This window comes from Novosphingobium sp. SG919 (assembly GCF_012932495.1).
Classification (GTDB): Bacteria; Pseudomonadota; Alphaproteobacteria; order Sphingomonadales; family Sphingomonadaceae; genus Novosphingobium; species Novosphingobium rhizosphaerae.
On the sequence record NZ_JABCNG010000001.1, the window covers coordinates 1,376,927 to 1,603,500 of the forward strand.

The following is a 226,574-nucleotide window of genomic DNA, read 5'->3' on the forward strand; positions in this document are numbered from 1 at the left end:
CATTATCCTTGCTCTATCCGCATGTTGCAGCCAACCTAGCCCAAGGCGGTTTCATCTGAAAGTGTCTGATGGTGTCGATGCCATTGAAATAAGGGCAGGTCTTCGCAATCACCACCGCTTCATCGGCGGCGCAGCAGCACTTCCACGCTCTGTTCCACGCTGGCCTGCTTGGTGTCGCAGCCGCTTTCCTGTTCCAGCGCGGTGCGGATATCGGAAATCTTGCTGTCGGACAGGTGCTCGATCCCGATGAAATCGCCGCGTGCGCCGTCCAGCGCGCGGATCAGTTCGTCCAGCTTGGCCTGCATCGCCGCCGCATCGCGGTTCTGGGCGTTCTGGATCACGAAGACCATCAGGAACGTAACGATGGTGGTGCCGGTGTTGATCACCAGCTGCCAGGTGTCGGACCAGGCGAAGATCGGTCCCGATATGGCCCAGACGAGAATGATCAGGGTGGCCAGGGCAAAACTCGCCGGTTGGCCGGCCAGCGCAGAGATGCGGTTGGCAAATGCGGTAAAGAGCCGGTCCATGGCGCAGGTTCTTTCTGAAAGGATTGCTGTTTTGTGTCTGAACCGCCGGGCAAAGGCGGTGGTTCCCGAAAGGGCAGGGAACCGGTTCCAGCAACCAGGCTTTTGGTGCGCCCAAGAATTGCTTTGCCACGCGAACCTATCACGGTTGCTTGACGGTCAAAACTCTATCAAATAAATAGAGATCAAGACGCAGCGGGCTGGCCCCACGCTGTGCCGGCCCGCGAGGGCCGCGTCGTGGGCCCGCGGCTTTTGATCGGGAAGCAGCTTGCTCCGCGTTACCAACGGCTAAAGCGCGCGAACGCTGGGGCGACATCGCCAGGCTTCGTGTTCCCCGCTGTTTCAGGGGTTATACGATGCAATGCCAATCATAAGATCATAACAAGCGCCGCACGCCCCGCACCCTGCCAGGGAAGGGCCCGCGCGCAAACCCACATCCAGATTTTCCAATGGCTGCGCGGCGTTGCCGTGCGCGGCACGCTTGCTTGCGCGGCCTGTCCATGAGGGACCTGTTTCATGTCGATTTCGTTTGCCACCCGCCCGGCCACGGGCCTGGGCGCGCTGCTGCTTGCCTCTACCGCGCTCGCGCTGCCCGGCCTTGCCCACGCGGCTGATAGCGCCGCGTCCGCCGCAGCCGAACAGGCGCCCGCGCCCACGGCTGACCCTGCCAGCCCCGATGTGACCGACGCCAGCGCCATCACCGTCACGGCGCGTCACCGCGAGGAAAAGCTGCAGAACGTGCCGCTGGCCATTTCCGCGATTTCGGGCGCGGAACTGACCACCAAGCGGATCGAGCGGGTCAGCGAGTTCGCCCTGCGCGTGCCCAATTTCAGCGCCCTGCAGCAGAACACCCGCGTCTCGGGCCTCTACATCCGTGGCCTGGGCGGCAATGCCAGCAACGATGGCGCCGAAGGCGGCGTGGGCCTGATCGTCGACAACGTGTTCTTCACCCACGTGGGCTTTTCCTGGCTCGATTTCGTCGATCTGGAAAACATCCAGGTGGTGCGCGGGCCGCAGGGCACGCTGCTGGGCAAGAACACCACGATCGGCGCGGTGATCGTCCAGACCGCCAAGCCCAAGTTCGAACCGTCCTATACCCTCCAGGCCACCTACGGGAATTACGATGCGGTGCAGGTGCGCGCCAACGCCACCGGGCCGATCATCGCCGACAAGCTGGCCTATCGCCTGACCTTTGCCGAAAGCAAGGGCGGCGGTTGGAACACCAACGCCTACAATGGCGCCAAGCTGCTCGACAACAACCGTTGGTCGGTGCGCGGGCAACTGCTGTTCACGCCCACGTCCAACTTCTCCTCGCGCCTGATTGCCGAGCATTACGAGACGAACGAATACAACAACTTCTATCCGCCAGTGGCAGACGTTACGCAGAACCTGAACCTGAACGGCACGGTCAATTCGGCGCGCACCGGCAGCTGGACGGCCAAGCTGGCGCGGTTTGGCTACACCCCCAATCTCAATGGCCCCTACAACGCCAATCTCAACAACCAGGACCGCCTGGTGGCCAACACCGATGGCGTTTCGAACGAGATCAACTGGGATCTGGGTGGCGTCAACCTGACCGGCGTGACCGCGTGGCGCCGGCTCTATTTCCGCCCCTACAATGACAGCGACTATAGCCCGCTGAACATCTATCGTGCCGGCTATGACGTTGACGTCAATCAGTATTCGCAGGAACTTCGGCTGGCTTCGGACAAGGGCAGCACGATCGACTGGCAGGTTGGCGCCTATTACCTGCACGAAAAGCTCCGCAGCAACCTGCGCACGATCTTCGGGTCCGATGCTTCCACGTTCTTCCTCGCCTCGGGCGTGCCGTCCTCCTACCTCAACGGGCTGGAATACGATCGCGACGGGCACCTGACGATCGACAGCATCGCCGGGTTCGGCCAGGTGACCGCGCACGTGACTTCCACGTTCTCGATCACCGGCGGCGTGCGCTATACCTGGGAAAAGAAGCAGGTGAACGTTGCCGGCTATGCCCTCAACGTCAGCAGCCTCAATCCCGCAGGCGCCACCTTGCGCACGGCCTTGCTCAACAATCTGGGCGGCACCACGGGCGCAGCGGCAGGCGCCTATACGCTCGACAACGAAGTCAGCCGTGGCTCGGTCGCCTGGTTGATCAACCCGGCCTGGCAGGTCACGCCGGGCGTGCTGCTCTACGCTTCGGCCAGCCATGGCGAAAAGTCGGGCGCGGCCAACACGTCAGCCACGGCGGCCCAGGCGGCGCTGGTGATCACCCGCCCGGAAAAGTCCACCGATTTCGAGGCCGGCATCAAGACCAGCCTGGCCGGCGGCAAGGCGACGATCAACCTCAACTTCTACAACAACACCATCACCGATTATCAGGGCACCCGCGTCGACCAGACCAACGCCTCGTTCGGGACCTACCTTGCCAACGTGGGCAAGGTGCGCCTGCGCGGTTTCGAGCTGGAAACCACCTATCGCCCGGTGCCGGCCTTGGGCCTGAATGCCAACGTCGCCTATAACGACGCGAAATACCTCGATTATGCCGATGCCCCGGCACCGCTGGAATTCCAGGTGGCCAATGGCGGCGCGGCCGTGCCGCTTTCGCTCACAGGCTACCAGGTGGCCGGCGCAGCCAAGTGGACGGTGCAGGGCGGGATCGATCTCGACCAGCCGATCGGGGGCGAGTGGAACCTCACCGGCTATGCCAACACCAGCTGGAAAAGCCGGATCGCCTATATCAATCCGCGCTCGATCTATGGCTGGCAGGCCCCCGTCGCGATCACCAACGTCGGGCTGGGCCTGCGCACGCAGGACAACCGCTGGCAGCTTCAGGCCTGGGCCAAGAACGTGACCAACGAACGCTATGCGGTGTCCTATGGCGCGGCCAGCGCCTCGGCCCCGGTGATCGAGGTCTATGGCAACCCCCGCACGTTCGGCGGCACGATCACGCGGACGTTCTGACCATGAGCCAGGAAACCGTGGCGGAACAGCCGGCGGGGCGCCGCATGAAACTGGGCGCGTTCCTGTTCGGCGTGGGGCACCATGCCGCCGCCTGGCGGCATCCCGATGTCGATCCGCGCGCGCCGTTCCGTTTCGAATATTGGCGCGATCTGGCCCAGAAGGCCGAACGCGCCAAGTTCGACGCGGTGTTCCTGGCCGACAACGTGGCGCTGTTCGGCACCACGCCCGAGGCGATCAGCTATACTCCGCCGGTCTATACCGGCGAGCCGCTGACCCTGCTTTCGGCGCTGGCCACGCACACCAGCCACATCGGCCTGATCGCCACGGTTTCCACCACCTATATGCCGCCCTACCATGTGGCGCGCAAATTCGCCGCGCTCGACCAGCTTTCGGGCGGTCGGGCGGGGTGGAACCTCGTCACGTCGGGCAGCGATGCCGAAGCGGCCAATTTCGGGCTGGACCACCAGCTGGCCCATGACGCCCGCTATGCGATCGCGGCCGAGCACGTAGAGGTCGTCAAGCAGCTGTGGGACAGCTTTGCCGACGATGCGATCCTGGCGGACAAGGCCAGCGGGCGGTTCTACGATCCCGCGCGGCTGCGCCGGGTGGACCACGTGGGCGATCAATTCCGCGTGGCGGGGCCGCTGCAAACCGGGCGCCCGCCGCAGGGCCATCCTGTCATCGTGCAGGCCGGATCGTCCGAAGATGGCCAGGCCTTGGCCGCCGCGACGGCCGAAGTGGTCTTCACCGCGCAACAGAGCCGGGCCGCGGCGCGCGCCTTTGCCCAGGGGCTGAAAGACAAGGCGCAGGCGCTGGGCAGGCCACGCGACAGCCTGGTGGTGATGCCGGGCGTGACCATCTACGTTGCCCCCACGCGCGAGGAAGCCGAAGCCAAGTTGGCCCGGCTGCACGCTTTCGTCGATGTGGCCGGCGCGCTCGCCTCGATCCGCACCTTCCTCGATTGGGACCTGACGACGGTCGATCTCGACGCGCCGCCGCCACCGCCGCCTTTCACCCAAGGATGGCAGAGCCGGCAGAAACTGTTTTACGACCTCGCGGTGGAGCAGGGCCTTTCGGTTCGCCAGCTCGTCTCGCGCATGTCGGCCGCGCGCGGGCACCTGGTCCTGGTGGGCACGCCGGCAGAGATCGTCGACGAATTGCAGGCCTGGTTCGAGGACGGCGCCGCCGACGGGTTCAACATCCTGGCGCCGATCTTCCCGCAAGGCCTGGATGACGTGATCGAGCTGGTTCTCCCCGAACTGCGCCGGCGCGGCCTGTTTCGCACCGAATATGAAGGCTCGACCTTGCGCGCAAACCTGGGCCTGGCCCGGCCCGATGCCGGGTTTGCTGCGCCGCTTTCCCCCGAAACAAAGGAACTTGTGGCATGAGCACGCTTGCCCTCGATGCCGCCGGCCGCGCTCCGGCTGCCGCTGCGTCAGCCAGGCTCGGTCCGGCGCGGCTGATCGCCTTTTCAAGCCTGGGCATGCCGCTCGCGGCCGTGGAAGTGCCGCTCAGCACGTATGTCCCGCCGCTCTATGCCAGCGCGTTCGGCTTTTCGCTGGGCACGGTGGGCGTGATTTTCCTGCTTGCGCGGCTGTGGGACGCGGTGATCGATCCGGCCATCGGGCTGCTGTCCGATCGCACGCGCAGCCGCTGGGGGCGTCGCCGCCCATGGATCGCGGGCGGCGCGGCGATCTTTGCGCTTGGCGCGGTGCCGGTGTTCCTGCCGCCGGCCTGGTTTGGGCCTTTGGCGCTCTCGGCCGCGCTGTTCGTGCTCTATCTCGGTTATTCGATGATGGCCACGCCACTGGCCGCCTGGATGGGGGAGCTTTCGGGCGCCTATCACGAGCGCACCCGCATCACCACTTATGGCCAGGCGCTGACTTGCGTGGCGCTCTTGCTGGCCCTGGTCCTGCCCAGCCTGCTGGTCACCCGGCTGGCCGGGCAGCCGCGGCTGGAACTGGCGGCGATGGGCGCGATGGTCTTTGCTCTGCTGCTGTTCACGCTGCCGCTCGGCATTCGCGCCTTGCCTGAACCGCCGCCGCCGGCCGGCGTGCAAGAGCCGGTGCGGGTGTGGCACACGCTGCGCCTGGTGTTTGGCGAAGGCATGCTGCTGCGCGTGCTGGCGTCGAACTTTTCGGTACGCCTGGCGCAAGGGGTGCGCACCGCGCTCTTCGTGTTCTTCATCAGCTTTTACATCGGCAAGCCGGCCTGGGCGCCGGGCCTGTTTCTGCTGCAATACGTGTTCGGCATCTTTGCCTGCCCGCTGTGGCTGGCGATCGGCCGCCGCGTGGGCAAGGAGCGCGCCGCGGTTGCCGGCGAACTGACGCAAGTGGCGATCAACCTGGCCTTGCTGGCGCTCGCCCCCGGATCGGTCGCGCTGCTCCTCGTGCTCACCATCGCCCAGGGCCTGGCGCAGGGATCGGGCAATCTCATGCTGCGTTCGATCGTGGCGGACGTGGCCGATTACCATCGCCTGCGCACCGGGGACGATCGCATCGGCCTGTTCTTTTCGGTCTTCTCGCTATCCGACAAGGCCGGCGTGGCGCTTGCCATCGGGGTGGCGCTGCCGCTTGCCGCCTGGATCGGCTTCGATCCGCGCGGCACCAATCCGCCCGCCGTGCTCGAGCATCTCAAGTGGCTGTTCGCGCTGGGTCCGGCCCTGGGGCACATCCTGTCGGCCGCGGTGATCAACGGCTTTCCGCTCGATGAGCGCCGCCATGGCGATGTTCGCCGCCAACTGGCCGCGCGCGATGCCGCCGGCCTGGTTTCCGATGCCAGCCGCGATCGCTGGCTGGCGCAAGCTGATCGCGCTGCGGATTGATAATTCCGCTTGGGGGCGGCCACGCAAATCTTGTTCTCGCTCGCCTTGCATGGAAAATGTCAATTGATAGAGTAGAGATAGTTCGCAAACGCCTTTTCCCCGGCCAGGAAAAGGGGGCCTCACCGCCCGAACCGGCTCGCGGCATTTGATGGGAAGCAGCTTGCTCCGCGTGACCAACCGCTAAAGCGCGCGAATGCTGGGGCGACATCGCCAGGCTTCGTGATCCCTCCACCAAGTCGAGGTGATACGATGCGCAAGACCAATCGAATGTGTTGATCCGCATGCGCTTTTTGCAGCGCTGCCGAATCTGCCCGATCTCTGTTTCCCGATCGTTGTCCCATGTTTGTGCGCACCGGCTCGACGCCGGCTGACGGCGCCCGCTTCACAAGGAACCTGTCCATGGCCACCATCGTTGCCAGCTATCCCAATGCCAAGGATCCGTCCTCGCCGCTCGATATTCGCCCCGTGGGTGGCCGCATCGGCGCCGAAATCCACGGGCTGGCGCTGTCGGGCGATCTCGACGCCGGCACCGTCCAGGCCATCGAGGCCGCACTCGTGCGGCACAAGGTCTTGTTCTTCCGCGGGCAGCAGCATCTCGACAATGCCGAGCACGAGGCGCTGACCGCCCTGTTCGGCGATCCGGTGGCCCATCCCACCGTGCCCGTCGCCGAAGGCTCGAAGTACCTGCTCGAACTCGACAGCAAGGAAGGCTACGCCGCTTCTTCGTGGCACACCGACGTCACGTTCCTGGCCGCCTATCCCAAGGCATCGATCCTGCGCGGCATCACCATTCCCGAGGCGGGTGGCGACACGCTGTGGGCCAATGGCGAAACCGCCTATGAAGGCCTGCCCGAGCCGTTGCGCCAGTTGGTCAACAACCTCTGGGCGGTGCACAGCAACGATTACGACTATGCCGCCACCCTCGCCGCAGCGGGGGTTTCCGAAACGGCGCAGGAAACCGCCAAGGAGCGCACGCTCTACCACAAGTCGGTCTTCGCCTCGACGGTCTACGAAACCGAACATCCGGTGGTGCGTGTCCACCCCGCCAGTGGGCAGCGCAGCCTGCTGCTGGGCCATTTCGTCAAGCGCTTCGTGGGCTTGAGTGAGGCGGATTCGGCGCGTCTGTTCAACATCCTGCAGGATCACATCACCAAGCCGGAAAACACCGTGCGCTGGCGCTGGCAGCCTGGCGACGTCGCCTTCTGGGACAACCGCAGCACGCAGCACCGCGCGATCGCCGATTTCGGCCTGCAGCGCCGGACCTTGCGCCGTGCCACGGTTGCTGGCGACGTGCCGGTGGGCATCGACGGGCGCCAGAGCCGCACCACGCGCCAGGAACGTGCCGCCAGCGGCCAGCCGGCCTAAGGCGCGCCAGCGTTTGATCGATCGGCGGGGAGGGGGCTTGGCGGCCCGCTCCCCGCTCGTGCATTTTCAGGGATACCCGTTTCGATGCAATTGCTTGCCTCGCCCGGCGCAACCAGCCTGCCGGCCAATGTGATCATCCGCGAACTCGATCTGCCGGTGGCGGTCCAACTGTTGCGGCTGGGGCCGGGGGGTGATGACCTTGCCGCGCGCACGCCTTACGGCCGCATTCCCGCCCTGGTGCTCGACGATGGCACGGTGATTGGCGAAAATTCGGCGATCCTGCCGTTCCTGGCTGATCAGCGGCCCGGCACCAGCCTGTTCGCGCCCGCCGGCAGTGTGGAGCGCGCGCTGATCCAGTCGTGGATCGGCTATATCAACAGCGAGATCCACGGCGCCACGCAGCGCGTGGGCAATCGCCCGCATCTCTATTCCGACGATCCGGCCGCACATGAGGGTATCCGCCTGGCTGCGCGGCGCCGCCTGCGCGAGGCATACCAGCCGATCGAGGATCATCTCGCCCAGGCCGACTGGCTGGTGGGCGGCCGGTTCACCATTGCCGATGCCTATCTGGGCGTCTTTGCCAGCTATGTCCCGCATTTTGGCCCGGCGCTGGCCGATCTTCCCGCCCTGTCGGCTTTTTCCGCCCGGTTCGAGGCGCTGCCTGCCGTTCAGGCAGCGCGCGCAGTCGAAGGCCCCCTGCCGTTCCGTCCCGGCGCCGCCGCGCCGCAACCTACCGTTTCCAACGAGGTGACCGCATGACACTCGAAATTCGCAAGCATGGGCGCGTCGGCGCCGAAATCCTGGGCGTCGATCTCGCCAGGCCGCTGCCAGAGACCGATCTGGCCGCCATCCGCGCCGCCTTTGCCGATCATGGCGTGATCTTCTTCCGCGATCAGCAGATCACCGAGGAGCAGCACATCGCCTTTGCGCAGAGTTGGGGTCCGATCAACATCAACCGCTTTTTTGCCGCCCATCCGCGCTATCCCGAAATCGCGCTGGTGGTGAAAGAGCCCGATCAGCAACACAATATCGGCGGCGGCTGGCACACCGACCATTCCTATGACTTTGCCCCGGCGCTCGGTTCGATCCTGGTGGCACGCGAATTGCCGCCGCAGGGCGGGGCGACCGCGTTTGCCTCGATGACCGCGGCCTATGATGGCTTGCCGCCGGCGCTCAAGGCGCAAGTCGATGAACTCCGGGCGGTCCATTCCGCCCGCCACGTGTTCGGCAGCAAGGCGGCAGCCTATGAATCATTGCAGGACACGCGCAGCGATGGCCGCATCGGCAATGCCTCTGCGGCCGACGTGCTGGATGATCCGGTGCACCCGGTGGTGATCACCCATCCGCTCAGCGGCAAGCGCGCGCTCTATGTAAACCCCAGTTTCACGGTGCGGGTGCTGGGCCTCTCGGACGAAGCCTCCGCCGATCTGCTGGCCACGCTCTATGAGCATGCCAAGCGGCCTGAATTCCAGGAAGACTTCCACTGGCGCCCCGGCTCGATCGCGTTCTGGGACAACCGGTCCACCTGGCACTATGCCTATAACGACTACCACGGCCACCGCCGCGAAATGCATCGCATCACCATTGAAGGCGTATCTTTGTCTTGACGGGAACGGTCTAAGATGTTGATTTCAAAACAATTCACTCAAACTGTTGATAAGTTTTTGAATGAAGGCTTGCGCACCCGAAATCGCCCGCATATAGGGCGGCCCTGCCCAGCGGGGACGGCCTAGCCCGAACCGCTCCGGTCGGGGAGTAGCTCAGCCTGGTAGAGCACTGTCTTCGGGAGGCAGGGGCCGGAGGTTCGAATCCTCTCTCCCCGACCACTTATTCTTCCTGTTATGCAGGACGATGAAAAAGCCGGCGCCACGCCGGCTTTTTTCGTTTCCAGCATCGTATCGCGCCCCGATTTGACCTTTGCGCTGGCGCACCTAAGGCTGAGGCTATGACCAGCCTGACCGAATCCCGCACCGACCACTTTGAATGGCAATACCTTGACCTGATGCGCCAGATCTGGACGCAGGGGGACGAGCGCATGGATCGCACCGGCGTTGGCACCCGCGCGGTGTTCGGTGCGCAGCTGCGGTTCGATCTGTCGGACGGGCGGGTGCCGCTGCTGTCGACCAAGCGGGTGTTCTGGAAAACCGCCACGCGCGAATTCCTGTGGTTCCTGACCGGCGACACCAATATTCGCGCGTTGTGCGCGCAAGGGGTGGAAATCTGGACCGACTGGCCGCTCGATCGCTATCGCCGTGAAACGGGCGAGGCGATCAGCAGGGCCGATTTTTCGGCACGGATCGTGGCCGATGCCGCTTTTGCCGCGCAATGGGGCGATCTTGGCCCCGTCTATGGCAAGCAATGGGTCGATTGGCCGGTCTATGAGCCGGTGGGGCAGAACGGGGACGGGGGCGTGCTCTATCGCCGCCGCGACCAGGGCGTGAACCAGGTGGCGGACGTGGTCGATAGCCTGCGCCGCAATCCGGGCAGCCGGCGCCACATCGTGGAAGGGTGGAACGTGGCCGAGCTGGACGCGATGGCGCTGCCGCCGTGTCACAAGACCTATCAGTTCCATGTATCGGGCAATCGCCTGTCTTGCGTGCTCTATCAGCGCAGCTGCGACGTGGTGCTGGGCCTGCCGTTCAACCTGTGGGGCGCGGCGCTGTTCGTGCACATGCTGGCCCAGCAGTGCGATCTGGAGGCGGGCGAGCTCGTGTGGATGGGCGGAGATACCCACCTCTATCTCAACCATGCCGACCTGATCGCGGCGCAGTTGCAGCGCGTGCCCAGTGGTGAAGCGCCGCGGTTGGTGATCGGACGCCGGCCCGAATCGATCTTTGCCTATGCGATCGAGGATTTCGCCGTGGAAGGCTATCATCCCCAGGGGCACCTAGCCGCGCCAGTGGCGGTTTGATCGCCCGATGTTTGTTGGCGCAGGCGTAAATTTCCACAGCTTGCTGCGAAAATTCTGCATGACCCTTTGTTGACACCCGCCGCCGCCCGGCATAGAGGCGCCTCACCCCAAGGGAACTGCGGGTGTAGCTCAGTTGGTTAGAGTGCCGGCCTGTCACGCCGGAGGTCGCGGGTTCGAGCCCCGTCACTCGCGCCATTCCCTTGGGTAAGGTATTGTTGGTCAATGAAAACCTTGCTCGAACAAGGTTTTATCGCCAGGGCCGGAAGCGGCAGTTTGGCAGTTGACAGGCAAGACCGGGCGCCTTAGAGGCGCAAACCCCAAGGGTACGCGGGTGTAGCTCAGTTGGTTAGAGTGCCGGCCTGTCACGCCGGAGGTCGCGGGTTCGAGCCCCGTCACTCGCGCCACTTGGTGGTTTTCAAAAAGGCTTCCTGCGGGAAGCCTTTTTTGTTTGCGGTGTCCGTATTTGCGCTGCGTTAGGCGGTGTGCCTGGGGCTCAGCCCCAGCGGCCGGTTTCCATCCAAATCAGAAAGCGGCGCAGCGGCAGCAGCCATGCCGTGCCCAGCACCAGATAGAGCGGAACTTGCGCCAGCACGGGCAAGCCGCCGATGCGATCGCCCAGGCTCATCACAATGGCGCCATAGATCGCCAGCGCCGCCAGCAGGGCCAGGATACCCACTGGCTTGCGCCAGGTGGGCGGGGGTGGCGGGTTGAAGTGCGGGCGCTGCGGGTCCATCAAAACGGCCCGTAGAGCCGGGTGGGCGTAACCACGGCGCGCAAGGGAATGTCGTGCGCTTCTGCGGGTAGGCTTTCCACGCACTGCGCGTCCCAGGCCATGCCGATCGGCACTGCCTGGGGGGTCGCTTCCAGCCAGCGGTCATAATGCCCGCCGCCCTGGCCCAGCCGCTGTCCTTGTGCGGTGAAGCCCACCAGCGGCACGAACAGCACATCGGGCTTGATTTCCGGTGCATCGGCGGCCGGTTGTCGCACGCCCCACGGATCGGGTTCCAGCACTTCATCGAGCGGGGGCACCAGCCACTGGCGAAACTGCATCGGTGCATCCCGCCCGGCAAACCAGGGCAGGGCCACGGCATGGCCTGCTTCGTGAAAGAACGTGGCATAGCTGGCAGCGGGCGCTTCCCACCGGCCGGCATTGTAAAGCGCGATCGTGGCGCCGGCCGGAACCAGTGCCATCAGCGGCGCGGGTGGGCGGCGGAACACTAGGGCGCGCGTACGCGGATCGAGCGCTTCCACATGGGCGCGGCGGCGCGCGCGCAGATCCTGGCGCAGCGCCTGCTTGGCGGCAATGGCTGCGCCGTCTTGGTCCGGGTATGGAGGGGGTGACGGGCCCACCATGGGTCGTTCTCCGGGAAAATCCTCTGACGCCTCAACGTCAGGTGGGGACCATGTGCCTGTGCCAGGGCCCAGGTAGGGACAGCCCCCTTGGATTTGCTTATAGCCTCAGGGATGTTTCATGCGGCGCGTGCCGGGCAGAACCCGTCACTGCGCAATCTAGGCATTCGTGGCGTCGGGCTCAAGGGGTGGCGCCAGTTTATGCGCCAGGTTTTCCACCCGCTCTGCCAACCGCGCCACGCGGGCGACCAGTTCGGGCGAGGGCGCTGCGGGCGGTGCCGGTTGTGGCGCCGGTGCTGGGCGGCTGTGCGCCTCGTGCAGTTCGTCGGCCAGCATGAGCGAGGCGAACAGCAGCATGCGCGCTTCGCCCTGGGTGGCGACGTTGCCCATGCGCCGCACGCGATCGTCGATCATGCGGCCAAGCATCTCCACGTGGGCCTCCTCGCCCGCAGCCACGGAAATGGTGAGCGACCGGCCACCAATCGTCAGAGTCACATTGGTCATCTGCATGGTCGTCGTCGTTCCCCCTGGCCTCTGGCCTTGGTGCTGCTGCCGCGCGTACCGGTTATTGCGGCAGGCTGGACAGCAACAGGTCCAGCTGCTGCAATTCCTCGGTCACGCGTTCGCGCAGCTTGCGGTGGCGCGATTTGAGCTCGGTAAGTTCGGCCTGGGCGGCCCATTCTTCCTGCGCAGTGGCGGTGCCCAGTGCATCGGCCTGCTGACGCGCCACGACCTCTTCCAGCCGCGTCAGCGCCAGTTCCACCCGTTCGATCGCTGAAAAGAGATCGCCGTTTTCAACTGGCGCAGTGCCGTCTGCCGAATTGCCGTCCAAGATTGCCATGATTCTTGCGGTATCACACTGGCCGTTGGCTGCAAGTTCCCCTGTGTATAGATCAGGGTGCATAGATCGGGCCTACATGCGGTCTTGGCCGCAGATTGCGCTGTCAAACTCGGCTACCTGGCGTACCGGGCGATTTGTTCGGTCCCTTGTGCTTGACGCTGGCAAGCCGGGGAACCAAAGAGGCCGCGATTTCCCCGAATCAGACGCGCCCGTGCGCCGGGCGTGTGAGTAAGGACACCAACCCGAATATGACAAGCGATCCGACCGCGCTGGCACCCATGGCCAACGCGATCCGTGCGCTGGCGATGGACGCGGTCCAGGCAGCGGAATCCGGCCATCCTGGCATGCCGATGGGCATGGCAGACGTTGCCACGGTGTTGTGGTCGCGCTTTTTGAAGTTCGATCCCACCGCGCCCAAGTGGGCCGATCGCGATCGCTTCGTGCTGTCGGCGGGCCATGGCTCGATGCTGCTTTATGCGCTGCTCCACCTGTCGGGCTATCAACAGCCGACGATGGATGACATCCGCAATTTCCGCCAGCTCAACAGCCCCTGCGCCGGCCACCCGGAAAACTTCCTGCTGCCCGGCGTGGAATGCACCACCGGCCCGCTGGGCCAGGGCTTTGCCATGGCCGTGGGCATGGCGATGGCCGAACGCCACCTCAACGCCCAGTTCGGCGACGACCTGGTCGATCACCGCACCTGGGTGGTGGCCGGCGATGGCTGCCTGATGGAAGGCATCAACCACGAAGCGGTGGGCTTGGCCGGCACGCTGGGCCTTGGGCGCCTGGTCGTGTTGTGGGACAACAACAAGATCACCATCGACGGGGATACTTCGCTCTCGACCAGCGAAGATATCCTCGCCCGCTACCGCGCCAGCGGCTGGCACACCGAAGATTGCGACGGACACGATTTCGCCGATATCGAGCGCGCGATTGCCGCCGCGATGGCCGATGATCGCCCCTCGCTCATCTCGTGCCGCACGGTGATCGGCAAGGGCGCGCCCAACAAGCAGGGCGGCCACAACGTCCACGGCGCGCCGCTGGGCAAGGACGAGATTGCCGCCGCGCGCGAATATCTCGGCTGGACGGCCGCGCCGTTCGAAATCCCCGCAGACATCCTCAGTCATTGGCGCGCCACGGGTGACGCTGGCCGCGATCTGCGCACCGAATGGGAAGGGCGCCTGGCTGCCAACCCGCAAGGCACCGAACTGATGCGCCGCATGGCGGGCGAACTGCCCTCGGGCGAGGAAGCCGGCCTGGCCTTCGGCGAATGGCTGGGCAAGACCCAGAACATCGCCTCGCGCAAGGCTTCGGAACTCGCGCTTGAAGTGCTCACCCCGCTGGTGCCCGAAATGGTCGGCGGCTCGGCCGACCTGACCGGGTCCAACAATACCAAGACCAAGGCGACCACGCCGTTCGGCCCGGCCGACTATGCCGGCCGCTATGTCTATTACGGCATTCGCGAATTCGGCATGTCGGCCGCGATGAACGGCATGGCCTTGCATGGCGGGATTATCCCGTACGGCGGCACGTTCCTGGTCTTTGCCGACTATTGCCGCAACGCGATCCGCATGTCTGCGCTCCAGCACGCGCGGGTGATCTATGTGCTCACGCACGATTCCATCGGCCTGGGCGAGGATGGCCCCACGCACCAGCCGATCGAAACGGTGATGAGCCTGCGCATGATCCCCAATCTCCAGGTGTTCCGCCCGGCCGATGCGGTGGAAACCGCCGAATGCTGGAACCTGGCGCTGGCTTCGCCCACGACGCCGTCCGTCCTGGCGCTCACCCGCCAGAACCTGCCGCAGCTGCGCCACGATGGTGCGATGCTCAGCGCACAGGGCGCCTATCGCCTGGTTGCCGCCAGTGCCGCGCGCAAGGTCGTGTTGCTGGCCACCGGTTCGGAAGTGTCCATTGCGGTTGACGTGGCCAGGGCGCTGGAAGACAAGGGCATCGGCGCCGACGTCGTGTCGATGCCAAGCTGGGAACTGTTCGAAGCTCAGGACGAAGCCTACAAGGCAGACCTGATCCCGGCCGACGTGCTCAAGGTCTCGATCGAGGCGGGCACCACGTTCGGCTGGCAGAAGTATGTCGGCGATGGCCTGGCCATCGGCATCGACAGCTTCGGCGCTTCGGCCCCGGCCCCGGTGCTTTACGATCACTTCGGCCTGACCGCGGCCAAGATCGTGCCGCAAGTTCTCGAACGGCTCGGGTAATCGCCCGGGCCGCTCGGCCTCTCATCATGCCAATCCATTCGGTGTCTTCAATTCGAAGGAGTAAGACCATGGCGACCAAGGTTGCAATCAACGGTTTCGGGCGTATCGGCCGCAATGTGGCGCGTGCCATTCTCGAACGGCCCGACTGTGGCCTGGAACTGGTCGCCATCAACGACCTGGCCAGCGCCAAGGCCAATGCCCTGCTGTTCAAGCGTGACAGCGTGCATGGCGCCTATCCGGGCACTGTCGAAGTGGACGGCAACGACCTGGTGATCGACGGCAAGCGGATCAAGGTGACGGCCGAGCGCGACCCGGCCAAGCTGCCGCACGCCGAACTCGGCATCGACATCGCGCTCGAATGCACCGGCTTCTTCACCGATCGTGAAGGCGGCCTCAAGCACATCGAAGCTGGCGCCAAGCGCGTGCTGATCTCGGCCCCGGCCAAGAACGTCGATCTCACCGTCGTGTTCGGCGTGAACCACGACAAGCTGACCGCCGATCACCTGATCGTGTCGAATGCTTCGTGCACCACCAACTGCCTGGCGCCGTTTGCCAAGGTGCTCAACGATGCCATCGGCATCGAACGTGGCCTGATGACCACGGTGCACAGCTACACCAACGACCAGAAGATCCTCGACCAGATCCACTCCGACCCGCGCCGTTCGCGCGCCGCGGCGATGAGCATGATCCCCACCACCACCGGTGCCGCGCGCGCCGTGGGCGAAGTGCTGCCCGAACTCAAGGGCAAGCTCGACGGTTCGGCCATCCGCGTGCCGACCCCCAACGTCTCGGTGGTGGACCTCACGTTCCAGCCCAAGCGCGACACGACCAAGGAAGAAGTCAACGCGCTGCTCAAGGCTGCGGCCGAAGGCCCGCTCAAGGGCGTACTGGCCTATAGCGAAGAACCGCTGGTCTCGATCGACTACAACCACGATGCCCATTCCTCGACCGTCGACAGCCTGGAAACGGCCGTGATTGATGGCAAGCTGGTGCGCGTGCTGTCGTGGTACGACAACGAATGGGGCTTCTCCAACCGCATGGTCGATACGGCCGGCGCGATGGGCAAGCTGATCTAATCGCCTGAAATGCGAAGGCCCGGCCCCGCGCGTCTGCTTTGAGAGCAGCGGCGGGTGCCGGGCCTTTTCCTTGTGGAACAGGGGTATAGCGCCATGACTTTCAAGACTCTCGATGATCTGGGCGATGTCGCCGGCAAGGCCGTGCTGGTGCGCGAGGATCTCAACGTGCCGATGGCCGACGGCCAGGTGACCGACGATACCCGCCTGCGCGCGGCTGTGCCGACGCTGACCGAACTGGCCGACAAGGGCGCCAAGGTGCTGATCCTGGCCCACTTCGGCCGCCCCAAGGGTGAACGCAGCGAAGCCAACTCGCTCCGCCAGGTCGTGCCCGCGCTGAGCCACGTGCTGGGCCGCCCGGTCGCTTTTATCGACGATTGCGCCGGCGAAGCGGCGGCTGCTGCGGTGGCTGCGCTCGACAACGGCACCATCGCCGTCCTGGAAAACACCCGCTTCCACAAGGGCGAGGAAAAGAACGACCCCGATCTGGTCGCGGCGATCGCCGCGCTGGGCCAGGTCTATGTCAACGATGCCTTCTCGGCCGCACACCGCGCCCATGCTTCTACCGAAGGCCTGGCCAAGGCCCTGCCGGCCTATGCCGGGCGCGCCATGCAGGCCGAACTCGAAGCGCTGGAAAAGGCGCTGGGCAAGCCGGTGAAGCCGGTCGCCGCCGTGGTTGGCGGGGCGAAGGTTTCGACCAAGCTCGACGTGCTCAAGCACCTGGTGTCCAAGGTCGATCACCTGATCATCGGTGGCGGCATGGCCAACACGTTCCTGGCCGCGCGCGGCGTGGACGTGGGCAAGTCGCTGTGCGAGCACGACCTGACCGGAACTGCCGAGGAAATCCTCGACAATGCCGACAAGGCCGGCTGCACCGTGCACCTGCCCTATGATGTCGTGCTGTCCAAGGAATTCGCGGCCAATCCGCCCAGCCTGCGCACCGCCAACGTGCACGAGGTGGGCGCCGACGAAATGATCCTCGACGTCGGCCCGGCAGCGGTCGAAGCGCTGGGCGACGTGCTCAAGACCTGCCGCACGCTGGTGTGGAACGGGCCGCTCGGCGCGTTCGAGATTGCTCCGTTCGATGCCGCCACGGTGGCCCTGGCCAAGACCGCAGCCGCCCTCACCAAGGAAGGTTCGCTGGTGTCGGTGGCCGGTGGCGGGGATACCGTCGCGGCGCTCAACCACGCTGGCGTGGCAGCAGATTTCTCTTATATCTCAACTGCTGGCGGCGCTTTCCTCGAATGGATGGAAGGCAAGGAACTGCCCGGCGTGGCCGCCCTGGAAGCCTGATCGCAACTTTTTTGCAGGCGCGTGTTGCAGTGCAGCGCGCGCCTGTTTATTGCGTGGATGTGCATAGGTATGCGCGGCCAGATTCGCCACCTGCCAGATAGCCCTTTCCACGGCGGCGCCTTGGCGTTGCTCACCCAGATCCACAGGACCGATCATGAACCACGCTGAAATGACCGAAAAGATGGCTGCCGGACATGGCTTTATCGCCGCGCTGGACCAGAGCGGCGGTTCGACGCCCAAGGCGCTCAAGGGCTATGGCGTGGAAGAAAGCGCCTATTCCAACGACGAGGAAATGTTCGGCCTGATCCACGAGATGCGCAGCCGCATCATTCGTTCGGCCGTGTTCAATGGCGACAAGGTGATCGGCGCGATCCTGTTCGAACGCACGATGGATGGCACGGTCGATGGCAAGCCCGTTCCCACCGCGCTGATCGAAAAGGGCGTGGTGCCGTTCATCAAGGTGGACAAGGGCCTGGAAGACGAAGCCAACGGCGTCCAGCTGATGAAGCCGATGCCCGAGCTTGACGCGCTGGTGGCGCGGTCAAAGGCGCTGGGCGTGTTCGGCACCAAGGAACGCTCGGTGATCCACTCGGCCAATGCCGAGGGCATTGCCGCCGTGGTCAAGCAGCAGTTCGAAGTGGGCCTGCAGATCCTGGCCGGCGGCCTGATGCCGATCATCGAGCCTGAAGTGAACATCAAGAGCGAAACGCGCGAAGCCTGCGACACCATCCTGCGCGACGAGATCCTCAAGGCGCTCGATGCCCTGCCGGAAGGCACCCGCGTGATGCTCAAGCTGTCGCTGCCCAAGGTTCCGGGCACGTTCGATGCGCTGGTCGATCATCCCGCGGTCCTGCGCGTGGTCGCACTGTCGGGTGGCTATGCGCGTCCGGAAGCCTGCGTCGAACTGTCCAAGAACCGCGGTATCATCGCCAGCTTCAGCCGCGCGCTGCTCGAAGACCTGCGTTATCAGATGAGCGAAGCGGAATTCGATGCGGCGCTCGGTGGCGCGATCGACGAAATCTTTGCCGGCTCGACCCAGAAACTGGTTACGGCCTGACCGCACTGAAATGAAACCGCCATGCGCCCGGCAGGATCCGCCTGTCGGTGCGCTTGGCGGGATCGGCGCTGTCGAGCACCACGCCCGCAGCGTCGGGCTTGCCCAGTTCCAGATTGCGCATGTCGCGTCCCACGCGCGCTTGCACGATCAGCCGGCCAGCCACGATGCAGCGGGCGTTTTCCGGGCAGCGACTGTCTTCCACCACGGCCAGCGGGCGCACGGTCAGCGCACCGACGCGCGTGGTTTCGCCCAGCCGCGCCATGCCATCGCTGCGCGGCTCCTGCGGCAGCGTGGCACAAGCGCCAATCGCGATCAGCGATAGCAGCGGCAAAAGCGGGGGCAGGGTCCTCATGGACCATGCAATGCGCTGCAACAGACGCGGTTCCCGGCGGTTTTGGCGCAAAAAGTGGACGCGCGAGGGCGAAACGGTTAGGGGCAGCGCCATGACCGACCTTGCCAGCCAGCTTTACCTGATTTCGCCGCTCGACGTGGGCGGCACTTTTGCCGATCGCCTGGCCCGTGCGCTCGACGGCGGGCCGGTGGCGGCATTCCAGTTCCGCGTCAAGGATGTGGACGAGCACACGGCCGCCAAGCTTGCCGATCCGCTCCAGCGCATTTGCGCGGATCGCGACGTGGCGTTCATCGTCAACGATTCGATCAGCCTGGCCAAGCGTCTTGGCGCCGATGGCGTTCACCTGGGGCAGGACGATGGCAGCGCGGCCGACGCGCGCCAACGCCTGGGGCGCGACGTGCAGATCGGCGTGACGTGCAACAACAGCCGCCACCTGGCGATGGAAGCGGGCGAGGCGGGCGCCGATTACGTGGCGTTCGGCGCGTTTTATCCCAGCGGCACCAAGGAAACCAAGCACCGCGCCGCGCCCGAACTGCTCGCCTGGTGGTCGGCCGTGTTCGAATTGCCCTGTGTTGCCATCGGCGGGATCACCCAGGAAAATTGCGCCCCGCTGGTAACCGCCGGCGCCGATTTCTTGGCCGTGAGCGGGGCAGTTTGGGCCAATGCCCAGGGGCTTGACGAAGCCGCCGCGGTGGCGGCTTTCGCACGCGCGATCGGCGATGCGCCGCCGCGCAGCACCGAAGGCCTGGGCGACATTCGCCCGGACGACGCCGACGTCGAGGCGGACTGACCTGCGCGACCGCGTTTGCGCGGGAACCTGGGAACCATCGCGGAACGTGTTGATTGTGGCGTGGCAATGCCGCGCCACGCCTGCCGTCCTGCGGCCTGACTGACCCCTTGCACGGAGACCCGATGACACGCGAACGCCGGCTTGCCGCTTCCGCCTTGATTTCCCTCGCTGCCCTGGCCCTTGCCACTTCTGCCTGCAACCGTTCCGCGCCCGATACCGCGTCCAGCGACGCAGCGAGCGCCACAGCCGCGCTGCCCGGCGCCGACAGCATGGCGTCGGACGATGCCGGCCCCGGCGAGGCGGCGGGCATGCACGACGATCGGCCTCGTCCCGAAATGCAGGCCCAGGTCCTGCTCGAACGGGCCGGCTTTGCACCCAGCGTGATCGACGGCACGATCAACCCATCCACGCGCAACGCCCTGCGCGCGTTCCAGCAGGCCAATGACCTGCCCCAGACCGGGTTGCTCGACGATGCCACGCGCGCGATCCTGTCGCGCCAAAGCAATGTCCCCGCCACGCGCATGGTGACCATTCCGGCCAGCTTTGCCGCGGGCCCCTTTGCCCCGTTGCCGCACGATCCCGCCGCCCAGGCCAAGCTGCCCGCGCTTGGCTATGCCAGCCTCGATGAAAAGCTCGCGGAGCGCTTCCACACCACGCCCGAAGTGCTCCATGCGCTCAACCCCGGCGCGCCGCCGTTTGCCGCCGGGGCCAAGCTGCGCGTGCCCAATGTCGGGGGCGACGCGATCGATCCTGCACAAGTGGCCGATCCTGCCTGGCGCCAGACCCTGGCCGATCTTGGCGTGGGCACCGATGAACCGCATGCCGCCCGTATCGTGGTGAGCCGCAAGGCCGGCACGCTTTCGGCCTATGATGGGCAGGGCGCGCTGGTCGCGCTGTTCACCGTCACCACCGGATCGGCGCACGATCCGCTGCCGCTGGGCAACTGGAAGATCTACGGTGTCGATCACAATCCCAAGTATCATTTCAATCCCGACTTGTTCTGGGACGTTTCCGATAAAAAGCCCGATGCCCTGTTGCCGCCTGGCCCCAACAGCCCGGTGGGCGTGGTGTGGATCGATCTGTCCAAGCCGCACTATGGCATCCACGGCACGCCCGAGCCGGCGATGATCGGCCACACCGAAAGCCATGGCTGCGTGCGCCTGACCAATTGGAACGCCGCGCGCCTGGCGCAGATGGTGAGCCAGGAAACCAAGGTGGAATTCGTTGCCTGAGCCTTGGGCCTGATCTTCCTTTTGCCGCCGCGCCGTGCCAAACCGCGCCGTGGAGCCAGGTTGGCGGCAAGAAGGATGCAATGGTGGCAAGCGGTATCAATCCCAGCGAATTGACGGCGCGCGAACTAACCTGGCGCGGTGTGGCGCTGGGCGCGGCGCTGACGGTGATCTTCACCGCGGCCAATGTCTATCTGGGCCTGCGTATTGGCCTCACGTTTGCCACCTCGATCCCCGCGGCGGTGATTTCCATGGCGATCCTGCGCCTCTTGCCGGGATCGACCATCCAGGAAAACAACATCGTCCAGACCATCGCCAGCTCGGCCGGCACGCTTTCGGCGATCGTCTTCGTGCTGCCGGGCCTGGTCATGGTGGGCTGGTGGACCGGGTTTCCCTATTGGCAATCGGTGGCGGTCATCGCCATCGGCGGCATCCTGGGGGTGATGTATTCGGTCCCGCTGCGCCGCGCGCTGGTGACCGGGTCAGACCTGCCCTATCCCGAAGGCGTCGCGGCGGCCGAAGTGCTCAAGGTGGGTGCGGGCGAGGGCGGCACCGAGGAAAACCGGCGCGGGCTGGCCGCCGTTGCCACCGGCACCGGGCTGTCCGTCGCTTATCCGCTGCTCGCCAAGCTGGGCCTGGTGGCCGAGGAAGCGAGCGGCGTGTTTCGCTTTGCCGGCGGCGCAACCACCGCGGGCGGCGGCCTTTCGCTGGCGCTGATCGGCGTGGGACACCTGGTGGGCCTGGCTGTAGGCCTGGCAATCTTGACCGGCGTGATCATCGGCTTTGGCGTGCTGCTGCCGATCTACACTGCCGGCGGTCCGCCTGCAGGCACCGAACTGGCCGATTTCGTTTCGACCGTGTTTCGTGCCAAGATACGCTTCATCGGCGCCGGCACGATCGGCGTCGCCGCGATCTGGACCTTGCTGCGCGTGATCGGGCCGATCGTGCGGGGCATCGCCGGGGCGCTGGCCGCCAGCCGTGCCCGCGCGGCCGATGGCTATGCCGGCTTGGCCCTGACCGAGCGCGACCTGCCGATCGGGCTGGTTGGCGGCACCATCCTCGTACTGATGGCGCCGATCGCCCTGCTGCTCGCCAATTTCGCCAGCAGCGGCCCCGTGGCCGAGCATCTGGGTACCACGCTGCTGGCGGCGGTAGCCTATGTCCTGGTGGCAGGTGTCGTGATCGCTTCGGTCTGCGGCTATATGGCCGGCCTGATCGGCGCTTCGAACAGCCCGATCTCGGGCGTGGGCATCCTTGCCGCGCTGGGCATTGCGCTCGTCCTGCTCGCGCTGTTCGGGCACCTGGCCGATCCCGCCGCAGGCAAGGCGCTGGTCGCGTTCGCACTGTTCGTCACCGCGCTGGTGTTTGGCGTGGCAACCATTTCCAACGACAACTTGCAAGACCTCAAGACCGGCGAACTCGTCGGCGCTACGCCCTGGCGGCAGCAGGTGGCGCTGGTGCTGGGCGTGGTGTTCGGCGCGGTGGTGATCCCGCCGATCCTGACGCTGCTCAACGGTACGTTCGGCTTTGTCGGCGCGCCCGGTGCCGGCCCCAATGCGCTGGCCGCGCCCCAGGCCGCGCTGATTTCCGCGATTATCCAGGGCGTCCTGGGCCAGGGGCTCGATTGGAACCTCATCGCGCTCGGTGCGGCGATCGGCGCAGGCGCCATTGCCATCGACGAGGGGTTGCGCGCCACCGGCCGGGGCTCGTTGCCGCCGCTCGCCGTTGGCATGGGCATGTACCTGCCGATGCCCACCACCCTGCCGGTGGTGCTGGGGGCCGTGCTGGGCCATCTCTACAACCGCTGGGCCATGCGGCAGGCCGATCCTGCGCTGGCCGAGCGCATGGGCGTGCTGACTGCAACGGGCCTGATCGTGGGCGACGGGCTGTTCAACATTGCCTTTGCCGCCATCGTTGCCGGCAGCGGCAAGGCCGATGTGATGACCGTGCTAGCCAGCAATCCCTGGGCCATGCCGCTCGGGCTTGTCCTGTTCGGCGCTATCGTGGCCTTTGCCTATGCCCGCATGGCGCGGGGCGGGCGGGCCTGAACGCTCAATTGGCGCCGTTCACCGTGGCTTCGGGCGCGTCGGCAAAGCCGCCACTGGCCGCGCCCTTGCGGGAACAGCGCACGCCGGTGCGCTTGCCATGGGCATCGAGCTGCAGGACCGTGTTGGGCCCTTGCGCTTCATAGCTGTGCCCGTTGAGCGGGCCGGAAGTGAACACCATGGCCTTGCCCAGCAGCAGATAGGTGCCGCCGCCCTTGCCATCGGGCGTGCGATAGCTGGAATCGGGCGTGATGCGAAAGCCTTCGCCCGGCACCTGGCGCGGCTGGGCCGCGGCGTCACCGGGGTATTCGCAGGTCCAGTGGCCATTGTGCAAGGTGGCAAGGTCGCCGCCGGGAGCTGCGCTGGCCGGGGTGGGGGTCAGCGATGCGGCCAGCATCAGGGCCATGGCCATGAGGGGGGCCGCCGGGGAAGCATTGCAAGCGCGCAGGGTCATGGCCGCAGGGGTTAGCATGCAACAGCGGCTTGAAGCAATCGGCCACCTCGGCTAAGGCGCGGCCTTTCCTACTTTGGTCAGGGCTCTTTCCATCATGAAGATCAGCGGCGTGGACATCCGTCCGGGCAACATCCTGGAATACGAAAAAGGCATCTGGAAAGTTGCCAAGACCCAGCACACCCAGCCCGGCAAGGGCGGCGCGTTCATGCAGGTCGAAATGAAGAACCTGATCGATGGCCGCAAGACCAACGTGCGCTTCCGCAGCGCCGACACGGTCGAGCGCGTGCGCCTCGATACCAAGGACTTCCAGTTCCTTTATGCCGAAGGCGAAGACTTGGTGTTCATGGACGTGGAAACCTACGACCAGATCACGCTGCCGAGCGATCTTCTGGGTGACGCCGCCGCGTTCCTCCAGGACGGCATGACCGTCCTGCTCGAAATGTACGACGAGCGCCCGATCTCGGTCGAACTGCCCGAAACCGTGGAAGCCACCATCGTCGAAGCCGACGCCGTGGTGAAGGGCCAGACCGCCTCTTCGTCCTACAAGCCGGCCGTGCTCGACAACGGCGTGCGCATCCTGGTGCCGCCGCACATCGAAAGCGGCACGCGCATCGTGGTGGACGTCTACGAGCGTTCCTACGTCGGCAAGGCGGGCTGATCCCATGGCGATTTCCGGTCTAGTCCGGGTGATGGAGCGTGCCGCGCGCAAGGCCGGCACGCGTCTGCGCCGCGATTTCGGCGAAGTCGAACACCTTCAGGTCAGCCGCAAGGGCCCGGCCGACTTCGTTTCGAAGGCGGACCAGGCTTCGGAACGCACGATCTACGAAGAACTGCGCGCCGCGCGCCCCGACTGGGGCTTCGTGATGGAAGAAGAAGGCGTGGTGGAAGGTGATCCCACCAAGCCGCGCTGGATCATCGATCCGCTCGATGGCACCACCAACTTCCTCCACGGCATCCCGCATTTCGCCATTTCGATCGCGGTGCAGGAAGCCGCCGCCGATGGTTCGGGTTGGGGCGACGTGATCGCCGGAATCGTCTACCAGCCGATGACCGATGAAAGCTTCTGGGCCGAAAAGTCCCGCGGCGCCTGGCTGCAGGATCGCCGCCTGCGCGTTTCCGCGCGCCGCAATCTCGATGATTCGGTCATTGCCACCGGCATTCCGTTCCTCGGCTATGGCGACATGGGCGAATGGACGCGGGTCTATCACGAAATCGGCATGCGCGTGGCCGGCATCCGCCGCTTCGGCGCCGCTTCGCTCGATCTCGCCTGGGTGGCGGCGGGCCGTTACGACGGGTTCTGGGAAAGCAATCTCAAGCCCTGGGACACGGCGGCCGGGTGCCTGCTCGTGCGCGAGGCGGGCGGCTTCGTTTCGGACTATCGCGGCCGTTCGCAGCCGATCTGCGATGAAACCGTGCTGGCCGCCAACGATGCGCTGCATTCGCGCCTGCACAAGCTGGTCGCCACCGCGCTCAAGAACTGAGGGCGGGTGGCCACGCCGGCAAGGTGTGGATTTCCAACCGATCCGGTGTGTGCCGGGTTGAACCTTTTTGCCGGGGCCGCTAAAGCGCCCCGGCAAGCTGCAGTGCCCCTGTGGTGGAATGGTAGACGCGACCGACTCAAAATCGGTTGTCGAAAGACGTGCCCGTTCGAGTCGGGCCAGGGGCACCATTCCTTCCGGCCGAGTCCGACGATTGCGGGTTGACCGATGCCCCACTCCGGCCCTTTTTCGCCTCGACGCGGCTTTTCCCACGCTTTCACCACGCTGCTGATCAAACTCGTCGTGCGCCTGCGCCGCCTGCTGCGCGAGCGCGAGGCAGCCTTTATCGTGCTTGCCGCCCTAGCCGGCGCACTCGCCGGACTTTCCACCAATGCCTTGGCTTTCATCGCCCATGCGATGCAGCAAGTGTTCTATGGCCTGGAAGGCAACCGCCTGAGCGCGCTGGCGGAAATTCGGCATCCGTGGCGCCTTGTCGCCCTGCCCCTGGGTGGTGTGGCGCTGGCGCTTTGGGGGCGTTGGCTGCGCCGACGCAACAGGCCGTTGATCGACGTGGTTGAGGCCAATGCCTTGCACGGCGGACGTATTCCCCCTGCCGATAACCTCATCATCGCCGGGCAGACGGTGATTTCCAACGGCGTGGGCGCATCGGTCGGGCTGGAAGCGGCCTACGCCCAGATGGGCGGCGGCATGGCCAGCGTGCTGGGCCAGGCGATGAAGTTGCGCCGCAACGACTTGCGCACGCTGGTGGGCGCCGGGGCGGGTGCCGCCGTGGGCGCGGCGTTCAACGCCCCGCTGGCAGGGGCATTCTATGCGTTTGAAATCGTCATCGGCTCGTTCGTGCCGGGGGCCGTGGCGCCGGTGATGGCCGCGGCCCTGGCGGCGGCGGGCATGTCGCGCCTGATGGGCAGCGAACCTTGGCTCATCGCCACCACCGCGGTGGGGCGCAGCCTCACGATCGAACATTACCTGGCCTATGGGGTGCTCGGCGTGGTCGCGGCCATGGTCGGCATCATGGTCATGCGCCTGGTTACGGCGGCGGAACTGGCGCTGGGCCGCTTCAAGTGGCTGGCGCGCTGGCGCCCGATCCTGGGCGGATTGCTGCTCATCCCCCTGGCCTTGGTCACGCCGCAGTCGCTTTCGGCCGGGCACGGCGCCTTGCATCTCAATCTTGCGCTGCGGCCAGGTCTGGATTTCCTCGCCGTGGTGCTGCTTGCCAAAGTCGCCGCCTGCGTCGTCGCGCTGTCGAGCGGCTTTCGCGGCGGGTTGTTCTTCGCCTCGCTGTTCCTTGGTTCGGTGGTGGGGCAGGCCTTTTCGATCATCGCCGGGCAGCTTTTCCCCGGCCTGGCGCTCGATCCCACCGACGCGGCTCTGGTCGGCATGGCCGCGCTCAGCGTCTCGATCGTCGGCGGGCCGATGACGCTGGCCATGCTCATGCTCGAAATCACGCACGATTTCGCGCTGATGGGCGTGGTGCTGACCGCCGCGCTGGTTTCGGGCACGCTCACCCGCGAAGTGTTCGGCTATTCCTTCTCCACCTGGCGCCTCCACGTGCGCGGCAGCAACATTCGCGGGCCGCGCGACATCGGCTGGATGCTCAATCTTTCGGCCGGGCGGATCATGCGGCGCGATTGGGTTTCGATGCCCGAAGACCTGACCGTGGCCGAGTTCCGCACCCGCATGCCGCTCGGCTCGGCCAGCAAGGCGGTGCTCGTGGACGAGGCTGGCCATTATCGCGGGATCATGGCCACCGCTTCGGCCTACCGCCCTGATCTGACGCCCGAAACCCGGCTTCATGCGCTGGCAACGCTCACCGGCCTGACCCTTTCGCCAGCGGCCGATATCAAGGCCGTGCTCGCCCTGTTCGATGAACACGCCGCCGATGAAATCGCCGTGGTCGATGGCGTGGGCGTGGTGCAGGGCGTGATCACCGAGCGCCACGCCCGCCGCCGCTATCTTGAGGAAATCGAAGCGGCCCAGCGCTCGACGTTCAGCGAATGATGCCATATCGGCGTTACAGGCTGCTTGCGTTCCCGCTCTGTTCGCGTTAGCGGGGGGCATGGCCAAGCCCAAACGTCGTTATGTCTGCCAGGCCTGTGGCAGCGTCTCTCCGCGCTGGCAGGGGCAATGCCCCGATTGCGCCGAATGGAACACCCTGGCCGAAGAAGCGCCGCAGACGGTGTTTTCGGCCAAGCACGACCTGTCGAGTGGCGGGCGCGCGGTGCAGTTCGTTTCGCTCGATAGCCCCGTGGCCCTGCCGCAGCGGCGCAAGACCGGCCTTGCCGAATTCGATCGCGCGCTGGGCGGTGGGCTGGTGCCCGGCTCGGCCATCCTGATGGGCGGTGATCCCGGCATCGGCAAATCGACGCTGCTGTTGCAGACGGCTGCCTGCATCGCCAACGCGGGTGGTCTCGTGGTCTATATCAGCGGCGAAGAAGCGTCGGACCAGATCCGCCTGCGCGCCGATCGCCTGGGGCTGGGCAAGGCGCCGATCCGCCTCGCGTCCACCACGTCGGTGCGCGATATTCTCACCACGCTGGGCAGCATGGAGCCGCCCGCGCTGCTGGTGATCGATTCGATCCAGACGATGCATTCCGACCAGATCGAGGGCGCGCCCGGCACGGTGAGCCAGGTGCGCGGCTGCGCGTTCGAACTCATCCGCTATGCCAAGGAAAACGGCGTCGCGCTGGTCCTGGTCGGGCATGTCACCAAGGATGGCTCGATCGCCGGGCCGCGCGTGCTCGAACACATGGTCGATGTGGTGATGAGCTTCGAGGGCGAGCGCAGCCACCAGTACCGCATCCTGCGCGCGATCAAGAACCGCTTTGGCGCGGTGGACGAAATCGGCGTGTTCGCCATGGCTGGCGCCGGGCTGGAGGAAGTGGGCAATCCTTCGCTCTTGTTCCTCTCGGGCCGCGAAGAGCCGGTGCCGGGCAGCGCGGTGTTTCCCGCACTGGAGGGCACGCGGCCGGTGCTGGTGGAAATCCAGGCGCTCACCGTGCGCCTGGCCAGCGGGGCCACGCCGCGCCGCGCGGTGGTCGGATGGGATTCCGGGCGCCTGGCCATGTTGCTCGCCGTGCTCGAATCGCGTTGCGGCCTCAGCTTTTCCTCGGCCGAAGTCTATTTGAACGTGGCCGGCGGCTATCGCCTGACCGATCCCGCCGCCGATCTCGCCGTGGCCGCCGCGCTGGTTTCGGCACTGGCCGATCGCCCGCTGGCGGCGGGCTCCGCCTGGTTCGGCGAAGTGTCGCTGGCCGGTGAGGTGCGCCCTGTCGCCCATGCCGGCGTGCGCCTGCGCGAAGCGGCCAAGCTGGGCTTCAAGCAGTTGCACGGGCCCGACGGCGCGGGGGAAAAGGTGGAAGGCTTGCGCTATTCGCCGATCCGACTGCTGCCAAATCTCGTTGACCGGGTGATGAGCGGCGCCTAATCGGCAGGGAATGACCGGCTTCGATTATGTTGTCTTTCTGGTCGTCGCGGTCGGCGCGATCGGCGGTTTCTTTCGCGGCTTCGTGGAGGAAGTGCTCTCGCTTGCGGCGTGGTGCATCGTGCTGGTTGCCGTGCACTATGGCCTGGAGCCCTTGACGGCTGCGCTCAAGCCGCATCTCAAGACCGATACCGGCGCTGGCGTTCTTGCCTATGCCCTGCTGATGATCGTGCCCTGGGGCCTCATGCGCCTCATCGCGCGCAGGATGGGTGCGGCCAGCCGCGATTCGATGCTTGGGCCGATCGACCGGTTGCTCGGCTTCGGCTTCGGCGCGGTGAAGGGCGCCATTCTCATGGTCCTGGGCTTTGCCTTGGTGGTCTTTGCCTATGACGTGGTCTGGGGCGTAAAGGGCCGGCCGGAATGGATCACGGAGGCGCGCACGTATCCCTTCCTCAACGCGGCGAGCGAGGAACTCGTTTCGGTGATTGCCGAGCGGCGCGCCGCAGCGGCCGAGGCAGCCGACGACGATGCCGCCAATGCCGATGGGGATGCCCCGGCGCCCAAGCCCACCGCCGCGCACAAAAAGGCACACCACCGCAAGCATCCCGCCACCAGCACGGCGGATTGATCGATGTCGGCCGCCGTTCTCTATACGCCCGAAGTGCTGGCCGCTGCCATGGGGCTGGCTCAATGGCCCTGGGACGAGAGCTTGCCCCTGGTGGGAGAGGCGCGCTCGCGCGCATGCGGCAGCACGCTCAGCCTCGGCCTGGCGCTGGATGGGGAAGGGCGCATCGTCCGGCTCGGCCTGCGCCCGCATGCCTGCGCGGTGGGCCAGGCAGCAGCCCACATCTTCGCCACGGCCGCGCAAGGCCGGACCCAGGCCGACGTGGCGGCCGCCCGCGCGGCCTTGTCGGCCTGGCTGGCGGGCGAGGGGGACGAGCCCGATTGGCCGGGCCTGGCGTTGCTGCGCAAGGCAAAGGACTATCCCGCCCGCCATGGCGCCATTCTCCTGGCATGGGATGCCGCACTGGCAGCGCTGGCGGAGCCGGCCAAGGCAGGCTAAGGCTGTCCCCGATAACGAACGCCGGGGGAATTTCACGTCATGAACACCACGCACGCGGAACCGACCGCGGCCGATATCCGGCTGGTCATCGCCGCCAGTAGCGCCGGCACCGTGTTCGAATGGTATGACTTCTTCATCTACGGCACGTTGGGCACGATCCTGTCCAAGGCCTTCTTTCCCACGGGCAATGCCACGCTGGAATTGCTGCTGTTCTGGCTGGTGTTTGCCGTCGGCTTCGGTTTCCGACCGCTGGGCGCGGTGCTGTTCGGCTTCCTGGGCGATCGGCTGGGGCGCAAGTACACGTTCCTTGCCACGGTGGCGTTGATGGGCGTGGCCACGGCCGGCGTGGGCCTGGTGCCCTCGGCGGCCAGTATCGGTTATGCCGCCCCCGCGCTCGTCATCGTGCTGCGCGTGGCGCAGGGGTTGGCGCTGGGCGGCGAATATGGCGGCGCGGCGGTCTATGTGGCCGAACACTGCGCGCCCGCGCGGCGCGGGTTTTTCACCAGCTTCATCCAGGCCGGCGTGGTCGGGGGCTTCATCCTCAGCCTGGTGGTGGTGCTCACCTGCAAGGCCGCCTTTGGGCCGGAACTGTGGGCGGCCTGGGCCTGGCGCGTGCCTTTCGTGCTCAGCCTGGTGCTGCTGGCGATTTCGCTGTGGATGCGCCTCAAGCTGTCGGAAAGCCCGGTGTTCCAGGCGATGAAGGCCGAAAACGAGCTGGCCGGCAATCCCTTCGTGGAAAGCCTGACCGCGCCGGGCAACAAGAAGCGGCTGTTCGTCGCGCTGTTCGGCATCGCCGCCGGGCTGACCGTGATCTGGTACACCGCCATGTTCAGCAGCCTCACGTTCCTGAAAACGGCGATGCGCATGAACGACACCGCGGCCGAGATCATCGTCGGGATCGCGGCGCTGTTCGGCGTCGCCACGTTCCTGCTCTTCGGCCACCTGTCCGACAAGGTGGGCCGTAAGGTCCCGATCGTGTGGGGCTATGTCGCCACGCTGGTGCTGCTGTTCCCGCTCTATTGGGGCATCGGCGCGCTGGCCAATCCGCATCTCGCTCGCCAGGCGCGCGAATTGCCGGTCGTCGTTTCCGGGCCCGATTGCCATTTCGATGCCTTTGCCACCGACCAGGCCAACCCGTGCGCCAAGCTGCTGTCTGACCTGACCGCTACCGGCGTGCCCTATCGCCTCGAACGTGCGCCCACGCTTACGCTTCATGCCGGGGCGGCGCGCCTGCCGCTCGAAGCCTATCCCTGGGCAGACAAGAAGGCGCGGGGCAAGGCGCTGGAAGCGCTCCTGGCCAAGGCCGGCTATGATCTGGCGCGGATCACGCCAACGCCCGGCAGGGCGGCGCTCGTGGTGCTGGTGCTGGTCGGGCTCATGGCGCTGTCCGGTGCCACGTATGGCCCGGTGGCGGCCGTGTTGTGCGAGATGTTCCCCCCGCGCATCCGCTATTCCTCGCTGTCCATTCCCTATCACATCGGCACCGGCTATTTCGGGGGCTTCCTGCCGTTTCTTTCCACACTGATCATCGCCAAGACGGGCGATCCCTATGCCGGCTTGTGGTACACCTGGGTTGTCGTGCTGGTGGCGCTCGTGGTTTCTGCCTGGGGCCTCAAAAGTGGGCTGCCGCAAGACGAAGTGGGCTGACCGGCCGCCTTTGCCATCTACGGAATCGATTTCGCCTTGTCCTTGCCTGACCCCCCCTTTGCTCGTCCCGTTGCCGCTTTCGCACCCTTGCCGCCAGCCGCGCTGCGGCTTGCTCTCGATGCCACGGCCCTGGCGGCCAACTGGCGCGCGCTCGATCGCATGAGCGGCGCGGCCAGCGCGGGCGCGGCGGTCAAGGCCGATGCCTATGGCCTGGGGGCCGCGCGCGTCGTTCCCGTGCTTGCGCAGGCGGGCTGCCGCGATTGGTTCGTGGCGCATTGGGGCGAAGTTCCCGACGTGCTGGCCCACGTGCCGCCCGCGTCGATCCATGTGCTGCACGGCCCGATGAACGCGGCTGACGTCGCCTATGCGCAGGCAACCGGGGTGACCCCGGTGCTCAATTCGCTGGCCCAGGTGCGCCGCTGGCGCGAGGCGGGGGGCGGGCGGTGCGACCTGATGGTCGATACCGGCATCAACCGGCTGGGCCTGCCGCTGGCCGATCTGGGCGATCCCGCGCTTGCCGGTCTCGATATCGACTGCTGCATGTCGCATCTTGCCAGTGCGGACGAGGACGTTGCGCAAAATGCGCAGCAACTGGCGCGGTTCCAGGCGGTGTGCGCCCAGATTCCGGCCCAGCGTTACAGCCTGGCCAACAGCGCCGGCATCGCGCTGGGCGCGCGCTGGCACGCCGATGTCACGCGGCCGGGCATTGCGCTTTACGGCGGCATTGTGCGCAGCGAACTGGCCGGCGTGATCGCGCAGGTTGCCCACCCGCAGGCCGCCGTGATTCAGCGACGCCAACTCCAGCCCGGCGATCTGGTGGGCTACAATGCCACGTTTACCGCCGACCGGCCGATTTGCGCCGCCGTGGTGGCGCTCGGCTATGCCGACGGGTACTTGCGCACCTGGTCGGGCAAGGGTGAATTTCGCTGGCGGGGCAGCACCTTGCCGGTGATTGGCCGGGTCTCGATGGATATGACCATTGTGGACGCAACAAGTGCACCCGATCTGGCCGAGGGCGATTGGCTGGACGTTGCCTATGATCTGCCAGAGGCTGCGAAAATCAGTGGCTTGTCCCAATATGAGCTGCTCACCCTGCTCGGACGGCGATTTTTGCGCGATTGAGGCATGCTTGCGTCTTGATTAACTCATATTGCGCCGCACATACTGCATCTGCTAATCGTATGTGACATTCCCAGCGGGGGTCCGATAAAAATGGCAAATCAGGCTAAGGACGGCGATACCGTCATCATCAAGAAATACGCCAACCGCCGTCTCTACAACACGCGGACATCCAGCTACATCACGCTCGACCACCTCGCGCAGATGGTGAAGGAAAACGTCGAGTTCAAAGTGATCGACGCCAAGAGCGGCGCGGATCTGACCCATTCGATCCTCACCCAGATCATCATGGAAGAGGAAGCGACGGGCGAGCAGATGCTGCCCACCAACTTCCTGCGCCAGCTCATCGCCATGTACGGCAATTCGATGCAGGCACTGCTGCCCGGCTATCTGGAAGCCTCGATGGAGCATTTCCGCGAGAACCAGAACAAGCTGCGCAAGGCGATCGAGGATTCGATCGGCTCCAATCCGCTGGCGCAGATCGCCCAGCGCAACATGGAAATGTTCAAGGCTGCCGCCGCCGCCTTTGTGCCCGGTGCCACGGTGTCCGGCTCCACGGGGCGCGAAGACGACAAGCCGGCGAGCAGCAGCCCCGCCGGCAGCGACAGCGAGCTTTCGGAACTGCGCAAGCAGATGGCCGAGATGCAGAAGAAGCTGGAGCAACTGGGCAAGTAATCCGCTTTTTGCCGGTGCGGGTGCATTGGGGCGTTGCCCCGATCCGCCGCACCGGCTAACCGGCAGGGCATGAACCAGCCCAAGATCAAGCACGCGCTGCCGATCACGCGCGACGAAGACTTTGCCCAGTGGTATCAGGCGGTGATCGCCGAGGCCGAGCTTGCCGAGGAATCCGGCGTGCGCGGCTGCATGGTGATCAAGCCTTGGGGCTATGGCATCTGGGAACGCATCCAGAAGCTGATGGACGCGCGCATCAAGGAAGCGGGCGTCGACAACTGCTATTTCCCGCTGTTCATCCCGCTGTCGTACTTCGCCAAGGAAGCCGACCACGTGGAAGGCTTTGCCAAGGAAATGGCCGTGGTCACGCACCATCGCTTGGTGGCCGATCCCAAGGGCGGGCTGATGCCCGATCCCGAAGCCAAGCTGGAAGAGCCGCTGGTGGTGCGGCCCACGTCGGAAACGGTGATCGGCGCGGCCATGGCGCGGTGGATCCAGTCGTGGCGCGATCTGCCGCTCTTGACCAACCAATGGGCCAATGTCGTGCGCTGGGAAATGCGCACCCGCATGTTCCTGCGCACCAGCGAATTCCTTTGGCAGGAAGGCCACACCGCCCATGCGGACGAGGCCGACGCCATGACCGAAACCCTGCGCGCGCTGGAAATGTACCGCAGCTTTGCGCAGGACGTGCTGGCCATGCCGGTGATCGCCGGGCCCAAGCCCGAAAACGAACGCTTCCCCGGCGCGGTCGAAACCTTTTCGATCGAAGCGATGATGCAGGATGGCAAGGCGCTCCAGGCGGGCACTTCGCATTATCTTGGCACCACATTCTCGCAGGCCGCCGGCATCCGCTATCAGGACAAGGAAGGCCAGCAGGCGCTGTGCCACACCACCTCGTGGGGCGTGTCCACCCGCCTGATCGGCGGCGTGATCATGACGCACGGCGATGACGATGGCCTGCGCACTCCGCCGCAAGTGGCGCCGCACCAGATCGTGATCCTGCCCATGCTGCGCGACAACGATGGCGACGAAGCGCTGCTCGCCTATTGCGAAGACTTGCGCAAGGCGCTGGCCAGCCAGAGTGCGTTCGACGAAAAGGTCCGCGTGCTGCTCGACAAGCGGCCCGGCAAGGCCACGGCCAAGCGCTGGGCCTGGGTCAAGAAGGGCGTACCGCTGATCCTGGAAATCGGCGGGCGCGATGCGGAAAACGGCCAGGTTTCGGCCGTGCGCCGCGACCGCCTGTGGCGCGAGGATGGCAAGGTCAATTTCGTCGGCCAAGCCAAGGAAGATTTCGTCGCCTCGGCCGTGGCTGAACTGGAATCGATCCAGGCCGCGCTGTTTGCGCAAGCGGCAGCCCGCCGCGACGCGCAGATCGAACGCGGCGTGACCGATCTGGATGGCTTGGCGGCCTATTTCGCCGAAGACCGCAAGTTCCCCGGCTGGGTGGAACTGGGCTGGTCGCGCCCCACGGGCGAGGCGCTGGACAAGGTGGTGGAGCAGTTGAAGGCGCTCAAGCTCACCATCCGCAACACCCCGCTCGATGCCCCGGCGCCCACCGGTATCTGCCCGTTCACGGGCGAACCGGCGGTTGAAACGATCTATATCGCTCGGGCTTATTGATCGGGTTATAAAATTCCCTCCCCCAGCCCCTCCCGCTTGCGGGAGGGGAGCCAGGGAAGAAAGCCCCCTCCCGCAAGCGGGAGGGGGTTTGGGGGAGGGCATGTTCCCCCTTACCTCGCGCAAAATATCGTTTACCCTGCGCGACATGACCCGCGCTCTTCTTGCCCTCCCGCTCTTGGCCCTGGCCCTGCCGCTCCACGCCCAGGAAGTCTCCCCACAGCGCCTCAAGGCAGACGTGGAAACCCTGGTGAGCTTCGGCACGCGGCACACCATGTCTTCGCCCACCGATCCCAAGCGCGGCATCGGCGCGGCGCGCGCCTGGGCCAAGGCGCAGTTCGAGGCGAGTAGCGCGGCCTGCGGCCAGTGCCTCGCCATCGCCACGCCTGAAACCACCGTGACCGGCGAACGCCTGCCCACACCCACCAAGATCGTCGATGTCGTCGCGATCCAGCGCGGCAGCGAGCGCCCCAACGAAGTGGTGATCGTGGCCGGCCATATCGACAGCCGCGTCAGCGACGTGATGAACGCCACGGCCGATGCCCCCGGCGCCAACGACGATGGCTCGGGCACGGCGCTGGTGCTCGAAGCCGCGCGCGTGCTGTCAAAGCGCAAGTTTCCCACCACCATCGTCTATGCCGTGCTCAGCGGGGAAGAGCAGGGCCTTTATGGCGGCAAGTTGCTGGCCGAATATGCCAAGGCGCAAGGCTGGACAGTAAAAGCCATGTTCAACAACGACATCGTCGGCAATTCGCGCGGGTCTGACGGTCTGGTGGATGATAGCCACGTGCGGGTGTTTTCCGAAGGGCCACGCGGCGATGGCGATGCCGCGCTCGCCCGCGCGCAACGCGCGATCGGCGGGGAGAACGACAGCCCCTCGCGCAATCTGTCGCGCTGGCTGGCGGGCCTGGCCGATCCGGCCAGGACGGGCCTCGCCGTCCGCCAGGTCTGGCGCGCCGATCGCATGGGCCGCGGCGGGGACCACCTGCCGTTCGAGGCCCTGGGCTATCCTGCCGTGCGCTTTTCCGTGGCGGTGGAGAATTACGACCGCCAGCACCAGGATCTGCGCACCGAACAGGGCCGCGCCTATGGCGATACGATCGATGCCATGGACTTTGCCTATCTCGCCAAAGTGACGCGGCTCAACGTCGCCGGCCTGGCCGCGCTCGCCCGCGCGCCGCTGCCGCCAGTCGCCACGGTTAAAGCGGCGGTGCAGACCTTTACCGAGGTATCGTGGAAGCCGGTGCCGGGCGCGGTGCGTTATGCGCTGTGGCAACGACGCACCGATGCACCGGGCTGGCCGGCCAAGCCCGTGCTGCAAACCGCGCAAACCCAGGTAACTCTGCCGGGCGTGCGCGGCGATGACTGGTTCTTCGGCGTCAGCGCGATTGCCGCCGATGGCAGCGCAAGCCCGGTGGCCTCGGCCGTGCCGGGCGGCGCTTTCGGCCCGACTGGGGATCGTTGAACGCCGCATCGCAGTATGGGAGACTGAAATGATTCAAGCTGCGAAGTATGGGTTGCGCAATCTATTCAACCTGTCAGGGCGTGACAATCGGCAGCAATTCTGGCTGTTTGTCATCTTTCTTCTGATCATGCGATGGGTTCTGGCCACGGTCGTGACTGCGCCCCTCATGGCCAGTACGGTGGGGACGGCGATGCACAATGTGGGTGTCAACGCCGATTCTGATACGGCCGCTACTGCCGTACAGGCCAACATCACCTCCGCTTTGCCTCAACTCATGATCATCGGGTTCGCTATTAGCCTCATCACCGTTGCCATGCTGTTCGCGGCTTTGGTGCGCCGCCTGCACGATAGCAACCTGTCCGGCTGGTTCGTGCTGCTGCCCGGCGTGCCCTACCTGCTGAATCTCGTCGCCACCCCAAGCCAAGTGGCCCACACGATGGCGATAATGCAACGTGGGCCAAACGCGAAGATGATCCTGCATGAAACCAACTGGTGGGTGGCGGCACTCGCCTGGCTTGCCTTGGTGCTGCTGGTAGGACTCACCCTGCGGCAATCGACCCGCGGCGCAAATCGCTATGGTCCCCAGCCAAAGGATAGCCGCGGCTAAGCCGCCTCTGCCTCGATCAGCAAGGTGTCGATGGTAAAGCTGCCATCGGCCTCGATCGCGAAGTGGTCCTGCACTTCGCGCGGAGCCTGGCTCTGAAGCTGGCGAATCGCGGTGGCCAGATCGGGCGGGGTGCCCATCCGCGCCGTCCATTGCGCAAAGTCCATGCGCAGGCGCCCCGGCATGATCGCGGAAATCGCAAAGCCGGCCTGGCCCAGCGCGACGGTCCATTCGGCCAGGCTGTAATCGCGAACGTGGCTCGCATCGCGCAGCAATTCCACCGCTTGCAGATGCGTGTCGCACAGCGCGCTGGCCGGCGCCACCACATCGGCAAACAGGGCCAGGCCGCGCGGTTGACACACCCGCCGCGCCTGGGCCAGCCCGCGCGCCAGGCTGTTCCAGTGATGCGCGGAAAAGCGGCTGGCCACGGCATCGGCATGGCCATCGGCAAAGGGCAGCGTCTCGGCCGCACTCACGCAAGTAACCACGTTGGCCAAGGCGCGCCGCGCGCTTTCCGCCTCCACCGCCGCCAGCATGCGGGGCGAAAGATCGGTGGCGATCACTTCGCCACAGTGGGGCGCGGCGACATAGGCCACATGGCCCCCGCCGGTGCCGATGTCGATCAGGCGCGCCGGGCGCCGCACGGCCAGTGCTTCGGCCATGCGGGCCAGATCGGCGCCCTGGGCGTGAACGGCACTGGAAACATAGGCGGCGGCGCGGCTGCCGAACTGGGCATCGGCGTGATCATCGTGGCTGGGTCGGGTCATGGTCGTTCCTTTCGCGTCTCCGTGTGAACCGCGATTTACCCTGTTACAAGATTGGCATTTATCCTGTTATAAGTGCTGCCATGACCGACACGAGACAGGAATTGGGCCGCTTCCTGCGCGCCTCGCGCGAACGCTGCCCGGCCGAAGGCAGCGGCCGGCGCCGCACCCCCGGCTTGCGACGCGAGGAACTGGCCATTCGCGCCGGCATCAGCACCACCTGGCTCGCCTGGCTGGAGCAGGGCCGCGAGGCCAACCCTTCACCGCACGCGCTCGCGCGCCTCGCTCGCGCGCTGGCGCTGTCGGTGGCAGAACGTGCCTATCTGTTCGAGCTGGCGGGCCGGCTCGATCCCGAAGCGCCCATGGCGACAGCGCTGGAAGAAGCACCGGATTCGGTGCGCGTCCTGGTGGAATTCGCGCCGGGTCCAGCTTACGGCCTCGATCGCACCTGGCGCGCCACCTGCTGGAATGCCGGGGCAGAGCGATTGTTTCCCGGCTGGCTTGACGACATGGGGGAGCGCAACCTCTTGCGCTATATGTTCCTGCGGGCCGAAGCGCGGGCCATGTTGCCCGATTGGCACGAACGCGCGCGGCGGCTGATCGCCGAATTCCGCGCCGATCATGCCGGCCGCCACGCCGACCCGGTGAGCGAGCGGATCGTGGCCGACTTGCGCGTGGAAAGCCCCGATTTCGCCAGCCTGTGGGACGAGCAGGTGGTGCAGGGCCGGGAAGGGGGCCTGCGCCGCTTCGACCACCCGTGGGATGGGCACCTGGCCTTCCGCCAATTCACCTGGATTCCCGCCGATCGGCCCGATTGCAAGGTCGTCGTCCTGCATCCCGCCTAGAGCATTTTCAAGGCAGGTGGAATCACCTGCCTTGAAAATGCGGCAAATCAGAAGGCTGGAGCGCCGGCTTTGACGCAGTCAAAGCCGGCGCTCCAAGGGCGCTGTGCAAGGTTGCGCTTTTTCGCCCAAGCGCCCACATGCGAGAAGATGGTCAAGACCAAATTTCCCCAGGGACTCCCTTCGCGCCAGCAGGTGCTCGATTTCATCGCCCAGAGCACGGAAGCGGCCGGCAAGCGCGAGATTGCCAAGGCTTTCGGCCTCAAGGGCACCGAGAAGATCGCGCTCAAGGCGCTTTTGAAAGACATGGCCGAAGAAGGCCTGATCGACGGCAACCGCACCGCGTTTCATGCCATGGGCGGCGTGCCCAAGGTGACCGTGCTGCGCGTGGTGGAAATCGACGAGGGCCATGTCCTGGCCATCCCCGATTCCTGGCAGCCCGATGACGCGAGCCCGCCGCCGCGCCTGCGCGTGATCGAGCCTAAGGGCAAAGCGCGCGATCGCCAGGCCGCGCTAAGGCCTGGGGACCGCGTGCTGGCGCGGACCGAGGAAGTGGGCGGCCCTGGTTCGGGCAAATGGCTGGCCCACCCGATGAAGAAACTGCCGCAGCAAAGCGAGCAGGTCATGGGCGTGGTCGAGCTCGATGGCGTGGGCAAGGGCTGGCTCGCCCCCATCGACAAGCGCGAGCGCCATGCCGCGCCGATTTCCGATCTCGGCGGGGCAGAGGCGGGCCAACTCGTGCTGGCTGAACCGGCAGGCCGCTCGCCCCGTTCGGGCATGCGCGTCACCGCCGTACTGGGCGATCCGCTGGCGCCGCGCGCGTTCAGTCTGATCGCGATCCACAAGCACGGCATTCCCATGGCCTTCGCGCCTGAAGCGCTGGACGAGGCGCAAGTCTCGGCCAAGCTGCCGCTCAGCCAGGATCGCCGCGAAGACTTGCGCGCCCTGCCGATCGTGGCGATCGACCCCAGCGACGCGCGCGACCACGACGATGCGATCTGGGCCGAGCCCGATGGCGAGGGCGGTTTCCGTGCGCTGGTCGCCATCGCCGACGTCAGCTTCTACGTGCGTCCCGGCGGGCAATTGGACCGCGATGCGCGCAAGCGCGGCAATTCGGTCTATTTCCCCGATCGCGTCGTGCCGATGCTGCCCGAAGTCTTGAGCGCCGATGTCTGCTCGCTCAAATCCGGCGCGGATCGTGCGGCCATGGCCTGCCACCTGCACATTGCCGCCGATGGCCGGATCACCGATTTCCGCTTCACCCGCGCGCTGGTGCGCATCCACGAAGTGATCGCCTATGAAGAGGCGCAGGCCCGCATCGACGAGGATCGGGCCGAGCCGCACCTGCAAAACCTGTGGGCCGCGTGGCGCCTGTTGGAAAAGGCGCGCTCGGATCGCAATCCGCTCGAACTCGAACTGCCCGAACGCCGCGTGATGCTCGACGAGGCAGGCCGCATCGCCCAGATCGCGCTGCGCGAGCGGCTCGACGCGCATCGTGTGGTCGAAGACTTCATGATCGCCGCCAACGTGGCGGCGGCCAAGGCGCTGGAAGCCAAGACCGCCCCGGTGGTCTATCGCATCCACGAGCCGCCGAGCCGCGAGAAACTGCTGGCGCTGAAAGACTATCTCGCCACGTTCGACCGCAAGCTGTCGCTCGGCCAGGTGATCACGCCCGGCCTGTTCAACCGCATGCTCAAGGACGTGACCGACGAGGCGGAAAAGGCGCTGGTGATGGAAGCCGTGCTGCGCAGCCAGACCCAGGCCTATTACGGCCCGCGCAACGCCGGCCACTTTGGCCTGGCGCTCGGCTCCTACGCGCACTTCACCTCGCCGATCCGCCGCTATGCCGACTTGCTCGTGCACCGCGCGCTGGTCGATGCCTATGGCCTGGAGCAGCCGCGCCCGGAAAACCACGCCATTCCCGCCACATCCGGCCTGTCTGACCGTGATCGCGGCGATCTGGCCCGCGTGTCGGACGCGATCAGCGCCGCCGAACGCCGCGCGATGGAAGCCGAGCGCGAGACGATCGACCGCTATGTGGCGGCGTGGCTCTCCACCCGCGTGGGCGAAGTGTTCGACACGCGCATCACCGGGGTGCAGAAATTCGGCCTCTTCGCCACGATCCTGGGGCTGGGCGGCGATGGCCTGGTGCCGGTGTCCACCCTGGGCGCCGAACGCTTCAACTATGATGAAAAGGCCCAGCGCCTGGTCGGCGAGCTGAGCGGCGAGGAATTCGCCATGGGCATGATCATCAAGCTGCGCCTGGCCGAAGCCAACCCGCTGACCGGCGCGCTCAAGTTCGAGCCGGTGGACGTGGCCGAAGGCATCCAGCGGATCGAACGGCGCGGCAGCAAGCTGGACGTTAAGCCCAAGTTCCGCGGCAAGCACATGGTCGGCCAGCGCGGCCGCCCCGGCAACATCCGCCACCAGGGCAAGCGGCGCTAACCCCCTCCGACGGCCTGCGGCCGCCATCTCCACCGGTGGGGAGGATCGGTAACCCAAGGATCCTCCCCCACCGGGGGAGGTGGCAGGCCGAAGGCCTGACGGAGGGGGCAGCCCCCCTCAACTCACCGCGTCGATCGCCTCGTCATCCACCCCACCGGGCACGATCATCAGCACGCAGGGCAGGGTGCCCGCCTCGGCAGCGAAATGGGTGACCAGCGGGCCGGAGCCATCTTCCGCCGCGCCCAGCACCAGCGCCGAAACCTCGGGATGTTCCTTGAGGTATTCGCGAACCACTTGCGGTCCGTTCCCCTGGCGCACGCTGATCAGCGGCGCCAGGCCGGATTCGCTGGCAAGACTGCCCGCAGCGGCCGTGGCCAGCACTTCGGCGCGGTCATGCGCTTCCTGCTCGATCGTGGCCTGGACCCCAGCAAAGGCGACGAATTCCTGGCGCGGCACCAGCGCCAGGATATGCACCCCGCCGCCCGTGCGCACCGCGCGCCTTGCGGCAAAGCGCAGCGCGCGGGCCGCTTCCTCGGTCTCGTCCATGATCACCAGATAGATGCGCTGCTGGTCTGGCATGTCGCTGGTCCGCCCCCCGTTTCGTGGCAAGTGGTACCGCGAATGCGCGGTTCTGGCAAATAGGCGAGGTGCACACCCATGGCAGTATACGTAAACTGCCTGCTTAAAAATCATGCCCCGTGCATGTCGCTTGAGGCTTGACCGAAGGTGCAAGGCTGGTGAAATGAGGTGGTGAAACGAAAATTCGATTTAACCCGAATTTTTGCCAAAAAACCAGTTTTGCAAACCGAATTGACACTTTTGTCAGCAAGGACACGGAAAACAGCCCATGCCCATCGCGATCAAGATGCCCGCCCTGTCCCCGACGATGGAAGAGGGCACGCTGGCCCGCTGGCTCGTCAAGGTTGGTGACAAGGTTGCCTCTGGTGACATCATGGCCGAAATCGAAACCGACAAGGCCACCATGGAATTCGAAGCCGTCGATGAAGGCACGATCGTGTCGATCGACGTGGCCGAAGGCAGCGAAGGCGTGAAAGTCGGCACCGTGATCGCCACGATCGCCGGTGAAGACGAAGATGCCAGCGCCCCGGCGCCCGCTGCTGCTGCGCCCGCGCCGGCCAAGGCTGCCGAAGCGGCACCGGCCCCCGCGGCCAGCGCGCCTGCTCCGGCTCCCGTTGCGGCCGCCGCTGCGCCGGCCGCCAAGGGTGATCGCGTGATCGCCACCCCGCTGGCCAAGCGCATCGCCGCCGAAAAGGGCATCGACCTCGCCAGCGTGAAGGGCAGCGGCCCCAACGGCCGCGTGACCAAGGCCGATGTGCTCGGCGCCAAGCCCGGTGCTGCAGCCCCGGCGCCTGCCGCCGCTGCACCGGCTGCCGCGCCTGCTGCCGCCCCGGCGCCGACGGCTGCACCCACCCCGGCTGCGGTGCCCGATTTCGGCATTCCTTACGAAGCGCAAAAGCTCAACAACGTGCGCAAGACCATCGCGCGCCGCCTCACCGAAGCCAAGCAGACCATCCCGCACATCTACCTTACCGTCGACGTGCGCCTCGATGCCCTGCTCAAGCTGCGCAGCCAGTTGAACGCCGCGCTCGAAGCGCAGGGCGTCAAGCTCTCGGTCAACGACCTCTTGATCAAGGCGCTGGCCAAGGCCCTGGTGCAGGTGCCCAAGTGCAACGTCAGCTTTGCCGGCGATGAACTGCGCAGCTTCACCCGCGTCGATGTGTCGGTGGCCGTGGCCGCGCCTTCGGGCCTGATCACGCCGATCATCAAGGATGCCGGGGCCAAGTCGATCTCGGCCATCGCCACCGAAATGAAGGCGCTGGCCGGCAAGGCCCGCGAAGGCAAGCTGCAGCCGCACGAATTCCAGGGCGGCACCGCTTCGCTGTCCAACCTCGGCATGTTCGGCATCAAGCAGTTCGAAGCCGTGATCAACCCGCCGCAGGGCATGATCCTGGCCGTGGGCGCGGGCGAACAGCGCCCCTACATCGTCGATGGCGCGCTGGGCGTGGCCACGGTGATGAGCGCCACGGGCAGCTTTGACCACCGTGCGATCGACGGGGCTGACGGCGCCGAACTGATGCAGGCCTTCAAGCAGATCGTGGAAAACCCGCTGGCGCTGGTGGCATGAGCGTCCAAAGCCGCGAACCGGCCATCCGCGTCACGGCCATGCCCGCCGATTGCAACGCCTATGGCGATATCTTCGGCGGCTGGTTGATGTCGTTGATGGACAATGCCGCCGGCCTGATCGCCGCCCGCCGCTGTCGCGGCCGGGCGGTGACCATCGCGCTCGATGGCATGCAGTTCGTCCAGCCGGTCAAGGTGGGGGACGAGGTTTCGGTCTATGGCGAGATCGAGAAGACCGGGCGCACCTCGATGACCATCGCCATCGAGGCATGGCGGCGCGAGCGGCACCGCGAGCAAGCCTCGATGGTCACCCAGGCCAAGTTCACGTTTGTTGCCGTTGACGGCACCGGCCGGCCCCGCCCGGTTGACGAATAAGGAGAATTCCAAGTGGCTGATCAATATGACGTGATCGTCCTCGGTTCGGGCCCCGGCGGCTATGTGGCGGCGATCCGCGCCGCGCAGCTGGGCCTCAAGACCGCGATTGTAGAGCGCGAGCTGCTCGGTGGCATCTGCCTCAACTGGGGCTGCATTCCCACCAAGGCGCTGCTGCGCTCGGCCGAAGTCTTCAACAACATGAAGCACGCGGCCAGCTATGGCCTGGCGGCGGACAATATCCGCGCCGACCTGGAAGCGGTGGTCAAGCGTTCGCGCGGCGTGGCCAAGCAACTCAACCAGGGCGTGACGCACCTGATGAAGAAGAACAAGATCACCGTGCACATGGGCACGGGCGTCTTGAAAAGCGCCACCAGCGTGGAAGTGACCGGCGAGAAGGGCACTGAAACGATTTCGGCCAAGCACGTCATCGTCGCCACCGGCGCGCGCGCGCGTGAGCTGCCCTTCGCCAAGGCCGATGGCAACCGCGTGTGGACCTATCGCCACGCGATGACGCCCAAGGAACTGCCAGCTAAGCTGCTGGTCATCGGCTCGGGCGCGATCGGCATCGAATTTGCCAGCTTCTACAATGATATGGGCGCCGAAGTCACCGTCGTTGAGATGATGGATCGCGTCGTGCCGGTGGAAGATGCCGATGTTTCGGCCTTCCTCGAAAAGGCGCTGACCAAGCAGGGCCTCAAGATCCTGACCGGCGCGGGCGTGGAAAGCCTGGCGGTGGGCGCCAATGGCGTGAAGGCCAAGATCAAGGCCAAGGACGGCAAGGTGGTGGAAGGCGATTACAGCCACGTGATCGTGGCCGTCGGCATCGTTCCCAACACCGAGAACATCGGCCTGGAAGCGTTGGGCGTGAAGGCAGAGCGCGGCATCATTGCCATCGACGGCTATGGCCGCACCAATGTGAAGGGCCTGTGGGCCATCGGCGACGTGACGCCCGGCCCCTGGCTGGCGCACAAGGCCAGCCACGAAGGCGTGATCGCCGCCGAAGCGATTGCCGCCGAACTGGGCAACAAGGACGTGCATCCGCACCCGATGGACCGCGCCAACATCCCGGGTTGCACATATTGCCACCCGCAGATCGCCAGCGTGGGCCTGACCGAGGCCAAGGCCAAGGAAGCCGGCTACACCGTGAAGGCGGGCACGTTCCCGTTCATCGGCAATGGCAAGGCCATCGCGCTGGGTGAGCCCGAAGGCTTCATCAAGACGGTGTTCGATGCCAAGACCGGCGAACTGCTGGGCGCACACATGATCGGTGCCGAAGTCACGGAAATGATCCAGGGCTTCGTCGTGGGCAAGACGCTGGAAACCACCGAGGCCGAACTGATGCACACGGTCTTCGCGCACCCGACGATGAGCGAAGCCATGCACGAATCCGTCCTCGCCGCCTACGGCCGCGCGCTGCACATCTAAGCGCCAACCAAAGCCCCCTCCCGCTTGCGGGAGGGGTTGGGGGAGGGCCTGTTCCCAACAGAACGCCGCCCACCCCACCCCTTGCCAAACCCTGGCCAATCCCCCACGGCCCCAGCCATGACGCACGACGTGATCATCCTGGGTGCCGGGGCTGCCGGCCTGTTCTGCGCGGCCACCGCGGCCGCGCGCGGGCGCCGTGTCCTGGTGCTCGATCACGCCGAAAAGCCGGGCAAGAAGATCCTGATTTCCGGCGGCGGGCGCTGCAATTTCACCAACCTGCACACCGCGCCCGACCGCTATCTTTCCGAAAACCCCCATTTCGCCCGCTCGGCGCTCAGCCGCTATACCCCGGCCGATTTCATCGCCCTGGTCGATGCCCATGGCATTGCCTGGCATGAAAAGACCCTGGGCCAGTTGTTCTGCGATGGCTCTGCGCGCCAGATCGTGGACATGCTGCTGGATGAATGCGCCAAGGGCGGGGCGCAGGTGCGCTGCAACAGCCCGATCCGCGCAGTGCGCCACGCCGATGGCCTGTTCCAGGTAGAGGCCGGGGAGGGCACCTTCGCTGCCCCCTCGCTGGTCATCGCCACGGGCGGCCCGGCCATTCCCAAGATCGGTGCCACCGGCTTTGCCTATGACCTGGCGCGGCAATTCGGCCTCAAGGTGGTGCAGCCGCGCCCGGCGCTGGTGCCGCTCACCCTGCCTGGCGAAGCGGCGCTGTTCCGCGAACTGTCGGGCATTGCCGCCCCGGTCGAGGCGGCCTGCGGAAAGGCCCGCTTTGCCGAAGCCGCGCTGTTCACCCATCGCGGCCTGTCCGGCCCGGCGATCCTCCAGGTTTCGTCCTATTGGCAGCGCGGCGAGGCGGTGCGCATCGATTTCCTGCCCGGCCGCACGGGCGATTGGCTGCTCGATGCCAAGCGCCAGCGCCCCCGCGCTGCCCTGCGCAGCGTGCTGGCAGAAGCGCTGCCCGAACGCCTGGCCACGGCCCTGGCCGAACAGATCGGCCTTTCCGCCGAAATGGGCAACTTGCCCGACAAGGCCCTGCGCGCCGCACAGGCACGGCTGCGCGCGTGGGAATTCATGCCCAATGGCAGCGAGGGCTTCGCCAAGGCCGAAGTGACCGCCGGCGGCATCAGCACGGCCGAACTTTCCCAGGCCACGATGGAAGCGCGCAAGGTGCCGGGCCTCTTTGCCATCGGCGAGGCGGTGGATGTCACCGGATGGCTGGGCGGCTATAACTTCCAGTGGGCGTGGGCCAGTGGCCACGCCGCCGGAATGGCCGCCTGATAGGCATAAGCCCGTATATCCCGGCCCCGTATCCGGCAAGATATTGCCGGATAACGGCGGGATAACGCCGGCTGGGTGCAAGTACCTGCCCTTAAAAATACCCGGTATTGAGGGTCTATATGGCCTGTTTGCCTTGGAAAGCCCGAAAGCGGGCGTTGCACGATCAAGGACAACACGCCCATGCCCAGCTATACCGACGCTTCGGTCGTTTCGACCTACAGTCTCACCGGCAGCAAGTATTTTGACTCGTTGCTTTATTCCAAGCCGGGCTTTCGGTCCAAGTGGTCTACCGTGGTCGATGGCAAGACCGCCATTACCTACAGCTTCCCCTGGCTGGACGGTGTGTCCAGCAAGTTTGCCGGCAGCTATGGCACCGAACCGACCGCTGCCACGCATGGGGCGATGCCCAGCGGGCAGATCGCCAATATCCAGGCCGCGTTCCAGGCCTGGGCCAATGTTGCCAACATCACCTTCACCCAGGTGAGTGAAACCGACGCGGGCACCGTGGGCGATATCCGTATTGCGCAATCGTCCAGCGTCACGGGGCAATACTGGGGCTATTGCAAGATCGTGTCCAACGGCGCAGCCAACGCCCACGGCGATATCTGGATTTCGCCCACGTATGGCAGCGGCTCGTTTGCCGTGGGCACCTACAACTACATGGCGATGATGCACGAGATCGGCCACGCGCTGGGCCTGGATCACCCGTTCGAAGGCAACAAGATCCCTTCGGGTTTTGACGTGCGCAGCTACACGATCATGTCTTACACCGATCCCAAGAATGTGTGGTGGTACAACAGCAGTTCGGGGCAGACCGAATACCTGATCAAGTCACCGATGGTCTATGATATCGCCGCGATCCAATCGATCTATGGCGCCAACACCGGATATAATGCTGGTGACACCACGTATACCTATTCGGCAATGGCCCCATTCTTTGCCGCGATCTGGGATGGCGCCGGCAACGACACGATCGATATCAGCGGTTTTTCCAAGGGCTGCCGTATCGATCTGCACGCCGGCACTTATTCCACCCTGGTGTTCGACAATCTGCAAACGCTGACCAACAACCTGGGCATCGCGTTCAATTGCACGATCGAAAACGCCACCGGCGGCAGCGGGGCAGACAAGCTGGTCGGCAACGACATTGCCAATGTGCTCAACGGGCGCGAGGGCGACGATACGCTGACCGGCAATGGCGGCAACGACACGCTCAATGGCGGCGCGGGCAAAGACGCGCTGCAGGGCGGCAACGACAATGACACGCTGATCGGTGCGGCCGGGCAAGATACCTTGACCGGCGGCGCGGGGGCCGATGCCTTCGTTTTTACCGCCATTTCCGACTTTGCCGGGCTGACCATCACGACCTGCGATGCAATCACCGATTTCAGCAAGACGCAGAAGGACGTGATCAAGCTCAACCAGATCGATGCAATCAGCAGCACCGACAGCGTGGACGATCCGTTCACCTTCATCGGCACCGCCGCTTTCCACCGGGTTGCGGGCGAATTGCGCTATTCCACCGCTGGCAACATCACCACCATCCAGGGCGATGTGAACGGCGATGGCGTGGCCGATTTCTGGCTCAAGGTGGCTGGCAAGGTTGCCTTCGCCGCCACCGATTTCGTTCTCTGACAGGCTTTGCGCCGGGGTGGAGGCGCCCTCACGCCTCCACTTTGAACCTGTCGCTCGTCCCGTAACGCTGGCCGTCCGCCTAACAAGGCGGGCCATAGCTTATCGGGAACGCGCGCGTGGCAACCTATACCCAGGCATCGGCGGTCAAGACCTACAAACTCACTTCGGATTCGCGTTTCAACGCCTTGCTCCAGGCAGATCCGGTCTATCGCATGGCCTGGTCCACCGTGTCGGGCGGCAAGACGGTGGTATCGTACAGCTTCATCTGGGGCGGGGGCGTGGCGTCACAATTCGCCACCGGTTATGGCACGGAAATGACCGCGGCCACGGTCGGCGCGCTGCCATCTGGCGAATACGCCAACGTGGCGCTGGCGTTTCAGCAGTGGGCCAACGTCGCCAATCTCACGTTCAAGCAGGTGACGGAAACTGCGGCAGGCGCCGTGGGCGATATTCGCCTGGGCCTCTCCTCCCGCGTCGGGGATTCCTGGGGCTATACCAAGGTCAACGCCAATGGCACTGCCAACAGCCATGGCGATATCTGGATCAACCCACTCTACGGCAAGGATTCCTACGCCGTAAACACCTATAACTTCACCGCCCTGATGCACGAGATCGGCCATGCCCTGGGCCTGGCGCATCCTTCGGAAGGGAACATCATCCCGGCCGGCTACGATTATCGCAACTACACCATCATGTCCTACAACGATCCCTATGGCGTCTATGCCTACAATGCCGCCAAAGAGGATTTCGACTACATCATCCAGACGCCGATGGTCTATGATATCGCCGCGATCCAGGCGATCTACGGCGCCAACATGAGCTATCATGCCGGCGACAACAAATACGTCTATTCCCCTGACAGCCCGTTCTACGCCGCGATCTGGGACGCGGGCGGCAACGACCTGATCGACTTGCGCAAGTTCAAGCTCGATTGCTGGGTCGATCTTCACCCCGGCGCCTATTCCACCCTGGGTTTCACCAATGTCAGCGTGTCCAACAACCTGGGCATCGCCTACAACGTGACGATCGAGGATTGCTATGGCGGCGCGGGCAACGACACGCTGGTGGGGAACGAGGCGAACAACCGCCTCTATGGCTATGCCGGCAACGATCGCATCTATGGCTATGGAGGCAACGACAAATTGTCGGGCGGCAAGGGGGACGATATCCTCTCGGGCGGCGATGGCAACGACACGTTCCTGGCCGGCGACGATTTCGGCAACGATCGCTATGTCGGCGGGCCGGGGCTCGATCTGGTCACCTATGCCGGGGCCACGGCCGGGATCAGCGTCAATCTTGCCACCGGGATCGGGGATGGTACGGCCGCCGGGCTGGGCAAGGACACCATATCGGGCGTGGAACGCGTCACCGGATCAGCGCACGACGATACGCTTGCCGGTGACGCCAACGACAACATCCTGTCCGGCAATGGCGGCAACGATACCATCAGCGGCATGGGCGGCGCCGATACCTTGCGTGGCGGATCGGGGCAGGACGTGCTGACCGGCGGCGCCGGCGCCGATCGCTTCGTGTTCGAACGCGTGCTGGAATTTGCCGGCACCACCGCCGGCGCGTGCGACGTGATCACCGATTTCAAGCATGCCGAGGGTGACACGATCATCCTCTCGCCGATCGACGCCAACACGCTGACCAGCGCCGACGATGCCTTTGCCTTCATCGGCACGGCCGCGTTCCACCACGTTGCGGGCGAACTGCGCTATGCCATCACCGGCGGCAACACCTTGCTGACCGGTGACGTGAACGGCGATGGCGTCGCCGATTTCGCGCTTCTGCTGCAAGGCAGTGTCACGCTGGCAAAGGGCGATTTCGTGCTCTAGGCGGCGTGGACAAATTCCGCAACGCCACGGTTGTCCTTTAAAAGGCCCTGGGGAGGCGCGAGGACGAAGCAAGAGTGGGCCTCTTGTAAGGCCGAGCAACGCTGCCAGGGCCTTTTAAAGGACAACCCCTGCGGGGCTGGACCAAAAACCGCCATTTCTGCGTCGGCTCGTCGCACAATATTCCTGATATTGCGCTTCCTCGCCTCCTTGAACTGGCGGTTTTTGCCTCCAGCCGTGGCGTTGCGGAATTTGTCCACGCCGCCTAGGCCGCGCCGGGCCCATCAGATGCGCCGCATCACCGCGCTTGCCACCACATGCGCTTCGTGCCGGCTGGCGCGCAGCAGTGGGTGCGGATCCATCCGGGCATAGAGGCCACCGGGCGGTGCCGATTGGGCGCTCTTGCCGTCCCACTGCGCCGCCACCGCGCGCAGTTCGGGCACGATCACGACTTTGACCACGGCCAGCGTGGCCAGCCACAGCGGTATCGAGAGCAAGGTTGACCAAGCAAGGCACACAGCGGCCCTGCGAGGGCGGGGGATGTTGACGTTCCAGACCATGACCAATCCCGATGTTCAGCACTGGTCCCCGCGCAGACGGCTAATCCCGCGCGCCTGACAGCGGGATGAATGTCCAAATTTTCATGTAGCACGGCGCTGTTTTGTCTGACCAATCGAACCGATTGCATCCGCCGATGCATCCATGGCTTGGCGTGCTGAGCAGTTGACGCCAAACATTACTCCGACAATAAAGCACGCGTACAACGGGGAGATCGCCATGAATACCGCCTGCGCCTGCCACCATCCGCATGGAATGGCGCTGACTCGGCGTGAACTGGCGCCCCTGGGGCTGGCCGGCATGGCACTGGCCGGCGTTCCCGTATCATTGCGCGCAGCATCGCCCGGGCCCGCCCCGGCAGCGGGCGCTGGCCTGTCTGCCTTCGCGCTCGATCGCGTGCGCTTGCTCGATGGGCCATGGCGCGATGCGCAGCAGCGGACCCTCGCTTACCTGCTTTCGCTCGATCCCGATCGCCTGCTGCACGGCTTTCGCGTCAACGCGGGCCTGCCGCCGCGCGGGGCGGTCTATGGCGGCTGGGAATCGCGCCCGGATTGGGCCGATATCCATTGCCAGGGGCACACGCTGGGACACTACCTGTCGGGCTGCGCGTTGATGTTCGCGGCCACCGGCGATCCCCGCCTGCGGCAAAGGCTCGATCACATCGTCGCCGAACTCGCCGCCTGCCAGAAAGCGGCAGGCAGCGGGCTGGTCTGCGCCTTTCCCGAAGGGCCCCGGCTGATGGCCGCCATGCTTGCCGGCCAGCCGGTCACCGGCGTGCCGTGGTACACGCTGCACAAGGTCTTCGCCGGCTTGCGCGATGCCGATCTGGTGGCCGGTGTGACCGCGGCGCGGCCGGTGCTGCTTGCGCTGGCAGACTGGACCGTGGTGGCCACGCGCCCGCTTGATGATGCCGCGTTCGAAGCGATGCTGGCGATCGAGCATGGCGGCATGAACGAAGTCTTCGCCGATCTCCACGCGCTCACCGGGCGGGAAGACTATGCCCGGCTCGCCCGCCGCTTTTCGCACAAGGCCTTGCTGACGCCGCTGGCCCAGGGGCAAGACCATCTCGACGGCCTGCACGCCAACACCCAGGTACCCAAGGTCGTCGGCTTTCAGCGCGTGGCCGAAACCCAGGGCGATGCGGACTATGCCCGCGCCGCGGCCTTTTTCTGGCAGACCGTGGTTTCCACGCGCAGCTATGCCGGCGGCGGCCATGGCGATGGCGAGTTCTTCTTTCCCGTGGCCGATTTCGCGGCCCACGTCTTTTCGGCCAAGGGTTCGGAAACCTGCGGCATCCACAACATGCTCAAGCTGACACAGATGCTCCTGCTACGCGATCCGCAAGCGCCGCTGACCGATTTCGCCGAACGCGCGCTGATCAACGGCATCCTCGGTTCGCAAGACCCGGAAAGCGGCATGGTCACCTATTTCCAGGGCGCGCGGCCGGGCTACGTCAAGCTGTTCTGCACGCCCGAGGATTCCTTCTGGTGCTGCACCGGCACGGGCATGGAAAACCACGCCAAGTATGGCAGCTTCATCTTTGCCCACGATGATCGCGGCCTGTGGCTCAACCAATTCATCGCCTCGCGCCTGGCCTGGCCCGAACGCGGCGCGGTGTTGACCCAGCACACCCGTTTTCCCGAAGCGCCAACCACCACGCTGGCCTGGCAATTGCAGCAGCCGCAGATGCTGGCGTTGCATCTGCGCCATCCGGGATGGAGCCCCTGGCTCGAAGTGCGCGTCAACGGCGCCGTGGTGGCGCGTTCCGATCGTCCCTCCAGCTATGTCACGGTGGAGCAGACCTGGCGCGATGGCGACACGGTGGAACTGGCCATGGCCATGGCGGTGGAGGCAGTGCCTTTGCCCGGCCATGCAGACATTGCTGCCTTCCGCTATGGCCCGGTGGTGCTTGCCGGCCTGCTCGATGGGCCAGCCATTGCGCCGGGGGCAGACCTGGTGGTCAACGAGCGGCGCTATGGCGAATATTGCGATGCGCCGGTGCCCGTGCCGCAACTCGCGGGCCGGGCGGCAGAGGTGGCGGCGCGGATCAAGCCGGCAGGGCCACCGCTGGAATTCACCACCGCGGCGGCCGATGGCGCCACGCTGCGCTTCGCGCCTTATCATCGCGTCGCGCACCGGCACTTTGCCACGTATTGGAAACTCGCGCCGCCCGCATGAACGGGCGGCGTGCGCATGCGGTCAGGCGGTCACGTAATGGGCCGTGGTCTTGGCCGCCACGTCCTCGGCGGTCACGCCCGGCGCCAGTTCCACCAGGTGGAACGGGCTGTCGTGGTCGGGCCGCTGGAACACGGCAAGGTCGGTGATCACCATGTCAACCACGTTCTTGCCGGTCAGCGGCAGGGTGCATTCGGGAATGAACTTGGAACTGCCGTCCTTGGCGCAATGCTCCATCACCACGATGATGCGCTTCACGCCGGCGACCAGGTCCATGGCGCCACCCATGCCCTTGATCATCTTGCCTGGCACCATCCAGTTGGCAATGTCGCCGCCTTGCGAGACTTCCATCGCGCCCAGCACGGTGAGGTCGATGTGCCCGCCGCGGATCATGGCAAAGCTTTGCGCGCTGTCGAAATAGGCGGTCTGCGGCAATTGGCTGATCGTCTGCTTGCCGGCGTTGATCAGGTCGGCATCCACTTCGTCGTCAAAGGGGAAGGGGCCGATGCCCAGCATCCCGTTTTCCGATTGCAGCGTCACTTCCATACCGGCGGGGATGTGGTTGGCCACCAGCGTGGGAATGCCGATGCCCAGGTTCACATAGAAACCGTCTTGCAGTTCGCGCGCCGCGCGGGCGGCCATTTCATCACGAGTCCAGGGCATCAGGCGTTCTCCCGCGCACGGGTGGTGCGGAATTCGATCTTCTTGTCATAAGGCGCGCCCAGCACCAGCCGCTGGACATAGACGCCGGGCAGGTGGATGCCATCGGGATCGAGGCTGCCGGTCGGCACGATCTCTTCCACTTCCACCACGCAGACTTTGCCGCAGGTGGCGGCCGGCACGTTGAAATTGCGCGCGGTCTTGCGGAACACCACGTTGCCGCTCTCGTCGGCCTTCCACGCCTTCACCAGCGCCAGGTCGGCAAAGATCCCGCGTTCCAGGATATAGTCCTGCCCGTCGAAGGTCTTCACTTCCTTGCCTTCCGCCACCAGCGTGCCCACGCCCGTCTTGGTGTAGAAGCCGGGAATGCCAGCACCCCCGGCGCGCATGCGCTCGGCCAGCGTGCCCTGGGGGCAGAATTCCACCTCCAGCTCGCCCGAAAGGTACTGGCGCTCGAATTCCTTGTTCTCGCCCACATAGGACGAGATCATCTTCTTCACCTGGCGCGTGCGCAGCAGCTTGCCGATGCCCTCGTTGTCGATCCCCGCGTTGTTGCTGGCAAAGGTCAGCCCCGTCACGCCGGATTCGCGCACCGCATCGATCAGCCGCTCAGGAATGCCGCAAAGGCCAAAGCCCCCGCAGGCGATCAGCAGGTCATCGCGCAGCAGCCCGTCCAGCGCGGCTGTGGCAGAGGGATAGATCTTGTTGGCCATCGGCACCTCTCCATTGATCGGAAGGGAATAGCCAAAACGATCCATCGAAACCAGCGATACGTTCTTATCTTTTATGATAAGAGGCGGATATGTTACATTGGCGCCCATGAAGCGCCTGGCCATCTATCATCTCGAAACCCTGCTGTGGATTGCCCGCCTGGGCACGTTCCGCGCCGCGGCCGAGCGGCTCAACACCACGCAGCCCGCCATTTCCGCCCGCGTGAAAGAGATCGAGGAGCAACTGGGCGTCGACCTGTTCCGCCGCGAAGGGCGCAACATGGTGCTCACCGCGCGGGGGCGGGCCTTGGTCGCCGATTTCGAGCCGCTCTGGGCCGGCTTCGAACGCGCGCTGTTCAAGGCGAGCGATTTTGCCGGCGCCACCGGCATCGTGCGCCTGGGCACCGGAGAAATCGCCGCCGCCTCTTGCCTTGCCGCCTTCGTCGCGGGCGTGGAGCGGGACTTGCCCGGCGTCACCCTGGAAATCGAGGTGGACCTTACCGCCCGCATGCTCCAGCAATTGCTCGCCGGCACCAGCGACATGGTGTTCCTCGCCGGCCCGGTGGCAAGCCCCGGTGTGCGCACCACCAGCCTGGGCAGCGTCGGCCTCGTCTGGGCCGCCAGCCAGGCCACTGCGCAGGCAGGCGGCTTCAAGCAACCGCTGCCCGTCTGGTCGATCCCTGAACACTCCCCCATCCACGGGATCATGCGCGAGTCCCTGGCCCAACACGGCATCACGCCCCCGGTCATCCGCACCTGCAACAACGTGCGCGCCCTGGTCGAAATCATCCGCGAAGGCACCGGCGCCGCCCTGCTCCCCGAAACCATGATCCGCAGCGAACTGGCGAGCGGCGCGCTGGTCTCGGTCCTGTCGGCGCCCAAACGCCAATTGCGCTTCGAGGCGGCGATAAGGAGTGCGGAGCGCGATCCACTGATCCTGGAACTGTTCCGCCGGGTCGGCGGCTTGCGGATCGATTAGGCAGTGGGATGCTCCAAACAATCCCTCCCCCAGCCCCTCCCTCAAGCGGGAGGGGAGCCAAAAAGAACAACCCAAAATCCCCCTCCCGCCTGCGGGAGGGGTTAGGGGAGGGCATGTGCGCAACGCGCGAGGGAAGGTCCGGCAACGGCACAAAAAAATGGCCGACCTCCCACCTACGGGGCATGGTAATTAAGTATGCTGTCCCCGGAATTCGGGTTGGGTTGAGACCGGGAGCATTACTTCGCGGCTTTAGAACCCCAGATTCCACCGAGACGCTTTGGAAGAAAGAATTTCGGGACAAAATACCACCATATTGTCCCTAACATGCAATCAATAATAGAAGGAGAGTGGAAAATATTCGCCAATATGGGATTGTCTGCGAATCGCAGGTAATCACCAATAATTTCTACTGGAATGCTGTAAAATAAAATGATCGGAAAATCGCCGATCAAGAATGGCATGTAGAAAAGTTGTACTTTAGCTTCCTGAGTAACACCGTCATTTAACAAGAGTATTGAAAATAAAATGGCATGAACAACAGCAAATATCATGCCGATCTTGCGATATCTATATGAATGGCCCGTGCTCGTCATTCGCCACCGTATACCTATTTATGCCTGCCCTTAGCTCATCGGCTATTGCGTCGCCCATTCGCCATGGACATTAGAGAACGTAATGTCGCACTGTTTGCAGGTATCCCCTTCCCAGGTGCGAAAAATCCCGCATTTGGCGAGCCGCAATGCGCTCTCGATCATGCTCGCGACTCGGTATTGGCCGATAGCCGCTCCCGAAACCAATCCGCCAATTCCGCTTCATCCAGAGTCCTCGCCGCCAACGCCAGCATGGCACGGATAGCGTCTTCCGGCGCAAACACGATCCGCACATCATTCAGCGCGAGAAACAGGCGCGCCAGCACCCAAGCCGTGCGTTTGTTGCCATCGGTAAACGGGTGGTTGCGCGCCAGACCATAAGCATAGGCGGCTGCCAACTGGCAAAGGTCGGTTTCGCCATAGCTCCACTGGTTGCGCGCGCGGGCGAGGGCGGACTCCAAACCTGCTGCATCGCGCAGTCCCATGGGGCCACCATGTTCGGCCAGTTGGCGGTCATGGATCGCCAGGGCCAGTTCGGTTTCGATCCACACCGGCTCGGCGCTTTGGGCCATGTTATTTCGCCAGCACGCGCAGGATGTCCCTGTCCTCGCGCATGATCTGTTCGGCCAGCGCCATCTTGGCCTCGAACGAGGGATCGGTGGCGGTGATGCGGATACCGTCCGGCGTTTCGGACACGTAGAGCGTGTCGCCCACCCCGGCGCGCAGCTTGGCCAGCAGTTCCTTGGGCAGGACGACACCGGCGGAATTGCCGATCTTGGTGATTTTCAGACTGGCGTTCATACGGACGTTATAACGCATGGTGGCGGCCCGTTCAAGTGGCCAGCGTCACCGCTCCCTGATCGCCCCCTTCAACCCCAGATGCGCCGCGAGCGCCTTCAAATCCCGGCCCACGCTGTCGTTGATCAGCACGGCGTGGCGGTCTTCCACTTCCATCACCAGGGCGTCGCCTTCGCGGCGCAGGGTGCTGCCGTTGAGGGCGGAGGCGGCGCCGACGGTGAAGCGGCGGCACAGGCGGGTGGCAAGGCCCCAGGCCTGGGCCTGGCGCAGGGCAGCGGGGGAGGCGAGGAGGGGCAGGTCGGGTGGCAGGGTCAGCTTGCCGGTGTTGGCGATCATCGCGGCGGCGAGCATCGCGCGGTCGCGCGCGGTGGCGCCGATCCAGCGTTTGCGCAGGCCCCATTCGTGCGCCAGGTCGCCGCGCAAGTTGGGCTCCACCGTGGCCGAGGCCATGCACAGCATCGTGGCGGCCAGGCGCAGGCGCTCGCGCCGGTCCGGCCCGTCGGTGGGGGCAATGCCGGCGGTCCAGCCGGCCACCATGCTGGCGGAATTGGCGGCAATGCCGTGTTCCTGCGCAAAGGCAGAGGCGCCGGCCACCAGCGGGTCTTGCCCGCGCACCGACTGCGGCATGGCTTCCCACAGCACGCCTTCGCGCAGGCCCCAGGCGGAAAACACCAGCCGTTCGGGCTGAAGCCGGGTGATCAGCACGGCAAGCAGCGCGGCGGTATCGGGCAGGCTGGCCAGGCGCCCGCCGGAAACCCCGGCGATCGGCGCCACGGCGTCACCCTTGCGCCGTGCCATGGCCTTGGCCAACTTGAGCGCCACCGCCGGATCGGCGACATAGCCGTGCGGATCGTCGATCGGGAACCGGGTTTCCACCATCACATGGCGGGCAAAGGCGCGCAGCGAGCCGCCCACCAGATAGAGTGTCTGCCCTGGCGTGGCTTTCCATTCCGCCTTGGCCAGCGCCTTGCGGATCTTCTGCCCGAACGCGCGCTGTCCTTCGGCGCGCAGGCCCGGCAGGCGCAGCGTGCCCAGCGGCAGGCTCACCCCATGGGTGCAGCGCTCGCCGTCCACGTCCACCAGTTCCAGGCTGCCGCCGCCCAGATCGCCCACCACGCCCTTGGCGCCGGGAAACGCGCCCATCACGCCATGCGCGCTGGTGATCGCTTCTTCCTCGCCGGTCAGCAGGCGCGGGGTCAGCCCCAGCTTGGCAATGGCATCGAGAAACGCCGCGCCATTGCCCGCGTCGCGGCTGGCGGCGGTGGCCACCACGTCAACCTGCGTCACGCCCTGCAGCGCCAGGATCGCCTTGAACCGGGCGAGCGAGGCGAGGGCGAGGGCCATGGCCTTGGGCGAAAGATTGCCGCTGTCGGCCACGCCCTTGCCCAGGCGCGCGGTCACTTTCTCGTTGTGCAGCACTTTGGGCGCGCGCAGCGGCTGGCCATAGATGACCAGGCGCACGGTGTTGGAGCCAATATCGATAATCGCGCGGGCTTGCGCGTCCTTGCCCCGGGACAGTCCGAATGCCATCGAACGTGTCAATCCACCGTCGCGCCGCCGCGCCGCAGCGCCAGCTTGGGCACGCGGCGCCCCTTGGTCAGGGCCGCGCCACGGCCCGAAAGCGAAGGGTTCGTCATGAAATAGCGGTGCACATTGAACGGTTTCTCGCCAGCGTCTGATCGGCACGAAACCCGCTGATAGTCGCCATCGGCGCTCAAAGTCCAGCTTTGCTCGGTATCGATCAGGTTGGCCAGCATCACCTGGTCCAGGATCTGGTCGTGCACGGTCTTGTTGCGGATCGGCACCAGCACTTCCACGCGCCGGTCCAGGTTGCGGCTCATCCCGTCGGCGGAGGAGATGAACACCCGCGCCCGCCGGTTGGGCAGGGCCGCGCCATTGCCGAAGGCCCAGATGCGGCTGTGTTCCAGGAACCGGCCGATGATCGATTTCACCGTGATCCGGTCAGACAGTCCCGGCACGCCCGGCCGCAGGCAGCAGATGCCGCGCACCACGAGGGCAATGTCCACGCCTTCCTGCGCGGCGGCATAGAGCCGGTCGATCAGGCGGCTATCGGTCAGCGAATTGAGCTTGGCCCAGATGGCTGCCGGCCTGCCTGCGCGGGCAAAGCCGATCTCGCGCTCGATGCACTCGTACAGCGTGCGGCGCAGCCCGATCGGCGAAATGGAAAGGAACTCGGTGTTCTTGGGCTCCACATAGCCGGTGATGAAATTGAACAACTGCCCGGCATCGCGCCCCGCCTTGGGATCGGCGGTAAAGAACGACAGGTCGGTATAGATGCGCGCCGTCACCGGGTGGTAATTGCCGGTGCCAAAGTGGCAATAGGTGCGATAGCCATCGCCCTCGCGCCGCACCACCATGGAAACCTTGGCGTGGGTTTTCCAATCGACGAAGCCATAGATCACCTGGACGCCGGCGCGTTCCAGCTGGCTGGCCCAGTGCAGGTTCTGCTCTTCGTCGAACCGCGCTTTCAGTTCCACCACGGCGGTGACGGACTTGCCCTCTTCGGCCGCGGCGATCAGCGCGGCGATCACTGCCGATTGCTTGCCGGCGCGATAGAGCGTCTGCTTGATCGCCACCACGTCTGGGTCGCTCGCCGCCTGGCGCAGGAAATCGACCACCACGTCGAAGCTTTCGAACGGGTGGTGGATCACCAGGTCCTTTTCGCGGATCGCGGCAAAGCAATCGCCATCGTGTTCCAGCACGCGTTCGGGATAGCGCGGGTTATAGGGCTCGAACTTCAGTTCGGGGCGCGGCATGTCGACGATCTGCGAAAGGCCGTTCATCGCCAGCAGGCCCGGCGATTTGACCACCAGGGCATAGTCGAGCCGCAGCTTGTCGCGCAGCAATTGCTCGGCCGCAGGATCGAAATCCTCCTGCAGTTGCAGCATGATCACTTTGCCGCGCCGGCGCCGCTGGATGGCGGTGCGGAAATAGCGGACCAGGTCTTCGGCGTCTTCCTCGATTTCCATGTCGCTGTCGCGCAGCACGCGGAACGTGCCCGAACCCTGGATGCGGAAACCGGGAAACACCGTGGCGGCGTTGCGGCGCACCAGTTCCTCGATGCTGATCCAGCCGCCGTCATCGGGCAGCCGCACGAAGCGCGGCAGGGCCGGCGGGATCAGGATCATCTCGGTCACGGGGTCGTTGTCGGCCACCCGCACCATCGAGAACAGGATGCCCGTGCCCTGGTTGGCAATGAACGGGAAGGGGTGCGCCGGGTCGATCGCCTGGGGGGTGAGCACCGGCATCACATGTTCGCGGAAATAGCGTGCCAGCCATTCCGCCTCGCCGCGCGGCAGGGGCTTGTCGCCCACCAGGTGGATGCCGTTTTCGGCGAGCAGGCTCGACAACTCGCCGAGCACCACGTGCTGCGCGCTCACCAGGTCTTCCACGGCGCCGTGGATGTTCTGCAACTGCTGCGCGGGGGTGAAGCCGTCAATCGAAACCTCGTCGATGCCGCGCCGCACCTGGCCGGCCAGGCCCGCCACGCGCACCATCATGAACTCGTCCAGGTTGCTGCCCGAAATCGACAGGAACCGCATCCGCTCCAACAGCGGATAGTTGGTGTTCTGCGCTTCGGCCAGGACCCGGCGGTTGAACATCAGCCAACTGAGTTCGCGGTTGAAATAGCGCATGGGCGGGGGGCCTTCGGCCAGTGGCGAGAGCGCCTGCATCGGCAGTGCGCCGATCGGCACTGCGCTTGATTCTGCCACGATTGCTGTCCTGCTTGCTGGTGTTGCGGTGCCGCGCGCCATCGTTCCGCTTTGCTACTCTTGTATGACTATCCGCACCCTAGCACCGGGCGGGGGCGCCATGGCAAGCCCAAAGCGCCGCTGTCAGGAAAGGTTCGCGGCCGGCTGAATGCCCCGTGTTAATCTCTACTCGTTTTGTCGAGAATCGCGCGCGTTTCAGCGCCTGGGTTCTCGCCAGCGGGCACAGTGACGCTAGATTGCAGCCTGGCCCTGGTGAGTCGTGTTCCACGTCGCGCATTCCCGGCCGATCCGCAGCGGGCTGGCCGCGCATGCCCAAGCCCGCTGCGGACTCTTTCCAATATCGTTTTTCGGCAATGGCTTGGCCACCAGGGTGGGATTCCGGCGGGCGCGCGCGGCGCCGTTCATCGCAGGGAAAGTTTCGCTTTCTGGCCCGCAACAACTCGTTTAATGTCTATCTGAAAAGTTGAGTATAAGAAGGGCTCGTCCGAGATACAGACGCCCGGTCATCCACGAGTTTTGAAGAGAGAGCCGATGTCCACCACGCCCGCCCACGATCCGGCCAGCCACGATCCGGAAAGCGCGCGCCTGATCGAGCAGTCGCTCGACAGCGTGCGCGAGGCGCTGGCCGGGCTGCGCTATGGCCATGTCGGCCTCACCGTTCACGAAGGCCGCGTCGTGCAGATCGACGTGACCGAAAAGCGTCGCTTCAAGAACAACTGACCATACCGCTTCACGCCTGATCCATGGCGGCACCACGGCTCTGGGGAGGGCCGCCGGCCATGGCAATACCACAAAAAACCATGCCGGCCGCCGCCACGGAACCCCTCCGCGCGCGTGGCAAGGCATGTCGAAAGGGACTGACCATGCTTGTTCGCGCCAATCTCGCCGCGTCGGTGGCCTCTGCCGGCCTCGCGCTCGCCCTGGCCGCTCCGGCCCACGCCGCTGCCGATGCACCGGCTGCCGAAGCCGCTTCCACCGCCACCGCCGCTGACGCAGCGACGCAGCCGGTCGATGACAGCATCGTCGTCACCGCCCGCCGTCGCGCCGAAACGGTGCAGACCGTGCCGCTGGCCGTCACCGTGGTGGGCGGCGCGCATATCGAGAACACCGGCGCGTTCAACGTGGGCCGTCTCACGCAACTCACGCCCACGCTGCAGTTCTATTCGTCCAACCCGCGCAACACCTCGGTCAACATCCGTGGCCTGGGCGCGCCGCTCGGCCTCACCAATGACGGTATCGAGCAGGGCGTGGGCATCTACATCGACGACGTGTTCTATGCCCGCGCGGCATCATCCACGTTCGACTTCCTTGATGTCAGCCGCATCGAAGTGCTGCGCGGGCCGCAGGGCACTCTGTTCGGCAAGAACACCACCGCCGGCGCGCTCAACATCACCACCCGCGCGCCCACGTTCGATCCCGAAGCCCGGCTTGAAGCATCGGCCGGCAACCTCGGTTTCGTGCAGTTGAAGGGCGCGGTCTCGGGCCCGCTTTCCGATACCCTGGCCGTGCGCCTGGCCGGTTCGTTCACCCAGCGCGACGGCACGGTCTACAACGTCGCCCAGCGCCAGTGGATCAATTCGCAAGACAACAAGGGCGCGCGCCTGCAATTCCTGTGGCGTCCCACCGGCGGCGTGGAAGTCACGCTGTCGGGTGACTACAACAAGCAGAACCCCAATTGCTGCGCCTTGATCTATGTGCGCACCGGCGCGACGCAGCGTCCGCTGACCCGGCAATACGCGGCCCTGGCCGCCGCGCAGAACTATGCCGTGCCCAGCACCAACCCGTTCGACCGGGTGACCGACGAAGACGTGCTGCTGCGCGCCAAGAACGAAGTTGGCGGCGTGTCGCTGCGCGCCAAGATCGATACCGGCATTGGCACGGTCACTTCGATCACCGCGTGGCGCTATTGGGATTGGGACCCGTCGAACGACCGCGACTATCTCGGCCTGCCGATCACCACCAAGTCCAACAACCCCTCGCACCAGGACCAGTACACCCAGGAACTGCGCCTGACCGGCGAAACCGGCCGCTTCAACTACACGGTGGGCGCGTTCGGCTTCTATCAGAAGATCCACACCAGCGGCGTGCAGCAGCAAGGTCCGGCGGCCAGCAAGTTCCTGATCAACCCCACCAGCACCGCGCTCTATAACGACCCTAGCGTGCTCAACGGCCTGACTGCCACCAACGACATCACGCTCAAGAACACCAGCGCCGCGATTTACGGCAAGTTCGGCTACAAGTTGAGCGATACGTTCTCGATCCAGCCGGGCGTGCGCCTGAACTACGACAAGAAGGATGGCGTCTATTCCTCCGTCGTCACCGACGGCAACGGCAACCTCGTAGTTTTCGAAACGAACGCCGATGGCACCAGCGCCAACAGCAGCCGCGAACGCGCGCAGCTTGCCGTGCTCGCCCCGCAGTATTTCAAGGCCAATTTCAGCAACTGGAACGTTTCGGGCGACGTCACTCTGGCCTGGGACCCGACGCGCGACGTCCACGTCTACGGCACCTATGCGCGCAGCTTCAAATCGGGCGGCATCAACCTCAACGGCGTGCCGGCCAACACCGACGGCACCCCGCTGCTGCAGTTTGCCACGATCAAGCCCGAGCGCGTCAACCACTTCGAACTGGGTGTGAAGACCCAGTTCTGGGGCCGCAAGGGCACGTTCAACGTGGCCGCCTTCCGCACCGATATCAACGACTACCAGGCCCAGGTATCGAACTATACGGTGGGCGCGCTGCGCGGCTATCTCGCCAACGCCGAAAAGGTCCGCACCCAGGGCGTCGAAGTCGATTTCGCGCTGCGTCCCAGCGAACGCTTCAGCGTCTATTCCAACGCGGCCTATACCGATGCCAAGTACGTGCGCTTCAAGAACGCGCCGTGCCCGCCCGAGCTTTCGGGTGGCACGCAGACGGTCGATGCCAACGGCAACCTGGTCGGCACGCCCGCGCCCGCCGGCACGCCCGGCATCAGCCCGCTCTCGTGCGACATTTCCGGCCAGGTCCTGCCCGGCGTTTCAAAGTGGTCGTTCTCCTACGGCGGTGAAGTCAACCTGCCGGTCCAGGCGTTCGGCGGCGAAGGCCAGGTCTACCTTGGCGTCGATGGCAACTATCGCTCGCGCTTCTCGTCCAACCCCACGCCCTCGGCCTATACCTGGGTCGAAGGGTACGCGCTCACCAATTTCCGCCTCGGCGTGCGCCGCGATGCGCGCTTCGATATCTATGGCTGGGTGCGCAACGCGTTCGACACGCACTATTTCGACCAGTTGGCGGTTGCCTCGGGCAACACCGGCCTGATCGTGGGCCAGGTGGGCGATCCGCGCACTTATGGCCTGACGGTGCGGACGCAGTTCTGAAACTGCGCTGGGTCCCGGGCTTCGACAAGCTCAGCCCGAACGGATGTTTTCTGGAATTTCCCAGCCAACGTCCGTTCGATCTGAGCCTGTCGAAGGGCCAGTCCTGAGCGTGTCGAAGGGGCCGCAAGCGCAACGCTGCGATCAGCGATTGCCGTCGATGAAGTCGCCCAGCGGTCCCAGGATCGAACCTTCGCCCCGGTTGTTGCCGCCGCCCGGAATGGCTGCGGCCACCACCCGGCCGGCCAGGCGGGCAAAGGGCAGCGACTGGATCCAGACTTTGCCAGGGCCGGTCAGCCGCGCAAAGAACAGCCCTTCGCCGCCGAACAGCACGCTGCGCACGCCGCCCGCGCTCACCAGGTCGAATTCCACCGAAGGGGTATAGGCGGCCAGGCACCCGGTATCGACATGCAGTTGTTCGCCCGGTGCCAGTTCGCGTTCCACCAGCGTGCCACCCATCTGGACGAAAACCCAGCCATCGCCGTCCAGCCGCTGCATCACGAAGCCTTCGCCGCCAAACAGCCCGGTCATGATCCGCCGCTGAAACGCGATGCCGATCGAAACCCCGCGCGCCGCGGCCAGGAAGCTGTCCTTCTGGCAGATCAGCGTGCCGCCCAGTTCCGACAGCTTGAGCGGCAGGATCGTGCCCGGCACCGGCGCGGCAAAGGCCACCCGCGCCTTGCCCGCGCCGCGGTGGGTGAACACGGTGGTAAACAGGCTGGCGCCGGTCACCAGGCGCTTGCCCGCACCCAGCAGCTTGCCCATGAAGCCGCCGCCGTCGTTTTCGCTGCCATCACCGAACACGGTGGTCATCTCGATCGAGGCATCCTTCCAGACAAAGGCGCCGGCTTCCGCCACGGCGCTTTCGCCCGGATCGAGTTCGATCTCTACAAACTGCAAATCATTGCCGCGAATGGCAAAGTCCACGTCGTCGGCGATGCCGGCGCGGCGGCTGTGGCTCCAGGGGTTGCTGCTCATGAAAAATGCACTCTCCTTTTCGCGCCGGCAATCTGCCACGCCGCACGGGACGCGACCAGCCGGGTTCGGCGCAGCGACGATGGCCATCGATCGATGACATGCGATCGTCGCCGTGCTGCCGACGGCCCGTGCCGCGGCCCGCATCGGCACAGTAGGAAAAGCCCACCGTGCCTGATAAGAACCACGCTGGGTCACCCAAGGACGCAGGAGAATTCGGCCGCATGAACCAGACCTTTGCCACAGGCCTTTCGCCACGGCGCTATGCGCTCAGTGCGATCGTGCTTCATTGGACCATCGCGGCGCTGCTCCTGTTCCAGGTCTCGCTCGGCTGGCGGCTGGAAGACCTGCCCAAGGGCACCGCGCAATTCGCCGGTTATCAGTTCCACAAGTCGGTCGGCTTCCTGATCCTGGCGCTCAGCCTGGCCCGCCTTGGCGTGCGCCTGTTCGCGCGGCGGCCGGCCCCGGCCGAAGGCACCCCCGCGGTCAAGCTGCTGGTCAAGGTGGTGCACGTGCTGCTCTACGCGATCATGATCGTCGGGCCGCTGTCGGGCTGGATCATGGTGTCCACGTCCAAGATCCGCATGCAGACCATGGTGTTCGGCACGCTGCCGGTGCCCAACCTGCCGGTGGGGCAGGGCTGGCACGAAGGGGCGGAAACGATCCATGGTGCGCTTGGGCTGGTCACGATCACGCTGTTCCTGCTGCACGTGGCCGGCGCGCTGCGCCATCATTTCATGGGCGATGACCTGCTGGCGCGGATGATCCCGGCGGCCACGCGGCGGGGCTTGACCATCGGCGCCGTGGTCGCGCTGGTGGGGTCGGTCGGGGCCATGGCCCTGGCCAAGGTCTGGCCATTCGGCGCAAGCGCGCCGGCGCCAGCCGCGCCGGCTTCGGCCGAGCCGAGCGATGATCCTTCCGCCGACGCGGTCGATCTGGCCAGTGCCGCCCCGCAAGAAGCCGCCAGCGCGGCCCCGGCTGCCGATGCCTCCGGTGCTGCCGCGGCGGCGCAGGGGGCCGTCGCCTGGCAACTGGCACCAGGCGGGCGGCTGGGTTTCCACGCGACGTATTCGGGTGACGCCATCAACGGCAGCTTTGGCCGCTGGGACGCGCGCATCCGCTTTTCGCCCGATGACCTTGCGCATTCCAGCCTGCGCGCCACGATCGACCTTGCCTCGGTCGCTTCGGGCGATGCCCAGCGCGACGATATGCTCAAGGGCGACAACTTCTTTGGTGCCGCCGCCCATCCGCAGGCGATCTACACCGCCTCGCGCTTCCGCGCACAATCGCCAGGGCACTATGTGGCCGAAGGCACGCTGTCGCTGGGTGGCAAGATCCGTCCCGTGCCGCTTGCCTTCGTGCTCACCATCGATGGCGATCGTGCCAATGCGCGCGGCACGGCCACGCTGTCGCGCACGGCGTTTGGCGTGGGGACCGGTGAATGGGGCAGCACTGATACGCTGCTCGACAACGTGACGGTCGATTTCGCGCTCAAGGCCACGCGCCAGCCTTGAAATGCAGAACGGCACGCCCGGCGGGCGTGCCGTCAGCGAACCCGGCAATAGCGGGGCGCACTCAGCCCAGCGGGCCGCCCGGCGAACCCTGCTGGCGCACCCCGGCAAAGAAATACCCGACATAGCGATCGGCCCAGCGCATGTGCTGGGCGCGGTCCTGCCCATTTTCCGAACTGGCCATCTTGAAGTGGCCCAGGATGCCTTCCAGCCAGAACCGGGCGGCGCTTTCGCAATCGCCGATCACGATGTCGCCGCGCTGCTGGGCTGCTTCAAAGTTGCTGCGGATGGTGTCCACCGCCGTGCGATAGACCATGGCGCGATAGCCGCCCTGGGGGCTGCCGGCATCGGTATCGAGCCAGTCGATCAGCCGTTCCATCAGCTTGCCATCGGGCGAATGGAGCAATTCGAGCGTTTCCACCGCCCGCAGGCGAAAGGCATCGGCCAGGGGGGCATTGCTGCCCATCGCGCTGATCGCCGCGCGCCGCTTGGCCATGCCATGGTGCACCAGCGCTTCCATCAGTTCACGCTTGCCGGCAAAGCGGGCATAGATCGTGGCCTTGCCGATGTGCGCCCGGCGCGCCACGCGATCGAACGTGAACGTGTCCAGCCCGGTGTCGAGCAGCACTTGCCAGCTGGCTTCCAGGATCTTGCCGTAAAGCTGCTCGGCTTCGGCCACCGAGGGCCGGCCGCGTCGCACCGCCTGGTTGGCCGTGGTCCCGTTGCCGCCGCGCGTATCGGTGGCGGGCGCTTCAGTGCCGGGCGCTGGATCCGTCGTGGAACGTGATGCCGTCATCGTTCGGCCCCCCGTTCCCCGGCCCCATCGGCGTTTCGATCCGCGCACCGAATGTGAAGGATGCGCTGAATTCCGTTGGGCGCTGCTGCGGCAGGGCGGAAGCGCTGTCGCGCGCCGCGATCTGGCCAAACCGCGTGCCACATTCGCGATGGGCCGGACACGTCATCTCCAGCCCTTCCTGATAGGCCAGCCAGACGCGGCGGCCGATGCCCGAAAACCAATCCATCCTTCCCGACCCTCGATCCGAGTGGTTCGCGCCTTTGCGGCGCCTTGTCGAGAAAGACTGACATAAATTCGATTCGCCGCAAAGCGCTATAAACGGAACGCGAACGGTTCATTTCAGTGGTCCTGCGCGGGAGCCTGCCAGCCAAGGCCGAGAGCCTTTTCCACCGCGATGAAATCGGTGGTCAATTCTGCGGCAGCGGCGGCGGCGGCCTGCTGCGCCTGAAGCTGCTGGCGTCGCGCGGTCAGCGCATCCGATTGGCCGACGGTGCCGGCATCGGCCCGCTGCTGTTGCAGGGCCTGCGCGCGCGTGGTCTGCACCTGCGTGTCCAGCGCCTTGCCATAGACCTGGCGCTGGCTGCCAAAGCGTGTCAGCGCGCCTTCGGCATCCTGCAACGCGGTCAAGACCGTGTTGCGATACTTGGCTTCCGCTTCGGCATAGGCTTCGCGCTTGTTGGTCACCTGGGCCTTGTTGCGGCCGCCATCGAACAGGTTCCAGCGGATCTGCGGCAAGGCTAGGCCGATGATCTTGCCCGGATCAACCACGTCGCCGATGCTCGTGCCACCCAGGCCCAACAGGCCCATGAAGCTGATCTTGGGCAGGCCAGCGGCAATCTGCGCGCCGATATCGGCATTGGCGGCGGCCAGTTGGCGTTCGGCCATGCGGATGTCGGGCCGGTTGCGCAGCAGGCTGGCAGGATCGCCCACGGCAACGCTCGCCGGGGGCAGGGGCAGGGGGGCGGGCGAGGCCAGCGTGGCGTCGAGCGCGCCGGGTTCCTGGCCCGTCAACACCGCCAGCTGGTCGATCAGCACAGTGATGTCGGCGCGCGTCTTGGCGCGGTCGCCTTCGGTCTGGGCGGCCTGGCCGCGTGCCTGGGCCAGCGGCTGTTCGGGCGCGGTGCCGCGTTGCAGGCGCTGCTGTGCCAGATCGACCAGCTGGGCGTCGACGGCCGCCTGCTGGTCTTGCAGGGCAAGCACGGCCTGGCGGGCGCGCAGCGAGACATAGGCACGCGCGATTTCCGCCGAAAGCGTGACGCGGGCATCGTCGGCGCTGGCCTGGGCGGCTTCGGCGCGGGCGCCGGCCGCAGTGATCTTGCTGCGGGTCCCGCCGAACAAGTCCAGTTCCCAGCTCGAATCGAAGCCCACGTTGTAGATCGTGGTGTCGGTCCGCCCGGCGTTGTCGCCGCCCAGGATATCGGCCGGCACATTGATATAGGGCACGGCGCCCGACACGTTGAGCGTGGGGACCAGCGCGGTCTTGTTGGCGGCAAGGCCGGCGCGCGCCTGGGCGATGCGGGCATTGGCCGCGGCGATGTTGGGCGAGCGGGCCAGGCCCTGCTCGATCAGGCCGCTCAGCACCGGATCATTGAGCGCATCCCACCAGCGCGCGGCCGGCGCGGCCGGCGTTGCGCTGGCATCACCGCGCAGAAACGCCGATCGTGCGGCAGCGCCCGGCGCTGCATCGGGAGCGCCCGTGTACTTGGGGCCAACCGTGGTGCAGCCGGCCAGGGCCAGCGAGGCCAGCAGCGTGGTGGCGACCACAGTTGTGGCGGGCGGGCGGTGGGCCAATCGGCGGAAGGAAGTGTGCATCAGTGCATCGCCATCTTGTGATGGCCCTTGGGCAGGGGCCGGAGAAGGAAAACGAGCGGGAGGACGACGGCAATGCCGACCATCAGCGCGATGAATTCATCGGTATAGGCCATGACCATGGCCTGCTTGACCACGGTGCCGTCGATCGCGCGCAATGCGGCGCCCAGGCCTTCGGGCCCGCCACCGAACTGCGCGGCCTGGCTGGAAACCCAGTCCTGCACCGTCGGGCTGTTGGCCGGCAGCGCCTCGTGGATCGTCCAGCGGTGGTATTCCTCGCGCCGCTCCTGCAGCGTGGCGAGCAGTGCCAGGGCGATCGAACCGCCCAGGTTGCGTGCCGCGTTGAACAGGCCCGACGCGTCACCCGCTTCATCGGGCTTCACGCTGGCGATCGCCGCCTGGTTGAGGAACAGCATCGACAGCGCCTGGCCCAGGCCGCGCATCAGCTGCGAGATCACGAAGTCCGAACCATCCGAATTGATCGTCAGCGTGGTATCGAGCCAGCACGAACCGGCCATGATCAGCATGCCCGTAAGCACGACGTAGCGCAGGTCGAACCGCGCGACCAGGATCGGGAACAGCGGCATCATCATGGCCGCGGGTATCCCCGAAAGGAACACGATCTGGCCCGATTGATAGGCATTGTAGCCGGCAATCGCGGCCAGGAACTGCGGGATTACATAAGCCGTGCCATAGAGCACCGAACCGATCAGCAGGCCCAGCACGAACACCGCGGCAAACGCGCGGTTGCGCAGCAGCGCCAGCTTGATCACCGGTCGTTTGGCATAGAGCTGCCCTATCCCGATCAGGACGAAGCCGACCACCGTCACCCCGGTCAGCTTCCAGATCAGGTCAGACTGGAACCATTGCTCGCGGTTGCCTTCTTCCAGCACCACGGTCAGCCCGCCCAGGCCCATGGCCATGCCGACGATGCCCAGCCAATCGGCGCTGAACAGTTCGTCCAGCCGCATCTTGGCGTTGGTCAGGCCGATGACCAGGAACACCATCAGCAGGATGCAGATCGGGATGTTGATGAAGAAGGCATAGTGCCACGAGAAATTCTCGGTCAGCCAGCCACCCGCCAGCGGGCCGAGCACCGGCCCCAGGATCAGGGTGGAGCCGAACAGCGCCGTGCCCACCGGTTGCTGGTGGCGCGGCAGGCGCGTGGCGATGATCGTCATGCCGGTGGGGATCATCGCCCCGCCGGTAAAGCCCTGGCCCACGCGGCCGATGATCATCATCGTCAGCGTGGTGGAAAGGCCGCAGACGATCGAGAACCCGGTGAACAGCACCGAGGCGATCAGCAGGAAGCGCTTGAGCCCGAACACGCGTTCGAGCCAGGCGGTCAAGGGAATGATCACGATTTCGGCCACCAGATAGCTGGTGGCGATCCACGTGCCTTCGGTGGAAGACGCGCCGATTTCGCCCTGGATCGTGGGAAGGGCGGAATTGACGATCGAAATGTCGAGCGTGGCCATCAGCGCGCCGATGGCCCCGGCCACCACCGCCAGCCAGGCGGTGATGTCGGCATTGCCATTGGCCTGTCGGCCGGGCGTCTTGCCCGACGCGCTGCCGGCCCCGCCGCCGGCATCGGCGGGAAGGGTTGCGGCGGCCATTACTTGGCTCCCTGATCCTGCTCGGCGCGGATCGCCTTGATCGCGCCCTTGGCAGCCTTGGTATCGACCTTGACCGTCAGCGACAGGCCGGGGACCAGCACCTTGCGCGATTCCTCACCGGCATTGATGCGGATGCGCACGGGCACGCGCTGGACGATCTTGGTGAAGTTGCCAGTCGCGTTCTGCGGCGGGATCAACGAGAAGTTGGCGCCAGTACCCGGCGTGATCGATTCCACCACGCCATGGAAATCCACGTCGGGCAGGGCGTCGACATGCATCGTCACCGGCTGGCCCGGGCGCATCAGGCCGATCTGGGTTTCCTTGAAATTGGCTTCCACATAGATCGCCTGGGTCGGCACGATCGTGAGCAGGCGCTGGCCGGGCTGCACATATTGCCCCAGGCGCACCGCCGAAGAGCCGACCTTGCCGGCAATCGGGGCGACGATGCGGGTGGTGCCCACGTCATTGCGTGCGGCCGCTTGCGTCGCCTGGGCCGAGGTGATCTGCGCATCGGCCTGCTGCACCTGCGCCTTGATCGTGGCGATCTTGGCGGTGGCCGCCTCGACCATGGCCTGCTTGGCCCGCACGTCGGCAGCGGCCTTGTCGCGGGCGCTGGTCAGCTGGTCCAGCTGGGTGCGCGGTTCGGCGCCACTCGCGGCCAGCGGGGCATAGCGTGCCGCTTCGCCGCTGTAATAGGCCAGGTCGCGCTGCGAGGCGGCGAGGGCGGCGCGGGCCTGGTTCAGGCTGGCCTGCGCTTCGGCAATGCCGGCGGCCGTTGCCTGCTGCGCTGCACGCGCCACATCCACCTGGGCCTGCGCTTGGTTCAGCTTGGTGCTGTAATCGGTGGGATCGATCTGCACCAGGAACGCGCCGGCATTGACCTGCTGGTTATCGGCCACACCGATCTGCCGGACATAGCCGGCCAGCTTGGAACTGACGGTCACGCCATCGGCCTTGACATAGGCATCGTCGGTCGACTGTACGTACTGGCCGTTGTTGCGGTAATCGATGAAGGCATAGATGCCGTAGACCAGGCCAACGGCCGCCACCCCAATGGCAATGCGGCCGATCAACTTCTTGCGTCCGCTGGGTGCCGGGGTCTCTTCGGCGGCAGGCTGGGCGGCGGACGTTTCGGCGGGGGTGTCGGAGGCGGGCATCGGGGGGGCTTCCTGTCAGACGGCAAAAAATGGAACGAGACAGTTCAGTTCTATATCGGCGCAATTGGCGGGCGGCCAGTGGCGTTTCAAGTGCAAGTTTGGAAAATGCCTTTGCAGAAAACGCAATCAAGGTGGCGCCACGCCGGTGGGCGGGCTGGGCAGGCGACGCGGGCTGCCCGGGCGAACCGTGGCAAAACGCGAGGATTTGCGGGGGATCGCGCCGATGCGACCAGGCCGCGCCATGCCCGATCCGGGCTTGCGCCCCTGCAATTCGCAACCCCGCGATTGGTTCCCGCCGGTGAAGAGGGCAAATCCGGCGCTTTCGGGCAATCCGGCGATGGGGCTTGGCGCAGCGGGTCTTATCGAAAGGATCAATCAATCTAGGCAGAATTGATCATTGGTAATCCCGGCCTCCGGCGCCTAATTGCTGCCTTGCAACCGGGCCGTGGCGCCTTTGCCGCGCTGCGCCCGGGTTGCCTGACCGCTTTTCACGACCAACCATAAGGAAGTCGAACTCATGTCGATCGTCGGAACCAAGCTCAAGCCGTTCCAGGCCACTGCCTATGTCCAGGGCAAGTTTGTCGATGTCAGCGATGCTGACGTCCTGGGCAAGTGGGGCGTGTTCTTCTTCTACCCGGCCGACTTCACCTTCGTGTGCCCGACCGAGCTGGAAGACCTTGCCGACAGCTATGAAGAGCTCAAGGGCCTGGGCGTGGAAGTCTATTCGGTGTCGACCGACACCCACTTCAGCCACAAGGCCTGGCACGACAGCTCGCCGGCCATCGGCAAGATCAACTACTACATGCTGGGTGACCAGAACCACACCATCTCCAACAACTTCGGCATCCTGCGCGAAGGCGTTGGCCTGGCCGACCGCGGCACCTTCGTGGTCGATCCGGACGGCACCATCCAGCTGGTGGAAATCACCCCCGAGGGCGTGGGCCGCAACGCTGCCGAACTCGTGCGCAAGATCAAGGCTGCCAAGTACTGGCGCGAAAACCCCGGCCAGGTCTGCCCGGCCAAGTGGGAAGAAGGCGCCGAAACGCTGGCTCCCTCGATCGACCTCGTCGGCAAGATCTAAGCGTCTTCGTACAAGTTTTCCGGGGCGGCGCTGGCCGTCGCCCCGGCACTCTGGCGGCGGCGCCCCGGCATACAGCCTTTGAGCCATGCCCTTTTTACCCGCGCAAGCCGCTCCGATATTCTGTTAAATTCCGCCCCATCCCAGGCGTGAGGCCGTCCATGGCCCCACGCGGCACGCACCCTCCTGCCTGAGAGAGACAGACCATGCCCATTCTTGACGCCCCCACCACCGCCCAATTGAAGGGCCTGCTTGGCAACCTGCGCCGCCCGATCGAACTGGTCGCGAGCCTGGACGAAGGCGCCAAGTCTGCCGATACCCGCAGCCTGGTCGAGGAAATCGCCGCGCTGAGCGACAAGGTTTCGGTGCGCCTGGATGGGCAGGACGAACGCCGCCCCAGCTTTGCCATCCGCGCCGATGAGGGACGCGCCCAGGCCGTGTTCGCCGGGCTGCCGCTGGGCCATGAATTCACCTCGCTGATCCTGGCACTGCTGCACGTGGGCGGCCATCCGCCCAAGGAAGAGGCCGAACTGCTCGATGCGGTGCGTGGCCTGGAAGGCCCGCTGCATTTCGAGACGTTCTTCTCGCTCTCGTGCCAGAACTGCCCGGATGTGGTGCAGGCGCTCAACATCATGGCCGCGCTCAACCCCGCGATCACCCACGTGGCGATCGATGGCGCGCTGTTCCAGGATGAAGTGGAGCGGCGCAAGGTCATGGCCGTGCCGACCGTCTACCTGAATGGCGAACAGTTCGGCCAGGGCCGCATGGATCTGGCGCAGATCGTGGCCAAGCTCGACACCGGATCGGTGGCGCGCGCGGCGGAAAAGATCGCTGCCAAGGACCCGTTCGACGTGCTGGTGGTGGGCGGTGGCCCGGCCGGCGCGGCGGCCGCGATCTATGCCGCGCGCAAGGGCATCCGCACCGGCGTGGTGGCCGAGCGTTTCGGCGGCCAGGTGCTCGACACCATGGGCATCGAGAACTTCATTTCCGTGCCGCACACCGAAGGGCCCAAGCTGGTTGCCCAGCTGGAGCAGCACGTGAAGGACTATGACGTCGATGTCATGAACGTGCAGCAGGCGGTGAAGCTCAAGCCGGCCAATGGCGACGGGCTGCACCACATCGAACTGGCCAGCGGCGCGAGCGTCAAAGCCAAGACGGTGATCCTGTCCACCGGCGCGCGCTGGCGCCAGATGGGCGTGCCCGGCGAAGACGAATATCGCAACAAGGGCGTGGCTTATTGCCCGCACTGCGATGGCCCGCTGTTCAAGGGCAAGCGCACGGCGGTGATCGGTGGCGGCAATTCCGGCGTGGAAGCGGCGATCGACCTGGCCGGCCTGGTGGCGCACGTGACGCTGATCGAATTCGACAGCCAGTTGCGCGCCGACGCCGTGCTGCAGACCAAGCTGCGCAGCCTGCCCAATGTGACGGTGATCACCTCTGCCATGACCACGCAGGTGCTGGGTGATGGCGGCAAGGTGACTGGCCTTGTCTACAAGAACCGCGAAACCGGCGAAGAGCACACCGTGGAGCTGGAAGGCATCTTCGTGCAGATCGGCCTGGTGCCCAACACCGAATGGCTCAATGGCAGCATTGCCCTGACCAACCGTGGTGAGATCGAAGTGGATTCGCACAATGCCACCAGCCTGGACGGCGTGTTCGCCGCCGGGGATTGCACCACGGTGCCGTTCAAGCAGATCGTGATTGCCATGGGCGAAGGGTCCAAGGCTTCGCTTTCGGCGTTCGATTACCTGATCCGGCATTGATGATCGCTGGCGTCTAACATTCCCTCCCGCGTAACATTCCCTCCCCCCGACCCCCTCCCGCATGCGGGAGGGGGAGAGCAAGAAGCCCCTGCCGCATGCGGGAGGGGTTGGGGGAGGGCATGTTCCCCATCATACCCCCGCTTTCGACAATCTTTTGCCCCGATCCCCTTGCCGCCGCGCCCCTGCGCGCTAAGAGCGAAGCGTGAGCGCAACCATCGTCATTGGCGCCGACGACAGGTCGGGCGCCGCCGTCCGTATCGATGTGGAAGAACTGCTGGCCACGCGCCTTCTGGTGCAGGGCAACAGCGGCTCGGGCAAGTCGCACCTGCTGCGGCGCATCCTGGAACAGAGCGCCAGCGTGGTGCAGCAGGTGGTGATCGACCCTGAGGGCGATTTCGTCAGCCTGGCTGAACCGTTTGGCCATGTGGTGGTTGATGGATCGGCCTATGACGGCACGGAAATCGTCAAGCTCGCCGCGCGCATCCGCCAGCATCGTGCCTCGGTCATCCTCGCGCTCGACGGGCTGGAACTGGAAGCGCAAATGCGCTGCGCCGCCGTGTTCATGAACACCCTGTTCGATGCCCCGCGCGACCAGTGGTATCCCGCGCTGGTGGTGGTGGACGAAGCGCAGATGTTTGCGCCCGCTGCCGCCGGCGACGTGGCCGACGATGTGCGCCGGCTGTCCCTGGCGGCGATGACCAACCTGATGTGCCGCGGGCGCAAGCGCGGCCTGGCCGGCATCATCGCCACGCAGCGCCTGGCCAAGCTGGCCAAGAACGTGGCGGCCGAAGCCTCGAACTTCCTGATGGGGCGCACGTTCCTGGATATCGACATGGCCCGCGCCGCCGATCTTTTGGGCATGGAGCGGCGCCAGGCCGAAACCATCCGCGATCTGGAGCGCGGCCATTTCCTGGCGCTGGGGCCGGCGATCTGCCGCCGCCCGGTGGGCGTGAAGATTGCCGACGTGGAAACACGTGCGCGCAACGTGGTGCACGGCCTGATGCCGATGCCCAACGCCGCGGGCGAGGAAATGGAAGCCCTGCTGATGTCAGAGCCGCTGATGTTCGATCCGCTGCCCACGCCGCCCGAGCCGGAAGAAGCCGCGCCCGACAGTGGCGAACTGATCGAGCAGATCGCCAGCAGCGTGCCTGCCGCCGAGAAAGTGGAGCCGCCGGCCGAGCCCAGCCTCTTCGCCGCCGAGGAAACCGCATCCGACATCGCCGCGATCCTGGCCGAGATGGCGGCCGAGCCCGATTGCACGTTCCAGGCCGCATCGCAGCTCTACCAGGATTTCACCGTGCGTTGCCGGATGCAGCGACTGGGCCAGGTGGGCATCGACCTGGCGCAGTTCCGCCGCCGCTTTGCCATGGCCGTGGCTGGCATTCCCGACGACCGCGAACCCAAGTGGCAGCCGGCGCTGAAACTGGCCGAGGGCGTGGCCGACGATGTGCTGGCGCCGTTCCTGGTGCTGGCCGTGGCGGCGGTGGAGGGGCTGCCTTGCCCCGACGATGAACGCATGGCCGAAATCTATGGCACGCGCAGCCCCGGGCGCATCCGCCGCCTGCTCGACCATCTGGAAAAGAGCGGGCTGATCGTGGTGCGCACCGATTACGGTGGCCGCCGCTCCATCGGGATTCCCGGGCTCGGCATGACGACTGCGCCCGTGGAAGCGTGAGTTTTGCTGAAGTTCGGACCTGCTGCGCCGCAAAACATTTGCGCAAAATCGGTTCGTATGCCTAATGGACTTCAAGCGGTAACACTGGGTTGTCGCTGATGTTGCGAAAGGCCTGGCTTTGACTTCCGAAGTCCTTACTCGTCAATCGGTTACGCCCGAACTGGCGCTTGACGGGCTGGATTCGGTCCTGGGCCTGCACATCGGCACCACCAACACGCTGTTCGTCTCGCGGCTGGAACGGCAGCTTGAACCCTTGAACGCCACGCCCAAGCAGGTGGCGATTCTGTGGCTGGTCAACGCCAACCCTGGCGTGAAGCAGACCGACCTTTCGCGCTTCTTCAAGATCGAGCGGCCGACCGTGCACCAGTTCGTGCGCCAGTTGATGCGCAACGGCTATCTGGTCAACGAACCTTCGAAGCTCGATCGCCGCGCGGGCGGACTGTGGATCACCGAAAGCGGGCAGATCACGCTTGCCGAAGCGCGCCGGGTGATCGTGGCGCACGAGGACGAACTGACCGCCTGCCTGACAGTGCGCGAGCGTTCGGAACTGTTCCGCATCCTCATGAAGGTTTACCTGTCGGCGCCGTCGAAAGACGTCTGACCGGTTTCCTGCCTGAACGCACGCCCGCTGCGCCGTTCAGCGCTGTGTCAGCCGCCTTTTGCCATGATGTGCAACATGGGGCGCCAGATCGGCGGCCCGCTTGGGAGACCGTCATGACCCTAGTTCGTTTCCATCTTGCCGCGTTGGGTGCGCTGGGCCTGGGCCTGGCGGGAATGGCCGTGCCGGCCGCAGCGGCCGATGGCGATCCGGTGCATGGCCGCACCGTGGCGGCGCGTTGCCTGGCCTGCCACGATCTCAACACCGGTGCCACGCGCCTAGGGCCCTCGCTCAAGGGCGTGATGGGGCGCAAGGCGGGCTCGCTGCCGGGCTATGCCTATTCCGACGCGATGAAGACGCGCGGCGTGACCTGGACGCCCGATACGCTTGATGCCTATCTGAAAAGCCCGACGACCTATGTGAAGGGCACCAAGATGGCCTTTGCCGGCCTGCCCGATGCTAAGGATCGCGCCGACGTGATCGCCTATCTGCAACAGGCGACCAAGTAAGTTCCTATTCGGCGATCAACAGGTTGACGCCGGCCGCGCGGATGGCGGCGGCGGCGCTTTCGGTGATGCCGGCATCGGTGATCAGCGTGTCGACTTCATCCAGGCCGCACACGATCGTGCCCGACCGGGTGGTGAACTTGCTGCTATCGACCAGCAGGATCACCTGTTCGGCGCGGTCGATCAGGCGGCGTTCGGCGGCCACCAGCACGACATCGGCCTGCATCACCCCGGCCGGGCCGACCGAGGCCGCGCCCATGAACAGCTTGGGCGCGTGGAAGCGTGGCATCGATTCCTCACCAGCGGCTGCCAGGATGATGTTCTGTTCGCGAAACACTGCGCCCGAAGGCACCAGGATGCGCGTGCCGGCCTGTGGCAGCAACGCGTTGACGATGTGCAGCGAATTGGTGAGCACTTGAAGATCGAGCCCGGCCAGGTGCGGGCACATCTGCAAGGTGGTGGTTCCCCCATCGACCATGATGCCTTCGCCCGGCTGGCACAGCGCGGCGGCGGCGCGGCCGATGGCCTGCTTGGCGCCCAGGTTTTCGGTGATGGCCTGTTCAAACGGCGTGCCCGAGAGGTGGAAACCGGCCGGCCGTGCAGCGCTCTCGGCGCTATCGGCCAGCCGCGCGCCGCCGTGCACGCGCACGATCCGCCCTTCGCTTTCCAGCCGCGACAGATCACGCCTGATCGTGGCTGGGGACGCATCGAGCAGGGCTTCCAGATCGCGATAGCTGACGAAACCCGTGGGGCCGATCGCTTCGACGATCAACCGTTCGCGTTCCGCTGCATGCATGGCCCTGTTGCGTCCTGTTTCGTGGCGTGAAGCGATGACTTATGCCGCGTGTTGCGCTCAAAAGCCATCATCTTCGCGCAGATCTCCTGGTTTTCGGTGCCGCTTCAGGCCGAGGCCTGAAGCATGTTGCCAGCGCCGATCACCACCGTTGCACCCACCAGCAGGCCGATGCCCGACCACACGATGGCGCGCGTGCGGGGCGAGGTGCCTTTCCATTCCTTGAGCGCAAAGCCCCACAGCGTGGAAAACAGGATGATCGAGGCCATGTGCAGCGTCCACGAGGAAAAGCCGTACTTGCCCATCTGGCTTTCGCCCATGGTGTAGAAGAAGAACTGGCCATACCATAGCGTGCCGCCCAGCGCCGCCAGGGCATAGTTGCGCAGCAGCGGCGCGCGCGGGCCGCCATCGCTGGCCGCGCCCAGGAACTGGCCGGCGCTGCGGTTGCGCGCGATCAGGATCAGGCACCAGACGAGATTGGTGGTGAGCCCCCCGGCAAGCACCACGCAGAGCACGGGCAGGCCCTGGCTGAGCGGATCGGTGCCGGCGGCCAGCGTCAGATCGCGGATCGGCTGCCCGGCATCGAGGCCCCAGGCAAAGCAGCCCGACATGACGCCGGAAAAGATCGCGATGAGAATGCCCTTCTTCAGGTCGAATTCTGCCACGCCCTCGCTGGCGGTGCCGCCCAGGTCGCGCTGCTTGGCACTGCCGGCGCGCGCGACGACGACGATGCCGACCAGGGTGATGGCAATGCCGAGCAGGGTCAGCTGGCCGCTGGTGGTGGCGGCGATGGCCCCGATCGTGCCATGGAAGATGGGCGGCCCCATCGTGCCGATCACGGTGGTGAGGCCGAGCGCCACGGCCATGCCGAGCGACAGGCCGAGATAGCGCATGGTCAGGCCGAAGGTCAGGCCGCCAAAGCCCCACATCGCCCCCCAGAACCAGCACCACAGCAGCGTGGCGCGCGGCGCAGCGGCGAGCACGCCGAGCAGATCGTGCGTGCGCAGCGAGGCAAAGGCCCAAGGCGCGATGGCCCAGGAAAACAGCCCGCCGGCCAGCCAGAACACTTCCCAAGACCAGCGGCTGATGCGCTTGTAGGGCACATAGAAGCTGGCCGAGGAGAACCCGCCCAGCCAGTGGAACAGCACGCCCAGTGCCGGATTTCCGCCCATCTTCGTTGCTTCCTCTCGTTTATATTGTCTTGTCAGGCCGGCACGGTGATCGCCGCGTGCCAGGCCGCGCGGTAGGCGGCGATATCGCCCTCCAGCGGGGCCACGGGCAAGAGTTCGCCCTGCGGCTTGAGCGCCGGGTCGATCAGCCGCAGCGCGCCGAACGAGACGTCGTTGTGGGCATTGGCGGTGTAGACCGCCACATCGGGTCGCAAGGCAGCGAGGGCGCGGACGAACACCTCTGCTTCGGCAAAGCGGCCTTCGACCAGCAGCCGCCCCCTGGCGCCGATCAGGCCGAGCGAGACATCGGCGACGAGCGCGGCATAGAGGCAAGCGGCGGCGCGGCGTTCGTACCAGTCGTCGGGCCGCTCGATCCAGGCGAAGCGACCGTGGGGCAGGGGGCCAAAGCCCTGGCACAGCGTGGGCAGGATCATCGTGCCGCGCGCCAGAACGGCGGGCACGGCGGCGAGCAGCGCGGGTTGATCGGGCTTGATGTCCACGCGGCGGGTGTCGATCTCGATCAGGCTTTCGATCTCGCGCCCGCCCATGAACCGCGCGGAGGGCACGGGCTGGCCGAACACGTCGACATTGACCAGGCAATCGCGCGCCTCGGGCAGCATGGCCAGGTCCACCGGTTCGGCCGGCAGGCGCATGGCGATGAACCAGGTGCCGGTGGACAGGATCGTGGCATCCTGCCCGGCGAGTTGGTCGAACCCGCGCGCGGCCATCAAGGCGGCGTTGGAATCGTGCAGGCCGGCGCGCACTTGGACCGTGGCGGGCAGGCCGGTGGCGCGGGCGATGCGCGGGGACAGCCGGCCGACCACCGCGCCGGCCGGCACGACCGGGGCGAACTGGTCGGCCCAGCCGCGCCGCACGGCCAGCGGCGAGAACGTGCCTTGTGCCGGGCTCCACACATCGGAATGGCAGCCCAGGCTGGTCACTTCGCTACTGGCAATGCCGGTGAGGAACCAGGCCCAGTATTGCGCCCAGGGCATCAGCGTGGCGCGGGCGGGGCCGGCGGCAAAGGCCGCGGGATAAAGCTGTTCGAGCCAGAACAACTGGCTGCCGAAGTTGAGCCCGTCGGGCAGGGCAGGCGATCCGGTGAGGGCAAAGGCATCGCGCTGGGCACGATAGGCGTTCATGACATCGGCGGGGATCGCCTGTTCATAATCGAGTGGCGGAAAGGCCAGGGCACCCTGCGCCACGCCGACCACGCCAGCGCCGTGGCCCACCGGCACGATCGTGTCGATCGCGGCATCGAGTGGAAGGGCAGCAAATTCGCGCAACGTGGCGAGCAGCCAATCGCCAATACCCTTGGCATCGAGCCGGCGCAGGTCGTCAATCTCCACCGGTGCATTGGGGCGCACCTTGCGATCGAGCAGGGTGCCATCGGGGCGCCACAGGCTGACCTTGCTGAGCGTCTTGCCCAGATCGATGACGATGATGCTGCCCCGTGCCAAGCTGTTCGCTCTCCATAAATCATGGCGCTTGCCCGCGAATCTCGCGGCCTCGCCCTGTGTGGAAATGATCATTATCAATCAATGTTGATCATTTCCACCAAAAATGTTAGCAGCCTCGTGACGCGATGCAATCACCGGGCGATCCTCCGGCGTGCATCGCCCCATGTTCACCGGCCAATCGGGCAGCGACTCGATGGCCCAATCCACGCAGGATGCCATGACCGTCGAAACGCTTGCAGTTGCGGATGCCGCCATTCCGTTTGCCGTGCCGGCCAGCCGCTGGGACGATGCCCATGCCGCCACGCTCTCGCCCGCAGAGCTTCTGCTCTATCGGTCGAACCTGCTGGGTTCCGACCTGACGGTGACCAACTTTGGCGGGGGCAACACCTCGGCCAAGCTGGAGGAAGTCGATCCGCTGACGGGCGAGAAGGTGGAAGTGCTGTGGGTCAAGGGTTCGGGCGGTGACATCGGCTCGATGAAGCTGGATGGCTTTGCCACGCTGTACCAGGACAAGCTGCTGGGTCTGGAAGCGCACTATGCCGGGCCGGAAGACGACGACAAGATGGTCGGCTACCTGCCGCACTGCACGTTCAACCTGAACGGTCGCGCCGCCAGCATCGACACGCCGCTGCATTCGCTGCTGCCCTTTGCCCATGTCGATCACGTTCACCCCGATGCGATCATTGCCCTGGCGGCCTCATCGGGTGGCGAAGCGGCGACGCAGGAAATCTGGGGCGGCAAGATCGGCTGGCTGCCGTGGAAGCGCCCTGGCTACACCCTGGGGGTAATGCTGCGCGACTATGTGCAGGCCAACCCGCATGTCGAAGGCGTGATGCTAGCCGGTCACGGCATCATCTGCTGGGCCGACAGCGCCAAGGCGTGCTATGAACACACGGTGCAGCTGATTGCCGATGCGGCGGAATATCTGAACGCCAAGCTGGCCGACAAGCCGGCGTTCGGCGGCCGCAAGGTCGCGCCCAACCCGGATCGCGCAGCCATCGCGGCCGACCTCATGCCCCGCCTGCGCGGCTTCATGACGGGGGCGCGTCGCAAGCTGGGCCACTGGTCCGACGATGCCGAGGCGCTGGAATTTGCCGGGTCTGCCGAGTTCGAGCGCCTTGCCGCGCTGGGCACCTCGTGCCCCGATCACTTCCTGCGCACCAAGATCGCGCCGCTCACGCTCGATCCCGCGCGCCTGCAGGACGATGCCTATCTTGCCGAAAAGATCGCCGATTACCGCGCGATGTATGCAGCCTATTACGAGCGCTGCAAGCGCGCCAACAGCCCGGCGATGCGCGATGCCAACCCGGTCGTCGTGCTGGTGCCGGGCGTGGGCCGGATCACCTTTGCCACCGACAAGACCACGGCGCGCCTGGCCGGTGAATTCTATGGTAATGCCATCAACGTGATGCGCGGCGCCGAAGCGATTGGCGAATACATCGCGCTCGACGAGCAGGAAGCCTTCGACATCGAGTACTGGCTGCTCGAGGAAGCCAAGCTACAGCGCATGCCCGCGCCCAAGCCGATGGTGGGCAAGATCGCGCTGGTCACTGGCGGCGCTGGCGGGATCGGCGCGGCCACGGCCGCCCGTTTCCTGCGTGAAGGCGCCTGTGTGGTTCTGGCCGACCGTGATGCCGCCGCCGCCGAAGACGTGCGCGCCGGTTTTGCCAAGCAGTTCGGCAAGGACGTGGTGCGCGCCGTGGCCTGCGACGTGACCGACGAAGCCCAGGTGCAGGCTGCCTTTGCCTATGCCGCGCGGGAATTCGGCGGGCTCGATGTGCTGGTGGCCAATGCCGGCATCGCCTCGTCCGCGCCGATCGAGCAGACCACCGTGGAATTGTGGGACAGGAACTTCGACGTTCTGGCCCAGGGTTATTTCCTCACTGCTAAGCATGCCTGGGGCCTGCTCAAGCGGATGAAGGCGCAGGGCGGCACCTCGGTGGTGTTCATCGGTTCCAAGAATGCGGTTGCCGCCGCGGCCGGGGCTTCGGCCTATGCCAGCGCCAAGGCTGCGGCCAACCATCTGGCCCGCTGCCTCGCGCTGGAAGGCGCGCCCGAGGGGATCCGCGTCAACGTTGTGAACCCCGATGCCGTGATCAAGGGCAGCAAGATCTGGGACGGCGATTGGCGCAAGGAACGCGCGGCGTCGAACAAGATCGATGCCGGCGAGGAACTGGAAGCGCACTACCGCAACCGCTCGATGCTCAAGCGCGACGTGCTGCCCGAAGACATTGCCGAAGCCGCCTATTGGCTGGGTTCGGAAGCGTCGGCCAAATCGACCGGCAACATGATCAATGTGGACGCCGGCAACGTTCAGGCCTTCACGCGCTGAACGACCGGGAGAGGACAAGACCATGACACAATTGCCCCTTTCGGCCGACCTGATCGCCGAAACCAACGCCCGCCATGCCGAGGCGCTGGAAGAAGACTATGGCGCGCTGGGCCGCAAGCTGGCCCGCAGCGGGATCGATATCGATGCCGTGAAAGACCGCGTTGCCGCATTTTCGGTGGCCGTGCCCAGCTGGGGCGCGGGCCGGGGCGGCACGCGCTTTGCCAAGTTCCCGATTGCTGGGGAGCCGACCAACATCCATGAAAAGCTGGAGGATTGCGCCGTCATCAACCAGCTGAGCCGGGTGACGCCGCGCGTCTCGCCGCATTTCCCCTGGGACAAGGTCAGCGATTTCAAGGCGCTGCGCGAGGAAGCCGCTGCCCTCGGGCTGGGCTGGGACGCGGTCAATTCCAACACCTTCCAGGACCAGGTGGGCCAGGTGCATACTTATGCCAACGGCTCGCTGGCCGCGCAGGACGCCTCCACGCGCCAACAGGCGGTGGACCACAACATCGAATGCATCGAGATCGGCCGGCAGCTCGGCTCCACCGACCTGACGGTGTGGGTGGGCGACGGCACCAATTTCCCTGGCCAGCAGGACCTGGGCCGCAGCCTGGACCGCTATCTGGAAGCGGCGGCCAAGGTCTATGCCGCGCTGCCCGACGATTGGCGCATGCTGCTGGAACACAAGATGTTCGAGCCGGCGTTCTATTCCACGGTCATTTCCGACTGGGGTAGCTCGATCCTGGCGGCGCAGGAACTCGGCCCCAAGGCCAAGTGCCTGGTCGACCTGGGCCATCACGCGCCCAATGTGAATATCGAGCAGATCGTGGCGCGCCTGCACCGCTTCGGCAAGCTGGGCGGGTTCCACTTCAACGACAGCAAGTATGGCGACGACGATCTCGATTCCGGATCGATCAATCCGCACCAGTTGTTCCTGGTGTTCAACGAGCTGATCGAGGCGGAATTGAACCCGCGTGACGGCTTCAACCCCAGCTACATGATCGACCAGTCGCACAACGTGACCGATCCGATCGAATCCATGCTGTCTTCGGCCGAGGCGATCACCAGCTGCTATGCCAAGGCGGTGCTGGTGGATCGCGCGGCGCTGCATGGCGCGCAGGAAAGCAACGACACGATGATGGCGTTTCAGGCGCTGCGCCGTGCCTACAACGTCGATGTCTCGCCGATCCTGGCCAAGGCGCGCGCCGAAGCCGGCGGTGCGATCGACGTGCTGGAGGCCTATCGCCTGAGCCAGTACCGCGCGCGCAAGGCGCAAGAGCGCAAGCCCGTGGGGCTGGGCGCCGGGATCGTCTGATCAAATGCCGGGGCGGGGCGGAAGGCCTTGCCCCGGCAGGCCAAATCGCCAAAACGACAATTTGTGTTCCCAGGAGAGACTGCATGATCGAGCCGGCGTTCTGCCGCATTCGCACCGCCCTGCTGCTGGCCAGCGCGCTTGCTGGAATGAGCACGCTGCCGGCCCGGGCCGCGCCCGAGCCAGCGCCAGAACCGGGGGCCGCTGCGGCCGCCAGTCCGGTGCCGGGCGCCGGGGGTGTCCACGCTGGCACGGCCGTGCCGCTCGATCTGCAATTCCGCGATCCGCCGGCTTCGGCCCGGCCGCGCGTGTGGTGGCACTGGATGAATGGCAATGTCACCAAGGACGGCATTGCCAAGGACATCGACTGGATGAGCCGCATGGGGATCGGCGGGCTCCAGGCGTTCGACGCCGGGTTGATGACCCCGCAGGTGGTGGATCACCGCCTGGTGTTCATGACGCCGGAATGGAAGGACGCTTTCCGCTTTGCCGCGCAGAGCGCCGATGCGCGCGGGCTGGAACTGGCGATTGCGGCTTCGCCCGGCTGGTCGGAAACCGGCGGTCCCTGGGTACAGCCGGCCGACGCGCTGAAAAAGGTGGTGTGGAGCGAGACACTGGTGCCCGGCGGCAAGAAGCTGGCCGGCCCGTTGCCCGCGCCGCCCCGCAACACGGGCACGTTCCAGGACATGGAACTCAACGATCCGCTGGCCGCGCTGACCAAGGAAGGGCCGGAGCAGGCCCATGAATACTACGCGGACGTGGCCGTGCTGGCCGTGCCGGTGGCGGGCGACCAGGCCGACCTGCCGCTACCCGCGATCACCGGTCCCGATGGCAAGCCGCTTGACGCCGCCTTGTTGACCGGGGCGAGCTTTGCCAAGGGCCAGATGGTGCCCCATGGCACGCCGGAGCAGCCTTCGATCGTGCTGGCACGTTTCGATCGGCCGCAGACGGTGCGCGGGGTTACCCTGTTCCTGGCCGGCGCCAAGGGCATGTTCTCGGGCGCCGTGGTCGCGCCCCGGCTGGAAGCGAGCAGCGATGGCGCAACCTGGACCAAGGTGGCCGACGTGCCCATTTCGGCTGCGCCCACTACCTTGAGCTTTGCCCCGGTTACCGCGAGCCAGTTCCGCGTGGTGCTGGCGCCGCTGCCGTTCCAGGGATCGAACCTGGGCGATCCGGCGCCCGGCGCGGCCACCGACGTGGGCTTCATGAAAATGATGTCCGCCGGCGCCACCGCCCCGTTCGACCTGCGCCATTTCCAGCTGCATGGCGATCCGCGCGTCGATCGGTTCGAGGCCAAGGCCGGTTTCGCCATCGAGCAGGATTATTACGCGCTGGGCACGCCCGATGCCGGGGCCGCCGGGCCCGATGCGGCCAAGGTGGTGAACCTTACGGCCAAGCTGCGCCCCGATGGCACGCTGGACTGGACGCCGCCGGCAGGGTCTGCCTGGCGCATCCTGCGCTTTGGCACCACGTTGCTGGGCACCACCAACCATCCCGCCGCGCCCGAGGCGACCGGCCTGGAAGTGGACAAGTTCGATGGCGCGGCGGTGCGGCGCTATCTGACGCATTACCTGGGGATGTATCGCGATGCCACCGGGCCGGACCTGATCGGCCGGCGCGGGGTGACCGCGCTGCTCACCGATTCGATCGAAGTGGGCGCGGCCAACTGGACGCCCAAGCTGATTGACCAGTTCAAGCGCCTGCGCGGCTATGACCCCACGCCCTGGCTGCCCACGCTGGCCGGCGTGCTGATCGGCAGCCGGGCCGATGCCGATCGCTTCCTCTACGATTGGCGCCGCACCCTGGCCGACCTGCTGTCTTCGGAACACTATGGCATGGTGGCCCAGGTGGCGCATGAGAACGGCCTCAAGGTCTATGGCGAGGCGCTGGAAGACAACCGCCCGATGCTGGGCGATGACATGGCCATGCGCGCGCGAACCGACGTGCCGATGGCGGCGCTGTGGACCTTTGGCCGCGCCACCGGGCCCAACCCCAGCTACCTGGCCGACATGAAGGGCGCTGCTTCAGTGGCGCACGTCTATGGCCAGAACCTGGTTGCGGCCGAATCCATGACCTCGGCGCTGGCGCCCTGGGCCTATACGCCCAAGGACCTGCGCCGGATCATCGACCTGGAATTCGTGAGCGGGATCAACCGCCCGGTGGTGCACACCTCGGTCCACCAGCCGACCGACGACAAGGTGCCGGGCCTGTCGCTGATGATCTTTGGCCAGTTCTTCAACCGGCATGAAAGCTGGGCCGAGATGGCGCGGCCCTGGGTGGATTACATGGCGCGCAATTCGCTGCTGCTGCAGCAAGGGCGCAACGTGGCCGATGTCGCCTATTTCTATGGCGAGGAAGCGCCGCTGACCGGGCTTTACGGCAAGGCGCCGGTGGCCGACGCGCCCAAGGCCAATGCCTATGACTTCGTCAACGCCGATGTGCTGGGCGGCGTGCTGCTCAACCAGGGCAACGAACTCGTCAGTCAGGGCGGGGCGCGTTACCGCGCCATCTACCTGGGCGGATCATCGCGGATGATGACTTTGAAAACGCTGCGCCGCCTGGCCGAACTGGTCGATGGCGGGGCGAGCGTGATCGGCCTGGCGCCGCAAGGTTCGCCCGCGCTCGACGATGCGCAGCCCGCCAAGGCGGCGCAATGGCAGCAACTGGTAACGCGCCTGTGGCCCGGCAGCGGCGATGCCATGGTGGGCAAGGGGCGGGTGATCGCCCTGGCCGACGTGGACGCAGGACTTGCCCGGTTGGGCGTGGCCCCCGATTTCCGCGTGGTGGGTGCCAGCGACGCGCAAGTGCCGTTCCTGCACCGCCAGTTGGCCGATGGCGACGCGTGGTTCCTGGTCAACCGCCTGAACCGGGAAGAGACGTTCGAAGCGCATTTTCGCGTGGCGGGCAAGCAGCCCGAACTGTGGCATGCCGATAGCGGCAAGGTGGAGCCGGTCAGCTATCGCATCGAAAACGGCGAGACGATCGTGCCGCTCAGCCTGGCGGCGGAAAGCTCGGTCTTCGTGGTGTTCCGCAAGCCGGCAACGGCCAGCCAGGTGCAGCTCAAGCCGGTGCGCGATGTGCCGCTGGGCGAACTCGCCGGGGCGCCGCGCACCGGGTGGAGCGTGGCGTTCCAGCCGGGCCGAGGTGCGCCTGCCAGCATCGCCTTGCCCACGCTGGCGCGGCTGGACCAGAATGCCGATGCCGGCGTGCGCTATTTTTCGGGCATTGCCACGTATACGCGCAGCTTCCGCCTGCCCAAGGGGTGGAAGAAGAGCCAGCCGCTGTGGCTGGACCTGGGCGAAGTGCACGATATCGCCCAGGTCATCGTCAACGGCCATGACCTGGGTACGCAGTGGCACGCGCCCTATCGCTTCGACGTGGCAGGCGCGGTGCGCAGCGGCGCGAATACCGTGCAGGTCCGCGTGGCCAACAGCTGGGTCAACCGCCTGATCGGCGATGCGCAGCCGGGCGTCACCACCAAGGTGACGTGGACGACCATCCCGACCTACAACGCCGATGCGCCGCTGCGCGCCTCCGGCCTGGTCGGCCCGGTCGTTTTGGGCACGACGCGCTAAATCTCGTGTGGGGGCGGGGCGATCGAGTCCCGCTCCACCAGGCGATAGGGCATCTGGCGCAGCGGCGGGGCGTCGCTGCCGTCGCGGTCCATCAGCAGGGTGGCGGCGGCATAGCCCATCTCTTCGATCGGCTGGTACACCGTGGTGAGATAGGGCCAGACCGAGCGCGCCACCCAGCTATCGTCGAAGCCGCAGAGCGAAATGTCTTGCGGCACCGTCAGCCCGGCTTGCGCGCAGGCGACCAGTGCCCCGGCGGCGGAATCGTCGTTGGTGGCAAAGATCGCGGTGGGGCGTGGCTGGCTGGCCAGCAATTGCGCCCCGGCGCGAATGCCGCCTTCGAATGCAAAGCCGCCATTGGCCTCGGCCACGTGGCCGCGGTGGCCAAGTTCGGCAAGCGCGGCGAGGAAGCCGAGGCGGCGGCGCGCGGCCGCGCCATGGTTGGCCGGGCCGGTGATCACGCCGAAGCGCCGATGCCCTGCCCGCCATAGCAGGCGCGCCACCGCGGCACCCGCGCCGGTATCGTCCATCCCCACGCCAGGGGCTTGTGCGCTGGGGTTTTCCGGGGCGACGCGCACATGGCGCACGCCCTGCGCCTGCAGGAAATCGAGCACGACCGGTATGTCGGCCAGCGGCGGGGTCAGCACGAAGCCATCGCAGCGGCCATTGCGCAGCAGCGCGGCCAGTTCGGCCACGATCTCGGCATCGGGACGCGCGGAATCGATGCGGTCGATCCGCAGGTGATACTGGTGATCGACACAGGCGCGATAGGCGCCGGCCTGCAGCTTCATCGTGTAGTTCGGGCTGGGGTTGTCGAACAGCACGCTGATGATGAATGAACGCGCCCCGGCCAGCGAGCGGGCAGCGGTATCGGGCACATAGTCCAGCTCGGCGATGGCCTGTTCCACTTTGGTGCGCAGCTTGTCCGACACGTGCGGCTCGCGATTGATCACGCGTGACACGCTCTTGAGAGAAACGCCGGCGCGGCGCGCAACATCGTGCATCGTGATGCTGCCAGCGGCACGCGCGGGTGCGGGCTTGGCGGGGGCAGGCGGGGTGGCGGCGTCTTGCACGGGATCTGGCATGGCGTCCGATATGAACCGGATTGGCGGGCAAGCCAACGGTCGCGACAATTGACAACGCTGACAAGTGCAGGCACGATGGCCGCACAAGCGTTTGGTGGCAGGGCCGCCGTGGGAAGGATGCGACAATGGGCATGAGATTTTTGTCGGTGATGGCATTGGCCGTCGCCGGGGCGGGCATGGCGCACGCGCAGGCCGCGGGCAACGCGGCGGCCAACCCGGCGCCCGGTGGCGCGCCGGTTGACCTTGCAGCGGCAGATGCGCGTGCCGCCCAGACCGTGAAGGCCCTGCAGGCGGACGAGCGCACGACGCTGACCCACGGCATCATGGCGATCCAGCTGTTTCCCAATTCGCCGCCGATTCCGGCCGATGCCGTGCCGGGTGCCGGCTATATCGCCGGGTTGCCGCGCCTGGGCATTCCCGCGCTCAAGGAAACCGACGCGAGCCTGGGCGTTGCCTGGGTTTCGGGCGCCCGCAAGCGGGGCGCCACGGCCCTGCCATCGGGCATTGCCCAGGCTGCCAGCTGGGACCCGGCGGTGCTGCATGACGGCGGCGCGATGATCGGGGCAGAGGCGCGCGCCAGCGGCTTCAACGTGCTGCTGGCCGGTGGCGTCAACCTGACGCGTGATCCGCGCAATGGCCGCACGTTCGAATACCTGTCGGAAGACCCGCTGCTGTCGGGCGTGCTGGTCGGCGCCGCGATCCGGGGCATCCAATCGAACCACATCATTTCCACGATCAAGCATTTCGCGCTCAATGGCCAGGAAACCGGCCGCCAGTTCGTGGATATCCAGATCGACAACGCCGCCGCGCGCGAAAGCGACCTGCTGGCGTTCCAGATCGGTATCGAGCAGGGCCAGCCCGGCTCGATCATGTGCGCCTATAACCGCGTCAACGGCCCGCGCGCCTGCGCCAGCGACTGGTTGCTCAATTCCGTGCTCAAGCGCGATTGGCGCTACAAGGGTTTCGTGATGTCGGACTGGGGCGCGGTGCCGGGGATCGAGGCCGCGACGGCGGGCCTTGACCAGCAATCGGGCGAACAGCTGGACAAGGCGGTCTATTTCGGCAGCAAGCTGGCGGAAAAGGCCGCGGGCAACAAGGCCTGGGCCGCGCGCCTGGAAGACATGAACCGCCGTGTGCTGACCGCGATATATGCCACCGGTGTGGACCAGCACCCGGTGACGGCGGGCGGAACGTGGGACGAGGCTGCCCACGCCGCCGTGGCCGAACGGGCGGCGATCGCCGGCATCGTTTTGCTGCGCAACCAGAACAATGCGCTGCCTTTGCTGCGCGATGCCAGGAACGTGGCGGTGATCGGCGGCTATGCCGATGGCGGTGTGGTTTCGGGCGGCGGGTCGAGCCAGGTGCAGGGCGATGGTGGCCCGGTGGTGGCGCGGCCGGTGCTCGCTTCCGGTCCGTTTGCGGGGATCATGCAGCAGCAGTTCCACCGCTCCAGCCCGCTCGATGCGATCAAGGCGCGCGTGCCGCAAGCCGCGGTGCATTTCCGCGACGGGCGCTATATCGCCGATGCGGTGGAAGCGGCGCGGCGGGCAGACGTGGCGATCGTGTTTGCCACCGAATGGCGCACCGAAGGGCTGGACCAGCCCGACCTGTCGCTGCCCGATGGCCAGGACGCGTTGATCGCGGCGGTGGCGGCGGCCAATCCGCGCACGATCGTGGTACTGGAAACCGGTGGGCCGGTGGCCATGCCCTGGCTGGACAAGACCGCCGCGGTGGTGGAAGCGTGGTATCCCGGCGCGCGCGGTGGCGAAGCGATCGCCAAGGTGCTGTTTGGCGAGGCCAATCCGGGCGGGCGCCTGCCGGTGACGTTCCCCGCCAGCGTGGACCAGTTGCCCCGGCCCAAGGTGGATGGCAGCGATACGCTCGATCCCGATTTCATGGGCACGCCGCCCACGCCCGATGCCACGCTCAAGGCCGATTACAACATCGAAGGGTCTGACGTGGGCTATCGCTGGTTTGCCCGCAAGGGTGCCAAGCCGCTGTTTCCGTTCGGCTATGGCTTGAGCTACACCACCTTTGCCAGCGAGGGGTTGAGCGTGGACGGCAAGACCGCGCGCTTTACGCTGCGCAACACCGGCAAGGTGGCGGGCGACGATGTGGGCCAGGTCTATCTGGTGGATCGCGCCGGCAGCCCCAAGCGCCGCCTGGTGGGCTTTGCCCGCGTGCATCTTGAGCCGGGCGAGGCCAAGACGGTGAGCGTGCCGATCGATCCGCGCCTGCTGGCCGATTGGCGCGATGACACGAAGGGCGGGCCCAAGAGCAGCGGCGGCTGGACGATGCCGGCGGGCAGCTATGGCTTTGCCCTGGGCAGCGATGCCCAGACGCTGGGACAAGTGGTGACGGTGCGCCTGCCGGCGCGCAATTGGAAGGATTGAGGGCGATGAACATGCACAAGATCTTGCTGATGGCCGGCGCCCTGGCGCTGCCGCTTTCCGCGCTGGCCAAGCCGGCGCCCACGCCAGCCGCCGCGCCCACCGTCACGGTGGCGCAGGGCGCGCTGGTGGGCGCGGTGGAGGGTACCGTGGCGAGCTTCAAGGGCATTCCCTATGCCGCGCCGCCGGTGGGCGACTTGCGCTGGCGCGCGCCGCAACCGGCGCCGGCGTGGAGCACCCCGCGCGATGCCACGCAATATGGCCATGATTGCGCCCAGGCGCCGTTCCCGCCCGATGCTGCGCCGATCCGGACGCAGCCGGCCGAAGATTGTCTCTATCTCAACGTGTGGAAGCCTGCGGGCGCCGCGGCAAACGCCCGCCTGCCGGTGATGGTGTGGGTGCACGGTGGCGGCTTCGTCAACGGCGGCACCTCGCCGGCGGTCTATTCCGGCGCGGCCTTTGCCCGCGACGGGGTGGTGCTGGTCAGCCTCAACTATCGGCTGGGCCGGTTCGGGTTCTTTGCCCATCCTGCGCTCAAGGCCGAAGGGCTGGGCGGCAACTTCGGCTTTCTGGACCAGATCGCCGCGCTCAAGTGGGTGCAGGCCAATGTTGCGGCCTTTGGCGGCGATCCGGCCAACGTAACCGTGTTTGGCGAAAGCGCCGGTGGCATGAGCATGCACATGCTGCTACAATCGCCGCTGGCGCGCGGCCTGTTTGCCCGTGCCATCATCGAATCGGGCGGCGGGCGTGATGGCACGCTGCCGATGCCGACCATCGCGCGCGCAGCAAAGATCGGCGCCGACTTTGCCCCCGGCCTTGATGCGGCGGCCCTGCGCGCCTTGCCCGAAGCGAAGGTGACCGGAAACCTGAGCATGATGACCATGGCGCAGACCGGTTATTCCGGGCCGATGGTGGATGGGCAGACGATCGTCGGCGCGTCCAACGATGCGGCCGCCGCGGGGCTCGATGCGCCGGTGCCGGTGTTGATCGGGTCCAATTCGGCTGATGGTTTCCCGAGGACGACCGACAAGGCGGCGATCTTTGCCAGCTATGGTGCCGATGCGGACAAGGCGCGCGCGCTTTATGATCCGCAAGGCACCGCTACCGGCCTGGTGGTGGGGACGATGACCAGTGCCGACAGCATGTTCATCGAGCCCGCGCGCGCCGTGGCGCGGCTGCTGGCGCCGCGCCAACCGGTGTGGCTCTATCGCTTTGCCTATGCGCATCCGGCGCCGCTGGCGGCGATGGGCGGTGCGCCGCATGCCTCGGAACTGCCTTATGTGTTCGACAGCCTGGCCGGGCGCAAGGAGCCCACTGCCATTCCTGCCGAACAGCCGGTGGCGACGCTCACGCACAAGCTGTGGGTGGCCTTTGCCAAGACCGGGCGCCCCGATGGGCTGCCCGGCCTTTCGCCCTGGCCGCAAGTGACGCCCACCGACACCACGGTGCACGTGATCGATGCATCGGGCGCGGCGCAAGTGGAAGACCCCTATCGCGCGCGTCTCGATTTCGTGGAGCAGCGCATCAAGCCGTAAATGGCGTTTTCCCGGTGCAGCATGGCTGCAAAAGCGATGCTGCACCGGGATATTCAAGTTGTGGCGTTGACATTCGCGGCCAACCGTCTTTTTGTATTTCACATGCTCTCGCAAAAAACGCGTTATACGATCCGTGCTCTGCAACATCTGTCCGACACGTTTGGACAAGGGCCGGTGCGGCTTGACGCGATTGCCGAGGCGCAGAACATCCCGCGCAAGTTCCTTACGGTGATCCTTTCGGAAATGGCCCGCGAAGGCGTGGTGATTTCCCAGCGCGGGCGCGACGGCGGCTATGAGTTGGCGCTGCCCCCGGTGGATATCCGCTATGGCGATATCATCCGCCTGACCCGTGGCAGCCTGGCCCTGGTGCCCTGTGCCAGCCGCAACGCGCACGAACACTGCGCCAATTGCCTGCCCGAGGCGGAATGCCGCCTGCGCGGGCTGATGATCCGGCTGCGTGACGAAATGGCCGACATGCTCGACAAGGTGACGCTGGCCGATGGGATCACGCTGGTGCCCCCGTTCGACGAGGCGGCAGAGGCGTGAATCCGCGTCAGCGGATCGCATCTTAGGCCCGGGATGCACCCAAAAACGCAATCAACCGCAACTTTTGCGTGTGGCTTCAACCTTCGCTTGGCGTGGGCCAAGCCGCTGGCTATAGGACGGCCCATGACCCTTCTTGCTTCTGGCCGCAGCCCGCTGCGCATCGCCGTTCTTGCCGCCGCAACCGTTGCCATTGGCCTGACCGCAGGCTGCGCGGGCGGCAACAAGGCCAAGAAGGACGTGGCTTATGTCGCGCGCGACGTGGACACGCTGTACATGACCGCCAAGGACCGCCTGGACCGTGGCGATGCCAAGCAGGCGGCCGCGCTGTTCGACGAAGTGGAGCGCCAGCATCCCTATTCGCCCTGGGCCCGCCGGGCGCAGTTGATGGGCGCCTTCAGCTATTACGTGGCGCGCGACTATGCCAAGTCGGTGCAGACCGCGCAGCGCTTCCTGTCGATCCACCCCGGCAACAAGGACGCGCCCTATGCCTATTACCTGGTGGCGCTGTGCTATTACGAGCAGATCAGCGACGTCACGCGCGACCAGAAGATCACCCAGCAGGCGCTGACCGCGCTGACCGAAGTGATCCGCCGCTATCCCAATACCCAATATGCGACCGACGCTCGCCTCAAGCTCGACCTGGTGAACGACCACCTGGCCGGCAAGGAAATGGAAGTGGGCCGCTTCTATGAAAAGAGCGGCAAGTGGCTGGCCGGCACGCTGCGCTTCCGCGTGGTGATCGACAAGTACCAGACCACCAGCCACACGCCCGAGGCGCTGTTCCGCCTGGTCGAATGCTACCTGGCGCTGGGCGTGCGCGACGAAGCGCAAAAGGCCGCCGCCGTGCTGGGCACCAACTACCCGGGCAGCGAATGGTACAAGCGCGCGTTCAAGCTGATGAACGCCAAGGGTGACGATATCACCGCGGCGTGATTTTTCGGACGCAGAGACGACATGCAAAAGGGCGCCTTGATCGGGCGCCCTTTTTCGTGACGGCGCGCGCCGTTGCACCGGCAATTCACGCCGTTTGGAAAAGACAGAAGGCAATTTTGGTCGGGAGTTGCCTTTGTAACCTCCAACTCCATCATTTCCGCGAAGGCAGGAATCCAAAGGCTACTGCGGGAAGGGGCGCCGCTTCAGTGTTGACGGCACCCCAGAACTGGATTCCCGCCTGCGCGGAATGACGAAGGAATGGACTGGAATTGTGGGAAGCGGTCATTCGTTCGCTAAGCGAAAGCGCTCAGGATTCCCGAAAAACAGGCGAGACCGGCAACGAGGTGGGCAGCCGCCGCAACACCAACGGCGCGGTAATTTTTTGTGGCTATGGCGCTGCCAATCAGTGTGCCGTACAGCGGAAACTGAGCAAGACCCACGCCGATCCCAATTGGCCCAATGCTCCGTTCGCGCAACGTCAGAAGCATAGAGAACGGGAAAAGTGCGCGAGCAGCGACATAAGAGCCGTGACCTGCTCCCCCTAACCAAACCGCAGCCACGATCGCAGCAAGCGCTACCAGAGTGCCGATTGCCGCTCCGCGCCATCCCTGCCGGTGTATCAAGGGGGAACGATCCATCGGGACTATTTTCATCGATATTGCGATGGTCCGCAAGTGGGTGAAACCAGCCGTTCGAATGTGTCTCTCCGCCTGTGCTGTGCAGCACTTGCGTTCGCGTAAGGATAAGCTGGGCTGAGAAGCTCTTTTTGCTCGGACGAGGCCAGCCTTCAGCCTGGATCGACGACCATCGCGAAAAGCCGGTCCAGGTTGAGCTGGATGTCCTGCACGGAAGGATTGTCGGCATACTTGGCCATGCCCAGCGGCAGGCTCATGCTCTCGTAGAGTGCCGAGGCTTCGGCGTCGCTCAGGATGTTGCGGCCGCGCAGGATATTGGCGAGGCTGACGATGCCGTTGATCGCGGAAATGTCGGAGGCTTCGTGTGCCTCGAGCAATTGCTGATCGGTCAGGTTGGGAAGCGCGTTCATCAATGGCGTGTCCTCCACGTGATCGCGAGCCTGGCGCATCGTGCCATTGCCCGGAAATGGGGAATTGCCAGCAACAAGCTTGCGATAGAAAATGCCTGCATGGCACGTGCCCGTCGCGGGCGAATGCAGGCATTCGCCGGCGTGCGGCCGGGCCGGTGCGGGCTGCTGTCAGGTCTTGATCGTGACGATCCCGACCGGCGCAGGCTTGGTGGCATGGTTGGAAGCGTTCAGCTTAGGCGGCTTGGCGGCCTTGGGCTTGCGGATTTCCTTGTTCGATTTCTTCTGGCTCTTGGCCATGGTCTTCCTTTCGGCGGCTGGGGGTTGCGGGCACATCACGCCTGGCAATCGAAACGATCGGGTTTGCCAAGCGGTTCGTCACACGTTGGCCGTGGATGTGCGCAACCGCGTTCGCGCGAATGCGGTAACGGCTATTTCGACGCGTATTCGCCCGGCTGCGCGTTGAAGTTTTCCCGCGCAAACAGGCGAGCCTTCGCCATGGTCTGGAACACTTCGTCCTGAAGCGACGCGGTGACCACGGGGTAGCCCTGCGAATTGTAGCGCGTGGTGCGCACGGTCAGCCGGAAATGGCCCTCGTCATCCTTGTTGATCAGGAACGGGCGATTTTTCGGATCAGTCATGTCTAGGCTCCAGCTTGTTCAACGCGAGGGTGGGGCGATGCGACCGGTTGGCCGCACCGCCTCGCATCCATCACGCCGGCTGAAGGTTCACGGCCGAGGTCTTGCCGCGCTGGTCGGTTTCCAGGTCATAGGAAACGGCCTGGTCCTTTTCGAGGGTCTGCATTCCGGCGCGTTCGACGGCCGAGATGTGCACGAACGCATCGTTACCGCCGCCATTGGGCGCGATGAAGCCGTAACCCTTGTCGACGTTGAAGAATTTCACGGTTCCGGTGGTCATATGGATAGTCCTTTATCCCAAGTATGACGGGCATGCGCCAAAAGCAGCGCATCCCGGCTTCGATAGTGCTAGAAAAGGATAAAGGGGTGGGCATAAAGCTGCCGATTATCCGTCGCATGCGACGTAAGCAGAACTCTAATAACACGTTGTGGAAAAATTGAAAGACAATTCTGGTTCCGGCCCATGGAGTCCAGATTTTTCGGGTCAATTTATCGATTTTCTGCATAACGATTTTGCCGGGATTGCCGGGGAATTTCGGGCCTGGGCCAAAAATATTTCCAACTACAAATCGCCGATGACGGCTGGGCCCAAGCCGATCGCGCTATGGCGCGTCAGAGAGGATGCCCATCGTCCATTCCTGGTCGTAATCCACTTCGCCTGCCACCGCGCGGCCCGATGCGTCGCGCGCCGGGCGGAAGCGGAAGCGCTTCATCGCCAGCTCGCATGTGGTGGCGTCCAGCGCCGGGTTGCGGCTGGATTGGGTGACGCGGCAAGCGCTGGGGCGGCCTTGTGCCGTCACGGAAATGGTAACCGAGGTGGTGCCCTGGGCCTGGGCGGCGCGCGCGGCCGGCGGGTAATCGGACGATTTGATCTTGCCGCCGGTCCATTCGGGATCGCTACCGCCGTCGCCATCACCGGTGCCGCTGGTGCCCGAACCCGTGCCATTGCCCTGGCCGCCCGCCCCATTGCCCGGTCCGGGTACGAGCGCGGCGCCACTATGGGGCGCGAGTCCCAGGGCAACTTGCGGCGCGACGGGAATGGGCGGAGGCTTGGCCCAAGGCGTGACAGCGGCAAAAACCGGAGCGGCCTGGGCGCGCAGGGCGGCGGGCGCGGCCTTGCTCGCGGCGTGCGAATGGTGCGGCTGCGATGGCGGCGGTTTGCTGGCGATGGGCGCTGGCGGGTGCGACAGTGTTATCGCGGTAATTCCGTTGCGCATGGCCTCGCCCGCGCCGTGGGGCGAGGCGAGGCCAAACAGCAAGAGCAAGGCCAGGAGGATCTCCAGGCCTGCGGCAACGCTGGCAGCCGCAATGCGATTGCCGCGCGCCTTTGCAGACAGGCCTGTCATCGGCAATGTCGCAAAGACGACGGCAGCCGGGCTTAGCGGCAGCGCTTCTTGGCGGTCATCGTGCGATCGATGGCCCGGCCACCCAACGCGCCGCCCACGGCACCGGCCGCGATGCCCACGGGGCCGCCGATCAAGGCATGGCCGAGCAGCGCGCCGCCTGCACCGCCGGCAATCAGGCCGGTCGTGCCGCTGGAATGGCGGCACCAGCGGTAGTGCGCGCGCGAATGATAATGATGGCGCGCAAAAGCCGGTGCAGCATCGAGCGCGCTGAGGCTGAGCGCGGCGACGAGCGCGGGCGCAAAGGCAATCTTGGTGGAAAATCGGCGCATGATGGTGTCCTTCCGGTGGTTACAATCCAGCAACAATGCCTGCGCAACGACCGAACCGCCGGTTGGTTCACGCGCGCAACGACGAAATATTCCGAGCGTAAGCCAAGGCGAAGGAACATATTGGTTTAAAGACAGAAAATGCAAAGCGGGGTGGCCGCGTTGCCGCGCCACCCCGCAGATCGTGCCGCGTTGGCTGCGCTTACTTGAAGCGCACACCCACGCCAGCCATCACGCGCTGGCGCGACGAATGGCCATGATAGTTGGAATAGACGTACTGCACGTTCATGTAGAGCGGGCTGTGCGTGGGCGAAAATTCCATGCCGCCACCCACTTGGTAGCCATCGGCGCGATAGTGATCGTAGACCAGCTGCGTGCCCGAAGGATCGTCGATCCGCTTGCGCTGTTCGCCGTTCACATAGCCGGCCTTGCCGAAGAACAGCACGCCCGACGAAGTGATATAGCCGGCGCGCACGGCGGCGCCCCATTCCTCGAACGACTTGTGGCAGATGCTGTTGCCATCGGCGAGGCCGGTGCAGTTTTCGTTCCAGTTGTTGGCGCGCCAGTAGCTGCCCTCGGCGCCGACCAGGATGTGCTGGCCATAGGTGCCGTCGAAACCGACCGTGGCGCCATAGCCGAACTTGTCGTTATGGTTACCTTCCGACTGGAAACGGTCCCCACCCGCGTTTCCTTCGACACGAATGCCACGGAATGTCGTCCCGTTGGAAGGCGCTGCGGTATCGTCCTGGGCGAAAGCGGGCTGAGCCAGCAGACCGGCTGCGGCGATAGCGATTGCGGTAAGTGATTTGATAGTCATGATATTCCCCATGATGCTGTCCCACCTGCTGAACATCGCTGGGAAAATGAGGTTCCAAATCGTGCCGCTGCCAGAAACTTCCGCCGCCAGCGTGTTGCAGATTGGCAACAAGTGGCGGCGGGCAGTCCCTTGCCAATTGTGATTAGCCGATTTGGAACATTCGGTAACAATTCCGCGTCACAGTGCGGCCTTGTCGACCCACACGCTGACGCTGCCACCCTCGCAACGCACCTCGAGCCGCCCGGCCTCGTCTGCCACGCATTCGCCATCACAGTGGCCGAGCCAATCGACGAAGGTGGCGCCGGCGTGGTCGGGGCCGAGTTCGGCCGAGAGCGAGGCCGGCTCGCCGTTGCTCAGGATCGTCACGCAGCCCGGTGCCTCGGCCGTGCCATGCCGGATGAAGCCGATGCAGGTGGCGCTGGCGAACAAGTCGGTCTGCGGCCCGTGGGCAAACCGCTGGCGCGCCTGCGTCAGCTTGGCAAGGCACGCCACCGGGGCCAGCGTGATGTCGTGCGTCTGCCCGTCACTGCCCGTATCGGCATAGCTCGCGCCGTAGAGATCGGGGTGGAACAGGCAGGGCACGCCGCCCTCGCGCAGCAGGATCAGCGCATAGGCGAGCGGCTTGAACCAGTCTTCCACCGGCGCTTCGAGCGCCTGGAGCGGCTGGGTATCGTGGTTGGCCACCATAGTGACAGCGTGGTCGGGCTGGCTTTGCACCAGCGTGCCATCAAAGATCGTGCGCAAGTCGTAATCGGCGCCTGCGCGCGCGGCATCGTGGAAACGGTGGACGAGCGCGGCGTCGAACAGCGAAAGCTGGTGATCGGTGCGTTCCAGATAGGTGGCCAGCGCTTCGCGATCCGGGTGCCAGTATTCGGCCACCACGAACAGATCGGGGCTGATACTGTCACGGCAATGGCCCACCCAATCGCGGAAGAACCAGGCGGGAATGTGCTTGGCCGCATCCAGGCGAAAGCCGTCCACCGGCACCTGCTCGGCCAGCCAGCGGCCCCAGAACTTCAATTCCTCGTAGACCGCGCGGTTGCGGAACTCCACGTCGGCGCCCATCAGGAAATCGAAGTTGCCGAGTTCGTCGTCCACCTCTTCGTTCCATTCGCCGTCGCCATACTGGTTGACGAGGCGGAACACGCCGTCTTCTTCCGGGTCTTCGATGCGATCCACGCCCGAAAAGCACTTGTGGTCCCACACAAAGCGCGAATGCGCGCCGGCGCGGCCGGGGAAGGTGAAGCGGGTGTGGGTGGTGGCGTCGAAGGCTTCGTCCTCGATCTCGGTGCGGTTCTCCGGATTGGCGCGGCGCACCTGCACCCGCTCGGTCTCGTCCGCGCCCATCTTGTGATCGAACACCACATCGTGGATCACGCGCAGGCCATGGTCGCGCAGCGCGGCGCAGGCCGTCTCCAGCGCGGCGCGCGTGCCATACTTGGTGGGGACGGTGCCTTTCTGGTCGAACTCGCCCAGGTCGAACAAGTCGTAGGTGTCATAGCCGACCGACATCGCGCCGCTGGCGCCTTTGGTGGCGGGCGGCAGCCACACGTCGGTCACGCCCATTTCCGCCAGGCCTGGTGCGGCGGCGGCGGTATCGTCCCACAAGCGGCCCTCGGGCAGGTACCAATGGAAGAACTGGATCAGAGTGCGCTGCGACATGGAAGGCTCCGTGCGGTGGGGGCGTTCCGGGCAAATGCGTCAGGCCGCAATTGGTTGCAGTGCACCATGGGGCGGGACGGCCCCTTCGTCGGGCCTGCCGCCCACCGCCTCCCCATCGCTTTGCGACAGGGAGGATCTTGCGCCGTCAGGCGGCCTGGGCGATCTGTTCCACGGCCGTGGCGAGCGCCGCTTCGAACTGGTCGGTGGCCGCTTCCCAGGAATAGCTGGCGCCATAGGCGGCGGCATCTTCGCGGCGGCAGGCGAGCGCCGTGGCAATCGCTTGCCCCAGGTCTTCATCGCAGGCGCCGATCGGGCGGAGCAGGTTGCCTTGCGCACCAAGGCCCGCCGCGCCCACCACGTCGAGCGGGCCGGCGACGGGAAAGGCCGCGACGGGGACGCCGCAGGCCATCGCTTCGATCATCACCAGGCCAAAGGTATCGGTGCGGCTGGGGAACACGAAGCAATCGGCGGCGCGATAGGCCTGCGCCAGCGCCGTGCCAGACAGTGCGCCGGTGAAATGCGCGTGGGGATAGCGGGCCTTGAGCATGGCCAGGTCTGGCCCATCGCCCACCACGACCTTGCTGCCGGGAACCGCACAATCGAGAAAGGCGCCCAGGTTCTTTTCCACCGCCACCCGGCCGACATAGAGCAGGATCGGGCCGGGAAGCGCCGCGATCTCGGGCAGCGGGCCGTGACCGGGATTGAACAGATCGGCGTCGATCCCGCGCGACCATAGCCGGGTCTGGTGAATGCCGTGCCCGGCCAGTTCCCGTGCCAGGCTGGGAGTGGAAACCAGCACGGCGGCGCTTTGCGCGTGAAAGCGGCGCATCACCGGCCAGAACACATCGGGGCTCAGGCCCGTGCGCATGGCGGCATAATCGGGAAAGCGGGTGTGGAACGCGCTGGTGAACGGCACGCCAGAGGCCTTGCACCAGCTGCGTGCGGCCCAGCCGATCGGGCCTTCGGTGGCGATATGGACGATATCGGGGGCAAAATCGCGCAGGGTGCGCCGCGTGCCGAACCGCGGCGCCATGGCCAGGCGAATTTCACCATAACCGGGCAGGGCGCATGTGCGGAACTGCTGGGGTGTGAGCAATTCCACCACATGCCCCCGCGCGCGCAGATGGCCGACCGTGGTGGTGAGCGTGCGCACCACGCCGTTGACCTGCGGGGTCCAGGCGTCCGTCGCCAGGGCAATGCGCATCAGACGGTTTCCGTTTCGGCCGGGCTGGGCAGTTCGAGCGTGGTTGCCGGGGTGAACGGCGCCTGCTTGCGCAGTTCCTCGGCCCAGTCGACGATGCTCATGGCGCCGGTGAAATCTTCCACCAGCGCGGTGCAGCTTTCCACCCAGTCACCATCGTTGTAATAGGTGACATCGCCGATCTGGCGGATTTCGGCGCAGTGGATGTGGCCGCACACCACCCCGTCCACGCCCATGTCGCGCGCGGCGTGGGCCACGGCTTCTTCAAAGTCGCAAATGAATTGCACGGCGTTCTTCACGCGCTTTTTCATGTAGGCCGAGAGCGACCAGTAGGGCAGCTTGAACTGCCGGCGCACCAGGTTGACCCAGCGGTTGGCGCGCAGCAGCACGGCATAGGCCGCATCGCCCAGGAACGCGAGCCAGCGGGCATAGAGCACCACGCCATCGAACCCGTCGCCATGCGTGACCAGCAGGCGGCGCCCATCGGCCGTGCGATGGATGGTATCGAGCGCAAGTTCCACGCCGCCGAAGGTCATGCCGGCATAGGGGCGCAGCATCTCGTCATGGTTGCCGGCGATGAGTACCACGCGCGTGCCGCGGTGGGCCATCTTGAGCACGCGGCGCACCACTTCGTTGTGGGCATCGGGCCAGTACCACCCGCGCGACAGGCGCCAGCCATCGACGATATCGCCCACAAGATAGAGCGTTTCGCATTCGATCGCCGAGAGGAAATCGAGCAGCATGTCGGCGTTGCAACCGCGCGTGCCGAGGTGGAGATCGGAAATCCACACGGTGCGCACGCGCCGCTTGGGCCGGAAGCCCCGCGGTTCGGGCTTGTCGAGCCAATCGGGGGCGCCCTTGATCCATTCGCCAAGAGGGGCAAAGCTACGGTCGGTTGGGCGATCCATGACCCATTCCCTTCATATGCTGCCGTTGTCTTGCGAATCCCATACGGCCGTCACATTGCGGCGAGGCGACACCGTGTCACCGATGTGAAACAAGACGGGAACGCAAGGGCGTGACGAGGGCGTTGCAACACGCTAGGAACAACGGATGCTGACCGGGCTTTCCATCCGCAATGTCGTCCTGATCGAGGCACTGGACCTCGCGTTTCCGGGCGGTTTGGGCGTTTTGACCGGGGAAACCGGCGCCGGTAAATCGATCCTGCTGGATTCGCTGGGCCTGGTTCTGGGTGATCGCGCCGATAGTGGGCTGGTCCGCGCCGGAGAAGACGTGGCGAGCGTGACGGCCACGTTCGAATTTGCCCAACGCCCGGGTGTGGTGGAAGCCGTGCTGGCCGAGGCCGCGATCGATTGGGAGCCGGGCGAGCCGCTGCTGCTGCGCCGCCGCCTGCGCGCCGATGGCGGCAGCCGTGCCTATGTCAACGATCAACCCGTGGGCGTGGCGCTGCTGCGCGAACTGGCGCGGTTCCTGGTGGAACTGCACGGGCAGCATGACGATCGCGGCCTGGTCAATGCGCGCGGCCATCGCATGCTGCTCGATCGCTATGCCCGGGCCGACAACGCGGCGGTGGCGCGGGCGTGGGAAACCTGGCGCGCGGCCGAGCAGGCCTTGGCGCAGGCGCGCGCGCAACTCGCCAGCGCGGCGGCCGAGCAGGACCTGATCGAGGCGCATCTGGCCGAGCTCGATGCCTTGAAGCCGGTGGCGGGCGAAGAGGAGGAACTCGCCCTGCAACGCGCCACGATGCAGAAGGGCGAGAAGCTTTCGGGCGATCTCAACGAATTGCAGCACTTGTGGCAGGGCTCTGATGCGCCGCTGGTGCAACTGCGCAGCGCAGCGCGGCGGTTGGACCGCATCGCCGGCGAGCATCCCCTGCTGGCCGAAGCGCTCGAAGCGCTGGACCGCGCGGTGATCGAGGCGGGGGAGGCGGAAGACAAGCTTGCGGCCGCCGCCGAAGCGCTGGCACACGATCCTGGCCTGCTCGACCGCATCGAGACGCGGCTGTTCGATCTTCGCGCCGCCGCGCGCAAGCACGGCTGCACGGTAGACGATCTGCCGACGCGGCGGGAGGCCTTGCAGGCCGCGCTGCAATCGATCGAAGGCGGCGAAGCGCAGATTGCCGGCCTGGCGCGCGCGGCGATGGATGCCGGCCTCGATTATCGCGCCAAGGCAGAGGCGCTTTCGGTGCAGCGGGCCGAAGCGGCGCGCAAGCTGGACAAGGCGGTGGCCGCCGAACTGGCGCCGCTACGCCTCGACGCGGCGCGGTTCCACACCGCCGTGGTGCGCCTGCCCGAAGACCGCTGGAGCGCGCAAGGCATGGACGGGGTGGAATTCCTCATTTCCACCAACCCCGGCAGCGATTTTGCCCCGCTGGGCAAGATCGCCTCCGGCGGGGAGCTTTCGCGCTTTATCCTGGCGCTGAAAGTGGCGCTGGCCGAAGAAGGCGGGGCGGCGACCGTGATCTTTGATGAAATCGACCGGGGCGTGGGCGGCGCGGTGGCCAGCGCCATCGGCGAGCGGCTGGCCCGGCTGGCGCGCGGCGGGCAATTGCTGGCCGTAACGCACAGTCCGCAAGTGGCTGCACGCGGCAATGCGCATTACCTGATCGCCAAGACCAGCGAAGGCACCGTTACCCGCACTTCGGTGAGCAAGCTGGACGCGGCGGGCCGCAAGGAAGAAATCGCGCGGATGCTGTCGGGCGCGGAAGTGACCAAGGAAGCGCGCGCCCAGGCAAGGCGGCTGCTGGAACAGGCATGAGCGCCGGGTTCGTGCCGCTCGATCGGCCAGTGTGGCATGCCCTGAACGGCCCGCAGCGGGCACTGTCCCGCTGGACGGGCGCGGAGGCGGCGTGTCGGATCGATCCGGGCTATGGCCCGTTTGCCGCTGCTGCGCCGGGAGCGGAGGAGCATCTGGCCAAGTTGTTGGCAGCGCCCGACGATGAACTCTGGACGGTGGAGCCGCAGGCCGTGGTGGCGCCATCCGGCCTTGCCGTGCGCCGCGTGGCGCCGCTGGTGCAGATGGTGGCCGATGCCCGCCTTGCCGTGCCCGAACGGATCGACGCGCCGGACATTGTGCCGCTGGGGGAGGCGGACGTGCCGGCCATGACCGCGCTCGCCCTTGCAACCAAGCCCGGGCCGTGGGGCCCTGACACTTGGCGCTATGGCCAGTTCTACGGCATTTTCCTGGATGGGCGCCTGGCGGCGATGGCCGGCGAGCGGATGCGCCCGGCGCCCGGTTTTGCCGAAGTGAGCGGTGTTGCCACCTGGCCCGAGTTTCGCGGCCGGGGCCTCGCCGCGCGGCTGATCGGCCACGTGCGCGATCGCCTGTTGGAACGGGGGGACAAGCCGTTCCTCCACAGCTATGCCGAGAATGCAGCGGCGATCCGGCTTTACGAAAGGCTGGGATTTCGTATCCGCCGCCCCCTGTGTGCAACGGTCTTGGCGAGAGTGTGCGAGTGATGAGCGATCCGGCAGCGATGAACGAGGCGGAAGCCGCCAACGAGCTGATGCGGCTGGCGCGGCAGATTGCCTATCACAACCGGCGCTATCACGCGGAAGATGCGCCGGAAATTTCCGACGCGGAATACGATGCCCTGGTGCGGCGCAACGCCGAACTGGAAGCGGCATTTCCCCATCTGGTGCGCGCGGACAGCCCCTCGCGCGCGGTGGGGCACGAGGTTTCGTCCTCGCCCTTGCGCAAGGTAACGCATGAGGTTCGGATGATGAGCCTCGACAACGCGTTCTCCGATGAGGAGGTGGAGGAATTCGTCGCGCGGGTGCGCCGCTTCCTCGCCCTGCCAAGCGACGCGCCAGTGACGATGACGGCCGAAGACAAGATCGACGGGCTGTCCTGCTCGCTGCGCTATGAACATGGCAAGCTGGTGCGTGCTGCTACCCGTGGCGATGGCCAGGTGGGCGAGGACGTGACGGCCAACGTGGCCCATATCAGCGACATCCCGCAGGAACTTGCCACGGATTCGGGCGTGGCGCCGCCTGCCGCGTTCGAGATCCGCGGCGAAGTGTTCATGGCCAAGGCCGATTTCCTGGCGCTCAATGCGGCGCAAGAGGAAAAGGGCGACAAGGTCTTTGCCAATCCGCGCAATGCTGCTGCTGGATCGCTGCGGCAGAAGGACGCGAGCGTGACGGCCAGCCGGCCCTTGCGCTTCTGGGCGCACGGCTGGGGCGCGGCGAGCGAAGTGCCCGCCGCGACGCAGTGGGACATGATGCAGCAGATCGCCGCCTGGGGCGTGCCGGTTTCGCCCTTGCTGACGCGGTGCGAGGATGTGGCGCAAATGGTGGCGCATTATCGCAGCATCCAGGCGCAACGCGCTGATTTGCCGTATGATATCGACGGCGTAGTCTACAAGGTCGATAGCCTGGAATGGCAGCGCCGGCTGGGTTTCGTGGCCAAGGCGCCGCGCTGGGGCATGGCGCACAAGTTCCCTGCCGAGCGCGCCGAGACCACCGTGGAGGCGATCGACATCCAGGTGGGCCGCACCGGCAAGCTGACGCCGGTGGGTCGCTTGCGCCCGGTTCTGGTAGGCGGCGTGACCGTTACCAACGTCACGCTTCACAACCGTGATGAGATCGGCCGGCTGGGTGTGCGCGTGGGTGACCGCGTGGTCTTGCAACGCGCCGGCGATGTCATCCCGCAAGTGGTTGAAAACCTGACGCGCGACGACGAGCGCCCGGCCTATGTGTTTCCCGATCACTGCCCGGAATGCGGCAGCGAGGCGGTGGCCGAGGAAGGCGAAGTGGACGTGCGCTGCACCGGCGGGCTGGTCTGCCCGGCGCAACGGACCGAGCGCCTCAGGCACTTCGTCAGCCGCGCTGCGCTCGATATCGAAGGCCTGGGTGAAAAGACCATTGCCGAATTCTTTGCGCTGGGCTGGCTGGAAAGCCCGGCCGACATCTTCCGCCTGCGCAAGCGGCGCGACGATATCGTGGGGCGCGAGGGTTGGAAGGACAAGTCGGTCGACAACCTGATCGCCGCGATCGAGGCCAAGCGGCAGCCCGATGCCGCGCGCCTGCTGTTCGGCCTGGGCATCCGCCACGTGGGCGCGGTGACCGCACGCGACCTGATGAAGCGCTTCGTTACGCTGCCCGCCTTGCGCGCCGTGGCGGAAAAAGCCCATGGCGGCGATGAAGACGCCAAGGCCGATCTGCTCGGCATCGATGGCGTTGGCCCGGTGGTGGTCGAAGCGCTGGGCGACTTTTTCCATGAACCGCACAACATCGCGGTGTGGGATGATCTGTTGGGCGAAGTCAGCCCGCCCGATTTCATCGTGGAAACCCGCGCCAGTGCTGTCGCCGGCAAGACCGTGGTGTTCACCGGCAAGCTCGAAACCATGAGCCGCGACGAGGCCAAGGCCCAGGCCGAGGCGCTGGGCGCGCGCGCGGCGGGCAGTGTCTCGCCCAAGACCGACCTGGTCGTGGCCGGGCCGGGCGCGGGCAGCAAGTTGAAAAAGGCTGCCGAATTGGGCATTGAGGTAATCGACGAGGCCGCCTGGGCCGAAATCTTCAAGGCAGCGGGATAAACGGCATGGCATTGCATACCTGGTGGCTGTTCGTGGTCACCGTGTTCTTCATCTCGGTTTCGCCCGGCCCCAACATGCTCCACGTGATGACGCGCAGCGTCACGCTCGGCTTTGGCCATGCGATGTTTGCCATGTGCGGCTGCTTCCTGGCGGTGCTGTGCCTGCTCAGCCTTTCGGCGGCGGGCCTTTCGGCGGTGCTGGTGGCGATGCCGCAGCTGTTCACCGCGCTCAAGATCGTGGGTGCGGCCTATCTGCTTTACCTGGGATACAAGGCCTGGACCGCGCAGGAAGCGGCGATCGATGTGGGTGCCGGTGATCCCGTGGTAGCGCCAAGGCCGCTGGCGCTGTTCCGCACCGGCTTCCTGATCGGCATCAGCAACCCCAAGGCGCTGTTGTTCGCCGGGGCGTTCCTGCCGCAGTTTATCGATCCGGCGCGGCCCAAGCCGCTGCAATTTGCCGTCATGGTCGCCACTTTCGGGGTGATCGAGATCACGTCCTACATGTTCTATGCGCTGGGTGGCCGCTCGGTGGCGCGCTGGCTGGAAAAGCCTTCGCCGCGCAAGCTGTTCAACCGCGTGACCGGCGCGATCTTCGTGGCGTTCGGGCTGGCGATGGTGGGAAGCCGGGCTTGAGAGGTTGTGCTTGGGTTCCACCACCCCCCGACCCCCTCCTCTGAAGAGGAGGGGGAGTTAAAGGACTGATTTTAAAGCCCCCTCTTATTTAGAGGAGGGGGTTGGAGGTGGTGGACGCCTTCACCGAACCTACCACTTCTGCGACCATGCCGGCAGCGTGCCGGGCTTGCTGGCGCGGATGCGGGTGGTGGGGCGGCGGCGCAGCCACAGGATCGACCAGTCGCCGCGCACCTGGCGCGCGGCCAGGCGCAGGCCGGCGCGGGCATAGGCGGCGCGCACCGCGCGTTCCTGCGTGGCGAGCAGGCCGGCGAGCAGGACATGGCCGCCCGGCTTGACCGCCGCGGCGAATTCGGGGGCGAGTTCGATCAGCGGCCCGGCCAGGATATTGGCGATCAGCAGGTCATAAGGGGCGGAAAGGCGCAGCAGCGGGTGGTCCATGCCCGGCGCGATGACCATGGCCAGCTTGCCCGGCCCATCGCCCAGCGGCACGCCATTGGCATCGGCATTGGTGGCCACGACCGGGCCGCAGACCGCATCGATATCGCTGGCGATGGCGCGTGCGCCGGGCCACAGGTGCAAGCCGGCAAAGGCGAGCAAGCCGGTGCCGGTGCCGATGTCGGCCAGGCTGCGCACCGCCGCGCCGTGGGCCTTCATGTGGGCCAGCATGGCCAGGCAACCGGCCGTGGTGGCGTGCTGCCCCGTGCCAAAGGCCTGGCTGGTGGGGATCAGGAAATTGCGGATGCCGGGCTGGTCCACCGCCGGATATTCGGGCGTGTGAACGTGGAACGGCCCTTCGTGGATCGGCTCCACGCCATGCTGGCTGAGCGTGACCCAGTCTTCTTCAGGCAGTTCCTCGATCTGCATCGGCGGCGCGCCATCGGCGAACAGCGCGGCGATTGCGGCGCGTTCCGTTTCGCCCGGCTCATCGGCCAGCCAGGCTTCCAGTTGCCAGTCCTCGGGTTTGTCCTCGGCAATCTCGCTGCCGGCAATAACGATCTCCGGATCCCAGTCGAACACGTCTTCATGGGCGATCAGCGCGGCCTGAACCACGGCGCGCGGGGCAAGGATAGTGATTTTCCAGCTCATGGCGTGGGTCTTTGTGGGCTGGCGGCTTCCTTGGCAAGGGTCTCGTCCAGCTTTGCCCGGCCACGCGCGGCATAGGCGCGGCAGGCACCGGGCGCTGGCCGCGGCGCGCCGGCGGCAAGGCGGTCGAACAGGTCGCTGGCGCCAGGGTGAGGGGTGATCAGCAAAGTGCAGGGCAGGCGCGCGATCCGGGCGAGCGAGGCGCGAAACGCCGCGACATGAGCGGGATGATCGGCAAAGCGCCAGCCCGGCGCGGCAAGGGCCGTCACGCTGTCGACATAGGCGATCGCGCGGCAATCGCGGCCGGCGCAACTGGTCCAGGTCCAACTGGTCGAGCCGGGCGCGTGGCCGGGCGTGGCATGGGCTACCAGCCGCAGCGCGCCCGTTGCCAGCACGTCCCCATCGCGCAGCACCCGGTCGACATGAACGCCGGGAAAGGGTTTGAGCCAGGCGGCCTGCGGGTCTTCGGTAGGAACCTTGCCGGTTTCCAGCACGCGGGCGGCTGCCGGCAGGGCGGCAAGGCGTGCGCCCGTCATGCGCTTGAGCGCGGCAAGGCCACCCGCATGATCGGAATGTTCGTGGCTGAGCACGATCCAGCGCACGTCCGCCAGGCGAAACCCGGCAGCCTCGATATTGTGGGCCACGCTTTGCGCAGCATCGGCCACGCCGGCATCGACGAGCACGTGTCCCTGCGGCGAGGTGATCAGCACGGCGCTTATCCCGCACGTGCCGACATACCAGGTGTTGGCGAAAATCCGTTGCGGCGGAGCGGGATCGGCCCAGCCATCGCGACCGGCACAAGCACTGGCCAGGACCGCGCCCGGCGCCTTGGCCGGGGCTGGCTGGCCAAGGGCGGGCTGGCCAAGAGCAGGTTTGGCGGGGGAGGGCAAAGGCGACAGCACAAGGCCGGCCAGTGCGGCTGCGAAAGGAAGTTTGGCGCGCATGGCCTGTGGTTTGCGCGCGATCCTGCCGCATGACAACATACGAATTCGGCTTCACCCTTTCGCCGGCTTGCACCCCGGGGCTTTTCGACTAATAGCGACTCGTCCTGACCGGAAACCTCATCCCGGTCGCCTTTGCGATAAGAAGGGGAAGTTCCATGGCGCTGGCGCGCAGCAACCGGCCACTTTCGCCGCACCTCCAGATCTGGCGCTGGGGTCCGGCCATGCTGGTCTCCATCCTCCACCGCGTTACCGGCAACGGCCTGGCCTTCGTGGGCCTTACGCTGCTGCTGTGGTGGCTGGGTTCGATTGCCAGCGGCCCGGAAGCCTATGAAACATTCATCACCTACGTGTGGACCGGCGCCAGCGGCGGCCTTTCCGCCGTGACCGCGATCCTGGGCAAGATCGTGCTGGTGGGCCTGTCCTGGGCGTTCTTCCAGCATGCTGCCACCGGCATCCGCCACCTCGTGCTCGACATCGGCGTTGGCTACGAACTTTCGGTCAATGCCCGTTGGTCGGTCTTCACGTTGATCGCGTCTGTCGGTCTTACGGCTCTGTTCTGGGGCTTCGTGCTGCTGCGCTGAGCGCCGGCACGCCCTTACCTGATTTTCGGAGGTACCATGGGTAACGGAACTTCGATCGGACGCGTGCGGGGGCTGGGTTCCAGCCACGCCGGCACGCATCACTGGCTGGCCCAGCGGCTGACGGCCGTGGGCAACCTGATCCTCATCCCCTTCCTGGGCGTGAGCCTGGCACTGCTTCCCGCGCACGATTTCGTCACGCTGCATGGCTGGGCGGCCAAGCCGCTCAGCGCCACGATGCTGGTGCTGCTGGTGGTCAACACGCTGTACCACGCGCGCCTGGGCGTGCAGGTCATGCTGGAAGACTATATCCACGAAGAAGGCGGCAAGGTGGCTTCCTGGCTGCTGATCAACTTCGTGCCTGCCGCCGCTGCCGTGTTCGGCATCGTCTCGATCATCCGCATTGCATTGGGGGCCGCGTAAGCCATGTCTGCTGCCTACAAGATCATCGATCATACCTATGACACCGTCGTTGTCGGCGCGGGCGGTTCGGGCCTGCGCGCCACGATGGGCTCGGCCCAGGCCGGCCTGCGCACCGCCTGCATCACCAAGGTGTTCCCCACGCGCTCGCACACCGTTGCGGCGCAGGGCGGGATTGCCGCTTCGTTGCAGAACAACACGCCCGATCACTGGACCTGGCACATGTATGACACCGTCAAGGGGTCTGACTGGCTGGGCGACCAGGACGCCATCGAATACATGGTGCGCGAAGCCCCGGCGGCGGTCTATGAACTCGAGCACGCCGGCGTGCCGTTCAGCCGCAACGCCGATGGCACGATCTATCAGCGTCCGTTCGGCGGCCACATGCAGAACATGGGCGAAGGCCCGCCGGTGCAGCGCACTTGCGCCGCGGCCGACCGCACCGGCCACGCCATGCTTCACGCGCTCTATCAGCAGAGCCTGAAGTATGATGCCGACTTCTTCATCGAATACTTCGCCATCGACCTGATCATGGAAAACGGCGAATGCCGTGGCGTGATCGCGCTGTGCATGGACGACGGTTCGATCCACCGCTTCCGTGGCCATGCCGTGGTGCTGGCGACCGGCGGCTATGGCCGTTGCTATTTCACCGCCACGTCGGCCCATACCTGCACCGGCGACGGTGGCGGCATGGTGCTGCGCGCCGGCCTGCCGCTGCAGGACATGGAATTCGTGCAGTTCCACCCCACCGGCATCTATGGCGCGGGCGTGCTGATCACCGAAGGCGCGCGCGGGGAAGGTGGCTATCTCACCAACTCCGAAGGCGAGCGTTTCATGGAACGCTATGCTCCGTCGGCCAAGGACCTGGCCAGCCGCGACGTGGTGTCGCGCTCGATGGCGCTGGAAATCCGCGAAGGGCGCGGTGTGGGTCCGCACAAGGACCACATCTACCTGCACCTCGATCACATCGATGCCAAGGTGCTGGCCGAGCGTCTGCCTGGGATCACCGAAAGCGGCAAGATCTTTGCCGGCGTGGACCTGACGCGCCAGCCGCTTCCAGTGGTGCCGACCGTGCACTACAACATGGGCGGCATCCCGACGAACTATCACGGCGAAGTGATGACCATCGGCGCCGATGGCAATCCCGAAACCGTGGTGCCGGGCTTGTTCGCCGTGGGCGAAGCGGCCTGCGTTTCGGTGCACGGTGCCAACCGCCTGGGCTCCAACTCGCTGATCGACCTTGTCGTGTTTGGCCGCGCCACGGGCCTGCGCCTCAAGGAACTGATCAAGCCGGGCACGGCGCACCAGTCGCTGCCCAAGGACAGCGCCGACCTGGCACTGTCCCGCCTGGACCACTTCCGCAACGCCAAGGGCGGTTCGCCCACGGCCAAGATCCGCACCGAGATGCAGCGCGCGATGAGCCAGCACGCGGCGGTGTTCCGCACCGACGAGTTGATGGCCGAAGGCAAGCAGAAGCTGGGCGAGATCTATGCCTCGATGCAGGACATCGGCGTTTCGGACCGCTCGCTGATCTGGAATTCGGACCTGGTGGAAACGCTGGAACTCGACAACCTGATCAGCCAGGCTTCGGTCACGATGCATTCGGCATACAACCGCAAGGAGAGCCGCGGCGCCCATGCGCACGAAGACTTCCCCAACCGCGACGACGCCAACTGGATGAAGCACACCGTGGGCTGGTTTGAAGGCTGGGGCGGCAAGAGCGGCGACATCAAGCTCGATTACCGCCCGGTGCACGAATACACGCTGACCGACGACGTTTCGTACATCAAGCCGAAGGCGCGCGTGTACTGATCCGTTCGCTCAGCGTTATTTACGGAAAAGCCGGGGTGGCGACACCCCGGCTTTTTTGTCGTCCATTTTGGTGCAGGCCACTCGACTGTAACATAGCGATACAATATCAACCCTTCGTCGGCGCGAGCCAGGACGAACGGGGATTTCAATGACGTTTTATCGCAATGGCTCGGAAGTGACGCTTCAGCTGTCAGCGCAGCAGCAATACCATGCCTTTGGCAGCTTGCTTGCCGATGGCGACGTGCTGGTTCAGAGCGAAGATCGCACCAACCCCAATTCCGGCAATTATACCTATACGATCTTTGATGGCTGCGGGGCTGCAGAGGGCACCGCGATCACGTTGCATGCCTCCAAAGTCTTTGGCCTCGCCGACGGCAATCTCATTACGGTTGCGGAGCCATCGAGCAATGGCGACAGCATTGTTCTCAATATCGCTGACACCAACGCATCGAATGGCGTGAGCACGGGGACTTATACAATTTCGCCTCGGTTCAGCTCTATCAGCCTTTCGGAAGTATCAGTCGTATCGCTGACTGGCGCGAATGCCGGCAAGATCGCTGTCGTCGACAACGTCGTTTTCAGTTCAGGAGATACGAGGGCCACGTTCCACATCATTGATTTAGCCACTGGCAGCGTCGGCGCAGAGGTATTCGCGTCCTATTCCGGTCGCGACATGCCACCTACTCTGACGGAGTTGGCTGACGGCTCATTACTGACAACCGCTTGGGACAACGGCGTGCGGTCTGGCCAGCATGGCTTCACGATTTCCATTCGGGGTCTGGACGGCGTTGCAGTAGTGACACCCACAATTCTGCCGCTTGATTACTCGCTAAACCCCTCGGAATTGCAGGTGGCGGCGCTGGCCGATGGCGGCTTTGTGGTCACCTGGTCGGAGAACAAATCGAGCAACGGTTATGCGGGTTTGGGAACGCTTCACGCGCAAGTGTTCGATGCCAAGGGCCTGGCCGCAACTCAGGACATTATCATTAGTCAGGATGGTCCGCGCTTTGTTGGGTCGACAGACGTGGCCGGACTGGCTGATGGCGGGTTCGCCATTGTCTGGGCAAGCAAGAATGCCAGCGTTGGTACCGACGGTTATAGCGAGATTTCAGTTCGCGCGTTCGATGCAAGTGGGGCTGACACCAGCGCCGAGCAAATCGTCAACACCACGACCGCCGGCGACCAGATGAACGCCCAGGTGATCGGTACACCTGATGGTGGCTTCAAGGTGTTGTGGCAGGACGCGAATTCCAAGCTGCATAGCCAAGAGTTTTATGCCAATGCAGGCCAGACATTCGAAGGCACCAGTGGTGCCGACAAGTTGACCGGAACCGACAAGGACGACTTGTTCCTGGGCCACGGCGGCAACGACACGATCGTCGGCGGCGACGGGATCGATACGGTGAGTTTTGCCGATGCGGTAGGCGGCGTCTATGTCACGGTGGCAACGACGAAGCCGATCGATACGATTTCCGCTGGCACAGTGGTGCTCAAGGAAATCGAAAACGCGATCGGATCCGATTTCAACGACACGATCTATGGCAGCAAGGCGGACAACCGCCTTGAAGGCGCGGGGGGCGACGACACTATCAAGGGCGCGGAAGGTAACGACACCTTGCTGGGTGGCGGCGGCCACGACGTGCTCGATGGTGGCGCCGGCGCGGATCGCCTGGAAGGCGGCGCGGGCAACGACAAGCTCTATGGTGGCGCCGGCAAGGACGTGTTGCTGGGCGGCGATGGCGATGATCTGCTCGATGGCGGGGCCGCTGGGGATACCATGACCGGGGGCACTGGTAGCGATACGTATTACGTCGATAGCCCGAATGATCGGGTTCTTGAGAATACCGGCGATGCCGGCATCGACAAGGTCTATGCCCGGGTCAGCTACGCGCTGACCGATGGGGTGGAGCGGCTGACGCTGGTGGAAGGCGCGGGCAACCTGAAGGGCACAGGCAACTCGGCCAACAATGTGATCGTCGGCAACAGCGGCAACAACGTGCTGAGCGGTGGCGGCGGGGTGGACGTCGTCACCGGCGGGGCGGGCAGCGACACGTTTCTGTTCGATCTGCGGCCCGAAGCGGCGAGTCGCATGGCGATCACCGATTTCACCACGGGCGTGGACAAGATCGCTCTTGTCCTGGGCGCGTTCGACGACGGATTTCCCGGCGCCCATGCCGGCGCTGTGCCGGCGGTGGAATTCGGCTATGGCACGCGGGCGGCCAACCCGGTGCAGAGCCTGGTCTATGACCAGGCGACTGGCAACCTATGGTACGACGCCGATGGCAGCGGCAGTGGCAAGGCGATCCGTATCGCCACGCTCAATCACGCGCCCGACTTGCATCTTTCCGACATCATCTTCGTCTGAGCAAAACCCCCGGCGCTGCCAGCGGCAGAGCCGGGGGAACAGGCATCAGCGGTTGCGCTTGTCCTGCTTTTCCTTTTGCTTGGCAGCCTCGGCGGCGGCCGCTTCGCGCGCACGGGTGGCGGCGATGGCCTTGGCGTCCTTGGCGGTGGCAGCACGCGCCGGATAGGGGCAGCCGCGCGACTGGCCCACGCCCTTGAGGAACGAGCGACGCGCGGTGCCGGCGAACAGCGCCACCTGCCACTGCCGCTGCGCTTCGTTGGCGCCGGAGATTTCGCGGATGATGCCGCCGAACGGGATCAGTGAGCCGACGATCGACTTGGCGGTGTTGCCCACCATCATGCCGCCCTTGGTATAGTCGGCGATGTCGATATCGTCGCCCAGCACGGCATCAAGCCGGCGGATTTCGCCCGAGATCGCAGAGCAGCCCTTGAGGCCGACCAGCGTATAGGGCGATTGCCGCGCCTTGAGCAGGATCGGCGGGATGTCTTCCTTCTTGAGATTGACGGTTTCGAGCGGCGTGGCGACGACATCGCCGACCTTGGCATCCTTGGGGGCGACAGCGGTCTGGGCCTGGGCGTTGAGCCCGGCGAGGGCGAGCGGGGCCAGCGCGCCGAACAGGGCGGCGCGGGTGGCAAGGCGGTGTGCGAACATGATTGGTAAAACTCCCCGGTTTCCCCGCATTACGCGGCAAGCCGGGCAAGGTTCCTGACAAGGCGTTGCGACCGCCTTACACCGCGCCATCGGTGAAGGTGTTGCACGCCGCCGGGTTGCCGCTGTCCAGGCCCTTGCGCAGCCAGGTCATGCGCTGCGCGGCGGTGCCGTGGGTGAACGCTGCTTCCACCGGCGTGCGGCCGGCGGCCTTCATCAATGTGTCGTCGCCGATCTGGTGCGCGGCACGCAGGCCTTCCTCCACGTCGCCCGGTTCGATCCGCGCGCGATTCTGCGCGGCCCAGACCCCGGCATAGCAATCGGCCTGAAGCTCAAGCCGCACCGACAGGGGATTGGCGGCGTCGGGATTGGCCCGCTGCGCGCGCGTGACCTTGGCAGAAGTGCCGACCAGGTTCTGGATGTGGTGGCCATATTCGTGCGCCATGACATAGACGCGGGCGAAATCGCCGCCCGCGCCCAGTTTCTTGTCCAGCTCGGTATAGAAATCGGTGTCGATGTAGATGCCTTGGTCGCTGGGGCAATAGAACGGGCCCATCGCGCTTTGCGCCGCGCCGCAGCCCGACGAGCCCTGGCTGGAATAGAACACCAGCTTGGGTGCGCGGAACGCGACGTTTTCGGTTGCCAGCAGTGGCTTCCATGTCTTGTTGAGCGAGGACAGGGCGTTGCAGCTTTCATGGCTGAACGCGTTGACATCGCAGGCCTGGGCCAGCGTTTCGCCGCCGGGCCGGCCAACCTGTTGCGATGGGGTTTCGCCCACTGGACCTGCCAACTGGCGCGGCAGGCCGCCGAACAGGAACGAGGCACCGACGACCAGCAGGATACCCAGGATGCCGAAACGCGAGCCGATCAGGCTGAAGATCAGGCCGAGCGGGAAACCGCCACCGCCGCCGCCGCCCAGGGAAAAGCCGCCGCCCTGGCCGCGCTGGTCTTCCACATCGATATTGTTGTCGTAATCGTCGAGCCGCATGGCGTGCCTGTTTCCGTTGCTGTGCTTGCGTGAGCGTATAGCCGAAATGGCAAGCGCTGGCGTGGCACAATGTTCCGTATGGCGATGCACGAAAAACCGCGCCACATCGGTTCACCGTGCTTTACAGTTTCGGAACTTGCGCGCGTTGGTGGGTTTTGTCAGCAAGAGGACTGCGCTCAAGCGTTTGAGGTTGTCGATGAGTCGTGGCGCATGGGTGTTGCGGGCACTGGCCCTGGTCTTGCTGGCAGCACCGCTGCTGGCAGTGCCCTTGTGCCTGTCTGCTGCCCCGGCGGCCGTGGCCCCCTCGTTGGAACAGCGCCTGCGCGGCCATGTCGAAACATTGGCCAGCCCGGCGTTCGGCGGGCGCCGGCCCGGTACCGACGGGGAGACGCAGACGCTGCGCTACCTGGCGCGGCAATGGTTCGAGATGGGCCTGGAATCAGGCACCAATCTGCCGGGTAATCCGTGGTTTGCCCCGGTGGAACTGGTGGCGCGCGAGCCGGTGCTGTCGCGCGCCACGTTCACGCGCGGGCGGCGGCACTTGCTCGCCGACGAGCGCGACGTCTTCGTGGTGACGTCGGGGGTGCGCAACCTGGTGGAAAGCGCGCCGGTGCTGTTCGTGGGACATGGCACGGTGCCCTCGCGCACCGAGCTGGCCGGCCGGGTTGCCCTGCTGCTCGACAGCAAGAGCCGGCCGACGCGCGCCTTGCGTGGCAGGGACGGCGGCGATGGCGCCGCCGATGGCCATGAAGCGGTTGGCCGGTTGCTCGATGGTGGCGCGATGGCCGTGATCACGGTGCTGGATGGCGCGCGCAGCCTGGATGACGTGGCGATGCGCCGCCGCAAGGCGGGGACGGCGCTGGCGGGCGAGCGGCTGGACAACGAGATCGAGGCGTTCGTCACGCCCGACATGGCCGATCGCCTGCTCGGCGGCACGCCCGCTGCGGCGGGCCAGGCCCTGGCCGCCGCACAGGCAGAGGCCGACCAGCCCGATTTTACCCCGCGCCTGATCGGTGCCACGGCCACGCTGGAGGCGACGAGCAAGGAAACGCGGGTGCGGACCCACAACCTGGTGGGGCGCATTCCGGGTCGTGATCCCGAGGCGGGCGCGGTGCTGCTGGTGGCGCACTGGGACCATTTCGGGGTTTGTGCCGACAATGGCGCGATCTGCCCCGGCGCGGTGGATAATGCCAGCGGCGTTGCCGTGATCACCGAAGTGGCGCGCCAGGTGATGGCTGGCGGCCCGCTGCGCCCCCAAGGTCGTGATATGCCCGAGCGCGACATCTATGTCCTGGCCACCACGGGCGAGGAAATGGGATTGCTGGGCGCGCTCGCCTTTGCCGAAAATCCGCCCTTGCCGCTGGGCCGCATCGTGGCGGCGTTCAACGTGGACAGCACTGGCCTGGTGCCGCCGGGTGGACCGGTGGCGATCGTCGGGCGGGGGATGACGCCGCTGGACGAGGAAGTGGGCCGCGTTCTGGCGCGGATGAAGCGCAAGCTGGTCGATGGCCAGGCGGCCAATGCCTATGTGCGGCGGCAGGACAGCTGGGTGCTGATGCAGCATGACGTGCCGGCGATCATGGTCAGCACCAGCTATGCCGACGAGGCGCGGCTGGGGCGGTTCATGGCCGGCGCCTATCACACCCCGGCCGACACGCCCGACCAGGTAAATTATGCCGGCATGGCCGACGATGTGCTGATCACCACCGAACTGGTGCGCGATTTTGCCGACCCGCGACGCTATGCGGGAGCCGGTTTGCCATTGCCCGCCAGCCCCCCGACAAATAGCCGGCGAACCCCCTAGCCAATTGTTCCCGGCTTGATTACATGGGCCGCCACGATTCTACCCGGACAGGAAGTGGCAGCTAACATGGATATCCCTCTCGGCCTTACCTTTGACGACGTTCTGCTGCGTCCGGCCGAGTCAGACATCCTGCCCTCGCAAGCCGATACCCGCACCCGCCTGACCAAGGCGATCGCGCTGAACATTCCCGTACTCTCGTCGGCGATGGACACCGTGACCGAGGCCGACATGGCCATCGTCATGGCCCAGCTTGGCGGCATCGGCGTGCTGCACCGCAACCTGTCGGTCGAGGAGCAGGCCGCCGCGGTGCGCGCGGTCAAGCGCTATGAAAGCGGCATGGTCGTCAACCCGATCACCATCGGGCCCGACGCCACGCTGGGCGATGCCCAGGCGCTGATGAGCATGCACCGCATCAGCGGCATTCCCGTGGTGGAAGCCGGTGGCAAGCTGGTGGGCATCCTGACCAACCGCGACGTGCGCTTTGCCGCTAACCTGGCCCAGCCGGTGCGCGAGTTGATGACGCACGAAAACCTCGCCACGGTAAAGCTGGGCACGAGCGGGGACGAAGCGCGCCGCCTGCTGCACCAGCGCCGCATCGAAAAGCTGCTGGTCGTGGACGATGCCTATCACTGCATCGGGCTGATCACGGTGAAGGATATCGAGAAGTCCGTCACCTATCCCAACGCCACCAAGGATGCCGCCGGGCGCCTGCGCGTGGCGGCGGCCACCACCGTGGGGGAAAAGGGCTTGGCCCGCACCCATGCCCTGGTCGATGCGGAATGCGATGTGATCATCATCGACACCGCCCATGGCCACAACCGCGACGTGGCGCGCGCCGTGGAAGCGGTGAAGAAGCTGTCCAACGACGTGCAGGTGATTGCCGGCAACGTGGCCACCGCCGAAGCGACCCGCGCGCTGATCGATGCCGGGGCTGACGGCATCAAGGTGGGCATCGGGCCCGGCTCGATCTGCACCACCCGCATCGTGGCGGGCGTGGGCGTGCCGCAGTTGACCGCCATCATGGAATGCGCGGCTGAAGCGGAAAAGTCCGGCGTGCCGGTTATCGGCGATGGCGGCTTGCGCACGTCGGGCGATGCGGCCAAGGCGCTTGCCGCCGGGGCAAGCTCGATCATGATCGGTTCGATGCTGGCCGGCACCGAGGAAGCGCCGGGCGAAACCTTCATTTACCAGGGCCGCGCCTACAAGGCCTATCGTGGCATGGGTTCGGTGGGTGCCATGGCGCGCGGTTCGGCCGATCGCTATTTCCAGCAGGACATCAAGGATTCGATGAAGCTGGTGCCCGAAGGGATCGAAGGCCAGGTGCCCTACAAGGGGCCGGCCAAGGATGTGGTGCACCAACTGGTGGGCGGCATCAAGGCGGCCATGGGCTATACCGGCAGCGGCACGATCGAGCATCTGCGCAAGAATGCCAAGTTCGTGCGCATCACCAACGCGGGCCTCAAGGAAAGCCACGTCCACGACGTGACGATCACGCGTGAGGCGCCGAACTACCCCACCCGGTGACGCCGGCCGCGCGGGTTCAGGCCGCGATCGACATTCTTGACGAAGTGATCGCGGCCGCGCGCGGGCAGGGGGCTTCGGCCGACCGGCTGGCGGCCGAATGGTTTCGCCAGCGCCGCTTCGTGGGATCGAAAGACCGCCGCGCCATTCGCGAACTGGTCTGGGCGGCAATCCGTGCTTGTGGCGATGTGCCCGTATCGGGGCGCGCTGCGGTGCTGGCGCTGGCGCAGGGCGATGCCGCCCTGGCCGCGCTGTTTGACGGTTCGACTTACGGCCCCGCGCCGATCCGCGCCGGAGAGCCGGTGGCAACGGGCGGAGCCATGCCGGGCTGGCTGGCGGCAGAAATGGCCGCGTCGGGCCTTGATGCGGCGGAACAGGGCGCGCTGCTGGGTCGTGCGCCGCTGGACCTGCGCGCCAATACCTTGAAGATCGACCGCGAAAGCCTGGCCGCGCGCCTGCCGGTGGCGGCCGATGCGACGGCGGCGCCACACGGGCTGCGCCTGCCCGTGGGGACGCAGGCGGAAACCTGGCCGGAATTTGCCCAGGGCCTGTTCGAAGTGCAGGACACCGGCAGCCAGATCGCGTGCCAGGCGCTGGACGCGCAGCCGGGTGAGAGCGTTGTGGACTTGTGCGCCGGGGCCGGCGGCAAGACCCTGGCACTGGCCGCGGCGATGCAGAACACCGGCCGCCTGCTGGCCTGCGACATCGACCGGGCGCGCCTGCAGCGCCTCGCCCCGCGTGCCGAGCGGGCCGGGGCCCTGGTCGAAACGCGGCTGCTCAATCCGGGGCAGGAAAATGCGATCCTGGCTGATTGGCAAGGACAGGCCGACGCCGTGCTGGTGGATGCGCCCTGTTCGGGCACGGGTACCTGGCGGCGCAATCCCGAGGCGCGCTGGCGCCTGACGCCGGCGGCGATCGCACGCTATGGGCAAATGCAGGCCCATGTCCTGGCCGTGGCGGCAGGGCTCGTGCGGCCTGGGGGGCGGCTGGTCTTCATCACCTGCTCACTGATCGATACCGAGGGCGCCGATGGGCTGGCCGCGTTCCTGGCGGCTCATCCCGGGTTCAGGTGCGAACCGCTGGATATGGCGGTGGGCCGTTCGCATCGTGGCGGTTGGCGTTTGTCTCCGTATCATGACGGTACGGACGGGTTTTTCTTCGCGCGGCTGGTGCGTCTGTGATAGACCCATCGGCCATGAGGGTGGTCTATCGCCGTGGTGAGCAGTCCCGGCTGAAGGAGTTCTTGATGCGCTATACGCCCGCGGCCCTTGCGCTGTCCCTGCTTGTGGCCGTGACCGGCAGCATGGGTTCGGCCCGCACCAGCGATCCGCTCGATCCGCGTGCACAGGCGCTGTTGCAGGATGGGCGTGCGTCTTTGGCCAAGGGCGAAGTTGACGCGGCGACCGACAGCCTGGAAGCGGCCCTGGCGATCGACCCGGCCAACCCCGGCATCCTGGTTGCGCTGGGCGATGCTTCGCGCCAGGCCGGCCTGCAGGGCAAGGCGATCCACTATTATCGCAACGTGCTGGAGCGCGAGCCCAACAATCTTTCCGCCATTGCCGGCGAAGGCGCCGCGCTGGCCGAAAAGGGCGCGGTGGACAAGGCCAAGGCCAGCCTTGCCAGGCTGGAGGGCCTGTGCGGCAAGGCTTGCCCGGAAACGGCCGTGGTCAGCAAGGCGCTGGCCGCCGGGCCCAAGCCACAGGTTGTGGCAGCCGAGACGGTGACGCCCAAGCCGGAAGTGCAGGCGAACTGAGGTTTTTGGGGTGGAGTTGGGTCTTTGGCGTCGGTCCAAGGCTTCCACCACCCCCAACCCCCTCCTCTGAAGAGAAGGGGGAGTGGAAGGGTTAAGCCCCATCCTCTTTAGAGGAGGGGGCTGTGGGTGGCGCGAAGCCTTGCACAACCCCGCCGATCAAATCAGTGCGCGGAATTCGTCGACGACCTGGCGGTAGACGCGGCGTTTGAACGGCACGATCAGATCGGGCAACTGTTCGGGATCCACCCATTTCCATTCGCAGAATTCGGCCGGGTCGTGGGCATCGAGCACCACGTCGCTGTCCTGCCCGTTGAAGCGCAGCAGCAGCCAGGACTGGCGCTGGCCGCGATAGCGGCCATGCCACAACTTGCCCACCAGTTCGGGCGGCAGGTCGTAGAAATGTTCCTCGCGACTTTGCGCCAGCACGGTGACGTGATCGGCGGTCAGGCCGGTTTCCTCATGCAGTTCGCGCATCGCGGCAGGCACGAGTTCCTCGCCCTCGTCGATGCCACCCTGCGGCATTTGCCAGGCATCGCCTTCCTTGTTGTCGATGCGCTTGCCGACGAACACGCGGCCTTGGGGATTGACGATCATCAGCCCCACGCAAGGGCGATAGGGAAGAGCGGCAAAGGGGTCCGCACTCATCGATAGGTGGTCCTTGTTCAAGCAGTCGGGCGCAGGGCGTCGAGTACACCGCGCAAGCCCGACAGGATCGCGTCCAGATCGGTTTGCGCGCTGGGGATCGCCTTGCGCACCTGGATAAAGCCGTGGATCGTTCCCGTGCGTTCCATGAACACCAGGGGCGATCCGGCGCGTGCCAGGGCCGCGCCGTAGACCCGTCCGCTATCGCGAATCGGATCAAGGCCTGCGGTCACTAGCACTGTGGGGGGCATCTGGTCATGCCCGCTGTTGAGCGGAAAGGCGCGCGGGGCACCATCGGGCGCGGCATAGGCTTCGCCAAACCATTGCATAACCTTGGCATCCAGCAGGAAGCCTTCGGCAAACTGGTGGAACGAGGCATGGCCTGCCACGGCATCGGTCAGCGGATAGATCGGCACTTGCGCGATCACCGGGGCCGCCGCCGGCTGCGCAACGAGCGCCTGGGTCACGACGATCGCCAAGTTGCCGCCGGCCGAATCGCCGATCGGGACAAGGCCGGTCACCGTGCGGCCCAGCGCATCGGGGCTGCCGGCAATCCAGCGGGCGGCCGCTTCGGCATCGTCGGGCGCGGCGGGAAAGGGATGCTCGGGCGCAAGGCGATAATCGACCGCGATCACCGGAAGATCCACTTGTGCGGCAATGTCGGTGCACACGTGGTGATGGCTGTCCAACCCGCCCAGAACGAACCCGCCGCCATGATAGAACACCAGCACCGGGCCAGGTTCGCGGCTTTCGCGGCTGTCATACAGGCGCAGCGGAATGTCGCCCGCCGGGCCGGGGCACGCCAGGTCCCGGATCACGGCGAGGGGCCGTGGCGGCAGGTCGGCCAACTGCTGCATGGCGACATAGGTGGCGCGGGCCTGGTCCAGCGGCATCTCGTGCATGGCCGGCACCCCGCTGGCAGCGGCCTGGCGCAGATAGTCGAGGAAGGCCTGAACATCCGGGCGGACGACCACATCGGGGTGAACGGGAGGCAGATCGGCCAAGGCGGGTTTCTCCGGTTGCGGCGCACGGCGTGCGGCGCGGGGGACGCTGTACAGCACACCCTGCACCAAGGGGCAGGGTGCTGGCCATGGCCAAGTGCGTCAATAGCCGCCACATAGCAGGGCATGACGAGCCCAACAATTGTCTGGCTGCGCCGCGATTTGCGCCTGCACGACCAGGCGGCCTTCGTGGCCGCGGCGGCAGCCGGCGGCCCCGTGATCCCCGTTTACGTGCTGGATGACGATAGCCCCAAGCATCGCCGCATGGGCGCGGCATCGCGCTGGTGGCTGCACCACAGCCTGCATGCGCTGGACCAGCAACTGCGCGCGATCGGGTCACGCCTGATCCTGCGGCGCGGGAAATGCGATGCGGCGCTCGCCGCGATCCGCCGGGAAACCGGTGCGCGCGTGGTGCATGCCCTGCATCATTACGAACCGTGGTGGCGCATGGCCGAGCGTGCGGTGGGCAAGGCGTTCGACTTGCGGCTGCACCATGGCAATTTCCTGCTGCCGCCCGGCACCGTGCAGAACGGCAGCGGCCAGCCTTACAAGATTTATACGCCGTTCTGGCGTGCCAGCCTGCAGCAACTGCCGCCACCACCGCCGCAGCCCGCCCCGCGCCAGCTACCCGCCCCGGCATTCTGGCCAGCGAGCGACAATCTGGCCGATTGGCAGCTCTTGCCCACGAAGCCGGACTGGGCCGGTGGCATGCGCGAAACCTGGACGCCGGGCGAAGCTGGCGCGCAAGAGCGGCTCGACACCTTCGTTGGCCGTGCCGCGCGCTATGACCAACAGCGCAACCTGCCGTCATGTCCCGGCACGTCGATGCTTTCGCCGCACCTTCATTTCGGGGAGATTTCGCCGGCCACGGCCTGGCACGCGGTGGCCGATGCGGGCGGCAGCGTCGACGTGTTCCTGAGCGAACTGGGCTGGCGCGACTATGCCCAGAATCTGATCCTGCAATGCCCGGACTATGGCATGCGCAACGGCCGCGAAGCGTTCGATGCCCTGCCATGGCGCCACGCGCCCAAGGATCTGGCCGCCTGGCAACAGGGGCGAACCGGCTATCCCATTGTCGATGCGGGCATGCGGCAGTTGTGGCATACCGGGTGGATGCACAACCGCGTGCGCATGATCGCGGCCAGTTTCCTGATCAAGCACCTACTGATCGACTGGCGCGTGGGCGAGCAGTGGTTCTGGGATACCCTGGTCGATGCCGATTACGGCGCCAATGCCACCAACTGGCAATGGGTGGCGGGCAGCGGGCTGGATGCCAACATGTTCGTGCGGATCATGGCGCCGCTGACGCAATCGGCCAAGTTCGATGCGGCGGCCTATATTCGCCAATGGGTGCCCGAACTGGCCGAACTGGATGATGCCGAGATTCATGATCCACAGCGCCGCCCTGGCGGATATCCGGGCAAGATCATCGATCACGCCCAGGCCCGTGCCCGCGCGCTGGCAGCCCATGGCAAGATGAAGGAACACGGCTGACGCAGCGGCTGGGCTGCTGCGTCAGCCGTGGTCGGGTCAGCGTTCCGGCACGCCTTCGTCGCCGCTGTAGCGTAGCAACAGGGCATCATGTTCACGCTGCGACAAGAGGTTGGCAAACGCGCAACCCACCAGCCCGGCGTGCCACCATACCACGTCAGCCTCGCGCGATTCGAGGCCGGGGAGGGTGAGATAGACCTTGCTGCCTTGCGCGATGCGGGCCGGCGCGAGCGCGGAGAAGCCGGCAAGCGAAAGATCGAGCACCAGCGTCTGGACCGCCCGTGCGCCATGGCGGCGCAGCTTGGACGGAATGACGAGGCGTGAACGAGGAGCGCAGCGATCGTCGCTGGCGGCTGCTTCGTAGTTTTCCTGCCATTTGATAGTTGGCATCGGCCGTGACCCGCTGATCGATTCGACACGGCAACGGATCGCTGCCGTTGGCGAAGCATGAGCAAATTGGCTTACCAGCAGGTTAACGCCAGCGCGCCGATCCTAAGATTTCCTACGATGGCAATCTTTTACAAAACGCCGCATTGCACAATGCGAGTTTGGCATCGTTCAGGCCGGGGCGTCCACGCGCTCGCGATGCGGGCTGGCGAAATCCTCTGCCGCCAGCGCAGCGATGCGCGCGGCAACCGTTTCGGGCGGCTTGACGCTGGATGGATTTTCGCCGGGATAGGCCTTGGCCCGCATCTTGGTGCGCGTGGCACCGGGATCGACGATGGCCACGCGAATGCCGGAAATTGCCGCCACTTCCTGGGCATAGCTGGCCAGGAGATTGTCGAACGCGGCCTTGGTGGCGCCATAGGCCCCCCAATAGGCGCGCGGCTGCGCGCCGACGCTGCTGGTCAGCCCGATCACGCGGGCATCCTGGCTGCCCTTGAGCAGGGGATGGAATGCGCTGATCAGCGAATGCGTGGCCAGCACGTTGAGCGTGATGGCACGGCTGAAATCGCGCGGCTCGATCTGCCACACCGGGGTGAGGGCGGGCAGCACGGCGGCGTTGATCACCAGGATATCGAGCGCGACCCAGCGTTCCGAAATTGCGGAAGCGAGGCGGGCCACGCCATCGGGTTCGGCCAGGTCCACCGGGGCGATGGTGGCATGGCCACCAGCCTGGAAGATTTCGTCTTCCACCTTTTCCAGCTCGGCCGCGTCACGCGCCACGAGCACGACATGCGCGCCCGCAGCGGCCAGGGCCCGGGCCGTGGCCGCGCCGATCCCGCGACTGGCGCCAGTGACCAGCGCCACGCGCCCGGCGAGCGGGGCATTTGCATCGGTGGCGGCCACGGTCAGGCGACCTTGGCCGGCTTGGCCTTGAGCTTGACCGGCGAACAGCCCGGATCGCGCTCGCCCAGGTCGGTCAGACGCGTGGGATAGTCACCGGTGAAGCAGGCATCGCAATATTGCGGGCAGGCGCTGCTGCGCTGCGCTTCGCCAACGGCGCGATAGAGCCCGTCGATCGACACGAACGCGAGGCTGTCGGCCTGGATGAATTCGGCCATGGCGGCAATGTCCATCCGCGCGGCCAGCAGCTTCGACCGCTCGGGCGTGTCGACCCCATAGAAGCACGAATGCTCGGTCGGCGGGCTAGCGACGCGGAAGTGCACTTCGCGGGCACCGGCCTCGCGCATCATCTGCACGATCTTGAGGCTGGTGGTGCCGCGCACGATCGAATCGTCGATCAGCACGATGCGCTTGCCGGCCACCAGGGCGCGGTTGGCATTGTGCTTGCGCTTCACATCGGCGTGGCGCGCGCCGTCAGACGGCTGGATGAAGGTGCGGCCGACATAGTGCGAGCGGATGATGCCCAATTCGAACGGAATGCCCGATTGCTGGGCATAGCCGAGCGCGGCAGGCACGCCGCTGTCGGGCACGGGAATGACCAGATCGGCATCGGCCGGGTTTTCCAGCGCCAGTTGCATGCCGATGGCCTTGCGCACTTCATAGACCGAGCGGCCACCCAGGATGGAATCCGGGCGGCTGAAATAGACATGCTCGAAAATGCACGGGCGTTGCGGCGTATCACCGAACGGGCGGTGCGTCTGGATCGAACCGTCGAGCGCCACCTGGACGAGTTCGCCCGGCTCAACTTCGCGGACCATGTCGGCGCCAACCACGTCGAGCGCGACGCTTTCACTGGCAAAGATCACCGCATCGCCCAGCTTGCCCATGACCAGCGGACGGATGCCGAGCGGATCGCGGCATGCGATCATGCCTTCGGGCGTCATGCAGATCAGCGAATACGCGCCTTCGACCAGGCGCAGCGCATCGACGAAGCGATCGAGCAGCGTGGGATAGCGGCTGGTGGCCACAAGGTGGATGATCACTTCGGTATCGGAAGTGGACTGGAAGATCGCCCCCTTCTGCACCAGATCATGCTTGAGGAACATGGCGTTCGAGATGTTGCCGTTGTGCGCGATGGCAAAGCCGCCGGCCGCCAGATCGGCAAACAGCGGCTGCACGTTGCGCAGGCCCGAACCGCCCGTGGTGGAATAGCGCACGTGGCCTGCGGCCATCATGCCCGGCAGTTCGGCGATCGCCTGGCCGCTGGAAAAGTTCTGCGCGACATGGCCAATGCCACGGCGGGAATAGAATTCCTGCCCGTCGAAGCTGGTGATGCCCACCGCTTCCTGGCCGCGATGCTGCAGGGCATGGAGCCCCAGCGCCGTTATCGCCGCCGCGTCGCGCGCGCCCAGCACGCCGAAAATGCCGCATTCCTCGCGCAGCTTGTCGCCGTCGCGGTCCTCGAAGGGGTTGGTGGTGATCATCTGTCTCGCAAGCGCTCGCGCCAAAGACTCGCACCGGTGCGAAGTGCCCCGGCCGAGCAATGCGGCCCATGTGGCGACGTTTGCCGGTAAAGGCAAGGGCGCGCGCGGCAGGCTGCATGGGATGGCCGCCATTGAGCAAAAATTATCTCCTGCTGTCATATGCTTGGCATCACGCGGCGCTTACGGTGCAAGTGGTTTGAAAAATTTTACCATCAAAACGGCCGTAAGGGGCGGCTCTTAGCCCTGAATTAACCATTTGCTGGCCAATATATGCGCCATGCAAACGACGGTTCCCCCCCGGCCACGCATGGCCATAACCCCGGCAGCTTCGCTGCGCGCCGCCATCGTGACGGGACTTGCCTTTTTCATCAGCGCCTTCGTTGCCGTGCACTACAGCCGGCTGAGCGGCGGTGTGGCCATGGTGTGGCTGGCCAATGCGATTCTCGCGGCGCGGCTTCATGCCCTGCCGGTGCGGTGTTGGCCCGCCACGATCCTGGCATGCGCGGTGGCCGGGCTCATGTTGACCAGCCTGTTCGGGCTGGGCTGGCGGGCTGCGCCGTTCCTGACCGCGGCGAACCTGTTCGAAGGCGTGGCAGCGGCCGCAATCCTGCGCCGCATCACCCGGTCGCATTGGCCCGACGATACCGCCGAATGGATGGCCGGCTATAGCCTGGGCATTGGCCTGGCGGTGCCTCTGCTGGGCGCGGCGGTTTCGGCCATCACGCTCTCGCTGGTGGCGGGCTTGCCGCTGCGGGTCAATTTCGTCGATTGGCTGATCGGCCATTCGCTGGGCCTGCTGATTTTCCTGCCCTGCGGCAGCCTGGTGTGCATGGCGTGGCAAACGCGCGAGCCATTGCTGCCCCAGGGCGCCGCCACGCGGGCCATGCTGCTGGCCGGGACCATGGCCGTGCTGACGCTGGCGGTGTTCATGCAGACCGCGCGCCCGCTTCTCTTGTTTCCCTTGCTGCTGGTGGTGTTCGGCGGGATCTGGGCCAACGCTTTCGTTGCCCTGATGCTGCCGATGATCCTAGCGACCTTGGGCGGGCTGCTCACGCTTTACGGCCACGGCCCGATTGCCGACATGCAACCATCGCCCACCGATCTCAACGTGCTGGCCGGCCGCTTGCAGTTCTTCCAGGTCTATCTTGGCGTCACCGTGCTGTGCGTGCTGCCGATCGTGGCCGAGCAGGAGCGCCGCCGCCGCCGGATGCGCGATCTGGCGCATAGTGAGGCCCGCTATCGCCTGCTTTCCGACCATGTCAGCGACGTGATCATCCACATGGCCCGCAGCGGCACGATCCGCTACGCCTCGCCGGCGATCACCCAATTGACCGGCCATGCGCCCGAACAGCTTTCCGGCGTGGATTTCCGCCAGATCGTGGTGGAAGAACATCGCGCCGCTGTTGCTGCAGCATGGAACGCGGGCGTGGCCAGCCCCGGTGAACCGGTGGCGGTGGAATATCTCAGTCTGCCGCTGGGCGGACCGAGCCGTTGGTTCGAAACCCACTTCCGCGCGGTGACCAACGAAACCGGCGATGTCGATGGCCTGGTTTGCGTCACGCGCGACATCGCCCAGCGCAAGCGCATCGAGGAAGACCTTTCGCGCGCCGCGCTGACCGATCCCCTAACGGGCATTCCCAACCGCCGTGCCTTTTTCGAAACGGCAGAGCGGGTGGGCGCCAGCGGCGTGCCATCGGCCCTGGCGGTGATCGACATCGACTATTTCAAGCTGGTCAACGATCGCCATGGCCATGCGGTGGGTGACCGGGTGCTGCGCGCCTTTGCCGAAACAGCCGTGGCGGCGGTGCGCTCCACCGATTTCGTGGCGCGCATCGGCGGCGAGGAATTCGCCGTCCTGCTGCCCGATACCGAACTGGTCCATGCCGAAAAAGTGTGCCAGCGCCTGGCCAAGGCGGTCAACGCCCTGGCGGTGGACACGCCGCAGGGCCAGGTGAAAATCACCATAAGCGCCGGCATCGCGGCGCTGGGCGCCCATCCCGATGCCGCCCTGGCAGCGGCCGACAGCGCGCTGTATCGCGCCAAGGCCGAGGGCCGCGCCCGCCTGCGCGTGGCGGCCTGACGGGCTTGCGACAACCCGCGATCGGGCGGGAACCGAACCGGCCGCGCGCGATTGGGCAGGGGCGTCTTGCCCTGCCGCGCCCGCCGTCCTAAAGCGTCGCGCGACAAATCGTTCGCCATTGCCCGTCCCGTTCCAGCGCGAAAGTGTGCCGCCTTTGATCCTCTCGCCATTCGAATGGACCATCGCCAAGCGTTACATGCTGCCGGGACGCGGGGAAGCGTTCATTGCCATGGTCGCCGGGATCAGCCTGGTCGCCGTGATGCTAGGCGTGGCTGCGCTGGTCATTGTCATGAGCGTAATGAACGGCTTTCGCGCCGAACTGCTCGACAAGATCGTGGGCCTCAACGGCCATGCCGTGGTGCAGGCCTATGGCGGCCGGCTGGATGACTGGCAGGAAATCCTGGCCAAGCTGGAAAAGACCCCTGGCGTCACCCGCGCATCGCCGCTGATCGAGCAGCCGCTGCTGGCCAGCTTCAACGGCCGGGTGGAAGCGATCCTGGTGCGCGGCAACACGCCCAAGGACATCAATCGCCTGGGCGACAAGCTCAAGGCTGGCAGGCTGGCGGCCTTGCAGCCGGGCAGCAACAACGTGGCGATCGGTTCGCGGCTGGCAGAAAGCCTGGGCGCGCAACTGGGCGATACGATCACGATCATCAACCCGGCCGGGCGCTCCACCCCGTTCGGCACCGTGCCGCGCCAGGTGGGCTATCGCGTGGCCGCGATCTTCGAGATCGGCGTCTATGACTATGACAACGCCTTCGTCGTCATGCCCATTCCCGACGCGCAGACGCTTTTGCTCACCGGCGATTCGATCGGCATGATCGAAATCACCACGACCAATCCCGATACGGTGATGACCACGCTGGGCCCGCTGAAAAAGCAGCTGGAGGGCCGCGCGCAGATCACCGACTGGAAGACGCTCAACGCCAGCCTGTTCGAAGCCCTGGCGGTGGAACGCGTGGCGATGTTCGTGGTGCTGTCGATCATCGTGCTGGTGGCGGTGTTCAATATCCTTTCGTCGCTGATCATGCTGGTGCGCGCCAAGACGCGCGACATCGCGATCCTGCGCACGATGGGGGCCTCGCGCCGCAGCCTGCTGAAAATCTTCATGGCCATCGGCTTTGTCATCGGCGCGCTGGGCACGGCGGTGGGATTGCTGCTGGGCTTCGTGTTCCTCTATTTCCGCCAGCCTATTGTGCATCTGGTGGAAATCGTTACCGGGCAGAACCTGTGGGACCCTTCGATCCGCTTCCTCACCGAACTGCCCAGCCGCAGCGATCCGGTGGAAATCATCGTGATCGCGCTGATGGCCCTGGTGCTCAGCTTCCTGGCCACGCTCTATCCCGCGCTCAAGGCGGCAAGCACCGATCCTGTGCAGGTCTTGCGCTATGAGTGATCCTGTCGTCCGTTTGCGCAACTTGCGCCGCAGTTTTGAGCAGGGTGGCGTGCGCATCGACGTGCTGCGCGGCGTCAACCTCGATATCCGGCCTGGCGAGATCGTGGCCCTGCTCGGGCCGTCCGGCTCGGGCAAGTCCACCATGCTCCAGGCCGTGGGCCTGCTCGAAGGCGGGTTCGAAGGCATGATCGAGATTGCCGGCACCGATGCCGCCGCGCTCAATGGCGACGCGCGCACCGTGCTGCGGCGCGATCACCTGGGCTTCGTCTATCAGTTCCACCACCTGCTGCCCGATTTCAACGCCACCGAAAACGTGATCCTGCCGCAGCTGGTCTCGGGCAAGGGCGAGCGCGCCGCGCGCGAGCGGGCAACCGAACTGCTCACTGCGCTGGGGCTGGGCCATCGCCTGGATCACCGGCCCAGCCAGCTTTCGGGCGGAGAGCAGCAGCGGGTGGCCGTGGCGCGCGCGCTGGCCAATCGCCCCGCGCTGGTTCTCGCCGACGAGCCGACCGGCAACCTGGATGAAGCCACGGCCGATCGCGTGCTGGACGAGTTCCTCAAGCTGGTGCGCGGCGAAGGCAGCGCCGCGCTGGTGGCCACGCACAATGAACGCCTCGCCTTTCGCATGGACCGGGTGATGCGGTTGCACGAAGGTGTGCTGGAATAAGCTCCGGTTCAGATGCGTCTTGCTTTCCTGCGGAAACCGACAAGGGCCATATGCGTTTGTCGGGGACCCAAGGAGGGTTTTATCAGATGAATACCACGATCCGTGCCGAATCCCGCGATGGCGCACACGACTTCTGGAACGATCATGCCACGATCGTCACCCGTGAAGCCGCCGGCAGCGTCCTGCATGCGTTTGGCGTGCTGCATTCGGGAACCTTTGCCGAAATGGTCCGCCTGATGGGCCGCATGCCCGAAGCGGACCGCGCCGAACTGATCATCGAAAAGTCCGGCGATCGCCATTATGGCCCGGCCGAAGCGCTGCAATTGTTCAAGCGGGCTGATTTCCCGCTCTGACGGCAGCAGCCTGCTAGCATTGATTTCGGGTGCCATTACGTGACAATACGGATGGCCGTGGACCGGCCCGGAGCAATGCCATGACAGCGACGGATACAAGCCCGCAGACAATTGCCGATTTCGATGTGCGTCTGCCCAATGGCGAGCGTATCAGTTTGGCCGACCGGTTGGGCAAAGTCGTGCTGGTGGTGAACACCGCGTCCAAATGCGGTTTCACCCCGCAGTACGAAGGGCTGGAAGCGCTTTGGCGCAAGCACCGCGATGCCGGTTTGGAAATTCTTGCCTTTCCCTGCAACCAGTTCGGCGCGCAGGAGCCGGGCAGCGCGGAAGAAATCGAAAGCTTCTGCAAGGTCAACTTCGGCCTGAGTTTCCCCCTGATGGCCAAGGTGGACGTGAACGGCGACCATGCCGAACCCCTTTTCGACTGGCTCAAGGCCGAGGCACCCGGCGTTCTGGGCACCAAGGCGATCAAGTGGAACTTCACCAAGTTCCTGATCGACCGCCAGGGCCATGTCGTGCGGCGCTATGCCCCATCGGACCGGCCGGAATCGCTTGAGGCGGATATCGTCGCGCTGCTTTAGGTTCTGTTGGTTTCGGTTGTAAGTAACTGGACTTTTTGCCAAAACCCCCGGCAAGCAAAGATCAGGGGGCAATCATGACCAAGCCATTCCACGCCATGCTGGCCGCAACCGTTGTGGTTCTCTGTCTTCCAGCGGCGCCGGCCATGGCCAAAGCGGCGTCGGCGGCGGCACCCGCTGACGCAGCGGTGCAAGACACGCGGCTGGCAGCCTTCCTCGACAAGGAGTTTGACGCAGAACTGGCATTGCGCCCCCAGCTTGCTACGCGCCTGGGCCGCAAGGAAGGCATGGACCGGCTGGACGACAACAGCGACGCCGGCATCTTGCGCCGCCTGGAATGGCGCCGGGGCAGCGTGGCGCGGATGAAAGCCGCGTTCGTGCGCGATCGGCTGTCGGCCGAAGGGCGTATCAACTACGATATCTGGGCGCTGGAACTGGAGCGGGCGGAACTGCAATACCGCTTTCGCCGCTATCAGCCGCCGTTCTATTCGTTTCTTTATTCGGCCCATGCCGAAGTGCCGAACTTCCTGATCAACACCCACCTGGTGCAGGATGCGGCCGACATGGCCGCCTATATCGCGCGGGTAAAAGCCACGCCCGCGATGCTGGACACCGCCATTGCCCAAAGCACGCAATCGGCCGCGATCGGCGTGCTGCCGCCGCGTTTTCAGCTGGAGCGGGTGATTTCGGGTAGCCAGGGGCTGATCACCGGGGCGCCGTTCGATGATGGCGCGCCGTCGCCGCTCTGGGCCGATGCCCAGGCCAAGATTGCCAAGCTGGTAACGGCCAAGGCGATTTCGGCCGACCAGGCCACCGCGCTCACCGCGCAGGCGCGTGAGGCGATCCTGGCGCTCAAGCCCGCCTATCAGCGCGTGATTGCCTGGGCGCAGGCCAGCTTGCCGAACGCCAAATCCGGCGTGGTGGGCGCCGGCACGCTGCCGGGCGGGGCGGATTGGTACGCCGCCGCGCTACGCCTCAACACCACGACCGCGCTGACGCCCGAGCAGATCCACCAGACCGGCCTTGCCGAAGTGACCCGCATCAACGCGGCCGAAGATGCCCTGGCCCGCAAGGCCGGCTTTGCCGATGCGGCCGCGCTCCGGGCCGATCTCGTGGCGAAGGACCCGCCGCGCCCGTGGACCGACGAATTGCGCGCCGCGCGCCTGGCCAAGTCCAACGCCATCGTCAATGCCAACCGTGCGCTGCTGCCCAAGGTGTTCACCGCGCTGCCCGCCTATGGCACCGAAGTGGTGCGTGAGCCCGCGTTCAGCGAAGTGGCCGGCGGCGCGGCCCATGCCGCCTATGCCAGCGCCGATGGCAAGCGACCGGGCCGGGTGTGGCTGCACATGCTGGGTGAGAAAGACCCCGACGCCACGCTGTACACGCTGATGTGCCACGAAGGCATTCCCGGCCACCTGATGCAGGGCGATATCCAGGTGCGCCAGACCGGCACGCCGCAGTTCCGCAAGGCCTATACCTATGTCGCTTTCAACGAAGGCTGGGCGCTGTATGCCGAGCGGCTGTGCAGCGAAATGGGCGCGTTTCCCGATGCCGCGGCCGATCTGGAGCGGCTGGACGCCGAACTGTTCCGCGCCGCGCGCCTGGTGGTGGATACCGGCATCCACGCCAAGGGCTGGTCGGAAGACCAGGCGGTGCAATACCTGATTGATACCGCGCACTTGCCGGCGCAGCAGGCACGATCGGAAGTGCGGCGCTATATCACGCTGCCCGGCCAGGCGACGGGCTACAAGGTGGGCATGCTGGAGATCGTGGCCCTGCGCGAAAAGGCGCAAGGCGCGCTCGGCGCCAGGTTCGACTTGCGCCGGTTCAACGACCTGGTGGTGAGCGCCGGCTCGGTGCCGCTGTCGGTGTTGGGCGAACGGGTCGACGCGTGGGTGGCGGCGCAAGGCGCGTAATCTGTTGATGAGGGCGCGCCCCCTCTCAAAAAGGTGCAAAGGGCGTGCTATCTTCCAGTCATGGCCTTTGCACCCTTTGTCCCGCTGCGCGTCTTTTCGTCGTACACCATGCTGGATGGGGCGATCGACCCCAAGGCTATTGCCAAGACGGCGGAAAAACGCGGCTTTCCGGCCATTGCCATTACCGACCGCAACGGCCTTTACGGCAGCGCCGCCTTTGCCAAGGCGTGCAAGGACGGCGGGGTGCAGCCGGTCATCGGCACGATGCTGGCCGTTGCCCGGCCCGAGCGCGGCGGCGCTTCGGCGCCCGGCTTTGGCCCGCAGGCGCCCACCATCGATTGGCTGGCGCTCTATGCCCAGGACGCGCAAGGCTATGACAACTTGTGCCACCTCGTCAGCCGGGCGCACCTCGATCGTCCGCTGGAACATGCGCCGCATGTGCTGCTGTCTGATCTGGAAGGCCATACCGACAGCCTGATCTGCCTGACGGCGGCGGGGGAAGGCGCGCTGGTACGGCTTCTGGCAGGCGGACAGCAAACTGCGGCGGACAGCTATCTCGAAAAGCTCAAGACGCTCTTCCCGGGCTCGCTCTATCTTGAAGTGGTGCGGCGCAACGAGGCGGCGGAGGAAGCGGCCGAAGAGGCGCTGATCGCGATGGCCTATGCCCACGATCTGCCGCTCGTGGCCACGAATCCGGCGTGCTTTGCCGACGCCGGTTTCTATGACGCGCATGATGCCATGCTGTGCATCGCCAGTTCCACCCATGTGGACAGCCCCGATCGGCCGCGATCATCCAAGCACTGGTGGATCAAGCCGGTCGAGGCGATGCAGGAGCTGTTCGCCGACCTGCCCGAGGCGCTGGCCAACACCCTGGTGGTGGCGCAGCGCACCGCGTGCATTCCGCCCAAGCGCAAGCCGATCCTGCCCAGCCTGGCCGGTGACCAGAAGGGCGAGGCGCTGGCCTGCGCGCGCGACAGCCGCCTGGGCCTGGTCGCACGGATGCGGCCCTATTACCCCGAAAGCTGTCACGGCGAACTGGCGCAAGTCTTGTGTCTTGAGCCGGAGGAAACGCCGCAGGCCGCCGACCATCCCGAACTGGTGGCGGCGGGCGCCTGGGACGAAGTGCTGGAATATCGCCAGCGCCTGGAATTCGAGATCGCGATCATCAACCGCATGGGCTTTGGCGGTTACTTCCTGATCGTGGCCGACTTCATCAAGTGGGCCAAGGATCACGACATTCCGGTGGGGCCGGGGCGTGGTTCGGGCGCCGGCTCGCTGGTCGCCTGGGCGCTGACCATTACCGACCTCGATCCGATCAAGCTGGGCCTGCTGTTCGAACGCTTCCTCAACCCGGAACGCGTTTCGATGCCAGACTTCGACATCGACTTTTGCGAAACGCGGCGCGGCGAAGTGATCCGCTATGTCCAGGCCAAATATGGTGCCGATCACGTGGCGCAGATCATCACCTTCGGTAAGCTGAAAGCCCGCGCCGTGCTGCGCGACACCGGGCGCATCCTGCAGATGAGCTATGGCCAGACCGACCGGCTGTGCAAGATGGTGCCCAACCATCCGACCGATCCATGGACGCTGGAACGCGCGCTCAACGGCGTGGCGGAATTGAAGCGCGAGTATGACCGCGATCCCGAGGTCAAGCGCCTGATCGACCTGGCGCGCCAGCTCGAAGGCCTGCCGCGCAACAGTTCCACCCATGCCGCCGGCGTGGTCATCGGCGACCGGCCGCTCGCCCAACTCGTGCCGCTCTATCGCGATCCCCGGTCCGATATGCCGGTGACGCAGTTCGACATGAAGCATGTCGAGGATGCCGGCCTCGTCAAGTTCGACTTCCTTGGCCTCAAGACCCTGTCGGTGCTGCGCAAGGCGGTGGACCTGCTCGCCAAGCGGCAGATATCCATCGATCTTTCGCTGCTGCCGCTCGACGACAAGGATGTCTATCGGCTGCTCCAGGTGGGGGACACGGTCGGCGTGTTCCAGCTGGAATCCGAAGGCATGCGGCGCACCCTGGCGGCGGTGAAGCCCACCAACTTTGGCGACATCATCGCGCTCGTTTCGCTCTATCGCCCCGGCCCGATGGACAACATCCCCTTGTTCGGGCGTCGCAAGAACGGGTTGGAAGCCATCGAATACCCCCATGAAAAGCTCTCGGGCATCTTGGCCGAGACCTATGGGATCTTCGTCTACCAGGAACAGGTGATGCAGGCGGCGCAGATCCTGGCGGGTTACTCGCTGGGCGACGCAGACTTGTTGCGCCGCGCCATGGGCAAGAAGATCCAGGCGGAAATGGACCAGCAGCGCACCCGCTTCGTGGCGGGTTGCAAGGAAGTGTCGCAGATCGAGGCGGGCAAGGCCAACGAACTGTTCGACTTGATCGACAAGTTCGCCGGCTATGGCTTCAACAAGAGCCACGCGGCCGCCTATGCCCTGCTGGCCTATCACACCGCCTGGTTCAAGGCGCACTATCCGCATGAATTCTACGCCGCTTCGATGTGCTTCGACATGCACCAATCGGAAAAGCTCAACATCTTCGTGGATGACATGCGGCGCAACGGAGTGGCCCTGGCCGGGCCGGACATCAACCATTCCGAAGCCGAATTCACCGTTGAGCGCACCGCCGATGGCCATGCCGTGCGCTATGCCCTGGCGGGCCTGCGCAACGTGGGTGAAAAGGCGATGGACGCCATCGTGGCCGAGCGGGAGGCCAATGGGCCGTTTGCCACGCTGGACGATCTGTTCAAGCGCATTCCTGCCGGGTCGATGAACCGGCGCCAGTTGGAAGCCCTGGCCGCGGCCGGCGCGCTCGACGGGCTGGAGCCGAACCGCGCGCGCATCATCGCAAACGCCGAATTGCTGATGGCCGTGGCCGACGAGGCCGTGCGCAGCCGCACCTCGGGCCAGGGCGGCCTGTTCGGCGGCGAGGGGCACGACCAGCCCGCCACGCGCCTTGCCGAAACCAAGCCGTGGAGCCGTGCCGACCAGATGGCGGCGGAGCGCGAGAACTTCGGCTTCTATTTCGCCGCCCATCCGGTGGAGGAATATCGCGCCGTGGCCAGCGCCAATGGCGCGCGCACGTATGGCAGCCTGATGGCGGGATCGGGCGATGGTGCCAATGGTGGGAGTGGCGGGGCTGCGCGATCGGCCGCAGTGATGGCGGCGCTGGTGGAAAACGTCCAGAAGCGCAAGACCAAGCGCGGCAAGGACTTTGTCATGGCCGACTTTTCCGACAGCAGCGGGTTGTTCACCGCCTCGTGCTTTGAAGAAACCCTGGTCGATGATTTCGTCACCTGGGCGCGCGAGGGCACCTGCGTGCTGCTCAATGTCGAACTCGACCGGCCCAACCCGGATGAACCGCCGCGCGTGACCGTGCGCGGGGCAAGGCCCCTGGCGAGCGTGACCAGCGCAGCGCGCATGCACCTGACGCTCGACGTGCTGCGCGAGGATGCCATGCGCGAACTGGCGCTGCTGCTGCCGCGCGAACCCGATGCCAAGGGCGAAGTGATCGCCCGCCTGCGCACCGCCACCGGCGCCCAGCCGCGCGTGCGCCTGGGCCGCAATTTCAAGCTCGACAGCGACCTGATCGAGCGGCTGATGCCGATCGAGGGGCTGGCCAACCTGGCGCTGACCGCCAAGGCCGACCTGCGGCTGGTGTCATAAGCATAAGGCCGGGCGCCACGACCCGGCGGAAAGGACGGCAAGAGGATGCTGGGCGGAATGCAGGACTGGCCGCTGCGCGTGGGCCGGCTGATCGACCATGCCGCGCGCGAGCATGGCCATCGCGCGATCGTCAGCCGCTGGGCCGATGGCCGCGAGACGGAAACGACCTGGGCCGGCGTGCGCCACGATGCCGCGCGGCTGGCCGCCACCTTGCACCGCGTGGGAATCACGCCGGGCGACCGCGTGGCGACACTGGCGATGAACCATGCGCATCACCTGGCTGCCTGGTATGGCATTCCCGGCGCCGGGGCGATCCTGCACACCGTGAACCCGCGCCTGTTCGAAGACCAGCTGGATTTCATCGTCAACCACGCCGAAGACCGTGTGTTGTTGTTCGATGCGGTGTTCGCCCCGCTGGTGGCGCGAATGAAGCCGCGCTGGCCCACGGTCGAACACTATGTCTGCTTTGACAGCAGTGGCCCCGCGCCGGCATTTACCGATTGGATCGGCAGCGACACCACCGACTGGACGGAAGGGGACGAGCGCGAAGCCTGTATGCTGAGCTATACCAGCGGCACCACGGGCAATCCCAAGGGCGTGCTCTATTCGCACCGCTCCACCGTGCTGCACGCGCTGGGCGTGTTGCAGCCCGAAGTGTTTGGGATGGAGAGCCGCAGCGTGGCCCTGCCGGTGGTGCCGATGTTCCACGCCGCCTGCTGGGGCTTGCCCTGGGCTTCGGCCAGCGTGGGCGCCAAGCTGGTCTTGTCGGCCGTGGCCGAGCCGGCCGTGTTGTGCGACCTGATGGCGCGCCATGAGGTGACGGCGATGGCCGGTGTGCCGACGGTGTGGCTGGGCCTGGCGCAGCATGCCGATGCCACGGCGGGCGGCGCGTTTCCCGCGGCGCTGAAAGACGTGCTGTGCGGCGGATCGGCCCTGCCGCGCGCGCTGATCGAACGGTTCATGGCCGCGGGCCTGCGCGTCAGCCATGCCTGGGGGATGACCGAAACCTCGCCCATCGGCACGGCGGGTGGCGAGCCGTGGAACTGGGACGGCATGGACTTTGCCGCACAGGTTTCGCTCAAGGCCAAGCAAGGCCGCCCGCCGTTCGGCGTGGAGATGCGCTGCGTGGATCTGGGTGACGCCGCGCACGTGCTGCCGCGCGATGGGCAGACGGCCGGCGCCCTGCAGGTGCGCGGGCCATGGGTGATCCAGCGCTATTTCAAGGCGGAGGCCGATGCAGTGGACGCGGATGGCTGGTTCGACACTGGCGACGTTGCGATCCTGCATCCCGATGGCACCTTGCAGATCACCGACCGCACCAAGGACGTGATCAAGTCGGGCGGCGAATGGATCAGTTCGGTGGAGCTGGAAAACGCCGCCGTGGGCCACCCCGCCGTGGCCGAAGCCGCCGCCATCGGCATTGCCCATCCCAAGTGGGACGAGCGGCCGCTGCTGGTGGTGGTGCTGCGTCCGGGCATGGCCACAAGCACGCAGGAACTGTGCGACTATTTGGCCACCCGCGTGGCGCGGTGGTGGTTGCCCGATGCCGTGGTGTTCGTCGAAAGCCTGCCGCATACCGGCACGGGCAAGATATCCAAGAAGGATCTGCGCGCACAATTCCATGGCTTTTCGTGGGATCAGGCGTAATTTGCAGGCGATAAGAACGCTGGGAGAGTGCCATGATCGTGACGACCACCGAAAACATCGCCGGCCATGATGTGGTGGAAAGCCTGGGCCAGGTTTTCGGCGTGGTGGTGCGCAGCCGCGGGCTTGCCGGCAATATCGTGGCGGGCTTGCGCACGATCATCGGCGGGGAAATCAAGGAATATTCGGCGCTGGTGGAAGACACCCGCCGCCACGCGATCGATCGCCTGGTGATGAACGCCCGGCTGATGGGGGCAGACGCGGTGGTGATGATGCGCTTCGATTCCGGCTCCATCGGCCAGACCATGAACGAAGTGGTGGCCTATGGCACTGCCGTGAAGCTCGCACGCCCTGGGCCTTCGGTGGCATGACGGGCGGGGCGCGCGTTGCCGCGCTGATCACCGCTGGCCTGGTCGGTGCCGCCGGCCTGGCGTTGCATCTGGCAACGGGTAACGGCTGGGGCCTGATCGGCCTGGGCGCCGTGATCGCGCTCGCGACTCTGTTCGAAGCCCGCTACCGCGCGCGCCAGCCCGAAGGCGCCGTGCAGTGGCAGCGCACCGGCGAATGCGAAGTGGACGTGGAGACCGGCGCGGTGGTGGAAGTGTGGTACGACCCCGTGACCGGCGCGCGCAAGTATGAGCCGGTGATCGACTGACTGCGGCGGGCGGGGGAGATTGGACAAGCTCAGCCCGAACGGATTTCGACGGTTTAAATAACGACTTCCGCTCGCCCTGAGCTCGTCGAAGAGCATGTCCTGAGCCTGTCGAAGGGCGCGGGTACAAGGCTCAGAACAAATCCATCTGCCCATCGCGCGAAGGCGGGCGGAACTGCGTGCAATCGAGATCCAGCCGTTCCTGCACGATCCCGGCCCTGCGCAGGGCGAGGCGGAAGCGGGTGCGGATGAGATCGGCCCAGACACCCTTGGGTTTCATGCGGGTGTGGAAGCTGGCGTCATAATCCTTGCCGCCGCGCATCGATTGCACCGTGTGCATCACCTTGGCGGCGCGATCAGGGAAATGCACGTCCAGCCATTGCCGGAACAGCGGCGCCACTTCGTGGGGCAGGCGCAGCATGATCCAGCTGGCCGAGCGGACGCCCAGAGCCCCAGCCTCCATCAGGATCTGTTCCAGGAACTGGTCGGTGATCGCGGGGATCACGGGAGAGACACCGACGTGAGCAGGGATGCCCGCCTCCACCAGCGTGCCCAGCGCCGCCATCCGCTTGGCTGGGCTGGAGGCGCGCGGCTCCAACAGGCCCGACAGGCGCGGATCGAGGCTGGTGATCGAAAGGCCCACCGCCACCAAGCGCCGCGCCGCGAGCTGGCGCAGCAGGTCGAGATCGTCGAGCACGCGGGCCGACTTGGTCGTGATCGTCACCGGATGGCCCACCTCCAGGCACAGTTCCAGCACCTGGCGCGTGATGCGATACTCGCGCTCGATCGGCTGGTAGGGATCGGTGTTGGTGCCCATCGCCAGTGGGCGGGGGCTGTATCCGCGCTTGGCGAAGGCTTTGCGCAACAGTTCGGCCGCCTGCGGCTTGGCAAACAGTTTCGTCTCGAAATCGAGGCCGGGCGAGAGATCGTGATAGGCGTGCGTTGGCCGGGCATAGCAATAGATGCAGCCGTGCTCGCACCCGCGATAGGCATTCACCGAACGGTCGAAGGGAATATCGGGCGAAGCGTTGAAAGTGAGGACGCTTTTGGGGAATTCCTGCGTGACCGTGGTGCGCAGGCGCGGAGCCTCGCCATCGATGGCTTGCGCCATGTCGCGCCAGTCGCCGTCGGCCTCCCGCTCGGCCAGGCCAAAGCGCGTGGGCACCGCGCCAGACTGCGCACCCCTGCCTTTGATGGGTTGCATGGGTAGAACATAGCAGGAACATGGCGGCACGAAAAGGTGTATCCTCCCGTGCCGGGGAGGAGCGCGCTACTTCTCCAGCAGCCTGGGCATCAGTTCCACGAAATTGCAGGGACGGTTGCGGCTGTCGAGCTGTTCGGCGAGGATGCCGTCCCAGCCGTCCTTCACTGCGCCGTTCGAGCCGGGCAGGGCGAAGATGTACGTGCCGCGCGCCACCACCGCGCAGGCGCGGGATTGGATCGTGCTGGTGCCGATCGTTTTGTAGCTGAGCCAGCGGAACAGTTCGCCAAAGCCGGGAATATCGCGCGTTTTCACGCGATCTAGCGCTTCGGGGGTAACGTCGCGCCCGGTCAGCCCGGTGCCGCCGGTGATCACCACGGCGTCTACCGCAGGATCGTCGATCCAGTTGTTCAGCCGCGTGGCGATGCGGTCGGCATCGTCCTTTTCCAGCGCCCGCGCGGCGAGGCTGTGCCCGGCGTCGCGGATGCGCTGCGCGAGAATGTCGCCCGAGGTGTCTTCATCCGGCCCGCGCGTGTCCGAAACGGTGAGCAGGGCAATCTGGATCGGCTTGAACGTGCGCGTGGTGTCAATTGCCATTGAGCGCAACCCGCACGTTGTCGGCACCCGAAAGGCCGGGGAACTTGGGCCACAGGCCCTGGACAAGGCCGATGCGGCTTTCCGAGGGGCCGCCGGCCTGGCGTTCATACATCCAGTAGTTGCGCATCACTGCCGATACATAGCCGCGGGTTTCCCAATAGGGGATCGATTCCATCCACAACAGCGGATCGCCCTGGTCCTTTACCTGGCTGTTCCAGCGCGCCACCGGCATCGGGCCGGCGTTGTAGGCGGCGATCACCTTGGGCAGCAGGCCGCCGGTGGCGCCATTGTCGCGCAGGCGGGTGAGATAGGTCTGGCCGAACGCGAGGTTCACGTCGGGCAGGTCGAGCTGGCTGTCGCGGCCCTGCATGGCCGGATCGGCGCGGGCCATGTCGCGCGCGGTGCCGGGCAAGACCTGCATCAGCCCCTTGGCGCCGGCCGGGCTGGTCACGGCGGTGCGGAAGTTCGATTCCTGCAGCGAATGGGCAAAGAGCAGCGCGGGATCGACTTTCCAGCCATTGGCCGGAACCCACTTGGGCGCCGGAAAGCGGGCGGCTTCGTCTGCGCGCGCGCCGGGCGGGGCATTGTAGGCCATCCACAACTGGGTGGAAGGGAGGCCCAGGTCACGCGCAAGGCGCGAAAGCGGGGCATACTGGCTGGGGGCGCCGATCCGCGCCTGGTAGCGCAGCACGTCGTCGGCCAGGCCATCGGCGCCGATTTCCGCCAGTTGCACGGCCAGGCGCACGTTGTTGACATCGCGCAGCGATTGCCAATCGGCGGTGGAGAAGTCGGGCGCGGCGGCGGGCGTGGCATTGCGCAGGCCCAGCGCCTCTGCCGCCATCATGCCATAAAGCGTATCGGCATTGCGCGCGGCGGCGCGCAGCATGTTGGCCACCTTTTCGGGCTGGCGGCAGCGCACCAGTGCGCGGCTCGACCAATAATAGCCGGCGGCGACGAGTTCGGGATTGCTGCCCTGCGTGGCGGCCTGCTGGAACGCATCGGCCGCGGCCATGCAATCGTCCATCCGCCAGGCGGCAAGGCCCGCGGTCCACAGCGCCTCGGCCACCCACGGGCCAGAGCCGCCCTGCGTGGCGGACAGCGCGACGAGCCGGGCATTGGCATCGTCGTTCTCGATATAAAAGCTCCAGCCCACCTTCTGCCGCCATTCGGCGCGGGCTTCGGGCGAAAGGCCGGCGTCGATCCCGTCGAGCAGCACGCGCGCGCTCATCGGGTCATCCGCCTTGATACGGTCCTGGATCGCCTGGGCCACGGTATCGGGCATCGTGCCATCGGCGGTGCTGCGCGGGCGGGTGCGGCGCGGCGTGGTGGGCAGCGCGGCAAAGGCCTGCGCGCTGGGAGTGATCGGCAGCGCGGTGGCGCCGCGCTTCATCGCCAGGCGGCCAAGCTGATCGGCCCAGGGCAGATCGGGCGCACGGCCGATCAGGTCGGTCAGCGAGGCGAGATCGGCCTTGGGCGATGTGGCGGCGAGGTAATACTGCGCGCGGGCGACCGCGTGCAGCGGTCCGTCGCTGCGCTGCGCGAGCATGGTCTGGACATTGGTCCAGTCCTGGCGCTCGATCGCGGCGAAAAGCTGGGTGTAATAGGTGCGGTCTTCCTGGCTGAGCAGGGTGGGCACGGCCGTGCGGTCTGCCCGGCTGCGGAAATATTCCGCCGCCGCGCTGTTGGCGTGTGCAGGCGCAGCCAGGCCGGCGGCGCAGGCAAGAGCCAGGGCCGGCAGGCATGCGCGGTGAAAGCGCCGGATCATCACGTCAGATCTGTTCCCGTCCAGTCGAGCAAGCGGTTCCACAAAGCCGCCTTGTGCGCCGGGCGAGCCACGAGCGCCGCAAGATCGTATGCGAAAACCGCCGGTACGCATCCCCTGTCATGGTTAAACTCTCGTAAAGCGGCAGCATTATTCGGCAAGTCGTGGCCAAGAAGCGTTGAAATGCCGCTGCGGCCCAGGATCAGCACCCGTTTGGGCGCGGCCAGGGCGACGTGGTGGGCCAGCAATGCGCCCAATCCCTGCTCGCGCAATTGCGCCCAATCGGGCATCGGGACGTGGGTGGGCAGCGCCGCCGCGCAATAGACCGCCTCGCGCGCGAGGCCGAGCGCGGCGAGCATGCCGTCGACCAGCTTGCCGCCACGCCCGCTGAGCAGCGCGTCGGCATCGTCTGCCTCGGGCATGGGCAGCAGGATCATCAGCGGCGCGTCGGCCGGGCCGGCAGGGGGCAGGCGCCGCGCGGACGGGAAGGGCAGGCTGGGCGTTTCCAGCCACCAGCGGTGGAATTCTTCCAGCGTTTGCGGCCAATCGCCAGGCCGGCCGCCCATGGCCGGCGGCGGTGGCGGCGGCGCAAAGGCTGGGGCGGCAGCGGCCGCCTTGGCCGCCACCTTGCGTTCGCTGGCCAGCCAGGATTGCGGCGTGTCGGCCAGGGCGCCGTCCACCCCGGCATCGCCCCACCAATCCAGCGCGGCTTCGACCAGCGCGGCAAGATCGTGGCGGGGCTGTGGCCGCTCTGGCTGGCTCATGTGCCAGCCTGCGGCATCATGCCTTTTTGTGTCATGGGATGGATGGTCATGCGCACCCTATTGACCTTGGGCGCCCCAGCTTTCAAGGCTGCGCGGCATAATCGCGTGATTAACAGCCCGGATGCGAGCGGGCACCAAGCAGGCCCGGTATGCAGGAATGGGCGATGGAGCGGGGACGATGAGCGAACGGGAATCGATGCCTTATGACGTGGTGATCGTCGGTGGCGGGCCGGCAGGCCTGGCCGCGTCGATCCGGGTGAAGCAACTCAACCCCGACCTGACGGTGTGCATCCTGGAAAAGGGTTCGGAAATCGGCGCCCACATCCTGTCGGGCGCGGTGGTCGATCCCAAGGCGCTGGACGAGCTGCTGCCCGAATGGCGCACGATGGATTGCCCGATGGCGCAAGTGCCGGTGACCGACAACTGGCACTGGGTGCTGAGCAAGAAGAAGAAATACGCGCTGCCGCACTGGCCGATGCCGCCGTTCATGTCGAACGATGGGAACTACACCGGCAGCTTGGGCAACCTGTGCCGCTGGCTGGCCGAGCAAGCCACTGAACTGGGCGTGGAAATCTTCCCCGGCTTCCCGGCGGCCGAAGTGCTGTTCAACGAAAGCGGCGCGGTGATCGGCGTGGCCACGGGCGACATGGGCGTGGCCAAGGATGGCAGCCACAAGGGCGATTACCAGCCCGGCATGGCACTGCACGCCAAGTATACCCTGTTTGCCGAAGGCGCGCGCGGGCACCTGACCAAGCGGCTCAAGCAGCATTTCGATCTGGAGCGCGATTGCCAGCCGCAGGTCTATGGCCTGGGCATCAAGGAATTGTGGGATATCGACCCGGCCAAGCACGTGCCGGGCCGGGTGATCCACACCCAGGGCTGGCCGCTTTCGGAAAGCAATTCGTGGGGCGGCGGGTTCCTCTATCACCAGGCCAACAACCAGGTGGCCTTGGGCTTTGTCACCGCGCTCGATTACGCCAACCCCTATGTCTATCCGTTCGAGGAATTCCAGCGCTGGAAGCAGCACCCGGATATCCGCGCGATCCTGGAAGGCGGGCGCCGCGTGGCCTATGGCGCACGCGCGATCAACGAAGGCGGCTGGCAATCGGTGCCGCGCCTGTCGTTCCCGGGCGGGGCGCTGATCGGCTGCTCAGCCGGGTTCGTCAACGTGCCGCGCATCAAGGGCAGCCACACCGCGATGAAAAGCGGGATGCTGGCGGCCGAGGCCATCGTGGCGGCGGCAGCGGCGGGCCGCGAGCACGACGACATGGTGGAATACGATGCCGCCGTGCGCGACAGCTGGATCGCCACCGAACTCAAGCTGGTGCAGAACGCCCAGCCTCTGGTGGCAAAGTTCGGCGGTTCGTGGGGTACGATCCTGGCGGGGGCCGACATGTGGGGCCGCGTGCTCAAGATCAATCCGATCAAGGGTCTCAAGCACCATACCGATGCCGAAGCGACGCAGCGCGCGGACCTTTACAAGCCGATCGCCTATCCCAAGCCCGACGGCGTGATCACGTTCGACCGGCTGACCAGCGTCGCGTTTTCCTATACCAACCATGAGGAAGACCAGCCCTGCCACCTGGTGCTGAAAGACCCCGAAGTGCCGACGCGGGTCAACCTGCCGCTCTATGCCGGTCCCGAGGCCCGCTATTGCCCGGCCGGCGTCTATGAATTCGTGGGCGTGGAGGAAGGTACGCCGCGCCTGCAGATCAACGCCCAGAACTGCGTCCACTGCAAGACCTGCGACATCAAGGACAAGACGCAGAACATCGACTGGGTGACGCCAGAAGGCGGCGGCGGCCCCAATTATCCCAACATGTAAGGGCCGGTTTTTCACAGCATGCATGAAACGGCCTTTGCCAAGATCAACCTGGCGCTGCACGTGCGGGCGCGGCGCCAGGATGGCTATCATGACCTGGAAACCGCCTTTGCCTTTGTCGACGCGGGCGACGAACTGGCGGTGAGCCCCGCCGCGCAGGATGCCTTGCGCGTGGTGGGCGAATTCGGCGGGGAACTGGCCGATCCGTTCGGCAATATCGTGGCCAAGGCGCTGGGCACGCTGCCCCGCGCGGGCGGCTGGGCGGTGACGCTGGAAAAACGGCTGCCCGTGGCGGCCGGCCTGGGCGGCGGTTCGGCCGATGCCGGCGCGGTGTTCCGCCTGGTGGAGCAGGCCCAGGGACTGCCGGCCGATTGGCACGACAAGGCCGCAGCCTTGGGCGCCGATGTGCCGGCCTGCGTGGCCAGCCGCGCCTGCATCGGCCGGGGCACGGGAACGGAACTGGAAGCGGTGGACAACGATCTGGCCGGGTGCCCGGTCTTGCTGGTCAACCCGCGCATTCCGCTCGCCACCGGCCCCGTGTTCAAGGGTTGGGACGGGATCGATCGCGGCGCGCTGCCGCAGGGCGACTTGCGCACGATCGCGCGCGAAGGGCGCAACGACCTGGAAGCGCCAGCCTTGGCGCTGGTGCCGCAGATCGGGGATGTTCTGGCGGCGCTGCGCGCAACTGGCGCTTGGGTGGTGCGCATGTCCGGCTCGGGCGCGACGTGCTTTGCGCTTTATGACCAGGCATCCGCGCGCGATGCAGCGCAGGCGGCCATGCCGGCGGCATGGTGGACGCTGGCAGGAGCGCTGCGATGAGCCAAGAAGCCTGGGCCCTGCTGGGCACGCCCACCAAGGGCGGCGTGCTGATCGTCTCGGACCACGCCAGCGCCCATGTGCCGGGTGATATCGACCTTGGCATCGACCCGGCGCTGCTGACCCAGCATATGGCGATTGATATCGGCGTGGCAGCGATCGGTGCCATGCTCGCGCGGAGGCCTGGCATTGCCGCGTTCCAGGGCGGGGTGAGCCGCCTGGTGTGCGATTTCAACCGCGATGCCGATGCGCCTGCGGTGGTGCCGGTGGCGAGCGATGGCCACGCCATTCCCGGCAACATGCTGGACCATGCCGGGCGCGAGGCACGGCTGGCGCGCTTCTTCCATCCCTACCACGCCGCCCTGGCGCAGATCCTGGCCGCGCACGAACCGGCGCTGATCCTTTCACTCCATAGCTTTACGCCGCGTCTTTCAAGCGATCCGGCACAAGCGCGGCCCTGGCACGTGGGCGTTTTGTATAATGAGGACGATCGCGCGGCGCGGCTGGCGCTGCCGTGGATGGAGCAAGAGCCGGGCCTGTGCGTGGGCGATCAGCAGCCCTATTCCGGCCGCCTGCTCAACGCCACGATGAACCGTCACGCGGAAGTGCATGGCCGACCCTATCTGGGCCTGGAACTGCGCCAGGATCTGATCGGTGACGCCGCCGGCCAGGCCGAGTGGGCAGAGCGGCTGGCAAGACTCTTGCCCGTGGTGGTTGCAGGCCTGGCGTAAAAGTCGCAAATGTAACCTTGGACGCTGGCCCTTGCCTGGGGTAGGGGCACGTCCTTGCGCCCGCGCGGCGCGAAAGAATTGTACGTCTGGAGTCTCCGAACAATGCCCGCCTATCGCTCCCGCACTTCGACCCACGGCCGCAACATGGCGGGCGCGCGCAGCCTGTGGCGCGCCACGGGGATGAAGGATGGCGATTTCGGCAAGCCGATCGTGGCGGTGGTGAACTCGTTCACCCAGTTCGTGCCCGGCCACGTCCACTTGAAGGACCTGGGCCAGATGGTGGCGCGCGAGATCGAGGCGGCCGGCGGCGTGGCCAAGGAATTCAACACTATCGCGGTGGATGATGGCATCGCCATGGGCCACGATGGCATGCTCTATTCGTTGCCCAGCCGCGACCTGATCGCCGATAGCGTGGAATACATGGTCAACGCGCATTGCGCCGACGCCATGGTGTGCATTTCCAACTGCGACAAGATCACCCCGGGCATGCTGATGGCGGCGCTGCGCATCAACATTCCGGTGGTGTTCGTTTCGGGCGGGCCGATGGAAGCGGGCAAGGTTGTCGTGCGTGGCAAGGAACACGCGCTCGACCTGGTCGACGCGATGATCGTCGCCGCCGACGACAGCTACACCGACGAGGAAGTGGCCGATATCGAACGTTCGGCCTGTCCCACGTGCGGCTCGTGCTCGGGCATGTTCACCGCCAATTCGATGAACTGCTTGACCGAGGCGCTGGGCCTGTCCCTGCCGGGCAACGGCTCCACTCTGGCAACTCATGCCGATCGCCAGCGCCTGTTCCTGGAAGCCGGGCGCCTGGCGGTGGACTTGTGCAAGCGCTATTACGAAGAGGGTGACGAGACGGCTCTGCCGCGTGCGATTGCCAACTTCCGCGCCTTTGAAAACGCGATGAGCCTCGATATCGCCATGGGCGGTTCGACCAACACCGTGCTGCACCTGCTGGCCGCCGCACAGGAAGCCGGGGTGGATTTCACCATGGCCGATATCGACCGGCTGTCGCGCCGCGTGCCGGTGCTGTCCAAGGTCGCCCCCGCCAAGAACGACGTGCACATGGAAGACGTGCACCGCGCCGGCGGGATCATGGCGATCCTGGGCGAGCTCGATCGCGCCGGGCTGCTGCACACCGACACGCCCACCGTGCACGCCCGCACGATGGCTGACGCGCTGGCGCAGTGGGACGTGGCGCGCACCAACGCGCCGTCGGTCCAGGAATTCTATCGCGCCGCCCCCGGTGGCGTGCCCACGCAGACCGCGTTCAGCCAAAGCCGCCGCTGGGCCGAACTCGATCTGGACCGCGAAAACGGCGTGATCCGCAGCGCCACCCATGCTTTCAGCCAGGACGGCGGGCTGGCCGTGCTGGCCGGCAACATCGCCGCTGACGGCTGCATCGTGAAGACGGCCGGCGTGGATGAAAGCATCCTCAAGTTCACCGGCCCGGCCAAGGTCTATGAGAGCCAGGATGCTGCCGTGACCGCAATCCTCACCGGCCAGGTGGTGGAAGGCGACGTGGTGCTGATCCGCTATGAAGGGCCCAAGGGCGGGCCGGGCATGCAGGAAATGCTCTATCCCACCAGCTACTTGAAGTCCAAGGGCCTGGGCAAGGCCTGCGCGCTGGTGACCGATGGCCGCTTTTCGGGCGGCAGCTCGGGCCTGTCGATCGGCCACGTCTCGCCCGAAGCGGCGGAAGGCGGGGATATCGGCCTGGTCGAGAACGGGGACCTGATCGCCATCGACATTCCCGGACGCAAGATCGACGTGCTGGTTGCGGCAGACGAACTCGCCCGCCGCCGTGCCGCGATGGAAGCCAAGGGTGCCGATGCCTGGCAGCCGGCCAAGCCGCGTGCGCGCAAGGTGTCCGTGGCCCTGCAAGCCTATGCCGCGATGACGACCAGCGCCGCACGTGGCGCGGTGCGCGATCTGTCGCGGTTCAAGCGCAACTGATGCGGCGCGCGGGCGCCTTGCTGCCGGTCTTTGCCCTGGCCGCATGCGGGCAGGGGACCGGCTCGGCGCCCGAACCGCCGATGGTGACCATCGAATGCGCCACCGACGGCGCCGGTGCGTTCAAGCGGGATTGCCGCGTAGAACCCGTGGTTGAAGGCACGCGTCATCTGCTGATCGTCCATCATCCCGGCGGGGGATTTCGGCGCCTGCTCAAGGTGGACGACGGGCGCGGCGTGGTGGCTGCCGATGGCGTGGTGCCCGCGCAAGTCGCATGGCTTGCCGATGGGCGGCTGGAAGTGACCGTGGGCGGCGATCGCTATCGTTTTCCCGCAAAGGTGAAAGCCGATGGGCCCAAGACACCCTGATCTCGCCCAGGTTCTTACCGTGGCGCAGATGCGCGCGGCGGAAGAGACGCTGATCGGCGCCGGCACCGATGTTCACGCGCTGATGCAGCGTGCCGGGCGCGGGGCGGGCGAATGGGTGCGCCGGGTGGCCGCCGGGCGCCGCGTGACGGTGCTGTGCGGCCCGGGCAACAACGGCGGCGATGGTTATGTCATCGCGCAGTACCTGGCCGACGCAGGCGTGCGGGTGCAGGTCGTTGCCCCGCACCCGCCGCGAACGGAAGCGGCGCAGCGTGCGCGTGCTCTCTACGCCGGGAGCGTCAAGGAAAGCGGAGCGGGCGTCGAGAGTGGCGTGCTGGTCGATTGCCTGTTTGGCAGTGGCCTGGCGCGCCCGCTGGATGCGCCATTGCTGGCGCTGCTGACCGATCTTGCCGCGCATCACCCCTATCGCATCGCGGTTGACGTGCCGAGCGGGGTGGACAGCAACAGCGGCGCTTGCCTCAATGCAGGGCTTCCCGATTGGCACCTGACACTGGCGCTGGGCGCGTGGAAGCATGCCCACTTTGCCATGCCGGCTTGCGCCACGATGGGCGCGTTGCGCCTGGTCGATATCGGCGTCGCAGCCGTGCCCGGCGCGGCGCGGGTGCTGCAACGCCCGGTGCTGGCGGCGCCCGCCGCTGACGCGCACAAGTATCGCCGGGGCCTGCTGGGCATCGTCGCCGGCGCGATGCCGGGAGCGGCCTTGCTGGCAGCCACGGCGGCCTTGCGCGGCGGGGCCGGCTATGTGCAGGTGCTTGCGGCCGACGCCGGGCTGCCTGGCACACCGCCGGAACTGGTGGTGCGGCATGGCGCCCTGGAGACGGATCTGGCCGATGATCGCTTTGCCGCTTTGCTGGTGGGGCCAGGGTTGGGGCGCGACGATGCGGCCGAGGCCAGGCTGGAAGCGGCGCTGGCGGCGCGCAAGCCCACCGTGATCGATGCCGATGCGCTGGTCTTGCTGGCGCCAAAGATGCTTAAGGGGGACATGCTGCGTGGTGCGCCGATGGTGTTGACCCCGCATGAAGGAGAGATGCAGGTTTTGGAACGGAATTTCGGGCTTTCGGGCCATGGCGAACGACGCATCCGCGCCGTGGCATTGGCGCAGGCCGCAGGCGCAGTTGTAATGCTCAAGGGGCCGGACAGCGTGATCGCCAGCCCGGCCGGTGAAGTGACGGTGGCACCGCGCGCGTCTTCCTGGCTTTCGGTGGCGGGCACGGGCGATGTCCTGGCCGGCGCCGTGGCAAGCCGGCTGGCCGTGCGGCGCGATCCGGCGCGCGCCGCGCACGAGGCGCTCTGGCTGCATGGCGAAGCTGCACATCTGGCCGGGCCTGGATTTACCAGCGGCGATCTGGCCCATGCCATCGGTGGCGCGCTGCGACAGGCCCTGTCGTGAGCGGCGCTCCGATCGTGCGCGTTGCCGCCAAGGGCGAAGGCGCAACGGCCGATGGGCGCTATGTTGCCCTTTCTGCCCCTGGCGATGTGCTGGAAGACGATGGCACGCTCACCTGGGGGCCAAACCATGTGGAGCCGCCCTGCCGCCATTTCCCGGCGTGCGGGGGGTGCCAGTTGCAGCACTTGTCGGAAGATGCGCTGCGGGATTACGTGGGCGACCGCGTGCTCGGCGCCGCGCGAGGGCAGGGGCTTGACCCCGGCGTGGCCGAACCAACCCACCTTTCCCCGCCGCGCACGCGCCGCCGCGCCACGCTGCACGGCCAGGCGATTGGCCGCCGCGTGGTGCTGGGCTTTCGCGAGGGTGGCAGCCACAAGACCGTGGACATGCGCGAATGCCATGTGATTGCGCCGGAAATCCTTGCCCTGGTTGCGCCGCTGCGCGCGCTGCTGGAAAGCTGGCAGGATCGCAAGCTGGCGGTGGACGTGGAAATGACCCTGGCCGACCAGGGCGTGGCGCTGGGCCTGTTCGGCCTGGCGGCCGAAAACCTGACGCAGACCGAAGCCTTGCTCGATTTTGCCCGCACCCATGGCTTGGCGCGGCTGACGCTCGATACCGGCTATGGCCCGGAAACCACGTGGGAACCAGATCCGGCCACAGTGACTCTGGGTGGCACGGCGGTGAGCCTGCCGCCGGGCGCGTTTCTTCAGGCGACGGCCGATGGCGAAGCGGCGCTGGTGGAAGCGGCCAAGGGCTGGCTGGCTGGCGCCGCCACGGTGGCCGATCTCTTTGCCGGGCTTGGCACGTTCGCCTTTGCCCTGGCCGGGCCGGGCACCAAGGTTTTGGCGGTGGAAGCGGCGCGCGATGCGCATCTGGCGTGCCAAGCCGCGGCACGGATGAAGGGCAGGCCGGTCCATGCCTTGCACCGTGACTTGTTCCGCAATCCACTGCGCGCCGAAGAGCTTAACCGGTTTGCCGCGGTGCTGCTCGATCCGCCGCGCGCCGGAGCGCGTGAACAAGTGGCCCAGATCGCCGCGTCGACCGTGGGCCGGCTGGTCTATATCAGCTGCAACCCGGCGAGTTGGGCGCGTGATGCCGCCACGCTGGTGGCCGCAGGCTATCGGCTGGCGGGATTGAAAGCGGTGGGACAGTTCCGCTGGTCCACCCACGTCGAACTCGCCAGCCTGTTCGTGCGCGAAGGGTAAGCCCGGCTAATCGATGCGCAGGGCCAGCACCGCGGCGCGGATGGCCAATGCCACGAGGCAGAAGGTGGCGGCGCCGAACAGCGCCAGCCGCGCCGGGATCGTGTTGATCCGCGCCTGCCACAGCGAATGGATGACCCGCAGCAAGACATAGGCCCAGGCCACCAGGATATCGTCGCGCTGTGGGCCCAGCACTGCCAGGATCAGGCAAACCGCGTAGAACAGCGTGGGCTGCTCCATCAGGTGGGCATAGTTGTGCGATGGCCAGCAGGCACCTGGCGGCAGGCGACTCTCGAGTTCCTGGCCGCGGCTGCCGGGTGGCAGGTTGTGCAACTTGCCCGAGGTCCGGGCGAACGCCTGAATGCGCGCCACCCCAAGCCAGCCCAGCATGACCAGCGACCACAGCACGAGCACGGCCGCGGGTGCCAGCATCGGCGCCTCCATCCCAAACCCCTTTCGTGCCCACGTTATCCACAGGCGGCGCAGGCATTATCCACAGGATTGTGCGCTGCCATGCAAGCGTTGTCAAATCTGCGGCTCAGCGCGCGCGGGTCATCGTCACCAGCCGGTAATAGCCCAGCGGACCGGTATGAACGTCGCACACCAGGCCCGATTGCGCTGCGAGTGTGCGGCTCACGGTGGCCAGGTCGGTCCGTGGCGTGACGTGAAAGCGTGCCAGCCATGCCTGCAGCCCACGCCGCAGCGGCCCTGGCAGGCCGGCAGCATCATGGAAATCGACCATGTGCAGCGATCCGCCCGGGGCCAGCAGATGCGCGGCCTGGGCGATGGTGTCCTGCCACGGCGGGATCATCGAGAGCGCAAAGGAAATCACCACGCGGTCGAACAGCGGCGTGCCCAGCAAGGCTTGCGGATCGAACTGGCTCGCATCGGCCAGGGCAAGGCGGGCGTCCGCCCCCAGCCGCCGCCGCGCGGCACCGAGCATGTCTTGCGAAATGTCGATCCCATGGAGGCGCATGCCCGGCCATCGCCGCCCGATCAGCGCGAGGTTGCGGCCGGTGCCGCAGCCCAGTTCGAGTACACGCGCGCCGGGTGGCGCATCAAGGTCACGGATCAGCCGGTCGCGCCCGAACAGATAGTATTTGCGCGTGGCGTCATAGAGCCACACCTGCCGCCGATAGATGGCATCCATCAGCGCGGCATGTTCGCGCGCCGGCCCGGCCAGGGTGGTCACGCCGTCAACTCGTAAAGGTGCACCCCGCCATAGATCGACGAGCGATCGCGCGTGGTGAACCCGGCGCTGGCTTGCGCATGATAGGTCCAGCGGTCGAGCAGTTCGGGCGCCACCCGGCCTGGCAGCAACGTGGGCGCCGCCGCGGTGCGGAACAGCACGCGGGCACCGGGCCGCGCGGTTCGGGTGATTTGCTGCCAAAGGGCGTTGAGCTGTTCGTCGGTCATCCAGTCCTGCGCATCGAGCAGGACGTAGCGATCACGCGAGGCATCGGGCAGGGTGGCCAGGTGCTCAGTGAAATTGGCGTGCAGCACGGTAACGCGATCGGCGCGTTCGCGTACCGCCTGCCAGTTCGCCGCCTGGAGGTAGGGCGGCAGCGGCCCCTGGCCATTGCGGGAATAGCCGCGCGAAAAGGCCTGCCAGGCGAAATAGTTTTCCTCGACCGGGAAATCGCACGCCAGCTTTTCCAACCGGCGGCGCAGCACTTGCGCCATGGGCTCGTCCCCGGCCAGCGCGTCGAATTGCGCGGGCGGGATGCCCAGGCCGAACAGCGCCGCCGGCTGATCGACCAGCCAGCGCACGAAGCGCTTGTCGAACACCGGCGCCAGTTCGCGCTCGAACACGGCGCGCTGTGCATCCTGGGTGGGGGCGGCGAGGATCGCGGCCAGGTCGATGCGGTAGAGCCTGGCCAGAAGGTGCGCGACGCCGATGAAATTCCCCAGCAGCCCGCGCTTGTAGATGCCCTTGCCGAACCCGCCGATGCGCCGCCGGCCGATCAGGTCGCGCCCTTCCCAATAGCGGCGCGTCGGCTCGTCGAGCAGCGGCAGCAGATGCGCGCGATAGGCGGCGATGTTGGCCGCGCTGTCGGCCTGGGCGAAGAAGCGGTGGAACTGTGCATGATCGGGCAGCCCCTGCGCGGCCGCCAGTTTCAGCTTGTTGAGCGCGATGTGCGCGGTGTTGAGATCGACCGCGGTGATGCTGGCCGGATCGGCGACCAGATAGGACAGCACGTTGCACCCGCCGCTGGCGATGGCCACCACGCGGCTGTCGGGCCGAATCTGCAGGGCGTCCATGTCCACTTCGGGGTCTTCCCAGATCTGGGCATAGACCAGCCCGCGAAAGGCCTGGGCAAAGGCATGGTCCAGCAGGCGATGGGCCATCCCGGTACCCTTGCGCACGACCGAGCGGGTGATCGGGTTGGTGGCGCCGGAGTTTTCCCGGCTTTTCCGCAATTCCATGGCCTTGCCTTTCCCATTCGTATGGATGGGCGTCGCTCTACGACAGTGGCGTTGCGGGATTATGGCAGGCGCGCCGCGCCGGCCGGGTGGGGCGAAAGCGCGGGGTGCAATAGGACTTGGGTTTGTCATGTGCTTGCCCTATGTGCCCTGCCCATGATGGGCAGCCCGTGCCGGACTGCCTCCAAACCCCCTGTTTTGACGATTATGGAGTGACCATGGCTCAGGTTCTTGTGATTGGCGCCGGCGGCGTCGGCTCGGTCGCGGTCCACAAGATGGCGATGAATGCCGATATCTTCACCGGCATCGCCCTTGCCAGCCGCACCAAGAGCAAGTGCGACGCGATCGCCGCCTCGGTGAAGGAACGCACCGGCGTCGACGTGGCAACCTATCAGATCGACGCCGACGACGTGGCCGCCACCACCGCGCTGATCAACGAGGTGAAGCCCGTGCTGGTGGTCAACCTGGCGCTGCCGTACCAGGACCTGACGATCATGGACGCGTGCCTGGCCGCCGGCGTGCACTATATGGACACCGCCAACTACGAACCGCGCGAGGAAGCCAAGTTCGAATACAAGTGGCAGTGGGCCTATCAGGAACGCTTCAAGGAAAAGGGCCTGATGGCGCTGCTCGGCTCGGGCTTCGATCCGGGCGTGACTTCGGTGTTCGCCACCTGGCTCAAGAAGCACAAGCTCGACACGATTCGCACGCTCGACATTCTCGATTGCAACGGCGGCGACCATGGCCAGGCCTTTGCCACCAACTTCAACCCCGAAATCAACATCCGCGAAGTGACCGCCCCGGCGCGTCACTGGCTGAACGGCGAATGGGTGGAAACCCCGGCGCTGACCATCCGCCAGCAGTTCGATTTCGAGGCGGTTGGCCCCAAGAACATGTACCTCATGTATCATGAGGAAATCGAAAGCCTGAAGACGCACCTGCCCGAAATCGAGCGCATCCGCTTCTGGATGACGTTTGGCGACGCCTATATCACGCACCTCACCGTGCTGCAGAACGTGGGCATGACGCGGATCGATCCGGTGGTCTATGAAGGCAAGGAAATCATCCCCTTGCAGTTCCTGAAAGCCGTGCTGCCCGAGCCGGCCTCGCTGGGCGCCACCACCAAGGGCAAGACCAACATCGGTGATATTGCCACCGGCCTCAAGGACGGCGTTGAAAAGACCTTCTACATCTACAACATCTGCGACCATGAAGACGCCTTTGCCGAAACCGGCAACCAGGCGATCAGCTATACCACGGGCGTTCCGGCGATGATCGGTGCGGCGCTGGTGGTGCAGGGCCTGTGGAAGGGCGAGGGCGTGTTCAACATCGAACAGCTCGATCCCGATCCGTTCATGGACATGCTCAATCAGCATGGCCTGCCCTGGCAGGTGAAGGAACTCAGCGGCCCGCTGCAGTTCTGATTTGCAGGTGAGGGGGTGTAAGGCCCCCACCACCCTCCAACCCCTCCTCTGAAGCGGAGGGGGAGCAAGATACCGATAGCCCCCTCCTCTTCAGAGGAGGGGGTTGGGGGTGGTGGAAGCCATGCCCCAAGCCCACAGAAAGGCCCCACCCATGGAAACCAGAGCCGGCGATCCGGGCGCCTTTGCCCATTTCGACCTGTCGCGCGTCGACAGCCCCGCCTTCGTCGTCGATGTCCAGGCGCTGCGCCGCAACCTGGCTACGCTGGCCGATATCCGCGACCGCGCCGGGATCAAGGTGCTGGCCGCGCTCAAGGCCTTTTCGATGTGGCAGGTGGCCCCGGTTGTGGGCGAATACCTCGATGGCGTGTGCACTTCGGGCCTGTGGGAAGCCAAGCTGGCGGACGAGCACTACCAGGGCGAGATCGCGACCTATTGCGCGGCCTACAAGGCGGAAGACCTGCCCGAGATCTGCGCGCTTTCCGATCACGTGATCTTCAATTCGCCGTTCCAGATCGCGCGGTTCAAGCCCGTGCTGGATGCGGCGCGGACGGCCGGCCATGCGTTCGACGTGGGGCTGCGGATCAATCCGCTGCACCAGGAAGGCGAAGTCCCGCGCTATGACCCGTGCGCCCCGCATTCGCGCCTGGGCTTTCCGGTTGACCAGTTGCGCCCCGAACATCTCGAGGGTGTTTCCGGCCTGCACTTCCACACCCTGTGCGAGCAGGATTTCGAACCCCTGCGTCGCACCTGGGATTCGCTTGCCCCGCGCATCGCGCCGTTCCTGGGCCAGCTCAAGTGGCTGAACTTTGGCGGCGGGCACCACGTGACCCGCGCCGATTACCAGCGCGACGAACTGGTCGCCTTCCTGCGCGACGTGAAGGCGCAGACCGGCTGCGAGCTCTATCTGGAGCCGGGCGAGGCGGTGGCGCTCGATGCCGGGATCCTGGTGGGCACCGTACTCGATCGCCACTGGAACGGGATGGACATTGCCATCACCGACATTTCCGCCACCTGCCACATGCCCGACGTGATCGAGGCTCCCTATCGTCCGGCGATGCTCGGCGAACTGCCGATCGATGAATATGAGGACGGGGCAGGGGATGCTCCGGTGCGGCTGGGTGGGCCATCGTGCCTCGCGGGCGACGTGATCGGGGACTATCGCCTGCCTGTGGCAGCCGAGCCGGGCACGCGGTTCGCGTTCCTGGACCAGGCGCACTATTCGATGGTCAAGACCACCACCTTCAACGGCGTGCCTTTGCCATCGATCTGGCTGTGGGACAGCAACACCGATCAGCTCGATCGGATCCGCAAGTTTGCCTACGAAGATTTCCGTGACCGCCTGAGTTAATCAAATTTATCATATGCTTGCTGCCATATTGCTGCGCGCATTGTGCGCCCGCCGGGGGCGTGCGTGCGCCAGCCCGTGGCCCGGTGTGTGACAGATTTGTGAAAGGGGGATTTTTTCGCTTGAAGTTCGCCCCCTTCGGCTTATTTAGCGCTTCCTCGCTGCCCCATGGGGACTTCCAAACCGCAAGGCAGCTTTCGTTCCACGTTCCGTTTGGGGGTCCCTTGAGTTGCACATTCATCCTGATGCACGGGCTGTAGTTCGCGCCACCGCGCCTGACCAACCCGCCATTCTGAACCGCCCGCATGCAGCTGCGCGCGCCGCCCGCTTCTTTGTCGAGAAGTTTCCGGGCAAGTCGCTCTATGCTGTCAAAGCGAACCCCTCTCCAGACCTGCTGCGCATCCTCTGGGATGCCGGCGTCACGCACTATGATGTTGCCTCGATTGCCGAGGTGAAGCTGGTGCGCGCCACGCTTCCGCAAGCGACGCTGTGCTTCATGCACCCGGTCAAGGCCCCCCGCGCCATTGCGCAGGCCTATCACGAGTTCGGCGTTCGCACCTTCAGCCTCGATTCGCTCGACGAACTCGAAAAGATCCGCGAAGCCACCGATGGCGCGAGCGATCTGACGCTTTGCGTGCGCCTGCGCGTCTCGTCGGAACATTCGGAACTGAGCTTGGCCTCCAAGTTCGGCTGCGATCTGGTTGATGCGCGCGAACTGCTGCAGCAGACCCGCCAGCTGGCTGATTGCCTGGGCGTGTGCTTCCACGTGGGCAGCCAGGCGATGAGCCCGCATGCCTATGTCCTGGCCCTGGAAAAGGCCCGCGCAGCGATTGTCGATGCCGCCGTCACGGTGGACATCATCGATGTCGGCGGGGGCTTCCCCTCGGTCTATCCGGGCATGGAACCGCCCCCGCTCGAAGATTACTTCGCGCTCATCGACCGCACTTATGAATCGCTGCCGGTGTCCTACTCGGCCGAGCTGTGGTGCGAACCGGGCCGTGCGCTCTGCGCGGAATACAACTCCATCATCGTGCGCGTGGAAAAGCGTCGCGAAAACGAGCTGTTCATCAACGACGGCGCCTATGGCGCGCTGTTCGATGCGGCCCACGTCGGCTGGCGCTTCCCCGTGCGTCTGCTGCGCGAGGCGGACAACGATGCCGATAGCTCTGCCGAAGCGCAGGACTTCAGCTTCTACGGGCCGACCTGCGACGACATGGACTATATGGAAGGGCCGTTTCCGCTGCCCGGTGATGTCCGTGCCGGCGACTACATCGAGATCGGCATGCTCGGCGCCTATGGCGCGGCGATGAAGACCGCGTTCAACGGCTTCGAAGCGGTGGAAACCTACACCGTGTCGGACGAGCCGATGGCCAGCCAGTACAACGGCAGCCGCCGCGGCCAGCGCCTGAGCGACAACGTGGTGTCGCTGCGCTGAAACGATGAAACCGGCGGACCACTTGCGTCCGCCGGTTCATCTTTTCGTCATCTGACAATCGATAGAACAGTCGCACATCCCGAGTTCAATCGGGTCGCAACCCAGAGAAAAGGCCCCGCCGATCCGATCGGCGGGGCCTTTTTCTTGGCCAGCTGCCGGGGCGCGGATGGCCCCGGCAATCGTTGGAGGCGCGTGGCGGCCTGAACCGCCACGCAACACCTTGATCAGAACTTCACGCCGGCCGTGATCCGCATGTAGCGGCCCATGATGGCGTCGAAATAGCGGGTCGCGCCGCCAGTACCCAGGTAGTAGGGGAAGGGCACGCTGCGGTTGAACACGTTGTTGACGTTGAGGCGCAGGCTGAACCGATCTTGCACGTTGAAGCCGATGGCCGTGTTGAACAGCACGTAGGCGCCAATGCGGGGATACTGGTAGACCGTGTCGGGCGAGTTTACCGCAACGCGCGACGGGCCATAGTACGTGGCCTGCCACATCCAGTTGAACGTCCGCTTGGCATAGGTTGCCGAGGCGGTGAAGTTATCGGTCGGCTCGCTCACACCGCCCACCGTGTTGGTGAAGTCGCCTTCGCCGATCTGGTAGTAGTGGCGGAAGGTGTGCAAGTAGTTGAAGTCGAACATCAGCTGACCAGCCGAGGTGGGCAGGCCGAAGCGGCTAAGCGGCAGATTCCATTTGGCCGAAGTCTGCAGTGCCCGGAACACTTCCAGGCCGATGTTGTAGTTGCCTTCGGCAAAGTTGGTGACTTGGCCGTCTGCATCGCGCGTGAAGGAGTTGCAGTAAGAGCTGCTGCCCGATGCCGAGTCATAGCATGCGTTCATCAGATCGGTCAGGCTGAGCGTCGCGATCTCGTTCTTGATCTTGATGTTCACATAGTCGCTGGTGACAGTGAGGCCAGGCAGGAACGAGGGTTGCAACACACCGCCCACGGTCCAGCTGTTGGCAACTTCGTTCTGCAGCTTCGGATTGCCGCCCGAGGTACCCTGCGCGGTATAGTCAACGACGTTGGAGGTGAAGTTGGCTGGAATGCCGGCAGCGGCACAATTGGCAGCACGACGCGAAGGGTTGGGGCCCTGGTTGATGTAGCGCTTGTCGCAGGGGTCGTTGGCGGTGTCGAAAATCGACCCGACCGGTGCGAACAGTTCGGTGATCGCAGGCGCGCGGAATGAGCGGGTGTAGTTACCGCGCAAGGTCAGGTCCTTGACCGGCGCATACGTGGCGCCCCCGGTATAGGTCCAGAAACCACCGGCGATGCTGTTCTTCACGTAACGGCCGGCAGCGTTGACTTCGAGGCGATAGACTGCAGGCACGGCATTGTCGGGGGCGACGAGCGGCAGGCTGAGTTCGCCGAAGCCTTCGTTGGTGTTGTAGCTGCCCGCGACCGGGTCGATCGGAATCGAATTCCCGTATTGCGTGCGGGTGCCATCTCCGTTGTCCTGGCCGTAATAGAACGCGCCCGGATCAAAGCTGGCGCTTTCATAACGGTGTTCGTAGCCCAGCACGAACTTGGCAAAGCCGCCCGGCAGCTTGAACAGGTCGCCCTTGATGTCGGCAATGATGTCGGACTGCTTGTTGATCTGGCGCGTGGTGGCCTGCGTCGTGATGTAGTCCAGCGCAGCCTGGCTGGCGTTGCCGTTGCCGAAGATGTTGAGCGGCGCGCACGTGGCGCTGCCCGTGGCGATCGCGGCGTTGGTATAGCCAGGACGGCAAATGATGTTGCCGCTGCCGTCGGTGGTGGCATCGATCGCGTTGAAGAAATTCTGCGTTACGATCTCGCGCGACGTGGTGCGCGAAATGGTGCGGCCGTAGGTCCCGTTGATTTCCCAGGTAAACTTGCGTTCGCCAGCCTCGATGTCGCCGGTCACGCCACCCACGAAGCGCAGCAGGTCGTTGCTGGTGCGGAACGAACCGGTCGAAAGATCGGTGTTCGCCCGCGCCATGTAGAACTTGCTGGTGTCTGCGCCTGCCGCAGCAAGGTTGCTGACGATCGTGGCACGGTCGGCGGCGCTGAGATACGGGTTGGCCGTATTGATGATCAGGTTGCCGTTCGCGTCACCGGCATCGCCAAAACCGTAGTAGTTGTAAAACGGCTGGCCGACGGTGTTGGAGGCATAGTTGCGGCTGAACCAAACTTCGCCGTTGAAGCGGATGCTGTCACTGATGTCGTAATGCGCCAGGATCGTACCCTGATAGCGTTCAGACGCGACAAGGAAGTTGCTGTAATCGCCGATGGCGAACCCGTCACCGCCCGACTGGTAGATCGCGCTGCCGGTCGCTTGGCCGTTCTTGAACGGAACGAGCTGGCCGGCCTTGTTGAAGACCAGGGTGCGGCCAAGTGCATCGGTGATGCCCGCCGCAGCCTTTTTACCCAGCACGGCGTAATAGTCATCCACCATCGGCATGCCGGTGTTGGTGAAGACGTTGTAGTGACGGCCGCGCGTGTAGAGCTGGTAGGCATAGCTGGCATCGCCGGTCGACGTGCCGAAGAACGGAGCCGAACCGCCATACGTGTTGGGCCGTTGGGCGCCGGTGATGCCGTTCTGGTGGTCGTAATAGAAGTTGGCGGTAATATTGCCGCGCCCTTCGGCGAAATTCTTGCCGGCGAGCAGCGAGACGTTGTAATCCTGCCCGTCACCATACTTCGAAAGACCATAGGAGCCGGTCGCTTCGAAGCCGTCATAGTTCTTCTTGAGCAACACGTTCACGGTGCCCGCGATGGCGTCGGAACCGTAGATCGGCGCGCCGCCGACCGAGACTACTTCAATGTGATCGACCAGGCTGGGCGCGATCTGGCCGAGATCGACCGGGCTGCCCGCCACCGCGCCGAAGATCGAGGTGCTGGCCGGGCTGACGAAGCGCATGCCATTGACGAGCGTCAGCGTCCGCTGCGAACCCAGGTTGTAGAGGTTGGCAAAGGTCTGGCCGGCACCGAAGCTGCCCTGATCACCCGCCACGCTGTTGCCCGGCACGCCAAAGCCCGGCAATTGCTGCAACGCCTGGCCCACGTTGGTGAAACCGCGCTGTTCGATCAGTTCACTGCTCAGCGTGGCAACCGGCTGGTCGGTGATTGGCGCGCGGGTGATGCGCGAACCAGTTACGACGATTTCGGACTGATTGTCATCGGCCGGGGCGGTGGTGGCAGGGGCGGGGGCCGCTGCAGCAGCGCCGGATTGGGCGTCGGCAGGCTGGGCATATGCCCCGCCAGCCATCACCAATGGAAGGAACACCGACGCCGTTGCGGCCAATGCCCGCATGCGGCGCTGCGAAAAAGAAGTCGCGGCCATAAAGCCCCCGTTTGTTGCAAGTGCTACCAAGTTTGCGTGATGCGTATCGCAATGCAACCATTTTGCGCCAATTTGATCAAGGGTTTGCCAGGGTGTTGCGCCGATGTTACACCATGCCCCTTGGTGCAATGCTGCAGTAAGCATTCGCAACATACGGCACCGCTCGCGCGTTGCAACGCACCCATTCCGGCTCGGTTCCCACCGTCCGTCGCATGATCGATTCCGGCAATCTTTGTGACCGGATAAATGCGTTTCCTCTTGTTCATGATTTGCGAAACAACGCTCACTGAACACGGGATGAAGGGAGAACGCAGCGGCATTGTCATACTGACATGATCTGAAAACCTGTTGAACACGGTGCCAAGATCGCCGGGCTTGATTTGCCCGGAAGGTGCCTCTCGTCGTGCCTTTTGGAAAAGATCTAGAAACAATTCAGGCTGCAGGCTCTCGTGTCTGCGGCAACGCCTTTTCTTGTCCTAAATTGATGCAGGAGATTGTTGCAATGCGTCGCATTCATCGTCCGCTGGGCGCCTTGGCGTTCGCCATGATTGCCCCATGGTCCATATCCGCCGCGCAGGCCGAAACGGGCACCGCGCCCACCGTGGCCGCTACAGCGCCCTCGACGCCGGAAACCGCCACCACCAACAAGGATTGGTGGCCCAACCGGCTCGACCTGTCGCCCTTGCGCCAGAATGACGTGAAGTCGAATCCTTATGGTGCCGATTTCGATTATGCTGCGGCGTTCAAGGCGCTCGATCTGGCAGCCGTGAAGGCTGACATCGCCAAGGTGCTTACCACCTCGCAGCCTTGGTGGCCGGCCGATTATGGCAGCTACGGGCCGTTCTTCATCCGCATGGCCTGGCACAGTGCCGGCACTTATCGCACGGTGGATGGGCGCGGTGGTTCGGCCGGCGGCGAGCAGCGGTTCGATCCGCAGAATTCCTGGCCCGACAACGCCAATCTCGACAAGGCGCGCCGCCTGCTCTGGCCGATCAAGCAGAAGTATGGCCGCGCCATCTCGTGGGGCGATCTCATGGTGTTGACCGGCAATGTCGCGCTGGAGCAGATGGGCTTCAAGACCCTGGGCTTTGCCGGCGGCCGTGTCGACGCGTGGGAGCCGGACATGGTGTTCTGGGGCAGCGAGAAGAAGTGGCTGGATGGCGCCAAGACGCGCATCGGTGCCAATGGGCAGCTGAAAGGGCCGCTCGCCGCCGTGCAGATGGGCCTGATCTATGTGAACCCGGAAGGGCCGGGCGGCAATCCCGATCCCATCGCGGCGGCGGCCGACATTCGCCGCGCGTTCGGCCGCATGGCGATGAACGACGAGGAAACCGTGGCCTTGATCGCGGGCGGCCACACCTTCGGCAAGGCGCATGGCGCGCACAAGCCCGAGGAATGCACCGGGCCGCAGCCCGCCGGTGGCAGCATCGAGGACCAGGGCATCGGCTGGAAGAACAAGTGCGGCAAGGGCAACGCCGAAGACACCGTAACCAGCGGACTGGAAGGCGCCTGGTCGGCCAATCCCATCGCGTTCACCACGCAATACCTGGATAACCTGTTCCAGTTCGATTGGGTGCTCACCACCAGCCCGGCCGGCGCCAAGCAGTGGACGCCCAAGAACGCCAAGGACGTGCAGATCGTGCCCGATGCCCACGTGGCGGGCGTGACCCATGCGCCGATGATGTTCACCACCGATATCGCCGTGAAGGAAGATCCCGGGTTCCGCGCCATCGCTCTCAAATTCCGCAAGGATCCGCAGGCCTTTGCCGATGCCTTTGCCCGCGCCTGGTTCAAGCTGACCCATCGCGACATGGGGCCAAAGGCGCGCTACATCGGGCCCGACGTGCCGGCGCAGAGTTTCCTCTGGCAGGACCCGCTGCCCAAGGCGGACTATGCGACGATCGATGCCAGTGACGTGGCCACCCTCAAGGCACAGATCCTGGCGAGCGGCCTCACGCAGCGCGAACTGATCCGCGCCGCCTGGGCCTCTGCCAGCACGTTCCGCAGCACCGACATGCGCGGCGGCGCCAATGGCGCGCGCATCCGCCTGAACCCGGAAAAGAGCTGGGCGGTCAACGATCCGGCCGAACTCGACGCGGTGCTGGCCAAGCTGGGCGCGATCCAGGCGGGCTTCAACAAGAGCGCGCCGGGTGGCAAGAAAGTGAGCCTGGCCGATCTCATCGTGCTGGGCGGCAATGCTGCGGTGGAGCAGGCGGCCGCGAAGGGCGGCGTGAAGCTTGACCTGCCGTTCACGCCTGGCCGTGTCGATGCGACGCAGGCGCAGACCGATCCGGCCAGCTTTGCCGTGCTCGAACCCGTGGCCGATCCGTTCCGCAACTATTACGACGCGCCGGCCAATTGGCAGGGCCCGGCCGAAGCGATGGTGGACAAGGCCGACATGCTGGGCCTGAGCGTGCCGGAACTGACCGTGCTGGTGGGCGGCATGCGTGCGCTCGATGCCAATACCGGCCATTCGCCCAACGGCGTGCTGACGGCCAAGCCCGGCACCTTGAGCAACGATTTCTTCGTCAACCTGCTCGACATGGGCACGGCGTGGAAGAAGTCCGACAAGGCGCCCGGCCTCTATGAAGGCGCCGATCGCACCACCGGCAAGCCGCGCTGGACGGCCACGAGCGTCGATCTGATCTTCGGCTCGAACTCCGAACTGCGCGCCGTGGCCGAAGCCTATGCCATGGACGATGCCAAGGAACAGTTCGTGCGCGATTTCGGCGCCGCCTGGACCAAGGTGATGAACGCCGACCGGTTCTGATCGCGTGGGGTGGTGGAGCTTCCACCACCCCACGAACTCCGCCTCTGGAAAGGCGCGGCATTTCAGACAAGCAAAAGGCCCCCGGATTGCTGTCCGGGGGCCTTTTGCTTTTTGTCGGAAGGCGATCAGGCAGCCTGGCGTTCGGCCATTTCCAGGTCGAGCCGTTCCCAGATTTCCACCAGGGCGCGGGTCAGGTCCTGCATCATGGCTTCGGTATGGGCCGGGCCCGGGGTGAAGCGCAGGCGCTCCGTGCCGCGCGGCACGGTGGGGAAATTGATCGGCTGCACATAGACGCCGTATTCGGCCAGCAGGATGTCGGACACCTTCTTGGCGCGTACCGGATCGCCCACCATCAGCGGGACGATATGCGTGGTGCTGTTCATCACCGGCAGGCCGGCGTCGCGGAACAACTGCTTGAGCGTGGTTGCAGCAGCCTGCTGCGCCTCGCGCTCTTCGCTGGAAGCCTTGAGATGGCGGACCGAGGCGAGCACACCGGCCACCAGCACGGGCGAGAGCGACGTCGTGAAGATGAAGCCCGGCGCATAAGAGCGGATCACGTCGATGATCCGCGTGTCGGCCGCGATATAGCCGCCCATCACGCCGAACGCCTTGCCCAGCGTGCCTTCGATGATGTCGATGCGGTGGGCCGCCTCGTCGCGATCGGTGATGCCGCCGCCGCGCGGGCCATACATGCCCACGGCGTGCACTTCGTCGATGTAGGTGAGGGCGTTGTACTTTTCGGCCAGGTCGCAGATGGCGTGGATCGGGGCCACGTCGCCATCCATCGAATAGACGCTTTCGAAAGCGATCAGCTTGGGCAGCGCCGGGTCGGTTTCGGCCAGGAGTTGTTCGAGGTGTTCGACGTCGTTATGACGGAACACACGCTTTTCCGCGCCGGAATTGCGGATGCCGGCAATCATGCTGGCATGGTTCAGCTCGTCGGAAAAGATCACGCAGCCCGGCAGGACCTTGGCCAGCGTGGACAGCGTGGCGTCGTTCGAGACATAGCCCGAGGTGAACAGCAGCGCGCCATCCTTGCCGTGCAGGTCGGCCAGTTCGGCTTCCAGATCGACGTGATAGTGCGTGTTGCCGCCGATGTTGCGCGTGCCGCCGGAACCGGCGCCCACGTCGTGCAGCGCTTCTTCCATGGCGGCGATGACCTTGGGGTGCTGCCCCATGGCCAGGTAATCGTTGGAGCACCACACCGTGATCGGCTTGGGGCCATTGTGGCCGGCAAAGCAGCGCGCATTGGGGTAGGCCCCCTTGTTGCGCAGGATGTCGATGAAAACGCGATAACGACCTTCGGAATGCAGGCGATCGATGGCAGCATCAAAAATCTGGTCGTAGTTCACTGCTTGCTGCTCCTTCGTTCCTGCAGCTGACCGGCTGGGCCCGGATCGCTTCGGGGTGAAGCATGGCCGGGCGGCCGCGTCTTTGTCTTATCGCAACAATTGCCTCCCAGGCGTGAAGGTCCGGGTCGGCTATTGCCACATCGTTTTGCGCACGTCCGCTTGCCTCTCTCCCAACAGGCTTTTGTCGCGGATGCGGGCCGCTTCTACTCCCCGCGACAAAGCCTTGCCAAGTGACTTTTGCGCTTTGTGTGATCGAACAGATTGCACTTTGGGCCAATATGGCAAATTGACCCACCTAGGCAGCACGTGTTCATGCCTTGCCGGTGCGATCCAGGCCATGCGCGGCGAGAGTCGGCGCCAGGTCTGCCACGGCCTCGTCCAGCCGGGTGAACAGCGCCAGATCGGGCATGCTGCGCGCAAATTCCTGCCCTTGGGTGAGGAAGGCGATGCGCCGGGCGATGCCGTCCGAACCATCGATGAAGCGCACGCCCGGCCCAAAGGCGGTGGCCAGTTCTGCCTCCACCAGGGGGAAATGCGTGCAGGCCAGCACGACGGTGTCGATCGCTTCGCCGCCCGGCTGGTCGCGCAGCGCCTGGGCCGCCCGCGCAAACACGGCCGGATCGGCTGCATGGCCGCGCAGCTGCGCTTCCGCCGCAGCCACGAGTTCGGGCGCGCCATGGCGCAGCAGGCGCTTGTCGGCGGCAAATTCCGCCTCCAGGCGATCGACATAGCCCTGGCGGATCGTGGCTTGCGTACCGAGCAGGCCGATCACCCCGGTCTGCGTCATTGCGGCGGCTGGCTTGATCGCCGGCACCGTGCCCACGATCGGAACTTCGAGCACTTCGCGCACCGAGGCGAGCGCGATGGTGGAGGCGGTGTTGCAGGCAATGCAGACCAGGCGTGGGCGCAGCCGCTCGGTCAATCGGCCCAGCAGGCCCGAAACCCGCGCCGCGATCTGCGCCTCGGTCTTGGTGCCATAAGGCAAGCCGGCATTGTCGGCGACATAGATCACTGGCGCTTGCGGCAGCACGCGCCGCACCTTGGCCAGCACCGAAAGCCCGCCCACGCCGGAATCGAACAGCAGGATCGGCGCATCAGCCGGAACGGAGGGAGCATCGGGGGCAGGTGCGGTCATCGCCGGGCTTATAACGAGAGTGGTGGTAAAAAGGGAGAGCGTGCCACCTTTCGATTGTGCGCAAGCCTCGCTAAGAGCGCAGGCGTGACCCATGATCTCATCCTTCCCGCCTGCATTCTGGGCTATCTCCTCGGCTCGATCCCATTCGGCCTGATCCTCACCCGCTTGACCGGGGCGGGGGATCTGCGCGCCATCGGTTCGGGCAATATCGGCGCCACCAACGTGTTGCGCACCGGGCGCAAGGGGCTGGCAGCGGGCACGTTGCTGCTCGACCTGCTCAAGGGCAGCGTGGCGGTGTGGCTGGCCCGCGCCTTTGCGCCGGGCAGCGAAGGGCTGGTGGCGCTGGCGGCGGTGCTGGGGCACTGCTTCCCGGTGTGGCTGCGCTTCAAGGGCGGCAAGGGCGTGGCCACCACGATGGGCGTGGCGCTGGGCCTCGCCTGGCCGATCGGCCTGGCTTATGCGGTGGTTTGGCTGGGGATGCTGGCGGCGACGCGGATTTCGTCGGTTGGCGGCATGTCGGCCGCCGTGGCGGCACCACTGGCGGCGCTGGCCACGGGCCATGCCGATTATGCCGCAGTGCTGGCGGTGATCGCGGCGCTGGTCGTGTTCCTGCACCGCGCCAATATCGGCCGCCTGCTCGCTGGCACCGAACCGCGTGTTGGTGGCAAGAAGGCCGAGGGGGAGGGCGCCGCCTGATGGCCGGTGGGGGCGAAACGGCGGTGCCGTCGCTTTCGTCCGACGAGGCGCTGGCCCGGCTGCGCCTGCTGCGCTCGCCCAACGTGGGCCCGGTTTCCTATTACCAGTTGCTGCGCCGCTTTGGCACGGCGGCCGCCGCGATCGAGGCATTGCCGGGCTTGGCGGCGCGCGGCGGTGCGCCCTATCGCCCGGCAGAAGCGCCACGCATCGCGGCTGAAGCGGCCAAGGTGCGGGCGCTGGGCGGCCGCTATCTCTTTCACGATTCGCCGCAATATCCCGCACTGCTGGCGCAGACCGACACGCCGCCGCCGATCCTGACGATGCAGGGTGATGCAGCCTTGCTGGCCCGGCCCGCGGTCGCCTTGGTGGGCGCGCGCAATGCCTCGGCCGGGGCGATGCGCCTGGCGCGCGAATTCGGCGCGGCGCTGGCGGCGGCCGGCTTTGCCGTGGTTTCGGGCCTGGCGCGAGGGGTGGATGCGGCCGCGCACAAGGGCGCGCTGCTGCCGGGGGCGGCGGCGGGCGGCGGTGGCACCATCGGGGTGATCGCGGGCGGTCTCGACAGCGTTTATCCGCCCGAAAACGCCGATCTTCAGGCGCAGATCGTGGCGCAGGGCGTGCTGCTGGCGGAAATGCCGCCGGGCACCGAGCCGCAGGCGCGTCATTTTCCCCGCCGCAACCGCATCATCGCCGGGCTTTGCGCGGGCACCGTGGTGGTCGAAGCCGCGCCCAAATCCGGTTCGCTGATCACCGCGCGGCTGGCGGCAGAGGCGGGACGCGAGATCATGGCCATTCCCGGCTCGCCGCTCGATACGCGCAGCCAAGGGTGCAACCAGTTGATCCGCGAAGGCGCGATCCTGGTGCAGGGCCCGGCCGACGTGATCGAACTGGTGGAGAGCTTCACCGGTACCCCGCGCTCCACGTTCCACGAGCCGCCGGCGCCGGCGGCCTTTGATAGTGGCGCTGCGACGAACGATGACCCGGCCGATATCATTGCCCTGCTGGGCACGGCGCCGGTGCCGGTGGACGAACTGGTGCGCCTGAGCGGCGCACCGGCCGGGTCGGTGCAACTGGCGCTGATCGAACTGGAACTGGCCGGGCGCTTGGTCCGCCATGCCGGAGGGCGCGTATCGCTTGCCTGAACCCTTCCTGAAAATCGGAGGCCGGAAGATCGGGGGCTTGACGCCGCCGTCCAACCGCTCCCACCCTCGTACGCACGTATACGCGTAAGGACGTTTTGCCAGTCGCCATGCAGCTTGTCATTGTAGAATCCCCGGCCAAGGCCAAGACCATCGAGAAGTACCTTGGCCCCGGCTTCAAGGTCCTGGCCTCTTACGGCCACATCCGCGACTTGCCGGTCAAGGACGGGTCCGTGCGCCCGGACGAAGACTTTGCCATGGATTGGGAGCTCTACGGCGACAAGCAATCGCGGGTGAAGGCGATCACCGACGCCGCCAAGGAGGCCGATGGCCTGATCCTGGCAACCGACCCTGATCGTGAGGGGGAGGCGATTTCCTGGCACGTGCGCGAGCTTCTGGCCAAGCGCCGCGCGCTGCCCAAGAATGTGTCGCGCGTGACGTTCAACGCCATCACCAAGCTGGCGGTGACCACGGCGATGAAGGCCCCGCGCGAGCTGGACCAGGACCTGATCGACGCCTATCTGGCGCGCCGCGCGCTGGACTATCTGTTTGGCTTCACGCTTTCGCCCGTGCTGTGGCGCAAGCTGCCCGGCGCCAAGTCTGCCGGGCGCGTGCAATCGGTGGCGCTGCGCCTGATCGTGCAGCGCGAGCGCGAGATCGAGACGTTCAAGGCGCAGGAATACTGGTCTGTTTCCGCGCGCATGGAGCATGACGGCACGCCCTTTGTGGCGCGGTTGGTCAAGTTCGACGGCAACAAGCTCGACCGTCTGTCGCTGGGAGACGAAGGCAGCGCCATGGCTGCCAAGGCTGTGGTGGAAGCGGGCAACTTCCGCGTCGAAGAGGTGGATGTGCGGCCCACGCGGCGCAATCCCTCGCCCCCGTTCACCACCTCCACTCTGCAGCAGGAAGCCGCGCGCAAGCTGGGCTTTTCGGCCAGCCACACCATGCGCGTGGCGCAGACGCTCTATGAAGCGGGCGCCATCACTTATATGCGTACCGATGGCGTCCAGATGGACCCGAGCGCCATCGACGCCGCGCGCCGGGCGATTTCCGATCGCTACAACGGCCATTTCCTGCCCGAAAAGCCGCGCATCTATGAAACCAAGGCCAAGAACGCCCAGGAAGCGCACGAGGCCATCCGCCCGACCGATTTCACCCGCGACCACTATGGCAGCGGCGATGAGGCGCGGCTCTACGACCTGATCTGGAAGCGCGCGCTGGCCAGCCAGATGGCATCCGCTGCCATCGAGCGCACCACGGTGACCCTGCGCGAAGGCACCGGCCGCCACGAGTTGCGCGCCACCGGCCAGGTGGTGAAGTTCCCCGGCTTCCTGGCAGTCTACGAGGAAGGGCGCGACCAGAAGCCCGATGCCGAGGATGACGACAGCAATCTGCTGCCGATCATGAACAAGGGCGATTGCCCCAAGAAGCACGGCGTCGATGCCACGCAGCACTTCACCCAGCCGCCGCCGCGCTATTCCGAAGCGAGCCTGGTCAAGCGCCTGGAAGAACTCGGCATCGGCCGGCCTTCCACATATGCCGCCACGCTCCAGGTGCTGAAGGATCGCGCCTATGTGCGGATCGAGAAGAACCGCTTCTTTGCCGAGGAAAGCGGGCGCATGCTCACCGCGTTCCTCGAACGCTTCTTCGAGCGCTATGTGGCCTATGAATTCACGGCGGGCATGGAAGACGAGCTGGACGACGTTTCCGGCGGCCGCGCCGCATGGAAGCAGGTGCTGGCCGAATTCTGGCGCGATTTCAAACCCAAGTCCGACGAGGTGATGGAGAAGAAGCCCAGCGAGGTGACCGCCGAGCTGGACATTTTCCTGGAAGACTATCTCTTCCCGCCGCGTGCCGACGGGCACGATCCGCGCGAATGCCCCAAGTGCGGCAATGGCCGCCTGGCACTGCGCGGCGGCCGGTATGGCGCGTTCGTGGCGTGCTCCAACTATCCCGAGTGCAAGTTCACCCGCAAGTTCGCCCAGCCGGGTGGCGAGGGCGATGGCGGCGAGGGCGAGGATGCCGCGCTTGGCAAGGACCCCGAAACCGGGTTGGAAGTGACGCGGCGCACCGGGCGCTTCGGGCCCTATATCCAGTTGGGCGAAGGCAAGGAAGCCAAGCGCGCCTCCATCCCCAAGGACATTCCCGAACTCGACCTGGAATGGGCGCTCAAGCTGCTCAACCTGCCGCGCGAAGTGGGCGTGCACCCGGAAAGCGGCAAGCCGATCACCGCCTCGATCGGGCGCTATGGCCCCTATCTGGCGCACGATGGCAAGTATGCCCGCCTCAAGTCGACGGCAGAGGTGTTCGACACCGGCATGAACGCGGCGGTGGTGCGCCTGGCCGAGGCGGCCAGCGGCGCCGGCGCGCGGGGTTCGCGCGCGGCGGCCGAGCCGCTCAAGACCTTTGGCCCGCACCCGACTTCGGGCGGGGAAATCAAGCTGATGGCCGGGCGCTATGGCCCCTATGTCACCGATGGCACGACCAACGCCACGCTGCCGCGCGACAAGCAGCCCGAAAGCCTGACGCCCGCCGAAGCGATCGCCCTGATCGACGAGCGCGCGGCAAAGGGTCCGGCCAAGGGCAAGAAGGCGCCGGCGAAAAAGGCAGCGCCCAAGAAGGCCGCCGCCGCCAAGAAGGAACCGGCGGCCAAGAAGGCGCCTGCTGCCAAGAAGGCGCCTGCTGCCAAGAAGGCCCCGGCCAAGAAGAAGGCCGCAGCGGAATGATCATGCGGTTGGCAGGCCTGCTGGTTTCAGCCGGCCTGCCAACCGATCAGCGCGGGCGATAGAGGCCGTAGCGCTCGTTCCCCAATGTCATTTCGGCAAAGCGCACATAGTCGCGGGCCAGGGCCTGGTTCATGATCGTGCGCGTTTGCCTATTGGGCAGGTAAAGGTCTTCCTCGCTGGCTTCGGAAACCTGCACCACATCCGGGCGCGCGGCCATGATCCGCGCGACTTCGGTGGCCGGATCGGCACCAACCGCCGGAGCTTCGGTCCAGGTGTTGAGATGGTTGGGAAAGGCAAAGCGCGTGGGGATGCAGGCATCCACCCCGCGATACAGCGCCGGCGCGCCGTCGAACTGGAAATAGCAGCCGCCGTGCACATTGGCGCGCAGCAAGGCGATGGCGCGATGGTATTGGTCTGCCGTGCCATGGTTCTCCACCGCGCCCGCCATCACCACCAAGCCGCCGATCGCGCTGGCCAGCAGCAGGAACCGCCCGCTCCAGCGTGCCTGCCACGGCTTGCCGCCGCGCACCGCTGCCGCCAGCGTCGGTGCCGCCAAGACGGCCAGCGGTGCGAGCAGGGGCCCGGCATAGTGATCGTACCAGGTGCCGAACGCGAGGAAGCCGAGCACTGCTGCCCCGGCCCAGCAGCCCAGCACGCGGCGCGCGCGCGACCGGATAAGATCGCCCCGCGCCGCACGGCGCAAGGGATCGAACGCGATGGCCAGCGCAAAGGGCGATAGCCCCGCCGAAAGCTTGAGCAGCCGGCGCCAACTGGGGGCGCCATCGGGCAGGCGTTCGAGCACGGAGGTGAAATTGGCGAACACGAAGGCGTGGGCCTGCCCCTGCAGGGCATAGGCAGCGAAAGCCGCCAGCGTGGGCGCGAGCGCAAGGCCGCACCACAGCAGCGCCGCGCCGGCCAGCCGGGGCAGGGGCCAGCGTGCGTGCCAACCGCGGGCCAGCAGCAACACCCCCAGCGCCATGCCTTCGAACACCGCCGCATACTTGATCTGCAGGGCCAGGCCGATCAGCGTCATCGCCACGCCGCCCAGACGGAGCAGCGCGGCCGTGTCTTCCTGCTGCCAGCTGCGCAGCACCAGTAGGGCCGCCAGCGCCACCAGCGGGTTGTAGAACACCGGCGACTGCCCCAGGGCGCAGTTGAATGCCGGCATCGCGCAGACATAGACCATCCCGGCGAGCCAAGCCCCGCGTGGCGGTGCCAGTTCCAGCGCCAGCCGCCTGACCACCAGCGCCGCGGCCGCGGTGCTGGCAATGCCCGCCAATTGATAGGCGATCACCGGATCGCCTGGCAGCGCGTGGAACAGGCGATAGAGCGCAAACAGGCCCAGCGGCTTGCGGTCCCAGATGTCGATGAACGGCACGGCCCCATGCGCCCATCGATCGGCCACGAGGAGATAGAACTCTTCGTCAACGTGAACCAGCGGATTGCCAAGGAGAAGTAGGCGAAATATCAGCGCAATGCTGAAATACTCAAGAAAAAGTCTGAAATGATGAATATTCGTACCGACCAGCGATGGCTCTATGGCGAAAGATCTTTGCTGCGGCAGGTGGAGTTGTCTGCCTGCGAATTTGATCATTTTCATTTCCGACTTTTTCAGCGATAATTATTAGGCTAAATTGTCGGATTTGGCAGGGCAAGGGCTGTGGGCGTTATTATCGCATTATAACGTCATGCGGCGCGTTTGATGCAAATATCGCAGCCTTGTGGCAGCCGCTGCCCCGCCGGGGCGGCGCCATGGCGTATCAGCGCGCGGCGAAAAGGCCGAAAGAGCGCGTGCCGAGCTTCAGCGTGGTGACTCGGCGATAGTTGCGGGCCAGTGCATCGAGCACCACGGCGCGTGTGCGCAAGTTCGGAGCATAGGGACGGGGCGATTCGTCGATCACCACCGCGCCAGGGCGGGCCGCCATGATGCGCTGCACTTCCGTGCGCGTATCGATGCCCAGCGCGTCTTCCTCGAACCGGGTGGACAAGTGCGCGGGGAAGGCAAAGCGCGTGGGCAGGCACGATCCCGTGGCGCTATAAAGCGCGCTGTCGCCTTCGTAGACATAGAGGCAATGGCCCGCGTCGATATGCGGCCGTATGATCGATGCCGCGCGATCCAGATCGTTGGTCGTGCCAAACTTGTGCGCCTGCACCGCCGTTGCACCCAGGCCTGCACCCAGGCCCACCACGAACAGGGCCCGCCGCAAAAAGCCGGTGGGCCGGCACGTGCCGTCAAGCACCGGCGCGGCCAGGATGGCCAGCGGCAAAAGCACCGGCGCGACATAGTGATCATACCAGGTGCCCGGCGCGAGGAAGCCGGCAACGGACAGCCCCAGCCACAGGCACAGGCCTCGCCGAGCCGCGGCACTGCCCGAACATTGCGGATCGATCCGCGAGCCCAGTGCGAGGGCAAGGTAAAAGGGAATGAGTGCCATGGCCACCTTGAACAGGCGGAAGGACGCTTCGGCCCAGTCCTGGCCACGATTGAGCACCGACAGGAAATTGGCCGTAAAGAACGTCTGTCCCTGTCCGTCGGCGGCATAGGCGGCAAAGATGATCACCGTGGGCAGCAGGGCCAGGCCGATCCAGGCAAGCCCGGCTGCGGCGATGCGTGGCCAGCGCCACCCGGCCCGCCAGGCAGTCCAAAGCAGCATCAGGCCAAAGCCCATGCCCTCGATCACCACGCTGGTCTTGATCTGCAGGGCAATGCCCACCAACGCCATGGCCAGGCAGCCGCGCCGCCACAGCGCCGGATCGGCCGGAGCCTGCCCCGGTTGCGGTGCGGGCGCGCACACGCTGGCCATCGCATCGATCACCATCAGCCCCGCCAGCATCATCGGCAGGTTGTAGAACACTGGCGCCTGGCCCATGCCGCAATTGAACGCCATGAGGTAGATCAGATAGGCCATGCCCGACAGCATCGCGCCACGTGGCCCTGCCAGATGCCGCGCGCAGCGTGCGATCACCACGGCCGTGGCGGCGGCCGCTGCGATGGCCATGATCTGGTAGGCCAGCACGCCGTTGCCCGGCAGCGCCCGCGCAGCGGCATAGATCAGGAACAGGCCCAGCGGCTTGCGATCCCACAGGTCCACATAAGGCAGGACACCGTGCCACAACTGATCGCCCATCAGCAGGTAGAACTGTTCGTCGGCGTGAAACAGCGGATCGCCCAGCCATGGGGCGCGCAACACCAACGCAACCAGGAAAAACACCGCAAAGGCCCGCATGTGCAACGCTTCCGTCAGGGGAGGGCCGCTGCCACGGTATCAAGTTCCCCCTGCGGGACCACGATGGCCCCAGCGCGTGGGCGATCGAGATCGAGCACGGTGACATAGGCTGCGCAAAGCAGCACGAAAAGCGCAAGGGCGGCTGCCGCATGGCGGCGGCTGGATGCGTCCGGGCCATAGCCCAGGATGCCTGCACCGGCACAGCAATAGAGCGCCAACAGCATCAAGACTTCGGCCGGAAGACGCGCGCTGCGCTCGGCATGGCGGGCAGTGGCGATGTCCCCCAGGCTGTTCCAGGCCGAAACCAGCACCGGCCCGCGCGTGTCGGGCGGCATGGTCCGCAAGGTGCCGATCAGGTGATCGCCGAACAAGGTGCCCAGCGTTGCCGCCCGCCCCACGGCGGCTTCCCATTCGGCATCGTCGGGGACGCGCCCGGCCTCGGCGCGGGCACGCGCATATGTGCCCAGCAGCCGCGCCAGCGGGGCGCGCTGCGCCTCGTCCAGCAGGCCAAGGCGCGAGGCCATGGTGCCAAAGGCGTTGGCTTCGTCGAGCGCCAACTGGCGGCGATGTTCGTAACGGCCGATCGCCAGGCTGAAGGCAAACGCCATCAACAGCGCGAGCAGCCCGAAAACCCCTGAAAGAACAGCCCCCTGGTCGCTGCGCCGGATGCCCTGATCCGGTGCGGCGGTGCCTGGCGCGGCCGCTTCGGTGCGCTCCAGCCAGGCATGCAAACGCGCCCCGCCCAAATAGGCCAGGACCATGGCCACCAGCAGAGCCAGGCCCAAAGCGCCCAGCGGTGTCCGGTCAAACACGGTCATGGATCCCGTCAACATCCCTTCAGGCTGCGCCAGCCCAGGTGGCGGGTCAAGCGCCATTACTTCACCCAGTCGAGACCGATTTCCTCGTAGATTTCGCGGCTGTCGGCCCAGTTCTCTTCGACCTTAACGTGGAGGAAGAGATGAACCTTCGCGCCCAAAAGATCGGACAACTCTTTTCTCGCGGCTTCGCCGATGGCCTTGAGCTTGGCGCCACCCTTGCCGAGCACGATCCCGCGCTGGCTGTCGCGCGCGATGACGATCTGCTGGTGAATTTCCACCGAGCCATCGCGGCGGTGCTGATAGCTCTCAGGGCGCACCGCGCTGTCATAGGGCAGTTCGTCGTGCAACTGGCGATAGAGTTGCTCGCGCGTGATTTCGGCGGCGAGCAGGCGTTCCGAGGCGTCGGACACCTGGTCTTCGGGATAGTGCCAGGGGCCCTGCGGCATCAGGCCGGCCAGCCGCGTCTTCAGTTCGGCTACGCCATCGCCGGTCAGCGCCGATACGAAGAACACTTCGTCGAACTGTCCGGCGCCGCTCAGTTCCTCGGCCATGACCAACAGCGGTTCCTTGGGCGTGGCGTCCACCTTGTTGAGCACCAGGAACTTGCGTTCGGGCCGTCCGGCCAGCGAAGCCAGGATCGGTTCGAGGTATTCGCGCTTCTTCTTGCGCGCGTCCACCACCAGCAGGATGGCATCGGCCTCGCTTGCGCCTTCCCAGGCGGCATTGACCATCGCGCGGTCGAGCCGGCGCTTGGGCTCGAACAGGCCGGGCGTGTCGGCCAGGATGATCTGCGCCGGGCCTTCCAGGGCAATGCCCATCAGGCGGGCGCGGGTGGTCTGCGCCTTGGCCGAAACGATCGCCACCTTCTGGCCGACTAAGGCATTGACGAGCGTGGACTTGCCGGCATTGGGCGCGCCGATCACGGCCACCAGGCCGCAGGATTGTTCGGATTCGGCGGGGTTGGAAACGATATCGATCATGGAAACAGGATGAACCTCATCGCGCCCGGCCGCAATGGCCGAGCGCAGGATATGGGAATTGGGCGTGTGGCTTTGTTCAGGCGAACTGCTTGAGAAAATCGCGGGCGGCTGCCGTTTCGGCTTCCTGCTTGCTGCTGCCGCGGGCCTGTGCTTCGCCCACGCCTTTCACTTCCACGCTCACCGTGAAAATTGCGGCATGGTCGGGCCCGTCGCGGCTGACCAGGGTATAGACCGGCGGCTTGCGGCGGTTGCCCGCCGCCCATTCCTGCAAGGCGGCCTTGGGATGCTTGCGCTGCCCGGCACCGGTCCGCATCGGCTTGTCCCAGCAGCGGCGCACGAAATCGCGCGCGGCGGGAAAGCCGCGTTCCAGGAACAGCGCGCCGATCAGGGCTTCCATCACGTCGCCCAGGATATTGTCGCTGTCGGCGCCGCCATCGTCGCGCGCCTGCTTGCCCAGGCGGATATGTGTCGGCACGCCCAGCGTGCGGGCCACGTCGGCGCAGGTTTCACGGCTGACCAGGGCATTGAGGCGTTGCGACAGCTTGCCTTCGGCAGCGTCGCTCGCTTCGTGCAGCCAATCGGCGATCGCCAGGCCCAGCACCCGGTCGCCCAGGAATTCCAGGCGCTGGTAATCGCGGCTTTCGCCCAGCGAACCGTGGGTGAGCGCTTCATGCCAAAGCGCCGGCTGTTGCACCGGCGCCTGGGTCAATTCCGCCAGGAAGGCGGCGGTCTCGGGAGACAGGGGCGTGCTCAGAACAGGCCCCCGATACGGTTCCAGCGCAGCGCGGTAAACCAGGTCCAGGGCAGGAACCAGTTGGCCGACCCGTCGGTGGACCACATCACGATGGTGGCGCGGCCCACCAGGTTGTCCTGCGGGACCAGGCCGATGCCGCCGCCTTCGATGGCGGGGAAGCGGCTATCCATCGAGTTGTCGCGATTGTCGCCCATCAGGAACAGCTTTCCTGCGGGCACGACGACCGGCGGCGTATCGTCCTGCGGGCGATAGCCCAGGTCGAGCACGTTGTAGGTCTTGCCGCCGGGCAGGGTTTCCTGGAATTGCGGATAGTGGCAGGTCTGCGTGCCATCGGCCTCGGTCACCGCGAAATCGGGCGAGATGCATTCGGTGTTGGCCGAAACCCGGATCACGAAATCGGCGATCTTCACCTTGGGCACGGCCTTGCCGTTCAGGTGCAGCACCCCGCCGATCATCTGCACGGTATCGCCCGGCACGCCGATCACGCGCTTGATATAGTCCACGTCGTTGCCCGGCGGGGCCTTGAAGATGACCACGTCACCGCGATTGGGCTGGCCGGCGAAAATGCGCTTGGGCAAGAGCGGCACGCTGAACGGCAGGGAATACTTGGAAAACCCATAGGGCCATTTGGCCGCCAGAAGGTAATCGCCGTTTTCCAGCCGGGGCAGCATCGATTCCGACGGGATGTTGAAAGGCGAGAAGAAGAAGCTGCGGAAGATCGCCACGATCAGCACCAGCTTCACCAGGAACACCGGGAAGCTGTCTTCCTTCTTCTGCTTCTTCGCCGGCGCGGCCGGAATGGGCTGCGGGGCCGTGGGCTGTTCCACCGTCGGGCTGGCGGGTTCGGGCGTGTCGTTCATCGGCTGGGTCATGTGGAGGGCAAAGGCATCCGTCAAGAAGGAATGCACCTGCCATAGTCCCAGGCAAATACGTTTGCACGATCCGTTCGTCGAGCCACGCGCCCGCTTGGAAGATTGTGTGCAAGCGGGCATGAGGGGCGCGACCCCGCAACCGTTAAAGGACACCAGGACAATGGCAGCACAGGACCAGGCCACGCTGTGGCACGCGCTGGAGACGCTGGAGGTGCCCACTCTTGCCGCGCTGTTTGACGATGCCGCGCGCTTGGATCGCTATGCCACCACGCTCGATCTGCCCGGTGGCCCGATTCGCTTTGACTGGGCCAAGACCCATCTTTCCGCGCCAGTCGAAGCCATTCTGGCCGATCTGGCCCAGGCCACCGATCTTGTCGGCAAGCGGGCGGAACTGCTTTCGGGCGCCAAGATCAACAACACCGAAGGCCGCGCGGCCGAACACACCGCCCAGCGCGGCGTGGGCGCCGAAGCCAGCGTGGAAGAAGCCCAGGCCCTGCATGCCCGCATGGCGCTGCTGGTCGACGCCATCCACGAAGGCGTGCTGGGCGATGTGAAAAGCCTGATCCACATCGGCATCGGCGGTTCGGCGCTGGGCCCGGCCCTGGCGATCGATGCGCTGGCGCGCGAAGAGGCCAAGGTGGCCGTGCACGTGGTGTCCAACATCGATGGCTGCGCGCTGGAGCAGGCGATGTCGCGCTGCGATCCGGCGACCACCCTGGTTGCCGTCGCGTCCAAGACCTTCACCACCACCGAAACCATGACCAATGCCCACAGCGCGCTGGAATGGCTGCGCGAAGGCGGCGTGGCCGATCCCTATGGCCGCGTGATCGCGCTGACCGCCGCGCCGGAAAAGGCGGTGGAATGGGGCGTGGATGAAACCCGCATCCTGCCGTTTTCCGAAACCGTGGGCGGGCGCTATTCGCTGTGGTCCTCGATCGGGTTCCCGGTGGCGCTGGCGCTGGGCAACGAGGCATTTGCCCAGTTCCTGGCCGGCGCCAAGGCGATCGACGAGCATTTCCGCGACGCCCCGATCGGCGAGAACGTGGTGGTGCGCGCCGCTTTTGCCGATCTGTTCTATACCCAGGCGCGCGGTTGCCAGACCCGCGCGGTTTTCGCCTATGACGAGCGCCTGGCCCTGCTGCCCGATTATCTCCAGCAGCTCGAGATGGAATCCAACGGCAAGCGCGTGCTGGCCGATGGATCGCCGCTGACGCGGCCCAGCGCCCCGGTCACCTGGGGGGGCGTCGGCACCGATGCGCAGCACGCCGTGTTCCAGTTGCTGCACCAGGGCACCCACCTGATCCCGGTGGATTTCCTTGCCGTCAAAGTGCCGGGCCACGATCTTGATCCGGTGCACCACAAGATCCTCTTGTCCAACTGCTTTGCGCAAGGCGCCGCGCTTATGGCGGGCCAGGCGAGCGAGGATGGCGCGCGCGCCTATCCGGGCAACCGCCCTTCGGCCACGATCCTGTGCGACGAACTCAACCCCGCCACGCTCGGCGCGCTGATCGCTTTCCACGAACACCGCGTGTTCGTTTCGGCGATGCTGCTGGGCATCAACCCATTCGACCAGTTCGGCGTCGAACTGGGCAAGGCGATCGCCAAGAAGATCGATGCCGGCGGCGGCGAAGGGTTTGACGCCAGCACCGAAGCGCTGCTGGCCGAAGCCGGGATCGGCGTGGATTGAAAGTTAGCTGACCTAATCAATTAATCGCCATGCAGGGACTGGCGCCGGAGGGGCATCGTTGCCATATCCGGCGCCAGTTTTCGATTCAGCAAGACGAGGCCCTGCCATGACCGATCCCGCTTACGACTATGACCTGTTCGTGATCGGGGCCGGATCGGGCGGGGTGCGCGCCAGCCGCATCGCCGCCGGCTATGGCGCGCGCGTTGCCGTGGCCGAGGAATATCGCGTGGGCGGCACTTGCGTGATCCGCGGCTGCGTGCCCAAGAAGCTGCTGGTCTACGGCTCGCACTTTGCCGAGGAATTGCAGGACGCGGCCAATTACGGCTGGACCGTGGAGAAGATGACGTTCGATTGGCCCACGCTGCGCGATGCCGTGGCAAAGGACGTGGATCGGCTGAACGCGGCCTACACTAACACGCTCAATTCCAACAAGGTCGAGCATTTCCTGGAACGCGCCACGATCACCGGGCCCAACAGCGTCAAGCTGGCCAGTGGCCGCGAGATCACCGCGAAATACATCCTGGTGGCCGTGGGCGCCTGGCCGGTGATGCCCGAGATCGAGGGCGTGGAGCATTGCATCACCTCGAACGAGGTGTTTCATCTCGAAAGCCTGCCGCGCCGCGTGGTGATTGCCGGCGCTGGCTATATCGCGCTGGAATTTGCCGGCATCTTCAATGCCCTGGGCAGCCACGTCACGGTGGTGAACCGCAGCGAGACAATCCTGCGCGGCTACGACGCCGCGCTGCGCGATCGCCTGCTGCAGATCACCATGGCGCGCGGCATCGAATACAAGTTCAACTGCGGGTTCGAACGCGTGGAAAAGCAGGAGGATGGCAGCCTGCTGGTCTTCATGAAGGGCCAGCCCGATCCGCTTCACGCCGATGCCGTGCTGGTGGCCACCGGCCGCCGCCCCAAGACCGATGGCCTGGGGCTGGAAAACGCCGGGATCGCGCTTGGCGCGCACGGTGAGATCGTGGTGGACGAGGGCGCGCAAACGTCGTGCCCCAGCATCTTTGCGGTGGGCGACGTCACCAACCGCGTGCAACTGACGCCGATTGCCATCCGCGAAGGGCATGCCTTTGCCGATCGCGTGTTCGGCGGCAAGGACACGCGCGTATCCTATGATTGCATCCCCAGCGCCGTGTTCTCGCAGCCCCCGCTTGCCAGCGTGGGCCTTAACGAAGCGCAGGCCCGCGAAAAGCTGGGCAGCAACGTCAAGATCTTCACCTCGGATTTCCGCCCGATGAAGAACATTTTCGGCCATCGCCCCGAACGCGGGCTCTACAAGCTGGTCGTCGATGCCCAGACCGACAAGGTGCTGGGCGTGCACCTCATCGGCCCCGATGCGCCCGAAGTGCTGCAGGCGGCCGCCATCGCGGTGAAGGCCGGGCTGACCAAGGCCGATTTCGACGCCACCGTGGCGCTGCACCCATCGATGGCCGAAGAGCTTGTGCTGATGCGATAAACCGGTAACTGCCGCGTTAACCCAACTTGGCCGTTGAACTGTGGCGCAGGTGCGGTAGGCTGTGCGCGAAGATGGGTTGGGGGCAGGAACCATGGAAGATGTCGGCGGGACCGTGCTCGTCACGGGCGGGTCTGGCTACATTGCCGGATACATCATCCGCGCGCTGCTGGACGATGGCTGGACCGTCAATACCACGGTCCGCGATCTGGGCCGCGAGGCGCAGTTGCGCGCCCAGCTGGGCGGCAGCTATGCCTCGCTGCGGTTCTTCCAGGCAGACCTGATGGCCGATGCGGGCTGGCGCGCGGCACTGCACGGATGCAGCCACGTCTGCCACGTCGCGTCACCGTTGCACGTCAATGCCCCGCGCCACGAAGACGAACTGGTGGTGCCGGCGCGTGAAGGGGTGCTGCGCGCCTTGCGCTTTGCCCACGCGGCCGGGGTGAAGCGCTTTGTGCAAACCTCGTCGGTGGCGGCGATCGCCTATGGCCATGGCAAGGGTATCCGCCGCTATACCGAGGCCGACTGGACCGATCTGGATGGCCCGGGCGTCCACGCCTATGCCAAGTCCAAGACCGTGGCCGAACGCGCCGCGCGCGAATGGATCGCGCAGTATGGCCAGGGCATGGAATTCGTCTCGGTCAATCCCTCGGTCGTGCTCGGCCCGGTGTGGAGCCGCGACTATTCCGCCTCGATCGAACTGGTGCGGCAATTGCTGGCCGGCACCGTGCCGGGCTGTCCGGACCTGGGCTTTGGCGTGGTGGACGTGCGCGACGTGGCTGCCTTGCACCTGCGCGCACTGACCGAGCCCGGCATCGACGGCGAGCGCTTCATCGCCTCCGGTCCGTTCCTCAAGATGATCGACGTGGCGCGCATCCTGCGCCAGGAACTGGGCCGCGGGGCACGCCGCGTGCCGATGCACCGGGTGCCCGACTGGATGGTCCACGCCATGGGCCTGGTCAGCCCGATGATCCGCCAGGTCACCAGCGAACTGGGCAATGTGCGCGATACCGACGCCGGCCATGCCCGCACCCGCCTGGGCTGGGCCACGCGGCCGGTGGAACAGACCATCGCCGATTGCGCAAGCAGCCTGATCGAAACGCGCGTGGTGGCGGCCTGACGCTGCGTCAGATCCCCGCCCACCATTGGTAACCGGAGTGGTCTTCCCAATAGCCGCCCTTGCCGCCGTAAAGCCCGGCGAGCGTGGCGACGAGCTCCACCCGCATGACGTATTTCGCCTGCTTGTAGCCCAGTTGGCGTTCCACGCGCAGGCGCAGCGGCGCGCCGTGGCCCACTGACAGCGGCTGGCCGTTCATGGTGTGGGCCAGGATCGTCTGCGGATGCAGCGCTTCGGCCAGGTCGATCGATTCGTAATAGGGCGTGCCGGAAAAATCGTCGGCACAGTGGAACACGGCGTAGCGTGCCTGGGGCAGGGCGCCGGCGCCGTGGAGCAGCAGGCCCAGCGGCACCCCGGTCCACTGGCCGATCGCGCTCCAGCCTTCCACGCAATCGTGCCGGGTGATCTGGGTGCGCTGGGGCAAGGCCCGCAATTGCGCCATCGTCAGGTCCATGGGCCGCCCCACCAGGCCGTCAACACGCAGGCGCCAATCGGCAAAGCCACGCTCCATCTGCGCGAGATACGCCGCCGCCGTCGGGCGGGTGTTGCCGTTGACGCGGAACACCGGGGAAATGTCTGCGGCGGAAAATTCCGGGGCCAGGGCATTGCCGGCCACCAGTCGCTGCGCGCTGCGGCTGGCCTTTTCACCCAGCGAAAGCACGCTTTTTGCCGTGGGCGAGGCAACGATGCGGTCGCAGCCCGACAGCAAAAGGCCGCCCGATCCGGCCAGCAGCGCGCGGCGGGAAAAACCGCTCATGGCGTGCGCTCCGGCGGCAGGCGATACCAGCCGGTGATCATCGCGCGCAACTCGTTGATCGGCCCGGCGAGCACCACCATGATGAGGTGTACCAGGATGAACAGCGCCAGGCCGGCCGCGCACAGGAAATGCAGCGAGCGCGCCGATTGCCGCCCGCCCAGCATATCGAGCAGCCAGGGCAGCGCGGCGTTCATGGTGGGCGACATCGCCAGGCCCGTCGCCACCATCATCGGCAGCAGTACGAAAATGACGGAGAGATAGGCGATCTTCTGCAGCGGGTTGTAGCGCCGGGCCGCTTCGCCACGTGGCAGGCGGCCACGCAGATGTTCGGTCACGTCATGCCACAGCGCACGCGGGCGCCGTTCTTCGCGCGACAATCCCAGATCGCGGCGCAAGTGCCCGGAAACCAGTGCATAGACCAGGAACCCAGCCAGACTCGCCACCAACACCCACGCGCCCAGGAAATGCCACCCGCGCGCCAGCGAGAGGTTGTAATGCCCCGGCAGCGTGACGAGCGGCGGAAAGGCCAGCGCGGTACTCTGGGCATAGCCGACCAGGCCGGTGCTGGGAATCTCGTGCCCGCCCAGGGCCACGAAACCGTGCGTTCCATGATTGCCGATTTCCAACCAGGCGGGATCGAAATTCGCCCCGTCCTTGCCCCAATAGAGCCGCGGATGCGCGTTGAAGATCATCATTCCGCTCATCAGCATGATGAAAATGGTCAAGGCATTGATCCAATGCCACAGGCGCACGGGCCAGCGAATGCGCAGGATGAGAGGTGAGCGGTTCACGGACCGGGTCATGCCATGAAGCGGGCCTGGCGTCATCCCGTGTTCGACGAACGCCCAGCGAGGCGTGGGTTCAGCCCCAGGGCTTGGCCTCTGCCAGCGCGATCAGGCTTTTGCGCGTGTGCCGGCGCGCCTGGGCACCGCGGTGGCAGCTGGCGGGCACGGGGCGCAGCGCCCGCCAGCCGGCGCGGCCGATCCAGGCGAGCTTGGCCTTGGCCGAAACCACGGTGCGGCTGTGCCACGCCTTGTCCCCGCGCGCGGCCACCTTGCGGGCAATGTCGCCATAGATCCCGGCCGCCGCCAGGATCGCCCAGCGCTGGCGCGGGCGCAGCCGCCCGGCACCAACGCGCGCCGAACATTCGTGCGCCTGTGCCATGTCACACAGCCGGCGGGCCAGGCCGGCGAGCGTCTCGCGGTATTGCGGCTTCAACTGCTCGCCGGGCGGCAGGTCTGCTTCGGCCAGCCATTCGGCCGGCAGATAGCAACGCCCGGCGGCATCGTCTTCGGCCAGATCGCGGGCAATATTGGCCAGCTGGAACGCCAGCCCCAGGTCTGCCGCGCGGTCCAGCGTGTCTTCGTCATCGGGCGAAACGCCCATGACCACGGCCATCATCACCCCCACCGCGCCTGCCACGTGCCAGCAATAGCGCATGAGGTCTGCCTCGGTGCGTGGCTGCCAATCGGCTGCGTCGAGCGCGAAACCGCCGATCACCGCCTCGGCCATCGCCATGGTCAAACCCGTTTCGCGCGCCACCAGGCCCAGCGCGTCGAACGCAGGGTTACCCGTGGCTTGCCCGGCCATGGCCTGCGCGGTCAGCCGGCGCACCAGGGCAAGCCGCTCGGCCGCGCCGGATTGGTCCCCCAGCGCGCCGCCCATGTCCTGCGCATCGACAATATCGTCGCAGGCGCGGCACCAGGCATAGAGCAGCCACACCCGCTCGCGCGTGACGCGATCGAACAGGCTGGAGGCAGCCGCGAAACTCTTGGAGCCGCGCCGGATCGTGTCGCGCGCGGCGGCGACCAGCGCGGCGCGATCGGGGATGGCAGTAACCATGGGGTTTACAGGTCCGAAGCCTGCATCGCGATGATCGGGCGGTGCGGCTCGTGCGCGGTCATCCGCGCCAGCAGCAGGTCAAGATCGTGTTCGGCCACCATGATCCCGGCATGGGCCGGACGGATGAAGCCCACTTCGATCATGTGGCGGTTGAATGCGAGCAGGTGATCGTAAAAGCCAAAGGCATTGAGCACGCCCACCGGCTTGGTGTGATAGCCCAGCTGCGCCCAGCTGATCGCTTCCCAAAGCTCGTCCATCGTGCCAACGCCGCCCGGCAGCGTGAGAAACCCATCGGCCAGATCCACGAAAGCCTGCTTGCGCGCGTGCATGCCCGGTACCACGTCAAGGCGGGTCAGGCCATGGTGCGCCACTTCCGCGCCGACCAGGGCCTGCGGGATCACGCCGATCACTTCGCCGCCGGCGGCCAGGGCGCCGTCAGCCACCGCACCCATCAGGCCCAAGCGGCCACCGCCATAGACCACGCCGATGCCGCGTTCGGCCAGTTGCCGGCCGACATCTGCAGCGAGTGCCACATAGCGCGGATCGGTGGGACTGGCCGACCCGCAGTAAACCGCAATGCGTTTCATCGCAGATCCTCCAGCATCAGCTTGGCTGTGGCCTTGGCGCTGCCCACCACGCCGGGGATGCCGGCGCCGGGATGGGTGCCGGCGCCCACCAGGTAGAAATTGGCAATGTCGTCGTCGCGGTTGTGCGCACGGAACCAGGCGCTTTGCGTCAATAGCGGTTCCAGGCTGAACGCCGCGCCCTGGTAGGCCGAAAGGTCGGCCGCGAAATCGGTCGGCGCATAGTGGAACTTGGTCACGATGCGGCTGTGGATGTCGGGGATCAGGCGGCGGCCCACTTCATCGAGGATGCGCTTTTCCAAAAGCGGCCCTACTTCGGCCCAATCCACCGGCAGCTTACCCATGTTGGCCACGGGCACCAGGGCATAGAACGTGCTCATCCCCTCGGGCGCCATGCCTGGATCGGTGACGGTGGGATGGTGCAGGTAGATCGAGAAATCCTGCGGCAGTACGCCGTGCTGATAGATATCCTCGAGCAGTCCCTTATACCGCGGGCCGAACAGGATCATGTGGTGCGGGATGCCCGGCCAGGTGCCTTCGATGCCGAAGTGCACCACGAACAGGCTGGGCGAAAATTTCTTGCGCTTGAGCGCGCGGGCCCGCTTCTTGCCGGTGGCGCTATCGCCCAGCAGATCGCGATAGGTGTGCATGATATCGCCGTTGGAAGCGACGGCATCGAAATTGCCGTGCCAGCCGCTGGCGGTATGTACGCCGGTGACCCGGTTGCCCAGGGTTTCGACGCGCACCACCGGATCGCCCATGCGCACTTCGCCGCCGATCCGCTGGAATTGCGTGACCATGCCGGCGATCAGGCGGTTGGTGCCACCCTTGGCCCACCACACGCCGCCATCCTTTTCCAGCTTGTGGATCAGGGCATAGATCGCGCTGGTGCTCATCGGGTTGCCACCCACCAGCAGGGTGTGGAAGCTGAACGCTTCGCGCAGCTTTTCGCTTTCGATGAATTTCGACACCATCGAATAGACCGAGCGCCAGGCCTGGTACTTGGCCAGGGCAGGGGCGGCCTTGAGCATGCTGGCAAAGTCTAGGAACGGCACCGCGCCAAGCTTGACATAGCCTTCCTCGAACACGCCGGCGGAATAGTGCAGGAATTCCTCGTACCCGGCCACGTCACGCGGGGAAATCTTGGCGATCTCGGCGCGCAGCGAGGTTTCGTCATTGGAATAGTCGAAGTTGGTGCCGTCGGCCCAGTTGAGCCGATAGAACGGCATGACCGGCATGAGTTCGACATCGTCGGACAGCTTGTGCGCTGTCAGGCCCCACAGTTCCTGCAGGCAGGCCGGATCGGTGATCACCGTGGGCCCGGCATCGAACGTGAAGCCATCGCGCTGCCAGTGATAGGCACGGCCGCCCGGCTTGTCGCGCGCTTCGATCAGGGTGGTCTGGATGCCGCCCGCCTGCAGGCGGATGGCCAGGGCCAGGCCGCCGAAACCGGCGCCGATCACGCATGCTCGTTTCATCTACTTGCGCATCCCTGCCAGAGTAAGAGGCCGTGGGCGCGGCCCCGAACCGGTCAGCACCGCCAGGGCGCGGGAAACCGGAACCGGGGGACGGCCCAGGAAAATACGGGCACGATCCAGCACGGTGCTGCGCCCGGCATAGAACCGTTCGATCAACGCCGTGTCGAGACGATAGAAATGTTCCATCATGCGATAACGCGACAGTGGCTCTGCCGCCTGGAACAGCATGGCCGACAGCAGGCGGCCAAACCCGCTGCGTTGCCAATGGCGCCGTGACCAGGTTTCGCTGAACGCCGCGAGCGCCGCGTGGCTCAGGTCCGGCTGCTGGGCCAGGGCCAGGGCAAAGCGCACCGCTTCGGGCACGGAATAGCTGGTGACGGGATGGAACAGGCCAGCGCGGGTGCCGGCGCGGGCGATCTGCCCGCCCGATGAACGCCAGAACGCGTCCCAATCGCCTGCGGCCACCACCGGCAAGACCCCTTGCTCTTCGTGCAGCACGCTGGCGACCGTCCAGCCCTGGCTGCGGGCATAGGCGCCGATCCGTCCGGCCAGCGCGGGCTGGTCGATCGTCGGACTGTCGGAATAATAGGTGTCTTCGATGAAGATTTCGTCCGGCCCGAACGGCAGGCAATAGACGAAGCGATAGCCATCGACCTGCTCGACCGTGGCATCCATCACGATCGGTTTGGCCAGGCCATGCGGCTCTGCCAGCTTGACCCGCTGGCCCAGGAATTTCTGCCACCCGCCCGAAAGCTGGCCCTGCAGGCGGATGCCGCGCGCATCGATCACCGCGCCACATTCGATCCGCGTGCCGTCGGCAAGGGTGACCGCGCCAGTGCCCGCGGCCAGCACGCGCGCGCCGGTCAGGATGGCATCGGCCGGCAGCGCGGCGCGGATGGCCGCGTCAAAACGGGCCGACGTCATCGAATAATAGCTGGTGGCAAGATCGCGCCGATACTTGGGAAAGCGCACGCTGTAACCCGACCATGCGCCATCTACCATGGCGGCCAGCAGGTCTCGCCCGGCCTTGCCGACGTCCGATCCAAAGAACGACCACACGTGGTTGCCGCCCAGGACATGGTCCTGTTCAACCAGGACGAGTTGGCAATCGGGACGGGCCTTGCGCAGGGCAAGCGCGATCAATCCCCCGGCAAGGCCCCCACCCAGGATCGCGATGTCGGCATGGCGTATGCTCATCACCATGGCGTTAAGCCAGGCGGGCCGCCCATGCAACCGCCCCAAAGGGCCTTGCTGTGGAGCGGGCCGTTTTTCTGGCCTAAGCCGATGCATTCATGCCGGAAGCGGGCGCCGCGCGGTCTTGAACTTGCGCCCGGCGCGCGCCGATCGCTTGCGCAGCCAGATCAGCACGCCAGTGACCGACAATATCGTGGTGGCAAAGCCGATCACGGTCACCGCAATGCGCCAGGCCAGCCCGCCCACCTGCGCCATGTGCAGTGCCACGATCCAGGTGGTGAAGGTATCGGCGCCGTTGGCACCGGTGGGCAGCGATACCGCCCGCAGGGCGCCGGTTTGGCCATCGAACACGATGCGGGTGCCGCCGCCGTCGCGCGTTATGTCGGCACTCGATTTGACACCATAGACATAGAGGCCAGAGGTCGGCACGTACCACAACCAGGCGCGTCCATCGCCGGGCAGGGCCAGGCCGCGCCGGGCGGCTTCCTGCTGCGCCAGATCCGCGCCGCGCCGCGCGGCTGCCGAAAAATCCAACGCCGGGGTCCAGCGCGCGGTGGGCAACACGGCCTGTTCGACCAGCGCCTCGGCGTCTTGCGCACCCAGCAGGTCCATGACCGGGCGATAGACCTGCGGCAGGTTGAACGACACGCTCGACAGCGCAAAGACCAGCAGGATCGGCCAGAGCCACAGGCCACCCGCGCGATGCAGGTCGAACGTCAGCTTGTAGCCCGTGGTCGGGCGGCGCACTTTCCAACTGGGCCGCCAGCGCCGCCAGAACCCTGCCGCTTTCAGCGCGCCGGGCGGCAGCGTCAGGTAGAAGCCCACGAAGCAATCGACCGTCCACACCAACGCTGCCAAGCCCATCGCGAACAGGCCCCAGGGTCCCAGCGCCAGCGAATAGTGCAGGCGATAGAGAAACGGCATGAGGTTCACGAGGCCCTGTTCGATCGCGCCGTTGCGGCGATGGCCTTGTTCCTCGCCCGTCCAGGGATTGATGAACACATCGTCCCAGTCGGGGCGGTCGGCGCGTTCCAGGCCGGTCTGCGGGTCGATCCAGGTGGCATAGAGCCGGTCGGCCCGGCCCGGTTCGCGCGTGAGATAGAGGAAATCGACGCGCGCGGAAGGATGCCGGGCGAGCATGGCAGAGCGCACCACCAGCGGATCCATCGCTGCCAGGCCCGGCTGGGGCGGCGCGGCGTTTTGCATGGCAGGGGCCATCGCCGCGTCGAGTTCCGAAAACCACGGCAGCAGGGAGCCGGTCAGCCCCGCCACCGCCAGGAACAGGGCCAGTGTCAGCCCCGCCCAGCGATGGACGATGACCCAGAACGGACGGCCGGGCAGCGCCATGGCGATCAGAACGTCACGCGCACAGAGCCGGTCACATTGCGCGGCGCGGCGTAGTAGGCCTGGGTCCAATAGAGGCTGGTCAGGTACTTGTGGTTGGTCACGTTGGCCACGTTCAGATTGAACTGAACGTTCTCGTTCAATTTATACCCCGCCTGCAACTGCAGCGTGGCATAATCGCCCTGGCGCACCGTGCCCGAATAGATCGTGTCCTGCCACTTGACCGCCGCACCCAGCTGCAGCGGCTCCACCGGGTTCCAGCGCAGCGCCAGGTTGGCGGTGTTGCGCGGCACATAAGTGCGCACTTGCGTGCCCGCGCCATCGTCCATCTTGAGCGTGGTGGCACCGGCCTGGATGGTGAGGGTGGAGGTGATCTTGCCGCCCACTTCGGCTTCCACCCCGCGGCTCACCGCGCGGATGCCGTTGTAGAGCGTCTGGCCTGTGGCGGTGTCATAGCTGCCGGCGTCGGCCAGGTTGCTTTGTTCCGCGCGGAACCAGGCAACCGAGCCGAACAGGCCGCCGCCGGGCGTCTGCGCCTTGATCCCGGCTTCATAGCTCTTGCCCTTGGCCGCGCCCAAGGGCTTGCGATCCAGGTCGAGATTGGCCTGGGGGGCGAAGATGCTGGAATAGCTGGCATAGAGATTGACGCCGGGCAGGGCCTTGTAGGTCACGCCGACGAAGGGGCTCAGCGCCTTTTCATTCTTGTCGGTGCTGACGCCGAAGCTGATGCCCCGCGTCTTTTCCACCAGGTAGTTGGCACCCAGCAGCACGCTGAGTTGGCCGGTCAGCGCCACATCCGTGGCCCCGCGCAGGCGCCATTGGCGATCCTCGGTATGTTCCTGCTGCACAAGGGCACCAAAGGAGGGCAGGGCCACTTCGCTGCCGGTCCAACTGCCGGGCAGGCCGGGGATTTCGCCCCAGGACGGATCGCTGGCATCGGCCGGGCGGCCATAATATTCATAGGTGCCCACGGTGCGCTGCACGCCCAGGGTCAGCTGCTGGTCGCGGCCGAACAGGCGATAATGGCCCTGCACGGTGCCGTCATAGATCCAGCCCTTGGCAACCGGCGCATAATAGCCGGGATAGCCGTAAAGCCCGCCCCACGCACCGGTCTGGCTATCCTGCGTGGGGGTGCCATAGACATAGAACAGGCGGGAGTCTTCGGAATGGTATTTGCGCGTGACATGCGCGCGCGCGCTCCAGCCGGGCGCAAAGTCCCAGGTCAACTGACCATAGGCGGTCTGGTCGTGGGTGGTCCAATAGGTCCAGTCCATCGTCGTGGAGGCGCTGCTGTCGAATTCCAGCTGGTTGCCGTTGCTGTCTTGCAGCGGCAGGGCGCCCCACATCACGCCGGTGGACTTGCCATCCTGGCGCATGTAGCCGGCCGAAAGGTGCAGGTTGGGCGTGATTTCCCCATCGAGCACGCCCGAAATAGCGGTGCGGCGATGGTGGTAGCTGCGCAGGTAGGAATCGCCGTCCTGCGCCGCGCCGGTCACCCGCACGGCCCACTTGCCATCGGCCGTCAGCGGCAGGTCGAGATCGAATTCGGCGCGCTTCTTGTTCCACGAGCCATACGACAGTTCGGCCGACATGTGGCGCTCACCGGTGGGATGCCGGCGGTGATAGTTGATCGTGCCCGAAGGGTTGCCCGCCCCGGTCAGCAGCGCGTTGGCGCCGCGCACCACTTCCACATTGTCCCACATCACCGAATCCTGGGCGCCGATCGTCGGGCCCCAGATATTGGGCAGGCTGATGCCGTCGATCATGGCGTCGACGATGTCGAACCCGCGCGCGTTGTAATAGGTGCGTTCGGTTTCGACCTGGTCGACGTTGACGCCGGTGACATAGCGCAAAAGCTGGTTCGTTTCGTCGAGGGCGAAGTCATCGAGGAACTTGCGGTCGACGACGCTGACCGATTGCGGCGTGTCCATGATGGTAAGTGCCAGGCCCGTCGCGCCGGTGGCCACGGCCTGGCCCTTTTCCCCGTTGACCACGATAGTGCGGTCCTTGGCCGCGTCCGCTTCGGCAGCGCTTTCGGCGCCTTCTGCGCGGGCCGGGCTGGTGGCGAGCACTGCCATCGACACGCCGCAAGCAAGCGCTGCGCGCCGGAATTGCGAGGGAGCCATCATGTTTATCCTTCCTGAACGACGATCCGTGAAGGCCCGCTAATGCGAATGCTTATCATGTGTCAAGGCGAGTGATAATCATTTTCAATAAATGTCAGCGGAAACGCGCAGGTCGTCCCGGGCAGGCCGGTGGGCTTGCAGGGCGTCATGCTTGGCCCTAGAATGGCCGCACCCCGGGGAGCCAGTGGCCGGGCGGTGCGCAAGCATTGCCAGGTTGATCGATAGGCTGAGAGGGGCTGGTCACGCAGCCCGACCCGTTGAACCTGAACCCGTTAGCACGGGCGGAGGGAGGGCCGGCCGACGCGTTTTCGCCCAGTGCCACAAGCCTTTCGTTCGTCCACACGAAAGGAACCTCGTGTATGGCCGATCTCAATTCCCCCCTCGAAATTGGCGTGACCACCGGCCCGATCCGCGGCAGCCGCAAGATCCATGTGGAATCGCCGCGCTTTCCCGGCCTGACCGTGGCGATGCGCGAAATCGCGCTGGAGCCTGGCTGCGGCGAGCCACCTCTGCGTGTCTATGATACCTCAGGTCCCTACAGCGATCCGCGCATCGCGATCGACATCCGCGCCGGCTTGCCGCGCCTGCGCCACGATTGGATCGTGGGCCGGGGTGACGTGGAAACTTATGCAGCGCGCGAAGTGAAGCCAGAGGACAATGGCCTGAAAGGGCCCGACCGTTCGGGCGGCGTGCCGGCGTTCCCCAACGTGAACACGGCTCCGTTGCGCGCCAAGGCCGGCGGCAACGTGACGCAGATGCACTATGCCCGCAAAGGCATCGTCACGCCCGAGATGGAATACGTGGCGATCCGGGAGAACCTGGGCCGCAAGCAGTTGAAGGAAGCGCTGGCGCGCGACGGGCAGGATTGGGGCGCCAGCATTCCCGATTACGTCACCGCCGAATTCGTGCGCGACGAAGTAGCTCGTGGCCGTGCGATCATTCCCAGCAACATCAACCACCCGGAAAGCGAACCGATGGCGATCGGCCGCAATTTCCTGGTCAAGATCAACGCCAACATCGGCAATTCGGCGGTGGCATCCGATGTCGCGGCCGAAGTGGACAAGATGGTCTGGTCGATCCGCTGGGGCGCGGACACGGTGATGGACCTTTCCACCGGGCGCAACATCCACGACACGCGCGAATGGATCCTGCGCAACAGCCCCGTCCCGATCGGCACCGTGCCGATCTACCAGGCGCTGGAAAAGGTGGGCGGCATCGCCGAAGACCTGACCTGGGACATTTTCCGCGACACGCTGATCGAGCAGGCCGAGCAGGGGGTGGACTACTTCACCATCCACGCCGGGGTACGCCTGCCGTTCATTCCGATGACGGCCAAGCGGGTCACCGGGATCGTCAGCCGGGGCGGCTCGATCATGGCCAAGTGGTGCCTCGCGCACCACCGTGAGAGCTTCCTCTACGAGCATTTCGACGAGATTACCGAGATCATGAAGGCCTACGACATCGCCTATTCGCTGGGCGATGGCCTGCGTCCGGGCAGCGTGGCCGACGCCAACGACGAAGCGCAGTTTGCCGAGCTTTACACCCTGGGCGAACTCACCAAGCGCGCCTGGGCGCAGGACGTGCAGGTGATGATCGAGGGGCCGGGCCATGTGCCGATGCACAAGGTCAAGGAAAACATGGACAAGCAATTGGCCGCTTGCGGCGAAGCGCCGTTCTACACCCTCGGGCCGCTCGTCACGGACATTGCACCTGGCTATGACCATATCACCAGCGGCATTGGCGCAGCCATGATCGGCTGGTTCGGCACGGCCATGCTTTGCTATGTCACGCCCAAGGAGCATCTGGGCCTGCCCGATCGCGACGACGTGAAGGTTGGCGTGGTCACCTACAAGCTGGCCGCCCATGCGGCGGACCTGGCCAAGGGGCATCCGGCGGCCAAGCTGCGCGACGATGCACTGAGCCGCGCCCGCTTTGAGTTCCGCTGGCGCGACCAGTTCAATCTCAGCCTCGATCCCGAAACGGCCGAGCAGTACCACGACCAGACCCTGCCCGCCGAAGGGGCCAAGACCGCGCATTTCTGCTCGATGTGCGGGCCCAAGTTCTGCTCGATGAAGATCACGCAGGAAGTGCGCGAATTCGCCTCAAAGCAGAACCAGGCCGCCGACGCGTTCCTGGCCGCTGACGAGGCCGAAGCCGGCATGCAGGCGATGAGCGAGAAGTACCGCGAGGCGGGCAGCGAGCTCTATTTGCCGGCGGCCGAATAACCCCGGCGAATAACGAACCGCGGCAGGAACCGCTACGGTTTCCGATCATTGCCTGTCCATAAGGAAGGCGTGCTGCCTGCCCGGCGCACGCCTCATTCCTGTCAATGGAGATCAAGCCATGAAGAAGGCTTTGCTGGCAATGGCGCTTGCCGCATCGGGGCTGACTGCCGCCTGCACCGATGACTATGCCTATGGTGGCCGCCCTGGATACGATAACGGCCATCACGGTGGTCGCCATCGTGGCGGTTATGGCGGGGTTGAAGGCGGCTGGGCCTATCGCGACGACGGCTATTACCGCCAATATGGCAACTATGACTACAACCGTCCCGACCCGAGCTATGGCGGCTATTACGCCGATCGCTATTACCGCGAAGACCCGCGCTATGGCGAACACCGCGTTTCGATGGACGAACGCGTCTATCGCGGGCGTGACGGCCGCTATTACTGCCGCCGTTCCGACGGCTCGACCGGCCTGATCGTGGGCGGTGTTTCTGGCGCGCTTCTGGGCTCGGTCATTGCCGAAGGCGATTCCCGGCCGCTGGGCGCGATCATCGGTGCGATCGGTGGCGCAGCTGCTGGCGCTGCAATCGACAGCAACAACGTGCGCTGCCGCTAAGCGCGTTCGACGTTCCAAGCCGATCGAAAAAGGCCCTTTCGCGCATCCGCGAAAGGGCCTTGAAGCATGTCGGGTGCGGCAAGAGGTGCGCCTCTTGCCCGATCCGCCAATTACTTGGCGGCGTCGACGTTGATGCCGAGCTTCTTCACGTCGTTGAGCGTGAAGCTGACCGGACGATCGTTGAAGGTGCCTTCAACCGACTTCTTGCGGATGTGCAGTTCGAACGGCACCTTGCCGGCATAGGCCGTGCCACGGACGATCTTTTCTTCGCCCTTGGTTTCGGTGGTGTAGGAATAGCTCACGCCCTTGTAGGCGAAGCTGTCGGCCTGGTTTTCAGCGGCGGCGACGGCGGGAGCGGCAAGCACGAGCGAAGCAGCGGCGGTGGCAATGAAAGAACGAAGCATGGCAATTTCCCCTGATGAAAAAGGTGAGATTGCCTTCGGACACCCGTCTATTGTGTTCTTGTTGCAGCGCGTTTCGCGCATGCTGCGCTTGCGAGCAATTGCTTAGGTTGCGGGCTTGGTTGCGCGAAACGCAACTGCATTCTCGCCTTCCGGCAAAAGCCTTCGTTTTCAATCGCCCCGTGCTGCGCCGGGCTGCCAGCAAGGCCGCCCGGCGCATACGAAAGCGCCAGAAATGGCGCAATAGCTCAGGATTCGAGCGTGCGTTCGAGCGTCACTTCGCAGTTCAGCAGCTTGGAAATCGGGCAATTGGCCTTCGCCTCGTCGGCGATGCGGGCAAAGTCCGATTCGGAGATACCGGGCACTTGAGCCTTGAGTGCAAGTGCGCTGCGCGTGACCTTGAAGCCGTCGCCATCGGCGTCCAGCGTCACTTTGGCAGTGGTATCGAGCGTGCCATCGGCAAAGCCGGCTTTGGCCAGGGCAAAGCTGGTGGCCATGGTAAAGCATGCGGCGTGCGCGGCGGCGATCAGTTCTTCCGGGTTGGTGCCCGGCTGGCCTTCGAAGCGCGTGCCAAAGCCATAGGGCTGGTCCTTGAGCACGCCCGAAGCCGTGCTGATCGATCCCTTGCCGGGCTTGCCGAAGCCCTGGTAGCGGGCGGAAGCGGTGCTGGTGGGCATTGGAGGCGTCTCCTTGAAGTGGGTTCGCTCGTGCAACGCCCCGGCCAGCCGCCCGTTCCGTTCAACGCTTGCGCACGAACTCTGCGCGCAGCACCAGCCCCTTGATGCCATCGAACTTGCAGTCGATTTCCTGCGCGTCACCGGTGAGCCGGATCGACTTGATCAGCGTGCCACGCTTGAGCGTCTGGCCCGCGCCCTTGACATCGAGATCCTTGATCAGGGTGACCTGGTCACCATCGTGCAGCACGTTGCCGACCGCGTCGCGCACTTCCACGCTGTTTTCCGCAGCACGGCGGGTGGCCAGTTCTGCGGCCGTCATCCATTCGCCGCTGTCTTCATCGTAGACGTAATCGTCGTCGCTCATGTCCCGTCCTTGCCTTGGTGTTCCCGGTTGATCCCGGGGCGGCCATGACAGGTTGCGGGCAGCGACGCCAGCCCTCGCCGGGCTGGATCACCACACGGCGGGAAAGAGTTCAACCGCGCCGCCGTCACGCGGTTTCCACGGCATCTGCGCCAGCACGTCGTTGCTTTCGCGGGCACTGCGCCCTTCTGCCAGCGACCAGGTGATGTGCCAGGTGCCGCCATCGGGACGGTTGGTGCTGCCATCAAGCGCCACGACCAGCGCTTCTACCCCCGATCCATCGTCGACATGGCCCACCACGCGGGCATGGCGGATCAGGGGTGGCAAGGGTTCGCGAGGGCCAGCGCGCACGTTGCGCGTGACATGGCTGGCCACGATCTGGGCATAGCGCGGCGGAAACAGCGCCAGAAGGCGATCGCGGCACTCGGGTTCCAGTTTCCAGCCGCTGGGCATCGCGATCGTCCCGTCAGGAAGAGGGGGTGGCCTGTCCGCTCACCACGCCATTCTGGTCGGGCTGAGCACTGTTCAGGGCACCCGTGATCCAGATGGCGGACAGCGCGAGGATGGCCAGCACGAGGCTGATCAGCAAGACCCAGCGCACGACGTTGAGGCCGGTACCGCCGCGGGCTTCTTCGGTAGACAGATGCGCCGAGGGCGGTTGCCCCGGGGTATGGTCGTTCTGCATGGCGACGTCTCCTGCGTCTGATCCGGTTGGGGCGTGCGCTTGGCACGCCCCTTTGCCCGATTCTACGCGCGGAGAGGCCGCGTGTTCCGCGCCCGGTCGCGCAGCGCCGTCGAACTTGATCGCGCAGCGCTGTCAGACTTAGTCGCGCAGCAATTCGTTGATGCCGGTCTTGCTGCGGGTCTGCGCGTCCACCGTCTTGACGATCACGGCGCAATAGAGCGACGGGCCGGGGGTGCCATCGGGCAGCAGCTTGCCCGGCAGCGCGCCGGGCACGACCACGGCGTAGGGCGGCACGCGGCCGATGTGCACTTCGCCGGTGGCGCGATCGACGATCTTGGTGCTGGCGCCCAGGAACACGCCCATCGACAGCACCGCGCCTTCGCCCACGATCACGCCTTCGGCCACTTCGGAACGGGCGCCGATGAACGCGCCATCCTCGATGATCACCGGTCCGGCCTGCAGCGGTTCGAGCACGCCGCCGATGCCGGCGCCGCCCGAAATGTGCACGTTCTTGCCGATCTGTGCGCACGAACCCACGGTCGCCCAGGTATCGACCATCGTGCCTTCATCGACGAACGCGCCGATGTTGACGAAGCTGGGCATCAGCACCACGCCCTTGCCGATGTGTGCGCCACGGCGCGCCACGGCGCCGGGCACCACGCGGAACCCGGCCTTGCGAAACGCTGCATCGTCCCAGCCGGCAAACTTGCTCGGCACCTTGTCGAACGCTGGCGCGCCGCCGCTGCCGTTGTCGATCACCACGTTGTCGTTGAGTCGGAACGAGAGCAGCACGGCTTTTTTCAGCCACTGGTTCACGTGCCATGCGCCGTCCACCTTTTCGGCAACGCGAGCCTCGCCGGAATCGAGCAGCGCGAGGGCCTGTTCCACCACCACGCGCACATCATCGCTGGCCGGCGTCACGTCCGCGCGGTTTTCCCAGGCGGCTTCGATGGCGGCTGCAAGCTGTGCGGTCATGGGTAGGTCTCCAGGCAATACGGTCTCTATCGGCTGGCCGCCTAGCCGAGGTGGCCGCCCTCGGCAAGCGCATCGAGCCAGGCGGCAAGGTCGTCGATCGTCTCGTCGATCGCGGCCTCGTCCTTGGCGCGCGCACCCCAGTCGGTGCCGAAATCGAGCCACACCGTCTGCATGCCCATGGCTTTCGCCGGAGTGAGATTGCGGGCTGAATCCTCGAAGAACACCGATCGTTCCGGCGCCACGCCAAAAGCCGAGACGAAGCCGCGATAGGCCGATGGCTCTGGCTTGGGCTTGTATTCCATGGCGTGGATGTCCCACAGCCCTTCGAAGCAGTGGGTGATGCCAAGCGCATCGAGCACGCGTGTGGCATAGGCCGCGTCACCATTGGTGAACACCAGGCGGCGGCCGGGCAGCCGCATCAGCCGTTCTTCGAGGCGCGGTGCGCGTGCCAGCGGCGCCATGTCGACATCGTGGACATAGCCCAGGAATTCATAGGGATCGACGCCATGGAAGTGCATCAGGCCGGCCAGCGTGGTGCCGTGGTCGTGGAAATACATCTTCTGCACACGCCGCGCTTCGGCATGGTCGCAACCCAGCAGATCGGCGATGTAGGCGCCCATGCGCACATCGATCTGGTCGAACAGGCAGGTCTCGGCCGGGTAGAGCGTGTTGTCCAGATCGAAGATCCAGCAATCGACACGCGTCGGGTCAAAAGGCATCCGTCATCCTTGCAAGGCCATCGTGTTGCTGCGGCCTGCCTTGGCGCCTGCCCGCAAATTCAGCGCGGGGCAAGCCTCCTTAGCCGGGCGTTTTCGCCGTCTTCCAGGATCCATAGCGTACCATCGCCCGCTTCGCGAATCTCGCGAATGCGCGTGCCCAAGTCGATGCGTTCAAGTTCCTTGCCCACGGGCCGCCCGCCGGGGCCGGCTTCCAGACCCACGCGCACGATGCCGGCCGCGCCCAGCGCCGCGATGAGCGCTTGCCCGCGCCATTGCGGAAAGGCCTTGCCCGAATAGAAGATGAAATCGCCCGGCGCGATCACCGGGTTCCAACTGATCGCCGGCGCGGCGAAATCGGGCCGCGTGGCATGGCGCGGGATTGGCGTACCATCATAATTGTCGCCATCCGAAACCACGGGCCAGCCATAGTTCTTGCCCGGTTCCAGCAGGTTGAGTTCGTCGCCGCCGGCCGGGCCATGTTCCAGGTCCCAGAGCCGCCCTTGCGCATCGAATTGCAGGCCGAGCGGATTGCGATGGCCGAGCGTCCACACTTGCGCGGCAACGCCGCCCTGCGCGGCAAACGGATTGCCCGGCGCGGGCTGCCCATCGAGTGTGAGGTGCAGGATCTTGCCCAGGTTCGTGCCCATGTCCTGCGCCGGGGTGAACTTCTGCCGCTCTCCCGACGAAAGGAACAGGCTCTTGCCATCGGGCGCAAAGGCAATGCGGTGGCCGAAATGGCCGCGCCCGGGAACCTTGGGCGTCTGGCGCCAGATCACTTGCAAGCCTTCCAGGCGGGGTGCCCCGGCATCGAGCACCAGCCGGGCGCGGCCCAGCGCTGCGCCGCGCGTGTCGCCAGGGCCCGCCTCGGCCCAGGTCAGATAGACCAGCCCGCTCTGCGCAAAATCGGGAGCAGGGGCCACGTCGCCCAGCCCACCCTGGCCGCCGGCATCGACTTTGGGCGTGCCGCCCACCACCTGCGCCTTGCCGCCTTCGCGCCACAGCTTGAGCGCGCCAGTGCGCTCGGTCACCAGCACGTCAGGCCGGCCGGGCAGGAACGCCAGCGCCCAGGGATCATCGAAGCGCGCCAGGTCGGTGATGGTAAAACCGTCGCGTTGCTCGGCCCCAGAGGCAGGGCCGGGCGTGCCGTTATCGGCCTGGGCCGAAGATCCGCAGCTTGCAGCCAGGAACGCGAGAGGCGATAGAGCCAGAAGGATCGCTTTTGTCATGACCGCTACAATGCCTGAAATCGCCCGACGTGCCACCAAAATTGCTCGCGTTTCCGGGCATGTGATCGGTGTGGATGAAGCCGGGCGCGGCCCATTGGCCGGCCCCGTGGTGGCCGCCGCCGTGGTGCTGTGCCGCCGCCCGCCCGAGGGGTTGGCCGATTCCAAGAAGCTTTCGGCCAAGCGCCGCGCCGTGCTGGAAGAACAGATCAAGGCGCGCTGCCGCTGGTCCGTGGGCGTGGTGGAGCCCGAGGATATCGACCGGCTCAACATCTTTGGTGCCACCATGCTGGCGATGACGTTGGCCGTGAAAGGCCTGGTCGCCTCGCTGAGCGATGCCGTGGGTGAAGTGCGCGTGGACGGCAACCTGACGCCGCATGGCCGCCATGCCGACTGGTGCTGGCCGGCGCGCGCGATCGTGGGCGGCGACGCGATCGAACCCTGCATTTCGGCCGCCTCGATCATCGCCAAGGAGCATCGCGACCGCCTGATGCGCGCGGCAGCCGAAGAGCATCCGCATTACGGGTGGGAACGCAACGCCGGCTATGGCACGGCCGAACATCTCGCGGCGCTGCGCACCCATGGCCCCACGCCGCTGCACCGCCGCAGCTTTGCCCCGGTGGCGCAACTGGTGTTGATCTGAAGCGCGGTTTGACGCGACTCGGCGCAAGCCCGGCAAATAAATTTTCCACAGTTGCGTACACCATATCTAGAGTCAGGGGTGCCGGTGCAGACTCAAGATGTGGTTTGCGGACTCGTTCCGTTCCGCTTTCGTGGCGACGCGACTCGGCGCAAATCCGCGAGTCGCGCCTTGACCTGCGAGTCCCGATGATTCAGATTCCACGCCAACAGAGCAGTTGGAAGGAATGATCATGGTTACGGCAGTGAAAACGCGCACCCGCGCCTTGCGGGCCAAGATGCCCACCAAGGTCCAGGCGCCCGCGCTGCCCGTCAACCGCATTCTCAAGGGCGATTGCATCGAACTGATGCGGTCCTTGCCCACCGGTTCGATCGACATGATCTTTGCCGATCCCCCTTATAACCTGCAACTGGGCGGCGATCTGGCCCGCCCCGATGGCAGCCATGTCGACGCCGTGACGGACCATTGGGACAAGTTCGACAGCTTTGCCGTCTATGATCGCTTTACCCGCGAATGGCTGAACGAAGCCTATCGCCTGCTCAAGCCCAACGGCTCGATCTGGGTGATCGGCAGCTATCACAACATCTTCCGCCTCGGCACGATGTTGCAGGACATGGGCTTCTGGATCCTCAACGACATCATCTGGCGCAAGACCAACCCGATGCCCAATTTCAAGGGCACGCGGTTCACCAATGCCCACGAAACCCTGATCTGGGCGGCCAAGAGCGAAAAGGCGAAGTACACCTTCAACTATCGCGCGATGAAGACGCTCAACGACGAACTCCAGATGCGGTCCGACTGGGTCCTGCCGATCTGCTCGGGCAAGGAACGCCTCAAGCGCAACGGCACCAAGGCGCACCCCACGCAAAAGCCGGAATCGCTGCTCTATCGTGTGATCCTGGCCACCACCAACAAGGGTGACGTGGTGCTCGATCCGTTCTTCGGCACCGGCACGACCGGCGCCGTGGCCAAGCGGCTGGGCCGCAACTGGATCGGCTGCGAGCGCGAGGACGACTATATCGAAGTGGCGCAGGAGCGTATCGACCTGGCCCTGCCGCTCGACGAAAGCGCGCTCAAGACCATGCAGTCCAAACGCGCCGCGCCCAAGGTACCGTTCGGTTCGCTGGTGGAAAGCGGCTGGCTGGCACCGGGCACCGTGCTGGCCGACAAGAAGCGCCGCTGGCAGGCCGTGGTGCGCGCCGATGGCAGCGTCGCCGTGGGTGAAGACAGTGGCTCGATCCACGGCATGGGCACCAAGGTGCAGAACGCGGCCTCGTGCAACGGCTGGACGTTCTGGCACTTCATGGACAAGGGCGAGATGAAGCCGATCGACGTGCTGCGCCAGCGCTACCTGCTGGCCGTGGAAGACTGATTTCGCTAGGGGCGCGGGATGAACGAGACGGTTTACCTGCGCCCCATCGCGCTCACTGAAAGTCCGCAGGCGGATGATCCAGCCGCCGTGCGCCTGGCCGGTGGCCTGGCCTGCGCCAGCCGCTTTGCCCTGTTGGTGCGCAAGGATGGCAGGATCGTTTCGCGCCAGGTGGTTGGCGCCGAAGATGTGCCTGCAGCGATTGCGCGCCTGTCCGATGCGCTTGCCGAAGAAGCCAGCGCGCAGTGGGTGAACCTGCGCAAGAGCCACGCGCCCATCGGCTGCGGCGAGCGCGTGCTGCGCCTGGACCAGCCCCTGGTCATGGGCATTCTCAATGTCACGCCCGACAGTTTTTCCGATGGCGGCCAATTCCTCGACAAGCCGGAAACCGCCCTGGACCATGCCGCGGCGATGCTGGCGGCGGGCGCGGCCGTGATCGACGTGGGTGGGGAATCCACCCGGCCCAATGCCGCCGCCGTGTGGGAAGGGGACGAGGTCAAGCGCGTGGTGCCGGTCATTGAGCGGCTCGCCGCCACCGGCGCGGCCATTTCCATCGACAGCCGCCGGTCGAGCGTCATCGCCGCCGCGCTGGCGGCTGGCGCGCATATCGTCAACGACGTCTCCGCCCTGCGCCACGACCCGCGCAGCATGGAAATCGTCGCTGCCAGTGGCGCACCGGTCGTGCTGATGCATGCGCCGGGCGGGGCAGACGACCTGCACGCCGACGGCCATTACCAGGACGTGGTGCTCGACGTGTTCGACGACCTGCGCGCGCGCCGGGATGCCGCGTTGGCTGCGGGCATCGCCGCGGAAAAGATCCTGCTCGATCCCGGCATCGGCTTTGGCAAGACGCTGGCCGACAACCTTGCGCTGATCAACGCCTTGCCGTTGTTCCATGCACTGGGCCAGCCCATCCTGTTTGCCGCCAGCCGCAAGCGCATGATCGGCGCGCTTTCGAACGAGGCGCCCGCGCACCAGCGGCTGGGCGGTTCGATCACGCTGGCGGTCAAGGCATTCGAGGCCGGTTGCCACATGGTGCGCGTGCACGACGTGGCCGATACCGTGCAAGCCATGCGCGTGTGGCGCGGGTTGCGCGACGCGGCGCTGACCGACTTTTCGCAGTTGGCGTGAGGCTGTCGAAGGCCCTTTCCCGCGCAAGCCCTCAAGCCGCGTTGTCGATGCCCAGTTCCGACAGCTTGCGATAGAGTGTGGATCGGCCAATGCCCAGCCGCCGTGCCACTTCGGTCATGCGCCCGCGATAGTGGCCAATCGCCAGGCGGATGACGTCGGCTTCGATTTCCTCAAGCGGGCGCAAGTTGCCATCGGCGGTGAACAGCATCACCCCGGCACCATCGCTGATCGGGGCGGCGGTACGCGGCGTTTCACCCACCATCGTCGAAAGGTTGGGAAAATCCTGCGCGGTCAGGGTTTCGGCGTCGCAAAAGACCGCTGCGCGGAACAGCGTGGCCTGCAATTGCCGCACATTGCCCGGCCAATCATAGGCCTTGAGCAGCGCCAGCGCCCCGTCGGTCACGCCCAATGGTCGCAGTCCCGGCTGTTCGCCAATCCGCGCCAGGAAATAGCGGGCAAGGGCGGCAATATCGCCCGCCCGCTCGCGCAGGGCCGGCAGGTGCACGTGCACCACAGTCAGCGCATCGACCAGCGGCGCGTGATAGAGGCCGGCGTCGGCGAGATCGCGCAAGGGGGCGTTGCTGCAGGCAAACAGGCGCACGTCGATGCGGAAGGAATGGCGCGCGCCGATCGGCTGCACGTCGCCGCGCGTCAGGAACTGGGCCAGGCGTTCCTGCACATGGGTGGGCAGGCGGTCCACCTCGTCGATCACCAGGGTGCCGCCATCGGCGTGCTGCAGGGCGCCGATGTGCCGGTCGAACGCGCCGGGAAACGCGCCCTTTTCGTGGCCGAACAGCACGCTTTCGATCTGGTTGGCGGGAATGCCACCGGCGTTGACGATGCGCAGCGGCGCCTTTGCACGCGGGCTGGCGGCATGCATCGCGCGCACCAGCATTTCCTTGCCCGTGCCGCTTTCGCCTTCGATCAGCACGGTCTGCTGCGTGCGGGCGGCCTTGGCGGCAACGGCAAGCGCGGCGCGAAAGGCAGGCGCGGCGCCGATCATCGAATCGAAATCGAGCGTCGTGCCGATCTTTTCGGTGAGCGGTTGCAACTCGGCGACCGGCGCTTCGCGCAAGGTGGCGCTGCGCAGCGCCTGGAGCAGGCGATCGGGCGCCACCGGCTTGATCAGGTAATCGGTGGCCCCGGCGCGCATTGCCTCCACCGCCAGCAGAGGCGACGCGCTCGTCGTGAGCATCAGGATCGGCAGGGCTGGTCGGCGGGCCTTGAGTTCGGCAATCAGGGCGCAGGCATCGTCACCTGGAACCCATTGATCGAGAATGATCGCGCCCAGTTGCATGCCCTGGCGGGTGCCGAGCGTGGCAATCGCGGTTTCGGAATCGCGCGCCACGATGGTGCGCCAGCCCTCGCGCGCGGCGAGCGCCGTGATCAGCCGGCATTGGGCAGGCTCATCATCGATCAGCATCAGCAGGCGGTCGTCGGCGTCGGCCATGGTTTTCCCGTCATTGCAACACCCCCGGCTTAGGCTTTTCTGGTAAAAACCTGATTAAACAATCAGGCCGTTCAATCGCCCTTGAGGCACGCCGTGCTGCGGGATAAGGTGCCCGACAAGATAATGACGAGGGATGAGTGAGCATGACGTCTGCCAACGACTTGAAGGCCGCACGCGAAACCTATGAAGGCTTTCTTTCCCTGATCAAGGTGGCCGTACCGGTGATCGCGTTGATCGTCGCCTTCGTGATCCTGATCATCCAATAAGGAATGTCACATAATATAACGATCGCCGTTCTTGCCGAACGCGCGACGGGAGAGAGCCGCGTTGCCGCAACGCCCGAAACGGTGCGCAAGCTGGCGGCGTTGGGGGCAAGACTGGTGGTGGAAAGCGGCGCAGGGAAGGGCGCCGGCATTTCCGACAATGACTATGCAGCCGCCGGGGCAGAGATCGCCAGTTCCGATGCCGCCGCCGGCGCACAGATCGTGCTGGGCGTGCAAGGGCCCGATCCAGCCGCGGTGGCGTCTGCGGCGCCGGGGGCCTGGATCGTCGCTTCGCTCGATCCCTTTGGGCAGCGTGCCCGCGTGGATGCCTATGCCGCCGGTGGCCATGAAGCGCTGGCGATGGAATTCATGCCGCGCATCACCCGCGCGCAATCGATGGATATCCTTTCGTCCCAGGCAAACCTTGCCGGGTACAAGGCCGTGCTCGTGGCGGCGAACCTCTATGGCCGCGCCTTTCCGATGATGATGACGGCGGCCGGCACGGTGAGTGCGGCCAAGGCCTTCATCATGGGGGTGGGCGTGGCCGGCCTCCAGGCCATCGCCACGGCGCGGCGCATGGGCGCGCAAGTTTCGGCCACCGACGTGCGCTCTGCCACCAAGGAACAGATCCAGTCGCTCGGCGCCAAGCCGATCTTCGTGGAGAACGTGGCAGGCATCGAGGGTGAGGGCGCCGGCGGCTATGCCACCGAGATGAGCCCGGAATACCAGAAGGCCCAGGCCGAACTGGTCTCCAGCCACATCGCCAAGCAGGACATCGTGATCACCACCGCGCTGATCCCGGGCCGCGCCGCGCCCCGCCTGATTACCGATGCGCAGATTGCCACAATGCGGCCCGGCTCGGTGATCTATGACTTGGCGGTGGCGCAAGGTGGGAACGTGGAAGGCAGCGTGCCCGACCAAGTGGTGGAACGCCACGGGGTAAAGATCGTGGGCTATGCCAACACGCCCGCACTGCTTCCGGACGACGCTTCTGCGCTGTTTGCGCGCAACTTGTTCAATTTCCTGTCCGCGTTCTGGGACAAGGACCAGGGCCGCCCGGTGCTGGACGAGGAAATCGGCAATGCCATCCGCCTGACGCAAGGCGGCCAGGTGGTGCACGAAAGGCTGAAGGGGTGAGGGGCTGACGCGATCCTCCCCCTGCGGGGGAGGGGAACCACCCGCAGGGTGGTGGAGGGGGTAGAGCAATGCGCGACCATAGCGTGCAGGCACTGAAAAACGCCAGGAAGCTGCGCAAGGCGATGAGCCTGCCGGAGGTTTTGCTGTGGCAGCGCTTGCGCGGTAGCGATCACGGCGTGAAGCTCCGCCGCCAGCATCCCGTTGGCGGCTATGTTGCCGATTTCTATTGCGCTGCTACGCGTACGATCATCGAGATCGATGGCATTGCCCACGCCATGGGGGACAGGCCCAAGGCCGACCTGCGGCGCATGACCTGGATGGAAAGCACTGGCTTTCACGTCATCCGCATTCCCGCTGCCGAAGTCCTGCGTGATCCTGATACCGTTGCCCAAGCAATCGTCGCCGCGTGCCGCATAGCACCCCCTCCGTCAGCCCTGCGGGCTGCCACCTCCCCCGTGGGGGGAGGATCTGAAGGTATCTGACTTATGGACTTCATATCGATCCTGAGCATTTTCGTGCTCGCCTGCTTTGTCGGGTATTACGTGGTCTGGTCGGTCACGCCGGCGCTGCACACGCCGTTGATGGCGGTGACCAATGCGATTTCATCGGTCATCATCGTGGGGGCGCTTGTCGCTTCGGCGGCGGCGGGGTCGCCCTTGGCCAAGTTCCTGGGGCTGGGCGCGGTGGTGCTGGCTTCGGTCAATATCTTCGGTGGCTTTGCCGTCACCCAGCGCATGCTGGCGATGTATAAGAAGAAGGAGAAGAAGTGATGGAACATGTCACCTCTTCCCCCTGGGTCGGCTTCGCCTATCTGGTTGCCGGCGTGCTGTTCATCATGGCGCTGCGTGGCCTCTCGTCGCCGGGTACGAGCCGGGCGGGCAACCGCTATGGCATGATCGGCATGACCATTGCCGTGGCGACGACGCTGGTCACCCATTCCATCGCCAGCCTGCCGGAAATCGCCGTGGCCATCGCCATCGGCGGCGGCATCGGCTTCGTGATCGCCCGGCGCATCCAGATGACGGCGATGCCGCAACTGGTTGCCGCGTTCCACTCGCTGGTGGGTCTTGCCGCCGTGCTGGTGGGGCTGGCGGCCTATGCCAATCCCGAGGCATTCGGCATTCTCAACGCCGAGGGGCTGATCGAGCCGCAGAGCCGCATCGAAATGGGCCTGGGCATTGCCATCGGCGCGATCACCTTCTCCGGTTCGATCATCGCCTTCCTGAAACTGGCCGGCAAGATGAGCGGCGCGGCGATCCTGCTGCCAGGGCGGCACGTGCTCAACCTGGGCACGCTGATCGCCATCCTTGGGCTGGTGGCGTGGTTCACGCAGGATGAAAGCGCCTGGGTCATCGCCGCGATCACCGCGCTGTCGTTTGCCATCGGCTTCCTGCTGATCATCCCGATCGGCGGGGCAGACATGCCGGTGGTGGTTTCGATGCTCAACAGCTATTCCGGCTGGGCGGCAGCGGCGATGGGTTTCACGCTGCACAACACGGCGATGATCGTGACCGGCGCGCTGGTCGGCTCTTCGGGTGCGATCCTGTCCTACATCATGTGCAAGGCGATGAACCGCTCGTTCCTGTCGGTGATCGCCGGCGGCTTTGGCGCCGAGGCAGCGGCCAGCGGCGGCGCCGCCAAGGAGCAGCGCCCGTGGAAGCGCGGCTCGGCCGAAGACGCCGCCTTCCTGATGAAGGAAGCCGAAAACGTCATCATCATCCCGGGCTATGGTATGGCCGTCAGCCAGGCGCAGCACGCGCTGCGCGAGATGGGCGATGTGCTCAAAGCCAATGGCGTCAGCGTGAAATACGCGATCCACCCGGTGGCGGGGCGCATGCCGGGGCACATGAACGTGCTGCTCGCCGAAGCCAACGTGCCCTATGATGAAGTGTTCGAGCTGGAAGACATCAACAGCGAGTTCGCGCAGGCCGACGTCGCCTTCGTGATCGGCGCCAACGACGTGGTCAATCCGGCGGCCAAGACCGACAAGTCCAGCCCGATCTATGGCATGCCGGTGTTCGACGTGGACAAGGCCAAGACGATCTTCTTCGTCAAGCGCTCGATGGGCGGGGTTGGCTATTCCGGCGTCGACAACGACGTGTTCTACATGGACCAGACCATGATGCTGCTGGCCGATGCCAAGAAGATGGTCGAAGACATCGTCAAGGCACTTCAGCACTGACGTTGACAGACCCGGTGTGCCGGGGCGAGAAGGCGGGCATGAAGCCCATTGCCCTTTTCGCCCCCACGCGCCTGGTCTTGATCGCGATGGCCCTGTCGTCCTCCGCTTGCGTATCCAAGCTGGCCGAGGGCCGCGTGCGCAGCGCGCTGGTCGATGCCGGCGTTTCCCCGTCCAACGCAGCCTGCATGGCAGAGCGGATGACCGACCGGCTTTCCATCGGCCAGTTGCGCCGGCTGGAGGCCTTGCGGGCGCCCAAGCGCAGCCTGAGCGACTATGTGTGGACGGTAAAGCGGCTGGATGATCCGCAGTTGGTGGATGTGACGGTCAGTGCCGCGGCCCTGTGCGCGATGGGATTGGCCCCGGAAAAGCGGTGAACCGTGCGCGCGGGCGGGGCGGATTGCCGCCTGCGCCCGCTGGACCTGGGATCGGGCCTTGCCTAAGGCTTGGGGAACGGGAATGGCCGGAATGGGACTGGCCGGCAGGAGAGACACGTTTTGCGCAAGATCGGCCTTATCGGCGGCATGAGCTGGGTTTCGACCCGCACGTATTATGAGCATATCAACAAGCTGGTCCAGGCGCGCACGAGCACGCTGTCCAGCGCGCCCTTGATTATCGAAAGCCTTGATTTTGCAGGGCTGGCACGGCTTTCCTCGGCTGAGGAATGGAACCGCGCGGCGCAAGTGCTGGTAGAGAGCGCCAAGCGCCTGGAGCAGGCTGGGGCCACGGCGATCCTGATCGGCGCCAATTCGATGCACAAGGTCTATGACCAGATCACCGCGTCGGTGGGCGTGCCGGTGATCCACATTGCCGATGCCGTGGGCGCGCGGATGCAGGCCAATGGCGTGAAGACCGCCGCGCTGATCGGTTCGCGCAATGTCATGGTCGAAAGCTTTTACCGCAAGCGGCTGGTGGCCCATGGCGTCACGCTGCTGCCGCCGGTGATGGACAATGTCGATGAAATCGACCGCATCATCTACGAAGAACTGATGCAGGGCCGCGCCACGCGCTCGGCCGAGCGCACGTTCAAGACGCTGCTGACCACGATGGGCCAGGCCGGGGCAGAAGGCGTGGTGCTGGGCTGCACCGAACTGGACATGGTGATCGATGTCGACGCCAATGTGCTGCCGATCTATGACGGCACGCGCATCCATGCCGAGGCGGCCGTCAACTGGATCCTGGACGAAGGGTGACAGCCATGCGCGCGCCCTGGGCCTGCGATCCGGCCGCTTCGCGCGGGCGGGAATTCGCGCTGGAGCAGGGCGGTGTGCGCGGGCCACGCAGCGATTTCCAGCGCGACCGCGATCGCATCATCCATTCGATCGCGTTCCGCCGGCTGCGCCACAAGACGCAGGTGTTTATCGCCCCCGATGGTGACCACTATCGCGTGCGGCTGACGCACAGTTTGGAAGTGGCGCAGATCGGCCGGGTGATCGCCCGCGCGCTGGGGGCCGACGAAGACCTGACCGAGGCGTTGTGCCTGGCGCACGATATCGGCCACCCGCCGTTCGGCCATGCCGGCGAGGATGCATTGCAATCCGCGCTCGCCGATGCCGGCGGGTTTGATCACAACGCCAATACCTTGCGCGTGCTGATGCGGCTGGAAAGCCCCTATGTGGAGCACGATGGCCTGAACTTGAGCTGGGAAATGCTCGAAGGGCTGGCCAAGCACAATGGCCCGGTGAAGAAGCCCACCTGGGCCTTGGCCGAACTCGATGCGGCGTTCCCGCTCGATCTGGCCAGCCACGCTTCGATAGAGGCGCAGATTGCGGCGATTTCCGATGATATCGCCTATGACAACCATGACATCGACGATGGCCTGCGCGGCGGCTTCCTGACGCTGGACGACCTGCTGGAGCTGCCGTTCGTGGCCGAGCAGTGGTATGCGATCGAAGCGCGCCATCCCCGCGCCCCGCGCGAACGGCTGTTGCGCGAATTGGTGCGCGGGCAGATTGGCCGCATGGTCAACGACGTGATTGGCGAAACGCAGGCGCGCCTGGCGAGTAGTGGCGTGGACAGCGTGGCAGCCGTGCGCGCGGCTGGCCGTGCGCTCTGCGGCTTTTCGGAAGCCGTGCGGCGCGAGGAGCGCACGCTCAAGCAGTTCATGTATGCCCGGCTCTACCTGCATCCCGAACAGGTCGCCGCCGCCGACCGCGCCCGCGCGGTGATCGAAACGCTGTTTGCCGCCTATCGCGCCGATGCCGCGCTGATGCCGCCCACCTGGCATGCACGCTTGCCATTGGATGAACCGGCACGCAGCCGCGCGATTGCCGATTTCATCGCCGGCATGACCGATCGCTATGCCATCGACAACTACGTGAAGATCACTGGGCAAGTACCTGAAGGACTTAGCAATGTCTGATCCGGTCCGGGTCCTGCTGATCGGCGCGACCGGGCTGGTGGGGCAGGGCGTCCTGGCAGCGGCGGTGGATCGCCCGGCCCTGCGCCTTGTTGCCCTGGGTCGCCGCGCAGCACCCCTGCCGCCTGGCGCGCGCATGGAGCAACTGGTGATCGAGCCGGCGCAATGGCCCGATGCGATCACGGCCGCGCGTCCCGGCGTGATCGTGTTGGCGCTTGGCACGACGATTGCGGCCGTCGGGGGTGATCGCGCGGCGTTTCGGGCGGTCGACCATGACCTCGCTCTGCGCTGCGCGACGGCGGCGCGCCAGGCCGGCGTGGCCCATGCCATCCTCGTCTCCTCGGTGGGCGCCGATCCAGACGCGCGCGCCTTTTACCTTGCGACGAAGGGCGAGGTGGAACGTGACGTGGCGGCGCTGGGCTTTGCCCGGCTTGACGTGCTGCGCCCCGGGCTGCTGCTGGGCCACCGCCAAGGCCCGCCGCGCCCGGCGGAGCGGCTCGGCATGGCGTTGGCGCCGTGGCTGGATTGGGTGCTGGCGGGCAGCGTTTCGCGCTATCGCTCGATCCCGGCTGCCACTGTTGGCCGGGCGATTGCAACCCTGGCGCAAGCCCAAGAGACCGGGCATTTCGTGCACCACTTTCGCGAAATCCACAGTGCCGCGCTGGGCAGGCCTGGCGGAACCGGTTGACTTGCATGGCTGCCTTGCGCGAAAGGGCATGCCTGTCGCTGACCCGCGCGGGAGAGTTCGCTGCCGATTCGCATATGTGAAATGGTAGTGGCGCCGAAGGAGCAACCGCCCCGGAATCTCTCAGGCCAAAGGACCGCACGGGGTCTATAGCGACACTCTGGAAAGTGCTGCCACTCCCGCAGAGGAGAGGAGCCGCCGAAGGGGTAACCCCATGATGCGCCGCAGGAGGGCGTGGGGGAAAGCTCTCAGGTTTCCGTGACAGAGGGGGCACCGTTGGGTGCACCTCTGTGCGGAGTTGAAACTTGTGAGTGACACATACGATCTCGCCCGTTCTGCGGGCGAAAAGCCGCCTATCCTGGCGCTCCCCCTCGATGCCTGGCACCGTGCACGCGGCGGCCGCATGGTCGAATTCGCCTGCTATCACATGCCCGTGCAGTACGAGGGCATTCTTGCCGAACACCTGTGGACCCGCGCCCATGCCGGGCTGTTCGATGTGTCGCACATGGGCCAATTGGTCTTGCGCGGCGCCAATGCGGCGCAAGCGCTGGAAAGCCTGTTGCCCGGCGCCTTTGCCACGCTCAAGCCGGGCAAGCAGCGCTATTCGCTGCTGCTGGCCGACGATGGCGGCATCCTCGACGATCTGATCGTCACCAACCGCGGCGATCACTTCTATGTGGTGGTCAACGGCGCGACCAAGCATGCCGACATCGCGCATATCGTGGCACGCCTGCCCGAAGGCGTCACGCTGGAGCATCTTGAAAGCCACGCGCTGCTGGCCTTGCAGGGGCCGGAAGCCGCCCAGGCGCTGGCTGCACTGGGCCTGGCGGTAGATAGCCTGGTGTTCATGGAAGCCGCTTTGTTCCAGTGGAACGGCGTGGCACTGGGCGTGAGCCGGTCTGGCTACACCGGCGAGGATGGTTTCGAAATCTCGGTTCCGGCGGCGCAAGTGGAGGCGCTGGCCGATGCCCTGCTGGCGCAGCCGCAGGTCAAGCCGATTGGCCTGGGCGCGCGGGATTCGCTGCGCCTGGAAGCGGGCCTGCCGCTCTATGGCCATGATCTTTCGCCCGATATCGACCCGGTCGAGGCTGACCTCGGCTTTGCCATTCCCGCCCGACGCCGCGTGGCCGATGCCGGCTATCCCGGCGCCGCGCAGCTGGCACAGGCTTTTGCCCAGGGCCCGGCGCGCCGCCGCGTGGGCCTGCTGATCGAAGGCCGCATGGCCGCACGCGAAGGCGCCGAAGTCATGGCCGATGGCCGCACGGTGGGCACCGTCACCTCGGGCGGTTTTGCTCCCAGCCTGGAACGCCCGATCGCCATGGCTTTCGTGGAAACCGCGCTGGCCGTGCCCGGTACCGCGCTGACTCTTTCGGTGCGCGGCAAGAGCCTTGCCGCCACCGTTACCCCGCTTCCCTTCATCCCCCACCGTTACGTGCGCAAAGGAGCCGCCTGATGACCCGCTATTTCACCGCCGATCACGAATGGCTTGTGGTTGAAGGCGACATCGCCACCGTTGGCATCACCGACTATGCGCAAAGCCAGTTGGGCGACATCACGTTCGTGGAACTGCCCGCGGTGGGCGCCAGTCTGGCCAAGGGTGACAGCGCCTCGGTGGTCGACTCGGTCAAGGCCGCGTCGGACGTCTATGCCCCGGTTTCGGGCGCGGTCACCGAAGTGAACCCGGCGCTGGAAGAGGCGCCCGAACTGGTCAACTCCGCCCCCGAAGGCGAAGGCTGGCTGTGGAAGATGACGCTGTCCGACGCCGGCGAACTCGACGGGCTGATGGACGAGGCGGCCTATACCGCCCATGTCGCGGGGTTGTAAACGCATGCGCTATCTTCCCTTGAGCGACCATGATCGTGGCGAGATGCTCGCCACGATCGGGGTTCCCGACGTGGACGCGCTGTTTGCCGATGTGCCGGCCGACGCGCGCCTGACCGGGCCGATTGCCGGCTTGCCGGGCCATGCCAGCGAAATGGCGGTGGAGCGGCACATGGCGCGGCTTTCGGCCGAAAGCCTCACCGCCGGCCAGGTGCCGTTCTTCCTGGGGGCAGGGGCCTATCGCCACCACGTGCCCGCCACGGTCGATCACCTGATCCAGCGCGGCGAGTTCCTCACCGCCTACACCCCCTATCAGCCGGAAATCGCGCAGGGCACCTTGCAGGTCCTGTTCGAATTCCAGACCCAGGTGGCGCGCCTGCTGGGCACCGACGTGGCCAATGCCTCGCTCTACGATGGCTCCACCGCGTGCTGGGAAGCGATCGCCATGGCGGGCCGCATCACCCGCCGCAGCAAGGCCGTGCTTTCGGGCGGCCTCCACCCGCATTACGTGGGCACGGCGCAGACCATGGCGCGGTTCACCGGCGATAAGCTGATCACGGCCAAGCCGGAACTGACTGCCGCGCCCGACGATGATACGGTGATTGCCGCGATCGACGGCGAAACCTCGTGCGTGCTGGTGCAATACCCCGACGTGCTCGGCCGCATTCCGGATGTCGCCCGCATCGCCGCCGCTGCCCAGGCCAAGGGCGCGCTGCTGATCGCCGTGGTGACGGAACCGGTGGCGCTGGGCCTGATCGAAAGCCCCGGCACGCTGGGCGCCGATATCGTGGTGGGCGAAGGGCAATCGCTGGGCGTGGGCCTGCAATTTGGCGGGCCGTACCTGGGCCTGTTCGGCTGCCGCGAAAAGTTCGTGCGGCAGATGCCGGGCCGCCTCTGTGGCGAAACGGTGGATGCCGATGGCAAGCGCGCCTTCGTGCTGACGCTGTCGACGCGCGAGCAGCATATCCGGCGCGAGAAGGCGACGAGCAATATCTGCACCAATTCAGGGCTTTGCGCCCTGGCATTCAGCATCCACCTGAGTTTGCTGGGTGGCGAAGGGCTGGCCCGCATGGCCCGCGCCAGCCACTTGCGCGCGGTGCAGACCGCCCAAGCCCTGGCCGCCGTGCCGGGCGTGGCGCTGGTGAACGAAACCTACGTCAACGAATTCACCGTCACCCTGCCGCGCCCGGCGGCCGAAGTGGTTGATGCCCTGGCTGCGCGCCGGGTGCTGGGCGGCGTGGCGCTCTCGCGCCTTGTGCCGGGCCAGGCAGACCTAGCCAATGCGCTGATCGTGGCGACCAGCGAGTTGACGAGCGAGGAAGACATCGCGGCCCTGGCGGCCGCGCTTGCGGAGGTATTGGCATGACCGTTCTCAATCCCTCGGGCTGGCGGCCCGAAATGGGCGAGCGCGTTGCCGCCGCCCTCGATGCGCCCGAAACCGTAACCGGCAACCGCGCGCTGCACCTGGAAGAGCCGCTGCTGTTCGAAGTGGGCCGCATGGACCACTGCGGCGTCGATTTCGACCAGGTGCCCGGATCGCCGCTGGCGGCCCTTGCCCTGCGCGCCGCGCCGGTTGATCTGCCGGGCCTGAGCGAGCCGGAAGCGGTGCGGCATTACACCCGCCTGTCGCGCCAGAACTATGCGATCGACCTGGGGCTGTTCCCGCTGGGCAGTTGCACGATGAAGCACAACCCGCGCCTGGACGAGAAAGTGGCGCGCATGCCCGGCTTTGCCGACGTGCACCCGCTGCAACCGGTGCGCACGGTGCAGGGCGCGCTCAAGGTGATCGACCAACTGGCCGATTGGCTGGTCAAGCTGACCGGCATGGCCGCCGTGGCGATGACGCCCAAGGCCGGCGCCCATGGCGAGCTGTGCGGCCTGCTGGCGATCCGCGCCGCGCTGGATGCACGGGGCGACAAGCGCGACGTGATCCTGGTGCCCGAAAGCGCCCATGGCACCAATCCCGCCACCGCCGCCTTTGCCGGGTTCAAGGTGGAATCGATCCCCGCCAGCGACGATGGCCGGGTAGACACCGCCGCTTTGATCGCCAAGCTGGGCACGCATGTGGCCGGCGTGATGATCACCAACCCCAACACCTGCGGGTTGTTCGAGCGCGATCTCAAGACCATTGCCGATGCCGTGCATGGCGTGGGTGGCTATGTCTATTGCGATGGCGCGAACTTCAACGCCATCGTCGGCCGGGTGCGGCCGGGCGACCTGGGCGTGGACGCCATGCACATCAACCTGCACAAGACCTTTTCCACGCCGCATGGCGGGGGCGGGCCAGGTGCTGGGCCGGTGGTCTTGTCCGAAGCGTTGGCGCCTTTTGCGCCTTTGCCCTTCGTGGTGGCGGGCGGCGACGGCGTGCTGCGTCTGGTTGAGGAAGCCGAAGGGGCGGCCGAGGCACCTGAGGCCTTTGGCCGCATGTGCGCATTCCATGGGCAGATGGGCATGTTCAGCCGCGCTTTGGCCTATATCCTGAGCCATGGGGCCGATGGCCTGGCCCAGGCTTCGGGCGACGCCGTGCTCAATGCCAACTATGTCTTGCGCCGGTTGGAGCATGTGCTCCACGCGCCGTTCGGCGCGGCCGGCCCCTGCATGCACGAAGCGCTGTTCAGCGATGACAACTTTGCCGAAGGCTTTGCCACGCTGGATCTGGCCAAGGGGCTGATCGACGAGGGCTACCACCCGATGACGGTCTATTTCCCGCTGGTGGTGCACGGGGCGATGCTGGTGGAGCCGACCGAAACCGAAAGCAAGGCGGGGCTCGACCAGTTCATCACTGCGATGGAAAGCCTGGGCGCCCGCGCCAAGGCGGGCGATCCGGCGCTCAAGACCGCGCCGCACTTCGCCCCGCGCCGCCGCGTCGACGAAACCCGCGCCGCACGCAAGCCGCGCCTGGTGTGGAGCGCACAGGGCGCCTGAAGACCTGACGTAACGACGTGAAAAAGGCGCCGCAAGATGCTGATCTTGCGGCGCCTTTCCATTTCAGTCGAGAGCGCGATTACTTGCCGTTGATCGCGTCAGACCCGGCCTGGCCAACCGATTGCACGTCCTTGCCGGCGCCCTTGACGGTATTGCACGCTGCCGTGCCCAGCAGCAGGCCGCCCATGGCGGCGGCGATGATGATCTTGCGCATCATAAAAAGGCTCCCTTGCCTGTGGGACGAAAGGCCGATCGAGCCTTTCCGAACGCGCACAGAACGAGCCAGCCTGCATGCGGTTCCTTGCCCTTTCAGGCGATCGACGGGGCCGGGGGCACGGGCGGCGCAGGCGCCATGCTGTTGCGGGCACGATGGCGCACGTGCTCGCGCCAGGCGATGATCAGGCCCGCGGCAATCACGACCGGCGCGCCCAGCCAGGTCGTGGGCGGGGGCAGGTGATCGAACACGATCCAGCCCCACAGCGTGGCCCAGCCAAACTGCGAATAGTCCATGACAATCACGCTCGATACCCGGCCAAAGCGCAGCGCTGCCGTCATCAACAGCTGTGCCGCCAGCCCGGTGACGCCGATGCCGACGAGCATGAGCCAACCCAGCGCGTCGTGGTGCACGCCGGTGTGCAGCAGGAATGGCGCCAGCACCGGCACGCTCATCGCTGAAAAATAGAACACGATGGTCAGGGGCTCCTCGGTCCGCCCCAGGTCACGCAACTGGATCGATACCAGCGCGACCATGAACGCCGCGCCAATGCCCACGCACAGGCCGAGCACGGGCAGGTCGGCCTCGGCCGGCCCCGCAATCACCACGATGCCCAGCAGGCCGATGGCCACCGCCGTCCAGCGCCAGGGCCCGACTTTTTCCTTGAGCAGGAGCGCCGAAAGAATGACTGCAAAGACCGGTGCGGTGAAGCCCAGGACGGTGGCTTCGGCTAAGGGCAGGATCTGCACGACGCCCAGCGTAAGGAACATGCCGGCGGTACCGATCATCGCGCGGCGGAAATGCACCCAAAGCCGCGCCGTGCGCAGCCGCCGCAATTCGCCGCGCGCACCCAGCCAGCCGAGCAGCATCAGTGCCGGGAAGGCTTGGCGCCAGAACATCGTTTCGGGCAAGGGCATGCCCCGCTCGCCCGTCAGCTTGACCAGCAGCAGCATCAGCGACAGCATCGCCATGGCCGCCAGGCGGAGCCCAAGGGCCAGGAACGGTCTTTCGTGCGCGCGCATGGCTCGCGCGCCTAGGGAGCAGCGGCGCTCTATGCAAGCCCATTGCACAGGTGCGGACATCGGCCCTCTTGCGCGGGCGCCGGACGGTCGCCATGGCGCAGCCATGATGGAACGTTGGCTTGCGATCGACTGGGAAGCGCTGTGGCAGCGGCTTTGGACGGGCCCGTGGCAGGGCACGGCCACGGTGGGCGGCGCGCTGCTGGCCATTGCGTGCTGGGCGGGAATGGCGGAGCGCCGGCGCGCCAAGCGGCAGAACCTCGATCGCGTGGGCTGCATGCCCTGGACGATGATCTACGTGCTGTGCTTTTTCCTTGGCTGCGTGCTGGTGGGCGGTGCCTTGCACACCGCCCTGTCCGGCTGACGCTTAGAGGCAGGCCTCCAGGAACGCCTGGTCGAAGCCGAACTGGCGGGCCTTTTCCAGGGTATAGGGGCGCAAGCCCGAAGGGCGGAACTCGCCGATGATCTTGCCCTCTTCAGTTTCGTCCAGGTATTCGAACTTGAACAGCTCCTGGGTCACGATCACATCGCCTTCCATCCCGATCACTTCGGTGATGTTGGTGGTGCGGCGCGAACCGTCGCGCAAGCGCTTGACCTGAACGATCAGGTCGACCGACTCCGCGATCTGGCGGCTGATCGCTTCCTTGGGGATCTTGATGTCCCCCATCAGGATCATGTTTTCCATACGGCCCAGGCATTCGCGCGGAGAGTTGGCGTGGAGCGTACACATCGAGCCATCGTGGCCGGTGTTCATCGCGGCCAGCAGGTCAAAACATTCCGCGCCGCGAATTTCGCCCAGGATGATGCGGTCAGGGCGCATACGCAGGGCGTTCTTCACCAGGTCGCCGATGGTGATCGCGCCCTGGCCTTCCAGGTTCGGCGGGCGGGTTTCCAGCGGCAACCAGTGCGGCTGCTGTAGGCGCAGTTCGGCCGCGTCTTCGATGGTCAGCACGCGCTCGCCCGGATCGATCATCTTGGACAGCGCGTTGAGCATCGTGGTTTTCCCCGAGCCGGTACCGCCCGAGATGACGATGTTCATGCGGCAGGCCCCGGCGATTTTCAGCGCGGTGCACATCTTGTCGCTCATCGAACCGAAATCGCGCAACATATCGAGCGTGATCGGCTTTTCGGAGAACTTACGGATGGAAATCGCGGTGCCGCGCAACGAAAGCGGCGGCACGATCACGTTGACGCGGCTGCCGTCCTTCAGGCGGGCGTCGGCCAGCGGCGTCGTCTGGTCCACGCGGCGGCCCACCTGGTTGACGATGCGCTGCGCGATCTGGAACAGGTGGCTTTCATCGCGGAAGCGGATCGGGGCGAGTTGCAGCTTGCCCTTCTTTTCGATGTAGGTCTGCTCCGGCCCGTTGACCATGATGTCCGACACGTCGGGATCGTTGAGCAGCTCTTCCAGCGGGCCGAAGCCGAGCAGTTCGTCGATCAGCACCTTTTCCAGCGCGAACTGTTCGCGCCGGTTGAGCGTGACTTTCAGTTCCGCCAGCACTTCCATGATGATCGGGCGGAATTCCTCCGACAGTTCATCCTTGGTCAGTGTGGCGGCCGCTTCGGGATCGACACGTTCGAGCAGGCGCGGCAGCACCTGTTCCTTGATCTTGTGGACCGAGGCTTCGAAGCCTTCGGCCTGGTAGGTGTTGTCGACCACGCCGTTGATGCGTTCGGCCAGGCGGCTCATGGCGTCGGCGTGCTTGCCGCCCATGTCGTCGTTCGCACCGGGCAGCGGGCTGGGTTCGGGAATGCCCATCGGCACCGGAGCGGCCGTGTCACCGGCCTTCATCGGTCGCGCAACGCCGAACGAAGGGCGCGCGGCGGCGGTCCCACCCAAACCTGTCTTCCGGCCAAAAGCGCTCATGCGTCTTTTCCTGTCAACTCGTTCCATGGCGCCGTAGCCTGACAATGGTCAGGAACGGCTTGGTAGACGTAGTGAATACGGGGGAAACCTTCAGGATTTCCTAAAATAGCGGTGATCGGGTGACGCCGGCACGACTCCGGCGAGGCTGGGCCCGCCATTAGAACCGGCCGATCGGGCGCAGCACTGGGCCACACCAAGGCGTACGCGCCCGGCCTTCGGGCGCGTCGCTGCCGATTTCGTAAAAGTGAAAGTCGGATACGCCCAGGCCGCCGGGCACCATTCCCAGGTGGCGGATCAAGGGCTGGTGATCGGCTATCTTCATTTCCGACAGCAGATAGAAATGTCCGTTGGTGGCAACCGCTTCGCGGAGCAGCCTTGAAAAGGCGGCATCGCGCACGGGGGTTCGGTTGACCGGATTGTCCCAGCGCACCCATTGCTGCCCGCAGGGACGGCCAAGCCGTTCGAACACGATGCCGGTCTGCATGTGGATGCGCTGCCCGTTGCCGTCGGGGTGGGAGAACCACCGCACCTGGGCGAGGCCATGGCTGCGAATGAACGCCCCGGCTTCGGCAGAGCGATCGAACGGCACGGCCAGCGCGGCTGCGGCCCAGACCAGGCCGCAAGCCCCTGCCGCATAGGCCCAGGCGCGCAGGCCATAGGCGGGTGCAGGGCCGCCGCGCAGCCGCCGATGCCATAGCAGCAAGACCAGCAGCAGCACGCCAAGCATCACGTGGCGCGGCGACAAGACATAGACCATGACGCCAAAGGCCATGGTGAGCAGCATGAAGCCGGCCATGATCCAGGCGTCCTGCGGCCGGCGGCGCAGTTCCATCGTGATGATGAAAGCAAACACGCATAGCGCCAGCGCGCCCAGCACGGGCGGTGGAGGGCTGTTCCAGTGCAAGCCACCGTCACGCCATTGCAGCGGCAGCGCCAAAGTGCCGATGTTGGCCAGCCAGGTGGCAAAGCCCGTCAAGGGGCCGAGCAGGGGCGCTGCCGGCACCATGCCGGACGCGGGCCGTACGGTCCAGGCGGCCAACATGCCCGATGCCGCAAACACGATCGACCAGGGCCACGACCAGCGGCGATCCTGCCAGCGCAGCCCGACCAGAACGAGGCCAATGACGCCGAACAGGAAATCGCATTGTGGCAACAGCACGAGGAACGGCCAGGCCCACTGTCCGCGCTGCCACAGCGCCATGGCCAGCAGAGCGCATGCCACGCCCAATGTCAGGCTGCGCGACAAGGTAAAGAATTCGAACAGGAAAAACGGGCTGATTGCGAGCGCAAGGCGCAGCGTTCGAGCAAACGGGGCGCGGGCAAGGATAGCCAGTTGCGCCGGCAGGGCGAGAAGCCCCGCTGCCAGCGGCAGCACCCAGCGCGGATCGGGCAGCACCGCCGCAAGGGCACGGAGCAGCGCATACCACAGCGCGGGATGCCCTTCATAGCGCAAGGTCGCCAGCAGGTCGCTCCAATCGGCCGACTGCGCGGCGATTTGCAGGGCCTGGGCTTCATCCAGCCAGGGGCGATGGGTGGCGATCAGCACGATCTGCAGGCAGAGCACGGCGGCCACCGCCACCGCCCAGGCTGCGTCGCGCGCCAGCCAACGCCCGCCCACTTGATCGATCCGCGCCACCACTGCGCGCAACCGGCGGTCGGCAGCCAATAGGCGGGGGCCAACGCCCGGCAGATGCCTGCGCATCCAGCGGCGCAGCGCAAAGCGGCGCGACGCGTCGCAGCCCTGGCGCCTCTTGTCGCTGATGGTTGCTGCTGGCATCGTGGAATGCACTGCCCCGGCTGTTGATCGAGGCCGAGACCTAGGGCGGCTTGGTTCAAGGAATGGTTAATGCGCAGTGACCCGCGCGGGCGCAAGCAACGCATTCGGCCCGATGCGGAAGGCCCGGAAAACGGCAGGCCGCTTTCGGCCGATGGGGCGTGCTGGCTGTGCCAGCGGCCGCTGGGCCGCAAGGTGGAATGGCATCATCCCGTGCCTAAAAGCCGGGGCGGGCGCGAGGTCGTGCCCTTGCATCCGATCTGCCATCGCACGGTTCACGCCTGTTTCGACAATGCGCAACTGGCAAGGCTTGGCTGGGACCGGGCTGCATTGTCGCAGGATGCAGCCCTTTCCCGGTTTCTTGCGTGGATTGCGAACAAGCCGCCCGATTTCCACGCGCGAACCGCACCGCGGCGCTGAGGGAGGCGCCGGGTGCGAGGAGTTCAGATGCGTGCCGCGAAAAGATAGCCTTCGCCGCGCACGGTGCGGATCAAGGCGCCGCCGCCATGACGCACCAGCTTGGCACGCAGGCGCGAAACCGCCACGTCGATCGCGCGATCGAACGCTTCGGCTTCGTCGCCATGAACCAGGCGCAGCAGCGCTTCGCGGCTGACGACCTGGCCCGCGTTGGTGGCGAGGGCATGAAGCAGCTTGAATTCGCCGCTGGTCAGGTCAACGTCGCGACCGGCCGCATCGCGCACCACGTAGAACGTGGGATCGAGCACCCAACCGGCAAAGGTAAGCACCGGCGTGGCGGCCGCGCGCGCGTTGGCAGCATGGCCACGGCGCAGCACCACGCGCAGGCGGGCCAGCAACTCGCGCGGGTTGAACGGCTTGGCCAGGTAGTCATCGGCACCCAGTTCGAGGCCGACGATGCGATCGATGTCGCTTGCCACGGCAGACAGCAGCATGACCGGGGGCGTGCCGGGCTGTTCGGCCATTTCACGCAGCAGGCCGAGCGAATCTTCGCCACGTGCCATGACATCGAGGATCACCGCGTCGATCGGTTCTTGCGCCACCAGATGGCGCAGTTCGGTGCCGTTGGCGACGGAGATCACATGCATGCCCTGGCCTTCCAGGTATTCGCGCAGCATGTCGCGGGTCTGCTGGTCTTCGTCGAGCAGGGCTATGCGCGCGTCGTGCGTGCGGCGGGTTGCCGGTTCATAGCCGCTGGCCGCAGCCGAAGCGGGCATGGCCCCCTCGTTGCGGGCAAAGCGCAGGCCGGCGTGGTTGGGGTTGGGGTTTGGGCGGAATTCGGAGTGAGCAAGGGGCATTCGTCAGGGTCCATCAGTGGGAGGGAGGGATGAGGGACACCCGCTTAACGAGGGGGTCGGGAAAACCCTTCGCGGGAAATTTCTTATTCTTGCGGTTCGCGCTGCTTTCCTGCCGAAGATGTATGGCGGATGAATGCAATCGATTGTTGTAAGGCGGAGAACTCTGTGCCATGGTGCTTGCGAAGGGCCGGTGAAGCCCCTTGGGAGAGCGTCATGGAAATTGCCCACAATCCGGCCGAAACAGGGCCCAGCAGCGCCGGAGCCGGCATCGCGGGCCCGGTGCGGCCGCATCTGTCGTTGGCGCGGATTCTGGAAATGAACCTGGGTTTCCTGGGCTTGCAGTTCAGCTTTGGCCTGCAGCAAGGCAACATGGGGCCGATCTACAGCTATCTGGGCGCGAACGAGGCGCAATTGCCGTTGCTGGGCCTGGCCGGGCCGATCACCGGCCTGCTGGTGCAGCCGCTGATCGGCGCGCTGTCGGATCGCACCGCCAGCCGCTGGGGCCGGCGCACGCCCTATTTCCTGATCGGCGCGGTGCTGTGCGCGCTGGGCCTGTTCCTGATGCCCCTGTCATCATCGGTGCTGATGGCGGCGTCGCTGTTGTGGCTGCTCGACGCGGGCAACAATATCACGATGGAGCCCTATCGGGCCTATGTCTCCGACCGGCTCAATCCCAACCAGCGGCAGACCGGCTTCCTGTCGCAAAGCGCCTTTACCGGTCTTGCCCAAATGCTTGCGTTCCTGACGCCCTCGATCCTAGTGGGGCTGGGCATGAACCAGGACTGGGTCGATGCCCATGGCATTCCCTATACCGTGCGCGTGGTCTTCACGCTGGGCGCGGTGCTCTCGCTGGTCACTATCCTGTGGTCGGTGTGGCGCGTGCCGGAACTGCCCTTGACCGTGCAGGAACGCGCGCAGATCGAAGCCGCGCCCAAGGGGTTCGGCGCGGCCCTGGCCGAAATTGCCGACGCCATCGCGACCATGCCGGTAGCCATGCGCAAGCTCGGGCTGATGAGCCTGTTCCAGTGGTCGGCCATGTCGGGCTATTGGCTCTACGTCACCTATTCCATCGCGCGCACGGTCTATCACACTGCCGACGCACACAGCTCGGCGTTCCACAGCGCCGTTCTGACCAATGGCGAGATGGCTGCGTTCTATAACGGCATTTCGTTTGTCACCGCCTTTGCCATGGTGCCGCTGGTGCGCCGCATCGGGCCCGGGCCGCTGCACGCGTTGTGCCTGATGGCCGGCGGCCTTGGCATGCTGGCCCTGCCGCACGTGACCGACAAGGCGCTGCTGTTCGTGCCGGCCGTGGGTGTGGGCCTGGCCTGGGGCAGCATCATGGGCAATCCCTATGCCATCCTGACCAACTCCATCCCGCCGGCGCGCACCGGGGTTTACATGGGTATTTTCAACATGATGATCGTCATCCCCATGTTGCTGTTCGCCGTGGTGATGAGCGAGCTTGACCTGGGCTTCGTCAAGCTGGGCCTGGGCGTCTATGCCCATGTCCTGGGCAGCGATCCGGGCAATATGCTTTCGCTGTGCGGTGCCTTGCTGATCGCGGCGGCGTTTTCGGTGCTTTGGGTGCGCGAAGGGCGCCCGCAGGCGCTGCGCCTGGCAGAGGCAGCCGCGTGAGCCCGCTCTTGCTAAACCTGACCAGCGGCGCGGCGGCCATCGTGCTGGAGCCGCGCGCCGGCCGCGCACCCGCGTGGCGCCACTGGGGCGCGTTCGCCGATCCGGCCGGGCTTCCTTCGCTGGCCGACATGCGCGGGCCAGCCTCGTTCTCGCTGGATGAGGACGTTCCGCTCGATACCGCACCGCTGAATGGATTGGGCTGGTTCGGCCCTGCCGCGCTCAGGCTGCGCGATGGCGCGGGCAGGGGCATCGCCGTGGCCTGGACCGATTGCGATTGGGCGCGCACCAGCGACGGCGCGATGATCCGCCTGGAAGATGCGGCGCGCGGCGTGCGGCTGGTGCAGACGATCATGGGCGATGGCCGGGGCGGATTTCGCCTGGCCGCCACGCTGACCAACACCGGCCCCGCGCCCGTCACGCTCGATTGGTTGGCAAGCGCGGTGCTGCCGCTGCCCGCCGATGCGACGCGGCTGGTATCCTGGCGCGGGCGCCACAATGCCGAACTCGTCGAGCAGGTAGAGCCGATGCCGGCCCAGGCGTGGGTGCGTGAAGGGCGGCGCGGGATTGCCGGCCACGGCGGGCCGCCGGGCCTGTTCGTGCTGGGGGAGGGCGCCGGCCACGCCACGGGCGCGGTTCATGGCCTGCAACTGTGCTGGTCGGGCGACAGCGTGATCCGCGTGGAGCGCGACGACGAAGGCTTTTTCGTGGCCCTCGCCGGAGCAAGGCTCGCGCCGGGCGAAGTGGTGCTGCACCCTGGCGAGAGTTGGTCTGCGCCCGAGGCGCTGGCCGTCTATTCCGACGAGGGGCGCAACGGCGCCACGGCGGTGTTTCATGCCGCCGTGCGCGCCATGGTGCGCTGGCCGGGTGGCGCCATGGCGCCGCGCAAGGTGCATCTCAATTCGTGGGAAGCCTGCTATTTCGATCACGACGAGGCGCGCATCCTGGCGCTGGCGCAAGCCGCCGCGCAGATCGGGATCGAGCGTTTCGTGCTGGATGATGGCTGGTTCGTGGGGCGCGGCGACGATACCGCTGGCCTGGGCGACTGGACGCCAGACCCAGCCAAGTACCCGCAAGGCCTGGCGCCGCTCGCCAACCAGATCACCGCCATGGGCATGGAATTCGGCCTGTGGGTTGAGCCGGAAATGGTCAATCCCGACAGCGCGCTGTATCGTGCGCATCCCGATTGGGCCTTGGCGCTGCCAGAGCGCGCGCGGCCCACGGCGCGCAACCAGCTCGTGCTCGACCTGTCGCTGGGCGCGGTGCGCGATTACCTGTTCGGCTGCCTCGATCGACTGCTGCGCGAGGTGCCGATCGGCTATCTGAAATGGGACCACAACCGCGACCTGGCCCCCGCCGGTGGAGCCGCCCAGGTGCGTGGGCTCTACGACCTGCTGGCCCGGCTACGCGCCGCCCATCCCAAAGTGGAGATCGAGGCCTGTGCCGGTGGCGGCGGACGCAGCGATGCCGGCATGGCGCCGTTCGTGCATCGCTATTGGACGAGCGATAATATCGACGCGGTCAGCCGTGTCGCTATCCAGCGCGGCTTCCTGGCCTTCCTGCCACCGGAAATGATGGGCAGCCACGTCGGCGCCAGCCCGGCCCATGCCACCGGGCGGGCCCAGGCGCTGGCGTTCCGCGCGGCCGTGGCCCTGCCGGGGCACTTTGGCGTGGAAATGGATCCGCGCACGCTCGCGCCTGCCGAGCGCGATGACCTTGCCGGCTGGATCGCGTTTCACCGTGAATGGCGCGATCTACTGCATGGCGGCCAGGTCTGGTTGGGCGAGGGCAACGATGGCCTGGTCTGGCAGGCGCAGGGCGCCCCAAATCGGCAACTGCTGTTCGTGATCCGCCGTGCGCCAGCCCAAGACCGCCGGCCCCAGCCGCTGCGCCTGCCCCATCTGGCCGGGCAGGGCGTGCTGAACGTGCGGCTGCTGCGCCTGGCCGGCGGCACCGGCGGGCACGCTGCCCCCACCACGGCGCTGCACCGGGCGATGCATGATGCCCCGGTGGCGATGACCGGCAGTTGGCTGGCCCATGCCGGCCTGCCGCTGCCGCCAATGAATGCCCAGACCGTGGCGATCTTTGCCATCGAGGCCACGTGACAATGCCCCGATCCCCACGCCCCTTCTCTCCTTCCTTGCGCGCCTGACGCGCCAACCTGCACGAGGTCGCATGTCCGCCGATCCCCTTTCGTCCGTTTCCGATGCGCAATCGATTGCTCAGATCTTGCGCCGTCAGCCCAGTCGGTGGGAGCCCCATGGCTATGATCCGGTCCCGGAAATTCCGCTGGTTACGGCGGCCGATGTGGCGCCGATCATGCCGGGGCTGGACCTGTGGGACTGCTGGCCCCTGGCGCACGAGGATGGGCGCACGGCGGTGCACGCCGGGCGCACCTGGTGGTTTTTCCTCAGCGCACCCTGCTTTCCCGATCCCGTGCAGCGGCACGATGTGGCGCGCATCCGCCTGCTGTCCCATGGGGACGACGGTTGGCGCGATCACGGCAATGCCCTGCCAGATGGGCTGAACCCCGGTACGCGCGAATGGGCGGGCTGCGCCGTGCTGATGGATGACGGCGTTTCGGTGACGCTGTTCTACACCGTGGCCGGGCGCCAGGGCGGGGCATTTTCCTATGAGCAGCGGCTGTTTGCCGTGCCGGGCACGCTGGGCACCGACGGCCCCGGGACATGGCAGGCGCCGCAAGAGATCGTCGCCGCCGATGGCGTGCGCTATGTCGCCGATCGCCAGGAAATCACCAATCCTGCGCCTGGCTCGATCAAGGCCTTTCGCGATCCCGCCTGGTTCCGCGATCCCGCCACGGGCAAGGCCCACGTGGTGTTCACCGGCAGCGCCGCCTGGACCAGCAATCCGCACAACGGGCTCGTTGGCCTGGCCACGCTGACCGCCGATGGCTGGCTGCTGGAAGACCCGCTGGTCGAGGCGATCGGCACCAACAACGAGATGGAGCGGCCCTGCGTGGTGTGGCGCGACGGGCATTACTACCTGTTCTGGTCCACCCAGCGCCACACGTTCGCTCCCGGTGCGGTCGATGGGCCCAATGGTCTTTATGGGATGGTCGCCGAAAGCCTGACCGGCCCCTGGCGCCAGCTGAA

At 65.9% G+C, this 226,574-nt stretch carries 200 protein-coding genes, 4 tRNA genes and 3 riboswitches (1 of these 207 cut by a window edge); of the genes, 119 read left to right on the forward strand and 85 right to left on the reverse strand.

Annotated elements, in window-relative coordinates:
* Positions 1-119: 119 nt before the first annotated feature.
* The gene (locus tag FHT19_RS06180) at positions 120-527 is read right to left on the reverse strand and encodes a low affinity iron permease family protein (protein WP_168554724.1); all 408 of its coding nucleotides are present in this window, start codon (positions 525-527) and stop codon (positions 120-122) included.
* A 513-nt stretch (positions 528-1,040) separates the two neighbouring features.
* Here FHT19_RS06180 and FHT19_RS06185 point away from each other — a divergent pair.
* The 10 genes from FHT19_RS06185 (at position 1,041) to FHT19_RS06230 (ending at position 10,971) form a co-directional block, all read left to right on the forward strand.
* The gene (locus FHT19_RS06185) at positions 1,041-3,467 is read left to right on the forward strand and encodes a TonB-dependent receptor (protein WP_169474304.1); all 2,427 of its coding nucleotides are present in this window, start codon (positions 1,041-1,043) and stop codon (positions 3,465-3,467) included.
* 2 nt (positions 3,468-3,469) lie between these two features.
* Positions 3,470-4,855, forward strand: coding sequence for an LLM class flavin-dependent oxidoreductase (locus FHT19_RS06190; RefSeq protein ID WP_248290288.1), 1,386 nt, complete (start codon positions 3,470-3,472; stop codon positions 4,853-4,855).
* Positions 4,852-6,291, forward strand: coding sequence for an MFS transporter (locus tag FHT19_RS06195; RefSeq protein WP_169474305.1), 1,440 nt, complete (start codon positions 4,852-4,854; stop codon positions 6,289-6,291). The genes FHT19_RS06190 and FHT19_RS06195 overlap by 4 nt, the downstream gene beginning before the upstream one ends.
* Positions 6,292-6,690: 399 nt before the next feature.
* A complete protein-coding gene (locus FHT19_RS06200; protein ID WP_169474306.1) occupies positions 6,691-7,656 on the forward strand; it encodes a TauD/TfdA family dioxygenase in 966 nt (321 codons plus the stop codon).
* Positions 7,657-7,740: 84 nt separating this feature from the next.
* Positions 7,741-8,415 carry a glutathione binding-like protein gene (locus tag FHT19_RS06205; RefSeq protein WP_169474307.1) on the forward strand — a complete coding sequence of 225 codons (675 nt, stop codon included), beginning with the start codon at positions 7,741-7,743 and terminating at the stop codon, positions 8,413-8,415.
* Positions 8,412-9,263, forward strand: coding sequence for a TauD/TfdA family dioxygenase (locus tag FHT19_RS06210; protein ID WP_169474308.1), 852 nt, complete (start codon positions 8,412-8,414; stop codon positions 9,261-9,263). Before FHT19_RS06205 ends, FHT19_RS06210 begins: the two co-directional genes overlap by 4 nt.
* 142 nt (positions 9,264-9,405) lie before the next feature.
* Positions 9,406-9,482 (forward strand) — tRNA-Pro (locus FHT19_RS06215).
* A 119-nt stretch (positions 9,483-9,601) separates the two neighbouring features.
* Positions 9,602-10,567 (forward strand): thymidylate synthase, encoded by a 966-nt coding sequence (thyA, locus tag FHT19_RS06220; protein WP_169474309.1) that lies wholly within the window; start codon positions 9,602-9,604, stop codon positions 10,565-10,567.
* Between the two features lie 118 nt (positions 10,568-10,685).
* A tRNA-Asp gene (locus tag FHT19_RS06225) sits at positions 10,686-10,762 on the forward strand.
* Positions 10,763-10,894: 132 nt separating this feature from the next.
* Positions 10,895-10,971: transfer RNA gene (locus FHT19_RS06230), tRNA-Asp, on the forward strand.
* 89 nt (positions 10,972-11,060) lie between these two features.
* Here the strand turns inward: FHT19_RS06230 and FHT19_RS06235 are convergent.
* From FHT19_RS06235 to FHT19_RS06250, 4 genes are all read right to left on the reverse strand, one after another.
* A complete protein-coding gene (locus tag FHT19_RS06235) occupies positions 11,061-11,300 on the reverse strand; it encodes a DUF2842 domain-containing protein (protein WP_169474310.1) in 240 nt (79 codons plus the stop codon).
* Entirely contained in the window at positions 11,300-11,920 is a 621-nt protein-coding gene (locus FHT19_RS06240; protein ID WP_169474311.1) for a 5-formyltetrahydrofolate cyclo-ligase, read from the reverse strand. Before FHT19_RS06240 ends, FHT19_RS06235 begins: the two co-directional genes overlap by 1 nt.
* Before the next feature lie 156 nt (positions 11,921-12,076).
* Positions 12,077-12,421 (reverse strand): cell division protein ZapA, encoded by a 345-nt coding sequence (locus FHT19_RS06245; RefSeq protein ID WP_168555497.1) that lies wholly within the window; start codon positions 12,419-12,421, stop codon positions 12,077-12,079.
* Between the two features lie 61 nt (positions 12,422-12,482).
* Positions 12,483-12,758, reverse strand: a complete 276-nt coding sequence (locus FHT19_RS06250; RefSeq protein ID WP_169474312.1) for a hypothetical protein — start codon at positions 12,756-12,758, stop codon at positions 12,483-12,485.
* A gap of 248 nt (positions 12,759-13,006) precedes the next feature.
* Between FHT19_RS06250 and tkt the strand changes: the two genes are divergently transcribed.
* From tkt to FHT19_RS06270, 4 genes are all read left to right on the forward strand, one after another.
* Positions 13,007-14,974 (forward strand): transketolase, encoded by a 1,968-nt coding sequence (tkt, locus tag FHT19_RS06255; RefSeq protein WP_169474313.1) that lies wholly within the window; start codon positions 13,007-13,009, stop codon positions 14,972-14,974.
* A 68-nt stretch (positions 14,975-15,042) separates the two neighbouring features.
* On the forward strand, positions 15,043-16,050 hold the full coding sequence (gene gap / locus FHT19_RS06260) for a type I glyceraldehyde-3-phosphate dehydrogenase (RefSeq protein ID WP_169474314.1): 1,008 nt from the start codon (positions 15,043-15,045) through the stop codon (positions 16,048-16,050).
* A gap of 93 nt (positions 16,051-16,143) precedes the next feature.
* Positions 16,144-17,340 (forward strand): phosphoglycerate kinase, encoded by a 1,197-nt coding sequence (locus tag FHT19_RS06265; RefSeq protein ID WP_169474315.1) that lies wholly within the window; start codon positions 16,144-16,146, stop codon positions 17,338-17,340.
* A gap of 154 nt (positions 17,341-17,494) precedes the next feature.
* Positions 17,495-18,397 carry a fructose bisphosphate aldolase gene (locus tag FHT19_RS06270; RefSeq protein WP_169474316.1) on the forward strand — a complete coding sequence of 301 codons (903 nt, stop codon included), beginning with the start codon at positions 17,495-17,497 and terminating at the stop codon, positions 18,395-18,397.
* Here FHT19_RS06270 and FHT19_RS06275 read toward each other — a convergent pair.
* Positions 18,387-18,749, reverse strand: a complete 363-nt coding sequence (locus tag FHT19_RS06275) for a hypothetical protein (RefSeq protein WP_168554738.1) — start codon at positions 18,747-18,749, stop codon at positions 18,387-18,389. The two genes, FHT19_RS06270 and FHT19_RS06275, sit on opposite strands and share 11 nt — an antisense overlap.
* A 91-nt stretch (positions 18,750-18,840) precedes the next feature.
* Here FHT19_RS06275 and thiE point away from each other — a divergent pair, with 91 nt between their 5' ends.
* The 3 genes from thiE to FHT19_RS06290 all read left to right on the forward strand — a co-directional run bounded on the left by thiE (position 18,841) and on the right by FHT19_RS06290 (position 22,816).
* Positions 18,841-19,539, forward strand: coding sequence for a thiamine phosphate synthase (gene thiE, locus FHT19_RS06280; protein ID WP_169474317.1), 699 nt, complete (start codon positions 18,841-18,843; stop codon positions 19,537-19,539).
* 122 nt (positions 19,540-19,661) lie between these two features.
* Complete coding sequence (locus FHT19_RS06285) at positions 19,662-20,771, forward strand: L,D-transpeptidase (RefSeq protein ID WP_169474318.1); 1,110 nt, start codon at positions 19,662-19,664, stop codon at positions 20,769-20,771.
* A gap of 80 nt (positions 20,772-20,851) precedes the next feature.
* Positions 20,852-22,816: an oligopeptide transporter, OPT family gene (locus FHT19_RS06290; protein WP_169474319.1), complete on the forward strand. Its 1,965-nt coding sequence runs from the start codon at positions 20,852-20,854 to the stop codon at positions 22,814-22,816.
* A gap of 4 nt (positions 22,817-22,820) precedes the next feature.
* Here the strand turns inward: FHT19_RS06290 and FHT19_RS06295 are convergent, their stop codons facing one another.
* A complete protein-coding gene (locus FHT19_RS06295) occupies positions 22,821-23,219 on the reverse strand; it encodes a hypothetical protein (protein ID WP_211184765.1) in 399 nt (132 codons plus the stop codon).
* A 142-nt stretch (positions 23,220-23,361) separates the two neighbouring features.
* Here FHT19_RS06295 and efp point away from each other — a divergent pair, with 142 nt between their 5' ends.
* From efp to FHT19_RS06360, 13 genes are all read left to right on the forward strand, one after another.
* Positions 23,362-23,925, forward strand: a complete 564-nt coding sequence (gene efp / locus FHT19_RS06300; protein ID WP_054131025.1) for an elongation factor P — start codon at positions 23,362-23,364, stop codon at positions 23,923-23,925.
* Positions 23,926-23,929: 4 nt separating this feature from the next.
* Positions 23,930-24,748 carry an inositol monophosphatase family protein gene (locus FHT19_RS06305; RefSeq protein ID WP_168554743.1) on the forward strand — a complete coding sequence of 273 codons (819 nt, stop codon included), beginning with the start codon at positions 23,930-23,932 and terminating at the stop codon, positions 24,746-24,748.
* Between the two features lie 104 nt (positions 24,749-24,852).
* Positions 24,853-24,936, forward strand: a tRNA-Leu gene (locus FHT19_RS06310).
* 37 nt (positions 24,937-24,973) lie between these two features.
* Entirely contained in the window at positions 24,974-26,764 is a 1,791-nt protein-coding gene (locus tag FHT19_RS06315) for a chloride channel protein (RefSeq protein ID WP_169474320.1), read from the forward strand.
* Between the two features lie 58 nt (positions 26,765-26,822).
* Positions 26,823-28,190, forward strand: coding sequence for a DNA repair protein RadA (gene radA, locus FHT19_RS06320; RefSeq protein WP_168554745.1), 1,368 nt, complete (start codon positions 26,823-26,825; stop codon positions 28,188-28,190).
* 10 nt (positions 28,191-28,200) lie between these two features.
* Positions 28,201-28,815, forward strand: coding sequence for a CvpA family protein (locus tag FHT19_RS06325; protein WP_169474321.1), 615 nt, complete (start codon positions 28,201-28,203; stop codon positions 28,813-28,815).
* A 3-nt stretch (positions 28,816-28,818) separates the two neighbouring features.
* Entirely contained in the window at positions 28,819-29,250 is a 432-nt protein-coding gene (locus tag FHT19_RS06330) for an iron-sulfur cluster assembly scaffold protein (protein ID WP_169474322.1), read from the forward strand.
* Positions 29,251-29,289: 39 nt separating this feature from the next.
* The gene (locus FHT19_RS06335) at positions 29,290-30,897 is read left to right on the forward strand and encodes an MFS transporter (RefSeq protein ID WP_169474323.1); all 1,608 of its coding nucleotides are present in this window, start codon (positions 29,290-29,292) and stop codon (positions 30,895-30,897) included.
* Positions 30,898-30,939: 42 nt separating this feature from the next.
* Positions 30,940-32,019 carry an alanine racemase gene (locus FHT19_RS06340; RefSeq protein WP_248290289.1) on the forward strand — a complete coding sequence of 360 codons (1,080 nt, stop codon included), beginning with the start codon at positions 30,940-30,942 and terminating at the stop codon, positions 32,017-32,019.
* Between the two features lie 90 nt (positions 32,020-32,109).
* The gene (gene phaR, locus FHT19_RS06345; protein WP_168554749.1) at positions 32,110-32,691 is read left to right on the forward strand and encodes a polyhydroxyalkanoate synthesis repressor PhaR; all 582 of its coding nucleotides are present in this window, start codon (positions 32,110-32,112) and stop codon (positions 32,689-32,691) included.
* Between the two features lie 69 nt (positions 32,692-32,760).
* Positions 32,761-34,308, forward strand: a complete 1,548-nt coding sequence (proS, locus tag FHT19_RS06350; protein WP_169474324.1) for a proline--tRNA ligase — start codon at positions 32,761-32,763, stop codon at positions 34,306-34,308.
* Between the two features lie 145 nt (positions 34,309-34,453).
* Complete coding sequence (locus FHT19_RS06355) at positions 34,454-35,770, forward strand: M28 family peptidase (RefSeq protein WP_169474325.1); 1,317 nt, start codon at positions 34,454-34,456, stop codon at positions 35,768-35,770.
* Between the two features lie 28 nt (positions 35,771-35,798).
* Positions 35,799-36,377, forward strand: coding sequence for a DUF805 domain-containing protein (locus FHT19_RS06360; RefSeq protein WP_169474326.1), 579 nt, complete (start codon positions 35,799-35,801; stop codon positions 36,375-36,377).
* Here the strand turns inward: FHT19_RS06360 and FHT19_RS06365 are convergent.
* Positions 36,374-37,141, reverse strand: coding sequence for a class I SAM-dependent methyltransferase (locus tag FHT19_RS06365; protein WP_169474327.1), 768 nt, complete (start codon positions 37,139-37,141; stop codon positions 36,374-36,376). The two genes, FHT19_RS06360 and FHT19_RS06365, sit on opposite strands and share 4 nt — an antisense overlap.
* An 80-nt stretch (positions 37,142-37,221) precedes the next feature.
* On the opposite strand from FHT19_RS06365, the gene FHT19_RS06370 reads away from it, so the two are divergent.
* Positions 37,222-37,983 (forward strand): helix-turn-helix transcriptional regulator, encoded by a 762-nt coding sequence (locus FHT19_RS06370; protein WP_169474328.1) that lies wholly within the window; start codon positions 37,222-37,224, stop codon positions 37,981-37,983.
* Between the two features lie 147 nt (positions 37,984-38,130).
* On the forward strand, positions 38,131-40,425 hold the full coding sequence (locus tag FHT19_RS06375) for a VacB/RNase II family 3'-5' exoribonuclease (protein ID WP_169474329.1): 2,295 nt from the start codon (positions 38,131-38,133) through the stop codon (positions 40,423-40,425).
* 117 nt (positions 40,426-40,542) lie between these two features.
* Here the strand turns inward: FHT19_RS06375 and FHT19_RS06380 are convergent, their stop codons facing one another.
* Positions 40,543-41,004 (reverse strand): universal stress protein, encoded by a 462-nt coding sequence (locus tag FHT19_RS06380; RefSeq protein ID WP_169474330.1) that lies wholly within the window; start codon positions 41,002-41,004, stop codon positions 40,543-40,545.
* A gap of 268 nt (positions 41,005-41,272) precedes the next feature.
* Here FHT19_RS06380 and FHT19_RS06385 point away from each other — a divergent pair, with 268 nt between their 5' ends.
* The 6 genes from FHT19_RS06385 (at position 41,273) to FHT19_RS06410 (ending at position 49,127) form a co-directional block, all read left to right on the forward strand.
* Positions 41,273-42,571, forward strand: coding sequence for a pyruvate dehydrogenase complex dihydrolipoamide acetyltransferase (locus tag FHT19_RS06385; protein WP_169474331.1), 1,299 nt, complete (start codon positions 41,273-41,275; stop codon positions 42,569-42,571).
* Positions 42,568-42,942, forward strand: a complete 375-nt coding sequence (locus FHT19_RS06390; protein WP_168554757.1) for an acyl-CoA thioesterase — start codon at positions 42,568-42,570, stop codon at positions 42,940-42,942. The genes FHT19_RS06385 and FHT19_RS06390 overlap by 4 nt, the downstream gene beginning before the upstream one ends.
* A 12-nt stretch (positions 42,943-42,954) precedes the next feature.
* Positions 42,955-44,367: a dihydrolipoyl dehydrogenase gene (gene lpdA, locus FHT19_RS06395; protein ID WP_169474332.1), complete on the forward strand. Its 1,413-nt coding sequence runs from the start codon at positions 42,955-42,957 to the stop codon at positions 44,365-44,367.
* 117 nt (positions 44,368-44,484) lie between these two features.
* Positions 44,485-45,654 carry an NAD(P)/FAD-dependent oxidoreductase gene (locus FHT19_RS06400; RefSeq protein WP_168554759.1) on the forward strand — a complete coding sequence of 390 codons (1,170 nt, stop codon included), beginning with the start codon at positions 44,485-44,487 and terminating at the stop codon, positions 45,652-45,654.
* Positions 45,655-45,834: 180 nt separating this feature from the next.
* A complete protein-coding gene (locus tag FHT19_RS24580; RefSeq protein ID WP_169474333.1) occupies positions 45,835-47,289 on the forward strand; it encodes a M10 family metallopeptidase in 1,455 nt (484 codons plus the stop codon).
* A gap of 116 nt (positions 47,290-47,405) precedes the next feature.
* Positions 47,406-49,127 carry a M10 family metallopeptidase gene (locus FHT19_RS06410; protein ID WP_169474334.1) on the forward strand — a complete coding sequence of 574 codons (1,722 nt, stop codon included), beginning with the start codon at positions 47,406-47,408 and terminating at the stop codon, positions 49,125-49,127.
* Positions 49,128-49,408: 281 nt separating this feature from the next.
* Here FHT19_RS06410 and FHT19_RS06415 read toward each other — a convergent pair whose 3' ends face one another.
* Positions 49,409-49,621, reverse strand: a complete 213-nt coding sequence (locus tag FHT19_RS06415) for a hypothetical protein (RefSeq protein ID WP_169474335.1) — start codon at positions 49,619-49,621, stop codon at positions 49,409-49,411.
* A 316-nt stretch (positions 49,622-49,937) separates the two neighbouring features.
* Between FHT19_RS06415 and FHT19_RS06420 the strand changes: the two genes are divergently transcribed.
* A complete protein-coding gene (locus tag FHT19_RS06420) occupies positions 49,938-51,860 on the forward strand; it encodes a glycoside hydrolase family 127 protein (protein WP_169474336.1) in 1,923 nt (640 codons plus the stop codon).
* Positions 51,861-51,881: 21 nt separating this feature from the next.
* Here the strand turns inward: FHT19_RS06420 and FHT19_RS06425 are convergent, their stop codons facing one another.
* Together FHT19_RS06425 and FHT19_RS06430 are read right to left on the reverse strand one after the other, a co-directional pair.
* Positions 51,882-52,520, reverse strand: a complete 639-nt coding sequence (locus tag FHT19_RS06425) for a CoA transferase subunit B (protein WP_169474337.1) — start codon at positions 52,518-52,520, stop codon at positions 51,882-51,884.
* On the reverse strand, positions 52,520-53,230 hold the full coding sequence (locus FHT19_RS06430) for a CoA transferase subunit A (protein WP_168554766.1): 711 nt from the start codon (positions 53,228-53,230) through the stop codon (positions 52,520-52,522). Before FHT19_RS06430 ends, FHT19_RS06425 begins: the two co-directional genes overlap by 1 nt.
* Positions 53,231-53,336: 106 nt before the next feature.
* Here FHT19_RS06430 and FHT19_RS06435 point away from each other — a divergent pair, with 106 nt between their 5' ends.
* The gene (locus tag FHT19_RS06435) at positions 53,337-54,206 is read left to right on the forward strand and encodes a LysR family transcriptional regulator (protein WP_169474338.1); all 870 of its coding nucleotides are present in this window, start codon (positions 53,337-53,339) and stop codon (positions 54,204-54,206) included.
* 236 nt (positions 54,207-54,442) lie between these two features.
* Here the strand turns inward: FHT19_RS06435 and FHT19_RS06440 are convergent, their stop codons facing one another.
* The 5 genes from FHT19_RS06440 to FHT19_RS06460 form a co-directional block, all read right to left on the reverse strand.
* Entirely contained in the window at positions 54,443-54,757 is a 315-nt protein-coding gene (locus FHT19_RS06440; RefSeq protein ID WP_169474339.1) for a hypothetical protein, read from the reverse strand.
* Between the two features lie 200 nt (positions 54,758-54,957).
* Complete coding sequence (locus tag FHT19_RS06445; RefSeq protein WP_169474340.1) at positions 54,958-55,368, reverse strand: type II toxin-antitoxin system death-on-curing family toxin; 411 nt, start codon at positions 55,366-55,368, stop codon at positions 54,958-54,960.
* 1 nt (position 55,369) lies between these two features.
* Positions 55,370-55,597: an AbrB/MazE/SpoVT family DNA-binding domain-containing protein gene (locus tag FHT19_RS06450; RefSeq protein WP_168555500.1), complete on the reverse strand. Its 228-nt coding sequence runs from the start codon at positions 55,595-55,597 to the stop codon at positions 55,370-55,372.
* 45 nt (positions 55,598-55,642) lie between these two features.
* A complete protein-coding gene (locus tag FHT19_RS06455; RefSeq protein ID WP_169474341.1) occupies positions 55,643-57,124 on the reverse strand; it encodes an exopolyphosphatase in 1,482 nt (493 codons plus the stop codon).
* A gap of 8 nt (positions 57,125-57,132) precedes the next feature.
* Entirely contained in the window at positions 57,133-59,289 is a 2,157-nt protein-coding gene (locus tag FHT19_RS06460; RefSeq protein WP_179506453.1) for an RNA degradosome polyphosphate kinase, read from the reverse strand.
* Positions 59,290-59,859: 570 nt separating this feature from the next.
* Here FHT19_RS06460 and FHT19_RS06465 point away from each other — a divergent pair.
* Both FHT19_RS06465 and FHT19_RS06470 read left to right on the forward strand, forming a co-directional pair.
* A complete protein-coding gene (locus tag FHT19_RS06465) occupies positions 59,860-60,048 on the forward strand; it encodes a YezD family protein (RefSeq protein WP_168554771.1) in 189 nt (62 codons plus the stop codon).
* A gap of 143 nt (positions 60,049-60,191) precedes the next feature.
* Positions 60,192-62,684, forward strand: coding sequence for a TonB-dependent receptor (locus FHT19_RS06470; protein WP_169474342.1), 2,493 nt, complete (start codon positions 60,192-60,194; stop codon positions 62,682-62,684).
* Positions 62,685-62,825: 141 nt separating this feature from the next.
* On the opposite strand, the gene FHT19_RS06475 is transcribed toward FHT19_RS06470, so the two are convergent.
* Positions 62,826-63,659 carry an AIM24 family protein gene (locus FHT19_RS06475; RefSeq protein WP_169474343.1) on the reverse strand — a complete coding sequence of 278 codons (834 nt, stop codon included), beginning with the start codon at positions 63,657-63,659 and terminating at the stop codon, positions 62,826-62,828.
* A gap of 221 nt (positions 63,660-63,880) precedes the next feature.
* On the opposite strand from FHT19_RS06475, the gene FHT19_RS06480 reads away from it, so the two are divergent.
* On the forward strand, positions 63,881-65,170 hold the full coding sequence (locus tag FHT19_RS06480; RefSeq protein WP_169474344.1) for a cytochrome b/b6 domain-containing protein: 1,290 nt from the start codon (positions 63,881-63,883) through the stop codon (positions 65,168-65,170).
* Between the two features lie 61 nt (positions 65,171-65,231).
* Here the strand turns inward: FHT19_RS06480 and FHT19_RS06485 are convergent, their stop codons facing one another.
* The 5 genes from FHT19_RS06485 to FHT19_RS06505 all read right to left on the reverse strand — a co-directional run bounded on the left by FHT19_RS06485 (position 65,232) and on the right by FHT19_RS06505 (position 70,545).
* A complete protein-coding gene (locus tag FHT19_RS06485; RefSeq protein WP_211184764.1) occupies positions 65,232-65,963 on the reverse strand; it encodes a TetR/AcrR family transcriptional regulator in 732 nt (243 codons plus the stop codon).
* Entirely contained in the window at positions 65,920-66,189 is a 270-nt protein-coding gene (locus FHT19_RS06490; RefSeq protein WP_168554775.1) for a hypothetical protein, read from the reverse strand. The genes FHT19_RS06485 and FHT19_RS06490 overlap by 44 nt, the downstream gene beginning before the upstream one ends.
* Before the next feature lie 113 nt (positions 66,190-66,302).
* Positions 66,303-67,775, reverse strand: a complete 1,473-nt coding sequence (locus FHT19_RS06495) for an efflux transporter outer membrane subunit (protein WP_169474345.1) — start codon at positions 67,773-67,775, stop codon at positions 66,303-66,305.
* Positions 67,775-69,388, reverse strand: a complete 1,614-nt coding sequence (locus tag FHT19_RS06500) for an MDR family MFS transporter (protein WP_168554777.1) — start codon at positions 69,386-69,388, stop codon at positions 67,775-67,777. Before FHT19_RS06500 ends, FHT19_RS06495 begins: the two co-directional genes overlap by 1 nt.
* A complete protein-coding gene (locus FHT19_RS06505) occupies positions 69,388-70,545 on the reverse strand; it encodes an HlyD family secretion protein (RefSeq protein ID WP_168554778.1) in 1,158 nt (385 codons plus the stop codon). The genes FHT19_RS06500 and FHT19_RS06505 overlap by 1 nt, the downstream gene beginning before the upstream one ends.
* Positions 70,546-71,062: 517 nt before the next feature.
* On the opposite strand from FHT19_RS06505, the gene ahpC reads away from it, so the two are divergent.
* The 5 genes from ahpC to FHT19_RS06530 all read left to right on the forward strand — a co-directional run bounded on the left by ahpC (position 71,063) and on the right by FHT19_RS06530 (position 76,168).
* Positions 71,063-71,626 (forward strand): alkyl hydroperoxide reductase subunit C, encoded by a 564-nt coding sequence (gene ahpC, locus FHT19_RS06510; protein ID WP_168554779.1) that lies wholly within the window; start codon positions 71,063-71,065, stop codon positions 71,624-71,626.
* Positions 71,627-71,829: 203 nt separating this feature from the next.
* Positions 71,830-73,386 carry an alkyl hydroperoxide reductase subunit F gene (gene ahpF / locus FHT19_RS06515; RefSeq protein WP_168554780.1) on the forward strand — a complete coding sequence of 519 codons (1,557 nt, stop codon included), beginning with the start codon at positions 71,830-71,832 and terminating at the stop codon, positions 73,384-73,386.
* Positions 73,387-73,588: 202 nt separating this feature from the next.
* Positions 73,589-75,061 carry an ATP-binding protein gene (locus FHT19_RS06520; RefSeq protein ID WP_168554781.1) on the forward strand — a complete coding sequence of 491 codons (1,473 nt, stop codon included), beginning with the start codon at positions 73,589-73,591 and terminating at the stop codon, positions 75,059-75,061.
* A gap of 118 nt (positions 75,062-75,179) precedes the next feature.
* On the forward strand, positions 75,180-75,662 hold the full coding sequence (locus FHT19_RS06525) for a MarR family winged helix-turn-helix transcriptional regulator (RefSeq protein ID WP_168554782.1): 483 nt from the start codon (positions 75,180-75,182) through the stop codon (positions 75,660-75,662).
* 113 nt (positions 75,663-75,775) lie between these two features.
* A complete protein-coding gene (locus FHT19_RS06530; RefSeq protein WP_168554783.1) occupies positions 75,776-76,168 on the forward strand; it encodes a cytochrome c family protein in 393 nt (130 codons plus the stop codon).
* A gap of 4 nt (positions 76,169-76,172) precedes the next feature.
* Here FHT19_RS06530 and FHT19_RS06535 read toward each other — a convergent pair whose 3' ends face one another.
* The 3 genes from FHT19_RS06535 to FHT19_RS06545 all read right to left on the reverse strand — a co-directional run bounded on the left by FHT19_RS06535 (position 76,173) and on the right by FHT19_RS06545 (position 79,587).
* On the reverse strand, positions 76,173-76,961 hold the full coding sequence (locus tag FHT19_RS06535; RefSeq protein WP_168554784.1) for a DeoR/GlpR family DNA-binding transcription regulator: 789 nt from the start codon (positions 76,959-76,961) through the stop codon (positions 76,173-76,175).
* 104 nt (positions 76,962-77,065) lie between these two features.
* Positions 77,066-78,130, reverse strand: coding sequence for an L-rhamnose/proton symporter RhaT (gene rhaT, locus FHT19_RS06540; RefSeq protein ID WP_169474346.1), 1,065 nt, complete (start codon positions 78,128-78,130; stop codon positions 77,066-77,068).
* Between the two features lie 32 nt (positions 78,131-78,162).
* On the reverse strand, positions 78,163-79,587 hold the full coding sequence (locus tag FHT19_RS06545; protein WP_169474347.1) for a carbohydrate kinase: 1,425 nt from the start codon (positions 79,585-79,587) through the stop codon (positions 78,163-78,165).
* A gap of 163 nt (positions 79,588-79,750) precedes the next feature.
* On the opposite strand from FHT19_RS06545, the gene FHT19_RS06550 reads away from it, so the two are divergent.
* From FHT19_RS06550 to FHT19_RS06560, 3 genes are all read left to right on the forward strand, one after another.
* Positions 79,751-81,919, forward strand: a complete 2,169-nt coding sequence (locus FHT19_RS06550; protein WP_248290290.1) for a bifunctional rhamnulose-1-phosphate aldolase/short-chain dehydrogenase — start codon at positions 79,751-79,753, stop codon at positions 81,917-81,919.
* Between the two features lie 22 nt (positions 81,920-81,941).
* Complete coding sequence (gene rhaI, locus FHT19_RS06555; protein WP_169474348.1) at positions 81,942-83,234, forward strand: L-rhamnose catabolism isomerase; 1,293 nt, start codon at positions 81,942-81,944, stop codon at positions 83,232-83,234.
* Positions 83,235-83,317: 83 nt separating this feature from the next.
* Complete coding sequence (locus tag FHT19_RS06560; RefSeq protein ID WP_248290291.1) at positions 83,318-86,806, forward strand: glycosyl hydrolase; 3,489 nt, start codon at positions 83,318-83,320, stop codon at positions 86,804-86,806.
* Here FHT19_RS06560 and FHT19_RS06565 read toward each other — a convergent pair.
* On the reverse strand, positions 86,803-87,888 hold the full coding sequence (locus FHT19_RS06565) for a LacI family DNA-binding transcriptional regulator (protein ID WP_169474349.1): 1,086 nt from the start codon (positions 87,886-87,888) through the stop codon (positions 86,803-86,805). The genes FHT19_RS06560 and FHT19_RS06565 overlap by 4 nt on opposite strands.
* Before the next feature lie 125 nt (positions 87,889-88,013).
* On the opposite strand from FHT19_RS06565, the gene FHT19_RS06570 reads away from it, so the two are divergent.
* The 4 genes from FHT19_RS06570 to FHT19_RS06585 all read left to right on the forward strand — a co-directional run bounded on the left by FHT19_RS06570 (position 88,014) and on the right by FHT19_RS06585 (position 93,292).
* Entirely contained in the window at positions 88,014-90,281 is a 2,268-nt protein-coding gene (locus FHT19_RS06570; protein WP_169474350.1) for a glycoside hydrolase family 3 C-terminal domain-containing protein, read from the forward strand.
* 5 nt (positions 90,282-90,286) lie between these two features.
* Positions 90,287-91,813 (forward strand): carboxylesterase family protein, encoded by a 1,527-nt coding sequence (locus FHT19_RS06575; protein WP_248290292.1) that lies wholly within the window; start codon positions 90,287-90,289, stop codon positions 91,811-91,813.
* A gap of 102 nt (positions 91,814-91,915) precedes the next feature.
* Complete coding sequence (locus FHT19_RS06580) at positions 91,916-92,359, forward strand: Rrf2 family transcriptional regulator (RefSeq protein ID WP_168554790.1); 444 nt, start codon at positions 91,916-91,918, stop codon at positions 92,357-92,359.
* A gap of 123 nt (positions 92,360-92,482) precedes the next feature.
* Entirely contained in the window at positions 92,483-93,292 is an 810-nt protein-coding gene (locus tag FHT19_RS06585) for an outer membrane protein assembly factor BamD (protein WP_169474351.1), read from the forward strand.
* A gap of 293 nt (positions 93,293-93,585) precedes the next feature.
* Here FHT19_RS06585 and FHT19_RS06590 read toward each other — a convergent pair whose 3' ends face one another.
* The 8 genes from FHT19_RS06590 to FHT19_RS06620 form a co-directional block, all read right to left on the reverse strand.
* A complete protein-coding gene (locus FHT19_RS06590) occupies positions 93,586-93,930 on the reverse strand; it encodes a hypothetical protein (RefSeq protein ID WP_169474352.1) in 345 nt (114 codons plus the stop codon).
* A 149-nt stretch (positions 93,931-94,079) separates the two neighbouring features.
* Entirely contained in the window at positions 94,080-94,337 is a 258-nt protein-coding gene (locus tag FHT19_RS06595; RefSeq protein WP_169474353.1) for a hypothetical protein, read from the reverse strand.
* A gap of 168 nt (positions 94,338-94,505) precedes the next feature.
* Complete coding sequence (locus FHT19_RS24585) at positions 94,506-94,634, reverse strand: hypothetical protein (RefSeq protein WP_282435860.1); 129 nt, start codon at positions 94,632-94,634, stop codon at positions 94,506-94,508.
* Between the two features lie 131 nt (positions 94,635-94,765).
* Entirely contained in the window at positions 94,766-94,975 is a 210-nt protein-coding gene (locus tag FHT19_RS06600) for a hypothetical protein (protein ID WP_168554793.1), read from the reverse strand.
* 70 nt (positions 94,976-95,045) lie between these two features.
* Positions 95,046-95,252: a cold-shock protein gene (locus FHT19_RS06605; protein WP_168554794.1), complete on the reverse strand. Its 207-nt coding sequence runs from the start codon at positions 95,250-95,252 to the stop codon at positions 95,046-95,048.
* Between the two features lie 322 nt (positions 95,253-95,574).
* Positions 95,575-96,318 carry an energy transducer TonB gene (locus FHT19_RS06610; protein ID WP_169474354.1) on the reverse strand — a complete coding sequence of 248 codons (744 nt, stop codon included), beginning with the start codon at positions 96,316-96,318 and terminating at the stop codon, positions 95,575-95,577.
* A gap of 32 nt (positions 96,319-96,350) precedes the next feature.
* Positions 96,351-96,647, reverse strand: coding sequence for a hypothetical protein (locus tag FHT19_RS06615; RefSeq protein WP_169474355.1), 297 nt, complete (start codon positions 96,645-96,647; stop codon positions 96,351-96,353).
* 199 nt (positions 96,648-96,846) lie between these two features.
* Positions 96,847-97,461: an outer membrane beta-barrel protein gene (locus FHT19_RS06620; RefSeq protein ID WP_169474356.1), complete on the reverse strand. Its 615-nt coding sequence runs from the start codon at positions 97,459-97,461 to the stop codon at positions 96,847-96,849.
* A gap of 10 nt (positions 97,462-97,471) precedes the next feature.
* Between FHT19_RS06620 and FHT19_RS24590 the strand changes: the two genes are divergently transcribed.
* Entirely contained in the window at positions 97,472-97,603 is a 132-nt protein-coding gene (locus FHT19_RS24590; protein ID WP_282435859.1) for a hypothetical protein, read from the forward strand.
* Positions 97,604-97,638: 35 nt separating this feature from the next.
* Here FHT19_RS24590 and amyA read toward each other — a convergent pair whose 3' ends face one another.
* The 3 genes from amyA to FHT19_RS06635 all read right to left on the reverse strand — a co-directional run bounded on the left by amyA (position 97,639) and on the right by FHT19_RS06635 (position 101,232).
* Positions 97,639-99,123, reverse strand: a complete 1,485-nt coding sequence (gene amyA, locus FHT19_RS06625; protein ID WP_169474357.1) for an alpha-amylase — start codon at positions 99,121-99,123, stop codon at positions 97,639-97,641.
* Positions 99,124-99,268: 145 nt separating this feature from the next.
* Positions 99,269-100,327, reverse strand: coding sequence for a glycosyltransferase family 1 protein (locus tag FHT19_RS06630; protein ID WP_168554799.1), 1,059 nt, complete (start codon positions 100,325-100,327; stop codon positions 99,269-99,271).
* Positions 100,327-101,232: a UDP-2,3-diacylglucosamine diphosphatase gene (locus FHT19_RS06635; RefSeq protein WP_246865900.1), complete on the reverse strand. Its 906-nt coding sequence runs from the start codon at positions 101,230-101,232 to the stop codon at positions 100,327-100,329. The genes FHT19_RS06630 and FHT19_RS06635 overlap by 1 nt, the downstream gene beginning before the upstream one ends.
* A gap of 145 nt (positions 101,233-101,377) precedes the next feature.
* On the opposite strand from FHT19_RS06635, the gene recN reads away from it, so the two are divergent.
* The 4 genes from recN to FHT19_RS06655 are packed head-to-tail and all read left to right on the forward strand — an operon-like array spanning position 101,378 to position 106,453.
* Positions 101,378-103,042, forward strand: coding sequence for a DNA repair protein RecN (gene recN / locus FHT19_RS06640; RefSeq protein WP_169474358.1), 1,665 nt, complete (start codon positions 101,378-101,380; stop codon positions 103,040-103,042).
* Positions 103,039-103,743, forward strand: coding sequence for a GNAT family N-acetyltransferase (locus tag FHT19_RS06645; protein WP_169474359.1), 705 nt, complete (start codon positions 103,039-103,041; stop codon positions 103,741-103,743). Before recN ends, FHT19_RS06645 begins: the two co-directional genes overlap by 4 nt.
* Positions 103,743-105,821: an NAD-dependent DNA ligase LigA gene (ligA, locus tag FHT19_RS06650; protein ID WP_169474360.1), complete on the forward strand. Its 2,079-nt coding sequence runs from the start codon at positions 103,743-103,745 to the stop codon at positions 105,819-105,821. The genes FHT19_RS06645 and ligA overlap by 1 nt, the downstream gene beginning before the upstream one ends.
* A 5-nt stretch (positions 105,822-105,826) precedes the next feature.
* Positions 105,827-106,453 carry a LysE family translocator gene (locus FHT19_RS06655; RefSeq protein ID WP_169474361.1) on the forward strand — a complete coding sequence of 209 codons (627 nt, stop codon included), beginning with the start codon at positions 105,827-105,829 and terminating at the stop codon, positions 106,451-106,453.
* Between the two features lie 129 nt (positions 106,454-106,582).
* Here the strand turns inward: FHT19_RS06655 and FHT19_RS06660 are convergent, their stop codons facing one another.
* Positions 106,583-107,539 (reverse strand): 50S ribosomal protein L11 methyltransferase, encoded by a 957-nt coding sequence (locus FHT19_RS06660; protein WP_169474362.1) that lies wholly within the window; start codon positions 107,537-107,539, stop codon positions 106,583-106,585.
* Positions 107,536-108,480 carry a subclass B3 metallo-beta-lactamase gene (bla, locus tag FHT19_RS06665; protein WP_169474363.1) on the reverse strand — a complete coding sequence of 315 codons (945 nt, stop codon included), beginning with the start codon at positions 108,478-108,480 and terminating at the stop codon, positions 107,536-107,538. Before bla ends, FHT19_RS06660 begins: the two co-directional genes overlap by 4 nt.
* 155 nt (positions 108,481-108,635) lie before the next feature.
* Here bla and sdhC point away from each other — a divergent pair, with 155 nt between their 5' ends.
* The 4 genes from sdhC (at position 108,636) to FHT19_RS06685 (ending at position 113,655) form a co-directional block, all read left to right on the forward strand.
* The gene (gene sdhC, locus FHT19_RS06670) at positions 108,636-109,061 is read left to right on the forward strand and encodes a succinate dehydrogenase, cytochrome b556 subunit (protein ID WP_169474364.1); all 426 of its coding nucleotides are present in this window, start codon (positions 108,636-108,638) and stop codon (positions 109,059-109,061) included.
* 36 nt (positions 109,062-109,097) lie between these two features.
* Entirely contained in the window at positions 109,098-109,481 is a 384-nt protein-coding gene (gene sdhD, locus FHT19_RS06675) for a succinate dehydrogenase, hydrophobic membrane anchor protein (protein ID WP_168554807.1), read from the forward strand.
* 3 nt (positions 109,482-109,484) lie between these two features.
* Positions 109,485-111,290 (forward strand): succinate dehydrogenase flavoprotein subunit, encoded by a 1,806-nt coding sequence (gene sdhA, locus FHT19_RS06680; protein WP_169474365.1) that lies wholly within the window; start codon positions 109,485-109,487, stop codon positions 111,288-111,290.
* A 148-nt stretch (positions 111,291-111,438) separates the two neighbouring features.
* Positions 111,439-113,655, forward strand: a complete 2,217-nt coding sequence (locus tag FHT19_RS06685; RefSeq protein WP_169474366.1) for a calcium-binding protein — start codon at positions 111,439-111,441, stop codon at positions 113,653-113,655.
* Positions 113,656-113,700: 45 nt separating this feature from the next.
* On the opposite strand, the gene FHT19_RS06690 is transcribed toward FHT19_RS06685, so the two are convergent.
* Positions 113,701-114,306 (reverse strand): hypothetical protein, encoded by a 606-nt coding sequence (locus FHT19_RS06690; protein WP_168554810.1) that lies wholly within the window; start codon positions 114,304-114,306, stop codon positions 113,701-113,703.
* 76 nt (positions 114,307-114,382) lie between these two features.
* Positions 114,383-115,291, reverse strand: a complete 909-nt coding sequence (locus FHT19_RS06695; RefSeq protein ID WP_168554811.1) for a neutral zinc metallopeptidase — start codon at positions 115,289-115,291, stop codon at positions 114,383-114,385.
* A 196-nt stretch (positions 115,292-115,487) separates the two neighbouring features.
* Between FHT19_RS06695 and FHT19_RS06700 the strand changes: the two genes are divergently transcribed.
* From FHT19_RS06700 to FHT19_RS06715, 4 genes are all read left to right on the forward strand, one after another.
* Positions 115,488-117,095: a M28 family peptidase gene (locus FHT19_RS06700; RefSeq protein ID WP_169474367.1), complete on the forward strand. Its 1,608-nt coding sequence runs from the start codon at positions 115,488-115,490 to the stop codon at positions 117,093-117,095.
* 66 nt (positions 117,096-117,161) lie between these two features.
* The gene (gene guaB, locus FHT19_RS06705) at positions 117,162-118,619 is read left to right on the forward strand and encodes an IMP dehydrogenase (RefSeq protein ID WP_168554812.1); all 1,458 of its coding nucleotides are present in this window, start codon (positions 117,162-117,164) and stop codon (positions 118,617-118,619) included.
* Positions 118,616-119,797 carry an RsmB/NOP family class I SAM-dependent RNA methyltransferase gene (locus FHT19_RS06710; protein ID WP_169474368.1) on the forward strand — a complete coding sequence of 394 codons (1,182 nt, stop codon included), beginning with the start codon at positions 118,616-118,618 and terminating at the stop codon, positions 119,795-119,797. Before guaB ends, FHT19_RS06710 begins: the two co-directional genes overlap by 4 nt.
* Before the next feature lie 65 nt (positions 119,798-119,862).
* On the forward strand, positions 119,863-120,369 hold the full coding sequence (locus tag FHT19_RS06715) for a hypothetical protein (RefSeq protein ID WP_248290293.1): 507 nt from the start codon (positions 119,863-119,865) through the stop codon (positions 120,367-120,369).
* Positions 120,370-120,525: 156 nt separating this feature from the next.
* Here the strand turns inward: FHT19_RS06715 and FHT19_RS06720 are convergent, their stop codons facing one another.
* Together FHT19_RS06720 and FHT19_RS06725 are read right to left on the reverse strand one after the other, a co-directional pair.
* Positions 120,526-121,014, reverse strand: coding sequence for an RNA pyrophosphohydrolase (locus tag FHT19_RS06720; protein WP_168554815.1), 489 nt, complete (start codon positions 121,012-121,014; stop codon positions 120,526-120,528).
* Positions 121,015-121,031: 17 nt separating this feature from the next.
* Positions 121,032-122,015: an alpha/beta hydrolase gene (locus FHT19_RS06725; protein WP_248290294.1), complete on the reverse strand. Its 984-nt coding sequence runs from the start codon at positions 122,013-122,015 to the stop codon at positions 121,032-121,034.
* A 123-nt stretch (positions 122,016-122,138) separates the two neighbouring features.
* Here FHT19_RS06725 and FHT19_RS06730 point away from each other — a divergent pair, with 123 nt between their 5' ends.
* Complete coding sequence (locus tag FHT19_RS06730) at positions 122,139-123,506, forward strand: deoxyribodipyrimidine photo-lyase (RefSeq protein ID WP_169474370.1); 1,368 nt, start codon at positions 122,139-122,141, stop codon at positions 123,504-123,506.
* A gap of 36 nt (positions 123,507-123,542) precedes the next feature.
* Here FHT19_RS06730 and FHT19_RS06735 read toward each other — a convergent pair whose 3' ends face one another.
* From FHT19_RS06735 to purF, 3 genes are all read right to left on the reverse strand, one after another.
* Positions 123,543-123,893, reverse strand: a complete 351-nt coding sequence (locus FHT19_RS06735; protein ID WP_168554817.1) for a PilZ domain-containing protein — start codon at positions 123,891-123,893, stop codon at positions 123,543-123,545.
* A gap of 168 nt (positions 123,894-124,061) precedes the next feature.
* Positions 124,062-124,793 carry an SDR family NAD(P)-dependent oxidoreductase gene (locus tag FHT19_RS06740; RefSeq protein WP_169474371.1) on the reverse strand — a complete coding sequence of 244 codons (732 nt, stop codon included), beginning with the start codon at positions 124,791-124,793 and terminating at the stop codon, positions 124,062-124,064.
* A gap of 2 nt (positions 124,794-124,795) precedes the next feature.
* A complete protein-coding gene (purF, locus tag FHT19_RS06745) occupies positions 124,796-126,274 on the reverse strand; it encodes an amidophosphoribosyltransferase (protein WP_168554819.1) in 1,479 nt (492 codons plus the stop codon).
* Between the two features lie 307 nt (positions 126,275-126,581).
* Here purF and FHT19_RS06750 point away from each other — a divergent pair, with 307 nt between their 5' ends.
* The 10 genes from FHT19_RS06750 to FHT19_RS06795 all read left to right on the forward strand — a co-directional run bounded on the left by FHT19_RS06750 (position 126,582) and on the right by FHT19_RS06795 (position 139,232).
* Positions 126,582-128,354: a sensor domain-containing diguanylate cyclase gene (locus FHT19_RS06750; RefSeq protein WP_169474372.1), complete on the forward strand. Its 1,773-nt coding sequence runs from the start codon at positions 126,582-126,584 to the stop codon at positions 128,352-128,354.
* Between the two features lie 154 nt (positions 128,355-128,508).
* Complete coding sequence (locus FHT19_RS06755; RefSeq protein WP_169474373.1) at positions 128,509-129,750, forward strand: lipoprotein-releasing ABC transporter permease subunit; 1,242 nt, start codon at positions 128,509-128,511, stop codon at positions 129,748-129,750.
* Positions 129,743-130,417, forward strand: coding sequence for an ABC transporter ATP-binding protein (locus FHT19_RS06760; RefSeq protein WP_169474374.1), 675 nt, complete (start codon positions 129,743-129,745; stop codon positions 130,415-130,417). Before FHT19_RS06755 ends, FHT19_RS06760 begins: the two co-directional genes overlap by 8 nt.
* Before the next feature lie 86 nt (positions 130,418-130,503).
* Positions 130,504-130,770 (forward strand): hypothetical protein, encoded by a 267-nt coding sequence (locus tag FHT19_RS06765; RefSeq protein ID WP_168554823.1) that lies wholly within the window; start codon positions 130,504-130,506, stop codon positions 130,768-130,770.
* An 80-nt stretch (positions 130,771-130,850) separates the two neighbouring features.
* Positions 130,851-131,351, forward strand: coding sequence for a glutathione peroxidase (locus FHT19_RS06770; protein ID WP_169474375.1), 501 nt, complete (start codon positions 130,851-130,853; stop codon positions 131,349-131,351).
* Between the two features lie 74 nt (positions 131,352-131,425).
* Entirely contained in the window at positions 131,426-133,264 is a 1,839-nt protein-coding gene (locus FHT19_RS06775) for a DUF885 domain-containing protein (RefSeq protein WP_248290295.1), read from the forward strand.
* A gap of 60 nt (positions 133,265-133,324) precedes the next feature.
* Positions 133,325-136,933, forward strand: coding sequence for a DNA polymerase III subunit alpha (gene dnaE / locus FHT19_RS06780; protein WP_169474376.1), 3,609 nt, complete (start codon positions 133,325-133,327; stop codon positions 136,931-136,933).
* A 45-nt stretch (positions 136,934-136,978) separates the two neighbouring features.
* Positions 136,979-138,580, forward strand: a complete 1,602-nt coding sequence (locus tag FHT19_RS06785) for a long-chain fatty acid--CoA ligase (RefSeq protein ID WP_169474377.1) — start codon at positions 136,979-136,981, stop codon at positions 138,578-138,580.
* 32 nt (positions 138,581-138,612) lie between these two features.
* On the forward strand, positions 138,613-138,948 hold the full coding sequence (locus tag FHT19_RS06790; RefSeq protein WP_168554828.1) for a YbjQ family protein: 336 nt from the start codon (positions 138,613-138,615) through the stop codon (positions 138,946-138,948).
* Entirely contained in the window at positions 138,945-139,232 is a 288-nt protein-coding gene (locus FHT19_RS06795; protein WP_168554829.1) for a hypothetical protein, read from the forward strand. Before FHT19_RS06790 ends, FHT19_RS06795 begins: the two co-directional genes overlap by 4 nt.
* A 130-nt stretch (positions 139,233-139,362) precedes the next feature.
* Here FHT19_RS06795 and FHT19_RS06800 read toward each other — a convergent pair whose 3' ends face one another.
* From FHT19_RS06800 to FHT19_RS06815, 4 genes are all read right to left on the reverse strand, one after another.
* On the reverse strand, positions 139,363-140,433 hold the full coding sequence (locus tag FHT19_RS06800) for a PA0069 family radical SAM protein (RefSeq protein WP_169474378.1): 1,071 nt from the start codon (positions 140,431-140,433) through the stop codon (positions 139,363-139,365).
* 66 nt (positions 140,434-140,499) lie between these two features.
* Positions 140,500-141,027: a molybdenum cofactor biosynthesis protein B gene (moaB, locus tag FHT19_RS06805; protein WP_168554831.1), complete on the reverse strand. Its 528-nt coding sequence runs from the start codon at positions 141,025-141,027 to the stop codon at positions 140,500-140,502.
* Complete coding sequence (locus FHT19_RS06810) at positions 141,017-142,792, reverse strand: lytic transglycosylase domain-containing protein (RefSeq protein WP_169474379.1); 1,776 nt, start codon at positions 142,790-142,792, stop codon at positions 141,017-141,019. The genes moaB and FHT19_RS06810 overlap by 11 nt, the downstream gene beginning before the upstream one ends.
* Entirely contained in the window at positions 142,792-143,553 is a 762-nt protein-coding gene (locus FHT19_RS06815) for a uracil-DNA glycosylase family protein (protein ID WP_169474380.1), read from the reverse strand. Before FHT19_RS06815 ends, FHT19_RS06810 begins: the two co-directional genes overlap by 1 nt.
* Before the next feature lie 178 nt (positions 143,554-143,731).
* Here FHT19_RS06815 and FHT19_RS06820 point away from each other — a divergent pair, with 178 nt between their 5' ends.
* The 7 genes from FHT19_RS06820 to FHT19_RS06850 all read left to right on the forward strand — a co-directional run bounded on the left by FHT19_RS06820 (position 143,732) and on the right by FHT19_RS06850 (position 151,856).
* Complete coding sequence (locus FHT19_RS06820; RefSeq protein ID WP_169474381.1) at positions 143,732-145,378, forward strand: electron transfer flavoprotein-ubiquinone oxidoreductase; 1,647 nt, start codon at positions 143,732-143,734, stop codon at positions 145,376-145,378.
* Positions 145,379-145,396: 18 nt separating this feature from the next.
* Positions 145,397-146,194 carry a 4-(cytidine 5'-diphospho)-2-C-methyl-D-erythritol kinase gene (locus FHT19_RS06825; protein WP_169474382.1) on the forward strand — a complete coding sequence of 266 codons (798 nt, stop codon included), beginning with the start codon at positions 145,397-145,399 and terminating at the stop codon, positions 146,192-146,194.
* Positions 146,191-146,922, forward strand: coding sequence for an N-formylglutamate amidohydrolase (locus tag FHT19_RS06830; RefSeq protein WP_169474383.1), 732 nt, complete (start codon positions 146,191-146,193; stop codon positions 146,920-146,922). Before FHT19_RS06825 ends, FHT19_RS06830 begins: the two co-directional genes overlap by 4 nt.
* Positions 146,923-147,024: 102 nt before the next feature.
* Positions 147,025-148,881 (forward strand): dihydroxy-acid dehydratase, encoded by a 1,857-nt coding sequence (gene ilvD / locus FHT19_RS06835; protein ID WP_169474384.1) that lies wholly within the window; start codon positions 147,025-147,027, stop codon positions 148,879-148,881.
* Complete coding sequence (locus FHT19_RS06840; protein ID WP_168554838.1) at positions 148,881-149,246, forward strand: hypothetical protein; 366 nt, start codon at positions 148,881-148,883, stop codon at positions 149,244-149,246. The genes ilvD and FHT19_RS06840 overlap by 1 nt, the downstream gene beginning before the upstream one ends.
* The gene (locus FHT19_RS06845) at positions 149,227-150,654 is read left to right on the forward strand and encodes an NAD(P)H-hydrate dehydratase (protein ID WP_169474385.1); all 1,428 of its coding nucleotides are present in this window, start codon (positions 149,227-149,229) and stop codon (positions 150,652-150,654) included. The genes FHT19_RS06840 and FHT19_RS06845 overlap by 20 nt, the downstream gene beginning before the upstream one ends.
* Complete coding sequence (locus tag FHT19_RS06850) at positions 150,651-151,856, forward strand: class I SAM-dependent RNA methyltransferase (RefSeq protein ID WP_169474386.1); 1,206 nt, start codon at positions 150,651-150,653, stop codon at positions 151,854-151,856. The genes FHT19_RS06845 and FHT19_RS06850 overlap by 4 nt, the downstream gene beginning before the upstream one ends.
* Before the next feature lie 6 nt (positions 151,857-151,862).
* Here FHT19_RS06850 and FHT19_RS06855 read toward each other — a convergent pair whose 3' ends face one another.
* From FHT19_RS06855 to FHT19_RS06865, 3 genes are all read right to left on the reverse strand, one after another.
* Positions 151,863-152,285, reverse strand: coding sequence for an MAPEG family protein (locus tag FHT19_RS06855; protein ID WP_348981753.1), 423 nt, complete (start codon positions 152,283-152,285; stop codon positions 151,863-151,865).
* Positions 152,286-152,391: 106 nt separating this feature from the next.
* Positions 152,392-153,045 carry a class I SAM-dependent methyltransferase gene (locus tag FHT19_RS06860; protein ID WP_248290296.1) on the reverse strand — a complete coding sequence of 218 codons (654 nt, stop codon included), beginning with the start codon at positions 153,043-153,045 and terminating at the stop codon, positions 152,392-152,394.
* Positions 153,042-154,202, reverse strand: coding sequence for a DUF3419 family protein (locus FHT19_RS06865; protein WP_246866009.1), 1,161 nt, complete (start codon positions 154,200-154,202; stop codon positions 153,042-153,044). The genes FHT19_RS06860 and FHT19_RS06865 overlap by 4 nt, the downstream gene beginning before the upstream one ends.
* A gap of 293 nt (positions 154,203-154,495) precedes the next feature.
* Here FHT19_RS06865 and FHT19_RS06870 point away from each other — a divergent pair, with 293 nt between their 5' ends.
* The 3 genes from FHT19_RS06870 to FHT19_RS06880 all read left to right on the forward strand — a co-directional run bounded on the left by FHT19_RS06870 (position 154,496) and on the right by FHT19_RS06880 (position 158,481).
* Positions 154,496-155,701, forward strand: a complete 1,206-nt coding sequence (locus FHT19_RS06870) for a saccharopine dehydrogenase family protein (RefSeq protein ID WP_169474389.1) — start codon at positions 154,496-154,498, stop codon at positions 155,699-155,701.
* Positions 155,702-155,852: 151 nt separating this feature from the next.
* Positions 155,853-157,049 (forward strand): carboxynorspermidine decarboxylase, encoded by a 1,197-nt coding sequence (locus tag FHT19_RS06875; protein WP_169474390.1) that lies wholly within the window; start codon positions 155,853-155,855, stop codon positions 157,047-157,049.
* Positions 157,050-157,275: 226 nt separating this feature from the next.
* The gene (locus tag FHT19_RS06880; RefSeq protein ID WP_168554845.1) at positions 157,276-158,481 is read left to right on the forward strand and encodes a type III PLP-dependent enzyme; all 1,206 of its coding nucleotides are present in this window, start codon (positions 157,276-157,278) and stop codon (positions 158,479-158,481) included.
* A gap of 224 nt (positions 158,482-158,705) precedes the next feature.
* On the opposite strand, the gene FHT19_RS06885 is transcribed toward FHT19_RS06880, so the two are convergent.
* A complete protein-coding gene (locus FHT19_RS06885) occupies positions 158,706-161,780 on the reverse strand; it encodes a TonB-dependent receptor (RefSeq protein ID WP_248290297.1) in 3,075 nt (1,024 codons plus the stop codon).
* Positions 161,781-162,282: 502 nt separating this feature from the next.
* On the opposite strand from FHT19_RS06885, the gene katG reads away from it, so the two are divergent.
* The gene (katG, locus tag FHT19_RS06890) at positions 162,283-164,550 is read left to right on the forward strand and encodes a catalase/peroxidase HPI (protein WP_169474391.1); all 2,268 of its coding nucleotides are present in this window, start codon (positions 162,283-162,285) and stop codon (positions 164,548-164,550) included.
* Positions 164,551-164,675: 125 nt separating this feature from the next.
* Here katG and hemA read toward each other — a convergent pair whose 3' ends face one another.
* Together hemA and murI are read right to left on the reverse strand one after the other, a co-directional pair.
* Positions 164,676-165,902: a 5-aminolevulinate synthase gene (gene hemA, locus FHT19_RS06895; RefSeq protein WP_168554847.1), complete on the reverse strand. Its 1,227-nt coding sequence runs from the start codon at positions 165,900-165,902 to the stop codon at positions 164,676-164,678.
* A 310-nt stretch (positions 165,903-166,212) separates the two neighbouring features.
* Positions 166,213-167,037 (reverse strand): glutamate racemase, encoded by an 825-nt coding sequence (gene murI, locus FHT19_RS06900; RefSeq protein WP_169474392.1) that lies wholly within the window; start codon positions 167,035-167,037, stop codon positions 166,213-166,215.
* 84 nt (positions 167,038-167,121) lie between these two features.
* Here murI and plsY point away from each other — a divergent pair, with 84 nt between their 5' ends.
* The 3 genes from plsY (at position 167,122) to topA (ending at position 171,595) form a co-directional block, all read left to right on the forward strand.
* Positions 167,122-167,733, forward strand: a complete 612-nt coding sequence (gene plsY / locus FHT19_RS06905; protein WP_248290298.1) for a glycerol-3-phosphate 1-O-acyltransferase PlsY — start codon at positions 167,122-167,124, stop codon at positions 167,731-167,733.
* Positions 167,733-168,872 (forward strand): DNA-processing protein DprA, encoded by a 1,140-nt coding sequence (gene dprA, locus FHT19_RS06910; RefSeq protein ID WP_169474393.1) that lies wholly within the window; start codon positions 167,733-167,735, stop codon positions 168,870-168,872. The genes plsY and dprA overlap by 1 nt, the downstream gene beginning before the upstream one ends.
* Positions 168,873-168,979: 107 nt before the next feature.
* Complete coding sequence (gene topA / locus FHT19_RS06915) at positions 168,980-171,595, forward strand: type I DNA topoisomerase (RefSeq protein WP_169474394.1); 2,616 nt, start codon at positions 168,980-168,982, stop codon at positions 171,593-171,595.
* Positions 171,596-171,641: 46 nt separating this feature from the next.
* Here topA and FHT19_RS06920 read toward each other — a convergent pair whose 3' ends face one another.
* From FHT19_RS06920 to lepB, 6 genes are all read right to left on the reverse strand, one after another.
* Positions 171,642-173,000: a glycosyltransferase family 39 protein gene (locus tag FHT19_RS06920; protein ID WP_248290299.1), complete on the reverse strand. Its 1,359-nt coding sequence runs from the start codon at positions 172,998-173,000 to the stop codon at positions 171,642-171,644.
* 355 nt (positions 173,001-173,355) lie between these two features.
* Positions 173,356-174,822, reverse strand: a complete 1,467-nt coding sequence (locus FHT19_RS06925; protein WP_168554852.1) for a hypothetical protein — start codon at positions 174,820-174,822, stop codon at positions 173,356-173,358.
* A gap of 14 nt (positions 174,823-174,836) precedes the next feature.
* Positions 174,837-175,655 carry a hypothetical protein gene (locus FHT19_RS06930; RefSeq protein WP_169474396.1) on the reverse strand — a complete coding sequence of 273 codons (819 nt, stop codon included), beginning with the start codon at positions 175,653-175,655 and terminating at the stop codon, positions 174,837-174,839.
* 41 nt (positions 175,656-175,696) lie between these two features.
* Positions 175,697-176,620 (reverse strand): GTPase Era, encoded by a 924-nt coding sequence (gene era / locus FHT19_RS06935; RefSeq protein WP_169474397.1) that lies wholly within the window; start codon positions 176,618-176,620, stop codon positions 175,697-175,699.
* A 76-nt stretch (positions 176,621-176,696) separates the two neighbouring features.
* Positions 176,697-177,314, reverse strand: a complete 618-nt coding sequence (rnc, locus tag FHT19_RS06940; protein WP_248290300.1) for a ribonuclease III — start codon at positions 177,312-177,314, stop codon at positions 176,697-176,699.
* Positions 177,315-177,370: 56 nt separating this feature from the next.
* Positions 177,371-178,246 (reverse strand): signal peptidase I, encoded by an 876-nt coding sequence (gene lepB / locus FHT19_RS06945; protein ID WP_168555511.1) that lies wholly within the window; start codon positions 178,244-178,246, stop codon positions 177,371-177,373.
* Between the two features lie 160 nt (positions 178,247-178,406).
* Here lepB and pgi point away from each other — a divergent pair, with 160 nt between their 5' ends.
* The 3 genes from pgi (at position 178,407) to FHT19_RS06960 (ending at position 182,515) form a co-directional block, all read left to right on the forward strand.
* Positions 178,407-179,933: a glucose-6-phosphate isomerase gene (gene pgi / locus FHT19_RS06950; protein WP_169474398.1), complete on the forward strand. Its 1,527-nt coding sequence runs from the start codon at positions 178,407-178,409 to the stop codon at positions 179,931-179,933.
* Positions 179,934-180,039: 106 nt separating this feature from the next.
* The gene (gene gorA, locus FHT19_RS06955) at positions 180,040-181,398 is read left to right on the forward strand and encodes a glutathione-disulfide reductase (protein WP_168554856.1); all 1,359 of its coding nucleotides are present in this window, start codon (positions 180,040-180,042) and stop codon (positions 181,396-181,398) included.
* Between the two features lie 91 nt (positions 181,399-181,489).
* Positions 181,490-182,515, forward strand: coding sequence for an NAD-dependent epimerase/dehydratase family protein (locus FHT19_RS06960; protein WP_168554857.1), 1,026 nt, complete (start codon positions 181,490-181,492; stop codon positions 182,513-182,515).
* A gap of 7 nt (positions 182,516-182,522) precedes the next feature.
* Here the strand turns inward: FHT19_RS06960 and FHT19_RS06965 are convergent, their stop codons facing one another.
* From FHT19_RS06965 to FHT19_RS07000, 8 genes are all read right to left on the reverse strand, one after another.
* Positions 182,523-183,269: a molybdopterin-binding protein gene (locus FHT19_RS06965; RefSeq protein WP_169474399.1), complete on the reverse strand. Its 747-nt coding sequence runs from the start codon at positions 183,267-183,269 to the stop codon at positions 182,523-182,525.
* Positions 183,266-184,072, reverse strand: a complete 807-nt coding sequence (locus tag FHT19_RS06970; protein ID WP_169474400.1) for a cytochrome b/b6 domain-containing protein — start codon at positions 184,070-184,072, stop codon at positions 183,266-183,268. The genes FHT19_RS06965 and FHT19_RS06970 overlap by 4 nt, the downstream gene beginning before the upstream one ends.
* A gap of 58 nt (positions 184,073-184,130) precedes the next feature.
* Positions 184,131-185,111 (reverse strand): phytoene/squalene synthase family protein, encoded by a 981-nt coding sequence (locus FHT19_RS06975; protein WP_211184762.1) that lies wholly within the window; start codon positions 185,109-185,111, stop codon positions 184,131-184,133.
* Positions 185,112-185,116: 5 nt separating this feature from the next.
* Positions 185,117-185,698, reverse strand: a complete 582-nt coding sequence (locus FHT19_RS06980) for a TIGR00730 family Rossman fold protein (RefSeq protein WP_168554860.1) — start codon at positions 185,696-185,698, stop codon at positions 185,117-185,119.
* On the reverse strand, positions 185,695-187,173 hold the full coding sequence (locus FHT19_RS06985) for a phytoene desaturase (RefSeq protein WP_168554861.1): 1,479 nt from the start codon (positions 187,171-187,173) through the stop codon (positions 185,695-185,697). The genes FHT19_RS06980 and FHT19_RS06985 overlap by 4 nt, the downstream gene beginning before the upstream one ends.
* On the reverse strand, positions 187,174-188,370 hold the full coding sequence (gene crtY / locus FHT19_RS06990) for a lycopene beta-cyclase CrtY (protein ID WP_169474401.1): 1,197 nt from the start codon (positions 188,368-188,370) through the stop codon (positions 187,174-187,176).
* A gap of 93 nt (positions 188,371-188,463) precedes the next feature.
* Entirely contained in the window at positions 188,464-189,714 is a 1,251-nt protein-coding gene (locus FHT19_RS06995; protein ID WP_169474402.1) for a PepSY-associated TM helix domain-containing protein, read from the reverse strand.
* Positions 189,715-189,719: 5 nt separating this feature from the next.
* The gene (locus FHT19_RS07000) at positions 189,720-191,840 is read right to left on the reverse strand and encodes a TonB-dependent siderophore receptor (protein WP_169474403.1); all 2,121 of its coding nucleotides are present in this window, start codon (positions 191,838-191,840) and stop codon (positions 189,720-189,722) included.
* A gap of 168 nt (positions 191,841-192,008) precedes the next feature.
* Positions 192,009-192,130: riboswitch (TPP riboswitch) on the forward strand.
* Positions 192,131-192,196: 66 nt separating this feature from the next.
* On the opposite strand from FHT19_RS07000, the gene thiC reads away from it, so the two are divergent.
* Together thiC and FHT19_RS07010 are read left to right on the forward strand one after the other, a co-directional pair.
* On the forward strand, positions 192,197-194,062 hold the full coding sequence (gene thiC, locus FHT19_RS07005) for a phosphomethylpyrimidine synthase ThiC (RefSeq protein WP_169474404.1): 1,866 nt from the start codon (positions 192,197-192,199) through the stop codon (positions 194,060-194,062).
* Between the two features lie 118 nt (positions 194,063-194,180).
* A complete protein-coding gene (locus FHT19_RS07010; RefSeq protein ID WP_246865904.1) occupies positions 194,181-194,678 on the forward strand; it encodes a glycine zipper 2TM domain-containing protein in 498 nt (165 codons plus the stop codon).
* Positions 194,679-194,788: 110 nt separating this feature from the next.
* Here FHT19_RS07010 and FHT19_RS07015 read toward each other — a convergent pair whose 3' ends face one another.
* The 8 genes from FHT19_RS07015 to FHT19_RS07050 all read right to left on the reverse strand — a co-directional run bounded on the left by FHT19_RS07015 (position 194,789) and on the right by FHT19_RS07050 (position 199,722).
* Positions 194,789-195,082: a hypothetical protein gene (locus tag FHT19_RS07015; protein WP_168554866.1), complete on the reverse strand. Its 294-nt coding sequence runs from the start codon at positions 195,080-195,082 to the stop codon at positions 194,789-194,791.
* 245 nt (positions 195,083-195,327) lie between these two features.
* Positions 195,328-195,756, reverse strand: a complete 429-nt coding sequence (locus tag FHT19_RS07020) for an OsmC family protein (RefSeq protein ID WP_169474405.1) — start codon at positions 195,754-195,756, stop codon at positions 195,328-195,330.
* Positions 195,757-195,817: 61 nt separating this feature from the next.
* Positions 195,818-196,120, reverse strand: coding sequence for an alkylphosphonate utilization protein (locus FHT19_RS07025; protein WP_168554868.1), 303 nt, complete (start codon positions 196,118-196,120; stop codon positions 195,818-195,820).
* A gap of 87 nt (positions 196,121-196,207) precedes the next feature.
* Positions 196,208-196,570 carry a hypothetical protein gene (locus tag FHT19_RS07030; protein ID WP_169474406.1) on the reverse strand — a complete coding sequence of 121 codons (363 nt, stop codon included), beginning with the start codon at positions 196,568-196,570 and terminating at the stop codon, positions 196,208-196,210.
* 13 nt (positions 196,571-196,583) lie between these two features.
* Positions 196,584-196,802, reverse strand: a complete 219-nt coding sequence (locus FHT19_RS07035) for a hypothetical protein (protein ID WP_168554870.1) — start codon at positions 196,800-196,802, stop codon at positions 196,584-196,586.
* A 138-nt stretch (positions 196,803-196,940) separates the two neighbouring features.
* Complete coding sequence (gene dapD / locus FHT19_RS07040; RefSeq protein ID WP_169474407.1) at positions 196,941-197,777, reverse strand: 2,3,4,5-tetrahydropyridine-2,6-dicarboxylate N-succinyltransferase; 837 nt, start codon at positions 197,775-197,777, stop codon at positions 196,941-196,943.
* 41 nt (positions 197,778-197,818) lie between these two features.
* A complete protein-coding gene (locus FHT19_RS07045) occupies positions 197,819-198,496 on the reverse strand; it encodes a pyrimidine 5'-nucleotidase (RefSeq protein WP_168554872.1) in 678 nt (225 codons plus the stop codon).
* 59 nt (positions 198,497-198,555) lie between these two features.
* Positions 198,556-199,722 carry a PQQ-dependent sugar dehydrogenase gene (locus tag FHT19_RS07050; RefSeq protein WP_169474408.1) on the reverse strand — a complete coding sequence of 389 codons (1,167 nt, stop codon included), beginning with the start codon at positions 199,720-199,722 and terminating at the stop codon, positions 198,556-198,558.
* A gap of 10 nt (positions 199,723-199,732) precedes the next feature.
* On the opposite strand from FHT19_RS07050, the gene FHT19_RS07055 reads away from it, so the two are divergent.
* From FHT19_RS07055 to folP, 3 genes are all read left to right on the forward strand, one after another.
* On the forward strand, positions 199,733-200,362 hold the full coding sequence (locus FHT19_RS07055) for a ribonuclease HII (RefSeq protein WP_179506462.1): 630 nt from the start codon (positions 199,733-199,735) through the stop codon (positions 200,360-200,362).
* A 274-nt stretch (positions 200,363-200,636) separates the two neighbouring features.
* A complete protein-coding gene (locus FHT19_RS07060) occupies positions 200,637-201,731 on the forward strand; it encodes a site-specific DNA-methyltransferase (RefSeq protein ID WP_168555514.1) in 1,095 nt (364 codons plus the stop codon).
* A gap of 18 nt (positions 201,732-201,749) precedes the next feature.
* Positions 201,750-202,859, forward strand: a complete 1,110-nt coding sequence (folP, locus tag FHT19_RS07065; RefSeq protein WP_169474409.1) for a dihydropteroate synthase — start codon at positions 201,750-201,752, stop codon at positions 202,857-202,859.
* 31 nt (positions 202,860-202,890) lie between these two features.
* On the opposite strand, the gene FHT19_RS07070 is transcribed toward folP, so the two are convergent.
* Positions 202,891-204,309, reverse strand: coding sequence for a sigma-54 dependent transcriptional regulator (locus tag FHT19_RS07070; RefSeq protein WP_168554876.1), 1,419 nt, complete (start codon positions 204,307-204,309; stop codon positions 202,891-202,893).
* 143 nt (positions 204,310-204,452) lie between these two features.
* Between FHT19_RS07070 and FHT19_RS07075 the strand changes: the two genes are divergently transcribed.
* The 13 genes from FHT19_RS07075 (at position 204,453) to gcvPB (ending at position 215,678) form a co-directional block, all read left to right on the forward strand.
* Positions 204,453-204,575, forward strand: a complete 123-nt coding sequence (locus FHT19_RS07075; RefSeq protein WP_210425463.1) for an aa3-type cytochrome c oxidase subunit IV — start codon at positions 204,453-204,455, stop codon at positions 204,573-204,575.
* A 15-nt stretch (positions 204,576-204,590) separates the two neighbouring features.
* The gene (locus FHT19_RS07080) at positions 204,591-205,709 is read left to right on the forward strand and encodes an NAD(P) transhydrogenase subunit alpha (RefSeq protein WP_169474960.1); all 1,119 of its coding nucleotides are present in this window, start codon (positions 204,591-204,593) and stop codon (positions 205,707-205,709) included.
* A gap of 68 nt (positions 205,710-205,777) precedes the next feature.
* A complete protein-coding gene (locus FHT19_RS07085; protein ID WP_169474410.1) occupies positions 205,778-206,191 on the forward strand; it encodes a DUF559 domain-containing protein in 414 nt (137 codons plus the stop codon).
* A 3-nt stretch (positions 206,192-206,194) separates the two neighbouring features.
* Positions 206,195-206,479, forward strand: a complete 285-nt coding sequence (locus FHT19_RS07090; RefSeq protein ID WP_110761118.1) for a proton-translocating transhydrogenase family protein — start codon at positions 206,195-206,197, stop codon at positions 206,477-206,479.
* Positions 206,479-207,891, forward strand: coding sequence for an NAD(P)(+) transhydrogenase (Re/Si-specific) subunit beta (locus FHT19_RS07095; RefSeq protein ID WP_169474411.1), 1,413 nt, complete (start codon positions 206,479-206,481; stop codon positions 207,889-207,891). Before FHT19_RS07090 ends, FHT19_RS07095 begins: the two co-directional genes overlap by 1 nt.
* Positions 207,892-207,929: 38 nt before the next feature.
* On the forward strand, positions 207,930-208,265 hold the full coding sequence (locus tag FHT19_RS07100; protein ID WP_211184760.1) for a hypothetical protein: 336 nt from the start codon (positions 207,930-207,932) through the stop codon (positions 208,263-208,265).
* Positions 208,266-208,385: 120 nt separating this feature from the next.
* Complete coding sequence (locus FHT19_RS07105; RefSeq protein WP_169474412.1) at positions 208,386-209,081, forward strand: amino acid racemase; 696 nt, start codon at positions 208,386-208,388, stop codon at positions 209,079-209,081.
* Positions 209,082-209,086: 5 nt separating this feature from the next.
* Positions 209,087-210,250 (forward strand): deoxyguanosinetriphosphate triphosphohydrolase, encoded by a 1,164-nt coding sequence (locus FHT19_RS07110; RefSeq protein WP_169474413.1) that lies wholly within the window; start codon positions 209,087-209,089, stop codon positions 210,248-210,250.
* Positions 210,243-210,935, forward strand: coding sequence for an NAD(P)H-binding protein (locus tag FHT19_RS07115; protein ID WP_169474414.1), 693 nt, complete (start codon positions 210,243-210,245; stop codon positions 210,933-210,935). The genes FHT19_RS07110 and FHT19_RS07115 overlap by 8 nt, the downstream gene beginning before the upstream one ends.
* 38 nt (positions 210,936-210,973) lie before the next feature.
* Positions 210,974-211,081: riboswitch (glycine riboswitch) on the forward strand.
* A gap of 1 nt (position 211,082) precedes the next feature.
* A riboswitch (glycine riboswitch) is annotated at positions 211,083-211,207 on the forward strand.
* A 32-nt stretch (positions 211,208-211,239) separates the two neighbouring features.
* The gene (gene gcvT / locus FHT19_RS07120; RefSeq protein WP_169474415.1) at positions 211,240-212,385 is read left to right on the forward strand and encodes a glycine cleavage system aminomethyltransferase GcvT; all 1,146 of its coding nucleotides are present in this window, start codon (positions 211,240-211,242) and stop codon (positions 212,383-212,385) included.
* Positions 212,385-212,756: a glycine cleavage system protein GcvH gene (gene gcvH / locus FHT19_RS07125; protein ID WP_169474416.1), complete on the forward strand. Its 372-nt coding sequence runs from the start codon at positions 212,385-212,387 to the stop codon at positions 212,754-212,756. Before gcvT ends, gcvH begins: the two co-directional genes overlap by 1 nt.
* Before the next feature lie 4 nt (positions 212,757-212,760).
* The gene (gcvPA, locus tag FHT19_RS07130) at positions 212,761-214,119 is read left to right on the forward strand and encodes an aminomethyl-transferring glycine dehydrogenase subunit GcvPA (RefSeq protein WP_169474417.1); all 1,359 of its coding nucleotides are present in this window, start codon (positions 212,761-212,763) and stop codon (positions 214,117-214,119) included.
* On the forward strand, positions 214,116-215,678 hold the full coding sequence (gcvPB, locus tag FHT19_RS07135; RefSeq protein WP_169474418.1) for an aminomethyl-transferring glycine dehydrogenase subunit GcvPB: 1,563 nt from the start codon (positions 214,116-214,118) through the stop codon (positions 215,676-215,678). The genes gcvPA and gcvPB overlap by 4 nt, the downstream gene beginning before the upstream one ends.
* A 79-nt stretch (positions 215,679-215,757) precedes the next feature.
* Here gcvPB and FHT19_RS07140 read toward each other — a convergent pair whose 3' ends face one another.
* Together FHT19_RS07140 and FHT19_RS07145 are read right to left on the reverse strand one after the other, a co-directional pair.
* Positions 215,758-215,895: an entericidin A/B family lipoprotein gene (locus FHT19_RS07140; protein WP_168554887.1), complete on the reverse strand. Its 138-nt coding sequence runs from the start codon at positions 215,893-215,895 to the stop codon at positions 215,758-215,760.
* A gap of 92 nt (positions 215,896-215,987) precedes the next feature.
* Positions 215,988-216,914: a DMT family transporter gene (locus FHT19_RS07145; RefSeq protein ID WP_169474419.1), complete on the reverse strand. Its 927-nt coding sequence runs from the start codon at positions 216,912-216,914 to the stop codon at positions 215,988-215,990.
* Between the two features lie 103 nt (positions 216,915-217,017).
* On the opposite strand from FHT19_RS07145, the gene FHT19_RS07150 reads away from it, so the two are divergent.
* Positions 217,018-217,275 (forward strand): hypothetical protein, encoded by a 258-nt coding sequence (locus FHT19_RS07150; protein WP_169474420.1) that lies wholly within the window; start codon positions 217,018-217,020, stop codon positions 217,273-217,275.
* A gap of 3 nt (positions 217,276-217,278) precedes the next feature.
* Here the strand turns inward: FHT19_RS07150 and FHT19_RS07155 are convergent, their stop codons facing one another.
* Together FHT19_RS07155 and FHT19_RS07160 are read right to left on the reverse strand one after the other, a co-directional pair.
* A complete protein-coding gene (locus FHT19_RS07155) occupies positions 217,279-218,778 on the reverse strand; it encodes a CpaF family protein (RefSeq protein WP_168554890.1) in 1,500 nt (499 codons plus the stop codon).
* Positions 218,779-218,935: 157 nt separating this feature from the next.
* Entirely contained in the window at positions 218,936-220,555 is a 1,620-nt protein-coding gene (locus FHT19_RS07160) for a hypothetical protein (protein ID WP_169474421.1), read from the reverse strand.
* A 69-nt stretch (positions 220,556-220,624) separates the two neighbouring features.
* Here FHT19_RS07160 and FHT19_RS07165 point away from each other — a divergent pair, with 69 nt between their 5' ends.
* The gene (locus FHT19_RS07165; RefSeq protein WP_348981752.1) at positions 220,625-220,972 is read left to right on the forward strand and encodes an HNH endonuclease; all 348 of its coding nucleotides are present in this window, start codon (positions 220,625-220,627) and stop codon (positions 220,970-220,972) included.
* Between the two features lie 23 nt (positions 220,973-220,995).
* Here the strand turns inward: FHT19_RS07165 and FHT19_RS07170 are convergent, their stop codons facing one another.
* Complete coding sequence (locus tag FHT19_RS07170; RefSeq protein WP_248290302.1) at positions 220,996-221,826, reverse strand: response regulator transcription factor; 831 nt, start codon at positions 221,824-221,826, stop codon at positions 220,996-220,998.
* A gap of 315 nt (positions 221,827-222,141) precedes the next feature.
* Between FHT19_RS07170 and FHT19_RS07175 the strand changes: the two genes are divergently transcribed.
* From FHT19_RS07175 to FHT19_RS07185, 3 genes are all read left to right on the forward strand, one after another.
* A complete protein-coding gene (locus FHT19_RS07175; protein ID WP_169474963.1) occupies positions 222,142-223,464 on the forward strand; it encodes an MFS transporter in 1,323 nt (440 codons plus the stop codon).
* Positions 223,461-225,566, forward strand: a complete 2,106-nt coding sequence (locus FHT19_RS07180; protein ID WP_248290303.1) for an alpha-galactosidase — start codon at positions 223,461-223,463, stop codon at positions 225,564-225,566. The genes FHT19_RS07175 and FHT19_RS07180 overlap by 4 nt, the downstream gene beginning before the upstream one ends.
* A 70-nt stretch (positions 225,567-225,636) precedes the next feature.
* Positions 225,637-226,574: the 5' portion of a glycoside hydrolase family 68 protein gene (locus FHT19_RS07185; protein WP_169474422.1), read on the forward strand. 223 nt of this gene lie beyond the right edge of the window; only the first 938 of its 1,161 coding nucleotides appear in the window; its start codon is at positions 225,637-225,639; its stop codon lies beyond the right edge, outside the window.

Bases quoted from the DNA above. Each gene is read 5' to 3' on its own strand.
- FHT19_RS06460 (WP_179506453.1), bottom strand. From the start codon at position 59,289: ATGCAGGCGCTCTCGCCACTGGCCGAAGGCCCCCCGCCCATGCGCTAT.
- ahpC (WP_168554779.1), top strand. From the start codon at position 71,063: ATGTCGATCGTCGGAACCAAGCTCAAGCCGTTCCAGGCCACTGCCTAT.
- FHT19_RS07055 (WP_179506462.1), top strand. From the start codon at position 199,733: ATGCCTGAAATCGCCCGACGTGCCACCAAAATTGCTCGCGTTTCCGGG.
- FHT19_RS07000 (WP_169474403.1), bottom strand. From the start codon at position 191,840: ATGATGGCTCCCTCGCAATTCCGGCGCGCAGCGCTTGCTTGCGGCGTG.
- FHT19_RS06420 (WP_169474336.1), top strand. From the start codon at position 49,938: ATGGCGCTGACTCGGCGTGAACTGGCGCCCCTGGGGCTGGCCGGCATG.
- FHT19_RS06595 (WP_169474353.1), bottom strand. From the start codon at position 94,337: ATGAACGCGCTTCCCAACCTGACCGATCAGCAATTGCTCGAGGCACAC.
- phaR (WP_168554749.1), top strand. From the start codon at position 32,110: ATGGCAAATCAGGCTAAGGACGGCGATACCGTCATCATCAAGAAATAC.
- tkt (WP_169474313.1), top strand. From the start codon at position 13,007: ATGACAAGCGATCCGACCGCGCTGGCACCCATGGCCAACGCGATCCGT.
- FHT19_RS07020 (WP_169474405.1), bottom strand. From the start codon at position 195,756: ATGCCCACCAGCACCGCTTCCGCCCGCTACCAGGGCTTCGGCAAGCCC.
- FHT19_RS07095 (WP_169474411.1), top strand. From the start codon at position 206,479: ATGGAACATGTCACCTCTTCCCCCTGGGTCGGCTTCGCCTATCTGGTT.
- FHT19_RS07010 (WP_246865904.1), top strand. From the start codon at position 194,181: ATGAAGAAGGCTTTGCTGGCAATGGCGCTTGCCGCATCGGGGCTGACT.
- FHT19_RS06335 (WP_169474323.1), top strand. From the start codon at position 29,290: ATGAACACCACGCACGCGGAACCGACCGCGGCCGATATCCGGCTGGTC.
- FHT19_RS07165 (WP_348981752.1), top strand. From the start codon at position 220,625: ATGCGCAGTGACCCGCGCGGGCGCAAGCAACGCATTCGGCCCGATGCG.
- thyA (WP_169474309.1), top strand. From the start codon at position 9,602: ATGACCAGCCTGACCGAATCCCGCACCGACCACTTTGAATGGCAATAC.
- FHT19_RS06315 (WP_169474320.1), top strand. From the start codon at position 24,974: ATGCCCCACTCCGGCCCTTTTTCGCCTCGACGCGGCTTTTCCCACGCT.
- FHT19_RS24585 (WP_282435860.1), bottom strand. From the start codon at position 94,634: ATGGCCAAGAGCCAGAAGAAATCGAACAAGGAAATCCGCAAGCCCAAG.
- FHT19_RS06855 (WP_348981753.1), bottom strand. From the start codon at position 152,285: ATGCTGGCACCCGCGGCCGTGCTCGTGCTGTGGTCGCTGGTCATGCTG.
- bla (WP_169474363.1), bottom strand. From the start codon at position 108,480: ATGCGCGCCAAACTTCCTTTCGCAGCCGCACTGGCCGGCCTTGTGCTG.
- FHT19_RS06465 (WP_168554771.1), top strand. From the start codon at position 59,860: ATGTCCACCACGCCCGCCCACGATCCGGCCAGCCACGATCCGGAAAGC.
- FHT19_RS06295 (WP_211184765.1), bottom strand. From the start codon at position 23,219: ATGGCCCTGATGCTGGCCGCATCGCTGACCCCCACCCCGGCCAGCGCA.
- FHT19_RS06445 (WP_169474340.1), bottom strand. From the start codon at position 55,368: ATGGCCCAAAGCGCCGAGCCGGTGTGGATCGAAACCGAACTGGCCCTG.
- FHT19_RS07090 (WP_110761118.1), top strand. From the start codon at position 206,195: ATGGACTTCATATCGATCCTGAGCATTTTCGTGCTCGCCTGCTTTGTC.
- ahpF (WP_168554780.1), top strand. From the start codon at position 71,830: ATGCCCATTCTTGACGCCCCCACCACCGCCCAATTGAAGGGCCTGCTT.
- FHT19_RS06360 (WP_169474326.1), top strand. From the start codon at position 35,799: ATGATTCAAGCTGCGAAGTATGGGTTGCGCAATCTATTCAACCTGTCA.
- FHT19_RS07100 (WP_211184760.1), top strand. From the start codon at position 207,930: ATGAAGCCCATTGCCCTTTTCGCCCCCACGCGCCTGGTCTTGATCGCG.
- FHT19_RS06495 (WP_169474345.1), bottom strand. From the start codon at position 67,775: ATGCACACTTCCTTCCGCCGATTGGCCCACCGCCCGCCCGCCACAACT.
- FHT19_RS06715 (WP_248290293.1), top strand. From the start codon at position 119,863: ATGCGCTATACGCCCGCGGCCCTTGCGCTGTCCCTGCTTGTGGCCGTG.
- FHT19_RS06190 (WP_248290288.1), top strand. From the start codon at position 3,470: ATGAGCCAGGAAACCGTGGCGGAACAGCCGGCGGGGCGCCGCATGAAA.
- FHT19_RS07025 (WP_168554868.1), bottom strand. From the start codon at position 196,120: ATGAGCGACGACGATTACGTCTACGATGAAGACAGCGGCGAATGGATG.
- proS (WP_169474324.1), top strand. From the start codon at position 32,761: ATGAACCAGCCCAAGATCAAGCACGCGCTGCCGATCACGCGCGACGAA.
- lepB (WP_168555511.1), bottom strand. From the start codon at position 178,246: ATGACCCAGCCGATGAACGACACGCCCGAACCCGCCAGCCCGACGGTG.
- FHT19_RS06490 (WP_168554775.1), bottom strand. From the start codon at position 66,189: ATGGATTGGTTTTCGGGCATCGGCCGCCGCGTCTGGCTGGCCTATCAG.
- FHT19_RS06695 (WP_168554811.1), bottom strand. From the start codon at position 115,291: ATGCGGCTCGACGATTACGACAACAATATCGATGTGGAAGACCAGCGC.
- FHT19_RS06400 (WP_168554759.1), top strand. From the start codon at position 44,485: ATGACGCACGACGTGATCATCCTGGGTGCCGGGGCTGCCGGCCTGTTC.
- FHT19_RS06250 (WP_169474312.1), bottom strand. From the start codon at position 12,758: ATGGCAATCTTGGACGGCAATTCGGCAGACGGCACTGCGCCAGTTGAA.
- FHT19_RS06720 (WP_168554815.1), bottom strand. From the start codon at position 121,014: ATGAGTGCGGACCCCTTTGCCGCTCTTCCCTATCGCCCTTGCGTGGGG.
- FHT19_RS07170 (WP_248290302.1), bottom strand. From the start codon at position 221,826: ATGCCCCTTGCTCACTCCGAATTCCGCCCAAACCCCAACCCCAACCAC.
- thiC (WP_169474404.1), top strand. From the start codon at position 192,197: ATGGCCGATCTCAATTCCCCCCTCGAAATTGGCGTGACCACCGGCCCG.
- rhaT (WP_169474346.1), bottom strand. From the start codon at position 78,130: ATGGGCGGAAATCCGGCACTGGGCGTGCTGTTCCACTGGCTGGGCGGG.
- ligA (WP_169474360.1), top strand. From the start codon at position 103,743: ATGAGCGATCCGGCAGCGATGAACGAGGCGGAAGCCGCCAACGAGCTG.
- FHT19_RS07160 (WP_169474421.1), bottom strand. From the start codon at position 220,555: ATGCCAGCAGCAACCATCAGCGACAAGAGGCGCCAGGGCTGCGACGCG.
- FHT19_RS06980 (WP_168554860.1), bottom strand. From the start codon at position 185,698: ATGAAACGCATTGCGGTTTACTGCGGGTCGGCCAGTCCCACCGATCCG.
- crtY (WP_169474401.1), bottom strand. From the start codon at position 188,370: ATGAGCATACGCCATGCCGACATCGCGATCCTGGGTGGGGGCCTTGCC.
- gorA (WP_168554856.1), top strand. From the start codon at position 180,040: ATGACCGATCCCGCTTACGACTATGACCTGTTCGTGATCGGGGCCGGA.
- FHT19_RS06530 (WP_168554783.1), top strand. From the start codon at position 75,776: ATGACCCTAGTTCGTTTCCATCTTGCCGCGTTGGGTGCGCTGGGCCTG.
- FHT19_RS06200 (WP_169474306.1), top strand. From the start codon at position 6,691: ATGGCCACCATCGTTGCCAGCTATCCCAATGCCAAGGATCCGTCCTCG.
- FHT19_RS06195 (WP_169474305.1), top strand. From the start codon at position 4,852: ATGAGCACGCTTGCCCTCGATGCCGCCGGCCGCGCTCCGGCTGCCGCT.
- sdhC (WP_169474364.1), top strand. From the start codon at position 108,636: ATGGCGCTGGCGCGCAGCAACCGGCCACTTTCGCCGCACCTCCAGATC.
- moaB (WP_168554831.1), bottom strand. From the start codon at position 141,027: ATGGCAATTGACACCACGCGCACGTTCAAGCCGATCCAGATTGCCCTG.
- FHT19_RS06875 (WP_169474390.1), top strand. From the start codon at position 155,853: ATGGAAACCAGAGCCGGCGATCCGGGCGCCTTTGCCCATTTCGACCTG.
- FHT19_RS06425 (WP_169474337.1), bottom strand. From the start codon at position 52,520: ATGCCCTGGACTCGTGATGAAATGGCCGCCCGCGCGGCGCGCGAACTG.
- dprA (WP_169474393.1), top strand. From the start codon at position 167,733: ATGGCCGGTGGGGGCGAAACGGCGGTGCCGTCGCTTTCGTCCGACGAG.
- FHT19_RS07015 (WP_168554866.1), bottom strand. From the start codon at position 195,082: ATGCTTCGTTCTTTCATTGCCACCGCCGCTGCTTCGCTCGTGCTTGCC.
- FHT19_RS06645 (WP_169474359.1), top strand. From the start codon at position 103,039: ATGAGCGCCGGGTTCGTGCCGCTCGATCGGCCAGTGTGGCATGCCCTG.
- FHT19_RS06815 (WP_169474380.1), bottom strand. From the start codon at position 143,553: ATGAGCCAGCCAGAGCGGCCACAGCCCCGCCACGATCTTGCCGCGCTG.
- guaB (WP_168554812.1), top strand. From the start codon at position 117,162: ATGGATATCCCTCTCGGCCTTACCTTTGACGACGTTCTGCTGCGTCCG.
- gcvH (WP_169474416.1), top strand. From the start codon at position 212,385: ATGACCCGCTATTTCACCGCCGATCACGAATGGCTTGTGGTTGAAGGC.
- FHT19_RS07150 (WP_169474420.1), top strand. From the start codon at position 217,018: ATGATGGAACGTTGGCTTGCGATCGACTGGGAAGCGCTGTGGCAGCGG.
- sdhA (WP_169474365.1), top strand. From the start codon at position 109,485: ATGTCTGCTGCCTACAAGATCATCGATCATACCTATGACACCGTCGTT.
- FHT19_RS06690 (WP_168554810.1), bottom strand. From the start codon at position 114,306: ATGTTCGCACACCGCCTTGCCACCCGCGCCGCCCTGTTCGGCGCGCTG.
- FHT19_RS07115 (WP_169474414.1), top strand. From the start codon at position 210,243: ATGTCTGATCCGGTCCGGGTCCTGCTGATCGGCGCGACCGGGCTGGTG.
- FHT19_RS06885 (WP_248290297.1), bottom strand. From the start codon at position 161,780: ATGGCCGCGACTTCTTTTTCGCAGCGCCGCATGCGGGCATTGGCCGCA.
- FHT19_RS06820 (WP_169474381.1), top strand. From the start codon at position 143,732: ATGAGCGAACGGGAATCGATGCCTTATGACGTGGTGATCGTCGGTGGC.
- FHT19_RS07140 (WP_168554887.1), bottom strand. From the start codon at position 215,895: ATGATGCGCAAGATCATCATCGCCGCCGCCATGGGCGGCCTGCTGCTG.
- FHT19_RS06825 (WP_169474382.1), top strand. From the start codon at position 145,397: ATGCATGAAACGGCCTTTGCCAAGATCAACCTGGCGCTGCACGTGCGG.
- gap (WP_169474314.1), top strand. From the start codon at position 15,043: ATGGCGACCAAGGTTGCAATCAACGGTTTCGGGCGTATCGGCCGCAAT.
- FHT19_RS06180 (WP_168554724.1), bottom strand. From the start codon at position 527: ATGGACCGGCTCTTTACCGCATTTGCCAACCGCATCTCTGCGCTGGCC.
- FHT19_RS06760 (WP_169474374.1), top strand. From the start codon at position 129,743: ATGAGTGATCCTGTCGTCCGTTTGCGCAACTTGCGCCGCAGTTTTGAG.
- FHT19_RS06485 (WP_211184764.1), bottom strand. From the start codon at position 65,963: ATGACGGCATCACGTTCCACGACGGATCCAGCGCCCGGCACTGAAGCG.
- FHT19_RS06430 (WP_168554766.1), bottom strand. From the start codon at position 53,230: ATGGCCAACAAGATCTATCCCTCTGCCACAGCCGCGCTGGACGGGCTG.
- FHT19_RS06245 (WP_168555497.1), bottom strand. From the start codon at position 12,421: ATGACCAATGTGACTCTGACGATTGGTGGCCGGTCGCTCACCATTTCC.
- FHT19_RS06605 (WP_168554794.1), bottom strand. From the start codon at position 95,252: ATGACCACCGGAACCGTGAAATTCTTCAACGTCGACAAGGGTTACGGC.
- FHT19_RS07075 (WP_210425463.1), top strand. From the start codon at position 204,453: ATGACGTCTGCCAACGACTTGAAGGCCGCACGCGAAACCTATGAAGGC.
- FHT19_RS06840 (WP_168554838.1), top strand. From the start codon at position 148,881: ATGCGGCGCGCGGGCGCCTTGCTGCCGGTCTTTGCCCTGGCCGCATGC.
- sdhD (WP_168554807.1), top strand. From the start codon at position 109,098: ATGGGTAACGGAACTTCGATCGGACGCGTGCGGGGGCTGGGTTCCAGC.
- FHT19_RS06435 (WP_169474338.1), top strand. From the start codon at position 53,337: ATGAAGCGCCTGGCCATCTATCATCTCGAAACCCTGCTGTGGATTGCC.
- FHT19_RS07155 (WP_168554890.1), bottom strand. From the start codon at position 218,778: ATGAGCGCTTTTGGCCGGAAGACAGGTTTGGGTGGGACCGCCGCCGCG.
- murI (WP_169474392.1), bottom strand. From the start codon at position 167,037: ATGACCGCACCTGCCCCCGATGCTCCCTCCGTTCCGGCTGATGCGCCG.
- FHT19_RS07035 (WP_168554870.1), bottom strand. From the start codon at position 196,802: ATGCAGAACGACCATACCCCGGGGCAACCGCCCTCGGCGCATCTGTCT.
- FHT19_RS06185 (WP_169474304.1), top strand. From the start codon at position 1,041: ATGTCGATTTCGTTTGCCACCCGCCCGGCCACGGGCCTGGGCGCGCTG.
- FHT19_RS06290 (WP_169474319.1), top strand. From the start codon at position 20,852: ATGGTGGCAAGCGGTATCAATCCCAGCGAATTGACGGCGCGCGAACTA.
- FHT19_RS24580 (WP_169474333.1), top strand. From the start codon at position 45,835: ATGCCCAGCTATACCGACGCTTCGGTCGTTTCGACCTACAGTCTCACC.
- FHT19_RS06800 (WP_169474378.1), bottom strand. From the start codon at position 140,433: ATGCAACCCATCAAAGGCAGGGGTGCGCAGTCTGGCGCGGTGCCCACG.
- gcvPA (WP_169474417.1), top strand. From the start codon at position 212,761: ATGCGCTATCTTCCCTTGAGCGACCATGATCGTGGCGAGATGCTCGCC.
- FHT19_RS06635 (WP_246865900.1), bottom strand. From the start codon at position 101,232: ATGGATCGCCCAACCGACCGTAGCTTTGCCCCTCTTGGCGAATGGATC.
- rhaI (WP_169474348.1), top strand. From the start codon at position 81,942: ATGACACAATTGCCCCTTTCGGCCGACCTGATCGCCGAAACCAACGCC.
- FHT19_RS06305 (WP_168554743.1), top strand. From the start codon at position 23,930: ATGGCGATTTCCGGTCTAGTCCGGGTGATGGAGCGTGCCGCGCGCAAG.
- FHT19_RS06375 (WP_169474329.1), top strand. From the start codon at position 38,131: ATGGTCAAGACCAAATTTCCCCAGGGACTCCCTTCGCGCCAGCAGGTG.
- FHT19_RS06270 (WP_169474316.1), top strand. From the start codon at position 17,495: ATGAACCACGCTGAAATGACCGAAAAGATGGCTGCCGGACATGGCTTT.
- FHT19_RS06870 (WP_169474389.1), top strand. From the start codon at position 154,496: ATGGCTCAGGTTCTTGTGATTGGCGCCGGCGGCGTCGGCTCGGTCGCG.
- FHT19_RS06585 (WP_169474351.1), top strand. From the start codon at position 92,483: ATGACCCTTCTTGCTTCTGGCCGCAGCCCGCTGCGCATCGCCGTTCTT.
- FHT19_RS06795 (WP_168554829.1), top strand. From the start codon at position 138,945: ATGACGGGCGGGGCGCGCGTTGCCGCGCTGATCACCGCTGGCCTGGTC.
- FHT19_RS07070 (WP_168554876.1), bottom strand. From the start codon at position 204,309: ATGGCCGACGCCGACGACCGCCTGCTGATGCTGATCGATGATGAGCCT.
- FHT19_RS06440 (WP_169474339.1), bottom strand. From the start codon at position 54,757: ATGATATTTGCTGTTGTTCATGCCATTTTATTTTCAATACTCTTGTTA.
- FHT19_RS06450 (WP_168555500.1), bottom strand. From the start codon at position 55,597: ATGAACGCCAGTCTGAAAATCACCAAGATCGGCAATTCCGCCGGTGTC.
- FHT19_RS06730 (WP_169474370.1), top strand. From the start codon at position 122,139: ATGACGAGCCCAACAATTGTCTGGCTGCGCCGCGATTTGCGCCTGCAC.
- FHT19_RS06240 (WP_169474311.1), bottom strand. From the start codon at position 11,920: ATGGTGGGCCCGTCACCCCCTCCATACCCGGACCAAGACGGCGCAGCC.
- FHT19_RS06285 (WP_169474318.1), top strand. From the start codon at position 19,662: ATGACACGCGAACGCCGGCTTGCCGCTTCCGCCTTGATTTCCCTCGCT.
- FHT19_RS06830 (WP_169474383.1), top strand. From the start codon at position 146,191: ATGAGCCAAGAAGCCTGGGCCCTGCTGGGCACGCCCACCAAGGGCGGC.
- topA (WP_169474394.1), top strand. From the start codon at position 168,980: ATGCAGCTTGTCATTGTAGAATCCCCGGCCAAGGCCAAGACCATCGAG.
- purF (WP_168554819.1), bottom strand. From the start codon at position 126,274: ATGATCACCACCAACCCCTTCGAGGACCGCGACGGCGACAAGCTGCGC.
- FHT19_RS07145 (WP_169474419.1), bottom strand. From the start codon at position 216,914: ATGCGCGCGCACGAAAGACCGTTCCTGGCCCTTGGGCTCCGCCTGGCG.
- radA (WP_168554745.1), top strand. From the start codon at position 26,823: ATGGCCAAGCCCAAACGTCGTTATGTCTGCCAGGCCTGTGGCAGCGTC.
- FHT19_RS06265 (WP_169474315.1), top strand. From the start codon at position 16,144: ATGACTTTCAAGACTCTCGATGATCTGGGCGATGTCGCCGGCAAGGCC.
- FHT19_RS06560 (WP_248290291.1), top strand. From the start codon at position 83,318: ATGATCGAGCCGGCGTTCTGCCGCATTCGCACCGCCCTGCTGCTGGCC.
- FHT19_RS07085 (WP_169474410.1), top strand. From the start codon at position 205,778: ATGCGCGACCATAGCGTGCAGGCACTGAAAAACGCCAGGAAGCTGCGC.
- FHT19_RS06790 (WP_168554828.1), top strand. From the start codon at position 138,613: ATGATCGTGACGACCACCGAAAACATCGCCGGCCATGATGTGGTGGAA.
- FHT19_RS06565 (WP_169474349.1), bottom strand. From the start codon at position 87,888: ATGCCAGATCCCGTGCAAGACGCCGCCACCCCGCCTGCCCCCGCCAAG.
- FHT19_RS06575 (WP_248290292.1), top strand. From the start codon at position 90,287: ATGAACATGCACAAGATCTTGCTGATGGCCGGCGCCCTGGCGCTGCCG.
- FHT19_RS06210 (WP_169474308.1), top strand. From the start codon at position 8,412: ATGACACTCGAAATTCGCAAGCATGGGCGCGTCGGCGCCGAAATCCTG.
- FHT19_RS06610 (WP_169474354.1), bottom strand. From the start codon at position 96,318: ATGACAGGCCTGTCTGCAAAGGCGCGCGGCAATCGCATTGCGGCTGCC.
- FHT19_RS06470 (WP_169474342.1), top strand. From the start codon at position 60,192: ATGCTTGTTCGCGCCAATCTCGCCGCGTCGGTGGCCTCTGCCGGCCTC.
- FHT19_RS06930 (WP_169474396.1), bottom strand. From the start codon at position 175,655: ATGTTGACGGGATCCATGACCGTGTTTGACCGGACACCGCTGGGCGCT.
- FHT19_RS06765 (WP_168554823.1), top strand. From the start codon at position 130,504: ATGAATACCACGATCCGTGCCGAATCCCGCGATGGCGCACACGACTTC.
- FHT19_RS06845 (WP_169474385.1), top strand. From the start codon at position 149,227: ATGGGCCCAAGACACCCTGATCTCGCCCAGGTTCTTACCGTGGCGCAG.
- FHT19_RS06500 (WP_168554777.1), bottom strand. From the start codon at position 69,388: ATGGCCGCCGCAACCCTTCCCGCCGATGCCGGCGGCGGGGCCGGCAGC.
- FHT19_RS06390 (WP_168554757.1), top strand. From the start codon at position 42,568: ATGAGCGTCCAAAGCCGCGAACCGGCCATCCGCGTCACGGCCATGCCC.
- FHT19_RS06735 (WP_168554817.1), bottom strand. From the start codon at position 123,893: ATGCCAACTATCAAATGGCAGGAAAACTACGAAGCAGCCGCCAGCGAC.
- FHT19_RS06330 (WP_169474322.1), top strand. From the start codon at position 28,819: ATGTCGGCCGCCGTTCTCTATACGCCCGAAGTGCTGGCCGCTGCCATG.
- pgi (WP_169474398.1), top strand. From the start codon at position 178,407: ATGGCAGCACAGGACCAGGCCACGCTGTGGCACGCGCTGGAGACGCTG.
- recN (WP_169474358.1), top strand. From the start codon at position 101,378: ATGCTGACCGGGCTTTCCATCCGCAATGTCGTCCTGATCGAGGCACTG.
- folP (WP_169474409.1), top strand. From the start codon at position 201,750: ATGAACGAGACGGTTTACCTGCGCCCCATCGCGCTCACTGAAAGTCCG.
- era (WP_169474397.1), bottom strand. From the start codon at position 176,620: ATGATCGATATCGTTTCCAACCCCGCCGAATCCGAACAATCCTGCGGC.
- FHT19_RS06205 (WP_169474307.1), top strand. From the start codon at position 7,741: ATGCAATTGCTTGCCTCGCCCGGCGCAACCAGCCTGCCGGCCAATGTG.
- FHT19_RS06925 (WP_168554852.1), bottom strand. From the start codon at position 174,822: ATGCGGGCCTTTGCGGTGTTTTTCCTGGTTGCGTTGGTGTTGCGCGCC.
- FHT19_RS06615 (WP_169474355.1), bottom strand. From the start codon at position 96,647: ATGCGCCGATTTTCCACCAAGATTGCCTTTGCGCCCGCGCTCGTCGCC.
- FHT19_RS06355 (WP_169474325.1), top strand. From the start codon at position 34,454: ATGACCCGCGCTCTTCTTGCCCTCCCGCTCTTGGCCCTGGCCCTGCCG.
- FHT19_RS07045 (WP_168554872.1), bottom strand. From the start codon at position 198,496: ATGCCTTTTGACCCGACGCGTGTCGATTGCTGGATCTTCGATCTGGAC.
- FHT19_RS06810 (WP_169474379.1), bottom strand. From the start codon at position 142,792: ATGATCCGGCGCTTTCACCGCGCATGCCTGCCGGCCCTGGCTCTTGCC.
- dapD (WP_169474407.1), bottom strand. From the start codon at position 197,777: ATGACCGCACAGCTTGCAGCCGCCATCGAAGCCGCCTGGGAAAACCGC.
- FHT19_RS06660 (WP_169474362.1), bottom strand. From the start codon at position 107,539: ATGAGCTGGAAAATCACTATCCTTGCCCCGCGCGCCGTGGTTCAGGCC.
- FHT19_RS07050 (WP_169474408.1), bottom strand. From the start codon at position 199,722: ATGACAAAAGCGATCCTTCTGGCTCTATCGCCTCTCGCGTTCCTGGCT.
- FHT19_RS06620 (WP_169474356.1), bottom strand. From the start codon at position 97,461: ATGACTATCAAATCACTTACCGCAATCGCTATCGCCGCAGCCGGTCTG.
- FHT19_RS06535 (WP_168554784.1), bottom strand. From the start codon at position 76,961: ATGCATGCAGCGGAACGCGAACGGTTGATCGTCGAAGCGATCGGCCCC.
- FHT19_RS06235 (WP_169474310.1), bottom strand. From the start codon at position 11,300: ATGGACCCGCAGCGCCCGCACTTCAACCCGCCACCCCCGCCCACCTGG.
- FHT19_RS06785 (WP_169474377.1), top strand. From the start codon at position 136,979: ATGCTGGGCGGAATGCAGGACTGGCCGCTGCGCGTGGGCCGGCTGATC.
- FHT19_RS06380 (WP_169474330.1), bottom strand. From the start codon at position 41,004: ATGCCAGACCAGCAGCGCATCTATCTGGTGATCATGGACGAGACCGAG.
- efp (WP_054131025.1), top strand. From the start codon at position 23,362: ATGAAGATCAGCGGCGTGGACATCCGTCCGGGCAACATCCTGGAATAC.
- amyA (WP_169474357.1), bottom strand. From the start codon at position 99,123: ATGTCGCAGCGCACTCTGATCCAGTTCTTCCATTGGTACCTGCCCGAG.
- FHT19_RS06590 (WP_169474352.1), bottom strand. From the start codon at position 93,930: ATGGATCGTTCCCCCTTGATACACCGGCAGGGATGGCGCGGAGCGGCA.
- FHT19_RS06580 (WP_168554790.1), top strand. From the start codon at position 91,916: ATGCTCTCGCAAAAAACGCGTTATACGATCCGTGCTCTGCAACATCTG.
- FHT19_RS06655 (WP_169474361.1), top strand. From the start codon at position 105,827: ATGGCATTGCATACCTGGTGGCTGTTCGTGGTCACCGTGTTCTTCATC.
- FHT19_RS06370 (WP_169474328.1), top strand. From the start codon at position 37,222: ATGACCGACACGAGACAGGAATTGGGCCGCTTCCTGCGCGCCTCGCGC.
- FHT19_RS06975 (WP_211184762.1), bottom strand. From the start codon at position 185,111: ATGGTTACTGCCATCCCCGATCGCGCCGCGCTGGTCGCCGCCGCGCGC.
- FHT19_RS06865 (WP_246866009.1), bottom strand. From the start codon at position 154,202: ATGGCCCATCGCCTGCTGGACCATGCCTTTGCCCAGGCCTTTCGCGGG.
- FHT19_RS07060 (WP_168555514.1), top strand. From the start codon at position 200,637: ATGCCCACCAAGGTCCAGGCGCCCGCGCTGCCCGTCAACCGCATTCTC.
- FHT19_RS06985 (WP_168554861.1), bottom strand. From the start codon at position 187,173: ATGAAACGAGCATGCGTGATCGGCGCCGGTTTCGGCGGCCTGGCCCTG.
- FHT19_RS07030 (WP_169474406.1), bottom strand. From the start codon at position 196,570: ATGCCCAGCGGCTGGAAACTGGAACCCGAGTGCCGCGATCGCCTTCTG.
- katG (WP_169474391.1), top strand. From the start codon at position 162,283: ATGCGTCGCATTCATCGTCCGCTGGGCGCCTTGGCGTTCGCCATGATT.
- FHT19_RS06685 (WP_169474366.1), top strand. From the start codon at position 111,439: ATGACGTTTTATCGCAATGGCTCGGAAGTGACGCTTCAGCTGTCAGCG.
- FHT19_RS06750 (WP_169474372.1), top strand. From the start codon at position 126,582: ATGGCCATAACCCCGGCAGCTTCGCTGCGCGCCGCCATCGTGACGGGA.
- FHT19_RS06630 (WP_168554799.1), bottom strand. From the start codon at position 100,327: ATGCGCATTGCCCTGGCGACGGACGCCTGGACCCCGCAGGTCAACGGC.
- FHT19_RS06775 (WP_248290295.1), top strand. From the start codon at position 131,426: ATGACCAAGCCATTCCACGCCATGCTGGCCGCAACCGTTGTGGTTCTC.
- FHT19_RS06770 (WP_169474375.1), top strand. From the start codon at position 130,851: ATGACAGCGACGGATACAAGCCCGCAGACAATTGCCGATTTCGATGTG.
- FHT19_RS07175 (WP_169474963.1), top strand. From the start codon at position 222,142: ATGAACCTGGGTTTCCTGGGCTTGCAGTTCAGCTTTGGCCTGCAGCAA.
- FHT19_RS06970 (WP_169474400.1), bottom strand. From the start codon at position 184,072: ATGACCCGGTCCGTGAACCGCTCACCTCTCATCCTGCGCATTCGCTGG.
- FHT19_RS06700 (WP_169474367.1), top strand. From the start codon at position 115,488: ATGAGTCGTGGCGCATGGGTGTTGCGGGCACTGGCCCTGGTCTTGCTG.
- FHT19_RS06275 (WP_168554738.1), bottom strand. From the start codon at position 18,749: ATGAGGACCCTGCCCCCGCTTTTGCCGCTGCTATCGCTGATCGCGATT.
- FHT19_RS06480 (WP_169474344.1), top strand. From the start codon at position 63,881: ATGAACCAGACCTTTGCCACAGGCCTTTCGCCACGGCGCTATGCGCTC.
- FHT19_RS06385 (WP_169474331.1), top strand. From the start codon at position 41,273: ATGCCCATCGCGATCAAGATGCCCGCCCTGTCCCCGACGATGGAAGAG.
- FHT19_RS06475 (WP_169474343.1), bottom strand. From the start codon at position 63,659: ATGAGCAGCAACCCCTGGAGCCACAGCCGCCGCGCCGGCATCGCCGAC.
- FHT19_RS06965 (WP_169474399.1), bottom strand. From the start codon at position 183,269: ATGAGCGGTTTTTCCCGCCGCGCGCTGCTGGCCGGATCGGGCGGCCTT.
- thiE (WP_169474317.1), top strand. From the start codon at position 18,841: ATGACCGACCTTGCCAGCCAGCTTTACCTGATTTCGCCGCTCGACGTG.
- ilvD (WP_169474384.1), top strand. From the start codon at position 147,025: ATGCCCGCCTATCGCTCCCGCACTTCGACCCACGGCCGCAACATGGCG.
- FHT19_RS06365 (WP_169474327.1), bottom strand. From the start codon at position 37,141: ATGACCCGACCCAGCCACGATGATCACGCCGATGCCCAGTTCGGCAGC.
- FHT19_RS06570 (WP_169474350.1), top strand. From the start codon at position 88,014: ATGGGCATGAGATTTTTGTCGGTGATGGCATTGGCCGTCGCCGGGGCG.
- FHT19_RS06995 (WP_169474402.1), bottom strand. From the start codon at position 189,714: ATGGCGCTGCCCGGCCGTCCGTTCTGGGTCATCGTCCATCGCTGGGCG.
- FHT19_RS06325 (WP_169474321.1), top strand. From the start codon at position 28,201: ATGACCGGCTTCGATTATGTTGTCTTTCTGGTCGTCGCGGTCGGCGCG.
- FHT19_RS06505 (WP_168554778.1), bottom strand. From the start codon at position 70,545: ATGCCCGCCTCCGACACCCCCGCCGAAACGTCCGCCGCCCAGCCTGCC.
- FHT19_RS06600 (WP_168554793.1), bottom strand. From the start codon at position 94,975: ATGACTGATCCGAAAAATCGCCCGTTCCTGATCAACAAGGATGACGAG.
- FHT19_RS07110 (WP_169474413.1), top strand. From the start codon at position 209,087: ATGCGCGCGCCCTGGGCCTGCGATCCGGCCGCTTCGCGCGGGCGGGAA.
- dnaE (WP_169474376.1), top strand. From the start codon at position 133,325: ATGGCCTTTGCACCCTTTGTCCCGCTGCGCGTCTTTTCGTCGTACACC.
- gcvPB (WP_169474418.1), top strand. From the start codon at position 214,116: ATGACCGTTCTCAATCCCTCGGGCTGGCGGCCCGAAATGGGCGAGCGC.
- FHT19_RS06455 (WP_169474341.1), bottom strand. From the start codon at position 57,124: ATGGCATTCGGACTGTCCCGGGGCAAGGACGCGCAAGCCCGCGCGATT.
- FHT19_RS06960 (WP_168554857.1), top strand. From the start codon at position 181,490: ATGGAAGATGTCGGCGGGACCGTGCTCGTCACGGGCGGGTCTGGCTAC.
- FHT19_RS06550 (WP_248290290.1), top strand. From the start codon at position 79,751: ATGTTCACCGGCCAATCGGGCAGCGACTCGATGGCCCAATCCACGCAG.
- FHT19_RS24590 (WP_282435859.1), top strand. From the start codon at position 97,472: ATGATGCTGTCCCACCTGCTGAACATCGCTGGGAAAATGAGGTTCCAA.